We start from the raw sequence: 230,686 nt of genomic DNA on the forward strand, positions 1-230,686 counted from the left end.
CATATTTCCGGCAAGCCAGGGTGCATCCACTTTATCTGGACGAGCCAGCATCAGGTAGCTTTTGAGCAAGTCATAGGTTTTCCGGGTTGCTGACGTTCGCGCATCACTGGCAGGAGGAAGTTGTACAAAGGCATTGAGCTGACGGTGTAGTTCGCCGGCCAGTACATCACGCATCAGCGTCTGGTTGTTACGGGCGTACAGTGGCCAGAGCATCCGCAGCGTATCACTGTCCTGATTGAGGCCAAAGCGGGTGTACCACGGTGCTCCGTGCACTTCGCAGTTCTGCAAACGGGCAATGGCCTGCTGAAGCACGAGCTGATTACGCAGGCGTTCGGTCAAGGGGTGCCGGGTATCGGCGGCAACGCGCGCGGTTTCCTGCGCCTGATAAATTTGCGCACGGTTAACCCCCAGCGACAGCAGCGTTCCTGCCCCCCACAACAGAACTAACGCCAGCAGTATCAGACGCAGCACGCGCTGCCAGTGAAAACCCAGTTTCCGTGGATGTTCGTGCAAACAGTCTTCTTCCAGCGCCTGCCAGGCCGGGTGGCCCAGCCGCGCGTGCGGCAGCGTGGAGGTTGCTGGCAGTACAGGGCTGAACATCACGCCGCGCAAACGATAAGGCGCGGGCCCGGTCATCAAGCTGGTCAGCAACGGCGTTAACTGTTGTTTAAGAGCCCCGCGCAGCCGATCGGACAATTTCAGCAGCCAGTCGTGACGGGTATCGCGGAGCAGCACTGACATCCCCGCGCGACGCAGACGGCTGGAAAGCGTCGCCAGAGATGCGATCGCCGCGTCCGGTAGCGCCCCCGGCCCAAACAGCGTACCGGTCGCTGGAACGCCCTCCCCTTCCTGGCTCCAAGCTTCCTCACGAATAAACCACAGCCAAACCGGAGCCTGCCAGCCAAACAGTGAATCGCCCTTCTGACGGCTGCGAACCAGCGTATCCAGCTCTGCAGGATCGGGGAGCGCCGCGCAATCCATCACCTGTACAATGCCGTCAACCGGGCGCTGAGGACGGACCTGGTTCAGGACGTCGATAAATTCAGGATCAGGCGGGGCCTTAGCCAATCCGGCATGGATCAGCACAATCCCGTCGTTTTCCTGCCAGTGGTCACGCCTGAGCCCCGGAACCACTTTTTCGATATGATCATCACGGCCCTGAACCAACAGCAGACGAACCTTAGATTTCCAGCGGCGGCCATAACGGAGGTGGAGGTGATCGGTGAGTGGTTCCGCGTGAAAACTTCCTTCAGCCAGTTCTTTTTCATCAACAAACTTATTTGCCTGATTAGACACTGCCGCACTGGCGGAGTCACTTCTGTTTTCCCTCCACAGACTATGTGCGCCACTACGGCCTGCAAGGAAAAAGTGTTTTTCCAGCCCCCAGGCAATCAGAATGACAATAACGCTTGTTGCTGTGCATACTAAAAATACACGTTCAATGACATAAGGCCCTATCCCAAACTTTGACGCCATATAATCGCTGCCCGTGGTGAGCAAAAAAAGAATGATGGCATTCAGGAAGATTAAGGCTAAAAACGTTGTACCAAGAAGTGATTTCTCTTTGGCATTTTCTTTGAATTTTGTCATTCCCTGATTACTTCCTTCTGTCGTCCTTTTGCGGTAATAGTGGCAAGCCAGATATCGTCATTCCTGGGGTCAGAATGGGCGGCAATAAACTGCACACCACTTTCCTGTACAACTTCGCTGGCAAGCGCGATCGCTGCCCAAAACGACGCTTTTCCGGGAAACCCGAGTACATCATCTATATTTTTAATATCTTCAGTCAGGCTGAGCGTTGCTTTATTATCTTCGCAGGCCTGATTTAATCCGGGCAAAGAAGTTACCGCTTCGCCGGTCATCCATATACCCTTTATCCCCTTCGGCTGTATTTCCGCCCAGCGCAAGGAATGCATCATATTGTGGGTCAGAGTTTCATTACGGCTTTGTTGAGGACGGTGCAATCGGACAGCATTCGGAAATCGATGACTTTTACGGTTACAGAACACCAGCGCCGTTATTGCTTCAGCATCATTTTCTTTAGGCGTTGGACGTAATGAAACGGTAAGAACTACCAATACGGAGGGTTTTCGCCAGTAGCGATCCAGCCAGTAATCCACGCTAGCAGGTCCGCTAACCGATAGCCTGTGCAACGATCTTTTAGATTTCAATACCATCAGGTGCAGTAATGTGGCCTCTTCTTTCTCCGATAACCCCGCATCACATTCAAACATAACCCAACATTCAAGTGTTTCAGGGAGCTGTTCAAGTATGTTCTTAACCCGTATTGCCGCTTTGTTAAGCGCCTCTTCAAGGGCATCAGGGTTTCCGTCAAATTCGGTCAATCTGGAATGTCTTACGGCAATATTCCCTACGCGAGGTTTAACGGTATTCATCAATGGAATGCCCTGCTCTATTGCCGCCAGTAAACTTCCCACGCCACGACCAGCCTGAGTTTGCACATACGAATCCAGAATCCAGGCAAATCGTTTTCCACGGGAAATTTCATCATTTTCAATAACCCCGCATTCATAGTTCCAGCCAGCTTCGCCGTTTTGTTCAATTTTGTAACCTATACGCCGGAAGCTGAATAACAGACCCCAGAAACAAAATGGCAATCCCAGCGCGGTAAACCAGAATACGAACCCGCTTCGTTCTCCAGTCCATTGCCAAAGTACCAACGTTGTGCCAACGGCCAGAATGATAAATAGACAAATAACCCAACGCAGAGTCAGCGGTCTCGCGATCTTTTCAGCATCAGCGGGAACTTCATCCAGATAAACTGGCATATTCAGCCAACCTTTCCTGCAGAAAACGAACTAATAAGCGTGCAGCCACAGCCGCATTTATGACCATGAAATGCAACGGGGACACCATTATCAAGATAATTAGAATTGCCTTCGACGATAGTTGTAGGACCGTGTCCATTTTGCGGGCAGGAAACTTTATCGCCTTTACGCGCAACGCCAATACCACCGAATTTCATGGTAGAGGAACACGTTAATACGGAACCACCGTGGGTTGTTTTATCGCCTTTACGGATGATTGGTAGCATATTGATTCCTTCATCACTCACCATACCGAAATAATTAACTTCATATTCAGGAAAGGATTACGCCCCCCCTCCCCCGCAACCTTTGTCTTGCAAACCATGAGCTCACTTTATCTGCAATCATTTTTTGAATAGTGAGGCTTAATATATTGCGTTTTATTTAAGCCGCACAGTTATTCAACGATGCCATTAATTTTATTCTGCATAGCATTCATATCCATTCCATTCTGGGGTGTATTTTTACACAAAAATATCTTTCATTATATTATCTTCACTTTACCCCCCCAACAATATACACATATAATAGGCATAAACAGACTTCCCATCATGTATTTGAAATTTTCATATAGGCGATTCATTTTAAGCAATCATCCTCATCGCATGTACCAGGTGGTGGTGTGCTTGAGTATGTAAGCATCAGTTGAAATAAGGTCATTAAATTACGGAAAATAAGAGTACTCACCTCAACCTACCTCGCATGCACCTTCAAAACTTAATATAAACTGCTCTCGTTTGAAAATATAAGCATTGTTCGAGCACTTTTTATCTTCTACTGAAATTTTACCTTCTTTTTTCTTTGGAATATTATCCCCATTAATCCATATAAGATCACTATTAGGATAGAACTCTACAGAGAATGGATCTGGCGATGGAGTTCCATTCTCTATGGTTGAATAATAGTGTGAATTACCATTAAAAACAGGTAATTCTGCAATTACCACCCCTTTAGACTTATCAATAATCCATCCACAAATCCACCCCTCCCCCCCACAATCCAAAGGGAGTTCGCCATCTTTACTAATATAAAGGCGGTAATGCCCTGCAAAATTCACATTTTTACGAAGCTCAATCTTCATAATATTCTGCCACGCTTTAGAATTTTGTTGCTGATCCGTCGTAAAATATATTTTATCAATGAATGGGCCAGAACTTATAGCCACTTTATGATCTTTAAATACAGGAGGCGTGCCATCTTCTGCTTTTGCGAACACCGCCATTATTAAAACAGAAATAAATAAAAATCTATTTATTTTCATTTTTAGAGCCCTCAAGAACCTGAATCATTTCATCTGGTTTTATGTGTGCTTTATTTATACCATCGCCCGAATAATATGAAACACCTTCTACCTGGGCATATCTTCTTTTATGTATCTTTCTCCCTTTTGAATCTCTTTTGATTGAGCCATCAGGGTTTCGCTCATATTCTGTCTTTGAACGACTAATCTCTTTACCTTTCCGAACACCAGCAGAAGCAAATTCCTTGGCCCAGTCATATATCGCATCTTCAATACTACCATCACCTTCAAGATAATCGATTATTGCAGGCCGCTTCGATTTTATAAGGTATTGCTCAAAAATAAGATCTTGCACTTCCTCATCATAAAATTTATTGACATTAAGATTAAGTTCTTTCACGGCCACTTTCAAAGTATTTGGAATCACCTGGAATCTACCTGTGGCAAATAATCCATGAGGTGTTTCGTCAGCCTGCGAGTCCATAACCTCTTTGATAGTCATTGATGTAAGATTTGTTTTGTAATGTGGCATATATGTCACATGAACATTATAGGCTGTATAATCATTCTTAGATTCAACCTTACCGAGGAAGTCTCCAAATTTACTATGTGCCCATCCAGTTTTTTTGCTGATTAACATCCCTAAAAACTCCACTGGATGCATATGCCACAGAAATGGTCCCAGCTTCAGTTTACTGGCATCCTGCATCCACACCATCTTCTCAATATAAGCCTCACTGTAAGCTTTCCACTCTGGTGCATCTTTCGTTAGATTGTTCAGAAACGGGAGCCAGATAGGATCGCTCTTCTTGTGATACCACTCGCTGGGATGCTTCACAATCATCCTGTTTTTAACATCCCGGTAAGACGGGTTATGGATAGCGCTCAGGTATTCCTGAGGTGAATAAGAATTGATGCTACCATCAATCCGGTTCAGCAGACGCTGGTAGTTATGCGGAACGGCACGATGGCTTACGCGGATATCATTGCTGGATGCACTGAGCAGCCTGTCATAAATATCACGGACCAGACCTCTGGGGGGATTTTTTCCGTCCAGGTGGTCAAAGCCAGGGGCTTCATCCACAATCGTGGTAAAACCCAGTTTTTCGAGATCGTATTGCGACAGTGTTTCAACGGACTTATTTGTCTTCGGCACATAGCCGTTCGCATAGGGCAAAAACCAGTATTCCTGTTTCTGTGCGTCCTGTTCTGTCTTCACCTGACTCAGCGTCAGGATGGCTTCGCCCTGCGAGACTCTGCCGCTACTGACCATTTCCCCGGCCTTCAGGTCTTTTGAAAACAGCGACAATCCCGACGGACATCTCAGATAAATCGGTGTGTTTTCTCCAACCTTCTCAGGATTTTTCAGAAAGCCTGGCAAATTATCATCGGCACTCAGGCATTCAATATGCACCTGGTAGCGGGCATCATAGCCTCCGTCTTTGGGTACCTGAAAATACCCCAAGTGTCCGATACTGTCGCCAGCACTGATTGGGTAGGGTGTGGGGCACGTGACCTTGTCAAACTGCATCGGCTCCGTAAAAGGCGGCTGCAGATGCGTCCACCACGACGGACACGCTGCGACTACACCAGTTGAAACAAGGTTGTTCTTGTCCGTCAGGATCCAGTACTGCTGACCTTCTTCAAGACTCGTCTTTGTCCCTTTGGCCTTCGCTTTATCGGACAGGCCTTTAAACGTCACAAGACCATAGCGACGGCCATTGTGGCCAGTAGTTCGCAAGCTGCTATCTTCAGCGTCCCATTCAACCAGAGCACCTTTGGGGATCGTCGCCATCCGGAACGCATCACTGACACTTTTATTATCGGTACTCGCGCTCATTACCCATTCAGGGCGATATGCTGACAGGCTGTCATTCACGATCCACTGCGTCTCTTTCACACTTGCGCCATAGGCGGAGTAAGGTGCCAAATGCATATACAGCGTATAAAAATGCAGCCCGCTTTGCTGTTTCGCCCCGGGCTGAATATAGTGACGGACCAGAACAAAAGAGCCTGATATGTTCAGGGGACCTGTCTCCCACGGAACATCCAGATAATCGCGGCAGATACGGTACGCGACGACCTCCCCGTCGGCCATACAGCGAACAGCCTGTTCACCTTTATACGCCACCGGGAAATCGACGAATTCAGAGGCCGCTTTTCCACTCAGCGCACACCAGGGCGTTGTAACACTGGTGATATGAATACCACCGTGCCACATGCCGTTGCTTCCCAGCAGATACCACCCGGTCGCTTCCCCTTCCAGATGTGACATCACATCGTCTTGGTTGATAAAATCACTTCCGCGGCTATTAGATGGGATTGGCCAGACTATTTTAATTTTACCGGGTTTACACGTGTCAGTGTGCGTAATCTTTTCTTCTATCACACCATAACGGTACATAATAAAAGAAGGTTTTATGTTTCGATAACTCTGCCCTGGATAAAATCCGACTAATTGAACAAAATCTGATACCCAATTAGTACCATTAAATATTGCAATATGCCCATGCGGATGGCCCGTAATAGGTTGAATTACGACAACATCGCCTGCCTGTTGACCGGGTATTGAAGCTGTATCAACAGGGCCATTCCCTGTATAAGAATATACAGCCTTAAAACCAACACTCAAAAAAGAAGGTCCGTAGTCACACGCTGATGCAGAATTACCAATTCTTGGAGTAGGGATTTTAATATGTACGCCACCCGCTTCTACTGCTCTTCGCACGTAAGCCGCGCACCTCCCCTTACTTCTGGGCTCCGCATGGATGTTGACGAAACTGACAGACAGTTTTTTATCCCACATAATTTAATCCTATTAATACCTCGTCACTTTACTTATTTTCCAGCCATGTTCAACAGCAACTAATGTAATTTTCAACTTCATTACAGGGTCTGGGTATTTCCCCAAAGAAACCAAGTAACAAACATCCGTTTTATTCCCTTTAACAGGAACGACATTTATATATTTATTCCATGATGGATAAACATCTTGTGATTTTGTAAAGTAATTCACATCTGTCTCTACCCATACACCATCCCAATTGCAAATGTAATCCCCTTTGCTAGCTTTACATTCTCTTTTTTCTGAACACTTCCCTTTTACGCCACCTGAATTTACCGATTCAGCAGAATCATAGTTACAAAACGATGCATCGTTCACACTTTCAATTACATTATTAAGAACGTATTTATCAATTAACTCCGACTCATTACCATTATCGCTCAGATAGGCGTAATAAAAATCACCCAAAACTTTCTCAGGTGAATAAATTTCTGTAGAAAATGTAGTTTTCGACAGCAAAATGAAAAACATGAACAGAATGAAACATTTTATATGGCTTATTTTAATAATCATACTCACCTCGAATTATGAACAGAAGAACTTATTTTCACACTCATCATACTGGTATGAGTTATTATTTTTTCGATGATTTTCACTGAAGTCTTCACAGTCAGGCCTCGGAATTACAAGGAGAACGTCTTTTTTAGGGCCAAGAACTAACATAGGCTATATCAGCGACTAAGTGGCTTAATGATGATATTTGCTATTTCAGCTATTTCAGCCGTATTGAAATCCGGTGCGGAGAATAGTTCCTTATTTCTACTTTGCATCTCTGTTCGGTACGAAACTTTCATACCTATTTTCTTTAAAATTTTTTCATACTGCCGTATGAACTATAAGTTCATACGGAATGTTGTTGACAATATGCAAGCATATTTCCTGCCGCCCATGTTTTTTCTCTTTTGTCACAAAACCTTCAATATCTTTTGTGTTATCAGGCGTGCATTTTTTGTTCGGAAACCACCCATATTTTAGTATAACAATGGTACTTTCCCTGAAGCCAACTCCCCAAAAAAACATTAATCGCTCAGCGATTTGCTAATAATATTTTTCATTTTCGAAATTTCAGTCACCTTAAAGTTGGGAGCTTCTACAGGTAGGTTATTCCCGGATCCAGGCACTTCATAGCTCGCCGCCTTAGTAATAAAATCCCCGCTAGTTCCGTGCTCAATCCCGCTTTCGCTCAGCTTGAGATAAGAACCTCCGCCGTTTAGCGTCAGGGTTTTCGGGGTGCTGATGATAATTTCATCCTGACTGCTGGTCACCGTGAACTGCTGGTCGGCACTCATCTCAAGTGTGCTGTGCTGGGCACGCACTTCAACGTTGCCCAGATTGGCGATGACCTTCGCTCCGGCTTTATGGGCGAACAGCCCCAGAGATTGCTCTGCACTCATCGTGACATTCTTCATTGCCCCAATATCAACATGCTGTCCTGCGGTTACCATGGTGTTTTTCGTGCTGGTCAGCTGCAGGTGTTCCCCGGAGGTCAGGGCTATACCCTGCGGAGCAGAAGCCAGCACCACGGCGGACTGTAAATTTTTAAGGCGGTTCTGGATTAGGTTGCTCTGCGTCTGAATATCACAGCTCAGGGCTTTCGCCTGTTCAGCGGCGCCGTTCAGCGCCTGCATTTCGCTGTTGGCCTGGGTTATCTGGCTGACCGCCGGGTTCATCTCCAGCACCTGTCCCTGACCTTTGGCCTGAGCATCCGCTGTCAGGTAAACCCCACGGGCAGCACGCAAGGCACCGAATTCATCGGTACGCAGTTCAAATCCCGTACCGCGTTGTTCACGTTGGGCATCGACCAGGTGGCCGATATTGAGCTGGGTCTTGCCATACTCGGTCGCGAGTTTAATGTGCTCTTCCTGGCGCTTATCCTCCAGGCGGAGTTTGTTATTCGCCGGGGTTCGCCACACGTTACGCGTATGGTTATCACTGGTGACATGATCGGGATGTTCAGAATCATGCTGGGCATGGGCGATATACGGGCGGTCAGGATCGCCCGCATCGAACATCACCGAGACTTCGGTACCGTCGAGCAGTGGCGCATGGAAGCCGTAGTTGTCTCCGGCATACGGTTTCGCCATACGCAGCCACAGATAGGCATAACCCTGATCGCTGTCGCTGCGGTCAAAATCCAGCTTCGTGCGGTAGCGGCCCTGGCTGTCCAGCCAGGCATAGGTGTCGCCTTTCTCGGTGCTTTCTACACGAGCAGGCAACGTACCGGCAATCACCGGGCGATGATGCAACGGTGGGCGATAACACACGGCTTCGCTATAAGGGATCCCGGTGAAGGTCATCTTAAAGCTTTGCTTACGCGAGCCACTACTTTGCACACGGGTGATGACAATGCCGTCTTTCAGGTTGGCAGGAAGCGAACCTTGCGGTTCGAGCACTTCGCCAGGAGCCAACACCGGGCTGCTTGTTTTCCCAATAACCATCTGCTGTGCATTAAGAATACGTTCATGGCGTAAGCGGGCATAGTACGCGCCACTTTCAGGCGTTTCGGTATCCCCTTCGCTCAGGAAAGGCTCTGCGTAGTGATACACCTCACCCGTAGTGATACCCTCCGTGGTGCTGACAGATGCCGAACTGTCCTGCGGCGTCAGCGCCTCGCGGTAGTTGTAATCGCGGTTGGCTACGCTTTCTGACACCACCTGATGGCCGGTTTTAATGTCCCAAACACTGAGTTGCCCGTTATCGCTGGTGCGCGATGGCGGGATCAGCGGTAGCGTTACGCCAAATTGATACTGCTCCGGGCTGTCCTGGAAAATCACCACATCCTGTTCGAGGCGACCATCCATTTCAAAGCGCCAGAAGATGCCCACTTCAGCCAGTAAGCGCTGTACAAACTCAAGGTCAGTTTCGCGCCACTGAGTGATCAATTCACGTGCCGGATAACTCTGAGACAGACGGAACTCAAAATCAGCACCTTCAAGGCCATGTAAGCGCAGAATCTGTTCTACCACCTCCGGGATGGACTGATTGAGATAAATCTCGCTACGTTTCGTGTGTTGCAATAGTGCGATACGCGGCACGATTTTCAGGGCATAGTGCGTTTCATCGGCCGATGTGCTCAGGCGTTGGAAAGCATGAACCACCCCAAATACGGTCCGTACCGGAACGGCTGGCGTACCATCATACAGCGGCGTCTGAAACGTAAAGGATGCCGATTTCAACAGCATGGTGTCCGTCGCGATGTCATCTGCAAGACAGGTCACCGTCACGATGTAATACCAAGGCTCGCTGAGCTTTTCTTCGGCACGAAAATCCAGCACATCCAGAAAATGCGGGCACTCATGCACATCCACACGGTAGCGAGACAACTCCAGGGCTTCTCCGATTTTCTTCCGTGCCAGACTGATTATGTTCTCACTCATCACTCATCTCCTGTGGTGCGTTTTCTATCGTATCGGACACCATCAACATTCCCTCCTCCTCATTCCAGCCTAAGGTCTGCGACCGTGGCTTCTGCTTTACCGCCATATTGGCCAGCAGTTGCTGATTCAGCAGACTGCCGACATTACACCGGCCCCGGGAATTCAGACGACGTAACAGGATGGCGGGGTTTTCCATGAGATTCTCTCTTTATTTATCAGTGCCGGAGACGCTACCGCCCCTCGCTTTTCCTTCAGGAAGGAACCCAAGCGCATCAGGTCTGGCGGCAAATTGTGGTGTTCTTTGCTCAGCGCCCGCACAGGCAGACGTTCAGCAAAAAACGGGCAAAAATTACTGCCCGTCGGCCATTGCTCTGAATAGTTCGCGTTGAAGCAAGGCGGCAAGCGAGTGCAGCCCCGGGAGCTGACTGACGTAAGTGACCGGGGTGCATGAACGCAGCCAACGCCGCTACAGCGCGAACTATGACGAGCAATTACGCGGTAGCGCGTTCGTTCCAGCTGTCGGAATGAATAATGTTGCCGTCTTTGTAGGTCCAGGTGATTTTCTCGTAGCGCAGCTCTACGCGCTCAAGGTGGTTGTGCTTCTCCTTCGACGGGTCTTTCACGTCGTACATCTCAGGATTCACTTTCACCACTTTCACGTTTTCCAGTTTGGTGTTGAAGTACTCCACCTCCTGGCCCGCGTCGTTGATGCGGTACCATTTGAACTCCGCAGACTTGAGGGTCTGACCCGTCGTGACCGCTTTGTAGAGGTACGGGCTGGAGGCATCGATTTCTTTGGTGAACAGGAACGGGGTGTGAATGCGGGTGCCGGTCAGCTTGCCGGTGTTGTTATCGGTCGGGATGTACAGGTTGTGCTCCTGCGCCACCACTTCGATGCTGCCTTCGCGCTCCTGCACGTCAACAGAGCCTTTGATGTCCGCGCCGCCGTCGTCTTTGAGCCACAGATAGACTGGAATTGCCATTTGATTCTCTCCTTGTTATACACTTCATCCTTCAGGCCGCCCCTTGCGGGCCGCCTCTGTTCGCCCCGGACACCGCGTTATGCCGCTGCCCGGAGACTCACCCGGTTGCCGCCATGAGCCGGCCCGAATGATTTTGTGTATTTTGCTTTATAAAGCGTCATCATCCTCAGATGACGCCGGGGTGTTGTCCGGCCGCTGACAGGCATCCGCCTGCGGCACCAGACTGATTTCGACACGTCGGTTAAGCGCGCGCCCTTCCGGCGTGTCGTTGGTGGCAACAGGGCGGCCTGCGCCGTAGCCCTGTACCGCAAAACAGCTTTCCGGCACGTCGCCGGTGTCACGCATCCAGTCGCGCACCGCTTCGGCGCGTTTCAGGGAGAGCGTCTGGTTCAGCTGTGGGCTGCCGGTGTTGTCGGTGTGCCCGCTGACCACAATCAGCCAGCCCGGTTTGGCTTTGATGCCCACCAGCGAGTTGACCAGCAGCCTGGTTGAACCGGCTTTCAGCGCCGACTTGCCCGAATCGAACAACGACATGCTGTCGAGACGGATAATTTTTGGCACCGGTTCTGGCTGAGGTTTTGCCGGTGGCGGTGGTGGCATATATGTATCAATAGCCCGCTGCACACTGAGCCACAAGCGTTCACCCTGATATAACCCCAGCCCATAACGATGTGGCTCTCCCTGACGCTGCCAGCGCTCCAGCAGCAATGCATCCTGTTGTAAGGCATGCAGAGCCTGCGCTTTCGGCACATAGTGTGTCATCGGGATAGCCTGCCAGCGTTGCAGATCAGAGCCTACCCGCTCAATCAGCGACTGGTTATGCATCACCGACAAACCTGTGGCAGCAAGCGTGCACAGCAATAACACAATAACCACGCGACTCCCGGTTTTTCCTCCCTGCAAAGGCGTGGCAAAAGGTGCCAGCAGCGGCAGTACGGGATCGGCAAAGTGCCACAACGAGGGATAAGAGTTAGTATGCAACGGCGGTAGCAAGGCTGAATGGCGAAACAGCCACTGCGGCCACATGGCCTCAGCGCCATATTTGACTGCCCCACTGCGCAGTACCACCGCAAAAGATGCCACTGGCGGATACAGCCGGTCCGGTTTCGACAGCTCATCCATAGCTATCTGCTGCAGCAGACTCATTGCCTGAGCCAGATACGGCAGGCAGGTCACGTTCTCCGGCAGTCGGCTCCATCCATCCAGTCTCAGGGCGGGTTCATCAACCGGACAAACCAGCGATGATTTCCCCCTGACCACAATCCATGGCGTTTCGGGACCAGAGAATTCAGCGGCCAGCACCATCGGTGGTGTATAACCGAAAAGATTATTCAGCTGTTTTACCTGCTGGCGCAGCACTTTCAGGGATGCACGCAACAGCCCCTCATCTTCGTGCAGGTCTGGCAGGCAGCGATACATGACAACCAGTTGCCCGGCCATGCGTGGTTCACGAGCCAGCAACCTGCCAGCAAACTCACTCAGCTTTTCAGTCGTTCCCACCTGCAAATAACACCCCTGCGCCGTCGTACGACACGCACCTTCAGCAAAGAGGCTGTCACTGACATCGCCGCAGACCAGTAAAACGGGTCCGGTAAATCCCCAAGGTGGATAAACCTCGCACTCTTCCTGTAACTTTGTGGGGCGCTGACGCCGGTAACGGTGACGCGAAATCAACAACGCCGAGACACAGGCCACCGTCGTCAGGCCACCTTTCAGCAGTACGGCAACATTCAGAAATCCGCAAATCAGCCAGATACTTGCAGCCAGACAAATCAGCACCGGTAATGCTGCCCGTAACAGTGCGGAGCTTCGCATTAGTGCAGCTCCGGTAATTGCTGGCGAAGCAGGTCCTGTAACCACAGATGGCCGCCGCCCCAGACAACAGCGGTCAGCAACACCGCCAGGACTATCCAGAACCACACAGAACGAAGGAGGTTGTAACGACGTTTACCGGCCTTGTGGACCACCAGAGACACACCAGTCTCCAGCGGCGGGACGCGTTCATTCAGTGCTGCCAGGATATCATCACGCTGTTCCTGCCCCACACCAGACAGACTGAATTGCCCCTGAAAACCTAGCGCAAGCACCCGCTGATAGCAGGTCAGTACCGCCGGCACCGGCGACGGCTGACGTAACACCTCTGCAATGCGATCATACAAAGCACCGCCTGCACGCAATGAGCCGAAGTAACGCGCCTGTAACGGTGCAACACGCCAGGCTTTCATACCTTCATCCACGTCTGCTTTCTTAACGACTGCATCAGCCGGAAGCGGGACAGGATCCACGCCTGAAGATTCTGATGCTGGAGCGGGAATGACGGGTTTACGATTCATGACAGCTTCATCCAGGAGGGCACATTGCGCATAAGAAATATGCGTGATGCTTTCACTGTCATAACCAGCCCGCTCCAGCGCTTCTCTGACACTTTCCACTTGCGCACAGCAATTTTTATACAGTGCCTGACCATCGGCAGATCTGGCACCGTGCCGCAACTGTGCCACGGTAAGCCAGGTGTCTGCCATCAGACTGTCGATATCAATGTCTTTTCTCATGAGCGCAACACCGCAAACAGTTCAAGCTCCAGTTCGCCCAGCAGCGACGGTACATAGAACAGACACACACCCTGCTCCAACATATCGTGTGCCGCCCTGCTCTCCATATCCAGCACAAAGTACTGATTTTCCAGTCGTACCGGCAGCGCCGCAGGAACACGGCTCAACGGGATTAGTCCGATCCCTTCCATCGCCACGCCGGATATCTGCCCGATGTCGTCCGGAGTACCCGCCATGGCCATTTCGGCAAACTTCTCTGCCACCTGCCAGGTGGGGAGATTTGAACGGACAGAAAGATAGAAATCCGCCTCTTCGCGCAAACGAATATCGTGCAGCACGGCCTTCCAGGTCTGCTCGTCCTGGCGGGTCATGTTCACCGCAACGATACGTGACGGCAGGCTGGCTTCCAGTAGCTCGCTGATCAGCTCAAACAGCGGCGGGAAAGTGTTTTCCGGGGCCTGATGATCGTAGCCCGGAATTGCATCCAGATCGCGATCCAGCGAAAACGTCAGCATACTGCCTGCAAGTCGTGCCAGCTCTGCCCACACCTGTTCCGGGTGGCGGGAAGAGAAGCGTTCAAACTCGGAAAGCACCCGGGCATGGGTATTCAACGCATTCAGCAACCAGAATAGCGAAACATCCGCCACCGCAAAATCCGCCATCCGGTCGTTGCTCTCCCGGCGCATGGCCATCAGACGCTGACGTCGGGAACGTAGTTGACGATTCAGCAATACCAGACGTTCGCGCAGCAGGTTGCTTGCTGAAAACAGGGCCATCGGCGGGATAAAATCAGGGTCCTGTCGCCAGCCGCTCTGTCCATCACGCAGTAAACGCGCTACGGCGCAGGTCTGCCAGGCATCGTTGCTTTCGTGATCAAAACGAAAGGCGAGGTTGAAACGTGCTACAGCCATCGGCTCTTCTTCCTGGCCGAAAGCGTCCTGAACGGTCACCCACTCTTCGCGATAGCGCAGCGGGCGTTCAGCCGAAAGGTTCTCTGTCTGGACATTGACGATGCCGGGTTGCATCACCGGCAATGCAATCAGCACGGTCATACTGTCCACCCGTTCGGAAACCGGCAGTAGCACTTCCCGTGGCTCAGGTGGTAAATCGCTGTTTTGAGTGTCAATCAGCGTGCCATCCGGCAGCCACAGGCGCAGGGTCTGCATCTGCAACCGACCGGACGCAAGAAGTGCATCATTGAGCTCTACATGCTCAACACCCCATGAAAAGGGATTGGCCAGCCGGCACAATCCGGCCCGGGAGAAGGCCTCCCAATCGGACTGTTGCTGGAACTGCTGAGGAGCCAGCAAGGCCCCTTCGTTCCATAACGGACGGTAAATCTTCATCCCTGATGACTCCTTGCCTTAAGATTTCGCCTTCGGCATCTGGGAAACCAGTGACAGATTGACGTCCATGCCTTCCACCTGGAAATGCGGTACCGCATACAGCTTCACGCGGAAGAAGCCCGGGTTGTCCTCAATGTCTTCTACCGTCACCTTCGCATCGCGCAGTGGGTGAGACGCCTGCAGCTCGTCGCCCGGATCGGTCATTTCGGTGACCAGGCTGCGCACCCATGCGTTAAGCTCCAGCTCCAGCAGGCGACGGTCTTTGGTGGTCCCGATATTTTCGCGCTGGATAAGCTTCAGGTAGTGCGCAATCCGCGACAGCAGGAAAATGTACGGCAGACGCGCGTTAATCCGGCTGTTCGCCGTCGCATCCGCCGTGTCATACAGCGCCGGTTTCTGCGTCGAGTTCGCGCTGAAGAAACACGCATAATCACGGTTCTTGTAGTAGCTCAGCGGAATGAAGCCCAGATTGGCAAATTCAAATTCGCGGGTTTCCGGGATCATCACCTCGCTCGGGATTTTCACCTGGTTGCCGGTGCCCAGATCGTACAGGTGGATCGGCAGGTCCTGCACCGCGCCGCCCGCCTGCGGGCCGCGAATTTGCACGCACCAGCCGTTGTTAATAAAGCTGCGCACCATGTTGGAGGCAAACGCAAACGAGGCGTTGGTCCACAGGTATTTATCGTGGTCCGGGCCTTTCACCTCTTCCACATAGTTAAAGCTGCGCACCGGCACCGTGTCCGGGCCGTACGGCAGGCGACCCAGCACCCGCGGCATCACCAGGCCGATATAGCGGCTGTCATCCGTCTCGCGGAAAGATTTCCACTTGATGTACTCGGCACGGTCAAAGTAGTTACCGATATCTTTTATCGCCGCCACGTCTTCCATATTGTCTTTCAGGAAGAACTGCGGGCCCGCCGAGCCGATAAACGGCATATGCGCCGCCGCGGAGACTTTCGAGATATTGCGCAGCAGCGCCACGTCCTGCGCGGACGCATCAAACTCATAAGCCGAGACCAGCGCGCCAATCGGCTCGCCGCCCGGGGTGTCGTACTCTGCCACGTAGGTCTGCAGGTACAGCCCGCTCTGGATGATTTCCGGCGCGTCTTCAAAATCCTGACGCAGGTCGTCTTTCGACAGGTCAAGCAGTTCGATTTTGACGTTCTGGCGGAAATCGGTTTTATCCACCAGCGACTTCACGCCGCGCCACAGCGACTCAACCTGCTGAAAGCCTTCGTGATGCATCACCTCATCGAGCTGACGGCTGATCTGGTAGTCCAGCGCCGCGATATGGTGGTCAATCAGGGTTTTGTCGAGTTTTTCCACCTTTGAGCCCGCTTTACTCAGGCACTCCAGGAACACCTGCATGCCGGCGGTCAGACGCTCATCGGCGGTGGCATCGGACATCGCCTGCGCATCCTGCCAGACGTCCAGCGCGCTCAGCTCGGAGACCGGGCTCAGGTTGATTTTTTCAAACAGGGAGGCGTACACGCCGCCCGCTGCCGGGCGTTCCAGCACCACGCTTTCGGCGGCGGTGGCGTTTTCATTTTTTAAAGACATCAGCATTCCTCAATTAATCCGTTAAATAAACACCGTGATTACGGCTGTTTAGGCGCCAGGGCAGACAGCTCGCTGCGCAGTTCCGCGCTGAGCGCGGGTTCAAGCAGGATTTTTTCCAGCTCTTTGCGGAAGGCCTGGTTATCCAGCAGGTTCGCTTTGAGGTCGCGGAGGAGATTGCGCATGGCCAGCATGGCTTTAAGCTGGGGTATCTGGCGGGCCACCTGTTCCGGGGTGAAATCGTTGATATCGCGGAAGGCCAGGCTGATATTTTCTTCGCTGCCGTCAGCGGCCAGCGTATTTTTAACGGTGAGATTCACTTTTGGGGAATATTCGGAAAGAACACTGTTAAAGTTATTTTTATTAATATTAATTTTACTGCGCTCAGCTAACGGCGCGCTTTCCTGTCCGTTGCTGAAATCGCCGGTGACCAGTAGCTTCAGCGGCAGTTCTGTTTTCTTACTCGCCCCGCCGGTATGCAGGTCCAGTTTTAAATTAATACGTGCTTTTGGTATCTCTTTCTGGAAGCTGTCGCTCATAATTCCCTCTGTTTATCGCTGCAATAATAGTTTCTTACTACACGTCCCTGAGCGCGATAATAGAGCAAAATCATATTGCCAATCAAATTTAAAGATCTAAAACCTGCAATTGGAAAAATCTCAAGAACCTTCCACCACCTTTACTAAAACATAAAAAACTTTAAGAATTAAATTAAACGATACATATAACTAATAAAAAAATAAAATTGAAACTTTACCCCAATAAACATGAATAAACTTTATTTTTATATTTAAAACATAAAAACATTGTTCTATATCAATGATATATTCAAAAAATACCCGAAAAGAAATATGCCAATAAAGATAACCCGTCAAAATAAATTGATAGTGAGGATGAAAAAGATGAGTGAAGTTAATAGAAGGTATAAGTAAAAAATGATATTGATAAGACATGCATTATGCATGTCACAATGCTGTCAATATATCTGCCAATTGCAGTAAGGAGAAATAGGATATTAAAGATCTGCACTGCCGGGAGCCTGACCTAAGAAGGGGCGTTTTCCCGGCAGTGAGCATATTTTTATAAAGTAAATAGTTTTTGGAGCTGTCCCTAAGTTGGGTATCAAACTTAGGGAATGTCTTTTAAGAGTAGATAATGTTCAGCTCGAGGGATAACCCCGCCGAATGTCTTATCCCATACGGCGCGTGTTGACTGCGTCCGCTAGCTGGCGCAGTAACTTCTCGGTGTCATCCCAGCCAATGCAAGCATCAGTAATGCTTTTACCATAGACCAGCGGTGTACCGCTCTCCATGCTTTGGTTACCCTCGACCAAATGGCTTTCAATCATGACGCCGATAATCGCTTTTTCACCACCCGCGATCTGTGCGGACACATCGTCACCGACCAGCATCTGCTTTTGAAACTGCTTGCTGCTGTTAGCATGGCTGAAATCAATCATCACCTGCTGCGCCAGTCCAGCCTTTTCCAGACCATTTTTCACCGCAGTGACATGATGAGCGCTGTAGTTCGGTTCTCTGCCACCGCGTAAAATGATATGGCAGTCACTGTTACCTTTGGTTTCAACAATGGCCGAATGACCATATTTGGTCACGGAGAGAAAACAGTGTGGCGCGCTGGCAGCATTAATCGCGTCAATCGCCACCTTAATAGTGCCATCCGTTCCATTTTTGAATCCAACCGGGCAGGACAGCCCAGAAGAGAGTTCACGGTGCACCTGAGATTCAGTGGTACGCGCACCAATTGCCCCCCAGCTCATCAGGTCAGCCAGGTACTGTGGCGTAATCATATCCAGGAACTCGCCAGCCGCAGGCAAGCCGCTATCATTGATATCCAGCAATAGCTTACGCGCAATACGCAGTCCATCATTAATCTGAAAGCTTTCGTCCATATAAGGATCGTTAATGAGCCCTTTCCAGCCCACCGTGGTGCGTGGTTTTTCAAAATACACCCGCATCACCACTTCCAGTGAATCACTAAGCTCTTGCCGCAGTTTTATCAAACGCGCACCGTATTCTTTCGCCGCGTCGATATCATGAATCGAACACGGGCCGATCACCACCAGCAGGCGGTCATCCTTTTTTTTAAGAATATTGTGAATCGCCTTACGAGCACGAGAAACCGTTTGAGCTGCTTTTTCAGTGGCGGGGAATTTCTCAAGCAGCGCAACCGGAGGAAGAAGTTCCTTTATCTCTTTGATTCTTAGGTCATCATTCTGGTAGTTCATATCATTTCCATTCATTTCTTTGCTTAATGTGCATCGGGCGCAACCGGACCAATTTAGCCTTTCAGGGCCCTGCTGTAAATTGACTTTGATCCTTAGAAGTGCATCACAAATTTGCATTCCTGAGGTTGTTTACTACACTTTTAATCGTTAGCGCTTTAAAAATTGATATTTACACAATAATTATCCAGTTTATCTGGATTATCTATTTTTTTATTTCACCAATATCATCCTTTCTTATTGAAACTGCCGTATCAGGTTTGCTCGGCAACGAATCATAATTAACAGGAGCATAATGATGAATAAGTTTGCAATCGTATTTCTGACCGCCGCAATGACGTTAGGGAGTGGTGCTGTGATGGCCGCAAGCAATGATGGTAATGCTAACCAAGCTGCGGACGCGGGAGCAAAAGCAGGGGGAGCAAAAGAAAATATCGCGCCTTCCGGTGTCAATAATGACAAAATTAACAACACGGGCAGTGATACCAGCAATTCGACCATGGGCAGTAGCGATAGCAATATGTCTGCCGATCAGGTCCATAAGAACGCCGAATGTAAAGACGGCAAGTGCCCTGACGTTAATAAAAAAGTGGGTAACGATGCCGATACCCAAACAGACGGCACAACGCAGTAACCTTTCCCGACGGGAGAGCTTCGGCTCTCCTTTGCATTTTGTTGCATCCCTTTACCGGTCCGCTATGCTGAGCGTCTTGATTCTATTCGGGCATCATCATGGCCACTTTGTTGTTAATCGACGATCATCCTTTAGTACAGGTTGCGCTTGAAGCCGCCATTTTACGATCCCCCATTCCTCTTCAGCTTACCGCCGTGAGCAGCGAACAACAGGCTCGCGATTATTTGCGTGAAAACCGCGTCGATTTAATTATTCTGGATATTAGTTTGCCTGACAGCGACGGTCTGGAGCTGCTCCGGCGTATTAAGCACCGCGATGAGACACAGGACGTATTGATTTACTCCGCACAGGAAGAACGTATTTACCAGCGTATGGCTGAAACTGCGGGCGCAGCGGGTTTTATTGTGAAACGCCAGCCGATGGAGCAACTTCTGGCGGCAATTCTGGCTATTTTAGGAGGTAAGACGGCTTTTTCAGGCGCAGACGATCGGCAAGATAATGCACGCGTCATTCCCCTAACGGCAAAAGAATTGCAAATTCTGGCATTGCTGGCCCGTGGCCTGTCTAACTTACAAATCGCCAGCCAATTGCACATCAGCAATAAAACCGTCAGTACCCATAAAAAGAATATTTTTGATAAAACAGGCGCAACCTCCGTGTTGGACCTTGCCGCTATCTGGAAAGCGCAGCCGTGATCCTTCGCTATTTATTACCGCTATTGCTGCTCTTCAGCGTAACAGGTCAGGCATCCTATCGCGCAGTCAGTACACTTTCGTTACCGCAGCAGGTCGTTCCGTCTGCACAAATTAGGCCATGGCAAGGTAAAATGCTGCGGGTAGGCATTCTCCGTGACAATAGCGCACCGTGGAATATGGTCGTTGGTGACGATCTTTATGGTATTAATGCCGACTACCTCGCGGCAATCAGCCACAGTGCCGGGTTACAGTTCAGGATTGAAGGCTACTCCTCCTGGACAGCGATGTTGCACGCACTCCAACAAGATCAACTTGATCTTTTGTTTGGCGTGCCACAACGTTCACTTCCCTCAAATTTTTATGCAACTCCGTCATGGTATGACAGCCCGTTACGCATTTATCGTAATCGCAGCAATCAACGTTCAGTCATGTTTAACTCGACTGACGCCCGTATTGCGATTAGTCGTGCGACACGAGAACGCGTTAATCCCTTATTCGCGCAACACCACCAATGGCGGGTGCTCGATAGCGATCTGCAGGCTCTTTATACCCTACTGAATAAACAAAACGATTACGTTGTCGCAGATGAAACCAGCGCCAGCTTTTTGCTGGACCAGCTACAGCAGGGACAAATTTACCAAATTGAGTCACCTCTTGACCCAGGATTACTCCATTTACAGGCCATCACCCGAGATGTAAAGCTGACCCGCGCGCTCGAAAGTGTGATGCGTCAGCTGCCCATGGACATAGTGAATGATATCCAGGGGCGGTGGAGCCGTCCGCTGCCACGTTATCTGGATACCAATACCGCACGCCTCACCCCAATGGAAAGTGAGTGGATGGTGCAACATCCGGTCATCACCTACGCCGCCCTGGCCGATGATTATCCCTGGAGCTATCGCACAATTAAAGGCGAAGCCAGCGGTTATAGCGTCGAATTACTGAACGCTATTGGGCAAAATACCGGGTTGCGTTTTCAGCCATACTGGGTAGCAAATGCCCAACAGGCCAGTGCCCTTATTCAACAACAGCGGGCTCAACTTCAATTAATGAAGCCGCTGACTGGTGATGCTGAGATACAGGACAGCCACACAGTGCCCATTTGGCGCGCACTCTGGGGAGTTTACGTGGGTAATACCGCACGGCGTATCGTCGGTTGGCAGGATTTACAGGGTTTACGCATTGGCGTACGACGGGGGGATATTGCCCGCCAACTGGTGCCTGAATCCCTCAGCATAACGCCTTACGATGAGGGAAAATCACTGTACGATGCGCTGACAAACGGTCAGTTAGATGCGGTGGTGGATAATGTTCTCTCCGCACGCTGGCTCATTCAGACGCGCTATAACGGGAGCGTGCATCTTGCCTTTGCCGCAAGTGATACCGCGTGGCCGATTGCAATCGGCGTTTCACCTCAGCAACCGTTACTGCGGGCCATTATGGACAAAGGATTACAACAGATCCCTGCCGCTACGCAGCAGCGTATGCGGGATAACTGGAGCAACAACGTCCAACTGTCATCCGGTAGCGAGAACAACATGCGTCCGGTCTCGTTATTTATGCTGGTAACGGCATTATTTGCCATCGCTTTCCTGCTGATTTTACTCGTGCGTCGCTACCTGCAGCAGCGACGTGATGCACATCAACGGCGTCAGTTAGAACAGCAACGCGAAGAGGCAGATCGCGCTAACCGGATGAAAAGTCAGTTCCTGGCAACGGTTAGCCATGAACTAAGAACGCCAATGCAGGCGATCCTTGGACTGCTGGAAATGGAGGTCGCTCGGCAACCTCAGGTACATAATCTGACAGTGATTCATAGCAGTGCCTTATCACTTATGACACTGCTTAACGATCTACAGGACCATGCCAAGATTGAAAATAATACCTTTACCCTCGCACTGCAGGCCGTTGATCTTGAATATTGGTTGAATCAACTGAGCGATTTTTATCATCCACTGATGCGCCACGATGGGCCTGCTTTTCGGGTTCGTGCGCTTTCAGCGCTGCCTACTCGAGTGATGCTCGATATTGAACGGCTGCAGCAAATTGCCAATAATTTGATCGGCAACGCCATTAAATTTACGCACAGTGGTGAGATCCTGCTTACGCTGGACGCGCTTGATGAGCAGATTTGCCTGCAGGTTCAAGATAGCGGGACAGGTATTCCCGCTGATGAACAGCAGCGTTTATTTGAACCCTGGTATCAGACACCTTCCGGTAAAGCGCTGTCAATTCAGGGAAGTGGTTTAGGCTTATCGATCTGCCGTGAGATTGTAACACGCATGGGGGGGAGCATTACCCTGCATTCCCTGCCGGGAAGGGGCACAACGGTCCGCGTGCTATTGCCACTGGTTATGGCCGAAGAAAGGGATAATGAGACAACCCCACCACCGAACCTGCGTAATGCTCCATCCCTCGCAGGGCTTCGCGTGGCTATTGTTGACGATCATCCGACAAATCTTCTGGTCATGCAGCAGCAGCTGGCCCACTGCGGCGTAGCGGCTGAAACATACAGGTGTGGTCGTGCGTTGCTTCGCGCCAGCGCTGAGAAACCATTTGATGTATTGTTTATTGATTACAATATGCCCCATCCTGATGGGAGGACGGTGGCACGTATTTTGCGAAGGCGAGAGCGTCATCAGTTGCAGAAAACCACACTGGTTCTCTGTTCAGCGGATGCTCAGGCGTTAGCGCTCTCAACATCATTACAATTCGCCGATCGTGTATTACTAAAACCCGTTTCGCTGACAGCGATCGAAAGTGCATTGCAGAGTCATAACAATGATCCTTTTAGCGATCTCGACCAACAAATTAAGCGTCTGGCAAATCAGCAAGCGAGCTTTGTACCGCGCATTGTGTCAACGCTGATTAGCACCCTGCAAAGCGATCGCGATGCATTAGAACAGGCTCTTACTCAGCAGAATTGGTCAATGATTGAGAAAATCGCCCATCGCATGAAGGGGAGTTGGTTACTGTTAGGCTATTCGTCCGGCGAGAGGCTTTGTCAGCAGATGGTAGAAAATGCGAAAAAGCACGCGGATAGCACGCCTGACTGGAATTTATTGATATTATTAACTAATAGATTACTCACAAAACTGGAAAATTATGGCACATCAACATTCGCACGCTGAAGGAAACAGCAATAAAAATCGCCTGCTGGCCGCGTTTTCGATCACCGCTGTTTTTATGGTGGCGGAGGTGATTGGTGGGATTATTTCTGGCTCGCTGGCGCTTCTGGCCGATGCCGGACATATGCTTACCGATGCAGCGGCTCTGCTGGTTGCACTGCTTGCGGTTCAGTTTGCACAACGCAAGCCTAACGCACGCCACACCTTTGGATGGCTGCGTCTGACAACGCTTGCCGCGTTTGTCAATGCCATTGCGTTGTTGGTTATAACCGCATTAATTGTTTGGGAAGCAATAAGACGTTTTTACCAACCTCAACCGGTAGCAGGCGGTTTTATGCTGGTGATTGCCATTGGTGGGCTAATTGCCAATCTGCTGTCATTTTGGTTATTACATCGCGGTACTGAAGAGAAGAATCTCAACGTTCGCGCGGCTGCGCTACATGTGTTGGGCGATCTGCTTGGATCCGTCGGCGCGATTGTTGCAGCACTGATTATTTTGTTCACCGGCTGGACGCCAATCGATCCTATCTTATCTATTCTTGTATCCGCGCTGGTATTGCGTAGCGCGTGGTCATTAATGAAAGAAAGTTTTCATGAGCTGCTGGAAAGTGCCCCGGATTCGATAGATGTCGAAAAGCTAAAACGAGATTTGACGCTGAATATGGCCGAGGTGCGTAATGTACATCACGTACATCTGTGGCAGGTAGGCGAAAAGCCGGTAATGACATTGCATGTGCAGGTCATCCCGCCTCACGATCACGATGCGTTGCTACGGCGTATTCATGATTATCTACACCATCGCTATCATATTGAGCATGCCACGGTGCAGATGGAGTATCAACGCTGTGAAGGGAACGATTGCGGCCTCGGATTTGGTCACGCAGAAGCCGCACATCATCACCATCACTAATCTATGCGAGCGGACGTGAACCCTGTTCGCGTGCGCTCCTTATCCATAGCCAGCAGCCATTCAAAGCAATCAGCGTCAATAATACATATTCCAGCGCCATCGCATATACGCCCTGACGGGTGAATATCATTACGCTGATAATATTGATTACAACCCAAATCAACCAGTTCTCAACGTATTTACGCGTCATTAAAATCATTGCCACAATCGACAGTACCATCATACAAGAATCCCAGAATGGAAACGCATCAGGCTGTAGCGTCGGCATTGTTACTGCCATGCCCAAAGACTGCATGAGACTTACCGCAATGTCGGTCAGAAATGCAAATACCGGGTTGATAAACAGCGTCATCAGCGCAATGGCTATCGCACTGGCCGCGCCCCAGCCAATCGCTTTTGGCAAGGATAACCAACGAATTTTAAGCGCTGTCTGGTTGTCTGCGGTTTGGCGACTCCATGCATACCAGCCATAGATATTGGCAACAAAGAAAAATAGCTGTAATAGCAAGCTGGCGTAGAGTTGGATTTGAAAGAAAATCACAGCAAATAATGAGACATTAATCAGACCAAACAGGTAATTAATAATTTTTTCCTGGCTGGCTAACCAAATGCAGAGCAGCCCAGCCAGAGTGCCGACCGCTTCAATCCATGAAAGATCGTAGCCACCTGCACCAAGCGGAATATGAACCAGAATATTTTGCGTGCTAAAAAAATCCATATTGGCACCTTTCGAAAATTTATTCAGTTGTTGGAGTTACCTCGAAGCGACAGAGGCAACGATCGTCAACTTTGCTGGCAAAGGGCAACAGCGCTCGTCAGATCAAACATTGCCTTTGGTGCTAAGTTTGAGGTCTGCGGCAAAAGATAGCATACGATTAAGCGGTATCAATGCGCCTGTCCGCAATGTTTCATCTACCTGAATCTCATGCTCACTTCCCCCTCGCGCCAGACCCTCTGCAATTGCCTTCAGTCCGTTCATTGCCATCCATGGGCAGTGAGCACAGCTACGGCAGGTTGCCCCCTCTCCTGCGGTGGGTGCTTCCAGCAATTCTTTGTCCGGGCAAGCCTGCTGCATTTTATAGAAAATACCGCGATCGGTAGCGACGATCATTTGCGCATGTGGCAACGTTTTGGCCGCCTGAATCAGTTGACTGGTGGATCCTACCGCATCGGCCAAATCAACAATCGCTTGTGGTGACTCGGGATGTACCAGCACAGCGGCTTCAGGATAGAGCGCTTTCATACGCTGTAGCGCCTGCGTTTTAAATTCATCATGCACAATACACGCCCCCTGCCAGCAAATCACATCCGCACTGGTTTGTTGCGTCACGTAACGCCCTAAATGGCGGTCCGGGGCCCAGATAATCTTTTCGCCCAGACTGTCCAGATGGTCGATTAATTCAACCGCGATGCTGGACGTTACTACCCAATCTGCCCGTGCTTTTACCGCGGCGGAAGTATTCGCATACACCACAACCGTGCGGTCGGGATGCATATCGCAGAATTTATTGAACGCTTCAATCGGACAACCAAGATCCAGTGAACACTCGGCACGTAGTGTTGGCATTAATACCGTTTTTTCCGGACTAAGAATTTTTGCGGTTTCCCCCATAAAACGAACGCCAGCAACCAGTAGCGTAGAGGCGGAGTGCTGGCGACCAAACCGCGCCATTTCCAACGAGTCGGCTACACAACCGCCTGTTTCTTCCGCCAATGCCTGGATTTCCGGGTCAGTGTAATAATGGGCGACCATCACCGCATCTCGTGCTTTAAGCAGGCGTTTGATCTCCTCTCGATAAAATTGCTTCTCATCGGGAGAGAGACGTGCTGGTTTTGGCGGAAAAGGATAAACCGCGGTTTCCGGATCGAACATCAGGTTCATATCACCAATCTCGTTTTTCAGACTTAACCTGTAAAGCAAAATAATGGGTTACAATCCGGGCCAAGCGCCACTAATGTTTTATATGCTAAACAAGATAGCGAAAATGATCCGGTATGTCGCCGGATTTTTATCATACTGACAAAAGATGTGACGAGGGACACTCCCCGATAGACCGAAGGCTCTGCGCTTCAATATTCAGCAACAGCGCCTTAGCTGGCAGCCCACCAGCAAATCCCGTCAGTTTACCATTGGCCCCTATGACCCGATGGCAAGGGGCTATAATTGAGATTGGGTTTTTACTGTTCGCCGCGCCGACCGCTCGCACCGCTTTCGGTCGACCAATCTGTCGGGCAATTTGCGCGTAGCTACGGGTTTCTCCATACGGAATAGTGAGTAGCGCATGCCACACCAGGCGCTGGAAATCGGTCCCGACAAAATCCAGCGGGAGGCTAAAAGTACGACGTGAACCGGCAAAATACGCCTGCAACTGAAATTCCGCATCGCCCAGAAGGGGATGATCGTCGGCCACCTCAATGGATGCGGGTATACGAACGCGTCGCGGATCGTCGTTTTCCCACAGGATTGCGGCTATTCCCCGTTCGCTGGCCAACAACGTCAGTTTTCCTACTGGCGACGCCATACATTTGCGAAAATACATCTTCTCTCTCCTCAAGGCGTTAGAGTCGCCTTGCGGATTGATTATCCATTATTCTGTGGCATTAACTGGCTGTTTTCGGACATTGATTTAAAATTATACGATGTCCGAAAACAGCCAGCATCCCACTCTGACAAAGCATAAGGTTAACCCCTGTTTATTACCGGGACTGAAAAGATGATTGATAAAAATGCGGCGTGGCGTGCCCTGAAATCCCACGATCGGCGCTTCGACGGCGTATTTTTTGTTGGCGTCATTTCAACCGGTATTTACTGCCGTCCTGTTTGTCCAGCAAAAACACCGCTTCCAGAGAACTGTCTGTTTTTCACCCGACCAGAGGCCGCGGAAAAAGCATTATTTCGCCCCTGCCTTCGCTGCCGCCCTGAATTGGCTCCGGGTAATGCACCCATAGATAATGCACATCGCATCGCGGACTTGCTGTTACAGCGTATTGACGAAGGGCTGGAGGAGGAAAATAACAGCCTGGAGCAGGTTGCTGCCCGTTTTTCTATCAGTTCACGTCAATTAAGACGCATTATTAAAGAAGAACTCGGCGTTTCGCCATTTGAGCTCAGACAAACACGACGGCTATTACTGGCTAAGCAACTGTTAACGGAAACCACGCTTTCCGTAACGGATATCGCCTTTGCCAGCGGCTTTTCAAGTGTGCGTCGGTTTAATGATGTGTTTAGCCAGCAGTATCGGATGTCACCCAGCCGACTGCGCAAAGAGATACAGGTCGACAGGCCTCTGACACTGCAGGCTGAAACCTCCACGTTGCAACTGAGCTATCGTCCTCCTTATGACTGGGAGGCCATGCTGGAGTTTCTCAGCCTACGGGCCATCAAGGAAATTGAGTTAGTTGATGCCACCAGTTATTCCCGCACGCTGCGGCTGGGAGAAGCAACTGGTTGGATCAGGGTCACCCATGCACCGCAGAAGAATGCGCTGATGGTGGAATTTACCCATTCGCTAACGTCCGCGTTACCCGCAATGCTGCAACGTCTACGTCATGTATTTGATCTCAGCGCTCGTCCCGACTTAATCAGCGCTCATTTGCAGCAAGATCCCCTTCTCAGTGAAAGCCTGATAAAAAATCCCGGCTTACGTGTACCCGGTGCCGTCGACGGCTTCGAGATGACCATCCGTGCAATTCTTGGCCAACAAATTACCGTTAAAGCAGCAACAACACTCGCGGGTCGCTTTGCCGAAGCCTTTGGCGAGAAGATCGTCACGCCCTTTCCCGAACTCAGCCGGCTATCGCCTTTACCTTCACACGTTGCTGAAGCCAGTATTGACGAGATTGCACGTCTGGGCATTGTTAGCAGACGCGCAACCTGCATCCACGAAATTGCGCGGGCCTGTCACTCTGGAGAGCTGTGGCTGGCTTCAGGGACCGATCCCGAAAAAACCATCCGGCAATTGATTATGCTACCGGGAATAGGACAATGGACGGCACACTATATTGCGATGCGTGCCCTACGCTGGCCTGATGCCTTTCCGAGGGATGATATTGTGATACGTAATAATCTTGGCGGTATTAGCGCAAAACAGGCAGAAAAGGTATCTCTATCGTGGAGCCCATGGCGCAGCTATGCCGTTATGCATATTTGGAAAAACCTTTCGAAGCGCTCATCAACTGCCCTTCCCGAAACCATACAGGCGGTGCCTGTGCAGAAGGTGCAGAATTAAAGCTGTATACCGCTGCAGGAACGTTAAAACGAAAAAAGCACCCAGTGGGTGCTTTTCTCTGAATTTGGTGGGTCGTGCAGGATGACCTTCGCCTCATTCTGAGACTCGCCCTTCGGGTGATGCTAAAGCATCAGGCAAAATCGCTGCGCAATTTTGTCGACCTGCTGCAGGTTCGAACCCTGCACGGTTTACTTTTGTGTCTGAAACGAAAAAAGCACCCAGTGGGTGCTTTTCTCTGAATTTGGTGGGTCGTGCAGGATTCGAACCTGCGACCAATTGATTAAAAGTCAACTGCTCTACCAACTGAGCTAACGACCCGCTGTTGCGGTGTAATTCTGAAACCTGTCTTAATGCCTTGGTCCGTGTAGGGTAGCCCTTCACGATTTCACACTTTGCACCCGTTTATAGTGGTGGGTCGTGCAGGATTCGAACCTGCGACCAATTGATTAAAAGTCAACTGCTCTACCAACTGAGCTAACGACCCGCTGTTGCGGTGTGAAACTTGAAAATCTGATTTGATTCGCTCCGGGTCGTGCAAAATAGCCCTTCACGATTTACTATCTGTATTACTTTTGTAGTGGTGGGTCGTGCAGGATTCGAACCTGCGACCAATTGATTAAAAGTCAACTGCTCTACCAACTGAGCTAACGACCCACTTTTAGGCTGTCCGGATGCATTTAGATATGTCCCGGCAACGGCGGCATATATTACTGATTTGAGTTTTCAGCGCAACCACTATTTACGATTAAGTGGTTCAACTGCTTACCTTTCACGCGGCAAGACCAGAAATCAAACGATATCCGGTCAAACCACGTCGGTTATAGTCCTGCTGCGCGTTTCTGCGCCTGCTTTGCCGATTCGCTATTAGGATACTGTTTCACAACCTGCTGATAGACGGCTTTAGCCTTCGCATTATCGCCTTTATCCTGCATGATCACCCCAACCTTATACAGCGCTTCTGCACTTTTCGGCGATTTTGGGTATTTTTTCACGACGGTAGCAAAATAGTAAGCCGCATCATCTTTCTTACCTTTGTTATAATTCAACTGGCCAAGCCAATAATTGGCATTAGGTTGATAAGTTGAATCAGGATATTTTTTCACAAAGGCATCAAAGGCGGATATAGCTTGATCGTACTGTTTTTTCTCCAGTACCAGCGCAACTGCCGCGTTGTAATCCGTATTAGCATCGCCACTTTGTACCGGAGAACCCGATGCCGCCGAGCTATCGCTACCCGAGCTGGTTGCAGCGCCCGCAGTGCCAGCAGCCGTAGCTGAATCAGCAGTGGATCCACTCTGCCCACCACCATTGCTGCTGAGGCTGTCAATCTGCTGATAGATCTGCTTCTGACGCTCAATAACCTGGTTTAACTGGTATGTATTTTCCTGGATCTGACCACGTAGCGAATCAATATCGCTTTGGTTGTCATTGAACTGCTGCTGAAGTTGTTGAAGAAGTTGTCCCTGAGCATTGGATATACGCTCAAGGGTGGTGACACGGTCTTCGACCGAGCCGGAGCCAGCATTACTGATTGTTGCCTGGGCATTAGCGGCCCAAGGGGCCGCTACGCCAACCAGTAACGACAGACTCAACAGGTGAGTTCTGAAGCTACTAATCATACGATTCTCTTAGTATACCAGTACGGCACGACGGTTTTTGGCATATGCCGCTTCGTCGTGACCCAGTACAGCTGGCTTCTCTTTACCGTAAGAAACGATAGAGATCTGGTCAGCAGAAACGCCTTTACCTTGCAGGTACATTTTTACAGAGTTTGCACGACGCTCACCCAAAGAAATGTTGTATTCAGGCGTACCGCGCTCATCCGCATGGCCTTCAACGGTCACTTTGTAAGATGGGTTGCTACGCAGGAAAGCCGCGTGCTGATCCAGCATCTGAGCAAAGTCAGAACGAATGTCATACTTGTCCAGATCAAAGTAAACGATGTTGTTTTTCTGCAGTTCTTGCATCTGCAGACGAGCCTGTTCTTCAGAAGACATGTTACCGCTGTTCATGCCACTGTTAGAACCATCAGCGCCGCCCATACCATTACCATTGGTCTGGTCGTTGTTGTTATTTTTGTGTGAGCTACATGCAGCCACTGCAATAACTGGCAATGCCAGCAATAAACCCTTCAGCACTTTATTCAGTTGCATTTCTAAAATCCTATTATTGTTTGCCATACATATTTACACATGCATCACAGATACGGCGACCAGGCAGGAAATTTGACCTGTCCATCGGTTGCCGGAAGACGCGCTTTGAAACGCCCATCCGTCGAAACCAACTGCAACACGGAACCCATACCCTGAGTAGAACTATAGATTACCATTGTGCCGTTAGGTGCGAGACTTGGCGTCTCATCCAGGAACGTGTCCGTTAATTGTTGAACGGCTCCCGTTTCCAGATCTTGTCTGGCGATATGTTGCGCACCGCCATTAGTGCTCACCATCACCAAAGATTTACCGTCGGTGCTCACATCAGAGTCCTGATTCTGAGAACCTTCCCAGGTCAAACGCTGTGGAGCCCCGCCACTTGAACTCACTTTATAAATCTGAGGACGTCCAGCCTGGTCCGAGGTATAGGCAAGATTTTGGCTATCCGGGAACCAGGTCGGTTCTGTATTATTGCTACGACCATCAGTTACCTGGCGAATCTGACCGGAAGCCAGATCCATCACGTACAGATTCAGACTACCGGTTTTAGATAGCGCAAAAGCTAACTTACTGCCATCCGGAGAGAACGACGGTGCACCGTTATGACGTGGGAATGAAGCAACCTGTTTGATAGCCCCATTCGACAGAGTCTGAATAACCAACGCAGAGCGACCACTTTCAAAGGTCACATAGGCCAGTTTGCTCCCATCCGGGGACCAGGCAGGCGACATCAACGGTTGAGGTGAACGGTGTACAACAAACTGATTGTAGCCATCGTAATCGGAAACGCGCAGCTCGTACGGGAACTGGCCGCCATTGGTCTGCACGACATAAGCAATACGGGTACGGAAAGCACCTTTAATGCTGGTCAGCTTTTCAAAGGCTTCATCACTCGCCGTATGAGCAGCATAGCGCAGCCACTGTTTGGTCACTTTGAACTGGTTCTGTGCCAGTACTGTGCCCGGAGAACCCGCGGTGTCAACCAATTGATAAGAAACGGTATAACTACCATCGGCGCCCGGCTGAACCTGCCCGACGACGACAGCATCAATACCTAATGCGCTCCAGGCAGCAGGCTGCACTTCAGAAGCGGAGGTCGGCTGCTGCGGCAAACGAGTGCGATCCAGCGGATTAAATTTCCCGCTGTTGCGTAAGTCAGCGGCCACGATACCACCGACATCTTCAGGTGCGGCACCTGGGCCATCCCATTTAAACGGCACAACGCCAATGGGACGCGCGGTATTAACACCTTGCGTGATCTCAATACGTACTTCTGCCTGCGCCACGGCAGCAAACAAAAGTAAAAAGCTCAACGCTATACGAAATGCCTGCTTCATTTTTTCTCCCTTATCAGGATGGTAAATCCACGATAATTAGCAGTGTTCAAACAACCATTATTGCAGGCTATGCCCGCCACACTTCACGCTGCCGCGGTGTAACGATAATTACCTCAGGAGCAGGTAACGCCTGCACCTGAGAAATATCCGCTTCACCCCTGGCCTGCAACCAGATCTGTAGAATATAGAGTACGGCATACTGACCAGAGTTCAACATGCCGTACGTCGCCAGTTTTTTTTAAGGCTTAAATCCTAACGTAGCGTTCTTCACCGCTTCATACACATCCGGTGATGGCGGTTTCGGAATGCGTGCCTGCCGCGCGGCAGCTATCGCCGCCTGACACAGAGCCGGATCACCACCTCGTGACTGCACTGATATCAGCAAGCCATCAGGTGCCAGTTTAATGCTCAGATCACAGGTTTTTCCTTTGTAGAGATCGGAGTCATAGAATTTACTTTCAATGGCGCCTTTTACCTGACCGAGGTATCCATCTATCGCCGCGCCGGAGGCGCCCGATTTTTTCTGATTCCCCTGCCCTGAAGCACCGCCACCAGATTTACCTTGTTTCGGCGCGTTTTTACCGGCGCTAAGGCCGCCTAACAGATCGTCCACATCGCTGGAGCCTTGAGCAGCTTCTGCCTCAGCTTTCTTCTTCGCATCGGCTGCGGCTTTCGCTTTTGCCGCCGCATCGGCTTTCTTCTTCGCATCGGCTGCAGCTTTTGCTTTCGCTTCATCAGCCGCTTTCTGCTTCGCCTCTTCGGCGGCTTTTGCCTTCGCTGCTTCCGCCGCTTTGGCTTCTTGCGCAGCCTTCGCTTTCGCATCCGCCGCCGCTTTGGCCTCCTGAGCAGCCTGCGCTTTTGCATCTGCCGCTGCTTTGGCTTTCGCCTCTTCCGCCGCTTTTACTTTAGCGGCTTCGGCTGCAGCTTGCTTCGCTTGCTGATCGGCTTTTTTCTTCGCATCTGCTGCTGCTTGTTTCGCCTCTTCTGCCGCTTTTTTCTGGGCATCCGCAGCCGCTTTAGCTTGCGCATCTGCCTGGGCTTTAGCTTCTGCTTTCGCCTTTGCGGTAGCAGCCTCAGCCTGTTTCTGCGCCTGTTCTTTTGCCTGCTGCGCCGCTTCCTGCGCTTGCTTCTGCTGAGCCTGCTCTTTCGCCTGCTGCGCCGCTTCCTGCGCTTGTTTTTGCTGCTCAGCCTGCTGCTGCCGTGCCTCTTGCTGTGCCTGCAGTCGCTCTTTTTCAAGCTCTTTCAAGCGTTGCTGTTCCGCTGCCTGCTTTTGCTGCAACTCTTCAGCTTGCTGTTGAGCCTGCTTCTGACGCTGCTGTTCCGCACGCTTGCTGTCATTTTGCTGATTCTGCTGCCGATTATACTGCTCCACTACCGCACCAGAATCGACCATCACCGCATCTATATCACTACCGCCACCGCCGCCGCTGGTGTCGATTTTTTCGTCAAACGAGCTCCAAATCAGCAGTGCAATCAAAAAGATATGCAATACCACTGAAACTATAATAGCGCGTTTTAACTTATCGTTCTGCTCGGTTGCCTTCGACACTCTCGGTTCCCAAAAAACGGTTCGAATTAATTAAATCGGCTGCGTCATCAAACCGACAGACTTCACACCCGCCTGATGCAGCAGGTTGAGTGCCTTGATGATTTCGTCATAAGGCACATCTTTCGCGCCACCTATCAGAAACACCGTTTTCGGATTAGCTTCTATTCGGCGCTGTGCTTCGGCAACGACCTGCTCAGCAGGCAGTTGCGACATGCGATCGTGATCGACTACCAGGCTGTACTGTCCGACACCTGCCACTTCGACGATCACCGGAGGATTATCATCACTGGCAACCGTTTTTGAATCTGTCGCATCTGGCAGATCAACTTCCACACTTTGCGTGATGATAGGTGCTGTTGCCATGAATATCAGCAGCAACACCAGCAACACATCCAGGAGCGGAACAATGTTGATCTCAGATTTGAGATCGCGGCGAGCGCGACCACGCGTTCTGGCCATGCTTAACCTCCGGTTACTTACTGTTCTCGCTAGAGAATGCCTGGCGATGCAGGATAGCCGTGAACTCTTCCATGAAGTTGTCATAGTTTTGTTCAAGCTTATTCACGCGCTGATTCAGACGGTTATAAGCCATAACGGCCGGGATCGCTGCAAACAGACCGATCGCGGTAGCAATAAGGGCCTCGGCGATGCCGGGTGCAACCATCTGCAGAGTCGCCTGTTTTACCGCACCCAAGGCGATAAAAGCATGCATGATCCCCCAAACGGTGCCAAACAGACCAATATAGGGGCTGATAGAGCCTACCGTTCCTAAGAAGGGAATATGGTTTTCCAACGTTTCAAGTTCACGATTCATCGAAATACGCATTGCACGGCTTGCGCCTTCAATCACCGCTTCAGGCGCATGGCTATTCGCACGATGCAACCGCGCAAACTCTTTGAAGCCCGCATAAAAAATTTGCTCAGATCCGCCAAGTTCATCACGACGCGCCTGACTTTCCTGATAAAGGCGCGACAGCTCAATGCCGGACCAAAACTTGTCCTCAAACGCTTCGGCATCACGCCCTGCGGCGTTCAGAATACGGGTACGCTGGATAATGATTGCCCAAGAGGCAATAGAAAACCCAATCAAAATCAACATGATAAGTTTGACCAGAAGGCTTGCCTTCAGGAACAAATCAAGAATGTTCATGTCAGTCACTGCTTGAACTCCGCGACAATAGACTTGGGAAGCGCTATCGGCTTCATTAGGTGTGGGTTGATGCAGGCGATCAGGACTTCTGCTTCATTGAGAACGTTACCTTCTGCATTAACGATACGTTGTGCGAATGTCATAGTTGTCCTACGCATCGCGACCACCTCACACTGCACCTCCAGCAAATCATCAAGGCGTGCAGCACCCAGGTAGTCAATCGTCATACGACGCACGACAAACGCCACGTGTTGTTCCAGCAGCGTTTGTTGGGTGAAATGGTGTTTGCGCAGCATTTCTGTCCGTGCTCGTTCATAAAAAGCAACATAACTGGCATGGTACACCATACCGCCGGCATCCGTGTCTTCGTAATAAACACGTACCGGCCATTTGAACAGCGTTGTACTCACTCTACATCCCGGCAATGCTTTATATCAGTTAACCGCTGCTACTATACGCAAGCGCAAACGTCTTGGGAATGGATTGCCAGAGGGTAAAGAAAATAATTATCGGATGGAAACAATTAGCGGGGCTTTCGGGATAAATCTTAAGCAGATACTGACAAAAAAAGACAAAAAAGCAGATAAATATAATCCCGCCTGGCGGGACTATACCGGGCTTCAGCTGAAAAAGAAGCCTAATCCCACTAACAGAATAATCTGAGCAGGCAGCGGAGAGAAAAATGCCTGCCAGCGTAACCGCAGCGGACGAAAACCTACACCATGTATGACTCCGGTACACACCGCCCACATGATGACAATACCCTGCCAGATTGCGAGCGGCCCTGTTTTCGCCGCAAAACGCGAGGGGTCCCAGAATACGCAGCCTGCCAGCAACAGCGCCAGGCAAAAAGACAGGACCCGCAACGGGCCCTTGTCCATGGCGGCGTATAGCCGCTCAATTAACTTACGCATTAATGCCGCGCTTTCGCTTCGGCCGTCTCTTCAACGTGTTCAAGCGCCAGCGCAGTAATAATACCAAAAGCGCAGGCCAGCAAGGTGCCGAGTATCCAGGCAAAATACCACATTGTTCCGCTCCTTAATTAGTAGAGAGAGTGAGTGTTGCTTTCGATCTGCTCTTTAGTGATACGCCCAAACATCTTGTAGTAGCACCAGGTGCTATAGGCCAGAATCAGCGGCACGAAGATGATGGCAACAAACAGCATCACTTTTAACGTCAACAGACTTGAGGTTGCATCCCACATAGTCAGGCTTGAACCCGGTACCGTACTGGATGGCATGATGAATGGGAACATCGCTATACCCGCCGTCAGAATGACACATGCCATCGTGAGAGAAGAGAAGACGAATGCCCAGGCCCCTTTTTCCAGACGTGAACAGAGAAGCGTAAATAAAGGCAGAATAACGCCCAGCGCAGGAATGAGCCATAGGACCGGCGTATGGTTGAAGTTCACCAGCCATGCCCCGGCCTCACGCGCCACCGCTTTGGTAAGTGGATTAGAAGCCGCGGCATGATCCATCGCCGAGGTCACCACATAGCCATCAATGCCGTATACGACCCACACGCCAGCCAGCGCAAAACAGACCATCATCACCAGCGCCGCAATTTGCGCCGCAGCACGGGCACGCAGATGTAACTCACCCACGGTACGCATTTGCAAGTAAGTTGCGCCCTGAGCAATGATCATGCTCAGACTGACAATCCCTGCCAGTAAACCAAACGGATTCAGTAACTGGAAGAAATTACCGGTATAGAACAGGCGCAAATCCGTATCTGCGTGGAACGGCACCCCCTGAAGCAGGTTACCAAACGCCACGCCGATCACCAGCGGCGGCACTAAGCTGCCAATAAAAATGCCCCAGTCCCACATACCGCGCCAGCGCATGTCTTCTATTTTTGAGCGATAATCAAAACCAATCGGGCGAAAGAACAGCGAGGCCAGTACCAGAATCATCGCTACATAGAAGCCGGAAAAAGCAGCGGCATAAACCATTGGCCAGGCGGCAAACAGCGCGCCGCCTGCGGTAATTAACCATACCTGATTGCCGTCCCAATGCGGCGCAATACTGTTGATCATCACCCTGCGTTCAGTATCAGTCCGTCCGATAATACGGGACAGTATACCTACCCCCATATCGAAGCCGTCGGTGATGGCAAAACCAATCATCAGGATCCCAATCAGCAGCCACCAGATAAAGCGCAATACTTCGTAATCTAACATTTGTGGACTCCTGTGTTATCGAACCGGCTGCGCCGAAATCGTTGACTGCTCGAAGTGGTAACGTCCAGTTTTCAGGCTGCTCGGCCCCAGTCGGGCAAACTTAAACATCAGGTACATTTCTGCCACCAGAAACAGCGTGTACAGCCCACAAATCAGCCCCATGGAAAACAGCAGGTCGCCTACGGTGAGCGAGGAGTTCGCGACAGCCGTCGGCAACACTTCACCAATCGCCCAAGGCTGACGTCCGTACTCCGCAACAAACCAGCCGGCTTCCACGGCGATCCACGGTAGTGGGATGCCGAACAGCGCTGCCCTGAGCAACCAGCGATTGCGCCCGATACGATTGCGGATTACGCTCCAGAAAGAGAGACCAATGATCAGCAGCATTAATACGCCGCAGGCCACCATAATGCGGAAAGAGAAATAGAGCGGTGCAACCCGGGGAATTGAATCTTTCGTTGCCTGCTGAATTTGCGCTTCAGATGCGTCAGAAACATTTTGCGTATAGCGTTTCAGCAGAAGGCCATAACCCAAATCCTGACGCGTATTATTAAAGGCTTCACGTACGTTAGGATCGGTATTACCTGCGCGCAGCTCTTCCAACAATTCATAAGCTTTCATGCCATTGCGGATGCGTACTTCATGCTGCTGCATCAGCTCTTTCAGACCCGTAACCGGTTTATCGACGGAACGTGTGGCAATCAGGCCAAGCAGATAAGGAATTTGAACTGCATATTTATTTTCCTGCGTGTCCTGATTGGGAAGACCAAATAGCGTAAAGGCTGCAGGTGCTGGCTGTGTTTCCCATTCAGCTTCAATGGCCGCCAGCTTGGTTTTCTGCACATCCCCCATTTCGTAACCGGATTCGTCACCCAGTACAATCACTGACAGCACCGCCGCCATTCCGAAGCTAGCCGCAACCGCGAATGAGCGTTTAGCAAAAGCAACATCGCGACCGCGCAGCAGATAGTAAGCACTGATACCCAGGATAAACATCGCCCCGGTGGTATAACCCGCTGCGACGGTATGAACAAATTTTACCTGGGCAACCGGGTTGAGTACCAGCTCAGAGAAACTCACCATCTCCATACGCATGGTTTCAAAATTAAAATCAGAAGCAATTGGATTTTGCATCCAACCATTAGCAACCAGTATCCAGAGCGCCGAAAGGTTCGATCCCAGCGCAACCAGCCAAGTCACCGCCATATGCTGAACTTTGCCAAGACGGTCCCAGCCAAAAAAGAATAAGCCGACAAAGGTGGATTCCAGGAAGAATGCCATTAAGCCTTCGATGGCCAGCGGTGCACCAAAAATATCACCGACATAATGTGAAAAGTATGACCAGTTAGTTCCGAATTGGAACTCCATAGTCAAGCCGGTCGCCACGCCCAGGGCAAAGTTGATACCAAACAACTTGCCCCAGAACTTGGTCATATCTTTATAGATTTGTTTGCCAGACAGCACATACACGGTTTCCATGATCGCCAACAAAAACGCCATACCCAGCGTTAAGGGGACGAACAGGAAATGGTACATGGCAGTTAGGGCAAACTGTAAGCGCGACAGTTCGACGATATCAAACATCTTGACCCCTTGCTCCTCGCATGAATACTCGACACAGATTTCTCCCCGTCATACCTGAAGTTGTATCTATACCGGCAGTGTGCTTTACCGTCCGGATACAACGCCAATTACTTCGGGCATATATAATTGGCTGAGGCTTTCATACATCTGTGATTGCCAACAGAAATAACGACCAGTATTCATTCCAGCAATGCCACCGCGGCAGTCGCTCACGGAAATCGCTGGAGAATGGCTGATAGCAAATACATATAATAAAAATTATAAGACTGAACGGTGACAGGATACGCCGTCACGATATAACTATAAATAGTTATTTTGTAGTGATTACATCATTTTTGATGCTTGTCATTTTCATAAATTATAGTGATTGCGAAAAATTGATCCAGCACAATTTAATACAAAGGTCTTAATTCGCTCAATGCTAGGTGTTGATATGAAAACACTTTTATTGATAGATGTTAACTTTTCTCAGAGTGAGGACTCGACAGGTAAATAAAGTGTTGCACGAATGTGCGTTAATGGTGGCTAAAAATAGAGGGTGTTAATTTCACGCCATTTGATTTAACACAATAGCGTAAAGTTTATTTTTATGGTGATGGGCAGGTGATACTAATAATATTGACACGACTCTATTTTTAGCCTGATTTTCGTCTATTCTTCACAAGCTAATCACGCCCCTCTCTCAAATAATTAACAATCAACCTTTAATCATAGCCGGGGTTTTCTAACATGCAGATGAAAGTGTCCAAAAAGCCATGGACGTTTACGCGCAAGTGGATACATGGCTGAAAAATAAATCTTAGCCTGCACACGGTTCCGTCGGGATCGAGATAACCCCATCGAAAAGAACGAAAAAAGCCACCCGGAGGTGGCTTATCTGGCTCAATGGAAGAACCTGTCATCAGGCTCTTCAGGAGCAATTACTGTGGTAATACGGCTTTAACTGCCTCACCGATATCAGCAAGACTGCGCACGGTCTTAACGCCTGCGGCTTCCAACGCAGCAAACTTCTCATCTGCCGTGCCTTTACCGCCTGCAATGATGGCACCCGCATGCCCCATACGCTTACCTTTCGGCGCAGTGACACCGGCAATATAGCCCACAACAGGTTTGGTCACGTGATCTTTAATAAAGGCGGCGGCTTCTTCTTCCGCGCTACCGCCGATTTCACCGATCATCACGATCGCTTCCGTCTGTGGATCATTCTGGAACAGTTTCAGAATATCGATGAAGTTAGAACCTGGGATAGGATCGCCGCCGATACCGACACAGGTAGACTGGCCGTAACCGATATCGGTCGTCTGCTTAACGGCTTCATACGTCAAGGTACCGGAACGGGACACGATGCCGATACGGCCAGGCTTGTGAATATGACCAGGCATAATACCGATTTTACATTCACCCGGTGTGATGACGCCCGGGCAGTTTGGTCCGATCATACGAACGCCGGCTTCATCCAGCTTCACTTTTACCGTCAGCATATCCAGGGTTGGGATACCTTCAGTGATGGTGATGATCAGTTTAATACCCGCTTCAATCGCTTCCAGGATACCGTCTTTGCAGAACGGTGCCGGAACATAGATGACCGATGCAGTTGCGCCTGTCGCTTCAACCGCTTCGCGTACGGTGTTAAAAACCGGCAGGCCCAGATGCTCGGTGCCGCCTTTGCCTGGCGTCACGCCGCCAACCAGTTGAGTACCATAGGCCAACGCCTGTTCAGAGTGGAAGGTACCCTGTCCGCCGGTAAAACCCTGGCAAATTACTTTGGTGTTTTTGTCGATCAAAATGGACATTATTTACCCTCCGCTGCGGCAACAACGCGCTGCGCCGCGTCGCTCAGGCTGGTTGCTGCAATAATATTCAAGCCGCTGTCAGCCAGTTTACTGGCACCCAGTTCGGCGTTATTTCCTTCGAGACGTACCACGACCGGCACGTTAACACCCACTTCTTCTACTGCGCCGATAATGCCATCCGCGATCAGGTCGCAGCGTACAATTCCGCCGAAGATGTTGACGAATACCGCTTTTACCGCTTCGTCAGACAGGATGATTTTAAAGGCTTCAGTTACGCGCTCTTTAGTTGCGCCGCCGCCCACGTCAAGGAAGTTGGCAGGCTGACCACCGCTCAGTTTAACGATGTCCATGGTACCCATAGCCAGCCCGGCACCGTTCACCATACAACCGATGTTACCTTCCAGCGCAACGTAGTTCAGTTCCCACTGCGCTGCCTGCGCTTCGCGGGAATCTTCCTGACTTGGATCACGCATTTCACGCAACTCAGGTTGGCGGAATAACGCGTTACCGTCAGCGGTCAGTTTGCCATCAAGACAGACAAGATCGCCCTGTGTAGTAATAACCAGTGGGTTGATCTCAACCAGTGCCAGATCGCGCTCAAGGAACAGCGTCGCCAGTCCCATAAAGATCTTGGTGAACTGGTTGACTTGCTTACCCGTCAGGCCCAGTTTGAATGCCAGCTCACGTCCCTGGTAAGGCTGTGGGCCGGTTAATGGATCCAGCGCCATTTTATGAATCAGGTGCGGGGTTTCTTCCGCGACTTTTTCAATTTCCACGCCGCCTTCGGTCGAGGCCATAAACACCACGCGACGGGTGCCACGGTCAACCACTGCGCCAAGGTAGAGTTCTTTATCAATATCCGTTGCCGCTTCAACCAGAATCTGGTTAACCGGCTGGCCGTGTGCGTCCGTTTGATAGGTGACCAGGTTTTTACCCAACCAGTTTTCAGCGAAAGCGCGGATCTCTTCTTTACTGTTAACCACTTTCACACCGCCCGCTTTACCGCGGCCGCCGGCATGAACCTGACATTTAACCACCCACGGGCCTGCGCCGATTTTAGAGGCTGCTTCTTCCGCTTCACGTGGCGTGGTACAGGCGTATCCGGTTGGAGCCGGCATACCATACCGTGCAAACAGCTGTTTCGCCTGGTATTCGTGTAAGTTCATGATGTTCTATCCATTCAGATCTGAAAAGATTGGGTCGAATGCGGTTTACCTCACTTCTTACGGAAGGATGACAAACCGAATTAGCAACCGCACATAAGGTCGGGCACGGTAAAACCGTGCCCGACAAGGTTATACGTCCAGTAGCAGACGCGCCGGATCTTCCAGCAGCTCTTTGATCGCCACCAGATAGCCTACGGACTCGCGGCCATCGATCAGTCGGTGATCGTAAGAGAGTGCCAGATACATCATCGGCAGAATTTCAACCTGACCATTCACCGCCATTGGGCGATCTTTAATGGCATGCATGCCGAGGATCGCGCTTTGCGGTGGATTGATGATCGGCGTTGACATCAGAGAACCAAATACGCCGCCGTTGGTAATGGTAAAGTTACCACCAGTAAGTTCGTCCACGGTCAATTTACCGTCACGACCTTTCACCGCCAGCTCTTTGATTTTCTTCTCGATGTCGGCCATTCCCAGCGCATCCACGTCACGCAGTACCGGGGTGACCAAACCACGTGGAGTAGAAACCGCGATACTGACGTCGAAGTAGTTGTGGTAAACCACATCTTCACCGTCAATGGAGGCGTTCACTTCCGGGAAGCGTTTCAGTGCTTCAACTACGGCTTTGATGTAGAAAGACATAAAGCCCAGACGCACGCCGTGACGCTTCTCAAATACGTCACCATACTGCTTACGCAGATCCATGATCGGCTTCATGTTGACTTCGTTGAACGTCGTCAGCATTGCTGTGCTGTTTTTCGCTTCCAGCAGACGTTCGGCAACGCGTTTACGCAGACGTGTCATCGGCACACGTTTTTCGCTACGGCCCCCCAGAGAGGGTGCAGGCGCGGCGGCAGCTTTTGCTTCCGGCTGTTTAGCCGCCGGTTTGCTCGCCAAATGTTTTTCCACGTCTTCACGCGTAATGCGTCCACCAACACCGCTGCCTTTGATCGCATCGGCATTGAGGTCATGTTCAGCAATCAGACGACGGATCGCCGGGCTGAGTGCATCGTTGCTCTCATCTTCCAGAGAAGCCGTCTGACGCTGTGCTGGCGTAGACTCTTTGGATTCAGATTTTGCAGCAGTTTCTTTTCCACCGCTGTTCCCTTCTTTCAGACGTCCCAGTGGCTGGCGAGACGTTACCGTCGCCCCTTCCTCTTCAAGGATGGCTTCCAGCACGCCGTCTGCTGAAGCAGGAACTTCCAGCACAACTTTGTCAGTTTCGATTTCAACCAGTACTTCATCGCGAGTTACCGTATCGCCTGGCTTTTTGTGCCAGGTGGCCACGGTGGCATCGGCAACGGATTCAGGCAGGTCTGGAACGAGAATATCTACGCTACTCATTATCTATCCTTTATTTAATTAACGTTCAGCGCGTCATTAACCAGGTCTTGTTGCTGCTTCTGGTGTACGGACATGTAGCCAACGGCCGGTGAAGCGGATGCTGGACGACCGGCGTAACGTAATGAAGCCCCAAACGGCACGACTTCACGGAAATGGTGCTGACTGCAATACCAGGCACCCTGGTTCAATGGTTCTTCCTGACACCAGACAAAATCATGTACGTGAGAATACTGCTGCAGCGCATCCTGTACCGCTTTGTGCGGGAAAGGATAAAGCTGTTCAATACGTACAATAGCAACATCAGTTTGTTCATTCTTGCGACGCTGTTCCAACAGATCATAGTAGACCTTGCCGGAACAGAGCACGACGCGTTTAACGCCCTGCGGATCAAGATCGTCAATCTCGCCAATGGCCGGTTTAAAGCTACCGGTTGCCATCTCATCCAGCGAAGAAATAGCCAGTGGGTGACGCAGCAACGATTTTGGTGACATCACGATCAGCGGACGACGCATGCCACGCAACGCCTGACGACGCAGCATGTGGTAAACCTGTGCCGGAGTCGATGGAACGCAAACCTGCATATTCTGTTCAGCACAAAGTTGCAGATAACGTTCCAGGCGAGCAGAAGAGTGCTCCGGCCCCTGGCCTTCATAGCCGTGCGGTAGCAGCATCACCAGGCCACACATACGGCCCCATTTCTGCTCTCCTGAGCTAATAAACTGATCGATAACGACCTGAGCACCGTTTGCAAAATCACCAAATTGCGCTTCCCAGATGGTCAGGGTGCGCGGCTCCGCCGTCGCATAACCATATTCAAATGCCAGTACCGCTTCTTCAGAAAGCACGGAATCCCAAACCTTGAATACACCCTGCCCGTTATGAATATGTTGCAGCGGCGTATAAGTTGAACCGTTAGACTGATTATGGATCACCGCATGGCGATGGAAGAAGGTACCGCGTCCCATATCTTCACCGGACAAACGGCAAGGAATCCCCTCATCAACCAGCGTGGCATAGGCCAGGTTTTCCGCAGCGCCCCAGTCAAACGGCTTGTTACCTGCCGCCATTTCTGCACGATCGTTATAGATCTTAGCAACGCGCGACTGCATCTCGACGCTTTCCGGCACCTGGCTGATACGCTTTGCCAACTCCTGTAAACGTTTCGGATCCAGGGTTTCAGGCCAGCTTTCATCCCAGTCATGATTCAGATAAGGAGACCATGTAAAGGAGTGCAGACTCATTGGGCGCCATTCCGGAACCACGCATTCACCGGCATCCAATGCATCGCGATAAAGATTGACCATCTCAGTGGCGTCTTCAAGGCTGGCTATTTTTTCCGCTTCCAGTTTGTCCGCATACAGCTTACGCGGCGTAGGATGCTTTTTGATCTTCTGGTACATCACCGGCTGGGTCGCACTTGGCTCATCCGCTTCGTTATGGCCATGGCGGCGATAACAGACCAGATCGATAAAGACATCCCGTTTGAAGGTATTACGGAAATCAAGCGCCAGTCGGGTAACAAACGCCACAGCTTCCGGGTCATCCGCATTAACGTGAAAAATAGGCGCCAGCACCATTTTACCGATATCGGTACAGTACTGAGTAGAGCGCGCGTCTTTCGGGTTCGAGGTGGTAAAACCAATCTGGTTATTGATGACGATACGTACTGTACCGCCCACTTCATAACCGCGAGCCTGAGACATGTTCAGGGTTTCCTGAACCACACCCTGTCCGGTAACAGCAGCATCACCGTGGATAGTAATCGGCAGCACTTTATTGCTACTCGGCTCATCCAGGCGATCCAAACGGGCACGCACCGACCCCATGACTACCGGGCTAACAATTTCCAGATGAGATGGGTTAAAGGCCAGCGCCAGGTGCACCATGCCACCCTCGGTTTCTACATCCGACGAAAAGCCCATATGGTACTTCACGTCACCGGTGCCAAGATGCTCTTTGTGCTTGCCGGCAAACTCATCAAACAGATCCTGTGGCTTTTTACCCAGCACGTTAATCAGGACGTTCAGGCGGCCGCGGTGCGCCATTCCCAGCACGACTTCACGAGTACCACTCTTACCGGCATGACGAATCATTTCATTCAGCATCGGCACCAGTGCATCACCCCCTTCCAGCGAGAAGCGCTTGGCCCCCGGGAATTTGGCACCGAGATAACGCTCAAGCCCTTCTGCTGCCGTCAGTTGCTTAAGGAAACCTTTTTTCTCTTCAGAGCTGAAGTTTGCCTGTCCCGCTATCGATTCAATGCGCTGCTGGATCCAGCGTTTCTCTTCGGTGTTGGTAATGTGCATATACTCAGCGCCGATCGAACCGCAGTAGGTCTGTTTCAATGCGGCATACAGATCGGCAAGCTTCATGGTTTCTTTGCCAATAGCAAATGAGCCAACGTTAAAGCTTTCCTGGAAATCGGCTTCGCTCAGATCGTGAAAGGCTGGATCGAGATCCGGTACCGATTCCTGTTTCCAAAGCCCCAGAGGATCGAGATTAGCGTGCTGATGACCGCGAAAACGAAACGCGTTAATCAGCTGCAATACTTTTACCTGCTTGGAGTTAGTTTCCGGATCGGTAACGGATGAGGTGTAACGCGAGGCATCTTTCGCCAGACGGCGGAAATATTCACGTGTTGTCGAGTGGATTTGTTCAGGTCTAACCCCAGTGCCAGGAAGCTGCTGGAACATCGTACGCCATGCAGCATCTACAGAGTCAGGATCGGTTAGAAAATCCTCATAGAGTTGTTCTATGTAGGATTGGTTCGCGCCGGCCAGCCAGGAGGAGTCCAGCCAGGGCTTCATCGCGCTGTTCTGCATTGTGATCCCTTAAGCATTCTATGCTTTTTTTCACGGTTTCATTTTTGCCGGATTAACGGCTTGCCAGGGGCGGTGTCCTCTGATTATCCATGCGCACCGCACAACCAGGGGACACAGCCTGTCAAGTTCATCGATACGAGCACCGGGCCCGTAAGGGAACCTTTGTAAGTGATTTACGCCCTGCGTTGCGCGGGCAACCGCCAACCCGCGAAAACCGCTTACAAAGGCTTCCTGCTTAACCGCGCCGAAAAACTGATGGTTTCCGGCGCGGTTATCACTACGCGCTTCTTTGCAATAACATTGATTTGATATGCCCGATGGCGCGCGTCGGGTTAAGCCCCTTCGGACACACGCTCACACAGTTCATAATGCTATGACAGCGGAATACGCTGAAAGCATCATTCAAATCATCAAGACGCGCATCCGTTTCGGTATCACGGCTATCAATCAGGAAGCGATACGCCGCCAGTAAGCCAGCCGGACCAATGAATTTATCCGGGTTCCACCAGAATGACGGACAGGACGTCGAACAGCAGGCACAGAGAATACACTCATACAGACCATCCAGCTTTTCACGCTGTTCAGGCATCTGTAAATGCTCACGCGCGGGTGGATTCTCTCCGTTATTCAACAGGTAAGGCTTAATTTTCTCATACTGAGTATAAAACTGGCTCATGTCGACAACCAGATCGCGAATGACGGGCAGACCTGGCAATGGCCGAATAACGATTTTTTGCTTGCCGTTGCCTAAAGCAGAAATTGGCGTAATACAGGCCAAACCATTTTTGCCATTCATATTCAGGCCGTCGGAGCCGCAAACACCTTCACGGCAGGAACGGCGAAACGCCAGCGTCGGATCTTTCTCTTTCAGGCGCATTAATGCATCCAGCAACATCATGTCGCGCCCTTCTTCCGCTTCCAGCGAATACTCCTGCATGCGCGGAGCGGCATCAACATCTGGATTGTAACGATAAATAGAAAACTCAAGTCTCATCGTCTGATCTCCGCAATTAATAAGTACGCGCTTTTGGCGGGAACGCCTCGCGCAGTTTCGGTTGCATGTTGACCTCACGGCGCGTCATGCTTTCGTTTTGCGGGAGATACAGGCTGTGGCACAGCCAATTTGCATCGTCACGTTCCGGGAAGTCGAAACGGCTATGTGCTCCACGGCTTTCAGTACGGAAGTTCGCCGCCATCGCGGTGGCATAGGCGGTTTCCATCAGGTTATCCAACTCCAGGCATTCAACACGCTGGGTGTTGAAATCGCTGGAACGGTCATCCAGACGCGCATTTTTCAGGCGCTCACGCAGTACTTTCAGCTCTTCCAATCCTTTCGCCATCGCATCACCTTCACGGAATACCGAGAAGTTATGCTGCATACAGGACTGCAGCGCTTTGCGCAGTTCCGCGGGATCTTCGCCAGTCGTATTATTATTCCAACGATTCAGGCGCGCTAACGCAGCGTCGATATCTTCATCGCTGGCATCGCGCAGTTCACCCTGCTCCTGAATGGACTCTTGCAGATGCAGGCCGGCAGAACGGCCAAACACCACCAGGTCAAGCAGTGAGTTACCGCCAAGGCGGTTAGCGCCGTGCACAGAAACGCAGGCAATTTCACCCACCGCGAACAGGCCGGGAATCACGACATCTTCACCCTTTTCATTCACCGTCAGCGCCTGTCCGGTAACTTTAGTTGGAATCCCGCCCATCATGTAGTGACAAGTTGGAATAACCGGGATCGGTTCTTTTACTGGATCAACGTGGGCAAAGGTACGGGACAACTCAAGAATACCCGGCAGACGCGATTCCAGAACCTCTTTGCCGAGGTGGTCGAGTTTCAACTTGGCATGAGGTCCCCATGGGCCGTCACAGCCACGACCTTCACGAATTTCGATCATGATTGAACGTGCGACAACGTCACGGCCAGCAAGATCTTTCGCGTTCGGTGCGTAACGCTCCATAAAACGTTCGCCGTGTTTATTCAGCAGGTAGCCACCCTCACCACGGCACCCTTCTGTCACCAGCACGCCAGCGCCAGCAATACCGGTTGGGTGGAATTGCCACATCTCCATATCCTGCACCGGCACGCCAGCACGCAGTGCCATGCCAACGCCGTCACCGGTGTTGATATGCGCATTGGTAGTAGACTGATAGATACGGCCCGCGCCGCCAGTGGCCAGCACGGTCGCTTTGGCTTTGAAATAAACCACTTCGCCATCTTCGATATTCAGCGCCGTACAACCGACAATCGCGCCGTCGGCATTTTTCACTAAATCGAGGGCATACCACTCAGAGAAAATGGTGGTTTTATTTTTCAGGTTCTGCTGATACAGCGTGTGCAGCAAAGCATGGCCGGTACGGTCAGCAGCGGCTGCAGTACGCGCGGCCTGTTCACCGCCAAAATTTTTAGACTGACCGCCAAACGGACGCTGATAAACGCGGCCATCATCAAGACGCGAGAAAGGCAGTCCCATATGCTCCAGCTCCAGAATCGCTTCCGGACCGGTTTTACACATATATTCAATAGCGTCCTGATCACCGATATAGTCGGAGCCTTTAACCGTGTCATACATGTGCCATTCCCAGTTATCTTCATGGCTGTTACCCAGTGCAACGGTAATGCCGCCCTGAGCAGACACGGTATGAGAACGGGTAGGGAAGACTTTGGATAACAGGGCGCAACTCTGGCCCGACTGGGAAATTTGCAGCGCGGCACGCATGCCTGCACCGCCTGCGCCGATTACGACGGCGTCAAACTCTCTAACTGGCAAATTCATTACGCACCCCACACCACAACAGTTCCATAAATCGCATAGACCAACAGCGCAACGACAATCACCAGTTGCAGCATTAAACGTACGCCTACAGGCTTAACGTAGTCGGTCAGTACCTGCCACATCCCAATCCAGCCATGTACCAGAATGGACAACAGGGTCAGCAGCGTGAACACTTTTGTGAAAGGGGAAGCGAAAAATCCGCGCCAGTTGTCGTACGTCAACGTATCAGACATCACGATAAAACCGAGGATATAGAGCACATAGAGGGTAATAACCATGGCAGCGGCACGTAACAGCAGCCAGTCATGTACGCCGTTGCGCCCCAGTGCAGAAGCATTGCTTACCATACGAGGACTCCAGCCAGAATTGAAAGCACGACGGTAATACCAAAAGCAATCTGAGCAGAACGCGTACCGATTTGCAGCGTTTCACCAAGATAACCAAAATCCATTAACATATGGCGAATACCACCGGCGATATGATAAGCCAGCGCAGTCAAGATGCCCCATACAATGAATTTGACAATGAAGCTGCCCATCACGGCAGATGCCTGCAGGAAGCCTTCGGGTGAAGAGAGAGAGAGGCCCAGTAGCCAGAGCAGAATACCGACAGCCACGAAGGTGATCACGCCGGAGACGCGGTGGAGAATGGACGCTATTGCAGTAACGGGAAACCGGATCGTAGTGAGATCCAAGTTGACAGGTCTTTGTTTTTTCACGGTTTTGCCCACACAGCCTTTCTTATTTTGCTTCCTCCGGTCCTGAAGGTGTTATTCGAACACGGGCGTGGTCGAATGATTGGCACCGTCACCAAAACAGCAACATCCAGTGTTAATTGACGCGGTAAAACGCTGGGTGGCTCCTGGTGTCAGGGTATTCCGGAGACCTGGCCGAAGTATAGGGGGATCACATTCCCATTACAATTCCCCTACAATCTCTTTGGGAACATTTAGACGGAACAGTGATCCATCTCACGATTTTCACAATTAATACAAATTTAATTATCTGATTTGACAAAAGTTAAACATTCCTGTTACAAACGAACGATTAAAAATCCCGTGATGCATAAAAGTTATGGGGGTACACTTTCCCCTAAGCATAAGTTATGTAACATTGGCTCAGTAGGCTGGGCCAGGTATCAGGAACGTGTTACGAGCAAATAATGACTAGATCGGATCTTTAACAACCGCGAAACGCAGCATATATGCCTGCCGGATCCTCGCTTGTACGCGCCCATCGCTCTGTACCCTGCACGATAAAACATGCCACAGAGTTGATAGACGGCATCTCTTCGCAAGCAGCCCAAGGTATGATGGCAATTCAGGTGTCACTGATCCCTACACTTTAAGGCGCTAAGGAGACTATAAATGGCTGATAAAAAAGCAACGCTGACCCTGGAAGGCGAAGCTCCTATTGAACTGGATGTGTTACAAGGCACGCTGGGTGAGGACGAGATTGATATCCGAACCCTTGGTTCAAAAGGTTTATTCACATTTGATCCTGGTTTTACCTCTACTGCGTCTTGCGAATCTAAAATCACCTACATTGATGGTGATAAAGGCATTCTGCTTCATCGCGGTTTCCCCATAGACCAACTCGCGACCCACTCAAACTATCTTGAAGTGTGTTACATCCTGCTGAATGGCGAAGTTCCGACCCAGGAACAGTTCGAGGAGTTCCGTACCATCGTGACTCGCCATACCATGATTCACGAGCAGATTAACCGCCTGTTTATGGGTTTCCGCCGTGATTCACATCCGATGGCAGTCATGTGCGGTGTGACTGGCGCGCTGGCCGCATTTTACCACGATTCGCTGGATGTCAATATTGAACGCCATCGCGAAATCGCAGCATTCCGCCTGCTATCGAAAATGCCGACCGTGGCAGCGATGTGCTACAAATACTCCATTGGTCAGCCGTTCGTCTATCCGCGTAACGACCTCTCCTATGCCGGTAACTTCCTGAACATGATGTTCTCTACACCATGCGAAGAGTACGTGGTCAATCCAGTTCTGGAACGCGCAATGGATCGCATTTTGATCCTGCATGCTGACCATGAGCAGAATGCCTCAACCTCTACCGTGCGTACTGCAGGCTCTTCCGGAGCGAACCCCTTTGCCTGTATCGCGGCAGGGATCGCTTCACTGTGGGGCCCCGCTCACGGCGGAGCAAACGAAGCCTGCCTGCGTATGCTCGAAGAGATCAGCACGGTGGAACATATTCCTGAGTTCCTGCGCCGCGCTAAGGACAAAAACGACTCTTTCCGTCTGATGGGCTTTGGGCACCGTGTCTATAAGAACTATGACCCGCGTGCTACCGTGATGCGCGAAACCTGTCATGAAGTATTGAAAGAGCTGGGTATGAAAGATGACCTGCTGGAAGTGGCAATGGAACTTGAGCACATTGCTCTGAACGATCCGTACTTCATTGAGCGTAAACTCTATCCAAACGTTGACTTCTATTCAGGTATTATTCTGAAAGCAATGGGTATCCCGTCATCCATGTTTACCGTTATCTTTGCGATGGCGCGTACCGTTGGCTGGATTGCTCACTGGAAAGAGATGCATGATGACGGCATCAAAATTGCCCGTCCGCGTCAGCTGTACACCGGTTACGATCAACGCGATTTTCAGTCTCAGCTGAAAAAATAGTCGGACCTGTTAAGCCTCGGAAACGCCGCCATCGCGGCGTTTTTTATATCTGGCACCCAGGACACCAGTAAAAAGGCCGCGATGAAAGCAGGGTTTTCTCGATCGCCTCGCCGCAGCGCTCACAAGGTTGGCCACTGCGATGAAACACTTTAAAGCGAAATGCTGCCCCGTAATGCTTATTCTCATCCATCGTCCCACGCATTCGGTAAGAATGGCGCGGAATAGCCAGTAGTGCATGCGACAGATTCACCAGTTGTTTCTCATCCAGATCCTGCGCCCGATGGTGCGGGGCCAGCTCAGCCTGCCACAGAATCTCCACTCGAAGATAGTTGCCTAACCCTGCAAGAAAAGCCTGATCGAGTAACAACCCGCTAAACTGGCGGCGACGAAAGCGTGACGATAACAACCGTTCACTCACCTGCTGCTCCGTCAGTGTCATATCCAACACGTCGGGCCCTACGCGCTGCAAGAAAGGGTGGGCAGCCAACGTTTCAGCATTGAGTAACTCAATATCCGATGCGCTATACAGCAAAATTGTCTGGTCATGGGTGGCCAGCCTGACGCGTAATACGCGAGTGCTTTGCGGTTCGCTGCCACTGTCAATAATGCGCCAGACGCCGTACAGCTGATTGTGGCTGTAGAGCGTAAGACCGTTAGAAAAGTGCGTTAATAACGCTTTTCCCCGCGTCTCTATTGACGTGACTGTCTCGCCTTTCAGCGACTCTTCATAGGTTTTCAGGCGGGGAAATTCAAACCAGACATCGGTGAGTCTTTTCCCCACCACCGCCTGCGCCAGCCGATCGGCCGCGCGTCGAATCTCAGGTCCTTCTGGCATAATTCCTCTCAGAATTAATGGGTTGCGCCGCCCGTCTGGCGAATATCCTGCCTGGTTCGTAAGGCAATCGTTACCGCCATCTCCAGCGCCAGAATGACCGTCTGCGCTGACATGCTGGGCGCGCCTGGATGCTTTGCGGCTTGTTCAGGCAGCCAGGGAATATGGATAAAACCGCCGCGGATTTTATTCCCCTGTGCGGCCAGACGATGCAATAAACCATACATCACATGGTTACACACATAGGTGCCAGCCGTTTGTGAAACCGAGGCGGGAATACCCGCCTCACGAATCGCTTCCACCATCGCCTTGATGGGTAAGGTTGAGAAGTAAGCCGCCGGACCATCCGCAACAATCATCTCATCAATCGGCTGGTTGCCCTGATTATCAGGAATGCGAGCATCGTCAATATTAATACCAATGCGCTCAACGCTAATCTCTGCCCTTCCTCCCGCCTGTCCAACGGAAATCACCAGCTCCGGCTGATGCTCATCGATAGCGGCATAAAGTGATGTGAGTGATGTGCCAAATACACAGGGAAGTTGTTTCACAACCACTCTGGCACCGCAAAGCATACGTTCATTAAGCTGGCGAACCGCTTCCCAGGAAGGATTCACCAACTCGCCATCAAACGGCTCAAACGCGGTAATCAGGACCTTTTTCATTTTGCACCTCACAGAAACATCAGGAAGTAGAGAAGAAAAATATTGGTGATTAACAATAACACGCCGGTCGGTATCTGAGCCTTTATCACCGCATTACGATCGGGCAACTCCAGTAAAGCGGCGGGAACGATATTAAAGTTTGCTGCCATCGGCGTCATTAACGAACCACAATACCCGGAAAACATACCGATAGCCGCCATGACTGCCGGGTTACCACCGTGCTGTAATACCAGGATGGGAATACCAATCCCGGCAGTCACGATAGGAAAAGCGGCAAATGCATTCCCCATAATCATGGTAAGCAATGCCATACCAATCGCATAGCTGGCCACGGCGATAAGGCGGTTATCCACCGCCAGGTAGGTTTCTGTCAGTTGAGAAATCGCCGTCCCGACGCCTGCCGTGGTGAATAGCAAACCTAACGTGGCAAGGATCTGCGGCAAAATAAAGGCCCAGCCAATGGCATCCAGCAGGCGACGCGTTTCCTGCAACGATTGTGCCGGTCCTTCTCGTACCATTCTTAGCGCGATAAGCCAGCCAATAAGGCATCCAACGGTCATAGAAAATAGCGTAATCAACGTCGAGTGATTTCCGGGCCCAAACACACTCTCCTGCAAACCCGGTATATTATTGAACGCCAACACCCCAATAACAGTGACCACCGGTATCGCCAGGGCGGGTAAAAAGAGCCGGTTACCCAGTCGGCCCGCACTCTCTTTACGCTGTTCCACGGTGCGTTGATGGTAGCGACCTAACTTTACGCCTCCCAGCCCAGCGATCAGCGCCATGCCAACGACCACACTTCCCACACCAATATGCAGCAGGCGCTGTGCTTCTTCGGCCGAACCCGCGAACGGCGTTATCACTCGGTAAGACCAATCACCGATCAAAAATACCAGCCCATACAATGCCCAGAAGAGCCCTGTAGTGAAGCGGCGCGAGTTCGCTTTATCACGCCATGACATCACTGCCACAATTAATAACATCACGCCTGCCAGCCAGAAAAGATATTGCTGCTGAAACATTAGTGCTCCTCCCTGGCCTGCAGGGCCTGCGCATTAAGTGAGGCCAGTTCAGCCGCAAGGGTTTTGTCCATTTGGCGCAAACGTACGGAGTGAATAATAAATGCGCAGACTGCGGTAGGAATACCCCATAACGCAATGTGCAACGGTTCGGTCTGAATCCCACCTGATTCGAGCATAAAATTATGCATAAACAGAATGGCACCGAAGGCAACAAAGATATCTTCTCCAAAGAATAATCCAACGTTGTCCGTCGCAGCGGACATAGCACGCAGACGATGTCGGACGTGCGCGGGCAACTCACCGTAATGATTTTCCGTCGCGCCTTCCGCCATCGGCGCCAGCAGCGGACGCACCATCTGCGGATGCCCGCCCAGGCTGGTCAACCCTAAGGCCGCCGTGATTTCACGGACAAATAAATAGACGATCAGCAGTCGTCCTGCGGTGGCGCTTTTTATATGAGCAATCCAGTTCTGCGCCCGCTCTTTGAGGCCATGCCGCTCCAGCAGGCCAATCACCGCCAGCGGCAGCAGAAGAATCAGCGGCAGGTTGCGCGTGCTCAAAAATCCTGAACCCAGCTTTTCGAGGATAGACGCGATAGGCATATGGGCGGCCAGACCGGTGATGATACCTGCCACAATTACCACCAATACTGGATTTAACCTGAGTAAAAAACCGATGATAATGGCGGCAATGCCGATCAACGGCCAGAAGTTCACTGCTTCTTCCATAACGACTCTCCAGACAGGAACACGCTAGATTTATTGATCCGTCACGGTAATCCCATTTTTATCAAAGGCATTGCGCAAATGTTGGGCGAATATCAACGCGTGCGCACCATCGCCGTGCAGGCAAATACTCTCCGCATGCAGGGTTATCCACTCACCCTGCACACTGCGAACTTTCCCTTGTTGCACCATACTTAGCGTTTGTTCAATCGCCATCGTCTCATTTTCTATCAGAGCGCCAGGCCGATCGCGCGGCACCAGGCTGCCATCATTCTGATAACCGCGGTCAGCAAAAGCCTCCTGTCGGGTGGACAGGCCGTGATAGTGCCCCGCACGAATAAGCTCACTACCCGCTAATCCCAGCAGGATCAGCGCCGGGTCTACTGCCTTTATCGCCCGGGCAATCACATCAGCCAGCAGCGGCTCCCGCGCGGCCTGGTTATAAAGCATGCCGTGTGGCTTGACGTGTGCCAGCCGGCACCCTTCAGTAGCCGCTAATGCCTTTAGAGCACCAACCTGATAAACGACCTGTGCAAACACCGTTTCCGCAGGAAGCCGCATCGCCGTTCGGCCAAAGTTTTCCCGATCGGGGAAACTGGGATGCGCACCGATCGCTACGCCAAACTCTTTCGCCCAACGGATAGATTGCAGCATGGTCTGCGCATCGCCGGCATGAAAGCCACAGGCAATATTCGCCGAGGTCACCCACTGTAGCAGTTGGCGATCGCTTGTACTGCCCTCTCCCAGATCGGCATTGAGATCAATTTTCATATTCCAGCCCCATCATCATGTGGTCAATGACACGTTGTTGCCGCTGCTTCGCGGCCAGTGCCTCTTCCAACGTACAGAGCACAAAATGGATCGGATCGCCCAAGCGGATCTGTGCCAAATGGTGGAGGTCAGCTTCGATGACGCAGGCAATGCGCGGGTAGCCGCCGGTGGTCTGTGCATCGGCCATCAGGACAATTGGCAATCCGTTAGGTGGTACCTGAACCACACCCGGTAACAAGCCATGTGACAGCAGTTCCCTATCGGTATTGCGGATAACAGGTCCCCCCTGCAAGCGATAGCCCATGCGATTACTTTGTGGACTTAATTTCCATGCGGTGCGCCAAAATGTCTCTTGCGACTCACGGCTGAACTCATGATACTCCGGTCCCGGTAAAGCGCGCAGGCGGTTACCCCATAATAGCTGACGAACGCCTACCGCTTTAGTAAAGGAGCGTTCAGCGTGGCCCAGCGGAATAACATCACCGTCCTCAACGCGGCGACCATGCTGGCCACCAAAACCGGCTTTTAAATCGGTACTGACCGATCCCAGTAGCGGCGATAACGCAAAACTGCCACCTACAGCCAGATAACTACGCATGCCGCGAGTCGGCAGTGCCATCGTCAGGCGCTGCCCGGCTTTCACCGCTGTACGCCATCCGGTCCAGACGCTTTTTCCATCAATTTCCGCTTTACAGCATGCGCCCGTCAGCGCAACCCAGCCATCACGCCTGAACTCCGCACAAAACTGGCCCAGGGTAATTTCCAGCACGGCGCTATCCTGTGGGTTACCCACCAGCAAATTTGCCGTTTTCATAGCAGGGAGATCCAGTGCCCCGCTGCTGCCGATACCATACTGTCGCCAACCAGTACGACCCGCGTCCTGGAGAGAGGTGCTGATCCCCGCACGAATAATCTTTAGCATATCCCCTCCCTTTGCGGTACGAACCGCACGTTATCGCCGGGACGCAATAATGTGGGCGGCTGCTGTTGTGGCTGAAACAGCACAGCATCAGTACGACCAAGTAATTGCCATCCACCGGGCGTTGATAATGGATAGACACCCGTTTGGCTGCCGCCGATACCTACAGAACCCGCAGGAACAGTGACCCGGGGTTCAGCACGACGCGGGATATGCAAGCGCGGATCGAGCCCGCCAAGATAGGGAAAACCGGGTTGAAAACCGATGAAATAGACAACGTAATTGACAGAAGCATGTAGCTCAACAACTTGTTTTACACTCAATCCACTGTAGTGCGCAACGTCGGATAAATCGGGACCGGCTTCACCGCCGTAGATTACGGGGATCTCTATATGCCGCACCTCAGGATGAAGGGACTCGCTCTCTTCCCACCAGTTTTGCAGGCGCTCAATCGCATCCAACGCCGTCTGTTGCGGATGGCGTAACAGTACGGTTAGGTTGTTCATGCCCGGAATAGCTTCAATAACGTGCGGATGATCTGCTAACCGTGCGGTCAACCCCCAAATGCGCTGCTGGCTTGCCAGCGAAACAGGGGGGTCCAATTCCAGGACTACCGCACGCTCTCCCAACAGGTAACAACGTGCTCGTTGCATCGTCTCCCTCCCTCAGTAAATTCCGATCGATAAACAGGCCGGATAATCATGTAATTACCCGTTTATCACAGTAAAAGGAGAAATAGTTATGCGAAGCCGCCGCCCGATGTCAATCGATTTACGTTCCGGTGCGGCGGTAGAGAATCAGGCGGGGTTATCAATATCAATAAAAGTCACATCAAAGTGGTAGCTTTCAGCCAGCCACTCACCCAGCGCTTTAATCCCTGCCCGCTCAGTCGCATGATGGCCCGCAGCAAAAAAATGCAGGCCGTTTTCACGGGCACTGTGAATGGTTTTTTCAGACACTTCTCCGGTAATAAAGGCGTCGACACCAAACTCAGCCGCGTCGTCAATAAATCCCTGACCGCCGCCGGTACACCAGGCAATGCGGCGGATCAATGCTGGCGCATTATCACCGCAGTGCAGCGGCGGACGGCCCAGCGCGGCGGTAATCCGTTGTGCCAGTAAATCACCCGTTAACGGATCTTTTAATTCACCCCATGGCACCAACGGAACTATCTCACCACGGGTATTCATATCGAGTAGTCGAGCCAACTGCGCATTGTTACCTAACTGAGGGTGGGCATCGAGGGGGAGATGCCAACCATACAGATTGATATCATTCGCCAGTAGCGCCCTGAGTCGGTTACGCTTCATGCCCTTAATCACCGGTGATTCATTTTTCCAGAAGTAACCGTGATGCACCATCACTGCATCCGCCTGCAGCCGTACCGCCTCATCCAGTAGCGCCTGACAGGCGGTCACGCCGGTGATAATTTTCTTCACCTCGGTGCGCCCTTCTACCTGAAGACCATTAGGCGCGTAGTCGTTAAAACTCGCGGTATTCAACTGCTGGTTAACGATATGTTCAAGTTCAGTATTACGCATTGCTGTTACCTGTCTCTTTTCGTGCCGCGTCAAACGCGCCCAGTGTTCTGTTACGTGCCTGTTTATGATCGACGATTGGCAGTGGATAATCGAGCTTCTGCTGATTTTTCTTTGCCCAGTCGTGGGGTTGATGGATCTCGGCATCCGGCACATGGCGCAACTCTGGTAGCCAGTAACGAATAAATTCACCCTGCTTATCGAAGCGTTCCCCCTGCGTGGTGGGATTGAAAATCCGAAAATAAGGTGCCGCATCCATTCCGCTGGACGCCGCCCACTGCCAGCCACCGTTATTGGCCGCCAGATCGCCATCAATCAGCTGCGACATAAAATAACGCTCGCCTTCACGCCAGTCGATCAGCAAGTCTTTAACCAGAAAGCTGGCGGTAATCATTCTTAATCGATTATGCATCCATCCCAGCGTATTAAGCTGACGCATCGCGGCATCAACAATCGGATAACCGGTTTTCCCCTGCTGCCATGCCAGTAATTGCTGAGGGTCGCTGCGCCAGACAACATGATTCGTCCAACTGATAAAAGGGTGAGATTTACATAAATGTGGCCATGCAACCAGCACATGGCGATAAAATTCTCGCCAAATCAGCTCATTTAGCCAGACAAAACAGCGTTCATCTTCCAGCCCGTTCGGGTGCTCACGCAGCAAACGATGCAGACATTGACGGGGAGAAAGTATTCCTGTTGCCAGATAGGCTGATAGCAGGCTGGTCCCCTGCTTCGCCGGAAAATCGCGATCCTGATGATAAGCAGTAACCGGTTGCTGGCAAAAAGCACGTAACCGTGCAATCGCTGCCGCCTCCCCGGGAGGAAAAAGCGCATCATCATAAGGGGCCAGCGGATAACCAAAGGGGGTCAATTCCGGCTGTTGTATGCGCGGCGCATTTTGTCTCGCCCGCGGCGCGGGTACGCATTCCGGCAATCCTTGCTGTAAACGTTTAACAAATGCGCGACTAAAGGGCGTAAAGACTTTATACATCTCGCGGTTGCCGGTGAGGACGCTGCCGGGCGGCAGCAAAACACTATCGTCAAATCCCTGACAGACAATACCCTGTTCCGACAGACTTTTTTCTGCCGCAGCATCGCGTTGTCGCTCGTTAATTTCATATTGGTAATTATAAAATACCCTATCGACATGCTGCTGCTGGCAAAACTGCCGTAGCTGCTCAACCGAAGCCGCAAAATCATCACAGGTCAGGGTATAAAGCGGAATACCGCGCCCGGCCAGATCGGCCTGCAGCAGCCGCAAATTATCATAGATAAATTGCGCCTGCCGCGGTGCCATCTCATGCTGTCGCCACTGTTCAGGGGTCGCCATAAACAGCACCATAACCTGCGCCTGTTCATCGCGGCAGGCGGCATACAGCGCCATATTGTCACTGACGCGCAGATCACTACGCAACCAAACCAAATTTGTGGTCATCGTACTCCCGCCATATCAGTGACCATAACGTAGCCTGAGCGCTTCAGGATAAGGTTCGAAATAGCGCTGTCGCGACAGATAGTCATCCGGGAACTCTTTCATGTAATGTTTCAGCAACGTAATAGGCGCCAGCAGCGGTTGTAGCCCTTGCCGATAGCGATCGATCAGTCCAGCTAATTCCTGGCGCTGTGGCGAACTTAGATGCTTGCGGAAATAGCCCTGGACGTGCATCAGCACATTGGTATGATTACGGCGTGTAGCCGGATGTGAGAGTAATGCCATCAGGTGGTTACGATAGGCGAAGGCATACTCTTCCAAAGAGTCCCAACTCTCCATCGCTGCCACAAAACGCCCCAATTCACGGTATTCCGCCTGCGAATGTGCCAGCAAGAGCAATTTATAACGACTATGGAATTCGATCAGCGCAAAGCGGCTGAGACCCGTTTTCCACATCTGGTTAAATTCATGCAGGGCATAGACCCGCTGAACAAAATTTTCACGGATAGCATCGTCATTCAGGCGGCCGTTCTCTTCGATCGGTAGCCAGGGCATTGCCGCCATCAGCTCGCGGGTAAAGATTCCCACGCCCTCTTTGCGATTGTCATTCGTGCCAGGTTGATAAATACGCACGCGTTCCATACCGCAACTGGGCGATTTAGCACAGACGAGATAGCCACACAGGTGCGCCAGTTGACCCACCTTCGCTACTGAGAAATCTCGCATGTGCTGTGTGACATCCTCACCGCCAGGCTTACTGAAACAGAGCGCAATCTCATTCTCTGCACGCGCAACCAGGCGTAGCGCAGGGCGAGGCGTAGGTAAACCTATCGCCATTTCCGGACAAATCGCCTCAAAATGAACATAAGGTGCCAGTTCATCGGTAGCAAAAAGATCGCGTTTATGCCCGCCATCAAAACGGACGCGCTCGCCCAGTAAACATGCGCTGATACCTAACGGAATTCTCTCACTCATACTTGTACAACCAAATTAACATTGTATAACTTAGAGTGTAGCTCAAAATACGCGTTAAGGTATAAGAAGAATGGTGTTATCAATCACTAACAGATAAAAAAAAACCGCCATCGGCGGTCGCTTCAATCTGGAGTATAACGCAATCAGTAAAAATCGCTTCCCGCCGCTTCGGATTGCGCTAACCAAACGGGCATAGTGCTGGTTTTGATCCAGACGCGATGCAAATAGCTATAGAAACGTGCGCGATCCGGGCGGAACAGCATGATAGGCAATGCCAGCGTTCCGATCGCAAGAACGGCGCTACGACGCATGAAAATCTTGTGCAATGAGTAGTGTTGAAACATAACCGAAGCCCTCCCGTGATTTACCGCCATGATGATCCACGACTGAATCTGCATCAGATCACAGAAAAATGAATATTGTATGTAATCTGTACACGATGATACGCCGCAGCCTGTCATTTTACTACTCATCTGACCAGGTTTTTGCGCATTTAAAAACCAGTATTGATTGTAACCGTAATTTAATTACATTTTTGTTAAAAAAAACTTATCGCATTAACAACTCACCCATTTTTACGCTTTTTTTATATCCGCCCCGCCGTTTTATACACCCTCTTTCCACGCGCCTCTTTACCCTTTACGCATCTGAATCATTTTGCTGGAGGTGTAATGTGAGCATTGAAATCATTACCGGTATTGCGCTGGTGGCCTTGCTAACGGGCTACCTGTGCTATGCCTTAATTTTTGCGGAGGCATTCTGATGGCCGCTTCCGCATGCCTGCTGCTTTTGAGTTTTCTCTTTGTGCTGCTGGTACTGGCGCATCCACTGGGAAAGGGCCTCACGACGCTTATAGACGGTGAGCCGCGACCTTTACGCGCGGCATTTGAAAAACGTCTGTGGCCACTGTGCGGCTGTCATGGCGGCGAGATGGGCTGGCTTCGTTATTTTTGGGCTATCATGGTGATTAACCTGCTGGGCATCGCTGTACTGTTCATGATATTGATGCTGCAGGATCGTCTGCCGCTTAATCCGCAGCATTTCCCTGCCCTGAGCTGGCACCTGGCGCTGAATACCGCCATTAGCTTTGTCACCAATACCGACTGGCAGGCCTACAGCGGTGAAAATACGCTGAGCTATTTCAGTCAGATGGTGGGACTAACGGTACAAAACTTTCTGTCCGCCGCCAGCGGTATCGCGGTGGCGTTTGCCTTAATCCGCGCTTTCTCACGGCAAACCCGCCATACCCTGGGTAACGCCTGGCAGGATTTGATTCGAATCACACTCTATCTGCTGCTCCCGCTCTCGCTGCTGCTGGCACTCTACTTTGTGAGTCAGGGCGTTATGCAAAACCTCAGCGAATATTCCGTATTTCATACCCTGCGCGGCGACCTGCAAACCTTGCCAATGGGGCCGGTCGCCTCTCAGGAAGCGATTAAACTGCTCGGCACCAACGGCGGGGGGTTTTTTGGCGCGAATTCCGCACATCCGTTTGAAAACCCCACCGCATTGACCAACCTGGTTCAGATGCTGGCTATTCTGCTGATCCCCGCCGCGCTCTGTTTCACTTTCGGTGAAGCGGTGCGCGATCGCCGTCAGGGACATGCCCTGCTGGCGACCATGACGTTGATGTTTGTGCTGGCGGCCAGTGTGGTGATCTGGGCGGAATACCAGGGGAATCCGCATCTGAGTGCATCAGGTGCCTCCGGCAACTGGAATATGGAAGGCAAAGAAACCCGCTTTGGTCTCCTCGGCTCGGCACTTTATGCGGTCGTCACTACCGCGGCATCCTGCGGCGCGGTCAATGCCATGCATGACTCCTTTACCGCACTCGGCGGCATGGTGCCCCTGTGGCTAATGCAGATTGGCGAGGTGGTCTTTGGCGGCGTAGGGTCAGGCCTGTACGGCATGATTCTGTTTGTGCTGCTGGCGGTTTTTATTGCCGGGCTGATGATTGGCCGCTCACCGGAATATCTCGGTAAAAAGATCGATATTCGGGAGATTAAGCTAACGGCGCTGGCCATTCTGGTCACCCCCACGCTGGTCTTACTCGGCACCGCGCTGGCCATCGCCACCGATGCGGGCCGTGCGGGAATACTCAATCCCGGCACACACGGTTTCAGTGAAGTCCTCTATGCCCTCTCCTCTGCCGCTAATAACAACGGCAGCGCGTTTGCCGGTCTGAGCGTAAATACGCCTTTTTACAATCTTCTGCTCTCCTTCGCCATGTTTGCTGGCCGTTTCGGCATTATTTTGCCGGTACTGGCGATCGCGGGGTCGCTGGTGGAGAAAAAAGCACAGCCCGCCGGGGCAGGCACGCTCCCCAGCCACGGAGGAGTGTTTATCGGTCTGCTGGCCGGCACGGTGCTGCTGGTTGCTGCCCTGACATTCGTTCCGGTGCTGGCCATCGGCCCGGTCGCCGAACATCTTCAATTATTGACGCACTGAGAGCGGAGCAATCATGTCTCATAAGCAACAGGTATTATTTGATGCGTCCATCATCCGTCAGGCGCTGATGGACGCCATGAAAAAATGCGATCCTCGCGTTCAGTGGCGTAATCCGGTGATGTTCGTGGTGTTCCTGGGTTCCATCCTCACCACGCTGCTGGCATTCGCGATGCTGGCGGGGATAACCCCGGGCGACAGCGGATTCACGGTGGCGATTAGCGTCTGGCTGTGGTTCACCGTGCTGTTCGCCAATTTCGCGGAAGCCATCGCCGAAGGACGCAGCAAAGCCCAGGCAAATTCGCTGAAGGGGATGAAAAAAAGCCATTTCGCCAACAAACTGATGCAGGCGAATCAGCATCATTCAGCCGTTAGCGTACCGGCTGAATCTTTACGTAAAGGCGATATCGTGCTGGCTGCCGCCGGAGACATGATCCCCTGTGATGGCGAAGTCATTGAAGGGGGCGCTTCGGTCGATGAGAGCGCCATTACCGGTGAGTCAGCCCCAGTGATACGTGAATCAGGCGGTGACTTTGCCTCGGTGACCGGCGGAACGCGTGTTTTGTCTGACTGGCTGGTGATTCAGTGCAGCGTCAATCCCGGAGAAACCTTTCTCGATCGGATGATTGCGATGGTCGAAGGGGCCAAACGACGTAAAACACCGAGTGAAATCTCGCTGACCATCCTGCTGGTGGCCTTAACGCTGGTGTTTTTATTCGCCACTGCCACGCTTTACCCGTTTACATTGTTCGCTGGCCACGCCATTAGCATTACCGTACTGGTCGCGCTGCTGGTGTGCCTGATTCCGACCACCATTGGCGGCCTGCTTTCTGCTATTGGCGTTGCCGGCATGAGCCGGATGCTGGCGGCAAACGTGATTGCCACCAGCGGCCGCGCCGTTGAAGCCGCCGGCGATATCAATGTCTTGCTGCTGGATAAAACCGGAACCATCACCCTGGGTAACCGTCAGGCATCGGCGTTTCTGCCCGCACCCGGTATTAGCGAACGGCAGTTGGCCGATGCCGCGCAGTTAGCATCCCTGGCGGATGAAACCCCGGAGGGACGCAGTATCGTGGTGCTGGCAAAACAGCGTTTTAACCTGCGCGAGCGGGATCTGCACGCCCTTAACGCCAGCTTTGTGCCCTTTTCAGCCCAGACGCGCATGAGCGGTGTGACGCTGCAAGACCGCGCTATCCGCAAAGGTGCGGTCGACGCAATCAAACGCCATGTTGAAGCCAACGGCGGCACCTTTCAGCCGGAAGTCATGCACCAGGTGGAACAGGTGGCGCGCGGTGGGGGAACGCCGCTGGTGGTTGCGGAAGGTAACCAGGCGCTGGGCGTGGTGGCGTTAAAAGATATCGTCAAAGGCGGCATCAAAGAGCGCTTTGCTGAACTCCGGGCTATGGGAATTAAAACGGTGATGATCACCGGCGATAATCCGCTAACCGCTGCGGCAATTGCGGCCGAAGCCGGCGTTGATGATTTTCTGTCAGAAGCGACGCCGGAGGCAAAGCTGGCGCTGATTCGCCAGTATCAGGCGGAAGGACGTTTAGTGGCCATGACCGGCGACGGGACTAACGATGCCCCCGCGCTTGCACAGGCTGATGTTGCCGTTGCGATGAACTCCGGCACGCAGGCGGCAAAAGAGGCAGGAAATATGGTGGATCTGGACTCTAACCCCACCAAGCTGATTGAAGTGGTACATATCGGTAAACAGATGTTGATGACGCGCGGCTCGCTGACAACCTTCAGTATTGCCAATGATGTGGCGAAATACTTTGCCATTATCCCCGCCGCTTTTGCCGGGGTCTGGCCGCAGCTAAACGCACTGAATATTATGCAGTTGCACTCTCCGGCTTCGGCCATCCTGTCCGCGGTGATTTTCAATGCGCTGATTATTATTTTTCTGATTCCGCTGGCGTTAAAAGGCGTTAGCTACCGTCCACTCAGCGCAGCTGCGCTGCTACGGCGCAACCTGTGGATTTATGGTGCTGGCGGTATCCTGGTGCCGTTTATCGGTATCAAATTCATTGATCTATTACTTACGCTGTTCACGCGGGTTTAAGGAGATATCATGGCGGTTTTACGTCCGGCTCTGTTTACTTTTATCGTACTGACGCTGATAACCGGCGCGGTCTATCCCCTGCTGGTCACTGGCATCGCGCAAACGCTTTTTCCACAGCAGGCGAACGGTTCTCTCCTTGTGATAGACGGACAATTACGTGGCTCACAGCTGATCGGACAACCCTTTAGCGCCGCAGGTGATTTCCAGGGCCGTCCGTCGGCCACTGCCGATGCACCTTACAATACGCTGGCCTCCGGCGGCAGTAACCTCGCGGCGAGTAATCCTGCACTGGATAACGCCGTAGCGGCACGGATTGCCGCGCTGCGCGCCGCTAACTCGCAGGCCAGTCAAACGGTCCCCGTGGAGCTGGTGACCGCATCGGGCAGCGGGCTCGATCCGGATCTTTCGCCGACGGCCGCGCTCTGGCAGGCACCGCGTATTGCCGATGCGAGGGGTATTCCACTGGCGGAGGTCAAACAGCTTATTCGCGACCATACCCACCAGCCGCTGCTGAAATTTACTGGCGAACCCACGGTAAATGTCCTTATGCTCAACCTGGCGCTGGATAACCTATCGACAGAGGACAATAAATGAACGAGGCGTTACACCGCCCTTCCCCCGAAAAACTCCTGCAGCAGATCGCTTCCCGCCCGCGCGGGAAGTTAAAAATATTCTTTGGTGCCAGCGCGGGCGTCGGAAAGACCTTTGCCATGCTGCAGGAGGGACGCCGTCTGCGCGAGCAGGGGCTGGATGTGCTGATCGGCGTGGTGGAAACGCACGGACGACGTGAAACCGCAGCCTTAGTGGATGGCCTGAGCACACTGCCAATGAAGCACTTAAGCCAGCACGGGCGGTATTATCCTGAATTCGATCTGGATGCCGCCCTTGCCCGCGCGCCCGCTATCATCCTGATCGATGAACTGGCGCACAGCAATATCCACGGCGCACGCCACCCCAAACGCTGGCAGGACGTTGATGAACTGCTGAATGCCGGAATCGATGTGCTGACCACGCTCAATGTTCAGCACCTGGAAAGTCTGAATGATGTGGTGGGCGGCATCACCGGAATACGCGTCAGTGAAACACTGCCCGACCCGATATTCGATCTGGCGGATGAAATCGTGCTGGTCGATCTGCCTCCTGACGATTTGCGCCAGCGTCTGGCCGAGGGCAAAGTCTATATCGCTGAACAGGCCGAACGCGCAATCGAACACTTTTTTCGCAAAGGTAATCTGATCGCGCTACGCGAACTGGCGCTGCGGCGAACCGCCGATCGCGTTGACAATCAAATGCAGGCCTGGCGCGATAATCGGGGCGAGGAGAAGGTCTGGCACGCCCGTGACGGTATTTTGCTGTGCATCGACGAAGCGCCGGGTAATGAGAAGCTGATCCGTACCGCTGCGCGGCTGGCCGCAAAGCTGAATGCGGAATGGCATGCCGTGTATGTCGAAACGCCACGGCTGCATAAACTGCCGGGCGAACAGCGTCAGCGTATTCTGCAAGCACTCAAGCTGGCACAGGCGTTAGGCGCGGAAACGGCCACGCTCTCGGATACACAGGCGGAAGTCTCGATCCTGCGCTACGCCCGCCAGCATAACCTCGGGAAAATGGTGATTGGCCGCCGGGAATCACAGCGCTGGAAACGGGATGGCTTTGCCAACCGGCTGGGTAAACTGGGGCCGGATCTCGACCTGATCATTATTGCCCGCGATGCGTTTTTATCACCCCGCACGGCACGCTCCGCTGCCGGTAAAAACCGCACGGAGCACTGGCATAAGAAACTGGAAGGCGGCGCGCTGGCGGTTGCGATTTGCGCAGCCCTGACGATGGGGGCGGTCTGGCTGTTCCCTGCCGTTGCAGACGCGAACCTGGTCATGCTCTATCTGCTGGGTGTGGTCATTGTGGCGCTGCTGTATGGCCGCGGCCCTGCGGTTTTCGCCTCTTTTATTAACGTACTGAGCTTTGACCTGTTTTGCATTGCGCCGCACGGCACCCTGGCGGTGTCCGATCTTGAATACCTGCTCACCTTCGCCATTATGCTGGCGGTCGGCCTCACTATCGGTAATCTTACCGCGGGGGTACGTTATCAGGCCCGGGTGGCGCGCTATCGTGAAGCGCGTGTGCATCAACTCTATGAGCTGTCAAAGGCACTCAGCGCAACCCGCACCGAACAGGATGTTATTGATGTCAGCCAGCACTTTATTAACCACAGTTTCCGTGCCGCCAGCCTGCTGCTGCTTCCGGATGAACAGGGGCAGTTGCCGCCGACCAGTCAGGCCGATGCGGCCATCGCGCGCTGGAGTTTCGATAACGGGCAACCGGCCGGCGCCGGCACCGCGACGCTGCCCGGCGTGCCCTACCAGATCCTGCCGCTCAAAGCCCGTGAAAGTATCCTGGGCGTGCTGATTATCGCCCCAGCTAACCTGCATCAGCATATGATCCCGGAGCAGCAACGGCTAATTGATACCTTTCTGGTGCTGATTGGCACCGCGCTGGAGCGGCTGGTGCTGACCCGCGCAGAAGAGCAGGCCCGCCTTTCCGCAGAACGGGAACAGCTGCGCAATGCGCTGCTGGCGGCGCTTTCACACGATCTGCGCACCCCGCTAACGGTACTGTTTGGCATGGCAGAGATCCTCACGCTGGATTTAGCCGCCGATAACTCGCCGCGCGCACCGCAGGCCAACCAAATTCGCCAGCACATTATTAATACCTCGCGGCTGGTGAACAATTTACTGGATATGGCACGTATTCAATCCGGCGGATTTGTCCTGCGAAAAAGCTGGCTCACGCTGGAGGAGATCATCGGCAGCGCGCTCAATACGCTGGATGCGCTGCCCGGTCATCATCCTGTTAGCGTCGACCTGCCCGATCCGTTAATGCTGGTACAGGTTGATGGAGCCTTAATTGAACGTCTGCTGATCAATCTGCTGGAAAATGCGATTAAATATGGCGGCAGCGATGCACAAATCGGTATCAGCGTACGTTCCATTGACGATAAGCTGGATATTGAGGTCTGGGACAGCGGCCCTGGTATTTTACCCGGCCAGGAACAGCGTATTTTTGATAAATTTACCCGGGGAAATAAAGAGTCAGCTATTCCCGGCGTAGGCTTAGGGCTGGCGATTTGCCAGGCTATCGCCACGCTACACGGCGGAGGAATGCTGGCAAAAAACAGGCCTTCCGGCGGTGCCGGTTTCCATCTGTTTTTACCCCTGGAAACCGCGCCACCCATGGATATTGAAGAGACTGAGGAAACGTGACAACCGTTCTGATAGTGGAAGATGAGAAAGAGATACGCCGCTTTGTACGCATTGCGCTGGAAGCCGAATCACTGCGTGTCTACGACTGCGAGACGCTACAGCGCGGCCTGATTGAAGCCGCGACGCGTAAGCCCGATTTAGTGATCCTTGATCTGGGCTTACCTGACGGTGATGGCCTCAGTTTTATTAAGGAAGTCCGCCAGTGGAGCGCAATGCCGATTGTGGTGCTTTCCGCACGCAGCGATGAACAGGATAAGATCGATGCGCTGGATGCCGGTGCAGATGACTTTTTGTCCAAACCGTTTGGTATCGGCGAACTGCTGGCTCGGGTGCGGGTGGCACTTCGCCGTCACACCAGTGCTTCTCAGGTTGCCAGCAGCGTTACCTTCGCTGATGTAACAGTCGATATTGCCGCACGTCACATTATCCGTGCCGGAGAAGCGATTCATCTGACACCGATTGAGTTCAGGCTGCTGGTCGTGCTGCTGAACAATACCGGAAAAGTGCTGACGCAGCGCCAGCTACTGACGCAGGTTTGGGGACCGAATGCGGTAGAACACAGTCACTATTTACGTATTTATATGGGACATCTGCGCCAGAAGCTGGAGAGCGATCCCACCCGCCCCAAACATCTGTTAACGGAAACGGGGATTGGCTATCGCTTTATGCCGTGATCGCCCACAACCTATGATGGACGATAGTGAAGCAAGGAACACGACATTCAATCTACACGGGACCAAGTCACCAGCGTCGATCATTCGATTTCCTGATTTCAGCAGACGAATTCTGTTTATTTCAGCGTCCGGAGATTTCCGGGCTGATACCATCATATTGTTCCTGCGCCTGAAAATGTTGTGTATTTTTATCCCCGCAGACTGAAATGCTCTATTGATCCGAATGTCGCCGGAGGTTCCTCCGCGCTGTGCAAGGTTTTCTGGTTGGTAATTTCCTGAAGGATCCGGTCACAGGTAGACTGAAAATAAAGTTGGCACTATGAAGAATCATATTCGCTAATATTCCCAATACCTGGCTACAGCTATCTCCGGGGCTGACTGATGTTGATAACTGAATGTCTTCAGCCATCAATGCCATGTAGCTCGATATATGTACCGGCTCGCAACCGAAACCCCACCGACTCACATCAAGCGATACTGGGCCCGCCTTTATTCTTCCCGACTCGCAATCCATTTCACCGGGCCCACAATCACTGCAAATCAGTATCGCCATGAACAAACCGATCCCAGCTTTTTATTGCGCAGTTCAGCAGGTTTCGCCTCAAGCTGCTCCCCTGATCCTACCCACGTAGTATGGGCACAGACCTCAGGGAGCTGTGCGGAGCAAACATATCGATAACGACGTGCTGTTCTGAATGCTTACCTGCACTACGTTGCCGGGGATGTCGATTTGGCTGCGGGCTCAGCCTTAAGAAATATCTTACGTATATTAATGATGTGATGTGGTGTGAATATGCTTGTCACTTGCCGATAAACCTTAGCTTTAATTATTAACTTACCTTATATTTAATACGCCATTTTCTTGGGAATTTTCTTAAAGGCATTATATAACTCGATATCAGAAAAATAACAGTAAACCAAAATCAAATTCTCATTAAAGTCGTATAAAAAGGTTAAAACCCTTTAAGTTACTATTTTTATTTTCTTTTTAAGATTTAAATATCGAAAATAAAAAAACCACAGAAGCAAGAATCAAATTTATATATTTATGTGAAAGTATATTTTAATAAAAATAAATTGAGATTAGTCTTGTGCCGCCTGGAGTCAGGGTGCAGCCCAGAGTGGGTAATAATTAAGTATTTCTTACCCACCGCGGGATTTTAAAGTTTCACTGTTTCAAGGAAAGACCATGAAAAAATTTACTCTTATTGCTACTGCAACACTTGCTGCGGTAAGCATCTGCGGAACCGCATCTGCCGCTGACGGTACAATTAACTTTACGGGCAGCATCAGGGACACGGCCTGCACAGTTGACACCGCATCAGCAAACCAGACCGTTAACCTGGGCAACATTGCCACGACGTCGTTCGGTTCTGCAGGATCTTCCGCCTCATCCGCCCGTTTTACCATCAACCTGACAGATTGCCCGGCTGCCATCACCTCGGCCAGCATTCGCTTTGACGGCCCGCTGGCCAGCGGTAACAGCAATCTGCTTGCGCTGAGTTCAGGTCAGACCGCAACCAATGTTGGCGTAGGCATATACGAGCAGAACAGTACAACCCTGATCCCTGTCGGCAGCCCCTCGGACGCAGTGACACTTTCCGCTACAGGAATCAACGCCATCAACTTCCTCGCCAAGTACGTTTCGACAGCAGCAGTTGTTGGTGCGGGCAGTGCGAATGCAGTGGCAACCTTTACCGTTGCGTATAACTAATCCTCTGAGCCGCTATCCGCGGCTCCTTTTTCAGGGAAAAACCTATGCTGCGTTTACTGCTGACACTGTGTCTGCTGACGGCCTCGCTGGCAGGCCGGGCCGGGGTTGAAATAGGGGGAACAAGGCTCATTTATGACGCAAACGCCAAACAGGCGACGCTGAGCGTCAATAATCCCGATGACAGGTCCTATCTGATTCAGTCATGGGTCGATAAGGATCCCGCTGCCGGTGACGGTGATAACACCTTCGTCACCACGCCACCACTTTTCCGCCTGGAACCGCATTCACAGAACTCGGTCAGGGTGGTTTACACGGGCCGGCCGCTGCCCGCAGACCGTGAGTCCATGCTCTGGTTAAGCATCAAGTCGGTCCCCAGCATCTCAAAGGATGAAACCAACCGGCTGCTCATTAGCGTGAAAAGCGTACTCAAACTTTTCTACCGGCCCGCGGGCTTGAGTGGCGAGCCGGCAACGGCTTATGAAAAGCTCACTTTTGTACGGCGCGGTGGGCAGGTTTACGTATCAAACCCAACGCCTTATTACGTCTCATTCTATGACCTCAGCATCGGCGGATTGCCGGTTAAATCGCTGCCCACGCTCAAACCACTGTCCGGGCAATCCCTTGACGTTCCTGCCGGGACCGCCGGTGCGGTCTCATGGCGCGCGATTAATGACTTCGGTGGTATCACAGACGTCAGAAAAGCAAAAATCTGACTAAGGCTGAACCCACAATGCGGATACTCCCCTATACCCGTTGGCTGCTCCGGCGCAAGCCGACTGTTGCATGCCTTATTCTGACGTCACTGTTACTGCATCCGGCGCACGCAGAGGATTATTTTGACCCGGACGCCATCGAGAAGCGCGGCGGGCAGGCGGATAATATTGATCTGTCATCCCTTGAACGCCCGGGCGGACAGGTGCCGGGTCAGTACCGTACCGAGATATACCTGAACGGTAACTACGTGGCCGACAAAGTCCTGAACTTCAGAATGAGCGAAAAAAGCCTCGTACCCGACATCCGCAGGGAAGACCTGGTAACCTGGGGCGTTCGCTCCACTGCGACGCCGGCGTTTGCCTACGCCAGCAGCGGCAACCTCAGCAAACCGGTTAATGACTATCTGCCTGACAGCAGCTTTAACTACGATTTTGCTCAGCAACGCCTCGATATCAGCATTCCGCAGGTGTATGTGCGGCAGTCGGCGCAGGGAAGCGTTTCTCCCGACGAATGGGATGACGGGCTGCCCGCGGCGTTGCTGAACTATGCCTACTCCGGCGCCAGTACCCGCAGTGACTATGGTCGCGGGACTCAACAGAACAATTACCTGAACCTGCGCAGCGGTGTGAATCTGGGTGCCTGGCGCCTGCGTAACTACTCCTCCTGGTCAGACGCTGAGCAGACGCGGCACTGGAACAGCATCAACACTTACGTGCAGCGCGACGTGAAGACGCTGAGGGCGCAGTTTGTCGCGGGCGACAGCTATACGCCGTCTGACGTCTTTGACAGCTTCGCCTTCCGTGGCACGCAGCTGCTGTCTGACGATAATATGCTGCCGGAGAGCCTCAGGGGGTTTGCTCCGGTGGTGCGCGGCATTGCGCAGAGCAACGCCCGCGTGACCGTCCGCCAGAACGGCAACGTTATCTATCAGTCCTACGTGCCACCCGGCCCTTTTGCAATTACCGACCTGTATCCGACGTCCTCAAGCGGCGACCTGAGCGTGTCGGTTCGCGAAGCGGACGGCACCGTGCGCCAGTTCACTCAGGCTTTCTCTGCCGTACCCGTTATGCAGCGGGAAGGACGTTTTAAATACTCGTTCACGGCCGGTAAATACCGCGTTGCATCACAGGCTGATTACGCCCGGCGCGAACCGGCGTTTATGCAGGCAACGGGAATATACGGCCTGCTGTCTGCCACGACCCTGTACGGCGGTACCATCGTATCCGGCGACTATACGTCAGGCAGCCTCGGCGTCGGCAAGGGGCTGGGAAGCCTGGGCTCCATGTCCGTGGACGGCACCTGGGCACGGGCGCGGCTGGATGATTTAGACCGCCGTGGAGCGTCGTTTCGCTTTCAGTACGCCAAAGACTTCACGGACAGCGGAACCACCTTTACGCTGGCCGGATACCGTTATTCCACCTCCGGTTATCTGGATTTTAACGAGGCCAACGGTTATTACGACTCCCTGCCGCTCAATCCGCGCACTGACGACCTGACGGATTCCGATCAGGACCTCGCGCAGCAAGCCTACGCTCGCTGGCGCGCTCAGCATAACAAGCGCAGCCGGGCGCAGCTGAACGTCAACCAGTCGCTGGGCGGCTATGGCAGCCTCTACCTGTCTGCCTATCAGCAGCAATACTGGGGGATCAGCGGACGGGAAAATAGCCTCAACTTCGGGTACAGCGGCAGCGCCGGCGCCGTTAACTACACCCTTAACTACGCGTGGTCGGAGTCTCCCTATTACAGCCAGAAAGATAAAGTCGTATCGCTGGCCGTGCAGATCCCGTTTGATCGTTTTCTCCCGACCAGTTGGCTTAATCTGTCGGCCAGTAATGCCAGTCACGGCGCATCCGTGGCGTCCGCAGGGATTTCAGGTACCACACTTGCCGACAATAATCTGAGCTATAACGTCCAGCAGGGTTATGCCAACAGGGGTACGGGCGCGACGGGCAGCACAACGGCCGATTATAAGGCCTCCTTTGGCGAGTATCAGGCGGGTTATAACTATGCCCGTCAGACGCGGCAGCTTAACTACGGCGCCATGGGCGGAGTTGTTATCCATCCTTACGGCCTGACGCTGTCCCAGCCGCTGGGCGACACGCTCGCGCTGGTCAGAGCAGAGAGGGCGGCGAACATTAAGGTTGAAAATAACACGGGCGTTTATACAGACGGGCGCGGTTATGCTGTGGTGCCTTACATCACGCCCTATCGCCGCAGTGCCCTCAGGCTGAACACCGACACGCTTGGGGAAAACGTTGACATCACAACCGATACCCGGACGGTGGTACCCGGGCAGGGCGCACTGGTTCTGGCTGACTTTCCGACTAATTACGGTCAGAAAATCATGCTGACTCTGGACTCCCCGGTTCCGTTTGGCGCGTCAGCTACCGTCAACAACGGTAGCCAGACGTCTTCGGGTATCGTCGACGATCGGCGGCAGGTATACCTCAGCGGCGTACCGCAGCGCGGCACCGTGATGGTGACCTGGCAGGGTGGCCAATGTGAAGCCGCTTACGACACGCGCACGGATGAACCGAGTGTGCATCTCATCACCGCACAATGCCGGTAGAGGACTGAAAATGATGAAAAGAAATGTACTGATGATGATCGGCGGAGGGGTGCTTGCCCTGGCCACCACGGACGCGCAGGCTTACAATTGCCCAACAGTCACGACGGTGACCACACTGACCCCGCCTCCCCTGACGATTCAGAGAGACCTGCCCGTGGGATCGCTTATCGGCAGCGAGATAGTCTCCGGAACGGTACAAACCTTTCGCTGTTCCAACACCCCCGGCCCCTCCCTGACCTTCCAGGAGTTTGGCGTTAAGGCGTATGGCGCATACGTCACCACTATCAACAGGCGGCGGATCTACAGCACCAATGTTGCAGGCGTGGGATATGCAGTGGGTGGGACCTCCATTAATAACTGCGACAATACCGTGTACGTTGATGGTACAGCGACAGGCGACGGTAACCCCGATAGCCGGCTAATGTGTTTGGTGAACGGCTTATTTGATAATCAGCCCATCATGGCTCAGGCCAGAATACAGTTCTATAAAACGGCTCAGACAACGGGGAGTGGGCGGGTCAGTGCCCGGGAGGTCAGTGCGTTCATCCTGCGCAACGATAAAACTGACTGGATGCATCCCGAATCATCCATCACCATTGCCGCCTTCAACGTTACAACGCTGGCTTGTACGGTGAGAAACACAGCCATTTCCGTCCCGATGGGTACGGTGCAAAAGCAGGCCTTCGACGGCCCCGGCACGTGGCCCGGAGATGACAACACCCGCAGCTTTGTTATCCCGCTGGACTGTAATGCCGGCACCCGTGTCAACATGCAGATAGACGGCAGCGCGCAGAATGCTGCGCAAGGTGTGTTGAACCTGACCGGCGGCACTGCCAGCGCGTCAGGCGTGGGTATTCAGTTACTTTATAACAATGCGCCACTGCGACTTGCGACCCCGATTAATACAGGAAGCGCCGCTTCAGAGGGAGCATACAACGTTCCCCTTCAGGCAAGGTACTATCAGTTCGGCAACAGTATTACGCCGGGCACGGCAAACGCCAATGCGACATTCACGCTTACCTACCAGTAGTCACAGACTGAGCTGTCTGTAGGGAATAACAATATTTTGTACTGTTCTGACGATTTATAGTCCATGTCCGTGAAGGTCGGACAGGCAAGATATTGCCATAGCAACAAAAGAAAGAACGCCACCTGTAAAAGTGGCGTTCATAGTCATCAGGGGCGCTGTATAAACAGCGCCCTTTTTCCGCCGATGAAAATCAGACGTTTTTCAGTACTTCACTGACAATCTCAACCGCTTCTTTTTCAATTTTCTCGCGATGCTCAGCACCGAGGAAACTTTCGCAGTAGATTTTGTAAGCGTCTTCCGTACCGGACGGACGTGCGGCAAACCAGCCATTTTCCGTCATCACTTTCAGGCCGCCGATCGAGGCACCGTTACCGGGTGCAGCGGTAAGCCTTGCCGTAATCGCATCGCCCGCCAGCGTATCGGCGCTGACCATTTCCGGCGACAGCTTAGAGAGCGCGGCTTTTTGCGCCGAAGTCGCCGGGGCCTGCAGACGGTTATAGCTTGGCGCGCCAAAGCGCTCAGCCAGTTCATCATAGTGCTGTTGGGGATTCTTGCCGGTTACCGCCGTAATTTCAGCGGCCAGCAGACACATGATGATGCCGTCTTTATCGGTTGACCAGGGCGTGCCATCAAAGCGCAAGAAAGAGGCTCCCGCACTCTCTTCACCACCAAAGCCGAAGCTACCGTCAAACAGACCATCAACAAACCACTTGAAGCCGACCGGCACTTCTACCAGCGTACGCCCGATGTCGTTTACTACACGGTCAATCATCGCACTGGACACCAACGTTTTACCAACCGCAACCTCTTTGCCCCACTGTGGACGATGCTGGAACAGATAGTTAATCGCCACCGCCAGGTAGTGGTTCGGATTCATTAAGCCCGCCGGGGTGACAATACCATGGCGGTCATAATCGGGATCGTTGCCAAAGGCCAGATCAAACTTGTCGCGCAGCGCCAGCAGGCCCGCCATTGCACTTTCAGAGGAGCAATCCATACGGACGACACCATCTTTATCCAGATGCATAAAGCGGAAGGTTTGATCGACAGCATCGTTAACGAGGGTTAAATCAAGCTGGTAAAATTCGGCAATACGCTGCCAGTAGGCAATACCGGAGCCACCAAGTGGATCAACGCCAATTTTCAGGCCCGCTTTCTGAATCGCCGGAATATCCACGACCTGTGCCAAACCTTCAATATAAGGCTGGATCAGATCTTTTTCCTGAATGTGACCACTCGCCCAGGCGAGATCCAGCGATAAGCGCTTCACTTCTTTCAAGCCGTCTCCGATCAGCGCATTAGCACGATCTTCAACCACTTTAGTGACATTGGTATCCGCTGGCCCGCCATTGGGGGGATTGTACTTAATGCCGCCATCTTCCGGTGGATTATGTGAAGGCGTGATCACAATCCCGTCCGCTAACGTGCTACCGCTTTTGTTATGCTCCAGAATCGCGTTTGAAATGGCCGGCGTCGGTGTATAGCCATTGTCCTGCTGGACAATCACGTCCACGCCATTTGCCGCCAATACTTCCAGCACGGAAATCATTGCTGGTTCCGATAGCGCATGGGTGTCTTTACCGACAAAGCACGGGCCGGTAATACCGTTTTTCTTACGCTCTTCAGCAATGGCCTGCGCGATCGCCAGAATGTGCGGTTCATTAAAACTATGGCGTCCTGCGCTACCACGATGGCCGGACGTGCCGAATTTCACCGCATGCTCTGTATTGGCCACATCAGGCTGCAACACATAATACTGGGACGTTAATTGTGCAACATTAATCAAATCGCTCTGCCTGGCTGGCTGCCCGGCACGGGGGTGATTGGCCATTGGCGCTTCTCCCTGACGCTTCAGTTAGATGGTGCCGCAAACCTTCTCTGTCAGTTCCACCGGGAACTGCATCGATAGCATCAGGTGTTCCACCATGCTGCGTTTGCGACCTGTATTCGTATTCGTGATCACCCAATACGGCGTGCCGGGCACATGCTTCGGCTTAGTATGAGTGCCATTCTGTATCAGCGTTTGTTGATTACCCGCAAAATAGACGCGCGTGCGACCATGAAGTGACTCGGTCGCCTCTCCAAATGCTTTAGGATCAAGACAATATAACGTCGACAACACCAGCATAAACCGGTTAACCGCTCTCTTCTGCTCAGCATACTCATCAGAAAGCAGCAGTTCGCGAACGGCGCGCACGCGATCCTGTGGACGGGATTCCGTTTTTGCCGGAGGGGTTTCTTTCGCTACTGAGACGCCGGAGCCCGTGGTGGCTTCCGCTACGTGCTGGCCTGCGGAAAATTTCAGCATACGGCGTAAAATATCAGATGCACTTTCACCAATGTGCTGCGTGTGGCTGGCAATGTAGCGGTAGAGCTCTTCGTCGACTTCTATTGTTTTCATCTTTATCCGTACGGTTATTGCAGATTGCAGAGTGAGATCGCATCCGGTGCTAGCACGTGGCAAAAAACTGCACACTGGTTGCTCTGACTCTAACATAAGGATTATAAAGTTAAATCTTGCCGCCGTGTAGCGCCAGCGCCCTTTGCAGGCAAAAGTCAGAATAAGCCGCAAAAAGTTCATCGTACGCGCTGCGTTATCACATCGGCAGGAAACGTGAAATCCATGATAACCTAAGCTTTCGTTCCAACTGTAAGAACTTTGCCATGAATTTGAATGTCCGCTTGCAAACTGAACAAACCACCGCAAATGCCACGCCGATTTTATTGATACATGGCCTGTTTGGCAGCCTGGATAATTTGGGTGTGCTGGCACGCGATTTAAAACCGCACCGCCCGATTATCCAGGTTGATGTCCGTAATCACGGCCTTTCTCCGCGTAGCCAGCAAATGAATTATCAGGTTATGGCTCAGGATATGCTGGAGACGCTGGATGCCCACGGCATCGGCAAGGTTTCCGTCATCGGCCATTCGATGGGCGGAAAAATCGCGATGACGATGAGCGCACTGGCGGCCGATCGTATTGAGCAGTTGACATTAATCGATATCGCGCCAGTGGATTACAACACGCGTAGACACGACACCATTTTTGCGGGAGTTAACGCAGTGACGGATGCGGGAGTCGTCCGGCGTTCTGAGGCTGCGGAAGTCATGCGCGGATATATCCATGAAGAAGGTATTATTCAGTTTCTGTTAAAATCTTTCCACGAAGGAGAATGGCGTTTTAACGTGCCTGCACTGTGGGATAATTACGCGACGATATCCGGCTGGGAAGTCATCCCCGCCTGGCAAGGCCCTGCCCTGTTTATTCGCGGCGAGCAATCACCTTATCTTGATGATATCCACCGCAAGGCGCTCCTGAGTCAGTTCCCTCAAGCGCGCGCGCATGTGATCGCCGGGGCCGGGCACTGGGTACATGCCGAGAAACCTGATGCCGTTTTGCGCGCCATTCGCCGTTTTTTTGTACTTTAAAAGCAATTAGTTGCCCGTACCGTGAAATGATTGTCGCGGCGACTTTCGCTGGGGTATGATGGCGCGCTAAAATTTTGCCGCAGGCATTTTCTTTCGCGGTCGACTGACGTAAACGTCAGCAAACGGTCAGTAGCCAGACCAGCGTCGCAGGAAATGCGTCTGTGGTAACCGGCTCATTTAGTCTCAACTCCGCTTCAATATTACGATTCTATGGCAAAAGAGAATACGGACCGCACGACGCTCGATCTATTTGCAGACGAGCGCCGACCGGGACGACCTAAAACGAATCCGCTTACGCGTGATGAACAGTTACGTATCAACAAACGTAACCAGCTAAAGCGTGACAAAGTGCGCGGGCTACGCCGTGTCGAACTAAAAATGAATAGCGATGCCGTTGATGCATTAAATGAGATGGCTGAGCAGCGTAATATGAGTCGCAGTGAATTGATTGAAGAGATGATTCTCGCGCAGCTGAGTGGCCAAACAACGGGAGTCTGACCAGACAATCCAGCACATAAACCATCCGTCTGAGCGCACAAAGCGACAAAACCAACGGCATTTCAAGTTCCGCGCTTCAGCCCAGTCTGCTATCATTGCCGATAACTGTGTAGCAATAGCATTCATCATATCATTAAGTTTCAAGAGGTTATTAAACTCATGGCAATCGTAGGCATATTCTTTGGCAGCGATACTGGCAATACGGAAAACATTGCAAAGATGATTCAGAAGCAGCTCGGTAAAGAGGTTGCTGAAGTTCATGATATTGCCAAGAGTACCAAAGAAGATCTTGAAGCCTTTGATATCCTACTGCTGGGTATTCCGACCTGGTATTACGGTGAAGCACAGTGCGACTGGGACGACTTTTTCCCCACGCTGGAAGAGATCGACTTTAACGGCAAACTGGTTGGTCTGTTTGGCTGTGGCGATCAGGAAGATTATGCCGAGTATTTCTGCGACGCGATGGGCACTATCCGCGATATTATTGAACCCAATGGCGCCGTTATCGTCGGTCACTGGCCAACGGCGGGTTACCATTTTGAAGCGTCTAAAGGCCTGGCTGATGATACGCATTTCCTCGGATTGGCCATTGACGAAGATCGCCAACCGGAACTCACCAACGAGCGTGTTGACAGTTGGGTGAAGCAAATTTTTGATGAACTCCACCTGCAGGAAATCATCGAAGCGTAACCTTCCCGGCGCAATGTGGGCGCTATCTCACATTGAATAACTGGTTTTTCCTATAGAAATAATAGCTACATTTTTGTAACTTTCGGCGGCAAATCTGTAGAATGCCCCACATTGGTCGTAGTGCTTTTCTTGTAAACAGAGGATGTTTGCAGGATAGCAACACAGCCTGCCCAGCAGGATTACTGGCGCAGACAGCCTGGACCCGGGCGTGATGATGTCATTGCAAAAACGAGTGATAAGCCCTGTCAGGACAATGTTCGCCTTTCTCTTTGATCGCGGCGGTCGCCGCCTGGAGAGTAATCGCTGCTGCACCAGTAGATTCTGGTTCAACATGGCAGGCAAAATCGCCCTTATGGGTGGGGCTCCAGCATGAACTCCCCGGACGCAGCATATATCCACTGGCAGTTTCACGCTTTCCCCACGGTTTCCATTTAGACGCATCAGTTCTATAATGAGACGCAATCTATACTGCGTCGACTGATGTTCAGGGCTTTTCAGCCACATTGTGACTAGCAAAGTAACAGGACAATATCCGCATGACTGACAACAATACCGCATTAAAAAAGGCCGGCCTGAAAGTCACGCTTCCCAGACTCAAGATTCTGGAAGTGCTTCAGGAACCTGAGGGCCATCACGTCAGTGCGGAGGACTTATACAAACGCCTGATTGATATGGGCGAAGAAATTGGTCTGGCCACTGTATACCGCGTGCTCAACCAATTTGATGACGCAGGGATCGTTACCCGCCATAACTTCGAAGGCGGAAAATCCGTTTTTGAATTAACTCAACAACACCATCACGATCATCTGATTTGCCTGGATTGCGGTAAAGTGATTGAGTTTAGTGATGAGTCGATTGAAACGCGCCAGCGCGAAATCGCAACGCGGCACGGCATCAAGCTAACCAACCACAGCCTGTATTTATACGGACACTGTGCATTGGGCGATTGTCGCGAAGATGAAACGTTGCACGATAAAAAGCACAACATGACGTGATGCAAAAAACCGATGACTGTTCATCGGTTTTTTTATGCCTGCTGAGTGAATTACGGACATTTCAACGTCTTTTCTGCTCGCAGACGCAATGTCGGCCTGCAACCATCGCCAAATGGCGACGCTATTCTGCAACGCGTTTTAGTCATTGGCATTATTTACCCCAAAAAAAAGGAGCGAACCTTGTCGCTCCTTCATACGCCGGGCTACGCGGTTTAACCCTCGATTTTTGCCCAGGTATCACGCAGTCCAACGGTACGGTTGAACACCAGTGCATTCGCTGAAGAGTATCGGCTATCTATGCAGAAATACCCTTCACGCTCAAACTGGTAAGGTGCGCTTGCCTCTGCCTTCTGTAACCCGGATTCAACGAACCCCTGCTGAATAACCAGTGATTGCGGGTTAATCGTCGATAGAAAGTCATCAGCCGCTGCCGGATTCGGGACACTAAACAGGCGATCATACAGACGGAACTCAGCCGGTAACGCATGCACCGCGGAGACCCAGTGAATAACACCTTTGACCTTGCGTCCATCCGCAGGATCTTTACTCAGCGTATCCACATCACAGGTGCAGTACAGACATGTGATATTACCCTCTTCGTCCTTCGCGACGCGCTCAGCTTTAATCACATAGGCATTACGCAGGCGAACTTCTTTACCTAGCACCAGACGCTTATACTGCTTATTCGCCTCTTCACGAAAATCAGCACGATCGATATAGATCTCACGACTGAAAGGGACCACACGGGTGCCCATTTCCGGCTTGTTGGGGTGGTTTGGCATGGTCAGTAGTTCTTCATGACCCGCAGGCAAATTCTCCAGTACCAGTTTAACCGGATCCAGCACCGCCATCGCACGTGGCGCGTTCTCATTCAGGTCATCGCGGATACAGGATTCCAGCGAAGCCATTTCGACGATGTTATCCTGCTTAGTGATACCAATGCGACGGCAGAACTCACGAATCGAAGACGCGGTATAACCGCGGCGGCGCAGACCGGAAACGGTCAGCATGCGAGGATCGTCCCACCCTTCGACCACTTTCTCCGTAACCAGCAGGTTAAGCTTACGCTTCGACATGATGGCATATTCAAGATTGAGCCGGGAAAACTCGTACTGACGCGGATGTGCAGGAATAGTAATGTTGTCCAGCACCCAATCGTACAGACGGCGGTTATCCTGGAATTCCAGCGTACACAGTGAATGCGTAATGCCTTCCAACGCATCAGAGATACAGTGGGTAAAATCATACATCGGATAGATGCACCATTTATTCCCGGTCTGATGATGCTCAGCAAACTTAATGCGATACAACACGGGATCGCGCATCACAATAAAGTTAGAGGCCATATCAATTTTTGCGCGCAGACATGCGGCACCTTCCGCAAACTCGCCGTTACGCATTTTTTCAAACAGTGCCAGGTTCTCTTCCGGTGAACGATCGCGGTGAGGACTATTTTTACCCGGCGATGTTAGCGTTCCACGGTATTCACGGATTTGTTCGGGCGTCAATTCATCAACGTAGGCAAGTCCTTTGTTGATCAGTTCGAGCGCGTAATGATGCAGTTGGTCAAAGTAATCAGAGGAATAACGGATGTTGCCACTCCACTGGAAACCTAGCCACTGCACGTCATTTTTGATGGACTCAACAAACTCAATGTCTTCTTTGACCGGGTTTGTATCGTCAAAACGCAGGTTGCACTGGCCTTGATAATCTTGTGCGATACCAAAGTTCAGGCAGATCGATTTTGCGTGACCGATGTGCAGATAGCCGTTTGGCTCCGGCGGAAAACGGGTATGCACGCTGGCGTGCTTACCGTTCGCCAAATCTTCGTCAATAATCTGACGAATAAAGTTAGTTGGGCGGGCCTCTGCCTCACTCATCTCAATTCCCTCAACACTAAATGTCTGATGATTTGAACCACGAAGTAACGGAGTATGATCCACAAAGCGAGGAAGGGAAACAACCGTTTGTTACCGGAATCACATAAAAAAGGGCAGGAATAGTCTCCTGCCCCGATCGCATTCCGGCCGATATGTGCTTGTAAGCCCCCTGTAACCTCAATTATCCAGAACGTGCCCTGGATAATATTTGCTACATGGTTCGTACAAAATACCCACCTGATTAGCCTTTAATTTCGTACAATTTGGTCTCTCCTGCCACGACAGTGCCGCTAGCCAGTATGTTCAAGCCGCTGAAATCATCAATATTGCTGACAACAACCGGGCTGATCATCGACCGAGCGTTAGCGCTCAGAAATGCCAGATCCATGTCCAGCACTGGCTGACCTGCAGTCACGCTGGCACCTTCTTCAATCAGGCGAGTGAAGCCTTTGCCGCTTAACGCGACCGTATCCAGCCCCATATGCACCACAATTTCCACACCGTTATCCGTTTCCAGACAAAAAGCATGGTTAGTGTTGAATATTTTTACTACGGTGCCGGCAATCGGCGCGACGACGGTACTGCTGGTGGGGCTAATCGCCAGGCCATCACCTACAGCCTTACTGGCAAAAGCTTCATCAGGGACTGCTTCAATAGCAACAATTTCACCACTAACCGGAGCAACCAGCGTTGCGATAATGCCTTTCGACACATTAGTAACGGCCTGCGGTTGAGCATTGACGGAAGGTTCAGCGCTTGCCGTTTTTGCCGTTGCCGCCACAGGGCCTTTCGCCAGTACGGCTTTCATTGCGCTAGCAATAGTTTCAGCGCGTGTACCCACAATAATCTGTACGCTTTGTTTATTCAGGCGAATCACACCGGAAGCGCCCAACCGTTTAGTGATATTTTCATTCACTTCCGCAGAATCTTTTACGTTCAGGCGTAGACGCGTAATACAGGCATCGATACCGGTCAGATTTTCAGACCCTCCAACCGCACCAATATAACGGCGAGCCAGTGATTCAGTTTCAGATTCATTGTTGCTACGGCTATCGACGTTAACATCATAGCCATCACTCTCATCACCCGCGACAGCCAGCTCACGCCCCGGCGTCATTAGGTTAAATTTGCGGATAGTAAAGCGGAAGACCACGTAGTAAATAACGAAAAACACCAAGCCCTGAGGGATTAGGAAGTACCAGTGCGTTGCCAGAGGATTACGCGATGACAGGAACAGGTCGACCAAACCGGCACTGAACCCGAAGCCCGCGATCCAGTGCATGCTCGCTGCGATAAATACCGAAATACCGGTCAGGAATGCATGGATAACATAGAGTACCGGCGCCACGAACATGAAGGAGAACTCCAGTGGCTCAGTGATCCCGGTGAAAAACGCCGCAAATGCCGCCGCCATCATAATACCGGCAACCTTGGCTTTATTTTCCGGACGTGAACATTGGTAGATAGCCAATGCGGCCCCCGGTAAACCGAACATCATAATCGGGAAGAAGCCTGCCTGATAGCGACCGGTGATACCCACGATACCTTTACCTGTTTCGATGGATTGTGCGCCGCCAAGGAAGTTCGGAATATCATTGATACCGGCCACGTCAAACCAGAACACAGAGTTAAGCGCGTGATGCAAACCAACAGGGATCAGCAAGCGGTTGAAGAAGGCATAAACGCCGGCACCGACTGAGCCAAGTTTCTGGATGTGTTCACCAAAGCTGACTAATCCACCAAAAATAACCGGCCAGACATACATCAGAATGAAGGCGAGAACAATCATCAAGAAGGAAACAAGGATTGGGACCAGCCGGCGCCCGCTAAAGAAAGAGAGCGCTTTCGGTAACTCAACGTGACTAAAACGGTTATAGATTTCAGCGGAGATGATACCGACCAGGATACCGACAAATTGGTTGTTAATCTTACCAAATGCCGCAGAAACCTGATCCTGCGGTATCTTCTGGATCATGGACACCGCGGCTGGCGAGCAGAGAGTGGTCACGACCAGGAAACCAACAAATCCGGTCAGTGCGGCGGCACCGTCTTTATCTTTCGACATGCCGTAAGCCACACCGATGGCAAACAGCACCGACATGTTTTCAATGATTGCAGAACCCGATTTTATAAATAGCGCGGCAAGCGCATTGCTTGCGCCCCACGTATCAGGGTCCAGCCAGTACCCGACGCCCATAAGAATTGCTGCTGCAGGCAGTGTTGCCACTGGCACCATAAGTGCTCTACCTACTTTCTGTAAGTAACTTAAAATATTCACCTTTTCCCCCTCTGAGATCCGACAAAACCTCTGAAGCTGTTTCGTTTTATTATCACACTCTTCAGATATCTTGATGACAGTACACACCACGACGCGAAGTGTAAAAAGAAATTAATTCGCTTCGCAAATTAAAACCATCATTTATGTGACTAACCTCACCAACTACCGCTATTTTAGTAAGGTACTTCTGGCTATCGATAGAAACTTATTTTATGATCCGAATTATCGAGATGGATTATTTCCTCTGTGGTTATCGCTCAGTCACGCTACGATAAGTGCAATCAGCTGAAATGCCATCTGCAACCTGCTTCTCTTTTGCTTAACATGAGGTGAAACATGAGACTGATTCCACTATCCACTACGGCACACGTTGGAAAATGGGCTGCGCGTCATATCGTTAATCGCATCAATGCATTTAAACCTACCGCTGAACGTCCTTTTATTTTAGGTTTACCAACTGGCGGTACGCCGCTGGAAGCATATAAGCATTTAATTGATATGCATAAAGCGGGCCAGGTCAGCTTCAAAAATGTCGTAACATTCAATATGGATGAATACGTCGGCTTACCAAAGGAGCATCCGGAAAGCTATCACAGCTTTATGTACCGCAATTTCTTCGATCACGTTGATATCCGAGAAGAAAACATTAATCTTCTTAACGGCAATGCAGCCGATATTGATGCAGAATGCCGTCAGTACGAAGAAAAAATCCGCGCCTACGGTAAAATTCATCTGTTCATGGGTGGCGTGGGTAATGACGGACATATTGCCTTCAATGAACCGGCGTCCTCCCTGGCATCACGCACGCGTATCAAAACACTCACTCATGATACCCGCGTCGCTAACTCACGTTTCTTTAATGGTGACGTTGATCAGGTGCCTAAATATGCCCTAACCGTCGGCGTTGGTACCTTACTGGATGCAGAAGAAGTCATGATCCTGGTCACGGGAAATGTTAAAGCTCAGGCGCTCCAGGCGGCCGTTGAGGGCAACGTCAATCACATGTGGACCATCAGTTGCTTGCAACTGCATGCGAAATCTATTGTGGTCTGCGATGAGCCTTCCACAATGGAACTTAAAGTGAAAACCGTAAAATATTTCCGCGAAATGGAAGCGGAAAATATGAAAAATCTGTAACACAATAGCCAGATAATTCGCGTCACACGCGGGTGACCAACCTGTCATGCCTCGGCCGCCTACTTCAGTAGGCGACTGGGGTTTTATCCGTTAACACCCCCTTTAATCCTCCGCAGCAGATCGCTCGGATGGGTCGGATAACAGGCAAGCCATCATCCTGATGACGTGAGGTATGACGGGAATACCCTGACGCATTTGAGTTGCAAACGGCGGCAAATTCAGGAGATATCCTCACCTTACAAGCGTAAGTAGTCAGGGTAATGAAGTGCAGCCCATAAACCAGTAGCTTGATGTATAACGGGTAGAAGAATGAATGCTTCGGCGTCAGGATCATATCTAATGCCATTGCCACTTACGTGTACCGGAACACGCTTTGGTCCGGATGCAACGATCAGCAGCAAAGTGGCGGGAAATATCCTGTAAAATGTCGGAATTAGTCAGGAGAATATTATGTATGCATTAACCCACGGTCGCATCTATAGCGGCTATGAAATCCTTGATCATCATGCCATTGTCGTTTCGGACGGTCTGGTTGATCATGTTTGTCCATTAACCGAACTGCCTACAGGAATTGAGACGCGGAGTGTGAATGGTGCCATTATCGCTCCCGGTTTTATTGACCTTCAGTTGAACGGCTGTGGTGGCGTCCAGTTTAATGATGATATTGATGCTCTGAGCCTCGAAACGCTTTCAATTATGCAGAAAGCCAACGAGAAATCAGGTTGTACCAACTTTCTTCCTACACTGATCACCAGTACTGACGAGTTAATGATCCGTGCCGTTGAGGTGATGCGCGCTTATCTGGCGCAAAATGCGCATCAGGCACTGGGGTTACATCTTGAAGGGCCCTGGCTCAATGTTTTAAGAAAAGGAACTCACAATCCAGACTTAATTCGCAAACCAAACGATACTTTGGTTAATTTCCTCTGTGAAAATGCGGATGTGATTACTAAAATTACGCTGGCTCCTGAAATGACGGGAACAGACGTTATCCGCAAATTAAGCGAAGCGGGAATTATTATTTCCATCGGTCACTCCCATGCAACCTATGCAGAAGCCCGGGCTGGCGTGAATGCAGGCGCGAGCTTCGCAACTCACCTTTATAACGCGATGCCAACGCTGACCGGCCGCGAACCCGGCCTGATTGGTGCGCTCTTTGACTTTCCGGATGTATACTGCGGCATTATTGCAGATGGGTTGCACGTTCATTACGCTAATATTCGCAATGCAAAACGCATTAAGGGTGAAAAACTGGTGTTAGTGACCGACGCCACCGCGCCGGCGGGTGCGAACATTGAACAATTCGTTTTCGCAGGGAAAACAATATACTATCGCGATGGATTGTGTGTTGACGCGGAAGGAACGCTCAGCGGTTCAGCGCTGACAATGATTGACGCCGTGAAAAACTGTGTCGAACACGTGGGTATTTCACTGGACGAAACGCTCAGAATGGCAACACTCTACCCCGCTCGCGCAATTGGGGTAGAAGATAAGTTAGGCACAATCGAAGCCGGAAAAGTCGCGAACCTGACCATTTTTAACCGCGATTATAACATCATCCAGACTATCGTTAATGGTGACGAAGTCTTCAACGGGTAATCACTGAATGACCAATGGCGGCCAGGCACAAATAGGAAACGTCGATCTTGTAAAGCAATTGAACAGCGCAGCTGTTTATCGATTGATTGACCAGCAAGGACCCATCTCGCGTATTCAGATCGCCGAGTTGAGCCAGCTCGCCCCCGCCAGCGTCACCAAAATTACCCGGCAGTTGATTGAACGCGGATTGATCAAAGAAGTTGACCAACAAGCTTCTACCGGTGGTCGCCGCGCAATTTCCATCATTAGCGAAACCCGGGGATTTAACACAATAGGTGTGCGCCTCGGCCGCAATGATGCCACATTGACACTCTTTGATCTGAGCGGAAAATCCCTCGCGGAAGAGCACTACCCACTGCCTGAGCGTACGCAAGACACGCTAGAGAATGCGCTATTCAATGCCATTGAGCACTTCAATGAATTGCACCAGCGTAAACTACGCGAATTAATTGCAATCTCAGTTATTTTGCCGGGACTGGTCGATCCTAACAACGGTATTATCCGCTACATGCCGCATATCAACGTCCATAACTGGCCGCTGGTCGCTCAGTTGGAAAAACGTTTCAGGGTGACCAGTTTTGTCGGTCATGATATCCGCAGTCTGGCGCTGGCAGAGCACTATTTTGGCGCATCACGCGACTGTGCGGACTCTATTTTAGTGCGGCTGCATCGTGGAACCGGGGCAGGCATCATCACTAACGGTCATATTTTCCTCGGCAGTAATGGCAATGTTGGCGAAATCGGCCATATTCAGGTTGATCCCCTCGGCGAACGTTGTCACTGCGGCAATTTTGGTTGCCTGGAAACCATTGCAGCCAACAGCGCAATCGAAAACCGTGTACGCCATCTGCTAACGCAAGGCTATGCAAGCTCGCTGACGCTGGATGATTGTCAGATTCAGCTTATCTGCAAAGCAGCAAATCGCGGTGACCCGCTGGCAGTGGAGGTTATCGAATATGTCGGGCGCTACCTGGGAAAAGCGATTGCGATTGCGATTAACCTGTTTAACCCGCAAAAAGTGGTGATCGCCGGGGAGATTATGGAAGCCGAAAAAGTGCTGTTGCCCGCCATTGAGGCCTGCATCAACTCTCAGGTGCTACAAGCCTTTCGTAAAAATTTGCCAGTGGTGCGTTCGGAAATCGATCACCGTTCTGCTATTGGTGCCTTCGCCCTGGCTAAACGCGCGATGCTCAACGGCATCCTGCTACAGCGCCTGCTGGAAGTATAATATTGTTAGTGAGTGCCAGTAGTGGCCTCTTACGGATAAGCGTTATGACTCTTAAAAATGTGATTTGCGATATCGACGGCGTGCTGATGCACGACAACACGGCGGTTCCTGGGGCCAAAGAGTTTCTTACCCGCGTGCTGGAGAAACAGATGCCGCTGGTAGCACTCACCAACTATCCTTCTCAAACTGCACAAGACCTGGCAAACCGTTTTGCCTCTGCCGGAATAGAGGTACCGGACAGCATCTTTTATACCTCTGCAATGGCAACCGCTGATTTTCTGCGTAAGCAGGAAGGTAAAAAAGCTTATGTAGTGGGTGAAGGCGCGCTGATCCACGAACTGTATAAAGCCGGCTTCACCATTACCGACATTAATCCCGACTTCGTGATCGTAGGCGAAACGCGTTCCTTTAACTGGGAAATGATGCACAAAGCCGCGTTTTTTGTCGCCAATGGCGCCCGTTTTATTGCCACGAATCCCGATACCCATGGGCGTGGCTTTTATCCCGCCTGTGGGGCGCTCTGTGCCGGCATTGAGAAAATATCAGGGCGCAAGCCGTTTTATGTTGGAAAACCTAGCCCGTGGATTATCAGGGCAGCGCTCAATAAGATGCAAGGGCACTCCGAGAATACGGTGATTGTGGGTGACAACCTGCGAACCGATATCCTGGCAGGTTTCCAGGCTGGATTAGAAACGATTCTGGTGCTGTCTGGCGTTTCCACGCTGAGCGATATTGATGCCATGCCTTTCCGCCCCACATGGATTTATCCTTCCGTCGCCGATATCGACATTTTCTAATCCCTCGCCTGGCCCTTGTCAGGCTTTTTATTATCAATATACTGTATGTTTTTTAACCAAAAACCAAACCAGATTGAATATCCATCAATAAAAACCATTATTTTTTAATGAATCATCAAAAACCAACCACAAGCAACAGACTATTTTTCAGAGAATCGCTAAATTACTTGCATTGGAAACCCCTTCTGACGCATTTTCTTATATATCGAACAGCATCCTGTTTGTCTGAAATCATGATTCCCCCGCCATTGGAGTTAGCCTGCATCGCAGCAACCTCCAGCAAAACGGGTATACGATATCACCGCCGTAGTTAGTCTTAGGGAGCGTTACTATGTGTTCTATTTTTGGTGTGCTGGATCTTAAAACCGATCCTTCTGAATTGCGTAAAAAAGCACTGGAGCTGTCGCGTTTGATGCGACATCGCGGCCCAGACTGGTCCGGTGTTTATGCTGATGATAATGTGATTCTGGCACATGAGCGTCTTTCGATCGTTGACGTGAATAATGGCGCACAACCGCTTTATAATGCAGATCGCACCCATGTTTTGGCGGTGAACGGTGAAATTTATAATCATCAGGCGCTACGTGCAGAGCTGAGCGACCGCTATGATTTTCAGACCGGTTCAGATTGTGAAGTGATTCTCGCGCTCTATCAGGAAAAAGGCGTTGATTTTCTTGATGACCTACAGGGAATGTTTGCTTTCATCCTGTACGATAGCGTGAAAAATACTTACCTGATTGGCCGCGATCATATCGGTATTATCCCGCTATATATCGGTAACGACGAACACGGTAACCGCTTTGTCGCCTCAGAAATGAAATCGCTGGTGCCGGTCTGCCGTAGCATCAAAGAATTCCCCCCAGGAAGCTACCTCTCCAGTACCGATGGAGAAATTCGTCGCTACTACCAGCGTGATTGGTTTGACTATGCCGCTGTAGAACACAATGCCACAGAGGCTACCGAACTGAAAAACGCGCTGGAAGACGCAGTGAAAAGCCACCTGATGTCCGATGTTCCTTATGGCGTACTGCTGTCTGGCGGCCTTGACTCCTCGATTATTTCTGCCGTGACGAAAAAATATGCGGCAAAGCGCATTGAAGATCAGGATAAAAGCGAGGCCTGGTGGCCTCAGCTTCACTCATTTGCCGTGGGGCTTGAAGGCTCACCTGATCTGAAAGCGGCAAAATCCGTCGCCGAACATCTCGGCACCGTGCATCATGAAATTCATTTCACGGTTCAGGAAGGCCTGGATGCCATTCGCGATGTGATCTACCACATTGAAACCTATGACGTGACCACCATTCGCGCATCAACGCCAATGTACCTGATGTCACGAAAAATTAAAGCCATGGGCATTAAAATGGTGCTTTCTGGTGAAGGCGCTGATGAAGTCTTTGGCGGCTACCTCTATTTCCATAAGGCTCCCAACGCCAAAGAGTTTCATGAAGAGAACGTTCGTAAGTTACTGGCGCTGCATATGTTCGATTGCGCCCGTGCGAACAAAGCGATGTCGGCATGGGGCGTTGAAGCGCGCGTACCATTCCTCGACAAGAAGTTCCTGGACGTAGCCATGCGCATTAACCCACAAGACAAAATGTGTGGCAGTAACGGTAAGATGGAAAAACACATCCTGCGCGAATGCTTCTCCTCTTACCTGCCGGAAAGCGTAGCCTGGCGTCAGAAAGAGCAGTTTTCAGATGGTGTGGGTTATAGCTGGATCGACACGCTAAAAGAGGTCGCGTCAAAACAGATTAGCGACCAGCAATTGCAGACGGCGCATTTCCGTTTCCCATACAACACGCCAGCGTCGAAAGAAGCGTATTTGTATCGTGAAATTTTTGAAGAGCTGTTCCCGGCACAAGGCGCGGCCGAGTGTGTACCCGGCGGGCCATCCGTCGCCTGCTCTTCGGCAAAAGCGATCGAGTGGGATGAAGCCTTTAAAACGATGGACGATCCCTCTGGACGTGCCGTTGGCGTACATCAGTCCGCTTATGCATCCTGAATAATCGTTGTTTCCCTCTATTTAAACACGGGCCCAGGATGGCCCGTTTTTATTCTGTGTTTTTCTTTGATATTGTCGTTGACTGTCGGTTTTATAACCAGACTGGTCACAGGCCAAACAAACGAAACGTCTGAGGACAAAAACGGTAAAAAATTTGTTGACGCTTCCAGGTCAACTACGCATAATGCGCCCCGCAACGCCGATGAAGGTTACGCGAAAAAGATGGCTACGTAGCTCAGCTGGTTAGAGCACATCACTCATAATGATGGGGTCACAGGTTCGATTCCCGTCGTAGCCACCATATTTGCGGGAGTGGCGAAATTGGTAGACGCACCAGATTTAGGTTCTGGCGCCGCAAGGTGTGCGAGTTCAAGTCTCGCCTCCCGCACCATTTCCAGACTCGGTTAGCAATGGATGGGGTATCGCCAAGCGGTAAGGCACCGGTTTTTGATACCGGCATTCCCTGGTTCGAATCCAGGTACCCCAGCCAGTTTCTTCTGATTTAGCACGATTACAGGGTGCGGAATTGGGGTATCGCCAAGCGGTAAGGCACCGGTTTTTGATACCGGCATTCCCTGGTTCGAATCCAGGTACCCCAGCCATTAATCAGAAGTAACGGTATTATATATGCAGTATAATGGCTACGTAGCTCAGCTGGTTAGAGCACATCACTCATAATGATGGGGTCACAGGTTCGATTCCCGTCGTAGCCACCATATTTTTGGGGTGTCGCCAAGCGGTAAGGCTCTGGTTTCTGATACCAGCATTCCGGGGTTCGAATCCCTGCACCCCAGCCACATAAAGACAATTTGTGAAATAAACAGATTGCACCCAATTGGGGTGTCGCCAAGCGGTAAGGCTCTGGTTTCTGATACCAGCATTCCGGGGTTCGAATCCCTGCACCCCAGCCACACGACAGTAAAAAGCCCGCTTTTGCGGGCTTTTTTACGTCTGCGATAAATTCACCATCAAAACTACAATTATATCGGGGCTGACACTCAACCCCGTGAAAAAAACGCTATAACCCCAGCGCATAGCGTAACGCCTGACGTTTTAATACACCGGAATGCTCCGCGGCGATTAACCCCAGATTACGCAAAATGCGCAGTGGCGGAATACGGTTACTGAAGGCGAAATAAAACAGGTCCATACCGGTCTGCATCAATAAATTATCTTTCTGACGTTTACGCTGGTAGCGCAATAAAACCGACTCGGATGACCAGTCTTCCGCGTTGTTGCGCGCGTGAGTAAGAACATCGATTAATGCATCCACATCACGATACCCGAGGTTCACGCCCTGCCCTGCTAACGGATTAATCGTATGTGCGGCATCGCCCACCAGCGCGATCCCCTGCTGCACATAGTGCGTCGCATGGCGCCGCACCAAGGGAAAGGAAGCTGCCGCCACTGGCGTAAAATGTCCCAGCCGCGCCGGAAAACTGGCCTGAATCTCTTTCTGTAGTTGCGCCATGGGCAGTGCCTGTAACTGACGGATACGGGCCGGGCTGTCGTACCAAACCAGCGATGCCCAGTTGTCAAACAGCGGCAAGAATGCCCTGGGTCCCTGCGGCGTAAAATGTTGCCAGGTAGTATCCCCTGTATCATGCTCGGCGCGAATCGTGATCAACATACAGGATTGCGTATAGTTCCAGCCATTGATGCCAATTCCTGCCTGCTGCCGGACAAAAGAGTTGGCACCATCCGCACCCACGACCAGTCGCGCCTGTAACTGTTCCTCATTATTCAGTGTTAGCGTCCAGCCGCCATTATACTGCTCAATACGTTTTAGCGTCGCCGGACAGAACAGACTCACCTTTTGCTGCTGCAAGCGCTGCCACAGCGCCAGTTGCAGAACGCCATTCTCAACCATATATCCCAGCTCGGGCAGTCCCAACGAATCCGCATCAAACATCACGCGCGCCGTTTGCCACTCCCAGGTTTCCAGCTTGCGATAAGGTGCCGCACGCATCGCTTCAATTGCTGGCCACACCTCAAGCTGCTTCAACAGGTCAACCGATGCGCTACCTATCGCCGAGATACGCACATCCGGATCGCGAGCAGCATCAAATGCCTCGGGAGGTTGCTGCTCCAGCACGGCAACGGCGAACCCTTGCTGAGCTAAACCGCTGGCCAGCGCTGCACCAACCATTCCACCGCCTACGATGACGACATCAAAATGCTTATCATGCATATTATTATCCTTTTGCGGCGATAATCCTGAATGGCCGACAGTTCAAAACGCGTTAGCTAAAGTGTATCGGATTTTACTGCAACAAACAGAAGCCTCGCCATATTTCACTGACAGGTAAGCGAGTGAAGCTAACGCTGGGAGCGTTTCAGGTATGACGAGAATACCCTAAATACCTGGAACGATATCAAGGCAGCAAGCGAGCGCATCCCGATGAGCTTACTCCAGTAAGTGATTCGGGTAAGCGAATGACGCTAACGCTGGGAGCGTTTCAAGTATGACGAGAATACCCTAAATACCTGGAACGATATCAAGGCAGCAAGCGAGCGTATCCCGATGAGCTTACTCCAGTAAGTGATTCGGGTAAGCGAATGAAGCTAACGCTGAGAGCGTTTCAAGTATGACGAGAATACCCTAAATACCTGGAACGATATCAAGGCAGCAAGCGAGCGCATCCCGATGAGCTTACTCCAGTAAGTGATTCGGGTAAGCGAATGAAGCTAACGCTGAGAGCGTTTCAGGTATGACGAGAATACCCTAAATAATTGGAACGATATCAAGGCAGCAAGCGAGCGCATCCCGATGAGCTTACTCCAGTAAGTGATTCGGGTAAGCGAATGAAGCTAACGCTGAGAGCGTTTCAAGTATGACGGGTATGGTCACAACAGCAGCAAAGCATTACAATATGCCCCCTGCATTCCCTCCTGCACTGAGTAATGGCAAGTCGATGACTAAAAAACTGCATATCAAAACATGGGGCTGTCAGATGAATGAGTATGATTCATCGAAGATGGCTGACCTTCTGGAAAGTACTCACGGCTATACGCTGACGGACGTAGCGGAAGAAGCGGATATCCTGCTGCTTAATACCTGTTCCATTCGCGAAAAAGCGCAGGAGAAGGTGTTTCATCAGCTGGGACGCTGGAGAGCGCTGAAAGAGAGCAACCCTGAGCTGATCATCGGTGTGGGTGGCTGCGTCGCATCACAGGAAGGGGATCATATCCGTCAACGCGCTCACTACGTTGATATTGTATTTGGTCCGCAGACGCTGCATCGCCTGCCTGAAATGATCAATACCGTACGGGGTTCAAAAAGCCCTGTCGTGGATATCAGTTTCCCTGAAATTGAAAAATTTGACCGTTTGCCAGAACCTAAGGCTGATGGACCGACTGCGTTTGTTTCCATTATGGAAGGCTGCAATAAGTATTGTACCTTCTGCGTCGTGCCTTATACGCGCGGTGAGGAAGTGAGCCGCCCTTGTGACGATATCCTGTTTGAAATTGCACAGCTTGCCGCACAGGGCGTCCGTGAAGTCAATCTGCTGGGACAAAATGTCAATGCCTATCGGGGCATGACGTTTGATAATGAGCTATGTTCTTTCGCCGATCTGCTACGCCTGGTGGCGACGATTGACGGCATCGATCGTATTCGCTTTACCACCAGTCATCCTATCGAATTTACCGATGATATTATTGACGTTTATCGTGATACGCCTGAGCTGGTGAGCTTCCTTCATTTGCCTGTACAAAGTGGTGCCGATCGCATCCTCACGCTGATGAAGCGCGCGCATACCGCTCTGGAATACAAGGCCATCATTCGTAAGCTGATTGCAGCGCGTCCGAATATTCAGATTAGCTCCGACTTTATTATCGGCTTCCCGGGTGAAACACAGGCTGATTTTGAACAGACGATGAAACTTATCGCTGATGTAAACTTTGATATGAGCTTCAGCTTTATTTATTCAGCACGTCCGGGTACGCCTGCCGCCGACTTGCCGGATGACGTCTCTGAAGAAGAAAAGAAACAGCGTCTCTACATTCTTCAGGATCGCATCAATCAGCAGGCGATGGCATGGAGTCGCCGCATGATGGGTACGGTGCAGCGCATTTTGGTAGAGGGTACGTCGCGTAAAAATGTGATGGAGCTTTCCGGTCGTACCGAAAACAATCGCGTGGTTAATTTTGAAGGCACGCCAGAGATGATTGGCAAATTTGTCGACGTTGAAATTGTTGATGTTTATCCAAACTCGCTGCGCGGTACCCTGATCCGTACTGAAGATCAAATGGGTCTGCGCGTAGTCGAGTCCCCGGCATCCGTTATCGCGCGTACCCGCAAAGAAAACGAACTTGGCGTTGGTACCTTCCAGCCTTAATAAGTCCCCCGCACTTTCTGTCGTCATTTGCGGCAAGCATTCAATGCTTGCCGCATAATTTCATGCTGTTGCACTTGGTTTATGAAAGCGTCGCCCAAATATTTATTCTATTGCTTGCGCCACGCTGCTCTGACATAAATACTTTCCTTATCGTATCGAAACGGAATGAACGGTGAGCCTTCCTGGCTGAATAGTCGGTAACAGAACGTCTCTGACTTGGCTGGTTAGCGCCGTGATGTGAGTAAGCATCTTCTTCATCAGCGCACATGGCGCAGACAGCATGAAGTAGGATCGACATATATTATTAATATCCTCAACCTGGCCCTGAGCGACCTTAAGGATTAGTTTGAATATCGAAACTCGCGAAATACTATTAGAACCCGCCGATAACCGTCGGTTATTAAGCCTGTGCGGTCCGTTTGACGATAATGTGAAACAGTTGGAGCGTCGATTAGGTATTGAGATTAACCGTCGTGACAATATGTTTAAGCTGGTTGGCCGTGCTCTTTGTGTCAATGCTGCAGCGGACATTTTGCGCGATCTGTATGTTGATACCGCGCCCGTACGTGGCAACATTCCCGATATCGATCCGGAGCAAATCCATCTGGCGATAAAAGAGAGTCGAGTGCTGGAGCAAACCGCAGAAAACGTGCCTGACTACGGTAAAGCGATTCATATCAAGACCAAACGCGGTGTCATCAAGCCTCGCACACCTAATCAAGCACAATATATTGCCAATATTCTTGATCACGATATCACCTTCGGTGTGGGTCCTGCCGGTACGGGTAAAACCTATCTTGCGGTAGCTGCCGCAGTGGATGCGCTTGAACGCCAGGAGATTCGTCGCATTCTGTTAACCCGCCCCGCCGTTGAGGCTGGTGAAAAGCTGGGGTTTTTACCCGGCGATTTAAGCCAGAAGGTCGATCCTTACCTGCGCCCGCTTTATGACGCTTTGTTTGAGATGCTGGGTTTTGAACGCGTCGAAAAATTGATGGAGCGTAACGTTATTGAAGTGGCACCACTGGCTTATATGCGCGGTCGTACGCTGAACGATGCTTTTATCATCCTGGACGAAAGCCAGAACACAACGATCGAACAGATGAAGATGTTCCTGACGCGTATCGGGTTTAATTCTAAAGCCGTGATTACTGGCGACGTTACGCAAATTGACCTGCCACGTAATATGAAGTCAGGGCTACGTCACGCTATCGAAGTGCTTTCCGATGTTGACGAGATTAGCTTTAACTTTTTCCACAGTGAAGATGTCGTGCGCCATCCGGTTGTCGCCCGTATCGTTGTGGCTTATGAAGCTTGGGAAGCCGCCGATCAAAAGCGCCGTGACCAGCAGGCAGAAGAACGTAAGCAGGAAGCGCTCGCTGCTCAAGCCGCACAGGTACAGAAATGAGCAATGTTATCCTCGATCTACAAATCGCCACGCAATCTGCCGAAGGTTTACCGGCGGAATCTGATTTTCAGCATTGGCTGGAAGCCGTACTGCCACAGTTTCAGCCCGAAAGTGAAGTGACAATCCGGCTGGTTGACGAAGCGGAAAGTCATGACCTTAACTTGACTTACCGTGGCAAAGATAAGCCAACTAACGTGCTCTCTTTTCCGTTTGAAGCACCGCCCGGTATTGAGTTACCGCTGCTTGGCGATCTGATCATCTGTCGTCAGGTGGTGGAGCAAGAAGCCGCCGAGCAGGAGAAAGCCGAACTGGCTCACTGGGCACATATGGTGATTCATGGCAGCCTGCATTTACTCGGCTATGATCACATCGAAGATGATGAAGCCGAAGAGATGGAATCACTGGAAACTGAGATAATGCTTGCTCTTGGTTATCCCGATCCGTACATTTCGGAGAAAGAAGCGCCATAGTGGCAGCGGGGCTGCCTTCAGCAGCCTGCTTCTGTATTATACGATCGCTGACATTTTGTCTGCGAACCGATCCTCAGTTAGAGAGCCCAAAACTTAAACGCCATGAGCGACGACCATTCACAAAACAGCGACAGTCCCAGTAGTAAAAAGGGATTTTTTACCCTTATTCTCAATCAACTTTTTCACGGCGAACCCAAAAACCGTGATGATTTGCTGGAGCTGATCCGCGATTCTGAACAGAACGACCTGATCGACCCCGATACCCGTGACATGCTTGAAGGCGTGATGGATATCGCTGAGCAGCGCGTTCGCGACATCATGATCCCTCGTTCACAAATGATTACGCTCAAGCGTAATCAGACGCTTGAAGAGTGTCTGGCAGTGATTATTGAATCAGCCCATTCACGTTTCCCGGTGATTAGCGAAGATAAAGATCATGTAGAAGGGATTCTGATGGCTAAAGACCTGCTGCAATTTATGAGCAGTGAGTCTGAGCCCTTCAGCATGGAAAAAGTCTTGCGCACAGCTGTTGTGGTACCGGAGAGCAAGCGTGTTGATCGCATGCTTAAGGAGTTCCGTTCTCAGCGCTACCATATGGCAATCGTGATCGATGAATTTGGCGGCGTGTCTGGTCTGGTCACGATTGAGGACATTCTGGAACTGATTGTGGGTGAAATTGAAGATGAATATGACGATGAGGAAGATCGGGATATCCGTCAGTTAAGCCGTCATACTTATACCATCCGGGCACTAACACCTATTGAAGATTTTAATGAGGTGTTCGAAACCCACTTCAGTGATGAAGAGGTCGATACCATTGGCGGCCTGGTAATGCAGGCTTTCGGTCATCTTCCTGCCCGTGGCGAAAGTATTGAAATTGATGGTTATCAATTTAAAGTCGCGATGGCCGATAGTCGACGTATTATCCAGGTTCATGTCAAAATTCCGGAAAACTCGACTCAACCGCAACTGGAAGAATAATTCATTTATGGCAATCGCCTCACTTTACCAGCGCCAACGGGTTCGCCTGCTGCTGGCGCTGATTACAGGTGCCTGTGGCACGCTGGCATTCTCCCCCTATGACTTCTGGCCTGCTGCACTGGTTTCACTGTGCGGCTTGCAAGCTCTCACGCTACAACGCACAACCCCCCAGGCTACCGCCATCGGATTTGCCTGGGGCCTTGGGCTATTTGGCTCCGGCGTTAACTGGGTATATGTCAGTATTGCTACTTTTGGCGGTATGCCCGGCCCCGTCAACGTTTTTCTGGTTATTCTACTGGCCGCGTATCTGTCACTTTTTACCTTGCTATTTGCTGCCTTACAAAACCGACTGTTTCCGCGGGTATCATTCACGCGTCTTGTACTTGCGGCCCCGGTTCTGTGGCAAATCACTGAATTTTTACGTGGCTGGATAATGACGGGGTTTCCATGGCTGCAGTTTGGTTACAGCCAGATTAATGGTCCGCTAAAAGGCCTGGCTCCGATAATGGGGGTCGAGTCGATCACCTTCGTATTAATGATCGTTGCCGGTCTGATCATCTATGCCTTTGCGCGGCGGCGTCTGGCTGCAGGGATCGGTGCCGTAGCGTTATTACTTCTGTTCTGGCCACTTAGGCAGTTGAGCTGGTATCAGGCGCTACCTGAGAAGACCGTCGATGTTGCCATGGTTCAGGGAAATATCCCCCAGTCAATGAAATGGGATCGCAATGAGTTACTGCAGACGCTGCGCATTTATACACAGTTTTCGCAACCCTTTATCGGCAAAGCTCCAATCATCATCTGGCCGGAATCCGCGATCCCCGATTTGGAAGTGAATCAGCAGCCCTTTTTGAAATCACTGGATGACGATCTCCGGGCACGAGGCAGCAGCCTAATTACCGGAATTGTTGATTCACGGCTTGAACAGAACCGCTACCACGACTACAACTCAATTATCGTCCTGGGTGGCGAATCGCCCTATAATTACAACAGCAATAATCGTTACCAGAAAAATCACCTGGTTCCTTTTGGCGAGTTCGTACCGATGGAAACGCTATTGCGTCCGCTGGCCCCCTTTTTTGACCTGCCAATGTCATCCTTTAGCCGCGGCGCTTACGTCCAGCCACAGCTAGCAGTGGCTGGTTATAAGCTCACCGCCGCTATATGTTATGAGATCATACTGGGACAGCAAGTAAGAGACAATTTCCGCCCGGATACTCACTTTCTGCTGACCATTTCCAACGATGCCTGGTTCGGCCACTCAATCGGCCCCTGGCAGCATTTGCAGATGGCGCGTATGCGGGCACTGGAGTTAGGTCGCCCGCTGTTACGCAGCACTAATAACGGCGTAACTGCCGTCATCAATGCCGATGGTGATATACAAAAGATAGCGCCACAATTTACCCGTACCGTACTGGATGCTCAGGTCACACCAACCACTGGACTGACGCCATACGCGCGTTTTGGTAACAACACAATCTGGATTATCACGCTGCTGTTTGGCTTCTCCGCAGCCGCATTGAGTTTTCGTCAGCGTCGCTAGTTATTTCTGTTATCCCTTGCTATCGCTGGTCAGTACGCCCCGGCCAGCTTTAGCGACTATCTTGATACACCCCCTACAACTCTGGCATGAAATTTGCTCTATTTTTCTCATCAGCCGCCCAACGCCAGACGTTAACACCTTAAATAAACGCGCCGCACTACTGCAGCTCAGGCAGCGCCCCACGGTGAAGCAACGTCTGAAAAATTGCGCCCATTTGGTGCGGCACGTCTCGCAAAAAAGAAACTTTTTTGTTTCATGGCGTTAACATTCGGCTATTTTAAAGGGTATTCAAACCTCTTTACGTTTCGGAATTAAAGAGAAAAACAGTAGCAAAACGATACAACATCAGAAACCGGTGCCGTTATTTTCCGCGAGTACCTAAAAACGACGAAGGAGTTGGAACATGAAATTACGGAAACTGGGGCTTAGCCTTGTATTGGCTGGATTGGCCTCCGGTGTCGCTCATGCAGAAGATCCGAAACCGCAGGCAACAGATCAGGCCGCGGCCTCGCAGCAGCAGACTTCCACGCTGGATAAAATCAGCAAAAACGGGGTTATTGTTATTGGCCACCGTGAATCGTCTGTTCCTTTCTCTTACTACGATAATCAGCAAAAAGTTGTCGGCTATTCACAAGCTTATTCCAACGCCATCGTCGATGCGGTGAAGAAGAAACTGAATAAACCCGATCTTCAGGTAAAATTTCTGCCGATTACCTCACAGAACCGTATCCCGCTATTACAGAACGGAACTTACGATTTTGAATGTGGATCGACCACAAATAATATAGAACGCCAGAAACAGGCCGCATTTTCAGACACTATATTCGTGATCGGTACCCGCTTGCTGGTTAAAAAAGGCGGCCCCCTCAAAGATTTTGCTGACCTGAAAGGGAAAACCGTCGTCGTCACTTCCGGTACCACATCAGAAATTCTGTTAAATAAGCTGAATGACGATAAAAAGATGGAGATGCGTATCATCAGTGCGAAAGACCACGGTGACTCATTCCGTACGCTGGAAACCGGCCGTGCCGTTGCCTTTATGATGGATGATGCATTGCTGGCAGGCGAGCGTGCCAAAGCGAAAAAACCGGATAACTGGGAAATTCTCGGTACGCCACAATCTAATGAAGCCTACGGCTGTATGCTGCGTAAAAATGACGCTGACTTTAAGCAATTAATGGATGACACTATTGCTCAGGTACAGACCTCCGGTGAAGCGGCAAAATGGTATGACACATGGTTTAAACAACCTATTCCACCGAAAAATATGAACCTTAATTTCGAACTTTCGGACGATATGAAGGCGTTGTTCAAGTCACCGAACGACAAAGCACTGAACTAATAATGAAAAAAAGGGCAGTTGGCTGCCCTCTCGATTGCTGATAACAGGCATGGACAGACAAACGCTGGTGGTCGTTCCCCACCGAACGTTATGAGAAGCCTTTCATCAGTCTTCAGGGTAGCTTCGCTACCCTTTTTTACCGGAGTTATTTATGTCAATCGATTGGAACTGGGGCATTTTTTTTGAACAGGCCCCGTTCGGTAATACCACTTATCTTGGCTGGTTATGGTCAGGATTTCAGGTCACTATCCTGGTCTCGGTTTGCGCCTGGATTATTGCTTTTCTCGTCGGTTCGCTGTTTGGCATCTTACGTACCGTTCCTAACCGTCTTCTTGCCGGTATTGGTACCTGCTACGTTGAACTCTTCCGTAACATTCCACTCATTGTACAATTCTTCTTCTGGTATCTGGTTGCTCCGGAATTGGTTGGCGAAAATTTAGGAATGTGGTTCAAATCCGAATTGGATCCTAACATTCAATTCTTTATTTGTTCCGTCATCTGCCTTGGCTTGTTTACCGCAGCACGTATGTGTGAACAGGTACGCGCAGCCATTCAGTCACTACCTGCCGGGCAGAAAAACGCGGGATTGGCAATGGGGCTAACGCTGCCGCAGACCTATCGCTACGTGCTTCTTCCTAACGCCTATCGCGTGATCGTACCGCCGATGACGTCTGAAATGCTAAATCTGGTCAAAAACTCGGCGATTGCCTCTACTATTGGGCTGGTCGATATGGCCGCGCAGGCTGGAAAATTGCTGGATTATTCAGCACACGCCTATGAATCTTTTACGGCAATTACACTGGCTTACGTGGCTATTAACCTGGTCATTATGCTCATTATGAGTCTGGTTGAACGCAAAATACGCCTGCCGGGCAGTATGGGGAGTAAATAATGTACGAATTTGACTGGAGCTCCATTGCTCCCAGCCTGCCTTATTTACTTAACGGGCTGGTGATCACGGCAAAGATCACCGTAACAGCGGTGATCTTTGGCATCGTGTGGGGAACGATCCTCGCCGTTATGCGCCTTTCTACCTTTAAGCCAATCAGCTGGTTTGCCAAGCTGTACGTCAACCTTTTCCGCTCCGTTCCACTGGTCATGGTGCTGCTCTGGTTTTATCTGGTGGTTCCCAGCTTTCTGCAACAGGTTTTAGGGCTATCGCCAAAGACCGATATTCGTCTTATCTCAGCGATGGTCGCCTTCTCACTGTTTGAGGCTGCCTACTATTCGGAAATCATCCGTGCAGGTATTCAGAGCATCGCACGCGGCCAGGGAAGTGCGGCACTGGCATTGGGCATGACTCAATGGCAATCAATGCAGCTGATCATTTTGCCTCAGGCATTTCGTGCCATGGTACCGCTGCTGCTTACTCAGGGCATTGTCCTGTTCCAGGATACGTCTCTGGTGTATGTGTTAAGCCTGGCTGACTTCTTCCGTACCGCCTCAACCATTGGCGAACGGGACGGGACTCAGGTTGAGATGATTTTATTTGCAGGCCTGGTTTATTTTGTTATCAGCGTTTCGGCGTCAATGCTGGTCAGCTATTTAAAGAAAAGGACAGTTTAAATGATTACCCTGAAAAATGTTTCTAAGTGGTATGGTCACTTTCAGGTGCTGACCGACTGCTCAACGGAAGTTAAAAAAGGCGAGGTGGTCGTGGTTTGTGGGCCTTCGGGCTCAGGGAAGTCAACGCTGATCAAAACTGTCAATGGCCTGGAGCCTATTCAGCAAGGGACCATCGAAGTGAACGCAATTGAGGTCACCGACAAAAAAACTAACCTGGCGCAACTGCGTGCCAAAGTTGGCATGGTGTTCCAGCACTTTGAGCTGTTTCCACATTTGACGATTGTGGAAAATTTGACACTGGCACAGGTTAAAGTGCTAAAGCGCAATAAAGAAGAGGCACGTCAAAAAGGGTTAAAGCTGCTGGAACGCGTAGGATTATCCGCGCATGCCAACAAACACCCAGGTCAGCTTTCCGGAGGGCAGCAGCAGCGCGTGGCAATCGCTCGTGCGCTATGTATGGACCCTGTCGCGATGCTATTCGATGAACCGACATCGGCACTCGATCCTGAAATGATCAACGAAGTGCTCGATGTTATGGTTGAGCTGGCAAATGAGGGCATGACAATGATGGTCGTCACGCATGAAATGGGCTTTGCACGCAAAGTCGCTAACCGCGTGATTTTCATGGACGAAGGCAAGATTGTTGAAGACCGCGCTAAAGATGATTTCTTTAATAATCCGCAATCCGAACGCGCTAAGGATTTCCTCGCAAAAATTCTGCATTAAAAGTCATCGGGCGAGTCTACCTCGCCCGACAACAGAGATTAAGGTTCAAAAGGCTGCCTTTGAAACTGATCGTGCCCACACTCTGGGCACCGTGTCAGGGTTTCGGGGGTATAAATAGCCCGGGTGAAATGACATTTTTCGCACACTAAGTTTCCCAGCCCGACAACCTCACCGCTCTGGTAAACGCCATGATGATTCAGGTCCTGGAAAACCTCACGCCACTCTAACTGGCTCTTATCCGTAATATCAGCCAGCTCTTTCCATACGCTTTCCCGGATGACCCGCATAAAAATACTGTCGTTAAGATCGTCCTGATTTTCACTATAGCTGCGAGCAAATTCCTCCAGATCGCGACGCACTGCACGCGTAACTTCACTCACCTCAAGATGAGTCAGTTCCCCCGTAGCCTGCAGCCGCTGGCGCGCATTTTCGACTAACGTATCAATGTCACGTTCGCCGTTATTCAAACGCTCGGTCAACGACGCCACTAAATCCCGATAATACTGAGCAACCTTGTTCATGTTCTCTCCTTAATCTTCTTGAACGATAATCCCTTTAATTCTAGCGCTTATCAGAATATTGCGGGGATTACGGCACCATGACGATGAAAATCTGGAGGGCAGATTCCAGCTTAAAGAGAAATGCGCCTTGATGCGCCGCGAAGTGTTGTTGCAGCGAAGGCTTATCAGCTATGCTATGCGGATCTAAACGAACACTGTTGCAGCTGTACCCCACATCGTGTGAATTGCAGGACAATGACAAGCTCAAACCCCTGGCACTGACTCAGTGAAGTGACAGGCGTAAATCGGTGTAACCAACCTGCAGCTTAACGTATGACGGGTATAAAGCTTCGCGCTATTCAACAAGGACCACAGGCAGCCATGCAAGAGCAATACCGCCCGGAAGAGATAGAATCCCACGTCCAGCTTCACTGGCAAGAGAAGCAGACTTTTAAAGTGACTGAAGAAGAAGGCAAGGAAAAATACTATTGCCTGTCCATGCTCCCCTATCCTTCTGGTCGCCTACATATGGGCCACGTACGTAACTATACGATTGGCGACGTTATCGCTCGCTACCAGCGTATGCAGGGCAAAAATGTGCTGCAGCCAATTGGCTGGGATGCATTTGGTCTGCCTGCAGAAGGCGCTGCGGTAAAAAATAACACGGCCCCTGCACCGTGGACTTACGACAATATTGAGTACATGAAAAACCAGCTTAAACTGCTGGGTTTCGGCTATGACTGGAGCCGTGAACTGGCAACCTGCCAGCCAGAATACTATCGCTGGGAACAGTGGTTCTTTGCACGCCTGTACGAAAAAGGTCTGGTGTACAAAAAAACCTCAGCCGTCAACTGGTGTCCAAACGATCAAACCGTGCTGGCGAACGAGCAGGTTATCGATGGCTGCTGCTGGCGCTGTGACACCAAAGTCGAACGCAAAGAAATTCCACAATGGTTTATCAAAATCACGGATTATGCCGAAGAGTTGCTGAATGACCTCGACAAGCTGGAAGACTGGCCTGAGCAGGTTAAAACCATGCAGCGTAACTGGATTGGTCGTTCGGAAGGCGTAGAGATCACCTTTAACGTGGTGAACAGCACTGAAAAACTGACCGTTTATACCACCCGCCCGGATACCTTTATGGGCGCGACATATTTGGCGGTTGCTGCGGGACATCCACTGGCGGTGCAGGCTGCGGCAACACAACCCGCACTGGCTGATTTCATTGACGAATGCCGCAATACCAAAATGGCCGAAGCCGATATGGCGACCATGGAGAAGAAGGGCATGCCCACCGGCCTGTTTGCTTCCCATCCGCTGACCGGCGAACAGATCCCGGTATGGGTCGCTAACTTTGTGCTGATGGAGTATGGTACCGGAGCCGTAATGGCCGTACCTGCTCACGATCAGCGCGATTGGGAGTTCGCCACCAAATACCACCTGAATATTAAGCCAGTGGTACTCAATCTGGATGGCAGTGAGCCCGATATCAGCACTGCAGCTATGACCGAAAAAGGCGCCCTGTTCAATTCAGATGAATTCAGTGGTCTTGATCACGAAGCCGGATTTAACGCTATTGCTAACGCACTAACAGCAAAAGGCGTGGGCGAGCGCAAAGTCAATTATCGCTTGCGCGACTGGGGCGTATCACGTCAGCGCTATTGGGGTGCACCGATTCCTATGGTCACATTGGAAGATGGCACAGTGATGCCAACACCCGATGATCAACTGCCGGTAATCCTGCCTGAAGATGTGGTGATGGACGGGATTACCAGTCCGATTAAAGCCGATCCTGAGTGGGCAAAGACAACGGTGAACGGACAGCCTGCGCTGCGCGAAACCGATACCTTCGACACATTTATGGAGTCGTCCTGGTACTACGCACGCTATACCTGCCCGGATTACGATAAAGGCATGTTAGATCCGGCTGCAGCCAACTACTGGCTGCCCGTCGACCAGTATGTCGGCGGTATTGAACACGCAATTATGCACCTGATGTATTTCCGTTTCTTCCATAAACTGCTGCGTGATGCAGGATTGGTCAACTCTGATGAACCGGCTAAGCGTCTGTTGTGTCAAGGGATGGTGCTGGCAGATGCATTCTATTACGTTGGCGTGAACGGCGAACGCAACTGGGTCTCTCCGGTTGACGTCACGGTTGAACGTGATGAGAAAGGCCGCATAACTAAAGCCAGCGATGAAGCTGGTCACGAGCTGATTTATGCCGGCATGAGCAAAATGTCGAAATCGAAAAATAACGGCATTGACCCGCAGGTCATGGTGGAGCGCTATGGTGCAGATACCGTTCGCCTGTTTATGATGTTCGCTTCACCAGCTGAGATGACGCTGGAATGGCAGGAATCCGGCGTTGAAGGTGCGAACCGTTTCCTGAAACGCGTCTGGAAACTGGTATTTGATCATACAGAGAAAGGCGCGACCGACGCTCTGGACGTTGCCAGTCTGAATGACGATCAAAAATCGCTGCGTCGCGATCTGCATAAAACCATTACTAAAGTCTCAGATGACATTGGCCGCCGCCAGACCTTTAATACAGCGATTGCCGCCATTATGGAACTGATGAACAAACTGACCCGCGCACCACAAGAAACAGTGCAAGACCGGGCTTTAATGCAGGAAGCGCTGGTGGCAATCGCCAGCCTGCTCTACCCGTTCACTCCGCACATCAGCTTTATGCTGTGGCAAACTCTGGGTGGTGCAGGTGATGTTGATAATGCCAGTTGGCCGATTGCGGACGAAGACGCAATGGTAGAAGATTCTCTGCTGGTTGTCGTCCAGGTTAATGGCAAGGTCCGCGGTAAGATTACCGTCCCGGCTGATGCAACGCAGGAACATGTTCAGGCGCGTGCCTCGCAGGAGCATCTGGTGGCAAAATATCTCGACGGCGTTAGCATTCGTAAAGTGATTTACGTCCCGGGCAAACTGCTTAACCTGGTGGTAGGTTGAGTTCAGGAGGAACAGTGCGACATCCAATTTTATCTTTGTTACTCAGCTTTGCGGTGCTGGTCACCGCTGGTTGTGGTTTTCATCTTCGGGGCACGACGCAGGTTCCTCAGGAGATGAAAACACTGATCTTCGACAGTAGCGACCCCTATGGTCCGTTAGCGCGTACCGTTCGTGAACAGCTTCGTCTGAATAACGTCACTCTTGTTGATAACCCAGGCTTGCGTACCGATCTTCCATCCTTGCGTATTGTCGGCTCATCCGGTGGACGTGATACCGCGTCAGTGTTCCTGAATGGGCAAACAGCGGAATACTCGATGGTGATGACGGTTCATGCACAGGTACTGATCCCTAATAAAGGTATTTATCCGATCAGCGCAACGGTATATCGCTCATTCTTCGATAACCCACAGGCCGCACTGGCAAAAGACTCCGAGCAGGATATCATCATGCAGGAAATGCGTCAGAAAGCAGCGGAAGAGCTGGTACGTAAGCTGTTGACTGTACATGTTGCACAAGAAGAACAATCGACGATCAACAGCACTGAAGGAACGTCAACTTCAGATAGCCACATTCAGTCCGACGCTGCTTCATCAACGTCAGGAAATACACCCGTCCAATGATCAGGATCTATCCTGAGCAACTTAACGCGCAGCTCCATGAGGGGCTGCGCTCCTGTTATCTGTTAAGCGGCAATGAGCCATTGCTGTTACAGGAGAGTCAAGACGCTATACGTAAGGCTGCTCAGCAACAGGATTTCACTGAACACTACAGCGTTACGCTGGATGCCAGTACCGACTGGGATGCCGTCTTTGGTATTTGTCAGGAACTTAGTCTGTTTGCGACCCGGCAAACGCTGCTGTTAACGCTGCCGGAAAGTGGTCCCAACACGGCAATGGCAGAGCAACTGCTTAAACTGACGACCCTGCTTCATAGCGATATCCTGCTGATATTACGCAGCAACAAGTTAACCAGATCGCAGGAAAATAGCGCATGGTTTAAAGCGTTAAGCGTGCATGCCGTCGTGGTTCCCTGTCTGACTCCGGAACAAGCACAACTTCCTCGCTGGGTTAATGCGCGGGCAAAGAGTATGAAATTGTCACTGGATGATGCCGCCAGCCAACTACTATGTTACTGCTATGAAGGTAATTTACTGGCTCTGGCACAGGCACTCGAGCGCCTTTCATTGCTCTGGCCGGATGGAAAACTGACTTTGCCGCGCGTTGAGCAGGCGGTAAACGATGCCGCTCACTTTACGCCTTTCCACTGGGTTGACGCTCTTCTGGCCGGAAAAAGTAAGCGGGCATTGCATATCCTGCGCCAGATGCAGTCTGAAGAGAATGAGCCTGTGATACTCATTCGTACGTTACAGCGCGATTTAATGACGATAATGACACTGCAACGTCAGATGCAAACCACCCCGCTTCGTACCTTATTCGATCAGCAACGCGTATGGCAGAATCGTCGCCAACTGTTTACGGACGCATTACAACGTCTCAGCGATAAGCAACTGCTACAGGCCATTCGCTTGTTAACCCGCATTGAAATCACGCTAAAGCAGGATTATGGCCAGTCGCTGTGGTTAGAGCTTGAAACGTTATCGCTACTGTTATGCCACAAATCGTTTCCTGAGAGTTTTTGTGATGCATGAGATCGCCTCACTCCACGCCCTTCTGGGGGGAACTTTTGATCCCATTCATTATGGCCATCTCCGTCCAGTGGAAGCGCTTGCGCAGTTAACCGGATTGCAAAAAGTGACGCTGCTGCCAAATAACGTTCCGCCACATCGTCCGCAGCCCGAAGCTTCTTCGGCACAGCGGGTGAGAATGGTAGAACTGGCCATTGGCGACCGTCCGCTTTTCACACTGGATCGACGTGAAATGCAGCGAAAAACCCCCTCTTATACGGTGGAAACCCTGGAAGCACTGCGCGGAGAGTATGGAGAACAACAGCCACTGGCGTTTATCATTGGCCAGGACTCTCTGTTAACGTTACACACGTGGCATCGATGGCATGATTTACTGACGCTGTGTCATCTGCTGGTCTGCCGGCGACCCGGTTACCCCACAAAGATGGAGACGCCCGCATTGCAAAGCTGGCTGGATACCCATCTTACTGCACAGGCAACCGCCCTTCATCAGCAGCCATCAGGGCTTATTTTCCAGGCTGACACACCGTTGGTGCCGGTTTCCGCTACCGAAATTCGCCAACGTCGCCATCAGGGCCAATCCTGTGATGATCTACTCCCTCCTGCCGTCATTGACTATATTGAACGCGAAGGCCTGTATCTGAAGTCATTCACATGACCGGGTGAGATCTTGGCGTAACCAACAAACCTGCGGCCTGAAGTATGACGGGTATATATCGTGACTGGCAGGGCGTGCTATACTTCGCCGCTATTTTTGGGCCATGCCCATAAAAATTTTGTTACGTTTATAGCCGCTCATTTACGCGCGATTATGCGATAACCCTTCAGACTTAATTACCCAAGGGGGAACCTTTTGCAAGGTAAAGCACTCCAAGACTTCGTTATTGACAAGATTGATGATCTTAAAGGTCAGGAAATCGTTTCGCTAAACGTTCAGGGCAAATCCAGCATCACAGACTGTATGATTATCTGCACTGGAACATCCACCCGCCACGTGATGTCCATTGCCGATCATGTGGTCCAGGAGTCCCGTGCGGCGGGTATGATGCCACTTGGCGTCGAAGGCCAAACCACCGCAGACTGGATTGTCGTTGACTTGGGCGAAGTCATTGTTCACGTCATGCAGGAAGAGAGTCGCCGTTTGTACGAGCTGGAAAAACTCTGGAGTTGATGCGTGAAGTTGCAGCTTGTCGCCGTTGGCACCAAAATGCCGGATTGGGTACAAAGCGGTTTTATGGAATACCTGCGCCGATTTCCTAAAGATATGCCGCTGGAACTGATTGAGGTTCCAGCGGGTAAACGTGGCAAAAACGCTGATATTAAACGCATCCTTGAGAAAGAGGGTGAAGGTATGCTCGCCGCTGTTGGTAAGGGGAATCGTATTGTGACGCTGGATATTCCTGGCCACCCATGGGAAACCCCACAGTTAGCCCATCAGCTCGAGCGCTGGAAACAAGATGGTCGTGATGTCAGCTTGCTAATCGGTGGTCCGGAAGGTCTGTCGCCAGCTTGTAAAGCCGCAGCAGAACAAAGCTGGTCGCTCTCTGCCCTAACGCTCCCCCATCCGCTGGTGCGCGTGCTGGTTGCTGAGAGCCTGTATCGAGCCTGGAGCATCACCGCGAATCATCCTTATCATCGTGAATAATTGCCAGCGCAACCGGATATAAATAAGCAGCGGATGAAATTACAACGCAACTCTTTTCGTGACTATTCTGCAGAACAATCGCTATTTGTTCGGCGCGCACTGATCGCATTTTTAGGCATTTTAGCGCTATCCAGCCTGCTGGTCGTCAATTTGTATCACTTGCAAATTTTACGTTTTGATGATTACAGCACGCGCTCTAACCAAAACCGAATCAAACTGGTTCCCGTAGCACCCAGCAGGGGCATCATTTACGATCGTAACGGTACGCCGTTGGCTTTAAACCGTACTATCTACCAAATTGAGCTCGTGCCGGAGAAAGTTGATAATCTGAAGCAAACACTTGAGGACCTGCGTCCTGTGGTCAATCTGACCGACGAAGATCTGGACGCCTTTGAAAAAGAGCGTAAACGCTCGCGCCGTTTCACCTCCATCGCATTGAAAACCGGCCTCAACGATGAACAAGTCGCTCGCTTTGCGGTTAACCAATACCGCTTTGCTGGCGTTGAAGTAAAAGGCTACCAGCGCCGCTTTTACCCTTACGGTGCCGCGCTAACACATGTTATTGGTTACGTTTCTAAAATTAACGATCGTGACGTTGAACGCCTTGATAAAGAGGGTAAATGGCCAAATTATGCCGCCACGCATGATATTGGTAAGTTGGGTGTGGAGCGCTATTACGAGGACGTCCTTCACGGTAAAACCGGCTACGAAGAAGTCGAGGTTAACAACCGCGGACGTGTGATTCGCCAGCTTCATGAGCAATCCCCACAAGCCGGACGTGATATTTACCTTACTATCGATCTGAAACTACAGCAGTATATCGAAACTCTGTTGACGGGTAGCCGTGCGGCGGTGGTGGTGAGCGACCCACGCAATGGCGATATCCTGGCGCTGGTTTCGATGCCAAGTTATGATCCTAATCTTTTCGTTGATGGAATCTCCAGCAAGGATTACAGCACCTTGCTGAACGATGAAAATCGCCCTCTCATCAATCGCGCTACCCAGGGGACTTATCCTCCAGCTTCAACGGTTAAGCCTTACGTTGCCGTTTCAGCATTAAGTGCAGGCGTCATTAACCGTAATACCAGCCTGTTCGATCCAGGCTGGTGGCAGCTTCCCGGCTCCGAAAAACGCTATCGCGACTGGAAACGCTGGGGGCATGGTCGCCTGAATGTTACTAAATCGCTGGAGGAATCCGCCGACACCTTCTTCTATCAGGTTGCCTATGATATGGGCATTGATCGCCTGTCAGCATGGATGAGTAAATTTGGTTATGGTCATTTGACCGGCATTGATCTTTCTGAAGAGCGCGCAGGCAATATGCCAACGCGCGACTGGAAAATGAAACGCTTTAAAAAACCCTGGTATCAAGGCGATACCATCCCGGTTGGGATCGGGCAAGGGTACTGGACGGCTACACCAGTACAAATGAACAAAGCCATGATGACCCTGGTTAATGATGGCGTGATCAAGGTGCCGCATCTGTTGCAAGCGACCCGAGAAAATGGTGCGCTGGTACCGTTTCGCCAGCCCGCAGAGACACCGATCGGTGATATCCATTCCGGCTACTGGGAAATTGCGAAAGACGGTATGTACGGTGTAGCAAACCGACCAAATGGAACCGCACATAAGAGTTTTGCGGATGCTCCCTATAAAATAGCCGCCAAATCGGGTACTGCCCAAGTCTATGGTTTGAAAGAAAATGAAACTTATAATGCACACAAAATTGCAGAACGCCTACGCGACCATAAATTGATGACGGCTTTTGCACCGTACGATCATCCACGCGTAGCCGTAACTATGATTCTGGAAAATGGCGGCGCGGGGCCGGCGGTAGGGACAATTATGCGTCAGATCCTCGACCACATTATGCTGGGCGATAACAATACAGATTTACCTGATGCACCGCTCGTGCCATCGGGCTATGAGGGTGAATGATCATGTCAATGAATGATAGCCCGCAGAAAAAAACCATCTGGACAAAAATCCATATCGATCCGATCTTCCTTGTGATTATTGCCGGCTTGTTGATCTATAGCGCCTTCGTTATGTGGAGCGCCAGCGGGCAAGATCCCGGCATGATGGAGCGTAAAATCGGTCAAATTTTTATGGGATTTTTGGTCATGGTGGTACTGGCTCAGGTACCGCCGCGCGTCTATGAAGGCTGGGCCCCCTATCTTTATATCATTTGCGTAATATTACTGGTTGCCGTCGATGCCTTTGGTCAAATCAGTAAAGGTGCCCAGCGCTGGCTGGACCTCGGCGTTGTGCGTTTTCAACCTTCAGAAATCGCCAAAATTGCCGTACCACTGATGGTGGCGCGCTTTATCAATCGCGATGTTTGTCCTCCATCACTGAAGAACACCGGCATTGCACTGATATTGATTTTTATGCCCACACTGCTGGTTGCCGCGCAGCCCGATCTGGGGACCGCCATTCTCATTGCTGCATCCGGCCTGTTCGTACTGTTTCTTTCAGGCATGAGCTGGAAACTGATCGGCATTGCGGTATTGCTGGTCGCCGCGTTTATCCCGGTACTGTGGTTTTTCCTGATGCATGATTACCAGCGGGATCGCGTCATGATGTTGCTCGATCCAGAAAGCGATCCGCTCGGCGCGGGTTACCATATTATTCAGTCTAAAATCGCGATTGGCTCCGGAGGACTGCGTGGGAAAGGCTGGCTTCATGGCACCCAATCACAGCTGGAGTTCTTGCCTGAACGCCACACTGACTTTATTTTTGCGGTGTTAGCTGAGGAGCTTGGACTTGTTGGAGTATTAATTCTGCTCGCTCTCTATTTACTGCTTATTATGCGTGGGTTGGTTATCGCTGCACGTGCGCAAACCACCTTTGGCCGCGTGATGGCAGGTGGCCTGATGTTGATTCTGTTTGTCTATGTTTTCGTTAACATTGGTATGGTTAGTGGTATCTTACCTGTGGTTGGCGTACCCTTGCCGCTGGTCAGCTATGGCGGCTCCGCATTGATTGTACTTATGGCGGGATTCGGCATTGTTATGTCGATCCATACTCACCGAAAAATGTTATCAAAAAGCGTTTAAGAGGCTTCACATGCGTAAGGATTGGCTTTGGGTGGGAGCAGCATCACTGCTGCTCGCCGCCTGTACTACCACAACACAGCAGTCCCCTGTGCCGCAGCAACCTGCATATAACGGGTCTGTGGTAGAAATCGGCGGTGTGGAGCCGCATTATGAACCGATGAATCCTGGCACCAACCAGGATTATAAAGCGAACGGCAAGACTTACCGTATTATCAAAGATCCTTCGCAGTTTAGTGAAACCGGACTTGCTTCCTGGTATGGCGATGAAGCCAACGGAAACCAGACGGCCACCGGTGAAACATTTGATCCTGAGGCATTAACCGCGGCTCACCCTACGCTACCGCTGCCTGGTTATGCGCGCGTCACCAACCTCGCGAATGGCCGACAACTGGTCGTAAGGCTTAACGATCGCGGCCCCTATACCGCCGGACGCATCATTGATTTATCAAAAGCGGCAGGCGATCGCCTGAATATTTCTAATAATACCAAAGTGCGCGTCGACTACATTGCCGTTGCACCAGACGGCACGCTTTCCGGCCCGGGTACGATTGGAACTACCGTTGCGAAACAAAGCTATGCGTTACCCGCTCGTCCAAATCTTGGCGGCGGCATGGCTATGGGGACTCCAGCGCCCAGCGATCAGGCTTACGAACCTGCAACTGCAGTGAACACACGGCCAGTAGATAATCAAGCGCTGAGCAGCGATGACAGTATGGGGGCTCCGGTTCGCAGTAGCGGTTTCCTTGGTGCACCCACCCCATTACGCGCAGGCATACTCGAAGGGAGTGAAGCCCCTGCCCCCTCGATAAACAGTACCCCTGTCGCGTCTTCTGCGGCAGCGTCGACCACATCATCGACCACATCATCGACAACAACGTCAGCCTCGGGCTATGTCGTACAGGTCGGCGCTTTAAGCGACGGTACACGCGCACGCCAGTGGCAGGCATCGCTGAGTCAACGGTTTGGCGTGCCAGGTACTGTCTCAACCAATGGCGCGATTCATCGCGTTCAACTGGGCCCGTTTAGTCATCGCCAGCAGGCCGTTGCTTTGCAGCAGCGTCTTGCCAGCGAAGCACAGCAGCAATCATTTATTACCGTCGCACAAAGCGGAATGTAGAGCCTTCAGGCGCAGTGCATTAATCAGTGCACCATACAGTCCCTGATTAATGCCTGTTAATAACAGAAAGGGAAAGTCGGATGCCTGTAAAATATGCATTTGCTATAGTGAGTCACTTTTTTAAACCTAACCTCACGGATGTTGTTGTCCCAAACATGAACACTCAGACACCTACTCGTTTCATCAAACGCCTGACAGTGGGCTCACTGATCGCACTCAGCATTACCACCTTCGCACATGCCGACGATGTTAATCTGAAAACTATGATCCCTGGCGTTCCGGATATTGATGCCGAAGCCTATGTGCTGATCGATTACAACTCAGGCAAGGTGCTGGCAGAGAAGAATGCTGATGCACGTCGCGATCCGGCAAGCCTGACCAAAATGATGACCAGTTATGTCATTGGCCAGGCGGTTAAAGCTGGAAAAATCCACCAGGATGATATGGTCACGGTTGGACAAGACGCTTGGGCAACCGGTAACCCGGTATTTAAAGGCTCGTCTTTGATGTTCCTGAAGCCAGGCGATCGCGTGCCAGTTTCCCAGCTAACACGTGGCATCGTGCTACAGTCAGGTAATGATGCTTGCGTTGCTATGGCGGATTATGTCGCCGGTAGCCAGGACGCTTTTGTCGGACTGATGAATAACTACGTCAAAGCGCTGGGACTGCAAAATACCCATTTTCAAACCGTGCATGGCCTGGATGCGGATGGCCAATACAGCTCGGCTCGTGATATGGCGCTGATCGGTCAGTCGTTGATCCGCGACGTACCGGAGGAATATGCGGTCTACAGAGAAAAAGAGTTCACCTTTAATAATATCCGTCAGTTAAACCGTAACGGTTTACTGTGGGATACCAACCTGAATGTTGATGGCATTAAGACCGGCCATACTAATGCGGCAGGCTTTAACCTTGTTGCTTCAGCCACCGAAGGACAGATGCGCCTGATTTCCGCCGTTATGGGCGGTCATACTTTTAAAGGCCGTGAAACTGAAAGTAAGAAACTACTGACTTGGGGTTTCCGCTTTTTTGAGACAGTTGCACCACTGAAGGCAGGTAAAGAATTTGCCTCTGAACCGGTATGGTTTGGTGACAGCGATCGCGTGGCCCTCGGTGTAGAAAAAGATGCGTATTTGACTATTCCTCGCGGTCGGATGAAAGATCTCAAAGCCAGTTACGTTCTGACTAACACCGAATTGCATGCTCCTTTGCAGAAAAATCAAGTCGTCGGCAACATCAACTTTCAGTTAGACGGCAAGACGATTGAACAACGTCCGCTGGTAGTACTGAACGACGTTAAAGAAGGCAACTTCTTTGGTCGAATTGTTGATTATATTAAACTGATGTTCCACCACTGGTTCGGCTAAGTACGCGACACTGCCTCTGTAGTTAATTTGACCTCTCCTATCAAGCCGGTGCCCCCCGGGAGCTTACACAGTAAGTGACTGGGGGAGACGGCGCAGGTAACAAAGAGGCAGCCTGAAGGATGACGTAAGATACACTAAATCATTCTGGTTGCGTCGAGGCGACAAGCCGGTGCACCCCGGGAGCTTACACCCGTAAGTGACTGGGGGAGACGGCGCAGGTAACAAAGAGGCAGCCTGAAGGATGACGTGTATTACTTGATAAAGATGAATGCTACCCTCATATAATCATCATTAAGCTCACGCTCTACGGCGGGAGCCCTCGTTTCAGTGCATCGGAGTTATAATGAAAACCAAACTTAATGAACTGCTTGAGTTCCCCTGCTCATTTACCTATAAAGTCATGGGGTTGGCGCAGCCAGAGTTGGTTGACCACGTCGTTGAAGTTGTCCAGCGCCACGCGCCCGGAGACTATTCACCGGATGTTAAACCTAGCAGCAAAGGGAACTACCACTCTGTTTCCATCACGATTACAGCCACGCATATTGAACAGGTTGAAACGTTGTATGAAGAGTTGGGCCAAATTGAAATTGTTCGCATGGTGCTGTAATCCTGGCATCACCGACCGGGCGAGCCCTGCTTGCCCCCCTATTTTTTAACCGGATCGCGTATTTTGTATCAGGACACTATCATCATCCGCCAGTTAGGCTTGCGCGCATGGGAACCCGTCTCACTTGCGATGCATCAGTTTACCCATGAACGTGATACTTCAACTCCCGATGAATTATGGCTGGTTGAGCATCCCCCTCTGTTTACTCAGGGCCAGGCGGGTAAAGCGGAGCATCTTTTGATGACGGGTGATATTCCTGTTGTTCAGAGCGATCGCGGGGGACAGGTAACTTACCATGGCCCTGGTCAACAAGTGATGTATGTCATGATTGATTTAAAGCGTCGTAAACTGGGCGTTCGTCAGTTAGTAACGGCAATTGAACAGACCGTGATTAATACCCTTGCCTGGTTTAGCGTAACAGCCTACGCACGTCCGGATGCACCAGGAGTCTACGTAGACGGTAAGAAAATTTGTTCGCTAGGCCTGCGTATTCGTCAAGGCTGCTCTTTTCATGGACTGGCATTGAATATCGATATGGACCTCTCCCCTTTTTTACGTATCAACCCATGCGGTTACGCAGGGTTAGAGATGACACAACTGAGTGCATTGCAGCCTGACGTCACGGTTGGCGATGTTCAACCGGTACTGATTGATAGTTTTGTAAAGCTGCTGAATATTCAGAAAGTTGAGTATACCAACACGCCTTCCGGCTACATTAAAACTACCGGCTGATCTGTGCGCCGGCCCACGGCGAGTTTGCCGATGCGTGCGACTTTACAACTTTATCCATTTCCAGGTTTGTCACAGGCTGAATCTCTGTTGCGCTGATGTTATACTTCGCACCTGGTTATTCAAAAAAATTTGAAAAAACATAAAACTCAATGAGTTGTTATGTCTCTCCACACTGGAACCTGCAAGCTTATGAGTAAACCAATTCAGATGGAACGCGGCGTCAAATATCGCGACGCAGACAAAATGGCATTGATCCCGGTGAAAACCGTCGTGACTGAACGACAAGAGCTGTTAAGAAAGCCGGAGTGGATGAAAATCAAACTGCCCGCTGACTCCAGTCGTATTCAGGGCATAAAAGCCGCAATGCGTAAAAACGGTCTGCATTCTGTCTGTGAGGAGGCCTCTTGCCCTAACCTTGCTGAGTGTTTTAACCATGGCACCGCCACCTTTATGATCCTTGGCGCGATCTGCACACGTCGTTGTCCGTTTTGCGACGTTGCCCATGGTCGCCCCCTGACGCCTGATGCCAATGAACCGGGTAAACTGGCACAGACTATCGCCGATATGGCTTTGCGTTACGTGGTGATAACCTCTGTGGATCGCGACGATTTGCGTGATGGCGGCGCACAGCATTTTGCCGATTGTATTCGCGCCATCCGCGAAAAAAGCCCCACTATAAAAATTGAAACGCTGGTACCTGACTTCCGTGGCCGCATGGATCGCGCATTAGAGATTTTAACCGCCACACCACCTGATGTATTCAATCATAATCTGGAAAACGTTCCGCGTGTCTACCGCCAGGTACGTCCGGGAGCGAATTACGAATGGTCACTGAAATTACTGGAACGCTTTAAAGAGGCGCACCCTGATATCCCCACCAAGTCGGGGCTGATGGTTGGACTGGGCGAAACCAACGCAGAGATTATCGAGGTTATGCGCGATTTGCGCCGGCACGGCGTCACAATGCTCACGCTAGGCCAATATTTGCAGCCGAGCCGCCATCATCTGCCAGTTCAGCGTTATGTGAGTCCTGCCGAGTTTGATGAAATGAAAGAAGAAGCACTGGCGATGGGGTTCACCCATGCCGCATGCGGGCCTTTCGTTCGCTCGTCATATCATGCTGATATGCAAGCAAAAGGCCTTGAAGTGAAGTAATTTTTTATCCATTAAAAAAGCAGCGGTATTAGTAGCTGCTTTTTTTATGTCTTTGATAACGTTTACTATTACCTTCAAAGCCACTGCATAAAAAAAGAACCGTTCACCACAGCGTTTCCGGTTCTTCTATTCATACCAATCGCAACGTTTAGTTACACTCAATGCTACACAATTAATCTTTGTGAGTCACGCGCTCTGCTGCTGCGTCATCTGCAGCGGTTTTTTTCGCTGCAGCATCCTCTTCGCTCATGGCTTTTTTAAAGCCCTTAATCGCAGAGCCTAAATCACCGCCAAGGGAACGTAACTTATTGGTGCCGAATAGCAGTACGATCAACGCACCGATAATTAGCAGCTTGGCAATACTGATACCTTCCATAATACCTTCTCTATTATCCGGAATAAGAATTTTGTACCCTAAATAATTCGAATTGCAGCAAAACGTTGGTATCGCAATGATGCATCGGAAACTTACTCAAAACGGGCGTAAGCAATTGAAAGCAGCGTGCAGACCAACATGAAAAACAATTTGAAGTACAAACGGTATTTTTTATTAATACGCGCAGTTAAGCGGTCAGTACAACAGCAATCTGTAACAAAGTAAGACCGCATCACTCAGACATTAAGCTGCCATGTTAGCAGCGATTTTCATTACATGGATGGACAAAACGATCAGTAGACTTTCAATTCCGGACGTACAAAGCGACGATTCTCTAATACAGGCAGCATGCGGCGAGCATCAGCAATACGTTGTGGATCGAGGTCGGCAAACACCAACGCCGGACCTTCTGCCGCTCTCGCTATTGCTACGCCAAGCGGGTCAACCACCATGCTGTTACCTATGTTACGCGGGCCACACTCTCCCACCGCAACTAAATAACAGGTGTTCTCCAGCGCACGGGCGGTTACCAGCACCTCCCAATGCATCTCTTTTAATGGCCCTTTAACCCACGCTGCTGGCAAAACCAGCACCTCAGCGCCATCCAGTACTAGCCGACGAGCCAATTCCGGAAAGCGGATGTCATAGCACGTCATTAGTCCTACGCGTAACCCCGCCACTTCAACCAGAGGCGGGATCGCCTCACCTGCCGTAACATTTTTCGATTCCTGCACGGAAAAGGCGTCATAGAGATGCAATTTATCGTAGCGGGCCACAATCTCACCACGGCGAACGGCGACCAGCACGTTAAGCACGCGTTGGTCATCTGCCGGAACATGCATCGTCAATACGGTCGTCATATCATTCTCATTACTGACCGCCAAAATTTGGCTCAGAAAGGGTCCATCCAATGGCTGTGCAGTCTTCAAGGCTATATCAGGATCGGCAATATCGCGTGCCAGTATAGCTTCGGGTAACACCAGAAGGTCGGCCCCACCTGCATATGCCCGCTGCATCAGTGACCGACAGGTTGCTGCATTCTCCTGCCATTCACGACCCACCGCAAACTGCCCCATCGCGACTTTCATTGTCATTCCCCTTTATTTCAGTCTGAAACTTAGCTGCACGTCGCCGCTATGCTTTACTGCCTGCAAAATGAAACTCACCACCTTTTTGCTAAAACGATGCGGCAGCGGCAGATGAGCATCCACGCCATACTGCATTCTCTATGCCGGTGATGATTATGCTAGCGGATGCGGGTTAATGTTGCCTTAAGGATGATTTGCGACACTCGACGCTGTTTACACAGTGTGAGAGAAGAAGATGAAAAAGTCATTATCCACAAAGCTGCACGAACTTGCGGCATTTTCGATCAGCTTGCTGGCAGTGATCGCTTTTATTGCAATTTACCTCTATCGCTAAAATAGGCGAAAAAAAACCCGCCGAAAGGCGGGTTTTAAAAATTCTCTGATAACTAACTTAAATAGCAGCAACGTTAGCAGCAGATGGGCCTTTAGCACCGTCGGTGATTTCAAACTCTACACGCTGACCTTCAGCCAGGGTTTTGAAACCATTGCTCTGGATTGCAGAGAAGTGTACGAACACATCTTTGCTACCATCTTCAGGAGTAATGAAACCGAAACCTTTGGACTCATTAAACCACTTAACGCTACCTTTAATCTTAGACATCAATATTACCTTTACATGAAAAATGGACACTAAACTGTGTCGACATCTAGTACAGCAATTGCGAACGCTTTTGTCCAGTCTGGCGTGACGAAAAAGTGATAAATATCGATATTTTTTGTCAAAACACCATTTAACAAGGCGAAATGCAGCTAAATCTGCCAGCGGAACCAGGCAAAAAAGACATTACCATTGTTATAAGTTCCCGGAATATAAGTCATTTGAAATGACGCACGCCCATACCCAACCGATGCCAACGGCAACAAGACGGGAAGAGGAATGTAGTTCCAGTTATCACGCATAGTTATTCCTGCGGTAAAACCAGCACCAAAATGAATATTCTCATCACTAAATGGTCGCCAGGTTTTTTCCCAGCCGTATCCACCAATGGGCTCCCACTTGTTGAAGGAGTCCTTAAACGCCATCAGATAGATGCCATTCCAGTTACCCCTAGTGTCATAGCGAGAGATACCGCCGCCAGCACCCCATGGGCGCTCATTGTAGCTATCCGTTTTGTCTTTATCATACGTCCAGCGGTTATGCCAGGTGATTGCCGGTACATAAAGGTCGTAACTATCGGACGAAGTCCAGGTATCTTTAACATTCCCGGTAAAGGTCTGCCATAGCGCAGAAATTTCTCCTGAGGGCTGTGTTTCAGCAGTGCACCCCGAAGACGCATAAAAAAGAGATACGACAGGTATCAGGATTAATCGACAAAATTGAGATACTTTCACTTCATTTATAACCATTTTAAAAAAACAGGAAACAGTCGCCTGCCGGAGTTTCACCGCGGATATAGTGTATTGTGATGGCTGTGGTAGCGAGGTGCGTTCTGCATATACCACATCAAATAACTGATGCGGGGCTCTCCATGCAGATGCGGTTTGCCTGATTGAAGTGGCAACGTCCTTTTACCCATAAAACAGCGATCCTGGAAGGATTTTAAGCGCTCCCCTTATCTTCTTACAACTTCTTTATGCCGCCACGCCCTTAATATCCACTAGCACGCCGACACATCCCCTGGATTTCTTCTGAAAAAATGAGAAAAAACAACGATGATGAAGAAAAATAAGAATTCGTTAAAAAGGTAAAAAAAATCAACCCAATATGGCCTCAATTAAAACATGAATAGTTAATGTGCTTAATCTGCCTTTGTGTAGATAAGACTTATCTTAGCGATAAATATGAACGTTATCGTCAAAAACGGAGATAACCCCAACGGCAGCAGTCGTGTATTTTTACCCGACACAGAAAACGACGAAGCAATCCTTATTTACCTCTCACTATGTTGACAACGACTGTGCCGGTTAAACGGATGCTGCCGTCTAGACGACAGCCCCCCGCTTTAAAAAATAAGCTTAAATACGCCAGTTAAGGTAAGCAGCCCCACGATAAAAATAATCGCAATAATCCAAAGAATAATTTTCATTCCATTTTCCTCACTCATTGGTGATAAAAAACCACAGGCCATAGCGACTCAAGTATAGAAGAATAATTTCATATCATCAGCGCCATAGAAAATCCCGCATAGGTTTTTGACAGTCACCGATCGGACGATACTTCCGCACTGTCGTTAGCGTATGGCACTCACTGGAAGAACACTGCACCGGTTACATCATTTTTTGAGAACCCTGTCGCGCTGTGAAATTTTCTCCCTCTGCTCATTAGCCGAGCAGTCTGGTTCGGACTAAACTTATTAATCTGGTAGTTGCAACTGCGTTTGGGTGGTATGAGAACAAATAGTGATGGTTCACCTACACTCTCTAAAGGCTCGCTAAGGGTTAACAGCACACCGGCTGAGTCCGTCAGAACGCATTGTCCGCTATCACTGGATAAATACGGGTATTGACCCGGGGTCCTCGATTGTTATGGTTTTTTTATTAACAAGTAACAAGGAGATCTTATGAGTACGATAAATACCAGCATGGGCAGATATTGCCTGAAAGCAAAAAATAGTGGCGATCACATTAAAGGAACGATCGCGATTAATGATGAAGGCGGTTCTCCGCTTACTTCACAAGAATTTAGCGAACACTATCTTGATGACGTGGTGAATAACGTTATCTACCCGATAACCGGCGGTAATCGCGAAATTACCCGTAGTTTACGCGAACAGATGGTTAAGGCTGGATTCGGGCAGCCACACTAAGAATCTTCTCACGGGCCATGCTCATGGTCCGTGTTTCATTACTCCATTTCCTGCCATGTAATAATAGGATCATACCGATCGGGGCTGCGCTCAGGCAGTGACAGGCAGTGAAATGTGGAGGCAAGCAAGATACTTCCATCGAATATAGCCCGAACAGGAGGAAAACCGCGTGCATTCAGATCTCCGTATTCATCACGAACGCCTTGCGAAGTTTGTGCAGGCAATCTGGAGTCACGCGGGAAGTGCGCCGCGTGAAGCTGAACTCGTTGCCGAGCATTTGGTTCAGGCTAACCTTGCCGGGCATGATTCGCACGGCGTCGGTATGATCCCCAGATACATCGCCTCACTGGCCGAGGGGCAGCTTAAACTTAATACACATGTCAGCGTCATCCGGGACGCCGGTGCTGTTCTTACCCTTGACGGAGGCCGAGGTTTTGGCCAGGTGGTGGCCTGCGAAGCAATGGCACAAGGTCTGCAACGTGCAAAGCAGTTTGGCCTGGCTGCGGTGGGTTTACATAACGCACATCACATTGGACGCATCGGTCACTGGGCAGAACAGTGCGGCAAGGAAGGATTTATCTCTTTTCACTTTGTGAATGTCATGGGCGACCCCATGGTGGCTCCCTTTGGTGGTAGCGACCGACGCTTTGGAACTAATCCATTCTGTGCCATTTTTCCGCGTAAAGATGAAAAGCCCCTGCTACTGGACTTTGCCACCAGCGCAATTGCTTATGGTAAAACGCGGGTAGCTTACAACAAAGGTCTGACTGTTCCCCCGGGCGCACTGATTGATCATCAGGGGCACCCCACCATGCAGCCGCACGTTATGCATGAGCCCCCCTTCGGTTCACTGCTACCTTTTGGCGATCACAAAGGCTATGCGTTGGCAGCACTATGTGAAATCCTGGGCGGCGCGCTTTCTGGAGGGCGAACCACACATGATGAAACTCTCGAAACAGATAACAGTGCCATCATTAATGGTATGACGACGATTATTCTTAATCCTGAAGCTTTTGATGCACCTCATATGCAGGCTGAAGCGGAAGCGTTTATCTCATGGGTTAAAAAATCACCTCCATCAGGCAATATGCCTATTCAGCTCCCGGGAGAGTGGGAAGAAGCGAATCGCGTTGACCGCATAGCAAATGGTATTACGGTTGATCCCATGACATGGCGGCAAATTTGTCATGCGGCACGGCTGGCTGGCATGCCTGAAGAAGAATTGAATGCTTTTAACGCATTAGTCGGTTAAATACCGACGGATAAGCCCCACTTTTATATCAGTGGGATAACCTGCACCACGGATACAGCCTGACAGACCCTTTCCAACAGTCAGCACCAAATAAATCTGCGCGTCACTGCGGTAGCAATATCGCGTACGGCTATTTAGACTGGTACCCCAACGCTTATTACATTCGTCCGGAACCCTGTAATGATTGGTCAGATGATTGCGAACAGAAAGACTTTTTTCGGCAACGGTAGCCTCCATGAGCTACTCCCTTTATTGACATCCTCTCCCTGCCCCACCTTACTCTTTTGCGCCCGATCTTTTCTTAACGGCCCAGCCTATGCCGAGATAAAAGAAGCGCTTTCGCCACTACTGGCAGGCATAGAGATTGTCAGCCACGAAGCCTCTTCTTCAGAACTTGATGAATGGGTGACACGCTGGCGCGGTAAAGTGTCACGCGTAGTCGCGATCGGTGGGGGAAGCGTAATGGATGCGGCTAAAGCGGTTGCTGCACTGTGCGAACATCCGCTGAATACGCGTCGTTACCTGGAAAAGGTTGGCGATAGTCAGATCAGCGGTAAAACGCTGCCGCTGATCGCCATTCCGACCACTGCGGGGACCGGCAGCGAGGTCACACAAAACGCCGTGGTCACCGATAAGAGAGGCCATAACGTAAAAGCATCTCTACGTCACGCCGCTTTCGTACCCGAGATTGCTATCCTGGACCCACAGCTATTGAAAGGCGCATCTGATCATGTGCTGGCCTGCTGCGCAATCGATGCCTTCACCCACCTTTTCGAAGCCTATCTTTCAAAAAGCGCCACCGCATTGAGCCAACGGACAGCCTTGAGTGGAATGCAGGCATTTGTTCTTGCCTGGCCGGTGTTAAATCAACAAGGTGAAACAGGCGATGACGCTCGTGAACAGATGATGCTGGCATCATGGCTAGGTGGACAAAGTCTGAGTATGGCGGGTTTAGGCGTTATTCATGGTCTTGCAGGCGAACTGGGGGCGATCAAGGATTATCATCATGGCGAAGTCTGTGGCCGCCTGCTGTTCCCTTTTTTGACGCTTTTAAGTAGAAGCGATCACCCACAGCAGCAGCAGTTGATGCATAAACTGAACAAAGTGATCTTCGGACAGTCTGGAGACAACCCGGCGTTGCATCTGGCTGAATGGCTCAAACAGCATGCTATTACCCCATTCTGGCAACAGCCTCAGCTACTGGATGACGAAGAGATTCGTTGGATTCTGGCACGTTCTAACAGCAAAAACTCGCTGATTGATTACAGCCCGCAGCAACAGCATTTTATGCTTAAGCAGGCGTGGCCTGAGCGATAACACAACTCATCACACTTTATCTATGATTAAAAAACAATCAAACCTGGCTATTCTATACTCGTCGTCCCATACTTCATCCATCGCCAGTATAGGCGTTAAGTAGAATTAACCTCAATATTGCCTGCAGGAACGGCGGGCAATTTTTTCGCCCTGCATATCAGCAAAGTAATAACCCGATGACGCTTTCCATCGTCATTCAGTGGGATGGCATACGCTTCAGACACATTTTCACTGAAGCAGCACAGTGTTTTTCTCAATTTTCTCTTTCTGATTTAATGAATTTTTAATATGTCTCTTCGAAAAAATGATATCTTCGTGGCGTTTTTCACAAGACTTCATATCAGGTTAAAATAAACTCATTTAGATATTACCAATAAACAAGAATAATGAATGCGGTAAAACAAATGCTCACTATAATTTAACATGCATCTTAAGTTATTGATATTGCAGGCTGGAGAAAGCGTTGTTCCCATAAGGCAAGCAGCACGATCACGATCCTCGATAAGCTTACTCAGATAAGTAACCGATTTGACTGAGCACAGCCCTTATACGTTCAGCCTGAAGTAGTATAATGGATATCACGCTTACTTATGCACGGAGGCATAATCATGTTGGACAAAATTCTTGAACTGCTTTTTTCCATTGTGATAATGATGTGGATAGTCATAATCCTCGACATCGGCAATGTCACATTGAAAATCAGCAATCTTATATCTCTTCTCGCGGATTAATATTAAATATCCGACCTATCCTTCTATATGGATAGATTCGGCTTTCGCCGTTATTAGCACAAATTAATCACAACCAAGTTGTACACATCACACGTCACTGTGTACGTTATTTATCAAAATCTCTTCATGGAATGCGAAAGAAATGATGCACTTACGTAACTTCTGAAGGTATTGGAATTCTATCTTCAGAGTTTTTTTTACCTTCAATATTGACTCAAATGCAGAAAATTCAACCTTCTCTTGCCGGTCCGATCGCCTAAAAAACTTGTGACCCTACACGCTGCGATGAACGTAAAAATCCTATTTTTCTCAATCGGATACTCATAAAGAATTGAGATAATCAGCATAATATCGTTCCGCAACATCGGTATGAGACCGTAAACGCCCTTTTAGATAATTCCAGCCAACATCACGCAGCAGAGGATTTAATGGATCGCTGGCCGGACCGTGAGCATCTTTGGCAATCGCTTCTGATAACTGATACACCGGGACGATGGCTCCCAACTGCGCACCTAAGAAAAAAGCGATAGACAGCCGCTGGCGCCCTTCTGCAGGTGAAACAACACGATGTACAGTTGCCCGCAAATAACCATTCGTCGCCAATTCCAGTAATTCACCAATATTCACCACAAATGCACCCGGGAGCGGAACGGCTTCAACCCAATGGTCGGGCTCCACTTCAACCTGCAACCCTTTCTGGTCATCCTGTAATAAAAAGCTAAGGAATCCCGAATCTTTATGAGCCCCCACCCCTTGCTGACTCTCTGCCGCATGCTGGCCGGGATAGCGGATCAGCTTGATATGTTCATTCGGCTTTTCACCATATAAATCATCAAAGGCATCTTCCGGTAACTGAAGCGCCAAAGCAAAAGCACGTAACAAGCGCAGCGACATCTGGGTCATTTCCTGCTGCCACTGTAACAGTGCGGTTTTCAATTCCGGTAGCGATGCCGGCCACTGGTTAGGCCCCTGTAAACGCTGCCAGGCGGGGGAATCAGCATCAAGTTGCAGTGCAGGGCGCTCCGCGCCAATATCAAACTGCTCACGCAGGTCCGGCTGATTACGCGTCATTTCCGCTCCTGCTTTGTTATAACCGCGAAAATGGGGGGAATTGACCATGGCTACCGCTGCCTTTTCCACGTCGTCCAGCGCGAAGAATTGCCTTGCCAGCGTCTGCAGCCGCTGCTGTAACGTCAAATTAATGCCGTGATTGATGATGTAAAAGAAACCGATATCACGGGCAGCCTGTCCTAGCTGAGTCAGAAACGTATGACGCTGCTCTGTCGTTCCCTCCAATAATGCCAGATCAAGGACGGGTAAACTTTCGCTCGAAATTGTCGTCATAGGCTCCCCCACATCATCATTACACCATTATTTGCGCTGTCAGTAGGATATCCACGCAATCGCCAGCACTGTGCCCAGACATAACGGGCATGGCTGATGAAGAATAACTTGTCATCTTACTGAAAGTTAAACCAATACTGTTATGTTCTAAGTTATGGCATCCGTCTATAGATCGGGATAAAAACGCGCGATATCGGAGACTTAATAGCATCCATGTCAAGAGAAAGTGCTGAACCGCCCTCCTCGTCAGCGCCCCCAATACACGGTGCAGTCATCCAGTCCAGTTGACCGTTCGTCAATATATTACTGATGATGAAATTCGATGCCGATTTCCAATCTCTACGTCGCATTAACACAGTATTAGCCGGCGGTTCGTAAGGACTCTCTATCACTCAACCCATTGAAAAATAGAACATCAAGAAGAACCCAGCGGATAAACCCCATAATCCGCTCTGCCGCCGGCAGCGTAATATCATTGAAACGATTATTTATTCAACTGGTAATCGAGGGTGATATTAGCGTTAAGCAGTTTCGATACCGGGCAACCAGCTTTTGCCTGATTAATAATATCGTTAAACACTGCGTCTTCGATGCCTGGCAGGATGACATGGCTTGTCAGTGCAACTTTAGTGATAGAGAACCCCTCGCCGTCTTTATCCAGAGAGACATCCGCAGTGGTATCAATACTTTTTGCCACGTATCCCTCGTTGCCCAACATTAAAGAAAGTGCCATGGAAAAACAGGCCGCGTGTGCCGCGCCAATCAGCTCTTCAGGGTTGGTCCCCGCTTTATCTTCAAAGCGCGTGTTAAAACCATATGGTTGCCTGGTTAGTGCCCCGCTCTCGGTAGAGATCGTGCCGGTGCCGTCCTTAATACCACCTTCCCAGTGTGCGAGGCCTTTCTTATGAATAGTCATATCTATACTCCCGTTAGTGTGACGTCGACTATTGAGTATAGACGCTAAATAATTCGCCTTGCGGCTGCCAGAGATTGTCAGACTATGTGGATGAGTGATTAACCATACATAATGAAACTGGAAGGGGGATGCGGTATATGAGGCAAATAGCTGGTAGTCAACACACCTATGCACCGGAAAAACCAACTCGTATTACGTAACATATTCATCGTTTCGCCCTGAAGTCGTGATGGTTATTTTCCAGCGGGACATGGCAATATCACGCCCCCAGATTGGTCTGCGTTGTATAGATTTGTAGCATGAACAATATAGCGTAGACAGGATTTATCCGAAAAATGCTACCAACCAATCATTATCTAACAAAAATATAAATGAACGTTTCAGGCGTCAACGTGAAGGAGGAAAACCTCAGAAAAATAATGCAAAAAATGACGTAATTATAAATTAATTTTAATTAAAACAGGCTGTATGGGCATTGATTATCACAGCAAGTTGCATTCAGCGTTTTCGCACAAGCATCGCAAACGGTAAGAAAAAACTGTAAATCTTGAATGAATCCAAAATCTGGATGAGTTTCAAGGACCAGGCATCCATGCACCGCTGGCAATAAACCATACCAGCAGAGCCACGCCAGCTATACCAATAACGATGGGGAACACATATCCTATTTTCACCTATCTCAACTCTCTCTTTGACGCTAAAAAACGTCTTCCCGTCAACATGATACGGAGGAAGACTACCCGTTCCACGGCATCCAACTGTGCGTCAGCGCGAACATAATGAGCTCGAGCACAATGACTACCGTCAGTAAAATCCCCAGCTTGTGATTACAAATCCAGTTAAACATGTCTCCCACCTTAGCTAAGGCGTTGTCTGCTATTGGGGACAATAGACTACACCTTTAGCGTTAAGAAGGTTGTGAATACCTTATCATAATTGGCGGGACACGATTATGGTCGCGGTTAATTTGCTCAGGCTGGACGTGCCACCATTTGGTCGGCATGGCCACCCTTTGAGCATTATTGCTGGAGCAAATCCGGGGCAGGATCACACAACTGCACTAGCCATATGCGTATTGTGTTTAAATCGGTGCCATAACAGCTCTGTTTTATCAACCGTGTTGGCTGAGTTTTGCCCAAAGAATGGTTCTCGTTCCATCCTTCAGAAGTGCTTAAACGACCGTTCGCGTATAATGCATTCGCCACGGGGGGATATTCCCGGTATTGCGTACGTGCGGATTGTTATTGTCAGGAGGCAAAAGTGTTACTTGAACATATCGGAATCATCAATCTATGGACCTATCTCGCAGGGCTGATCGTCATCATCCTCCTCCCTGGGCCCAACTCGCTGTATGTGCTTAAAACAAGTGCGTCGAAAGGTATTAAAGCAGGTTACGTGGCCGCATCAGGCGTTTTTATTGGTGACGCGATACTTATTTTCCTTTCATGGTTGGGGGTAGCTTCGCTCATTAAGGCTTCGCCTTTGCTGTTCACTGCCGTTCGCTTTCTCGGCGCTTTTTATCTGCTTTATCTCGGCATCAAAATTATCTATGTTAATTTTTTCTCCGGAAAAAACCCTGCTACAGCCTCGCTTAATGAACAGGAAAATGTGCTGACAAAAGCCCTGACGCTCAGCCTGACTAATCCCAAAGCAATAGTATTTTATATCTCTTTTTTTGTGCAGTTTATTGATTTCAGCTATTCACACACCGGGCTATCTTATTTAGTGCTTGCCTCAATACTTGAAGTATTTAGCTTCCTTTATCTGAGCACGCTTATTTTTGGTGGTGCCGCTATGGCCAGATTCTTCAAAGCACGTCAGAGTCTTGCTAAAGCAGGCAATGGCTTGGTTGGGCTATTCTTTATGGGGTTTGCCGTAAGGCTAGCTGCGATCTCATCTTAAACATCCTCTGCCGCCCCCATGGAAGGGTCACTACGCAACACATTCCCTGTCGATGTTACGCCTGATCTTTTTAGATGAGACTGGTCAGGTTTTCCACGGGTTCCCAGGCCATCGTCCCATCCGGAAGCCTCTCACTGTTGCCATGATCGCTATACTTCTTGCGCCAGCAGAGCCATGGCTGATGTAATGCAGCTCCAGAACCTGGCTGCGTAATAAAGCCTGCCTGCCGCCAGACTTTTCAGGATGTTTTTTCCAGTATTTATCGCTGCTGCGATGAACCCCGAATACCTGGCAGAGTATGGCTCAGCGAAACAACAGACCGAGAAAGACACTGAAGTTCAAAACACCAAAAGAGATAATTGAAAGGGGTGTTGCGTTGACAGATCGAATCTACAGTAGCCTTCTTTAGTGTGTCGTTTACCGTTTCAACACGTTGTAGCTTTTTCTTCAGCTCGCGTATTTCAATTTGTTCCGGGGCTGGGGGGAGGCTTTTGGCGTTTTACCCTGACGTTCGTCACGCAACGGCTTCACCCATCGCGTCATGGTAGAAAGCCCCACATCCATAGCACTTGGCTGTATCTGCCACGGTGTGGTTCTGGTCAAGGACCCGTTGAGCGGATTCGCGTTTGAACGCTGCGCTGAAATTTCTTCTTTTGGGACGCCTGTGTTGTTCTGAGGTGGGCATATCACCTCTGTTCAGGTGGCCAAATTCAGTAAACTACTACACTTACCTACTATCGATTCTATGACGGGATTGTTATCATAGCGGATTACCCTCTTGTTCCGGTGCGCCCCGGATGTTGACCTGTTTGAAAGGATTACGCCATGCAACCTCTCAGTGGCCCTGGTGCGCCGCTTTCCGGCGATCGTGCAACGGTCTCGTCTTTGCCCGGACAGAAACGTCCAGTTAACGTGGACGATCGGCCACTGACTCCTGCACAACGCACCACTCTTGAACGCCTTATCGTGCGTATAATGTCACTGAGCTCGCTCAAGTCCGTGGAACTTTGGGCAGGATTACGCCATGAGGTAGGTGTCAAAAGTGATGGAGGGTTATTGTCACGTCATTTCCCGGCGGCAGAACATTTTCTTAATACCCGACTTGCTCAGGTGCAAAATAGTCATGCTACGCGCCAGCTTTTTCAGCAGTTAACAGATTTACTGCCGCTGGGGAACAATCGTCAGGCAGTGAGCGATTTTATCCGCCAGCAGTTTGGCCATACGGTACTCAGTTCACTGTCGCAAGATCAGCTGCATCAGGTCTTAACCATGCTACAAAATGGTCAGTTAACTATCCCTCAGCCGCAGCAAACACGCGTTACCGATCGTACGCTACTTCCTGCTGAGCATCACACCCTGAATCAGCAGATTGCCAAACTGGCGGCAGCGACGGACGAACAACCAGCAAATCTGTGGGCATCGCTGCTAAAACTGGTTAGTTTAAAAAGTGGCGATCCCATTCCATTGCGGCATTTCCCGTTGTTAACTCAATATCTACAGGCTCGACAGACGCTGAGCCAGCAAAGCGCTCCGACGTTACGCACGCTGGAAGCCTCGCTGAAGCAACCTCTCGATCGCACTGAACAACTTATGCTGGAGGAGTACAGCCAGCAGCGTTTTCAGGCAACACCGCAGACATTTTTGACCGCAGCACAGTCGCAGGACCTACTGAATCTGCTGTTTACTCGTCGCGCAGAAGAAAAACAGCCCGAGCAACCTCTCCCTGCAAGCGAAATTAAACCGCAGCCTATTGTCCACCCATTAGTTGGCTCACTGCCTTCAGTACTACAGCCGTTTGCTAACCGTCCCGCCTTCACCGCTTTTGCTGTGCTGGTAGTGACAGGCTTGCTGGCTTGGTGGCTTTCTCTGTAGCCTGAATGTGTCACCCGGGCGATGCATGAACCGCCCGGATAGCGCTACTTTAATGCCCCGGAAAGAAATTGCTGTAAGCGCACGCTTTTTGGCGAAGTGAAGACCTCTGCGGGCGGACCTTCCTCTTCAATCTTCCCCTGATGCAGAAAGATAACGTGGTTCGAGACATGTCGAGCAAACTCCATCTCATGGGTAACCACCACCATGGTTTTCCCCTCCTCCGCTAGCTTTTGCATAATACGCAGGACTTCCCCGACCAATTCAGGGTCAAGCGCTGAAGTCGGCTCATCAAACAGCAACACTTCCGGTTCCATTGCCAGCGCCCGCGCAATCGACACGCGTTGCTGCTGCCCGCCGGACAAATGTGCGGGATATTTTGCGCGCGCGCGCGCATCAATCCCGACCTTATCGAGATAACGCACGGCACGCTCACGCGCATCCTGCTTACTCAAGCCCAGAACCTGAATCGGCGCTTCCATCACGTTTTCCAACACCGTCATGTGGCTCCAAAGATTAAAATGCTGAAATACCATGGTCAGGCGCGTACGTAGCATACGCAATTGCTCTTTATTAGAAACCTTAAGCTGACCATCGGTATCACGCACCAGGCTGATCATCTCATTATTCACCGAAATGGTGCCTTCACTCGGCTTTTCGAGGAAGTTAATGCAGCGCAAAAAGGTGCTTTTTCCGGAGCCTGATGAACCAATAATACTGATGACATCGCCAGCATTTGCCTGCAACGAAACGCCCTTCAGCACCTCATGCTCGCCATAACGTTTATGGAGCTCAGTTACGCTTAATTTATTTTCGGCCATAGTCACTTACTCAATGGGACGATGAAGGTTTAACGTGCGCCAGCCAACGCTTTTCCGCAAGCCGGAACAGGCTAATCAACGCATAAGAGATAATCAGATACAGCACCGCTGCCAGACCGAAAGCGATAAAGGGCTGATAGGTCGCCGAATTAATATCACGCGCAACTTTTAACAAATCCGGCACGGTCGCGGTAAAAGCCAACGCGGTGGAGTGCAGCATCAAAATCACTTCATTACTGTAAGCAGGTAGCGCACTACGCAGCGCCGAAGGCAAAATTATGCAGCGGTAAAGCTTAATCGTTGAGAATCCATATGCACGCGCGGCTTCAATTTCACCATGCGGTACTGCGCGGATCGCACCGGCAAAGATCTCGGTGGTATAAGCACAAGTATTCAATGTTAACGCCAGCAGTGTACAGTTAAGGCCACTGCGGAAAAACGCATTGAGTAGTTCGGTGCCCTTAACAATTTCCAGCGTGTACATACCGGAATAGAACACCAGCAGTTGCACATAAAGCGGCGTCCCACGAAATACGTAAGTGAATAACCACACGGGGAAACGTACGGCACGATTTGGCGAAACGCGTGCAATCGCCAGCAGTACGGCCAGAAAACCGCCCAGCACGACCGAAATCACCAATAGCCAAAGCGTGATGGCGACGCCAGTGAAGCGATAACCATCCGTCCAGAGCAGTGGCTGCCAATAGTCATGAATGATATCGATCATAAATCTGCCCTTCTTACTCCAACGGAGTAACGACGCTCAAGCCACCACAGCACGCCGTTGGAAAACGTGGTAAAAATCAAATAAATGATCCCCGCAACGATAGCAAACCAGAAAGGTTGCCAGGTACTTTTACCTGCTAACTGCGTCGCTTTTACCACATCTTCCAGTCCCAGCAGCGACACCAGTGCCGTCGCTTTCAAAATCACCTGCCAGTTATTGCCAATGCCGGGCAAGGCAAAACGCATCATTCCCGGAAAAAGAATACGACGAAAAATCTGCGAGCCGGTAAAACCAAAGGCCGTAGCGGCTTCAATTTGCCCTTTAGGTACGGATAGATATGCGCCGCGGAAGGTTTCAGTAAAATAAGCGCCATAGATAAAGCCCAGCGTAATAATCCCCGCCGTCATCGGATCGATATCGAACTGCGCGATCCCGATCAAATCGGTTAATTGATTCAGAGCGATCTGCAAACCATAAAAGATCAGTAGCATCAAAACTAAGTCAGGCACACCGCGAATCAATGTCGTGTAAGCTTCGAATATAAGGACAATCCCGCGGTTACTGGAGAGCTTGGCTCCCGCGCCAATCAGCCCCAGTATCACCGCAATCAGCAGTGAACTGAGCGCCAGCTCAAGCGTGACCGCCGCGCCTTTAAGAATAACTTCCGAATAGCCATACAGCATGAATAGAGTCCTGTCGTGTGGTGTTGAACAGGCTATTGCCCGACGAAATGGGCAATAGCGAGCGAGCTGACAGGGTTACTTAGCCACCGTATACATCAAAGTCGAAATATTTCTTGGCCAGCTTATCGTAAGTACCGTCTTTACGCATTTCATCAAAAGCTTTGTCAATCGCCGCTTTTAATTCGGTATTCTCTTTCGCCATACCCATACCGGTGCCAACACCGAAAATAGCATTATCTTTTACTGCCGGGCCGGCAAAGGCATAGTCTTTACCGATTGGCTGCTTCAAAAACCCTTCGCTGGCAGCAACTTCATCCTGGAAGGCGGCATCAATACGGCCCGCCGTCAGATCCTGATAAACCAGATCCTGATTTGCATAGGGGGTGATGGTCACGCCTTTTGGACGCCAGTATTGATTGGCATAGGTTTCCTGCGTAGTTCCCTGCAGCAGACCAATATTCTTGCCTTTTAATGATTCAATTGTTGGCTGGATGGGTGAACCTTTGGTCGCAATCAAACGGGCATTTGCTGCGTAAAGTTTCTCGGAGAAGGCAATCTCCTGCTGGCGTTTTTCAGTAATGGAGAGTGAAGAGATAATGGCATCAATCTTTTTCGCTTTCAGCGACGGGATCAGCGCATCAAAATCGCTTTCTACAAAAGTACATTTGGTCTCAATGCGTTTGCAAATTTCGTTGGCCAAATCAATATCAAACCCCACCAGTTGCCCCTGCGCGTTCTTTGATTCGAACGGTGCATAGGTTGGATCGGTTCCGATACGCAGATTTTTCGGCACGGCAGCGAACACGCTACTTGCGCTGGAGAAAGCCAGCACCAGAGAAAGAGCCAGGACCTGCTTTTTCATAGATTACCCTCAAGTAAAGTGCTTTTTGTTATCACTATAATATGGTGTGTTGCGCAGTTTATTTAGCAGGTTTCATGCCAGTTTTGTGGCAATCAACTGCACATGACTCGCGCACTAAACCCGGCACCCAAAATGGGCGCAAGCGCTTAGTTTATGAGGAAAAATATAACAGGGTTGTTATGCATAAGCGGCAACTATGTTGCATTTTGGTGCGCGCGATGCACGAAAAGTGATCCATGACAAACTGTTGCACCATAATAGGTCAGTTCGCTACGCGCTATGCCCCATTCCAGCGCGTAAAGAGATCATGTGGAAGCGTGAAATCAAACTGATCAATAACGCGGTTAACCGTCTGGTCGATAATCTGCTGCACGTTTTCAGGGCGATGATAAAAAGCGGGTACTGGCGGCATGATAATGGCTCCCATCTCGGCGGCGGTGGTCATCATCCGTAAATGTCCCAAGTGCAGCGGCGTTTCACGCACGCACAACACCAGACGACGCCGTTCCTTCAGCACGACATCCGCCGCACGCGTCAATAAGCCATCAGTGTAGCTGTGTACTATGCCGGATAGCGTTTTCATCGAACAAGGCAGAATAGCCATCCCGTCAGTTTTGAACGAGCCGGAAGAAATACTGGCTGCGATATCGCGGACATCATGCACCACATCCGCAAAACTCTGGATTTCCCGCACGGTAAGGTCGCTCTCCAATGCCAGCGTCTGGCGCGCTGCCTGACTCATCACTAAATGGGTTTCTACGTCATCCACCTGCTGCAAAACCTGCAGCATACGCACGCCGTAGATCACGCCACTGGCACCTGAAATGCCAATAATAAGTCTTTTCATGGTAGAGCCTTATAAAAAATGGGCCGGAATAATCCGACCCATTATGACATATCCACAGAAAATTGGCGTGGCATCAACCTTCGTTATGCATCTCCAGGTTTTCCACTTCATTCTGACGAGCCAGCGCTTTTGCATCATCATTACGCAGTGACTGAAGATATTCGAGGTAACTCTGGTCTACATCTTTAGTGACGTAAATACCGTTGAACACCGAACATTCAAACTGAACAATATCCGGGTTCTCTTCACGCACGGCTTCAATCAAGTCGTCCAGATCCTGGAAAATCAACGCATCAGCACCGATAATCTGGCAGATCTCATCCACTTCACGCCCATGTGCAATCAGTTCCGTCGCACTTGGCATATCAATGCCATAGACGTTAGGAAAACGAATTTCCGGCGCGGCTGAAGCAAGATAGACTTTCTTCGCACCCGCTTCACGTGCCATCTCGATAATTTGCTCAGAAGTCGTGCCACGAACGATAGAATCGTCGACCAGCAGTACGTTTTTATCACGGAACTCAGCACGATTAGCGTTAAGCTTACGACGCACGGCGCTACGGCGCTGGTGCTGACCCGGCATGATAAAGGTCCGACCGACATAGCGGTTTTTCACAAAGCCTTGCCGATAAGGTTTGTTCAGAATACCGGCGATCTCCAGCGCAATATCACAGGACGTTTCCGGAATTGGAATCACGACGTCAATATCCAGGTCTTCCCATTCACGCGCGATTTTTGCGCCCAGTTTGGTTCCCATCCGGACCCGTGCGCTATAGACAGAGATTTTATCGATAAAGGAGTCGGGACGAGCAAAATAGACGTATTCAAACAGGCAAGGATTACTTTTCGGGTTTTCCGCACACTGGCGCGTAGAAAGCTGACCTTTTTCGGTAATATATACCGCTTCGCCCGGCGCTACATCGCGCAGAAATTCAAAGCCCAGCGTATCCAGCGCGACGCTTTCGGACGCCACCATATATTCAATACGGCCGTCATTCATGGCGCGTTTACCAATAACCAACGGGCGAATACCGTTTGGATCACGGAAGGCAACCATACCATGACCAATAATCATTGAGACGCAAGCGTAAGCGCCACGGACTTTCTGGTGCAGTGCCGCGACCGCTGAAAAAATATTTTCGGCTTCCAGTGGATAGTGCGGGAAACGGTCTAACTCCTGCGCAAAGATATTGAGCAAAATCTCAGAATCCGAGGTGGTATTAACATGACGACGCCCGCTTTCAAACAGCTGCTTACGCAACTCGTGCGCATTCGTCAGGTTGCCGTTATGGGCCAGTGTAATACCGTAAGGCGAGTTGACGTAGAAGGGCTGTGCTTCAGAAGCACTGGAACTTCCCGCAGTAGGATAGCGGACATGGCCAATACCCATGTTGCCCTGCAGCCGTTGCATATGACGCGCTTCAAATACATCGCTGACCAACCCGTTCGCCTTACGCAAACGGAAGCAATTTAATGCATCGATGGTCACAATACCTGCAGCATCCTGCCCACGATGTTGAAGCACCGTTAACGCGTCATAAATCGACTGGTTTACCGGCATGAAACCGGTGATACCGACAATACCGCACATGTAGTCATATCCTCATAAGCCGCACCCCCGGCGCGATTACCGGGGTAAAAAACTCGACGAGCTTTGCAGGTAGTCAAAAAACCACCTGATGATGTAACTGAACTGGGGAACCAGTTGCGACTGCTGCCAGTCAGGACTTTTCGAAAATCCGGTGAAGGTATCGAGGAAGAATAAAATGGCGGAAACAATTAGCACGCCACGCAATGCCCCGAAACAGACACCCAACACCCTGTCGGTTCCTGACAGGCCGGTTTTTTCCACCAGTGAACCAATGACATAATTTACTATCGCCCCGACAATCAGCGTGGCAATAAAAAGTATCCCGATGGCAATTCCATTTCGTACCAGCTCATCTTCAAAACCTGTGAACCAGACCGCAAGAAAGGAGTAATAATGACTGGCGACAAAGAATGCGCATCCCCAGGTTACGAGAGATAATGCTTCCCGAACAAACCCACGGATAAGGCTAACCAGAGCCGAAAAACCAACAATCGCAATAATGACGTAATCTATCCAGACCATGAACTCTTCCAGCGACAGTGCCCTTAAGATCACATCCCTCTGCTGCACCCAACGCAGTTGCAACAGAGGGATGTGACCTAAGTTCGGGGCGAATTCTAACAGAAAAAGAAAACGTTTGCGTATCGTTTTCCTTTCCCAGACAAAATAAAAAAACCCAAAAAACAGCCTGACAATCCATCATCAAGAGGGGGCAATTGACCGCAGCGCCAGACATTCAAACCACCGCAGCGCTCGGCAAAAAACCGGATACAGCTTAACCAATGTCGATGATGACGTTGCCATAATGTTCAGCAAAACTTAATTAACCGACGCGTTGCAGAACATTACGGCGGTGACATAGCCCCCATCCCATTGCGCAAGTACGGGAACGAATAGTGACGTCCCCGACCAAAACGCTCAATTATCGCGAACTGTAGGGTTTCACCACTCCGCCCAGACCAGAAATACCTTTAAGCTCACCCACCGCAGCCTGCATTTTCGCTTTGGACGCATCCGGCCCAACGTAAATACGGGTAATCTGCCCTTGTACAGGCGTCGATGGTACGGTGAAGGTGCGATAGCCTGATAAACGCAGTTGAGCAACAATTTCGTTCACTTTGCTGGCATTTTTTAGCGCACCCAACTGAACAACATACGCTTGCCCTTCCGGTGCCTGCTGCTGTTGCTTCGGTGGATCTATTGGCTTCGGCTGCTCTACTGGTTTCGGTTGCTCAACCGGCTTCGGCTGTTCAACTGGCTTCGGTTTAGGTTGCTCTACGGGCTTCGGCTTCGGTTGCTCTACGGGTTTCGGTTTCGGCGGCTCTACTGGCTTTGGTTTCGGCTGCGGTTGCTCAACCGGTTTCGGCTTCTCCGCAGGTTTCGTTTGCTGCACTGGCTTCATTGGCGGCGGCGAAACCACCGTTGGCGCACTGCTGGATTGAGGCGTAGTAGAACCGTTATCCGCGGGCTGTGAAGTCCGATCGTTATTGCCGCCCACCGCAGCACCTGCACCTTCTGGAGGTTGTGCAGGTAAAGATTGCGTAACCGGTGGCACCATATCCGCATCTTGTTGGTCGTCAGGCTTCGGGACCAATGGGATCGCCGCAAACTCTTCTTTGTAGTGTTTTTTTTGGCCGTCAAGCAAACCCGGCAGCACAATCACGCCAATGGCAACTAAAATGACGGTTCCGACTAAGCGGTTTTGAAACTTACTGGCCACTTCCGTTCTCCATTTGCATCGCTTCCATGACATGAGCCACGGTATGGAAAGAGCCGCATACCAGCACAATGTCGTCTTGCTTCGCCTGCTGCAAAGCGGCCTGCCAGGCAGCAACGACGCTGACAAAAGGCTGTGCCCCCGGCAGGTGTTCAATGAGTTGCGCCGCACTGGCACCGCGCGGACCCTCTAATGGCGCGCAGTACCAAATATCAACCTGAGAGGCCAGACTCGCCAATGTTCCGGCAATATCTTTATCATGTAACATCCCAACCACCGCGTGCACCCGCCCTTTCTTAGGCAGTTCAGCGATACGGCCGGCCAGATAGTCAGCCGCATGTGGGTTATGCGCGACATCAAGGATAACGCGTGGCTGGTACGCAACCGTCTGAAAACGTCCGGGAAGAATCGCTTTATCCAGCGACGCCCTAATAATACTGTCGCTTACCGTGAGTGAGGACGCGCGAAGCGCTGCGAGCGCAGTCGCTGCATTGGGCAAGGGAACCTGTGGTAAAGGTAGTCCACGCAATTCTCCCGCGGCGTCACGAAAATACCACGTCTCACCATCTATGCCGTAACGCCAATCACGATCGCGCTGCCGCAGGCTGGCGCCAAGATTATCAGCCACTTCACGAATGCTGTGCGGCATATCAGGCTCACCAACCACGGCTGGTTTCCCGTAACGAAAGACGCCTGCTTTTTCACGGCCAATACTTTCCCGATCGGGCCCCAGCCAGTCAGTATGATCCAGCGCAATACTGGTGATCACTGCCACATCCGCATCCACAATATTAGTCGCGTCCAAACGACCGCCCAACCCCACCTCCAGAATTACCACATCCAACGCCGCTTGCTTAAATAGCATGAGCGCCGATAGCGTACCGTATTCGAAATAGGTTAATGAGGTTGCACCACGTCCTGCTTCTATTGCCGCAAAGCTTGCGGTATGAGCGGATTCATCCAGTTCCTTACCCTGAATGCGTACGCGTTCGGTATAGCGTAATAAGTGGGGAGAACTGTAGACGCCGACGCGATATCCTGCGGCCATCAGCAGCGTTTCCAATGTTCGGCAGGTGGTGCCTTTGCCATTAGTACCAGCAACGGTGAATACGGTAGGAGCAGGCGTTAGCAGACCGAGTTGCGTGGCGACACGCAGAATGCGATCCAGCCCGAGTTCGATAGCCTGGGAATGTAAACGCTCAAGATAGTCAAGCCACGTGACCAAAGGCGACGTGGCTTGAGGAAGGTGAAGATTATCCATGGATCCCGTTCAGCACGTTACGGTTCATTGGTGAAAAGAGCAGCGCCAGGGTAGTCATTGCTGCTCTTTTCCATCATCTGTCAGGCCTCGCGACGCTGCGACGCTTCTTCCGCAGCCGCTTCTGCTTCCTGTAATGGTACAGGCGCTGGCTGATTGGTCAGCTTAGCAAGAATGCTGGCCAACTTCAGACGCATATCAGGACGACGTACAATCATATCAATCGCCCCTTTCTCAATCAGAAACTCGCTCCGCTGGAAGCCCGGTGGCAACTTTTCACGCACCGTTTGCTCAATAACGCGTGGGCCAGCAAATCCGATCAATGCTTTAGGTTCAGCGATGTTGAGATCGCCTAACATCGCAAAGCTGGCGGAAACACCACCCATCGTCGGATCGGTCAGCACAGAGATATACGGTAAGCCGCGTTCCTGCATTTTCGCCAGCGCTGCGCTGGTTTTCGCCATCTGCATCAGCGACATCAACGCTTCCTGCATACGTGCGCCGCCGCTGGCGGAGAAACAGATCATTGGGCAGTTGTCTTCGAGCGCCTGCTCAACCGCACGTACGAAACGCGCACCGACCACGGACCCCATTGAGCCACCCATGAAGGAAAACTCGAACGCACAGGCAACTACCGGCATACCGTGCAACGTGCCTTTCATAACAATAAGCGCGTCTTTCTCGTTAGTCTCTTTCTGTGCGGCCGCCAGACGATCTTTATATTTTTTAGAATCCCTGAACTTAAGCAGATCTTTGGGTTCCAGTTCGCTGCCCAGCTCTGTCAGCGTACCTTCATCAAGTAAGCTGTGCAGACGTTCACGCGCATGCATACGCATGTGGTGATCGCATTTCGGGCAAACTTCCAGATTGCGTTCAAGCTCGGCGCGGTAAAGAACCTGGCCACAGCTGTCACACTTTGTCCAAACCCCTTCAGGAATGCTTGCCTTACGCGAAGGGGTGATGGTGCTTTTGTTGAGAATTCGTTCAATCCAGCTCATTGATGACCTTTCTGTTTGAACCTGGTGAAACCAGTTTTTCTTGTCGCTGCTGAAAGCATTTTCAGCAGCCCATAAATGTCGCTCATTAAACCATAACCTTCCGACGCTGTGGATAAAAATCTGGTCGAATCGGTTGGATTTAGCGCTTTTCTTAAGGCTGTTTGTGCTGGCGAGCTGCCCGACGATGGCGCCAGACTTCGATTATGCCCGGCAGAATCGAAACAGCGATAATCGCCACAATTAACAACTTTAAATTCTCCTGTACGACGGGCAAATCACCAAACAGATAGCCCGCATAGGAGAACAGTATGACCCACAACAACGCGCCCGTGACGTTAAAAAGCGCAAAGTAGCGATAGGACATATGCCCCATCCCGGCGACGAAAGGCGCAAAAGTGCGAACGATCGGCACAAAGCGCGCCAGAATAATCGTTTTTCCGCCGTGACGCTCGTAAAACGCGTGCGTTTTATCGAGATAGCTGCGCCGGAATATTTTCGAGTCAGGGTTACTGAAGAGCTTTTTACCGAACAAACGACCGATCGTATAGTTAACCGCATCACCTGCAATTGCCGCAATCACCAGCAGGGCAACCATGGCATGGATGTTAAGATCGTTTCCTGGCAGCGCAGCCAGCGCGCCAGCGACGAACAGCAGAGAATCGCCGGGTAAAAAAGGCGTCACCACCAATCCTGTTTCACAAAACAGAATCAAAAACAGGATGGCGTAAACCCAGATGCCATATTGCGCAACCAGCTCAGCAAGATGCACGTCAATGTGTAGAATAAAATCGACAACAAAATGGACGAGATCCATAACTCTCCCTCAAATCCTTCGGCTCAATGTTAATCCTCGAGGAACAGCGGTCCCATCGGTGGACGTGGTAAGGCAAAATGCTCGGGATAATCGACAGAAACTAAATACAATCCTTCAGCACGTGCTGTTGCCGCCGCCAGAGTACGATCCTTTGCCGCCAGTAATTCCGCCATCCAGCCTTCGGGTTGATTGCCACAACCAATTTCCATCAGACTACCAACGATATTACGTACCATATGATGAACAAAGGCATTTGCCTTAATGTCCACCACAATATAAGCGCCGTGACGACTCACCCTCAGATGCATCACGTTGCGCCAGGGCGTGCGCGACTGGCACTGTACGGCGCGAAACGACGTGAAATCATTTTCGCCCAGTAAGCATTGGCCGGCGCGCTGCATTTTTTCCGCATCCAACGGGTGATAAAAATGCGTCACTCCATCATGTAAAATCGCCGGACGCAGCCGTTGATTATAAATGACATAACGATAACGACGAGCCGTAGCGCTAAACCGTGCATGGAACGCGTCGGGCACCGCTTTTACCCAGCGCACCGCAATATCGTGCGGTAGATTAGCGTTGACGCCCAGCGTCCAGGCAGCGTCTTTGCGTGCCGAAGTGGTCTCAAAATGGACCACTTGCCCGGTACCATGTACGCCAGCATCAGTACGCCCGGCGCAAAATACGCTCACGGGATGATTCGCCACTTTGGACAGCGCCTGTTCCAGCCGAGCCTGCACGCTGCGCACCTCCTGCTGCCGCTGCCATCCGTAATAACGGCTGCCATCATATTCCACACCCAGCGCCAGCTTTACCGTGCCTGCTTCCGGCAGAACCGAGTCGGACATTAGTACATATACTCCTGAACCAGCTTTTCTGCGGCTTTGATCGCCATTAGCGCCCCACCAAAACGGATATTATCGGCCACCGACCAAAATTGCAGCATCTCAGGCACGCCGTAATCGTTACGCAGACAGCCGATACTCAGTTGAATATTTCCGGATGCATCTCCGACCTGTGTCGGATAGTCATTTTCTTCAGACAGCGAAATGTCTTCTGCCCGTTCCAACTCATCGCGCGCCTCTTCCGCAGAGAGCGGGCGTAAACCTTCGACGTAAACAATCTGTGCATTGCCATAAAAAACCGGTGATTGTACGCAGCTTACCGAGACAGGCAAGCCTTCATCCTGCATCACTTTGCGTACCTGCTCGATAAGACGGCGCTCCTGCTCCACGCTACCGGTACTATCGGCTAACAGCGGTAGCACGTTAAAGGCTAGCTGACGACCAAAGTAGTGATCTTCCGCAGGCAAGCCATTCAGCAAACGAGCACTTTCTCCGGCCAGAGAATCCACCGCGGCTTTTCCGTGTGCCGACGCTGACAGCAGATTGGTGACCTGCAGACGGCTCAATCCCGCCTGCTCGACCAACGGTTTAATGGCGCACAGCAGTTGGCTGGTCAGGCTATCGGCCACGCTAATGATATTACGGTTGCGATAATCGGCCAGCACGTGCGGGTTGACGTCGGCCACTACCAACGGTACATCCGGCTCCAGCGCAAAAAGATCGCTGCTGTCGATCACCAGACAACCCGCGCTGGCAGCGTCTTCCGCATAGCGTGCGGAGGCTTCACGCCCGGCAACAAAAAAGGCCAGTTGCGCCTGCGACCAGTCAAAATCACTGGCATCATTTACCAGGTAGGTTTTGCCCTCAAAGCGCATGTTTTCACCCGCGCTACGTTCACTGGCCAGCAAATATAACTCACCAACCGGGAACTGGCGTTCCGCCAGTAATTCCAGTAAAGCGTTCCCTACTGCGCCTGTTGCGCCTAAAAGCGCAATATTCCAGCCGTCAGACATGTTGGTTTACTCCAGACAATGACACAAAAACAGAAGGCGGTGATAACACCGCCCGTTGATTCAGACTTTTCCCTACGCACGTAATTTCATGTTGTATTCACGCGTTAGCGCGCAGGATGATAAACAGCGTTAAACCCAAGTTTTTTCAGCAGTTCTGCAGCAGCGGCATCATCACACTGCACATGCAGCGACGACCATTCGCGTCGCTCCTGATAATTTTTACGCAAGCGGTCAAACTCACCCGCTATTGCCGCAACATGACGCAGAGGCGCATCGTCGCGGCGCACATCATACACCAGATGAACTAAACGTTTTAGCGTTGCCTGATCCAGAGCGCCATGTAGCGTAATTCGACCAAATTCGGGGGCTGGCAACAGCGTTTCCAGCGAAACTTGCTGTGCCTGGCCAATAAACTGTGTCCAGGCTTCAAATACCTGCGTCGTGCCCCGCGCCTTGCCTTCCAGCGTATAGCCGGCAATATGCGCGGTGCCAATATCCACGTAATCCAGCAGTTCCAGCGATAATTCTGGCTCCGGCTCCCATACGTCCAGCACCACGCTCAAATCACCACGCTGTTTTAATACCTGTAATAACGCAACATTGTCTACGACAGCACCGCGACAGGCGTTAATGAGAATGGTATCCGGCCGCAGCGCGTTCAACAGCGTTTCATCAGCAAGGTGTAAGGTTTTAAATGGGCCATCCTTAAATAAAGGAGTATGAAAGGTCAGCACATCTGCTTCAGCCACCAACGTATCCAGCGAGTAAAATTCGCCCTCATCACCGCGCTCAGCGCGCGGTGGATCGCAAAGTAAAGTGCGAATGCCTAGGGCTTCCAGCCGAGCCTGCAGCCGCCCGCCGACATTACCCACGCCAACAATGCCGACGGTACGATCCTGCAATTGAAAACCATCTCGTTCAGCCAGTAATAATAGCGCTGAAAAAACATACTCCACGACAGCAATCGCATTACATCCTGGAGCCGCAGAGAAACCAATCCCCTGTTGATGAAGATAATCTTCATCAACATGGTCCGTCCCCGCCGTCGCCGTGCCAACAAATTTAACGGGTTTTCCCTTTAACAACGCGGCATCGACTTTTGTGACTGAACGCACCATCAATCCATCAGCATCCTGTAGCTCTGCTTCCGGGATCGGGCGGCCAGGTACCGCAACGACATCACCCGTTCGGCTGAATAGCTCACGGGCATAAGGCATATTTTCATCAACGAGAATTTTCACGGACTGTTTCCTGCTTTGGCACGCTTAAGCGTGGTATTTTGCCATAGAACAAGGGGTAATTCATGCCCGAGTCTTTATCAACGAGGCCGGGTACGGTAGCGATCTGGCGTTGTACCAGCTTGCTGCTGAAACATCACAATTAAAGACGAAGCAGAACTGTATCCCAAATCAAGCGCCACATTCTGCACCGTCATTCCCTGCTCCAATCGGGAAATAGCATGCAAGAAGCGCAAGCGCTGACGCCATTCGCTGAAAGACATGCCTAATTGGGCCTGACAACGACGCGAAAGGGTGCGCTCCGTGGTGTAAACGCGTTGCGCCCACTGCGCCAGCGTGGTGTTATCGGCCGGATTATGTTCCAGCGCCTGTAGAATTGGCGCCAGATATTTATCCTGTGACATCGGCAAATAACTTTCCTGCACCTCAGCGTTACGCAACTGGTCGAGTAGCACATCGCACAGCCTTCTATCCTCATCCGTATCCGGCACCAACAACTGACGTGAGGCACAATCATCGATGATGGCATTAACGATTGGTCCAACGTTTAGCAGGCAGGCTTTCTCCGGCAGACCGCCGCATAACACAGCAGCGATATTAAAGGTGCGAAAGTTCGCCTGACGGTTATTGTAGCTGGCATGCTCTTTACCCGGCGGGACCCACACGGGAAAATCGGCGGGCGTTAGCAATCTTTCTCCTTCGACATGAATCTGCAACACATTACATTTTACAAAGATCAATTGTCCCCACGCATGGCTATGTGGCAGATATTCTGTTTTTGCGTTGGCCTGTTCATAGCGGAAGAAAAAGCGAGCATCTTTCGCATGCTGTGGTGCGTAGTAGGTAAGCTTCAGCGACATTCTGTCCGATCCGTAGGCAATATTGTCTGATTATCACTATCTCATGGAAAACAGACAAGCGTACACTGCGCTGACGCTTTTATAATAAGAGAACCACCATGAATTTTCTGTTTCCACTCTTTGCGGTGTTAATTTGGTCGGTCAATGCCATTGTCAGCAAAGTCTCGGCTGAGGCGATCGATCCTGCCGCGATTTCTTTCTACCGCTGGCTGCTGGCATTGCTGGTATTGACACCGTTTGCGCTTCCTGGCGTCTGGCGGTTGCGGCGACAGATATTACAACTGTGGTGGAAGCTGCTCATACTCGGCCTGCTTGGTATGGTGCTATATCAAAGCCTGGCCTACTACGCAGCGCATAGCGTTACGGCACTCTTTATTGGAATACTCAACGCCCTGATTCCGCTGCTCACCGTATTGATCAGTCTTTTTTTGCTGCGCCTTGCACCTACGTTGGGTATTGTTATCGGCGGCTTGCTCTCCTTTGGCGGTCTGGTGTGGCTGGTCAGCCAGGGTAATCCGCAACAGCTGCTGTCACACGGGCTGGGTAAAGGAGAACTGATGATGTTTGCCGCATCTACGTCATATGCGCTGTACGGTGTATTAACCAGACGTTGGGCGATCCCGCTACCAAACTGGCAAAGCCTGTATGTGCAAATTTTATTTGGCGTGCTGCTGTTAACGCCGAATTTCCTGATGGCAACTGACGTATCGCTTAATCTGCACAATATCCCACTGGTGCTTTTTGCCGGTATCCCGGCATCCATAATCGCACCTTTTCTCTGGATTCAGGGCGTACAGCGTTTGGGCGCCAGCACCACCTCTATTTTTATGAATCTGGCCCCCATTTTTACCGCCATCATTGCCGTACTGTTCCTGCATGAATCCCTGCGTAGCTATCACTATATAGGCGGCAGCATAACCCTGTTTGGCGTGATTCTGGCGCAACGACTGCGCACGCCGCTGCTGCGCGGCAAAAAAGCTGTGGAACCGGAAAGTGCGGGAGTGACAAAAAAGGGATAATGGCATGGGGGAATACGTCGCTTTCATCTTCGATGGAAGGAAGAGAACTATTTAGGGTTATATCAAATTCCCCCGACACACGTAATATCGACTCGGCGCTGAGTGCGGTTCTGGCACCCGCTTCCTGGAATTGGTCATATATTCTTCGAAACGTTGCCACATGCGGTAAAATCGTTGACTCAACCTTATCTGACCGTATAATTCGAGCGCATCAACAATGCGCCCTTAGCTCAGTTGGATAGAGCACCGGCCTTCTAAGCCGTAGGTCACAGGTTCGAATCCTGTAGGGCGTACCATTTCGAAGTAAACAGACGTCAACTGACGTCTTTTTTTATGCCTGAAATTCAGTGATTTGGTTGATTTTAGCGCGTCGAAACTCTCTCAGCATCTACCCGCATCAAGTAATATCTGTTGGTATATGTGAGGGTACATTCCCGTTCAATGAAATCTTGTACCAACAAGCACCTCAAATGGCGTCTGTGACGTCCGGTCATAATGCGCCTGTTTTTTTGACTATGAGGCGATATATCACACCTATTAAGGTGGCTAAATTTAGTGTGCCACGAAAAGGGCGTGGAGACGTTAGCGATCGTCCAGATCGCTAACCACCGGACTGAATCCACCTCAAATCATGGCTGTCTGGCGAGGTTATTTAGCCAGGAGTTCTTTTCGAACGATTTCTGCGCCAGCACTTAAAGCATCCAGCTTGCCTCTTGCGACTCCGCGAGGCAAAGGAATCATGCCACAGTTAGTGCAAGGATAGAGCTTGTCGGCGTCAACAAACTGAAGTGCTTTGCGAAGAGTTGCAGCAACTTCCTCCGGTGTCTCAATGGTATTCGAGGCCACGTCAATGGCACCAACCATCACCTTTTTACCTCGAATAAGTTCCATTAGCTCCATGGGAACATGAGAGTTTTGGCATTCCAGTGAGATTATATCAATATTAGATTTCTGCAGTTTTGGAAAAATCTCTTCATACTGCCGCCACTCTGATCCCAGCGTCTTTTTCCAATCTGTATTAGCCTTAATGCCATAACCGTAGCAAATATGCACAGCAGTTTCACATTTCAGCCCTTCAATTGCCCTTTCTAACGTGGCAATTCCCCAATCGTTCACCTCATCAAAGAAAACATTAAATGCAGGCTCATCAAATTGGATAATATCGACGCCAACAGCTTCTAATTCTTTGGCTTCTTCATTAAGAATTTTAGCAAATTCCCAGGCTAATTTTTCACGGCTTTTATAGTGATTATCATAAAGCGTATCTATCATAGTCATGGGACCTGGCAGGGCCCATTTAATGGGGTGATCAGTTTGCTGACGTAAAAACTTAGCATCTTCAACAAAAACAGATTTTTGACGACTGACAGGACCAACGACCGTCGGTACACTCGCATCATACCGATTACGAATTTTAACGATCTCACGTTTCTCAAAATCAACGCCGTTCAGGTGCTCAATAAATGTAGTAACAAAATGTTGACGGGTTTGCTCACCATCACTGACAATATCAATACCGGCCTGCTGTTGGTCTTCCAGGCACAAGCGTAGAGCATCTTGTTTGCCGTCTATTAATTCCTGGTCCTGTAATTTCCAGGGCGACCAGAGTGTCTCAGGCTGTGCCAACCAAGAGGGTTTAGGTAAGCTGCCAGCAGTCGACGTCGGTAATAATTTTTTCATAATAGATGCCCCTGTGTTTGGTTAATCAAAGAACGCAATTAGCAGACCATTGTTCAAGAATAGTTTGGTACGGTTTAATAAAATTCTCTTCAGTAAACTTTCCTTGCTCAATAGCCAACTGGCTACGCTCTTCCCGATCATAAACAATTCGAGTTAAAGAGTAATCCTGCTGATTCAAGCTGGGTTGATAGCATTTTCCTGCTGCAGAATTAGCATTATAAATCTCAGGTCGGTAAATCTTCTGGAAAGTTTCCATCGTGCTGATGGTGCTAATAAGCTCAAGATTAGTGTAATCACTAAGTAAGTCACCACTAAAATAAAAAGCCAAAGGCGCAACACTATTTGCAGGCATAAAATAACGGGACTTCAATCCCATTTTGCTAAAATACTCATCGGTCAATGAAGATTCATCTTGCTGATATTCAATACCCAGGACAGGATGTTCATTACCCGTTCGATAATAGGTATTTTTACTCGATACGCTTAAACATATAACAGGCATTTTATTGAATTTATTTTTGTACGCGTCTGAATGAACAAAATATTTAAATATATTACCGTGTAGACAGCCGAAGTCATCAGGCGTACTAAATCCAGGTTTGTTTTTATTGTGAGCTGACAGTAATACGCTAAAGTCATAATCTCGCACATAAGAGGAGAAGTTGTTCCCTACAATACCGTCAATGCGCTGATTGGTTTTTTTATCAATAATATTTGTTTTCAATATTTCAATCACTGGGAAGGTGCCATGATTGTCTTCAATATCAACCTTTAACTCAGCAGAAATGATTTCAAGCTCGACAGAATAGCGATCGCTTTTGGGATTATCCCAATGCGCCAGAGCATTAAAGCGATTGTCAATCATCACTAAGGCGTTGCGCAAATTCTCCTGGCGTTTCTCACCTCTGGCTAAATTAGCAAAATTGGTAGTAATACGCGTATTTTCAGAGGGGTTATAGTTTTCGTCGAAACAAAGGCTCTTAATCGCAAATGTAAATTTATTATTCATCGTAATCTGGTATCCTGACTTCCGGTATAAATTCTGATTTTATTGCTTGCTATTCACGATTTCCCGACTTTCTTTACTCGTTTGCTCATTTAGCAGGCTTTATATTGTCTATTGTTAATCACAATGCACATTTTATGCCTGAGTCATTGATTGAGTAAAAGTGATTTAATTTCATTAAACATGAGACATATTCATGATCATGCGTACCGACAGGGGCGGTGTTGGTACAGACGCCGCCTTCCAGGAGGTTTCATCCCGGAAGTCCATAGGGTTCTGAGGTCCGAACTGTCGTAATATGCTAAAAATCAGGTGTAAATAGCAGCGTGCCCAGATACTTCTTCTGCGATATGGCTATCGGATAGAGTCAGCTAGCTGAATGAGCCAGCCCATTTCCCAGAGAAAGAATCGGCCCACCAGCATAAGCCATGAAATTAATAGCAAGTGCCGTCAGCGTGATAAGCGCCCGTGCCGCTATGTGGATAAGTGCCTTTAGGGCATGCCATAGCGGAAGTTGAAAAGCGAAAACGGCGATAAGCATGATTAAAGCTGCGATCTTTTTCATTTATATTTATATCCCTGTCTTATGTTACGTGATGTTGGAATCCTTGCTAAGCCAGAGTATCAGAATATTCCTATCACACAATCCTGAAGCATGAACAGTGCGTAAACTCATTGCGAGTAATTAATATCATCTTCCAGATCGGTATTCGGCAAAATCGGATACTGATAGCACCCGGTAACATTAGTTTGCTTTACACGCCCATCCTCTCCCTCACCTTAATCATTCTGTTGCCACGAATCAGAGACTGACAGCCACGCACGCTTCTGCCAGAATAGGCGCATTCCCCGAATAAACGTAAAACAGATGGATTATCTCTCTGATGGCAGCAAAAATTATTGATGGTAAAACGATTGCGCAGCAGGTACGCCTTGAAGTTGCGGATAAAGTTCAACAGCGTCTGGCTGCCGGAAAACGTGCGCCGGGCCTGGCGGTGGTTTTAGTCGGCGAAAACCCGGCTTCGCAAATTTACGTTGGCAGCAAACGTAAAGCCTGCGAAGAAGTCGGTTTTATTTCACGCTCTTACGATTTACCCGCCACCACTTCTGAAGCAGAGCTGCTGGATCTGATCGACACACTGAATAACGATGCCGAGATCGATGGCATCCTGGTACAGCTGCCTCTGCCAGCTGGCATTGATAACGTTAAGGTGCTGGAGAATATCTCTCCGGATAAAGATGTCGATGGCTTCCATCCATACAATGTGGGCCGCTTATGTCAACGCGCACCTAAGTTACGTCCCTGCACGCCGCGCGGCATCGTCACGCTGCTTGAACGTTACAATATCGATACCTATGGCCTGAACGCCGTGGTCGTCGGCGCGTCTAACATTGTGGGACGTCCTATGAGTATGGAGCTTCTGCTGGCGGGTTGCACAACGACCGTCACTCATCGCTTTACCAAAGATTTACGTCATCATGTGGAACATGCCGATCTGCTGGTCGTTGCGGTGGGTAAGCCGGGCTTTATTCCGGGTGACTGGATCAAGCCGGGCGCGATCGTTATTGATGTCGGCATTAACCGACTTGAGAGTGGAAAAGTGGTGGGCGATGTCGAGTTTGATACCGCGTCCGAACGCGCGGCCTGGATTACTCCCGTGCCGGGCGGCGTAGGACCCATGACAGTCGCAACGCTGATTCAAAACACCTTACAGGCATGCGAAGCGCATCATGATGGAGCAGTAAACTAATGGCGACTTTTTCTCTTGGCAAACACCCTCACGTTGACCTGTGCGATCTGTTAAAGCTGGAAGGATGGGTTGAGAGCGGCGCGATGGCAAAATCGCTGATCGCCGATGGCCTGGTAACCGTTGATGGTGCAGTAGAAACCCGTAAACGCTGCAAAATCGTTGCCGGGCAAACCGTTGAGTTCAACGGTAACCGCATTACAGTTCAGGCCTGATTTTTCCCGATAATTTCAGGGGCTTACGCCCCTGATGTGTTACTTACGGCGCCAGCGAGTCCCTTCCGGCCCGTCTTCCAATACAATACCCAGTGCATTCAGCTTATCGCGCGCGATATCGGCCTGTGCCCAGTCTTTCGTCTGACGAGCATCAAAGCGCATTTTGATTAGCGCTTCAATTTCCGCGACTTCGGCGTCATTGCTCTGTGCCCCGCCCTGCAAAAACAGTTCAGGATCTTGCTCCAGCAGTCCCAGAACACCGGCCAACTGACGCAATTTTGCCGCCAAACCATTAGCCGCCGCGATATCTTCGACCTTTAAACGGTTCACTTCGCGCGCCAGATCGAACAATGCAGAATAGGCTTCCGGCGTGTTGAAATCGTCATCCATCGCTTCACGGAAGCGGGTTTCAAACGCTTCACCGCCCTGCGGTTCCGCATCAGCATCGGTATTACGTAGCGCAATATACAAACGCTCAAGCGCAGCACGCGCCTGCTTGAGGTTATCTTCACCATAATTCAGTTGGCTGCGATAATGGCCAGACATCAGAAAATAACGCACGGTTTCGGCATCAAAATAGTTCAGCACATCGCGCACGGTAAAAAAGTTATTCAGCGATTTTGACATCTTCTCGCGATCGACCATCACCATGCCGGAGTGCATCCAGTAGTTCACATAAGGGCCATCATGCGCGCAGGTTGACTGAGCTATTTCATTCTCGTGATGGGGAAACATCAGGTCGGAACCGCCGCCGTGGATATCAAAGTGAGTGCCCAGCTGTTTACAGTTCATGGCAGAACACTCAATATGCCAGCCTGGACGTCCGGCGCCCCAGGGCGAAGGCCAGCTTGGCTCGCCCTCTTTCGACATTTTCCACAGCACAAAATCCATTGGATTGCGCTTAACATCAGCGGTCACTTCAACGCGTGCGCCCGCTTGCAACTGCTCCAGATCCTGGCGCGACAGCTTGCCATACTCTGCATCGCTTTCGACGGCAAACATCACATCACCATTGCTGGCAACATAGGCATGCTCACGCTCAATTAGTTTTCCAACGATCTCAATGATTTCGCTGATATGGCGCGTCGCTCGCGGCTCTAAGTCCGGCGGCAGAATGTTCAGTGCGGCAAAATCGGCCTGCATCTCAGCGATCATGCGGTTGGTTAAATCCTCAACCGTTTCACCGTTTTCATGAGCACGCTTGATGATCTTATCGTCGATATCGGTAATGTTGCGGACATACTTCAGCGCGTAGCCGCAATAACGCAGGTAGCGCGCAACCACGTCAAACGCCACAAACGTACGACCATGGCCAATGTGGCAGAGGTCATAAACGGTAATTCCGCACACGTACATGCCTATTTCACCGGCATGAATAGGTTTAAATTCCTCTTTTTGACGACTCAGGGTGTTGTAAATCTTTAGCATTGAAACATTCCGTATTGACGTGTGCGGGTTATGCCCTTCATTCTGCGTAGCTGCAGCGCTATCTGCTACCTTCGCTTACCTGGCTTCCTGCCGGATTGATTCCGGAAAAAATGGACCACCTGTCTCGCCATCATAAGTCGGAAGCGGTTGAGGATAGCGAAGTTGATCTGAAGGGATATTTTGATCGTATTGTTAACGTTAGCGCGATGCAATGCAAGATATTGGGTTTCATCTGCATATTCGTTGGCTTGCTGACGCGTCATCACAATTTGTGATATAAGGACGGTCTCTTAAAGCTGGCACGGCAACATTTAGCGTTCGCTGTGAGACCAGATGTTTAATACTCCCACCTTTACAGGACGAGATTATGGTTACTTTCCAGACTAATCACGGCGACATCGTTATCAAAACTTTCGATGATAAAGCTCCAGTTACGGTTAAAAACTTCCTGGATTACTGTCGCGAAGGTTTCTACGACAACACCATTTTTCACCGCGTGATCAACGGTTTTATGATTCAGGGTGGCGGTTTTGAACCCGGCATGAAGCAGAAAGCGACAAAAGAAGAGATCCGCAACGAAGCGAATAATGGCCTGAAAAACACCAAAGGCACGCTGGCAATGGCGCGGACGTCTGCTCCACATTCTGCAACGGCACAGTTCTTTATTAACGTTGCAGATAACGACTTCCTGAACTTTAGCGGTGAAAACCTGCAAGGCTGGGGCTACTGCGTGTTTGCTGAAGTAGTTGAAGGTATGGATGTGGTTGAGAAAATCAAGGGCGTCTCTACCGGCCGTAGCGGTATGCATCAGGATGTGCCTAAAGAAGACGTTGTGATCCAGAAAGTGACCATTAGCGAGTAATGTCACGTACGCTATTTATCGCAGATCTTCATCTGTGCCATGAAGAGCCGGCAATCACTGCCGGTTTTCTGCGTTTTTTACAGCGCGAAGCCGTTCACGCGGATGCGCTGTATATTCTTGGCGATCTGTTTGAAGCCTGGATTGGTGATGACGATCCAAACCCACTTCATGCAGAAGTCGCCCGCGCCCTGCTGGTATTGAAGCAACAGGGCGTTCCCTGCTACTTCATCCACGGGAATCGGGACTTTCTGCTCGGTCAGCAATTTGCACATGCCAGTGGTATGCGCTTATTGCCGGAAGAGAAAATACTGACGCTCTATGGCAAACGTATTCTTATCCTGCACGGCGATACACTCTGCACCGATGACCAAAGCTACCAACGCTTTCGCCGGAAAGTTCATCAGCGCTGGCTGCAAAAACTCTTTCTGGCACTGCCGCTGTTTGTGCGCCAACGTATTGCCGCACGCATGCGCGACGGCAGCAAGCAGGCCAACAGCACTAAATCACTCGCCATCATGGATGTGAATCCCGAAGCGGTCATCAATGCTTTCAAACAGCACCAGGTTAACGGGATGATTCACGGCCACACCCATCGCCCGGCGGTACATACCCTGGAAATTGACGGACAAACCGTTCAACGCGTGGTACTTGGCGCATGGCATCAGCAAGGTTCAATGATCCAGGTCGATAACGCAGGCGTTACACTGATTTCATTCCCGTTTTAAAACCCGAAAAAAGCTAAATTTTGCTTACCCGCGTCGCGACGCAACCGTTTCCCTTGCTGCGCGCTCATGGTATTCTCTGTGCCCTTCTCAACTGGCGCCAACCATGGCGCGCCAGTGAAGTTTGTACAATCACAGGAGTCAGACTCACATGTCATCCAACGCCGCCCCGGCCCGTATTGCTATCGTAATGGGTTCCAAAAGCGACTGGGCCACCATGGAATTTGCTGCGGAAATCCTTACCGCGCTTAATGTGCCTTTTCATACCGAAGTGGTTTCAGCGCACCGCACGCCAGATAAGCTGTTCAGCTTTGCTGAGGACGCGGCGGACAAAGGCTTTCAGGTGATTATTGCAGGAGCCGGTGGTGCTGCTCATCTTCCGGGTATGCTGGCGGCAAAAACGTTGGTTCCAGTGCTGGGCGTTCCGGTACAAAGTGCCGCACTAAGCGGTGTGGACAGTCTTTACTCCATTGTACAAATGCCACGCGGCATTCCGGTTGGTACACTGGCGATTGGTAAAGCGGGCGCAGCAAACGCAGCACTGCTGGCTGCACAAATTCTGGCCATTTATGATCGCGAGCTGGCTACCCGCCTGGCAACCTGGCGCCAGGCGCAAACCGATGACGTGCTGAATAATCCCGATCCGCGGGGGGCTGTATGAAGCCAGTCTGTATCTTAGGTAATGGCCAGCTTGGACGTATGTTGCGTCAGGCCGGTGCACCGCTTGGCATCGCCGTCTATCCGGTAGGACCAGACGAGGTACCGGAAACGCTCCCCATACAACAAAGTGTGATCACCGCCGAAATTGAGCGATGGCCCGAAACGGCGCTGACGCGTGAACTTGCCCGCCACCCCGCGTTTGTAAATCGCGATATTTTCCCTTTGCTGGCTGACAGGCTGACGCAAAAACAGTTACTGGACAGACTAAAACTCGCTACTGCGCCCTGGCAATTGCTGGAATCAGCCGAACAGTGGCCACAGGTTTTCGCCTCGCTGAGTGAGCTGGCGATCGTTAAGCGCCGTACCGGCGGCTATGATGGTCGTGGCCAATGGCGTTTACACGCTAATCAGACCGATACATTGTCCGCCGATAATTACGGCGAATGCATTGTGGAGCAAGGCATTCATTTTTCCGGAGAGGTATCACTGGTTGGCGCACGCAATCAACAGGGGGAAACGGTATTTTACCCGCTGACCCACAATCTCCATCAGGACGGCATTCTGCGCACCAGCGTCGCATTCCCCGATCCCGATAGCGCACTGCAACACCAGGCAGAGCAGATGCTCTCCGCCATTCTAAATGAGCTTAACTATGTGGGCGTCATGGCGATGGAGTGTTTTGTGGTGCCGGAAGGTTTACTGATTAATGAACTGGCACCGCGCGTGCACAACAGTGGCCACTGGACGCAAAACGGCGCATCAATCAGCCAGTTCGAGCTGCATCTACGCGCTATCCTAAATTTACCGATGCCAAAACCGGTCGTCAGCGCACCCGCAGTGATGATAAATGTGATCGGTACCGACCTCAATTTACAGTGGCTGGAACAACCGCTGGTGCATCTACACTGGTACGAAAAAGAAGTTCGCCCGGGGCGCAAAGTCGGTCACCTCAACCTGAGCGATACTTGCCAGACACGTCTCTGCGAAGCGCTAAGTGCACTCGTTCCCTTACTGCCACCGGAATATCATAGTGGTATTGAATGGGCGACAGAAAAGTTGCGCTAACTTCATACGGGCCGGTATCTGACGGCCCGTTTTCCTGTACGTCGTCATCAATCCCTGCCACCCCAACGCAGTGGTGAAATCAGGATGCGCCAAAGCTCCTGAATAATGCCTTTCCGCGTAATAACCTTACCCCAAGCCACCCACCACAGACGGAAAGCAACAGCGCACCAGTCAAAGGCAGCAGAATCCACAGCATAAAATCAGGCTGCCATGGGAAATCGAACACTTTCCGCTGTAATCCCCACAATGCAGCCTCCGCACCGATAGCGGCAGCGATACCGGAAACCGCACCGAGAGCAGCAAATTCACACCACAGGGTTCCACGTAACAGCTTCTTACTGGCGCCAAGCGTACGATACACCACTAACTCCTGCTGGCGTTGACGCATACCGACCTGAATTTGTGCCAGTAGCAGCAACATCCCACAGGCGGTTACCAGCACCACCATAATTTCCAGGGCCTGACTCACTTGCGCCAGTACCTGCCCCACCTGTTTCAGGATACTGCCAATATCCAGCAGGCTGATCGTCGGGAATTCACGGTTAAGCTGTGCCAGCAGCAACGGATTATCATCCATACGAAAACTGGTCAGCCAGCTCTGCGGTTGACCATCAAGCGCGCCCGGCGGGAAGATAAAGAAGAAATTGGGACGCAAACTTTCCCAGTCGACTTTACGCAGGCTACTAATTTTCGCAGTAAACTCTTGCGTATCCCCCGTGAAAGTTAAGCTATCACCCAGCTTCACGCCCAGCCGCGACGCCAGCTCCATCTCCATGGAGACTTCATCCTTTTTCGGTGGCCAACTTCCTGCCACCAATGGATTGTGCTCGGGACGCTGCTGCTGCCAGGTCAGATTCAATTCACGATTCAGCGCGTCATCACGTCTGGGGTCCGCAGGCTGATGATTGATGCTGGTCAATCTTACCCGCGCAACCGGATAAAATGTCTCTGGTTTCACATTATGCTGCTGCAAGAAACGGGTAACCTGCGGCACCTGCTGCTGCGTTACATTCAGCAGGAAATAGTTAGGGCTTTCCGGCGGCAGCTGTTGCTGCCACCGTTCAAGCAAGTCGCCACGCATCACCAACAGTAGCGCGAGTAACATAAAAGAGAAAGAGAACGCTGCAAGTTGGCTGAGTGTGGTCCAGGGCTGGCGTAACAGACGATTGACCGCCAGACGAAATGCAAGATTGCGCACAGAAAGCCGCCGTAACACTAACAGCGCTCCCCAGCCAATGGCTCCCAACAGTATTGCCAGCAACACCATGCCCGCGACTAACGCCCAGAGTAGTTGACTCCCCCCTACCAGTAACGCCAGCAAGCCAATAACCACCAACGCCATCACCGGCAAGTAGACCTTGAGCGGCCAGACGTTAGCAATCACATCACGGCGCAGTACGCGCAGTGGCTGCGTAGCCAGCAACAGTCGGTAAGGCCGCAGCCCAACGATCAGTGAGATGACAAACAGCGACCCAATAGCCCATAACCAGGGCCAGAAGCTGGACGGAGGCAACGCCCCCGGCAGTACCGGACTGAGCATTTTCAGCAGTATGGCCTCAAATCCCAGCCCTGCTATGCTGCCGCAGACGGCCGCCAGCAGCAGCACCGACAGCCACTGGCCGATAATCAGCTTACGTAGAGCCGCACGGTTAGCACCCAGAGTTTTTAATACCGCCACCAGATCATACCGGCTGCGGCAATAATGGCTCATCGCGACCGCAACCGCTGCAATCGCCAGCATCAACGTCAGCAGCGCGGATAGCAGTAAAAACTGTTGGGCACGCTGCATGGATTTACCTAGCGCATCCTCTGAGTTTTCAATGCTTATCCATTTTTGATCGGGCTTCAGCAACGGTTCGATATAGCTATCGTAGCGGCTCAGTTGCTCCGGCGTCCCGGAAAATTTATAACGCCAGGTCAGGCGACTGCCGGGTTGTACTGCTCCGGTTTTTTCCACATCGGCCAGGTTCATTAATAACCGGGGAGCCGTTTGAAACGGATTGAATCCGCTGTCCGGCTCCTGAACCACTTCCCCGGCAATGCGTAGCGTAGTATCCCCAACGTCCAGCATATCGCCGATTTTCAAATTCAGCAGCGCCAGTAAACGCGGTGCGGCAAGAACCGTACCGGCGGTGGGCTTCAATCCTGTCGGTTCGGTACTGAGTTCGCCATACATCGGATACACGTCATCGACGGCCTTTACCGATGCCAACTGCGGTGTATCCCGGGCAAACGTCATGGTCATAAACGTCAGTTGGCGCCCAACCCGCATTCCTTCCTGCTGTGCCTGTTCCAGCCAGGCGGGCGGCACTTCACGCGCGCTGCGTAACGTGCGATCGCCCGCCATAAAGTCACGGCCCTGCTGGGTCAACCCTTTTTCCATGCGATCGCTCAGCGAACCAAGCGCCAATACGCAGGCTACCGCCAACGTCAGCGCCAGCCAGACAATGAGCAATGAAGGCGAACGCCATTCACGCCAGAACCAGCGCCAAATCATGCCTCCTCCCACAATTTTCCGTCACGAAGACGCAACCGACGATCGCAGCGGGCCGCCAATTGCTCATCATGGGTGACCAGGATCAGCGTGGTAGAGAAATCTCGATTGAGAGAAAACAGCAGATCGGCAATGCGATCACCGGTTTTACGGTCAAGATTGCCGGTGGGCTCATCGGCAAATAGCAGCCCAGGACGGCCATTAAACGCGCGTGCCAGCGCAACACGTTGTTGCTCACCGCCGGAAAGCTGTGCCGGAAGATGCGTCAAGCGCTCACCTAATCCAAGCTGATTAAGCAACGTACGCGACATTTCACGGCTTTCTTTATCGCTGTTGCCCCTTAGCAGTGAGGGGAGCTGCACATTTTCCAGCGCATTGAGCGTAGGTACCAGCATAAAGGACTGAAAAACAAAGCCAACGTGTGTAGCTCGTAACTCAGCGCGCTGTTCTTCATCCATCCGGTGCAGCGGCTGACCAAACATAAACACTTCGCCGTCACTGCCATCATCCAATCCGGCAAGAATCCCTAATAACGTTGACTTCCCCGAGCCGGACTCACCGATCAACGCGATAGTTTCAGCCGGTTTGACAACCAGCTCAACTCCGGTGAGGATATTCAACTGGTGATCACCCTGACCGACGGACTTACTAAGATAATGAACTTCAAGAATGTTTTCCGCTGGCATTACCCTTTCCTGTTATTATTGCTACTTATTTCACGCGTGGCATCAGCCGATACCTTACTGGTGCTCGGCGACAGCTTAAGCGCCGGCTACCGTATGTCGGCTGGCGCGGTCTGGCCTGCGCTACTGAATAAAAAATGGCAAAACACACCCAATGTCGTGAATGCCAGCATTAGTGGTGATACTACTGCACAAGCGCTGGCAAGACTGCCGGGCCTGTTAAAACAGCATCAGCCTCGCTGGGTGCTGATTGAGCTGGGCGGCAACGATGGTTTACGTGGGTTCCCGCCGAAAAACATTGAGCAGGACCTGCGTAAAATCATTGCCGATGTGAAGGCCGCTGACGCCGAACCCTTCCTGATGCAAATTCGCTTGCCAGCAAACTATGGTCGCCGCTATACGCAATCCTTCAGTGGGATCTATCCCCAGTTGGCGCAAGAGTTGAGTATCCCTCTGGTGCCCTTTTTTATGGAGCAGGTCTATCTGAAGCCCGAGTGGATGCAACAGGATGGCATTCATCCCACACCGGATGCTCAGCCTTTTATCACCGATTTTATGGCTAACGCACTGGCACCGCTGGTTAGCCAGTAGCCTGCACGTATTCAGTTAAACATGAGTCGCGGAAAATCAGCACGATCAACAGGTAAAGTTATGAAAATAATCACAACGATAGCCGCTAAACAGAATCAGCGCCTGCGCGGTAAAGCATGATGCAAAAAAATATCGTGATCACCGGCTGTTCCAGCGGGATCGGGCTGACGGCGGCAAACGATTTACTGCTGCGCGGTTATCGTATTTTTGCCGTCTGCCGCAAGGCAGAAGACGTACAACGCATGGATACACTGGGATTTACCGGCATTAAAATGGACCTTGATAGCGCGACGAGTGTAAGCGCTGCCGCTCAACAGATCCTTAAATTGGCTGATAATCAACTTTATGCACTGTTTAATAATGGCGGCTATGGCGTATATGGCGAGATAGCCAGCCTGTCACGCGCGCAGTTGGAGCAACAATTTGCAACGAATCTATTTGGCACTCACCAGCTCACCGCGCTGCTGCTGCCGGCTTTGAAGGCCAATGGCGGCGGCAGAATCATTAATACCAGTTCCGTACTGGGATTGGTTTCCACTCCGGGGCGCGGCGCTTATGCTGCCAGCAAATACGCGCTGGAGGCATGGTCTGATGCCTTACGTATCGAATTATATGATAGCGGCGTACGTGTCAGCCTGATTGAACCCGGGCCGATTACAACGCGCTTCACCGATAACGTCAATCAATCCCGGGAGGATAAGCCAGTAGTGAATCCGTCTATCGTCGCCCGGTTTTCCCTGCCACCGGAAGCAATATTACCTAAATTGCGCCATGCTCTGGAGAGCGCTCATCCCCGGTTACGCTATCCGGTGACGCTGGTTGCGCATACCATGGCGATACTGCGCCGCGTACTGCCGGGCTGGATGATGGATCGCATTTTGCGCGGACAATCACGCCACAACGACGATTTTGCTTGAAGGCAGCCTATAAACCCCAATATCGTTATCAGGCCATCAGATAAAGAGACGAATTTATGTCACCACAAGCTTCAATTATTGATATTAATGAAACCAACCTGCATCAGACGCTTGAACAGTCGATGACTGTTCCGGTGCTGTTCTATTTTTGGTCAGAGCGCAGCCAGCACTGCCAGCAGCTCACGCCGCTGCTCGAGCGTCTGGCGCAGGACTATGCCGGACAGTTTATTCTGGCTAAGCTTGACTGTGATGCAGAACAGGCCGTCGCGGCACAGTTTGGTCTGCGTTCCATTCCCACTGTTTATCTGTTTCAGAACGGTCAACCCGTTGATGGCTTTCAGGGCCCTCAGCCGGAAGAAGCGGTACGCGCCCTGCTGGAAAAAGTATTGCCACGCGAAGAAGAGTTAAAGGCGCAGGCTGCGATAGCATTCATGCAAGAAGGCAAAATGATCGATGCGTTGCCGCTGCTGAAAGATGCATGGCAGTTAAGCAATCAGTCCAGCGAGATCGGTTTTCTGCTTGCTGAAGTGCTGATTGCCCTTACCCGCAGCGATGAAGCCGAAGCCGTGCTCAATGTCGTTCCGCTACAGGATCAAGACACCCGCTATCATGGGCTGCTGGCGCAAATTGATTTACTGAAACAGGCAGCCAATACGCCTGAAATTCAGCAATTGCAGCAGCAACTGGAAAATGATCCAGCGAACAGTGAACTGGCCGCTAAACTCGCATTACAATTACATCAGGTTGGTCGCAATGAAGAAGCGTTGGAATTACTGATGAGCCACCTGAAGAAAGATTTAAATGCCGCTGATGGCCAGGTAAGAAAAATGCTGCAGGAAATTTTAGCAGCATTAGGGACTGGCGATGCGCTCGCTGCCAAATATCGCCGCCAGCTCTATTCATTGCTCTACTGATTTTACTCATTTAACGGGCCGAAGCGACTCGGCCCGCCATCTAACAATCCGGAGGTTTACATATGCTTGCCGCTATTCCTGTACTGATCGTACTGGCATTAATTATCGTTTGGTCCGGTATTAAAATTGTGCCTCAGGGCTATCAGTGGACCGTTGAACGTTTCGGACGTTATACCCGCCCCCTTCAGCCTGGCCTCAGCCTGGTGGTGCCATTTATGGATCGTATTGGCCGTAAGATCAATATGATGGAGCAGGTACTGGATATCCCTTCACAGGAAATCATCTCCAAAGATAACGCCAGCGTCACTATTGATGCCGTCTGTTTTATCCAGGTAGTAGATCCGGCTCGCGCAGCATATGAAGTCAGTAATCTGGAGCTGGCAATTATCAACCTGACGATGACAAATATGCGCACCGTATTGGGTTCGATGGAGCTTGATGAAATGTTGTCACAGCGTGACAGCATTAATACGCGCCTGTTGCATATCGTTGATGAAGCCACCAATCCGTGGGGAGTCAAAGTGACGCGTATTGAGATCCGCGATGTGCGCCCACCGGCAGAATTGATTGCTTCTATGAACGCCCAGATGAAAGCCGAACGTACCAAACGTGCCGATATCCTTGAAGCAGAAGGTGTACGTCAGGCAGCAATCCTACGTGCTGAAGGGGATAAGCAATCACAGATTTTGAAAGCGGAAGGCGAGCGCCAGTCTGCATTTTTACAGGCGGAAGCACGGGAACGTAGTGCCGAGGCGGAGGCGCGTGCAACGCAGATGGTATCGGAGGCCATTGCTGCTGGCGATCTTCAGGCTATTAACTATTTTGTGGCACAAAAATATACAGACGCACTGCAAAAAATTGGTTCAGCGAATAACAGCAAAGTGGTGCTGATGCCGCTAGAGGCCAGTAGTCTGCTGGGATCCATTGCCGGAATCGGCGAACTCTTGAAAGAGACACGGCAGGAGCGGAGTAACCCCTGATGTTGGCGGAATTTGTTACGCATCCTCATTGGTTTTGGCTCACGCTTGGCGGTTTATTGCTGGCGGCTGAAATGCTGGGGAGTAGCGGCTATCTGCTGTGGAGTGGAATCGCGGCGATACTGGTTGGCCTGCTGGTGTGGCTGTTTCCCCTATCCTGGGAGTGGCAGGGGGGGCTTTTTGCCATTGCCACGATGATCGCCGCCTGGTTTTGGTATCACTGGATGAAGCGACGCGATCGCAAGGTAGCCCCTAATATGCTGAACCAGCGCGGTAACCGTATGATTGGCCAGCACTTAATTTTGCATCAGCCATTGGTTAATGGTTTGGGACACGTGCAGGTCGGTGACAGTAGCTGGCGCGTGCAGGCCGATAGTGATTTACCCGCGGGCAGTACAGTCATCGTTGTCGCTATTGAGGGAATTACTCTGCGTGTCGTGCCGGAAGCAAGTTAGGCAGGGCCAGTATGCTGGCAACATCCGGCAAGAGTGTTGATGATTGGACAATCGGCGCTGTCATCCCCCGGACAGTCTGCTGCAAGCGCCAGTAGCCGCTCTCTCATCTGGCTCAGTTCTTTAATATGTGCCTCAATTTCAGCCACTTTCTCCAGCGTACGCGCTTTAACATCTGCGCTATGGCGTGCAGGATTATTGAACAGAACCACCATCTCACGACATTCATCCAGATTAAACCCCACCTGCCGGGCCTGACGCAGAAGCGTCAGCTCTTCAAGATGTTTCGCGGTATAACTGCGATACCCGTTTTCGCCCCGAAGCGGCGGTGTTACCAGGCCTTTCTCTTCATAAAATCGAATGGTTTTATGGGTTAATCCGGTTTTTTTTGCCACGTCACTGATGTTCATCCCGGCCCCCTTTTCCTCGCTTTTCGCGAGGTCGTGGAACGTTATCAACACGGGGGAAGATAATTTATGTCCTTCCCCCGCAGCGATTATTTTGCGTCCTGACTCTCAGCAATACGACGCAGATATTCATTGTTCTTAAACGCTATCATAATAAGCTCAAAGCCGACACGGACAGCGACACAGCCAACAATCAGCCCCAATATATTAAAGAGTGAGAAATTAACGGCCATGCTAAACAGACTGGTAGCAATAACCATAATCAGGCTCAGCCAGTAAAACAACACCAAAATTTTAGGTGTGATCAAATTATCGAAAAAAAAGATATTTTTCATAACATTCCATTGATTGAATAGATTTTATTGTGGAAATGCTTTCCGTTATAACGAAAAGATTTATCGCCTGAATAATACCACTTACCTGCCCTAATCTAACCAAACTTTCGATGGAAAAGCGCATAAATACATGGATTATGGGAGTCAAGATAAGAGGGCGCCGCGGCGACAGGCGCCGATTACCAGGCCATTAAATTACTTGCCCGTGCGGGAAAATTCGTCTTTTGCTTTCTGCAACTGTTGCAGGAACGCAGGGTTGGTGTGCAATGTTGCAACCACCGCAGAACCGACGATACGCGCCGCATCAACATCGCTCTGCCAGTGATAACCGCAAATTACGCGGCTCTGCCCTAGCGCATATCCACGTTTGAGGATCTGATCCTGTCGCTGTGGGTTGATCTCCGCCAGCACCAGCGCCGTTGCCCAGCCAATCGAGGTGTGACCGGAAGGATAAGACCCATTTTTCGCCAGCTTATCTTGTTCTTTGGTGTTACAGGTTGCCGCACCATAGAATGCAAACGGACGAATACGCATATACTTCTCTTTCGCAGAACGTGTTGCCAGATCACCCGCATCCTCAATCATATTGGTCAGCAGCTTATGCAACTCGGGCGCATCCTGCGGGGTGATGGGCGAGCCAAAGGCGGCGGAAAAGGCATTCGCCACCCCACCACCACTCAAATTGGCATCTTCTGCCGCCTGACGACCGCGTTCACTTGAACGCAACAGCCGCCCTTTTTCATACATAGCCTGATCGTTAAGAAACGCCACACTGCCCACTTCTGGCGGTGGCGGCAATAGCGCCAGGCTATCAATCGCCTGATTATTATTTAAATAATAGAGATCCGGTTTAGTTGTTGCATCATTACCGCCCGGAACAAGTGCCAATGTGCTGACAGAAAAAAGGCTGGTAAAACAGAAGGCAATCACACTCTTTTTCATTAAAATTTCCTTATTCAATGGCTGCGGCTATCATTTTTAATCCGCTAGCGGGCTAACTATACTCCTGATTTTTTAGGAAAAAACAAATCGGCCTCTAAAAAAACCACCCCCTATCACAAAACCTCAGCGTTTCCCAGAAACCTCACCGCAGGGCTCAATGCGCCCCCCCCCATGCCAATTCATTCTGAAGGCGGGGGATTTCCCCCCACTCTACGACTCTATGACCGAACATCTCCCCCCTATACTGCCCCTCTCATCCGGCCAGGCTGGTGATACACCTGCGATCCTTGCCGATCCGGGATCTTGAGATAAAGAAGAGAAACTGACGCGATACCGGGGGGATTTATTCAATAGATAAATTTGCCCAATGGGGCCATCTCCGCCTGAAAGCCTCAATTCGCACGTTCTATGCCTGCTAACAAAGGGACACTGTCATGGGAAAATTAAAAACGGGTTTTTGTGTACTCACTATTTTACTGGGAACCGCGCTTCAGGCTGGCGCAGCAACCTCCGGGGCAAATTGTCACGTTCCTGAGCTAAGTGCATGTCCTGAGCCGCTGGATCAGCATCTGCCGGATGTGAAAGAGATGCTCACCTGGAACCAGAACAATCGGGTTATCGGCTTTCGCAATGACTACCGCTCTTATGCTGGCGACGTTTTTAAGGCCGGTACACCTGTACCTTTGCAGCATGCGGCACGGGACTTATCCGGCGCGGTTTATCAGTATCACGGCCATGATTACCATCTGAATGACTATATAAAACGCAATAATGTTACCGGCATGCTGGTCATCAAAGACGGCAAGGTTGCCTGGGATTATTACGGCGGCGGCAATAACAAGCAGACGCTCTGGACGTCTCGTTCTGTTGGGAAGTCAGTGGTTTCTACGCTAGTCGGCGTAGCGTTAAAAGAGGGTAAAATCGCCTCGCTTGATGACAAAATTGTCAAATATAATCCTGACGTACATGGCACCGTCTGGGAAAACGTAACCATTCGCCAGCTACTCCAGCATACCTCCGGTGTTCAGTGGGATGAGAATTATAAAGATCCCAAATCCGATTTCGCGCAGCTTACCACCTGCGAAGCGGGCAATGATGTTTATAATTGTGTGAAAAAGCTCATCATTAATCCACAACGCAAAACCTACGCCGCTCCGGGCGAAGTCTGGTCCTACTCTTCAGGCGGAGCCTGGATGCTGGGCGATACCCTGGAAAAAGCCACGGGTATGCCACTTGCTCGTTATCTGCAGGAAAAAATTTGGCAGCCGTTTGGCATGACACACGACGGCGTATGGCACAGCTATGAGAAAGGTAAGCATGATGTTGGTGCTCATGGCTTTAATGCCACACTGGAAGACTGGGGGAAATTTGGCCTGTTTATTCTGCACAATGGCCGCTTGCCTGATGGTACAAAACAGTTGCCAGATAACTGGGTTCAGGATGCCAGAGCCTGGAACCAGGCGAAAAACTCGGTTTCTCCCGCCCATCCGGAAGGTTCATACGGCTATCAGTGGTGGAATAACAGTACACCAGCAAATGCCGGGGATGTTGCACCCAAAACCGGCCTGAGCGAAAAAGACACGTTGTGGGCGCTGGGTATTTTCGGACAGATGATTGTGGTGAATCAGAAAGAAAACCTTGTGATTGTCCAGTGGTCCACCTGGCCGCAGGCTGAACCCGCTTTCAACGCTCAGCCTTTAGAAGCCTCACTGATGTTTAATGCGATTGCGACTACGCTTCAAAGTCACTAATCACGGCATCATGTTCATAAGCCTCTGCGGAGGCTTTATTTTTATTCGACACGTCCTGAATATACGATGTTTCGCTGCGGCGTATTGCTGTCGCGGGATATCAACGCCACCCGACGATATAAAATCTTGCTTGACCTTCCCCTTGATGGAAGGTTTAACCTCCTATACACGTTATTATTTAAGAGCATTCTGCTTTCTATCCGGTACTGAGGAGTATCTGTCATGTCACAAACAATATTGTTGACGCTTGAAGGTCTCACGTGTGGCCATTGCGTAAAACGTGTGAAAGAAGCGCTTGAGCAACGTGATGACGTTGAGCAGGCGGAAGTCTCTCTGGATGAAGCTCGCATCACCGGCCCGGCATCGTCGGCAGCATTAATTACCACAGTTGAACAGGCGGGCTATCACGCCAGCATCAAACAAGGTGTTACCTCCCCAAAGCCTAATCCGCTGACAGAAACAGAAATCCAGCCGGAAGCGCTGACAGCGGAATCCCTTCAGCTTCCGGCAGATTCAGCAACTGAAAGCTATCAGCTGCTGATTGACGGTATGAGCTGCGCAAGCTGCGTAAGCCGAGTCGAGAATGCGTTGAAACAGGTCGATGGCGTACAGCAGGCCCGTGTCAATCTCGCCGAACGCAGTGCATTGGTCATGGGTACGTCTTCATTAGCAACCGCCCTGGTGCAGGCAGTTGAAAAAGCCGGCTACGACGCCGAAATAATTGAAGATGAAACCGTACGTCGCGAAAAACAGCAGTATACGGCACGACGAGCGATGCAGCGTTTCAGCTGGCAATCTGCACTGGCCCTCACGCTGGGACTCCCCCTGATGATATGGGGCATGTTCGGCGACAATATGATGTTAACCAACAGCAATCGTCACGGCTGGCTGGGGATTGGGGTTGTCACGCTGCTGGTGATGATTATTGCTGGTGGACACTTCTACCGTAGCGCATGGCGCAGTCTGCGAAATGGTGCCGCCACCATGGATACTCTGGTGGCTTTAGGCACGGCTGCGGCATGGTTTTACTCCATCACAGTGAATATCTGGCCTACCGCCTTCCCGGCGGAAGCACGCCACCTCTACTATGAAGCCAGTGCCATGATCATCGGATTGATCAATCTCGGACATGCGCTGGAGCAGCGTGCACGTCAGCGCTCATCGCAAGCGCTGGAGCGCTTGCTGGATCTGACTCCTCCGACCGCGCGCGTGGTGACGGAACAAGGCGAAAAAAACCTCCCCGTCAGCGATATTCAACTTGGTATGACTCTGCGCCTCACGACCGGCGATAGAGTCCCCGTTGATGGCGACATTACCCACGGAGAAGCCTGGCTGGATGAAGCCATGCTAACCGGCGAACCGCTACCTCAACAAAAATCCGCTGGCGACAGACTCCATGCAGGAACGCTGTTACAAGACGGTAGCGTGTTATTTACCGCCAGCGCTATCGGAAAAAACACCACGCTTTCACGTATTATTCAAATGGTGCGTCAGGCGCAAAGCAGTAAACCAGCCATAGGACAACTAGCCGATCGTATTTCTGCCGTTTTTGTGCCTACGGTTATCGCTATTGCACTGCTAAGTGCGGCTATCTGGTACGTTATCGGCCCTCAACCACAACTGGTTTATACTCTGGTAATTGCGACTACGGTGCTGATTATCGCCTGCCCCTGCGCTTTAGGGCTAGCCACACCGATGTCGATCATTTCCGGTGTAGGGCGTGCCGCAGAGTTTGGTGTATTGGTACGCGATGCCGATGCGTTACAGCGGGCCAGTACGCTGGATACGTTGGTATTTGACAAAACAGGTACGCTGACCGAAGGCCGTCCACGCGTGACGGCGGTGATCGCCTTCAACCAGGCCGAAGTCGACCAGGCAATATTGTGGGCGGCGGCGCTTGAACAATACTCCAACCATCCACTGGCACAGGCAATTGTCGAGCACGCAGCTCCCCGCAACCTCCCGGCCGCAGAACGATTCCGTACGCTAGGTGGATTAGGCGTTTCCGCCCTCGTTGGCGGCACGGAGATAATACTGGGCAATCCTGCACTAATGCAGCAACACCAAATCGACACCCGCGCTGCAGAACACAGTATACGACAGCAGGCAGAAGCGGGCGCGACTCCGGTCTTGCTTGCCGCCGGTGGCCAGCTGATAGCGTTAATCGCCATCCGCGATCCGATTCGTCCCGAAAGCCGTGCAGCGCTAAAAAAACTGCGTAAGTCAGGCTACCGACTTATTATGTTGACCGGTGATAACCCGATCACCGCCAATGCTATCGCCCGGGAAGCAGGATTGGATGACGTGATTGCAGGCGTACTGCCGGCAGGCAAAGCTCAGGCAATTATGCAGCTACAGCAGCAGGGCCACCAGGTTGCGATGATTGGGGATGGTATAAATGATGCACCCGCGCTGGCACAGGCTGATGTCGGTATGGCAATGGGCACGGGTAGCGACGTTGCTATTGAAACCGCAGCGATTACGCTAATGCGCCACGATCTCAGTAGCATCAGTGATGCGCTGGCTATCGCGAAAGCGACATTACGAAATATGAAACAGAACCTGCTGGGTGCCTTTATCTATAACTCGCTGGGGATCCCCATCGCGGCCGGTGTGCTTTATCCACTAACGGGAACTCTGCTCAATCCGGTGGTTGCAGGTGCGGCTATGGCCCTTTCCTCCATTACTGTTGTAAGTAACGCCAATCGCCTGCTGCGCTATCATCCGCCAGGATGATTGATACATAGCGGCTAAACACAGCATGAACGATAAGCATTCCTCTGTTCAGCCGCGACGTAAACCGCTAGCATGGATCGTTTGATATGATAAGGCGGGAAAAATGGATGCATTGCTGCGTAAAGTGACCGCGTGGTTCAGAGGGTTCTCTGCGGTGAATTATGCCTATCCCGCACTGGATATTACGCTACCCGGTGAACGCAAACTTCATCTTGTTGGCAGCATTCATATGGGCACACGCGATATGATGCCGCTGCCCGCCACACTGCAGCAGCGCATTATCAGTGCAGATGCGTTGATCGTTGAAGCGGACATTACCGCCAGTGGCATCTCTCCCTTTACGCAAAGCGAACCTCAATTGCCCCTGAGCGATCGTTTATCCGCGGACAATCGGCAAACGCTTCAGCGCCTGTGTGATGAGCTGACAATCAGCAGTGAACTGATTGATACCCTGCCCGGCTGGCAAATTGCCCTAATGTTACAGGCACAACAGGCACAGCAGTTAGGTCTGCGTCCCGATTACGGTATCGATTATCAACTGCTGCAAATGGCAAAACAGCGGAACTTAAACGTTATTGAGCTGGAAGGTCCAGCCCAGCAGCTTGAATTACTGAAAACATTGCCGGCCAACGGCATAACGCTGCTGGAAGATACCTTGTTGCACTGGCATACCAATGCACGGCTGTTGCAAACGATGATAAGTTGGTGGCTGGAAAAACCGCCGGGACAGACTCAAATGGCACTTCCAACAACCTTTAGTCGTGACCTGAACGATATTATGATGAACCAGCGTAATCAGCTCTGGTGCAAAGCGCTACACGGCCTGGCCGCCGGACGCTATGTCGTTGCGGTCGGTGCATTACATCTCTATGGCGAGGGGAATTTGCCCGATTTACTGAACCGCAGATAAAAAAAAGGCCAATATTTAAATTGGCCCGTCAAAGAGGAATTTTTTTATGATTTTGGTTATCCACCGCAAGATACTTGCGTGTGGGATGGCGATTGTCGCTCAAAGCCTGGATTTTCGCCACTATTTTTCATCGTTACGTTGATTATGTCCTGATCAGACACAAGGAATACGCGCAAATGACCCCCGCGGTAAAACTTCTGGAAAAACAAAAAATCGCGTTTACGCTACACGCCTATGAACATGACAGCAATGAAACCCACTTCGGTGAGGAAGTCGTGCGTAAACTGAATCTTAATGCTGAACAGGTTTATAAAACGTTGCTGGTGGCAATCAACGGCGATGACAAGAATCTTGCGGTAGCAGTTACTCCGGTGGCGAGTCAGCTCGATCTAAAAAAAGTCGCCCGGGCGCTCGGCGCCAGACGGGCAGATATGGCCAATCCGTTACTGGCGCAGCGTGTTACCGGTTACCTGGTCGGTGGTATTAGTCCACTTGGTCAGAAAAAACGCCTGCCAACGGTTATCGACAATCTGGCGAAGCAGTTTGCCACCATTTACGTTTCTGGTGGCAAGCGTGGGCTTGATATCGAACTGGCCGTTAGCGATCTCGCCTCATTGCTGGATGCCAAACTGGCCGATATCGCGCGCCGCGATTAATCCTGACGCTGCGCGCAAAGCTGGTCAAGCATCCATCTTCCCGCAGGTCCAGGCGGGGTTCTTCTTGACCAGACAGCATCAACATCAATACGTTGTGGCCAACCCTCGACCGGTAATTCGTACAATACCTGATGACCAAATTGCTCCACCAGCCAGCGCGGTAAGATACTCCAGCCAAACCCCTGTTCTGCCATCTCAAGCAACAGTAAATAAGATGGCGCAAACCATATTCCGCCAGGCGACGGGCGGCTTTCGTTTTGCGCCAGGGTACTGAGTCGAAGTTGCCTGACGCCGTTCAGCTGGGTTTGCGTTACCTCCGACGTCTGCACCAACGGGTGATCGCGGTGGATAAATATGGCCATTTGCGCCTGTACCTGCAGACGCGAAGTCGTAATATCCTGTGGCAGATGAGGTTGTACCCGTACCACACCAATATGTACTCGCCCCGTTTGAAGCAGATCAATAACATCCGCATCCTCCGCAAGCATACATTCAAACTCAATATCAGGATAACGTACCGAAAAGCGTTTAAGCAGGGACTCCTGGTGATCGGCCTGCCAGAAATCCGAAATAGCCATGCTCAAGCGCGGCTCAACACCCGATACAAGCCTTACCGCCAGTTCGTCTAACCGGGAACTGGCGGCCAGTATCTCCTGCACCTGCGCCAGCGCACGCCTGCCCGCCTCGGTCAGAACGGGCAGGCGTGCGTCACGATTAAATAGCGCAAAACCAAGATCGTCTTCAAGGTTGGCCACGGCGGTGCTGATAGTCGACTGACTTTTTTGCAACGTGCGCGCCGCCGCGGAAAAAGAGCCACTTTCCACTGTCTGAACAAAAGCATGGAGGGATTCCGGTGAGTAACGCATCATTATCTATCGCTTTTATAGATGGGTTCTAATTTTATACTAGCAACAAAAACGATGAGAATACGAAACTGTCTCCGATATTTTTCATTGCACTACGGCAGCCTACCCGCGCCAGAAGTATTCACGGAGAGAAATGCATTAAGGAGCTATTATGCAAGCCAAATCGTTGAAAGAGCGTTTTTTACATGCCGCCGGTTTTGAAGTTCTGGGAATTTTACTTGTTGCCCCACTGGCCGCCTGGATTATGCATAAACCGCTATTTCAGATGGGAGCCTTGGCGATCATGCTTTCTACTGTCGCCATGCTCTGGAACATCGTTTATAACGCCGGCTTTGACTGGGTGTGCCCCCCAGGCAAAATAAAACGTGGACTGGCACTGCGCATTGTCCATGCACTTGGTTTCGAAGGCGGTTTTATCGGGATCGGTTTACCCATTGCCGCCTGGATGCTGGGGATTACCTTAGTCCAGGCATTTTTAGTTGAGGTCGCGTTCTTCCTGTTTTTCCTGCCTTACACCGTTGCGTATAACTGGTGCTGGGATATCCTTCGCCAAAAATGGATGGCAAATCGCACTTGCGGCGCATAAGTCAGGGCCGGTTTAACCGGCCCTGTACCCTTGCGGTTCAGGCCAGGGAGAGCCTGATGATTTTCAATTCGGGCCGATGACAACGGACTCCTGGCGGACGTCCGTTGGTGCGACAATGTCCCCCTGAGGTGCAAACTTTGTCGCATCCAGCGGTGAGTGCTGCTGGATATATTGCTTTAATACCTCGGCGTCCACAAATCCAGTGTCAACGTAGCTGGCCAACTGGTTTACCGGCGGATAGCCATCCCCACCCGTGGCATTAAAATTCAACGTTGCCATTCGATAAGTTTTTTCAGGCTCAAGTGGTTTTCCATTAATTTTCACCTCACTTACACCCTGACCGTCTGCCACCAGACTTACATTGGCAAATTGTGCATAAGCCCCCGAATCAACCTGTTTGTTAGCAACAACCGCCAGGTATTTTTCGACGTCACGTCCCTTCATATCGACATAAATCACTGTATTGCCAAAAGGTTGCACCTTAAGCACATCCTTATAGGTAATATCGCCTTCTGCGATGGAATCGCGCACCCCACCGCCGCTCATCACGGCAAAATCGGCCTGTGTACGCTCAATTTGCGCAGCAAGAATCAGCCGTGCCATGTTGGTTTGTACAAAGCGGACCTTGCTACGATCGCCCTCCAGTCGTTGATTGACGCTGCCAATTTTCACGCTCAGTTGTGCTTCACCTTTGTTCTGAAAGGGCATTAACAGCTTTAGCATCGCCGGATTAGCCGCGATTTCCGATGTATAATTGATCAAGCTTTCTGTACCGTCGCTGTTGCGTACTTTATGCTTCAGGTTAATCGGGATCAGTTGGTAGTGCTCAAGCTTCAGCTCGCCATTGCGGAAAGTGAAGTCTGCCCGACCAACATACTTACCCCACTCATGCGCCTGAACAATCCAGGTGCCGTTTTGCCGATCGGGTACGCAGGGCGAACCCGGAACGTAATCCACCTGTTTAACATTCTCTTTCGCCATACAGACCGGATCCTGAGAATGCCCACCGACAATCATGTCCAGATAGCCTTTCGGTAGCTCGCGCGCCATCTCTACATCACCGGGTGCGTTTGAACCATGCTTGCCATCGTCATAATGCCCCATGTGCGTCGCTGCGATGATCACATCAGGTTTTTCTTGAGCGCGTAGAGCCTCAACCACCGCTTTCGCTTCAGTCGCTGGCTTTCGGAATTCAATATCGGTGAAATATTCAGGATTACCGATTTTCGCAGTATCATCCGTTGTCAGGCCGATAACCGCAATTTTTAAGCCCATTCGATTGAAGAGTGCATAAGGCTGGAAAAGACGCTTTCCGCTACTTTTTTGATAAATATTTGCCGAAAGGAGCGGGAATTTCGCCCATTTCTGCTGCTGACGTAAAACGGAAATCGGGTTATCAAATTCGTGATTGCCAAGTGCCATTGCATCATAACCAATCAGATTCATACCACGGAAATCGGGCTCGGCATCTTGCAAATCAGATTCTGGCACACCGGTATTGATATCACCGCCGGACAGAATAAGTACTTGTCCTCCGTGCGCTTGCACATCCAGGCGTACGCTATCCACCAACGTTTTCTGCGCGGCAAGACCATACTCCCCACGTTCGTTACTCCAGAAACGCCCATGATGATCGTTGGTATGCAGTACGGTGAACTTGTAAAGACGATCTTTTTCCCATGCCTGAGCCCCCATGGGTATTCCTGTTAACGTCAATAACAACCCACCCAGCAGAGCTTTTTGTGTAAAGCGCAAAATCGATCTCCTTATTAGCAGTAACCAAATGTCACCCCCGGCGTAGCATTCGTCACGGGATTGACGACTGTTGCGTTATTTTCTGTACTTGTCTGTGAATTATGCCCCAGGTCAGATGATTAGGATAATTGCATTGCCCGGTTAAATCATTGAGACTGAATCAGACATGATTAAAATAACACCCTCACCACGACAGGTTCTTTCATGGCAAGCGATCAGACAATTCCTTCAGCAAAAGTAGCACCGCCGCGCACCGCCTTCCGGATACTCGGCGCCATCAGCCTCGCACATTTATTAAATGATATGATTCAATCGCTTATCCTGGCGATTTATCCGCTATTGCGTGCAGAGTTTTCACTCAGCTTTGTACAAATAGGCCTGATCACACTGACTTTTCAAATCACTGCCTCTCTACTACAACCGGTGATTGGGTCTTATACCGATAAGCACCCTCAGCCCTGGTCCTTGCCCATTGGGATGGGATTTACGCTAACTGGCTTGGTGCTACTCGCCCTGGCGAACAATTTCCCTCTTATTTTACTGGCTGCAGCACTGGTTGGTACCGGCTCCTCCGTTTTTCATCCGGAATCATCGCGCGTTGCCCGGATGGCATCGGGTGGGCGCCATGGGCTGGCACAATCACTGTTCCAGGTTGGCGGTAATCTCGGTAGTTCACTGGGGCCGCTCCTGGCGGCGTTAATTATTGCTCCGTATGGAAAAGGTAATGTTGCCTGGTTTACGCTGGCTGCGCTGCTTGCCATTGTTGTTCTGTTACAGATCAGCCGCTGGTATCAGAACCAGCATCGCGTAGCAAAAAGTAGCGTCCCCCTTCCCCTGACAAGCCCACTGCCCCGCCGCCGGGTCGTGCTGGCGATCGCCATTCTGCTGATGCTGATTTTTTCCAAATACTTTTATCTCGCCAGTCTCAGCAGCTATTACACTTTCTATCTGATTCATAAATTTGGCCTGTCGGTACAAAATGCCCAGTTTCATCTGTTTGCATTTTTGTTTGCCGTCGCTGCGGGGACCATCATCGGCGGCCCACTTGGCGATAAAATTGGCCGTAAGTATGTGATTTGGGGCTCGATACTTGGTGTGGCGCCTTTTACCCTTTTGCTGCCACACGCTTCGCTGGCCTGGACCGGCGTACTAAGCGTTATCATTGGTCTGATTCTGGCCTCCGCTTTTTCCGCCATTCTTGTTTATGCGCAAGAGCTGTTACCTGGCCGCATTGGCATGGTTTCCGGATTATTTTTTGGCTTTGCCTTTGGCATGGGAGGATTGGGCGCCGCAGTGTTGGGATGGGTAGCCGATCGCACCAGTATTGATTTGGTTTATCAAATCTGCGCTTATCTGCCACTTCTGGGCATATTAACTGCTTTCTTACCGGATAACCGGTCAAAATAGAGTGGTTCTGCGGTGAATAGTTGTTAGTTTCCCCGTATGCTATACGGATATATTCAAGCCAGAAACACGATGAGTGGGTAAAATCCTGCTCATCAGCCATTTTTAGTGCCTTTTCATCTTTTTTTAGAGTTAACTCAATTATTGACAAGCGTTGAACTGAAATATGCCATAAACTTAAAAATTACAACCAGACACATTTGCATACACAAGGAGAAGGCATGCACCACACAACACCGCTTATCACGACCATCGTCGGAGGCCTCGTGCTCGCCTTCCTCCTTGGTATGCTGGCTAATCGCCTGCGCATCTCCCCTTTAGTCGGCTATCTGCTGGCTGGTGTACTCGCCGGACCTTTTACGCCCGGGTTTGTTGCAGATACTAATCTGGCGCCGGAGCTTGCTGAGCTCGGAGTCATTCTGCTGATGTTTGGTGTTGGCTTACATTTTTCTCTGAAAGATCTGATGTCGGTAAAGTCCATTGCCATTCCCGGCGCTATCGCTCAAATCGCCGTTGCGACATTGTTGGGTATGGCACTCTCCTGGGGCATGGGCTGGTCAATGATGACCGGCTTTGTATTTGGCCTCTGCCTTTCAACCGCCAGTACCGTGGTGCTACTGCGTGCGTTGGAAGAGCGGCAGCTGATTGATAGCCAGCGTGGGCAAATCGCGATCGGCTGGCTGATTGTTGAAGATTTAGTGATGGTGCTGACGCTGGTGCTGCTGCCCGCGATTGCAGGTATGTTTGAACAAGGGAATGCCAGCTTCTCATTAATCGCGTGGGATTTGCTGCTGACCATCGGTAAAGTCGTTGCCTTTATGGTGCTGATGATGGTGGTAGGCCGCCGCGTCGTTCCCTGGATTTTAGCCAAAAGCGCAGCGACGGGTTCACGTGAGTTATTTACACTGGCCGTACTGGCCCTGGCGCTGGGGATCGCACTGGGCGCCGTTGAGTTCTTCGATGTCTCTTTTGCGCTCGGCGCCTTCTTCGCCGGCATGGTGCTAAACGAATCAGAGCTAAGTCATCGAGCCGCTCATGATACCTTGCCACTCCGCGACGCTTTCGCCGTGCTGTTCTTTGTTTCCGTTGGTATGCTGTTTGATCCTAAAATTCTGGTACAGGAACCGCTGGCGGTGCTGGGCGCGTTAGCGATTATCGTGCTGGGCAAATCGATCGCCGCTTACCTGCTGGTTACCCTGTTCGGCCATTCACGACGCACCGCCCTGACTATTTCGGCCAGCCTGGCGCAGATCGGTGAGTTCGCCTTCATTCTGGCAGGACTCGGTATCTCACTGGGGGTGCTGTCAGAAGAGGGGCGCAATCTGGTGCTTGCTTCCGCCATCCTTTCAATCATGCTCAATCCAATTCTATTTACCGTGCTTGAGCGCTATCTGGAAAAAACGGAAACTATCGAAGAACAGACAATGGAAGAGGCGATCGAGGAAGAAAAACAGATCCCGGTCGATATCTGCAATCATGCAGTCCTGGTAGGATATGGCCGCGTTGGTAGCCTGCTGGGGGCACAGTTGATCGAGGCTGGCGTACCCATCGTGGTGGTGGAAAATTCGCGACCACGCGTCGAGGCCCTGCGTGAACAGGGGATTAAAGCGGTTCTGGGTAACGCCGCCCGTGCGGATACGATGGATTTGGCACGTCTGGACTGTGCCCGCTGGCTGCTGCTGACCATCCCCAACGGATATGAAGCGGGTGAGATCGTCACCGCAGCGCGGGAAAAGCGCCCAAATATCGAAATTATTGCGCGAGCGCATTACGATGATGAAGTCGATTACATTATGGAGCGTGGTGCCAACCGTGTTGTGATGGGCGAACGTGAAATCGCTACCAGCATGCTAAACATGTTGAAGCTGGAGCTGGAGAACGAGTTACAACAACCAGCCCAGTGCCCTATTTGACCCTCGTAGCGGATGACAAAGGTAAGCGTAATTACCCTGTCATCTGATTCATTGTGCTGAAGGCATAACATATGCCAGCCCGTTTCATCCCGGAACGCGCTGGCTATATTTTCTTAGCGTTCCCAGTAAGCCTCTTCAAGGCTGTCTTCTCGCTCAGGCAGACCACGCGTTAAGCGAGGTGAATGCTGATTTAATACCTGGTAACTCACACGATTTGCATACTTACATACCTGCGCCAGTGAAGAGTAGGTCAGGTAGCTGCGCCCGTGTTTACTGGAGTTAGGAACATTCACGCGATGGTAATTATTCGCCGTGATATCGTGTAGCAGCGCCGCCAGAGCAACGTCCCCCGCCCCATTGGTGTTCATAATTTTCTCCGGCCCGCCCATATACGGCGCAATATGAGAGAAAATGCGCAGCGCTTGCAGGCAGTCCTGATGGCGCATGGCACGACTAAACTCGAACTGATTAAACTCAGGAATGGCACCCGGTAACAGAGGATGGTTGGTTGTTCGTTTGCCCGCTTCCTCAGTGAAGCCCGCCATGTAGAGGCCATTAGGGCCGGCGGTGCACAGTACCAGGTCAACCCAGTCCAATGCTTTATTCGCAGCCTGTAACGGATCGCTATACCCCGTGAGCTCTAACGCTTCATCTTCATTCATCGCAACAATTGAAACGTGATCGCGCAGGAAATCGCGCCAGAACTCGGGATTATCGGCAATAACATATTTCGTACCCAACGTCAGCACTACCGGTACATCATGCTTTTTCGCATATTCGATAGCCTTCATGGTCGCTTGCGGCATGGGCTCACCGGGCTTACAACGCACCAGATAAGAGGTTAGAACCAACGCTGAGGCGCCAGCAATAACCTCTTCGGGAATACTTTCTGCATGAAGCTGATTCATCATCCCCGGGCTAATTGCAAAGGTGCGCTCGCCATTATCACCGATTAGCGTGAAACAGCGACCAATTGCGCCGTCGACGCCCTGCAGGTAGTTCAAATCGGTGCGGCTTGAGGTGTTACAAAGATAGCGATAGGCATAACCACCAATCTGTACGTTATTGCACATGACCCCCAGTAACACCGAGCGATCGTCCGCCAGTACGGAGTAATTGTGCATGGTGTTACCAATCGTGCCACCCGCAAATTGGTGGCTGATCAAACCTTCACGCATTAACTCATCGTAAAGCGCTTCAGCAACATCATCTTCGATAACCAGCGAATGCCCGACGCTCAATCCGTAGCGCGTCACAAAATCTTCATCAACTCTGGCCTCAATATCCACCAGCGTCTGATCGATGCCGACCACCCAACTGGTGCCGGTTTCATTTTCGGGTTGGGTCTGTTGGAGCAGAGGATCGCGTGCGCTAACGGGGAAGTAATGTTTGGATTTGCGTTTGCCAGGGAATTTCATGATCGATGACTTCAGATGGGTTGTGACCGTGAATAATACCATATTCACGGTCAATGCGATTAGCGATAGCGATTCACCAGCTCGACCATCATCTCGATATGTTCCACGTCCGCATTCAGGGCAGGAATATACTCAAATTTGCTACCGCCCGCATGCATAAAAAACTCGCGGTTCTGTTCACTAATCTCCTCGAGCGTCTCCAGGCAATCTGCGGAAAATCCCGGACTCATAATGTGAATATGCTTCACGCCTGTGCCCGGTAAACTGCGCATCGTTTCATCAGTATATGGCGTCAACCAGGGCTCGCGTCCAAAACGCGACTGAAACGTTAGCATTACTTCATTTTCGCTCAAACCAAGCGCTTCTGTGAGCGCTTTTGTCGTATCCCGACAGCGCTGGGGATAATCGTCCCCTTCATCGGCAAAACGTTGTGGGATACCGTGGTAAGACATCACCAGCAAATCGGGTTTGCCGTGTTGGGCAAAAGAACGCTCAACGGAGGCCTTTAACGCCGCAATATACGCCGGGTGCTCTGCATAATCACGAATGAAATTTACATCAGGCAACGAGCGATAACCGGAAAAAACCTCGGTCAAACCATTCCATACTGCCGCCACGGTTGAACAGGAAAACTGCGGATACAGCGGCAATACAATTAACCGTGTCACGCCCTGCTCCAGCAGGCTATCTACGGCACTTTTCAGACTGGGATTGCCATAGCTCATTCCCAGGGCAACAGGGATATCCAGCCTCGCCGCAAGCGCCTGATGCTGACGTTTACTGTAAACAAGCAGCGGCGATCCCTCTTCCATCCATACCGAAGCATAGAGCTTAGCAACGCGCGGCGAACGAATCGGCAGGATCGCACCATTGAGGATTGGCCACCACAGCCAGCGCGGTGTATCAACCACCCGTGGATCGCTAAGAAACTGCTTTAAGTAACGTTTTACCGCCGACGATGTCGGCGCGTCGGGCGTACCTAAATTGACCAGCAAAACGCCGGGTTTATCTTGCCTCATTGTTATTCCTTTTACTGGTCGTTACGTGGCTGACATTATTATCGCCGTAGTGTTTCTGCTTAGCCGCTGGTGAGTATATTTCGCTGCCTGTTACGCAGCGTGAAACCTGCCAGATTATTGGCTTCCATGTGTGATAATTCAGGTTTGTAGTGTAGCGGAAATGATAAGAGCAGAAACCGATTGCTGCAAAAGGACCAGCAAATGCTGGTCCCTTCGATCATCAGCCGAGGATTTTTTGCAGCTCGCTGCTGACGTCGGCAACGTTACGTGTGCCATCGATTTTGTGATATGCGGTGTTACCGGCTTCCGCTTCTTTGCTGTAGTAAGCAATAAGCGGCGCGGTCAGCTGGTGGTATTCAACCAGGCGTTTACGCACGGTCTCTTCCTGATCGTCTTTACGCGTAGTAAGTTCTTCACCGGTCACATCGTCTTTACCTTCCACTTTCGGTGGATTAAACGTGACGTGGTACACGCGGCCAGAAGGCGCATGAACCCGACGCCCGACGATACGCTCTACGATTAGCTCATCAGGAACAGCGAATTCCAGCACATGATCGACTTTGATGCCGGCGTCTTTCATTGCATCAGCCTGAGGAATGGTGCGAGGAAAGCCATCAAGCAGAAAACCCTTACGGCAATCATCTTGTGCAATACGTTCTTTTACCAGCGCAATAACCAGTTCATCGGTAACCAGCTTGCCTGCATCCATAATTTCTTTGGCTTGTTTACCCAGTTCCGAGCCCGCTTTAACTGCTGCACGTAACATATCGCCCGTAGAGATTTGCGGAATCCCGTATTTCTCCATAATGAACTGAGCCTGAGTACCTTTGCCTGCGCCCGGTGCGCCGAGCAGAATAATACGCATTGCGTAAATCCCCTTGCGAATTGCATTGATCTAACTGAGAAGTTCAAGAACATACCATTATGGCCGTCCAGCCACAAGAAATGCGCTCAGTTCTGCAAGATGGATTCGCCAGAATCAGAAAAGTTGTCACCCTCATCGCCCTCGGGTAGGCCATACCTGAATGGTATGATAATGAAATATTTTTACATCAATTTATCTTTTTCTTAATCCTACATTCTTCATATTACTCGCCAATAATAGTTTTAATATTCAGTGTGGTTGATTAAGCCTGTCCCGCATAAGCTATTTATCACACCGCAACAACGCTCTATTACCCCGAGACATTTTCACTCTACGAGCGGCAAAAACACATCAATAAGATGGGCCCTCTCCTGCCGGTGTAAGGGTCACGCAGCCGGTCATTCACTGCTCTGCGGACTGGCGCAACCCAAAAGCTGTGGCCGCGTTTATTTAACCAACGCAAATCCTCTCGACGTTGCTCGCGTTGATACCAATTTCCTTTCTCATCCTGACGATATGAAAGCGGCACTTGAAAATTATCTCCGCAATTCTGCCGGCACGTTCAAACACCAAACCTGTACTGCCAAAATGGAGCGTGATGAGATGTCCGTCGTCGACAATACGCTCAGTGTTTAGGGTATCGAAAATTTGCGCATCGCCGACGGTTCCATTATGCCGCGCGTGACCACCGCAAATACGATGGATCCCTCCGTCATCATTGGCGAACGCGCTTCACAAATTTTGAGGGCGAAACACGCATTTTAGGTGTGCATCCCCTAAAGCAAAACGGGTGGCAATAAGCCACCCGTTTTTTTACTGGGAAGGTTATCCCAGCAATAATTGGTTCATACGACGGATAAACTGGTTTGGATCTTCGAGCGTGCCGCGTTCAGCGAACAGCGCCTGCTCCAGTAACAGCTCGATCCACTCGGCAAAGCGCGTATCGTCCTGAGTATCCGCCGCACGCTTCACTAACGCGTGGTCGGGATTGATCTCGAACAGATATTTCACCTCCGGCACATCCTGTCCTGCCGCAGCAAACAGTTTCGCCATTTGCGTACTCATTTCATTCGCTTCAGTGGTCACGATGGCCGGCGTGTCGGTTAAGCGATGCGTCAGGCGAACCTCTTTGACTCGCTCACCCAGCAGGGTTTTCACACGATCAACAAAAGGCTCCAGCGCTTTTTCCGCTTCTTTCTGCTCTTCGCTCTCTTCATCAGCCAGTTTGCTGAGCGACTCATCGGCTTTGCTGACGGACTGGAATGGTTTACCGTCAAATTCAGTGAGGTAGCTCATCATCCATTCATCAATACGGTCAGAAAGCAGCAGTACCTCGATGCCTTTCTTGCGGAACAGTTCCAGGTGCGGACTGCTTTTCGCGGCGGCATAGCTGTCGGCGGTGATGTAATAGATCTTCTCCTGCCCTTCAACCATGCGGCTAACGTAATCTTCCAGCGAAACCGTCTGTGCAGATCCTTCGCTGCTGGTGGACGCAAAACGCAACAACTTAGCAATGGTTTCAACGTTGCCGCTGTCTTCAGCTGGCCCCTCTTTCAACACCAGACCGAACTGCTGCCAGAACTGCTGGTAGTTCGCTTCATCATCCTTCGCGACTTTCTCCAGCATTTGCAGTACGCGCTTCGTCAACGCGCTACGCAGATTTTGCGTAATACGGCTGTCCTGCAGGATTTCACGCGAGACGTTGAGCGGCAGATCGTTAGAATCAATCAAACCACGCACAAAGCGCATATAATTCGGCATAAACTGCTCGGCGTCATCCATGATGAACACGCGCTGAACATAGAGTTTCAGGCCATGCTTGTGGTCACGGTTCCACATATCCCACGGTGCCTGCGTCGGGATATACAGCAAGCTGGTGTATTCCTGCTTACCTTCTACACGATTGTGGCTCCACGACAGCGGATCGGTAAAATCATGGGCAATATGCTTATAGAACTCTTTATACTCGTCGTCGCTAATATCAGACTTATTACGCGTCCACAGCGCCTGCGCCTTATTAATTTTTTCCCAGCTGGTGGTGTCGTCCTCTTCATTATGGGACTCAATCTCTACCGGCAGCGCAATATGGTCAGAGTATTTGCTGATAATGCCGCGCACGCGCCAGGCATCCAGAAACTCATCTTCACCTTCCCGCAGATGCAAGGTGATTTCAGTCCCTCGGTCAGCTTTGCTGATATCAGCAATGGTATATTCACCTTCACCTGCTGACTCCCAGAACACCCCTTCATCGGCCGTTGCGCCTGCCGCACGGGTACGCACTGAGACTTTATCGGCCACGATAAATGCGGAATAGAAACCTACGCCAAACTGACCGATCAGTTGGCTATCTTTTGCCTGATCTGAGCCCAGCGATTCAAGAAATGATTTAGTACCCGATTTAGCGATGGTCCCTAAGTTTTCAATGACCTCTTCACGGCGCATACCGATGCCGTTATCGCTTAACGTCAGAGTACGTTGTTCCTTATCCACGGAGACACGCACGCGTAACTCGCCATCACCTTCATATAATTCAGGTGAAGAGAGTGCACGGAAACGCAGTTTATCAGCCGCATCAGAAGCATTGGAGATCAATTCACGCAGGAAGATCTCTTTGTTTGAATAGAGGGAATGGATCATCAGGTGCAGAAGTTGTTTCACTTCAGACTGGAAGCCACGCGTCTCTTGTCCTTTCATGGTCATTGATACCTCAACTAAAGCAGGTTTATCGAACGTTGAGGAGGAGATGGGGATAGAATTGTCGTTTTCAAGCTGGCACGGCGAACCGTGCCATCAAATGGTCAGAATTTAATCTTTTGCCGACCGGCAAGCGAGTGAGATAACGTAGTGCCATCGACCATTTCCAGTTCACCGCCCATCGGAACACCATGAGCGATACGACTGGCATCCACGCCGTATTGTCCACACAGCTCGGCAATATAATTGGCGGTCGCCTCACCTTCTACCGTAGGGTTGGTTGCCAGGATCACTTCCTGAATAGTTTCAGTTTCCAGCCGCTGTTCAAGGCGATCAAGACCAATGTCCTGCGGGCCGATACCATCAAGTGGCGAAAGATGGCCCATTAGCACAAAGTAGCGACCAGCAAACTGCCCGGTCTGTTCAATCGCATGAATATCAGCTGGACTTTCCACTACGCAAATCTGCCCATTTTGCTGACGCCGCGGATTGGCGCAGATGGTACACATTTCCTGCTCAGTGAAGGTACGGCAATGCGTACAGTGCCCAATCTCTGACATCGCGCGTGTTAGTGCCTGCGCCAGGCGCATTCCACCACTGCGATCGCGTTGTAATAACTGAAATGCCATGCGTTGCGCTGATTTAGGCCCAACGCCAGGTAAACAACGCAGCGACTCCATCAACGCTTCCAGAAGCGGGCTGGTTTGCATCAGAATGGCATCTTGAAGCCCGGTGGTAATTGCATACCACTGGAAACTGCTGCCATTTTTTCTTTCTGTGCTTCGCCGATACGGCGTGCAGCATCGTTAAAGGCTGCAGCGACCAGATCTTCAAGCATATCTTTATCATCTTCCAACAGACTGGGATCAACCTCAACGCGACGGCAGTTATGCGCGCCATTGATGGTAACTTTAACCAGACCAGCGCCAGATTCACCGGTCACTTCCATGGCGGCAATCTCTTCCTGCACCTGTGCCATTTTGTCCTGCATTTGCTGGGCCTGTTTCATCAGGTTGCCAATACCGCCTTTACCAAACATAGTTTTCTCTCTCTGCTCTGGCCGCGTAACCGTAAGTATGGCTATGCGGCGATTCAAACGGGGCGAATACTCTCTTCATCCAGATCGGCATCAAAGAACTGACACAGCGTCTGAATGTGAGTATCCGCAATAATCGACTGACGCGCCTGCGCCAGCTTCTCTTCATAAATCGCCTGCCGCCATTCCAGCGGCGTTAGAACTGATGGATTATCATCTTCAATGATAGTCAATTCAACCGTCTCACCCGCAGCCGCACTTAAGGCCTCTGCCAGCACTTTTTGTGCCGATTCTGAGTTAAGATGCCGCTGTCCCGGGCGCAGATGCAGGCAAATCTGCTGTCCGTTCTGCTCTTTCCAGGCGTTTAACGCCAGTTGCTGAACCAGTTTCGGAATTGAGATCCGTGCGATTTCTGCCGCCCAGGCATCTCGCTGTAACGACTCTTCCGTTAGCCTGGCCGCCAGTTCCGGTGTCTTTTCATGCTCTAATGCCGAGCGCAACGCTTTAGGTGTCGCAACGGGTGCAGTCTTCACTTCTGCAACCTTCTGCGCTTTCCAGCGATACGCCTCTTTTTTTACCGCAGCAACAGGTTCATCTGCTGCAGCCGATGGTTTCTGTCTCCGCTCGGTAACTGAAGCCAATCGCTCCAGCGCCGAGCTTGCCGGCCGCGCACCAGGCGCCGCCGGCTCACTCTTTTTTGCTTTGGTTGCTCCCTGCTGGCGCATGAGTTGCGTTCTCGCCTGCAGAAGCTGACTGGTGCTGTCGGGTAAAGGCGCCGATGATGAATTTTCCGCGATCGTATGCGTCACAACGGCGGATGGCGGCGGTGTAGCCGCGTCTTGCCGCTCAGGTACCGCTTTCGCCGTCATGACCGGCCTTGCAACCGGCTCAGCAATGCTTTGGCGTGGGTGAAACGCCAACGCCCGCAACAACGTCATCTCCACCCCCATTCGTCGATCCGGTGCCAGCGGCAGCTCTTTACGGCCGACCAATAAGGTTTGATAGTAAAGCTGAACATCGGCGGGTGGGAGCACTCGCGCCAACTCCCGCAGGCGTTGTTCAATCGCCGCCTGATCGTCATCAATGGCAGAAGGTAGCAATTGGATCATAGCGATACGATGCAGCAAACGCAGCATTTCAACCAACAGCGCTTCCCACTCCACACCCCGTGAAGCGGCCTGATTAAGCAAAGACATCGTGCGTTGACCATCGGCATCCACCAGCGCTTCAATCAGTGCTAGCGGCTGTTCGTCATCCAGCGTGCCCAGCATCGCATTGACGGTATCCGTAGCAATTTGCCCCTGTCCCAGCGCAATAGCCTGGTCAGTCAGGCTCAACGCATCACGCATACTACCATCGGCGGCACGCGCCAAAAGTTGCAAAGCGCGGGGTTCGGCGTTGATATCCTCCGCCGAGAGTACGCGTTCCAACTGACCACGAATTTGCTCTACATCCATCGCTTTGAGATGGAACTGCAGACAGCGGGAAAGAATGGTGACCGGGAGCTTTTGTGGATCGGTGGTTGCCAGCAGGAATTTGACATGCGCTGGAGGCTCTTCCAACGTTTTTAAGAGCGCGTTGAAGCTGTGACGTGACAGCATATGCACTTCATCGATCAAATACACTTTGAAGCGCCCGCGTGCCGGCGCGTACTGTACATTATCCAGTAGATCACGCGTGTCTTCGACTTTAGTACGCGAGGCCGCGTCGATCTCAATCAGATCGACAAAGCGTCCCTGTTCAATTTCCCGGCAGTTATCGCACTGCCCACAAGGGGTGGCCGTAATGCCGGTTTCACAATTCAGTCCTTTCGCCAGCAAGCGCGCAATAGTGGTTTTTCCCACACCTCGGGTGCCGGAAAAAAGATAAGCGTGATGGATGCGGCCCAGCGACAGGCCATTGGCCAGCGCCTTCAGGACATGTTCCTGGCCGACAACATCAGCAAACGCTTGTGGACGCCACTTGCGGGCAAGTACCTGATAGCTCATTGATTCGCGGGATTTGTGAGTGAACCGGAGGGTAATGCTAACACAGCCCCACCTTTACGGCGAGGCTGAAGGTTCGGCACCGTTAGTGCCCTGGAAATGCCACCAGGCTGTAGCTCTCAACGCCCATCGCTTTCAAACGGGTTTCACCGGTAAGATCGTACAGATTAATCACGAATGCCGCATGTTTAACTTCACCACCAGCCCGGCGGATCAGCTTGACCGTAGCTTCAATGGTGCCACCTGTCGCCAACAGATCATCCACCACCAGGACAACATCCCCCGGTTGAATCGCATCACAATGCAGTTCAAGGCTATCGCTACCATACTCCAGTTCGTATGATTCGCTGAAGGTTTTACGCGGCAGCTTGCCGGGTTTACGCACCGGGACGAAACCGACACCGAGCCCCAGCGCCACAGGTGCACCGAACAGAAAACCTCGCGCTTCTGTTCCCACAACTTTGGTTATACCAGCGTGACGATAACGTTCAACCAGCAGTTCAATCGTGGTTGCGAACGCTTTCGGGTCTTCCAGCAGGCTGGTAACGTCACGAAAAAGGATGCCCGGCTTTGGGTAATCCGGAATGCTTTTGATACTCTCTTTCAGAAATTCAAGCTGCTGCGCAGTGGCGGTCATAGTGTTATGCCTGGTAAATACGGATCTGACTCACGCAACCTCTTCCCGCTCTGACAGTAGTTAACCGCCGACGGAATCGCCATAAAACAGAGAAGCTACGTACGAAAACGACCAAATCTAAGCAAAGCGTCTGGCAATTGCAACTGCGAAAAGTGAAATCACAAATTTTGTTGCTCTTTCTCAACAACAGGTAGCCGCAGCATAAAAATCAGCAGTACACAAAGCATGCACCCAAGGAGTATACGCAGCCAAAGCAGTTTGACCCACCACAGGGAAAACGCAAATGTGATAAGGATCAGAATGATGGCTCTTCCCTTCGCTTTCGGCGGTAGCGCGCGGTGCTGCTGCCAGTGGCGCAGGTAGGGGCCAAACCAGGAACGGTTGAGTAGCCAGGCATGAAAACGAGGAGAGGAGCGGGCGAAACACCATGCCGCGAGCAGAATAAACGGGGTCGTGGGTAATAAAGGCAATACAATACCCAACGTGCCAAGCACGATGGCTAACCAACCAATGATCAGTAGTAATATTCGTTGCATAATAAAGCCCGTCTCTGGCATGCCAGGAGCACTTTACCACAGCAGTAAACAGCGGAGAGAGAAAATGAAAAGCGCCCTGCTCCTTCAGCAACTTGAAGCCAGACTGGAACAGCTTGCCGCTACGCTGTCGCCCCGAGCGGAACAGCAGACATCACGTGCGCGCTTTGATCGACAGTTATTTCGCTGCCACGGTACGCGCCTGGGTGATTATCTCCAGGAGGCCCGTCAAACGCTGTCGCAGTTAAAACAAAGCGCGCTGGAAAAAAATCCCGACCGGCTCACCTGGCTGGCCGAGCATATGGTATTGCAGATGGGGGCTCTGCAACGGGAAATTGCTACCCAGCCCCTGCGACAGCGCGAGCCACAGGCTAGCCGTGCTATTGATACGCTTGATCAAAAACTGGCTGAGCATCAGGGCTTTGAGCAACGTCTGATAATGATGCTTAGTGACCATGAAAAACAGCTTGGTCAACAAGAAACGTTACGGCAACAACAGCAGATCCAACGGGAACTGACCGCGCTCGAAGCACGCTTACTTCGCTGTCGGGAAGCAATCACGCTTATTGAGCAGGCAATCCAGCAGCGCGATGGATAACATTAGGTAGGAAATCTGCGGTAAAGTATTAATACGGCGTCGCGAAACACTATACATGTCAAACGCGCAACCAGCCGCAGGACGGATATACTTACGGTCACGAGCGACGTTCACTTGGGGCCATGTCATGGGACTTTTCTCCTGGATTATTATTGGCGTTTTTACCGGTTTACTGGGGCGTAGATTTTCCCTGACCCAACCCGGTAGCTTGCTTGTCACGTTGGTTTTATCTGTGGTTGGCGCATTGGTTGGCGGGTTTATTAGCGTGTACTTTAACTGGGGTACGCTAGCGACCTTGAATCTACGTGCTTTATTGCTGGCGATCTCCGGTTCATTACTGATGCTGTTAGTGGCAAAGTTCCGGATTTAACGACAGGAGAAGAGGATGCCTTTAGAAAAAGCGGCAGATGAAATCAAACTTGCTGTTGATCTGATTATGCTTCTTGAGGAGCATAAAATTGCACCAGAGACGGTACTGGCCGCTCTGGAAATCGTAAAGCGCGACTTTGAACGTAAATTACCTGCGCAATCTTAAGCATTGGGCGATGGCTGGCATAACGTCGGACTGTTGCCCAGCGTGTCCAGCAGCGTATCCACCAGAGCTGGCGCTTCGGCCACCAGATCGAAATTTTCCGGCATAAACAGCCAGTTTTCGATAATACCGCTCATATAACCCCGAATGATAAATGCCGCTCGACGCGTGTTCAGTTCAGGTGGAAGCTGCCGTAAATCAATGCACTGGCGCAACATTAGCTCTATCTTCTCATAGCAAGTTAGATAAAGCTTTTGTTGTATCATTTGCAGTGTTGTCATTTCACCGACAAACTCGCATTTATGGAAGATGATTTCCAACAGCGATCTTCTGCGCTGATCGCGTGCCGTTGCTTCGACGACATAGATCAGCATTGACCGCATAATAGAAAGTGGATCACCCGGGTATTTTATTTGATACTCATGCTCTAAGTCCTCTAAACCGGACTCAGACTGCACCCAAATCTCATTTAATAAGTCAGTTTTGTTTTTGAAATGCCAATAAATCGCACCACGCGTTACCCCTGCTGCCGATGCGATATCGGCGAGCGAGGTTGCTGAGACGCCATGCTCAGAAAACTGGGCGATAGCCGCATCAATAATGTGGTTTCGCGTTTCAAGGGCTTGTTGTTTGGTTTTTCGTGCCATAAATGCTTTTTTTACAAGAGAGTAGACTTACATACATTTCCGAATGTATGTAACATAGCATGACCATAATTTAAACGCAGCAATGGGCTTAACGGTTTGTGATCCATTGAATAATCGATATCGGATACTCGAGGTTTATTTATGAAAAAAAACAGAGGGTTCACGCCTCTGGCGGTCGCACTGATGCTATCAGGCAGCTTCGTGCTAACAGGATGTGATGATAAAAGTGCTCAACAAGCCGGCCAACAACAAGCGCCAGAAGTGGGCATTATTACGTTGAAAAGCGAACCGTTGAAAATTACAACTGAGCTGCCGGGAAGAACGTCGTCATTCCGCATCGCGGAAGTTCGTCCGCAGGTTTCAGGCATTATCCTGAAACGTAATTTTGTTGAAGGAAGTGATATCAAGGCTGGTGAATCGCTCTATCAAATCGATCCCGCAACTTATCAAGCAGCCTACGATAGTGCCAAAGGCGATTTAGCTCAGGCTCAGGCGAACGCGCAAATCGCGGCACAAACTGTCAAACGCTTCAAACCACTGCTGGGCACCAAATATATCAGCCAGCAAGATTATGACCAGGCTATCGCTACACAAAGCCAGACTGCAGCAGCAGTACAGGCGGCTCAGGCAAACGTCGAAAGCGCCCGTATAAATCTCGCCTACACTAAAGTCACTTCACCAATTAGTGGCCGTATTGGCAAATCATCGGTAACGGAAGGCGCCTTGGTACAAAGCGGACAGGCGACAGCGTTGGCGACCGTGCAGCAACTTGATCCAATTTATGTTGATGTCACTCAGTCCAGTGACGATTTTCTGCGTCTGCGTCAGGAGCTTGAGTCCGGCAAACTGCAGCAGGTAGATGGTAAAGCTAAAGTACAGCTTTCATTTTCGAATGGTAACGAGTATCAGCAGCAGGGCACATTAGAATTTTCTGATGTCACCGTGGACGAAACAACCGGTTCTATCACGCTGCGTGCGGTGTTCCCGAATCCGGATAATCGTTTACTGCCGGGTATGTTTGTGCGTGCCCGACTGGAAGAAGGTACCAATCCTAACGCATTGATGGTTCCACAGCAGGGTGTGACGCGTACGCCAACCGGACAGGCCACGGCGATGGTCGTGGGTGCTGACAACAAGGTCGAACTACGTAACCTCACCACCGGACAAGCAATTGGCGATAAATGGGTGGTAACTGACGGCCTTAAGGATGGAGACCGCGTGATTATCACCGGTATTCAACGCGCGAAACCTGGTGCACAGGTGACGCCACAGGAAGTATCAGAAAACGCTGAAGGCAGTGCGAAATCGCAGTCTCAGGCGCCATCTGACCAAAAACAGTCTTAACAGGAGCCACTGATACATGGCTAAGTTCTTTATCGATCGCCCCATTTTTGCGTGGGTTATCGCCATCATTATCATGTTGGCTGGTGTGCTATCGATTCTTAAATTACCGATTGAGCAATATCCTAATGTTGCGCCGCCGGCAATTGAGATTCAGGCAGCCTATCCTGGTGCAGATGCGAAAACGCTACAAGATTCGGTAACCCAGGTTATCGAACAAAATATGAATGGTATCGACGGGTTTATGTACATGAGTTCCAGCAGTGACTCTTCCGGTACATTAACGCTTACCTTGTCTTTCCAGTCGGGTACAGATGCCGATATTGCGCAGGTGCAGGTACAGAATAAACTGCAACTGGCCATGCCACTGTTGCCACAAGAGGTACAACAGCAAGGTATCAAAGTACAAAAATCTTCCAGTAGCTTCCTGATGGTGGCGGGTTTTGTGAATGAAGATGGCACCATGACGCAAAACGATATTGCGGATTATGTCGCCTCTAACATCAAAGATCCTATCAGCCGCGTTACTGGCGTGGGTGATACCCAATTGTTCGGTGCCCAGTACGCAATGCGTATCTGGATGGATCCACATAAGCTGAATAACTATCATCTGACGCCGGTTGATGTCGTTACCGCAATTAATAGCCAGAACGCGCAGGTCGCCGCCGGGCAATTAGGAGGAACGCCCCCCGCGAAAGGACAGCAGCTTAATGCATCAATCATTGCGCAAACGCGTCTGACTTCCACCGATGAATTCGGCAAAATTCTGCTGAAAGTGAATCCGGATGGTTCACAGGTGCGCCTGCGTGACATTGCCCGTATTGAGCTCGGTGGTGAAAACTACGAGATTATCGCCCGTTTTAACGGTCAACCCGCGTCAGGACTTGGGATCAAATTGGCCACTGGCGCTAACGCGCTGGATACCGCCGCCGCAGTTAAGGATGCCCTCGCTAAACTGCAACCCACGTTCCCTGCCGGACTAAAAACGGTTTATCCGTATGATACAACGCCCTTCGTACAAATCTCGATCAACGAAGTTGTCAAAACGCTGTTAGAAGCGATCGTATTGGTATTCCTGGTGATGTATCTGTTCCTGCAAAACTTCCGTGCCACGCTGATCCCTACCATTGCGGTTCCGGTGGTGTTGCTCGGTACGTTTGCCATCATCAATATCTTCGGCTATTCGATTAACACGTTAACCATGTTCGGGATGGTGTTGGCGATAGGTCTGTTGGTCGATGATGCTATCGTTGTGGTTGAAAACGTCGAACGTGTCATGGCGGAAGAAGGTTTACCGCCTAAAGAAGCAACACGAAAATCGATGGGGCAGATTCAGGGCGCGCTGGTAGGTATTGCCCTCGTGCTGTCAGCGGTATTTATTCCTATGGCCTTCTTCGGCGGCTCAACTGGGGTTATCTATCGCCAGTTCTCCATCACCATCGTTTCCGCAATGGTGCTGTCAGTCATTGTGGCATTGATTCTGACGCCAGCACTCTGCGCCACAATGCTAAAACCGGTGAAAAAAGGCGACCATGGTAAAACTACTGGTTTCTTCGGCTGGTTTAACCGACTGTTTGAGAAAAGCACCAACCACTACACCGATAGTGTTGGTCATATCATACGCAGCACCGGGCGCTATCTGCTTCTCTATCTGTTGATTGTGATCGGTATGGCTTATCTGTTCCTGAAGCTACCGACATCATTTTTACCGGAAGAAGATCAGGGCTTACTGCTGGCTCAGGCTCAATTGCCTGCGGGTGCAACGCAAGAGCGAACCCAGAAAGTGCTGGATCAAGTTTCTGATTACTTCCTGACGAAAGAGAAAGCGAATGTAAACTCCGTATTTACCGTTAATGGCTTTGGTTTCGCCGGCCGTGGTCAAAATACGGGTATTGCGTTCGTCAGCCTCAAGCCTTGGGATGAGCGCAGCAGCAGCGATAATAAAGTGCCGGCCATTGCCGGGCGCGCAATGAAGGCGCTGGGGACCATCAAAGATGCGATGGTGATCCCCTTCAACCTGCCAGCGATTATTGAGCTGGGTAACGCCACGGGCTTTGACTTCGAACTGATCGACCAGGCTAACCTTGGGCATGATAAATTGACTCAAGCACGTAATCAGCTGTTAGGCCTGGTCGCACAGCATTCGGATACACTGGTTGGCGTGCGTCCAAACGGACTGGAAGATACACCTCAATACAAACTGACCATCGATCAGGAAAAAGCAGAAGCATTGGGCGTTTCCATTGCCGACATCAACACCACGTTGGGCGCGGCATGGGGTGGTTCCTACGTGAATGACTTTATCGATCGTGGACGTGTGAAGAAAGTGTACGTGATGGGTGAAGCTAGTGCGCGTATGCTGCCCGACGATGTCAATAAATGGTACGTACGTGCCAGTAATGGCGAGATGGTGCCCTTCTCCTCCTTTGCTTCAGCACACTGGCAATATGGCTCTCCTCGTCTGGAGCGCTATAACGGTCTGCCTTCGATGGAAATGCTGGGGCAACCAGCGCCAGGTAAGAGCTCGGGCGAGGCGATGGACCTGATGGAGGAACTGGCGGCACAGTTGCCAGAAGGTATCGGTTATGACTGGACGGGCATGTCTTATCAGGAACGTCTGTCAGGAAACCAGGCTCCTGCACTTTATGCCATCTCACTTATCGTGGTGTTCTTATGTCTGGCCGCGTTATATGAGAGCTGGTCGATTCCTTTTGCAGTAATGTTGGTCGTTCCACTGGGGGTTATCGGTGCACTGCTGTTTACTACCTTGCGTGGTCTCAGCAACGATGTTTACTTTGTGGTAGGTCTGCTGACAACCATTGGCCTGTCGGCGAAGAATGCGATATTGATTGTTGAATTCGCCAAAGACCTGATGGAAAAAGAGGGCAAGGGATTGGTTGAAGCGACGCTGGAAGCTGTACGTATGCGTCTACGCCCAATACTGATGACCTCCCTGGCCTTTATCCTCGGGGTTTTACCGCTGGCGATCAGTACCGGCGCGGGCTCCGGGGCGCAAAATGCGGTCGGTACTGGCGTCATGGGCGGTATGGTGACCGCAACCATTCTGGCAATCTTCTTCGTGCCGGTGTTCTTTGTGGTGGTACGCCGCCGCTTCAGCAAGCATAAGGAAGAGCTTGAACCGTCGCATACGGTTGAGCACAACACCCACTGACATCAGTGATAACGATCGGAGGCCGCTTATGCGGCCTCTTTTTTTTGGCTGATGTGAGGGTTGCAATCCGCTATTTAGCAGCGCATACTTAATGTTATAACATAACAATTGAGGTATTTATGAAAGCGGATATCCATCCTCATTACCGCCCGGTGATCTTTCACGACACCAGCGCCAACCACTATTTTAAAGTGGGATCCACAATTAAAACCGACCGTACCATTGAGTATGAAGGGCTGATTTATCCTTGTGTACTGCTTGATGTCTCTTCCGCCTCGCACGCTTACTACACCGGGAAACAAAAAGAGTTTGCCAAAGAAGGCAGCGCAGCGCGCTTTAATCAACGTTTTGGCCGCTTTCTCGGTAAATCATAAGGATGAATTGCTATGCAGGTATTGAGTTCTTTACGTTCAGCCAAAACACGGCATAAAGATTGTAAAATAGTACGCCGTAACGGGCGAGTTTATGTCATCTGTAAAAGTAACCCACGCTTTAAAGCGGTACAGGGCGGGAAGAAAAAACGCTAGTATCATGTTATTTCTCTCGGGGCCGAATAAAAATTCGGCCCTTTTTTTACTTCATACTGGCCGAGATTGTCTCAACGTTGTGCTTAAACGCGGCCGTATAAGTCGCTGCCGGGCCATCCTCTGTCGATAATGCTTCCGGATAGAGTTCGCCTCCGGGTTGTGCACCCGTTGCCAATGCAATTTGTTTCACCAGGCGGGGATCGGTTTGATTTTCAATAAAGTAACGACTGATATGCTCTTCCTTTAGTTGTTTTATCAGCCCGGCGACATCACTGGCGCTGGCCTCCGATTCCGTAGAGAAACCAACCGGAGCAAGAAAGGTTAATCCATAACGTTGGCCAAAATAGCCGAAGGCATCATGACTGGTCAGCACCTTACGCTTCTGTTGAGCAATCGCATTAAAGGTCTGCATTGCCCAGCTATCCAACTGATTCAGTTGGCGGATATAAGCCATGCCGTGCTGGCGAAAATAATCCGCATCGTCGGGATCGGTTGCAATAAGGGCATCCATCACATTTGTCGCATAGGTCACGCCATTATGTACGCTATTCCATGCATGGGGATCGGTGATGGTTTGTCCATCCTCTTCCATTTTACGCGTTTCAATCCCGTCAGAAGCAATGACAACTTTGCCTTTATATCCTGAGGCTGTGACAAGACGATCCATCCACCCTTCCAGACCCAACCCACTTACGAAAACCACATCGGCTCGGGATAACGCCAGGCTATCCTGCGGCGTTGGCTCAAAGCTATGGGGATCGCCATTCGCTTCTACCAGACTTTTTACTTTGACATGCTCGCCACCAACCTGTTTCACGATATCCGCCAACACGGTAAAACTGGCGACGGTTTCAACTGTTTTGGCTAACGCGAGAGGACTGGCGATCGACGCGACGAGAGCCAACGTAACCGACAACTTTTTCATATTTTCTCCTTACCTGCAGATAAAAATATACGGCGCCTTAATAAGCCACCGCAGGGCCCCACTAAAATTGAAATAAAAAATAAAATAGCCGCGCTAAGCACCACCGCAGGTCCTGCCGGCAGCGCGAGATAGAAAGAAGCAAAAAGTCCACAGCAGCTGGCGACGACCGCCAGTGTTACTGCAGCGGCCAACATGCCAGGTAAGCGGATACTCCAGAAACGTGCGCTGGTTGCCGGTAACATCATCAGCCCAACGGACATGAGTGTGCCAAGTACCTGAAACCCGGCAACAAGGTTGACCACTACCAACATCAAAAAAATCGCATGCACCAGGGGAGAACTCCAGCGACTCTGCGTCAACAGAAACGAGGGATCAAAAGCGTCAATAACGAGTGGTCGATAGATCGCGGCCAGCATCACTACAGTCAATATGCTAATGCTACCGACAAGCAATATGGCGCTGTTATCCACCGCCAGTAACGATCCAAACAGCACATGAAGTAGATCGATACTGGAGCCGCGTAGTGAAACCAGCGTCACACCTAGCGCCAGTGAACCGAGATAAAAACCAGCAAAGCTGGCATCTTCACGCAACGGTGTAAATCGGCTCACGGCTCCGGAAAGTAATGCAACGGATAAACCCGCAATAAAGCCCCCTACGCCCATGGCTACAAGCGATAACCCCGAAATCAAATAACCAATAGCTGCCCCTGGAAGAACCGCATGTGACAGCGCATCACCGACCAGACTCATCCTACGCAATAATAAAAAGACGCCGAGCGGAGTCGCGCTGATCGATAGCGCGATGCAGGCCATCAGGGCACGCCGCATGAAGCCAAACTCGATGAAGGGATGTAAGGCATCCAGTATCATGGGGCCACCCGCTTCATGTGTACCCGTTGCAGCGTTTCAGACGCAAAGGAGTTAGACCAATACGCTTGATTTCCTTGTAAATATAACCTATCCGGAAACCAGTTATCGGCCAGTGCGCTGTCATGCAGAACAACAATCAATGTACAACCTTGCCGGTGCCGTTCAGACAGCAGTTGCAACAATAACGCGGTAGTCTGGCTATCAACCCCGGTAAAGGGTTCATCAAGGAGGAGTAAAGAGGCTCGCTGCATAAGCAGACGAGCAAAAAGCACACGCTGCAACTGACCACCGGATAACGTACCCGGCTGTGCACCAGCAAAATCAACCATGTTTACTTTCTGCAAATTTTGCATAATTTCGGCGCGTAACTGGTGACCTATACCACCAAACCAGCGGCAGCGCTGCCAGCATCCCATTGCGACCAGATCAAATACCGTTGCCGGAAATTGCCGTTCTATTTCCGTTTGCTGCGGTAACCAGGCCACCTCCGCGCGCGGAACAGATATGCGAACAGAGCCTGCTACGGGCGGTAACAATCCGGCAAAGGTTTTCAGTAACGTCGATTTACCTGAGCCATTAGCTCCCATCAATGCAGTCATTGACCCACGCGTGAAATGGCCGTTAACCGCAGGAGTAACCGCGGCATGCCTGTAACCCGCCAGCAAATTTTCCATTACGATCATAACGAAATAGCCCACCAGACCCCGATAGCAAGCAGCAGTATGAGTACAGCGCTCAACGCTATTCTCTGTCCGGCCGAGAGTGTAAAAAGCGTATGTCCGGATGTTAAAAAAGGAAGCATAATCACCATCAGATTATAATATGTTATAACATAACAATTGTTATACGCTTTCCTGTACGCCATTGCGAGGATTAATGTTGCTAACTTTGGTAAAATGCCCGGAAGCTTGGTTTGTTATCTCGTCTAAACATGATTCGTAATGCGGCTACAACGTGATAGTGCTACCGCTATCATACTGCGCGCATAATGAACGATGTGATCCATAGCGCGAATAGCGTCAGCCGAACGGTAAACTTGCGCTTAATCAGGTTGGTATATAAGAAAAATTGTTCTGCAAGCTATAGACTATCGCAGCAACTCAAAAAGCAGACTAGAATAAAATCAGGTAAATCATTAAGCTGGTTAAACGCACTTTTATAGCACTTGCTTTAGCATTAAGTAGCAACAAAATGTCTATAAGCAATGTTAAACTTTTGAGGATAAAATGCGCATTTCAATTGAATGTGACTATTTGACTGTTGAAATAAATCAGCCACAATTACAAGAAATAATCCAACAGAATATTCCCAAAATAGAGGATGCATTAACCGGAGATTTGAGCTGGTATTCTCAAAATGCACGATTAGTTCCTGACTCGATAAAAATACTTTTAATAGAACCTTTAGGAAAATTGCGTTATAAAATGCATTACAACTTTCGTTGGAACATATTCAATGCTTGTTTAGATATTGACGCCACGGATACGGCCACAGAAAGTGTGGAATTCGAGGTGGTTCCCGGTGCCCTGGTCTTTGACTTCACGGACAATGCGCACCCCGATACCGCGGATGAATTGTAATTTTTGGTAATTGCCTCACGCATTATTAATTAAATTACGTTATATTCATAAAGTCCGTTAAATAAATTATTTATTTATATACCCGAAATAAATCGAGTTGAACCAAAGCGTCAAAGAGGCAAATCCCGATGAACTTACAGAGTGATTCGGATATGTGAGTGAAGCCAACGCATATGTAGCCTGGAGTACGGCAACGATACGCTCTACATATTTGCGTTACAAGGCAGGAGCACGTTCAGGCATCTCCGCTAACTGACTCAAGTTGGTTGTCAGAGCGACCGAGCAAAGCCAACAAACCTGCAGCTTGAAATATGACGAGTATAATCGCTTCCAGGTTGCATTATCTTTCTGCTTAGCCCATTAACTACTGGCTTGTATCGCTCGCTATGGAGGGGAAACAGATGGACGAATATTCACCGAAAAGGCATGATATTGCCCAATTGAAATTCCTGTGTGAAAATCTGTATGACGAAAGCATGACGACCCTCGGGGATAGTCATCACGGATGGGTGAACGATCCGACTTCTGCAATCAACCTGCAACTGAACGAACTGATTGAACATATCGCCTCATTCACCATGAATTACAAAATCAAACACGTTGAAGATAGTGACCTGATTGGCCAAATCGATGAGTACCTTGACGATACTTTTATGTTGTTTAGCAATTACGGTATTAATGCTCAAGATCTCAATCGTTGGCAAAAATCAGCAAAACGTCTTTTTAACATTTTTGCTGAAGAGTGTGCTCTTCTACCGTTGCAACCGAGCCATTCGTTTTAGCAACCCTTTATTTTTATTACGGTTTAACAATGACTGACAAGACTCTTACTAAAACTGATTATCTAATGCGCTTAAGACGTTGTCGCTCGATTGACACGCTTGAACGAGTGATTGAAAAAAATAAATATGAATTATCTGATGATGAATTAGAAGTATTCAATTCCGCAGCGGACCACCGTCTGGCTGAGCTAACAATGAATAAACTCTATGACAAAGTCCCCGTTTCCGTATGGAAATATGTTCGCTAGAACAATCTATAGACAAAATCACTGGAATAACATAAAGGCAGAACGATAAACCGGCTTACCGTTTTGAATAGCGCTCGCGCTGGCCCACAAACTTACCATTCCGATCAACCGTTCAGGAAAGTGATGCGGATGATAGGATAGTACCCTGTAGCACCGATGCATCTTCAGGCAGGATGGAATCTGCATCAACTCATTGAAACTGCATCACGCCAGCCAGTGAATATTTCTGACGCCTAAGTCAGGATGTTCCTATGCCCGGCAATCGCCGGTTCACTATGAAACATGCCTCTTCATTCATCACGCCATGACCATTGCAACGCCTTCTCAGAGGTACCGATATCCAGATGCATGACTGATACAGGCATATTCACTACAGCCCAATGCCGTTGACGGGAAATAACGCGCAGAAATAAAGATAATATAAATTGGCGTATTGCAAAGGAGAACTAGCTGAATTGGTGGGGCCCCTGCCAGCCACATCCCGGCACACGCGTCACCTGCTGCGGCTGCTTCCTTCCGGACCTGACCGAGTTCACAAGTTAGCGTTGCGGGAGAACCAACAGGGCCCCCATTGAACGGCTCCGACTTACAGAGCGCAGGCATTATCAATGATGCCCTGGTCAATTGCAAGCAAACCCCTGATGACCGTTGTTTTCTTGAACAGGGATCGTAATGAATTGGAATGACTATGCGGCATGTCATGCCTGTTGCTTGCCCGTCATTCTGAATAAATTACATAACGGCGAGCCGAATCGGTTCCGATCGCAGCAAGTACGGGCTTACACTTCGGTGGTGATAACTGATAAATCGGTCAGGATAAATAGCATGTACCAAAATGACTCTTTCCAGCAGCGCGTTTATCATATCGTAGCTGCAATCCCCTATGGCTGCGTAACCACATACGGCGATGTCGCACGCCTTGCTGGCGCACCACGTGCAGCTCGACAGGTTGGTGGCGTTTTAAAACGCTTACCCGCAGGCAGCCACTTACCCTGGCATCGGGTGATCAATCGAATGGGGGAGATTTCACTTTCCGGCGATGGCTTGAGTCGCCAGCGTAGCGCATTAGAAAAAGAAGGGATTGAGGTCAGCAGCCAAGGGAAGATTTCCCTGCAGCGTTACCGCTGGCAGCTATAATATGCCCTTTCAGCGGACCACATATTCGCGTTGAAAAGAGGGACGGGGTTTCGCCCCATCCCACGCGGTTATCATAATCAGTGCCTGAACCAACGTTAATTACATATTTTCAGGAGCAGGTACCGACGATGATGGTGTTATCTGCGTCGGTGACGTCGATGGAACCGCGGTCGCCGCGCCGTTCTGGGTTGGCATCGCAACGGAAGGGACCGGTACCAGCGTCAGATCGATTTTTGTTCCCCCGCCGTTAATAACGGGCTGGACGGTATCGGTAATAAACGCCATTTTACCATCAATGGTAATAGCCGCACTCAGCAATATGCGTGCATTTGGCTGGATATCCGCCGGGTTAAATGGCAGAACAAATCGGAATGGCGACTGTTTACCCTCAGTCCGCGCAACACGCTGCGAAAGAACCTTTGAAGGTGCATCGGCCAGTGAAGCATCGGAAAGGGTCACGGTCAGGACCGCATCAGGCGGTAGCGCAATACGCTGAAGAATATAGACAGATCCGCTCACATTTGGCTGAGCAATAACCGCTTGCTGCCCTGCCCCATTCGCACCCAACGCTGGCGTCTGAATATCATGCCCCTGATCCGCACAACCTGAAATTGCGAGCGCCAGGGCTGCACCGCTCATTACTTGCCAAAGTTTCATTGATTTATTCTCCTTATGATCAATGTTATTACCGGTCAAAATGCCACCGGAGAGAGCACTTAGAAACAGCTGCATTCGATTAATTCTGGCACAAATTCGATATTTTTTCCTGATAGTGACATTTACTGTTCGTATTTTCGTAAAAAATCGCCGCCGCCCGTTTTTTCCTGCATTAATTGTGTGCAGGAAAATCAGGTGCGTCGATTTGCAATTCGCTGGCAAGAAATTGCAAAATGGCATCTACTTTAGGCAGTAATTGCCTGCCTACTGGCCATATCAGGTTAAGCGGCAAGCCAACGGTTGTTAGCATTGGCAAAATCTGCACCAATTCGCCACATCTGATTTCATCGCGTACCAGCCAGGTCGCTAGCTGTGCAATACCGCAGCCCGCCTTGACCGCGGCAACTTGGGCTTCAGCATGACCAGCGATAATTCGCCCTTCCATTGTCCTCCGTTCGACGATTCCTGCATCATGTGCAATCAGCCACGGGCTTGAAGAACCATCGGCTTTACCGTAGAGCACTGCGTCATGTTGCAGCAGTTCCGCCGGAGAAGCAGGGATACCGTGATGTGCCAGGTAGTCCGGCGAAGCGCAGAAAATCAGGCGTTCATGGCCTAAGTGGCGATGCCCGATAGCGGCAGGCCAGTGGTCCGGTCCCCCGATACGCACCGCAAGATCAATACCTTCGTCCAATAAGTCAGCAAAGCGATCGGTGAACGAGACGTGCGGACGAAGATGCGGGTACTGCGGCATCAATTGCAACACCAACGGCCATACTCGTAGGCGACCAAAGGTTGCGGGTAGGTCCAGTCTCAGACGGCCCACGGGTTCGCTACGCTGTACAGCAAGTACCGCCTCCGCTTCTTCCAGATCGGTGAGAACGCGGACGCAGGTACGATAAAATGCAGCCCCCGCATCCGTCAGAGCGAGTCGGCGAGTGGTTCGCTCAAACAAACGCGTGCCAAGCCGTTCTTCCAGCCGCGCTACGCTCTTACTAACAGCAGAACTGGTCAGGTGCAGAAGTTCCGCCGCTGCGGTAAAACTGCCTGCGTCTGCGGTTGCCACAAATGTTTCGATCCCCTTGAGCCGTTCAGTGGAAACCATGCCCCCCCTAATTAGAGAAATTAAATCATCAATATTGATAAAATATATCCGGGATAAGAAATTAAATCCTCAATAAGATAGAGGAAATGAACTTATGCCCGAGATTGTCCATGTCTTATTTTTCTGTATCTGATGGTGTATCCCGTACGTCTGGTCGTCTTGCCATCGTCATTCTCGCCATGGCGGCTTTCGTCATCGTTACCACTGAATATCTGATCGTCGGGCTATTGCCCGCACTGGCGCGCGATCTTAAGATTTCTATTTCTGCCGCCGGGCAACTCGTGACCCTATTTGCTTTCACGGTAATGCTATTTGGCCCGTTTTTAACTGCGCTGTTGTCTCACATTGAGCGTAAGAGGCTGTTCATAGCCATCCTGCTGATTTTTACTGCGTCCAATGTCCTTGCGGCACTCGCATCAAACATCTGGGTGCTGGCGATAGCGCGTTTCATTCCGGCGTTGGTTCTGCCGGTATTCTGGGGGACAGCCAGCGAAACAGCCGGAGAATTAGTCGGACCACAACGCGCTGGTCAGGCGGTATCACAGGTTTATCTCGGGATTTCTGCCGCCCTGCTATTTGGTATTCCACTGGGAACGCTGGCTGCGGATGCCATCGGCTGGCGCGGAACTTTCTGGATACTCGCCGGGTTGTCTCTGGCAATGGCTGTAGCGCTGCTGGTCTTTATGCCAACCATCGCACGACCTCAGCGGTTACGCCTGACCGAGCAGACGCGCATCCTTAAAGATCCACGTTTTGTCGTCAATGTTCTGCTGTCCGTGGTGGTATTTACTGCGATGTTCACCGCCTACACTTATCTGGCTGACATATTGGAGCGCATCGCTCATGTAGCGTCGTCACGGGTCGGATGGTGGCTTATGGGATTTGGGGCCATTGGCTTGGTTGGCAACGGGTTAGGTGGACGCTTCGTCGATCGCAGCCCACTTGGTGCTACCGCCGCGTTTTCACTTGTGTTAAGCGTCGGCATGGCGGCCAGCGTCCCCCTGTCAGGTTCGCCGGTATTACTGGCCATCGCACTGGCGCTGTGGGGTATCGCCTATACCGCGTTGTTTCCTGTCTGCCAGGTTCGCGTCATGAGATCCGCCTCACAGGCGCAAGCACTCGCAGGTACCCTGAATGTGTCGGCGGCTAATGCGGGTACAGGGCTGGGTGCCATTATCGGTGGATGGGCGATCCCGCACTGGGGGCTGGGGGCCATCGGTCACGTTGCCGCCAGCATTGCGGTTGTGGCAATTCTGCTCGTGATTTGGATAGCACATATGCGTCATTCCCCCTCAGGGACTATGATTAATTGAGAAAAGCATCGCAACCTTTGTTGTTAGAGTTGACGTTAACTGGTCGGATCTCGCAAACTAATTGCTGAATCAACTCTGAGGATATTGCTATGAGCCAGGCGTTACAAAACCTGTTGAACTTACTCAATCTGGAAAAAATAGAAGAAGGCCTGTACCGTGGGCAGAGTGAAGATCTCGGGTTCCGCCAGGTTTTCGGTGGTCAAGTGGTCGGGCAAGCGTTATACGCCGCTAAGCAAACGGTCGCGCAAGAGCGGATTATTCACTCCTTCCATAGCTATTTTTTACGTCCCGGGGACAGCCAGAAAGCCATTATCTATGACGTTGAAACACTGCGTGATGGCAACAGCTTTAGCGCGCGTCGTGTCAGCGCGGTGCAGAACGGCCAACCTATTTTTTACATGACAGCCTCATTTCAGGCACCAGAAAAGGGCTTTGAACATCAAAAAACAATGCCTGATGTGCCGGGCCCTGAAGCGCTTCCATCCGAAATGGATATTGCTAAACAATTGGCATCCTATATTCCGGAACAAGCTCGTGAAAAATTTCTTGCGGAAAAACCATTAGAAATCCGTCCAGTTAAATTCCATAACCCACTAAAAGGTCAAATCGCTGAACCCACACGCCAGGTATGGATCCGTGCTAACGGTAAAATGCCCGCGGATCAAAGTATCCAGCAATTTATCCTGGGGTACGCGTCTGATTTTAATCTGCTGCCGGTGGCATTACAGCCGCACGGGAAAGGCTTTCTCGAACCGGGTATACAGGTAGCGACCATCGATCACTCAATGTGGTTTCACCGCCCCTTCGATTTAAATCAATGGCTGTTGTATAGCGTAGAAAGCACATCGGCCTCAAGCGCTCGCGGCTTTGTCCGGGGGGAAATGTATAATCAGGATGGCATACTGGTGGCATCTACCGTTCAGGAAGGCGTTATGCGACAACGCGGCTAGTTATCATCCTGGATAAAAAAGGGGATATCTGATGATATCCCCTTTTTGATTCGTTTTTTATTTTTAGCGCACTGCTCTTCTCAGAGTTCAACCATAACGTTGCATCATACCTGGCGACGCACTGCGGCTGCACGCAGGAAGAGGAATCTATTACTGGTTATAAGCATTTTCGCCGTGGCTATTAACGTCCAGACCTTCGCGCTCCTGATCTTCCGGCACACGCAGTCCAACAAGCATGTCGGCAAGCTTGAAGCCGATAAAGGCAACAATACCGGTCCAGACAATAGTAACGCCCACGCTAAACAGCTGAACCCAAACCTGATGCCCCATAGTCACACCTTCGGCATAACCCACCCCACCTAATGAAGAAGAGGTAAATACGCCGGTGAGGATGCAGCCAACGATACCGCAAACACCATGAACGCCGAAAACATCGCATGGGTCGTCCACACGCAGCCATTTTTTCAGAATCGTTACGCCCCACAGACCAACCAGGCCACCTACAATACCAATAATCAGCGCGCCACCCACACCGACAGTACCGCACGCTGGCGTAATGGCGACCAGACCAGCAATCACACCAGAGCTGGCACCCAACAGTGAAGGCTTGCCACGGAAGATCCACTCACCAAAAGTCCAGGCCAGTACCGCACCCGCCGTTGCCATCACGGTATTCAGAAATGCCAGAGCCGCTATTTCGTTAGCTGCACTGGCCGAACCTGCATTGAAGCCAAACCAACCTACATACAGAATTGCCGTACCGGTAAACACCATTGGCAGGTTGTGTGGTTTGAACGCTTCTTTACCAAAGCCAGCGCGTTTACCTACCAGATAAGCACCAACCAAGCCCGCTACCGCGGCGTTAATATGCACCACTGTGCCGCCAGCAAAGTCCAGAGCACCATCCTGGGCCAGGAAACCGCCCGCCCAAACCATATGTGCGATAGGCAAATAGGCCAGCGTTAGCCAGACGATCACAAAAATCAGCACCGCTGAGAAGCGAATACGTTCTGCAATCGAACCAACAATCAACCCAACGGTGATACAGGCGAAGGAGCACTGAAATGCCACATGAATATACTGATAGAAGGTTCCCGTTAATGCAGTCAGTTCGATACCTTTTAGCATCGCCATGCTAAAGCCACCGAAGAAGGCATTACCTTCACTGAAGGCAAGTGAGTAACCATAAATCATCCACAGTACGCAGACCAGCGAGAAAGTCACGGCGACCTGAGTCAGCATTGACAACACGTTTTTACCGCGGATCAAGCCGCCATAAAAAAGAGCAATGCCAGGGATACTCATGAAAAGCACCAGTGCGGTGCAAATCATCATAAAAGCGTTATCTGCTTTATCAGCAACCGCCGGGGCAGCCATCGCGAGCGAGGGTAGCAGCGCCAGGCCTGCCAGCCCCAACTTAGTCAGTACTTTGTTCATTTTATTCCATCCCATCACAATTCTAAGCCCGAATTACAGTGCTGCTTCATCGGTTTCGCCAGTACGAATACGAATAACGCGTTGCAGTTCCGCAACGAAAATCTTACCGTCGCCAATTTTGCCGGTGTAGGCAGCTTTACTGATCACGTCAACCACTTCATCCAGTTGGTCATCAGCAATCGCAATATCAATTTTTACTTTTGGCAGGAAATTCACGCTGTACTCTGCACCACGGTAAAGCTCTGCGTGACCTTTTTGGCGACCAAAACCCTTCACCTCAGTGACGGTCAGGCCCTGAATGCCGATTGAAGAAAGTGCTTCACGCACGTCTTCCAGTTTGAACGGTTTGATTACCACGGTAACCAGCTTCATACGATCCCCTCTGGCGATTAAAATTATTAGTCACAGCCGATACGTTTTGTATAAAGCAAAGCTTGTGCCATAAGTATCTGATGAGGGAAATTATGCTGGAGCATGAAGGCGTGGAAGAAAATAACTGAAGCCGACTTAATACGTTTCAACGATGTATTTTTAAGCGTTTACGCATATCTCAGTCGATACGGCATCAATCTCCGAGATCGGTAATAGCGGCCACAGGGAAATAGTCACAGATGACTGTTCATTAATACTGAATTTTTAATGTGTTGACTGACTCATTTATGATGAAAAATTGATTATAGAAAAGGGGGATGATGATAGATGCCGTGGAACCTGCCGCACCATGAAGGTGCGACATGCGTTAACAAAGTGCATCACGATGGTTCAGCCAGGATACGCTGCGCAAAAAAGGTGCATTCGCCTTCAGGCCTCTACTGCTAAGCCTGATGCCAGCTCTTCGCCCACCTGCTGCAGCTGATACATCTGCCAGTATCGTCCCTGTTCAGCTAACAATTCACGGTGGGTTCCCCTTTCCACTGCCTGGCCACGATGCAGCACTAAAATTGTATCCGCCTCAGTAATAGTAGAAAGTCGGTGTGCGATAACCACCAACGTGGTGTGCTTACGCACGGCGATCAGCGCTTTTTGAATCGATTGCTCCGTGCCGGAATCAATATTGGCAGTCGCCTCATCGAGGATCAAAATCTGGGGAGATGCTACCAGCACGCGTGCCATTGCCAGCAATTGCTTTTGCCCTACAGAAAGCTTATTGCCCTGTTCACCTAACCGGGTATAAATACCCTTTTCCAATTTTCGCGCCAGTTCAGCAAGCTGTACGGTTTCCAACGCTTGCCATACTTGCGCTTCCGAGATATCCCGCCCCAGCGTTACGTTAGCAAAAAAGGTATCCGCAAGGATGACCGGGTCCTGCTGCACCATCGCCACCCCCTGACGTAAAGTCTGATGACTTAAGCTATGCAGCGGACGCCCATCCAATCGGATATTCCCTTGTTTGAGCGGATAATACCCCATCAGCAAATTCGCCAGCGTACTTTTACCACTCCCCGTATGTCCAACGAGTGCAATAAAATTGCGTGAAGGCACGTTAAGCGTGATGTCACTAATCACATAGCGATTGTCGCGATAGGCGAAACTCAGATTATCGATATCAATACGTCCGCTTTGTAACGGGCGATCGTCGTCGCCGTACAACTGGCGAGGGGCATCCATCAATTCAAATATACGCTCACCCGCAACCACCGCCTGCTGCAATATTGATTGTTGGGTAGTCAATTCGATCAGCGGTTCATTGAGACGACCAAGATAGTTGATAAACGCATACAGTACGCCAACTTCAATACTGCCTATAGAAGAGAAGCCAAAAAGCAGCATCAGACCGCAAAGAATCAATGCAGAAAAAAGACTCAGTAGAGGTCTGAGTAAAAAACCATCCAACCGCAGCGTCTGCATCCGCGCCAGATAATGGGAGCGGCTGGCCTCTCCCATTCGCTCGCCAAAGCGTGCCTGCTGGCGAAACTGCTGGATAACGCCCATACCGTTGATCACTTCGTTGAAACCGTTATTGATATCGGCAAGATAGCTACGTACGCGGCGAACAATGGGTGTACTAAAACGCTGATAAATCAGCATCACCAGCAGTACAGCAGGAAAGATCGTAATGGCGATAAACGCCATGCGCCAATCTAAACTAAACATCGCCACCAGCATTGCGCCTATGAGCGCAGCACTACGCAGTACGGTTGCGACTACGGTAACGTACAAATCGCGGACGACCTCGGTATCATTGGTTACGCGAGAAATAATCTGACCTACTGGCTGAGTATCAAAAGCGCTCAATGGCTGACGCAAAGCCGCATCCATCACATCACTACGTAAATTTTGGACTACACCAACCGCCGCCTGGTTAAATAACAATGCCTGAAAATAATGCAGTGTCGCGGCCAATATTTGTAGCAGGATATAACTCACGACCAGACCGACCACTATCCCGGGCGGCATATGATGTTTTGCTACCATATTATCGATAAAATAGCTTACGAGTATTGGGCCAAGCACTTCAGCCACCGCAGCAACCCAGAGCAGGACAACGGCAATACCTAAAGATTTTCGCCATGGCTTACCATAGGCCAACAGGCGTTTAACCGTTGGCCACAGCTTGATCAGTTTAGCCACGTGGCGCTCCCGTTTCGCTTTCTTCTTCATCCAGCGCCGCCTCAAGCTGCTGATAGCGATACATATCACTGTACCAGCCATGCTCATCAGCCAACCGATCGTGCGCACCGCGCTGAGCAATAACCCCATTTTGCATGACCAGAATTTCATTGGCCTCGGTCAATGCAGACAACCGGTGTGCGCTGATAATCACCGTACGCCCTTCTCCCCAGCTCTTGAGGTTGTGTAAAATTTGGTATTCTGTCCGGCCATCAACCGCCGACAACGCATCGTCAAGAATCAAAATTTCCGCATCCAGCAATAACGCTCTGGCGATGGAAATTCGCTGTTTTTGTCCACCGGAGAGCATCACTCCACGCTCACCAACTTCAGTCTCATAGCCCTGGGGCAGACGCAGGATATCATCGTGAACGCTGGCCAAACGCGCAGCCTGCACAATCTCATCCTCAGTCGCGTTGGGCCGGCCTAGCGCAATATTATTTGCCACCGTATCGGAAAAAAGGAACGGCGTCTGATTGACTACCGCCAGTCGTCCCCGCCAGTTATCAATACGCACCTGCGTCAACGGTATCCCGTGGTAGCAGATCTCCCCTTGCGTCATATCGAAGTGGCGCTGCAGCAGACTCAGCAATGTACTTTTACCCGAGCCGGTTGGTCCGCACAGACCTAACATCTGCCCGGGCTTGAGTACAAAATTGACATGATGTAGCGAAGGTTGTTGGTTACCCGGATAGCAAAATTCGCGGATCGCTACCTGCAGTTGACCGCGGCCCAGGGGTAAGTTTTTTTCACCATCCGCTACCGCGGGGGCCTCAGATAGCAGCGAACGGATTCGACTCCACGCAGCGCTGCCGCGCTCAACAATATTAAACATCCACGCCAACGCCAGCATTGGCCAAATCATCAGGCCAAGGTACATGACAAAACTGGTCAGTTGCCCCAGCGTCATTTCCCCCTGCCACACCAGCCAACTGCCGCCACCGATAGCCAGCAGGTTTGACATGCCAATCGCAATATAAATAGTGGGATCAAAACGCGCATCAACACGGGCTACACGCATATTTTTTTGCCCGGTATCACGAGCGATAGCAGAGAATTGAGCAGACTGATGATTTTCCAGGCCAAAGGCCTTAATCATACGAATGCTGGTCAGGCTTTCCTGCGTTTGATCGTTCAGAGCAGAAAATGCCGCCTGCGCCAACTTGAAACGCTGATGCAGTTGATCCCCATAGCGTTTAATGATAATTGCCATGACCGGCATTGGCAGCAACGCCAACAACGTGAGCTGCCAGCTAATTTGTGTACTCATCACGACTAAAACAACCAGCCCCATCACCAGTGAATCCACCAGCGTCAGAACCCCCTCCCCAGCAGCGAAAACCACACGATCGACATCGTTAGTGGCGCGGGCGATTAAGTCTCCTGTGCGATGACGAAGATAAAATTCGGGGTGCTGGCGACTCAGTTGACGATAAAAATCCTCACGTAATTCCACGGCAAGCTGATAGGAAGCACCGAATAGCAGCACCCGCCAGACATAGCGCAACAGATAAACGACGATGGCCGTAACCACCATCACACCAATCCACATCAGAATGCGTGTCGCGGGCATATGCTGTTGCATAACGCCATCCACAATAACGCCCACCACTTTTGGCGGCAGTAGCTGCAGAATAGCAATCACAACCAGCAGAGAAACCGCCCCCAGATAACGGCGCCACTCCCGAATAAAAAACCAACGTAACTGGCTAAACAATCGCACGTAAATCTTCCTGCTGTAGTGAAGGCAACATACTATACCCCAAATAATTAGCGTTACATCAAGGCAGAAAGCTCAGAAATATCCGGGAGCTTACACCGTTCGGTTGCCGGATTGTCCGGGCACAGTCAATACACCCGAAGTGTATACAGTATGCCGAATATCAGTTTTACAAAGTTAGCGGCAGGCCCGTCGTATGCTTTATCTCTTCCATAGCAAAACTCGATGTCACATCAATTAATCCAGGCACGCTATTGACCAGTCGTTTATAAAAAGCATCATAACGCTTCATATCCGCAACCTGGATGCGCAACAGATAATCGTATTCCCCCGCCATGCGATAAAAAGCCATGACTTCCGGCATTGCCTGCACCACATCGACAAACTGCTGAAACCAAATACTGCTATGCTGCTGCGTTTTTATCAGCATAAAGGCGGTTAGCGCCAATCCAAGCTTCTCCGCATCCAGCAGAGCTACCCGTCCACGGATAACACCGTCATCTTCCATTTTCTTGAGCCGCTTCCAGCAAGGCGTTGTCGTGAGATTCACGGCTTCTGCCAGCGCCTGCAATGAAAGAGTGCAATCTTGCTGCAGCAGGCTAAGGATCTGCAAATCTTTCTTATCTAGCGTTGAATTTAGCAAAATTTTCTCTTAATCGATGAAAATGAAGCACAATTATAGCAAAAGTTTCTTCCTGATTTTCGTTAATCTAAAAGGATAAATCCTCTTCAGGGACGAAATATTATGGGAACAAATCAGCCTGGTCGGATCGTTGCAATCGCCCTATTTTGTGTCGTCGCATTAACATGGGGAACAACCTGGCTGGCAATGAAAATTGCCGTCGAAAGCGTGCCTCCTTTGTTCGCGACCGGTATACGCTTTATGTGCGCTTCACCGCTACTGCTTTTGCTCGCCTGGTATAAAAAAGCCCCGCTTCTTTTCCCTAAGGGAAATCGCTTCTTTCAACTGATGGTTGCCGTATTCTATTTCGCGATCCCATTTACGCTGATGATCTATGGTGAAAGCTATACCCCCGCCAGCCTTGCTGCCATCATTTTCGCTATGATGCCAGTTGCCGTATTAGGCGCTTCACTATTATTGCTTAATGAAAAAACATCCGCACAGCAGATGCTCGGACTATGTTTCAGCCTGGCTGCGCTGTGCGGTATTCTCTGGCTAGAAACACAGCATAGCGGTAAAAGTACCTTCAGAGGCATTAGCGCCCTCGTAAGTGCAGTAATTATCCATGCCCTGATGTACGTGCAGTGTAAAAAGCGCGGGAACCGTGTTTCCGTACTGACTTATAATGCTTTACCCTGCCTTGCTGCAGGTGTCGCATTAACATTAGGAGGGTGGTGGATTGAATCTCCCCAGCCAGCAGCATTTACCCAGAGCGCGATACTGGCCATTTTATGGCTCGGAGTGGTAGCCGGTGTTGGCGGGATTTTATGCTACTTCGCCTTACAGCAAGTCGCACGTCCTTTTCAGGCATCATTGGTTTTTCTGGTTTTCCCGGTTATAGCCATTGCGCTGGATAACGTGGTCAAGGGAACCAGTATCAGCCCTGCATCACTGTTACTTATATTCCCGTTGCTGGTTGGTATTCTACTAACGCTAAAGCCTCAGCGCGCCGCACGAAAGCAATCCTCTATATCCGAAACCTCGATGACAATGCAGGAGTGAAAGCATCTTTGCTTTCCGCATACTGAGACACATCCGGTACGATATAGGGATGTTTATAAAGAGCATAAAAAAGCCGGACGATCCTGCCCGGCTGCTGTAACGGACCTCAGAATTCGGGGGAATAGGCGAGGTGTGGTGTTGTCAGCCAGTGATTCAAATAGTGAGACACTCCCTGCGTCTCGCAATGTCCAATAACGGGTAAATGTGGCAACGCTGTTTTCAGTTGTTCCATTGCGTTTGCCATAATAAAACCGCGTCCGACCTTTTCTAACATTTCGCGATCGTTCATTGCATCGCCAAAGGCCATACAATCCGCCATGCTCAGCCCCAAATAAGCGCTAAGAAAGGTTAACGCCGTACCTTTGTTGCAATTAATGGGCAGCACTTCAAGGCAATCCCATGCGGAGAAACAGATATGAGCACGGCCTGTCAACGCTTCATTAAGCTGTATCTGCAGGCGGCAAAGCTCATCATGTTCAGCAATAAAGCACACCTTAGTCACCTGATGAGCTGGGATCGTTTTCACATCAATCAACTGGTAGGCAAAACCGCTCATCTGATGCGCATGTAATATTTCCGGCATCGCTTTTGTGGTAAACCAGCCATCATCATTAAATATGTGCAGGGTGGCGCAGGTATCCCATTGCGTGTGAACAACCTGCTCCGCAACTGAGGGGGCAAGATCACAGGCAAACAGCGTTTCACCATGAACATCATGGATTCGCGTACCGTTACCGGTGATAAGATAAGCATCCAGCGCCATATTCGCCGCTAAAATTTGCATTTCCAATAGATGTCGGCCGGTTGCAAATGCCAGTACAACTTCCTTTTCCCTTAACGCACGCAACGCTGCTAAGGTTTCTTCACCAACGCGGTGATTTGGCAGTAACAGCGTACCATCCATATCAAAAGCAGCTAAACGCGACATTTTCTCTCCATTGGCTTACCCGACTTAGGTAGGTCAGATTATCGCCTGGCATTTGCGGAACTAATAGTGAATACTTTTATAAAACACTTCCGGGTTTACGTATGCGTCAACTTAATCGCATCAATCAGTTTGCACGACTGTGGCAATACAGTCGCGGTATGCCTCAGGAGACTAGCGTAGCTGAGTTAGCCACATGCTGTTTTTGTAGCGAGCGCCATATGCGCACTTTGCTGCGGCAATGGCAGGATGACGGATGGCTGGACTGGCAAGCACAATCAGGTCGGAGTAAACGTGGAACATTAACGTTTTTACAGGCACCCGATCGGCTACGCAGCGAGCTACTGCAACAGCAGCTAGATCGTGGTCACTCACAGCATGCCGTTCAACTGGCCCAGTTGGATCCGGAACAACTAAGCCAGTTGCTACAGCCATTTATGGGAGGCCAGTGGTTAAATGACACGCCGACGCTGCGTATTCCTTACTATCGCCCACTTGAAACGCTACGCCCATTGACCATGCATGGGCGTGCTGAGCAGCACCTTGCCCGCCATATTTTTTCAGGATTAACCCGCTTTGAAGGCAACCGTGTAGTTGCTGACCTCGCCCATCACTGGGTGAGCAATGAGAGTGAAACGGAATGGTTTTTCTTTTTACGCCCACAGCTTCGTTGGCATCACGGTGAACCGGTAAGCGTGCATCAACTACAAACGCGCCTGCAGGCTATGTTGACCAGCCAGCCAGGGCGTGAGCTCTTCGCCAGTGTGAAAAACGTCTCGCTGGCGCATGCCCTCTGTTTGCGGTTTGAATTATACTTTCCCGATTGCTGGCTGGCACATCGGCTAGCCACCGTTTTAGCATTACTCCCGCATCCCGCGGATGATGATGTGGGTACCGGTCCTTACCGTCTCGTTCATTTCTCGCCAACGCTAATTCGTATAGAAAGCCATAACGGTTATCACCTGGCACACCCCTTGATGCAGGCAATTGAATATTGGATAACCCCACAGCTATTCGACAGGACGTTGGGAACACGCTGCCGCCACCCCGTACAAATTGCCGTCGGCGCATATAATGAACTTTCCCTGCTGCGCCCGGTGAGTAAAAGTATCAGTCTGGGGTTTTGCTATCTGGCTGTTCAACAGCGCAAACGTTTGAGCCGGGAGCAAGCGAAAAAGCTAATGCGCCTGATTCATCAATCGGGCATCATCGCACACTTGACCGTCGATATAGGTTTAATCACACCCAGCAACGAGATGCTTCCCGGCTGGACGTTGCCTGACTGGCACAGCGACGCTGATGTTGCTCTGCCAGCAAATTTGAGCCTTCATTACCATTTGCCCAGTGAGTTACATGCGATGGCACGGAAGCTCCAGGAGCTGCTGGCCGATCACGGCTGTCAGCTCGAAATTGCCTTCTATGATGCAAAAAGTTGGGAAAACTATGATGCCCTGGACGACGCCGATCTTATCATGGGAGACAGGCTGATCGGTGAAGCCCCCGAATTCACACTGGAGAGCTGGTTACATCTCGATCCGCTGTGGCCCACTATTTTGCCAGAAATGCACTACGCGGATTTGCTGCAAACTTTACGAGAAATCCAGATACGAAAAGAAGAAGCCGCGCGCGTGGATGGCCTGAAGCAAACATTTCAGCGGTTGATGGAGGATGCGATTATTATGCCGTTATTCAACTATCACTATCAGGTCAGCGCACCACCGGGTGTGGAAGGCATTCAACTCAATGCCTGGGGCTGGTTCGATTTCACCCGCGCCTGGCTTCCACCACCGGTGCACATTGAGTGATAACCGCACAGGCAGTAACATACTTTCTTTTAATAATTCGGACAGTAAACACGCCAAAGAACCAGACCGGGGCTTGGCTGTAGTCTATGGCCATCAGGGCAGATAGCGTCAATACAAATTGAACACAAATAAGAAGGCAAAGCATGAAACGTGCAGTGGTAGTTTTTAGTGGCGGACAGGATTCAACAACCTGTCTGGTTCAGGCCCTCAGGCAATATGATGAAGTGCATTGCGTCACCTTCGATTATGGGCAACGGCATCGGGAAGAGATTGAAATTGCACAGCAGCTTTCTCAGCAGTTGGGTGTACGCGCACATAAAGTCCTGGATGTGACGTTGCTGAATGAACTGGCAGTAAGTAGCCTCACTCGCGATAACATTCCCGTTCCCACTTATAACCCCGATGCCAGCGGACTCCCGAGTACGTTTGTGCCCGGCCGTAATATTCTGTTTCTCACGCTGGCATCCATTTATGCATATCAGGTTGAAGCCGAGGCGGTCATTACTGGAGTCTGCGAAACGGATTTTTCCGGCTATCCTGACTGCCGGGATGAGTTTATTAAAGCGCTGAATCATGCTATTGAGCTTGGTATGGCACGTAATATACGCTTTGAAACGCCACTTATGTGGCTGGACAAGGCCGAAACCTGGGCGTTGGCTGACTACTGGCAGCAGCTACCACTGGTGCGCCAACAGACGTTGACCTGCTATAACGGCATTCAAGGCGATGGCTGTGGTAAATGTGCCGCCTGCCATCTACGCGCTAACGGCCTTGCTATCTACCAACACGATCCTCTTACAGTAATGGACCGCATGAAGCTCAAAACCGGCCTGCAGTAAATTACTGATGGGCGGATTTAGCCGCCCGTCGTTGGCGTTCAACCTGATGTTTGCATTGCCTCTATACGCGCTTTTAACTCCCCTTCCAGCGGTAATACTTTTTGCGAACTCAGGTCAATACAAACAAAGGTTAAGGTGGCATCAGCGACAGGGGAAGCATTCTCTCCCAGCGTGACATGCTGACTGATGACACCACTTTTACCATTAAGCTGAATGAGCCGGCTATCAATATGCAGCACATCGCCCAGCACGGCTGGATGGCGATAGTTAATATTGATGTTCGCTATCACGAATGCCATGTTGTTTTCCACCAACCAGTGGAAAGACTCCAGTTTTTCCAGCCACGCCCACCGCGCCTCCTCAAGGAATTCAAGGTAGCGAGCATTATTAACATGTTGATAAACATCCAAATGATAGCCACGCACTTTAATAATTGTTTGCATAACACCCTGCCTCACGCAAAGAAAGGTCACACCAACTGGTATGACCTCCAAAAGATTAGCAGCCTTCCCTCCTTCTGCCGCTGTATAAATCCTCACTTGCGAGAGCGATCACAATTTCAATCGGCCAAGATTGCGCTCTACCAATGCGCTGCCAATACCCGGCACCTCCGTTAACTGGTCTATACGGGTAAAGGGGCCGTAACTGTTGCGATAGCTCACAATTGACTCAGCCTTTTTAAGCCCAACGCCATTCATTGCCACAGCCAACTCTTCTGCGCTGGCACTGTTAATACTGATCTGTGCGTCCTGAGTGGCCCGTGCGGGAAGGCTTACTGTTGCCGTATTTTTTTCCATTGCTGCATCTTTTGCCACAACCTCGCTTCCAGCCACCTGTGCAAAAGTTAGTGGGGAAAACGTAATGCAACCCAATGCCAGACTGAGGCAAAGAAGGTGACCCGTATTTTTTTTCATGCTGCAGTTCCTCCGTGTGTTTGTCAGCACGGGTAACTTTCAGGTAAAAACGGCAGCATGACAAATGGCAAAAAACAGAAATGGAAAAGGCCGCGAAAGCGGCCTTTTGGTTTGCAAATTATTGCATTTTATTTGTGAGGGTTATTGGGCTTGTGCAGCTGCGCCATATTTAATCTTCGCGTCTTTACGCAGATTGTTCAGGAGTGCCTCGAAAGCAATTTGCGCATTATTCTGGGTCATCCCCTGAATCATCGCTTGCTTCTGTGCTTCTGGCATACTGCCTGCATTGACCTGATCAAGTGCCAGAAGTACCACGTTGCCCTGCATATCCTCACTTATGCCGTACGAAGGTTTACCCTTCTCAGGTTGAGCCAGTGCAAACGCCGCCTGAGTCACCGCGTCCTGACCATTGCGAGGCAGCGTTTTTGGCTCACCAAAACGCAGCCCGGCAGCCTTCAATGCATCATCTTTACCAGTTTTCAGCTCGACAAGAATTTTATCCGCATCAGCCTTAGCCTGTTTCACCGCTTTATTACGTTTAACAGTATCTGCAATCTGCGCTTGAACGTCGCTCAGTGGTTTGATTGCTTCCGGTTTATGCTCACTAATACGGAGAATAAACGCCCGGTCGCCATCCACGGTAATGATGTCTGAATTACTACCCGGTGCGCCATTCCCGCCAACCAAACCGCCATTAAAGATCGCGTCCTGTACCGGTTTAAAATTCAGCTCAGCGGGGACATTATCCTGACTGAACCAGTTGGTTTCTACCGCATGGACACCGGCAGCCTGCTCAGCACCAGCCAGTGACTCGTTGTCATTACTGGCCGCATCGCTCACTTTTTGCTGCAGTTTGTAATAAGCATCAATTGCTTTTTCCTGCTTCACGCGGGCCGCAATAGCATCATGGACTTCAGTCAGTGGTTTAAGTTGCTCAGGTTGTACATCATCAAGACGCGCGACCAGAAAGCCCACAGATGATTTGATGACGCCAGAAAGCTGGCCTTTAGTTTTCAACCCGGCATCTTTCAACTCATCAGGTGTAGTGGCAGGCTCTAACCATCCCATATCCCCCCCCTTACGCGCTGAGATTGGATCGGCAGATTTCTCTTTTGCCAACGCGGCAAAATCTCCCCCCTCTTTCAGCTGAGTCAGTACGGCCTGTGCATCCGCCTCTGATTTGGCCTGAATGACACTGTAGCGGCTACGCTGTGGCTGCGTGTAATCCGCTTTATGTTGGTCATACCAACTCTGAATGTCAGTCTCGCTGGCCGTTTCCTGCATGCTGGCGGCATCCAGTTTGATATAGCTGACGCGGAACTGCTCCGGTGCCATAAAGCTGCTTTTATTCTGCTCGTAGTTGTTTTTAATCTCTTCTTCACTCGCCTGCTGTTTCGCTGCAAGTGCATTCACGTCCAGTACAGCCTGGCGTACAACGCGCTGTTGAGAAACCAGAGCTGCCAGCGAATCGGTTTCACCAGTAAGCATAAAATCAGTATTAGCAACCGCGGTCACCAACTGCTGTGTTGTCAGTTGATTGCGCAGCGCTTCCGCATACTGATCCGCACTGAATCCCATATTACCAATCAGGGCCAGGTATTTAGCGTTATCGAACTTGCCGTTTGTCTGGAATGCAGGTTGTTCAAAAATAGCCTGTTTAATCTGAGCGTCGCTGATGCCCAGCTTTAATGTTTTGGCATACTCATCTAGCAGAAGCTCATCAACTAATTGTGACAATGCCTGCTGACGAATTTGCTGGATATAACCTTCGTTGCTCGCTAGCTGGGAAAAACGCTCGCCCAGCATTTGCTGCTGACGGCTGCGCTCATTGGCAAACGCACGCTCTAACTGTGCCCGCCCGATCTCCTGCCCGTTCACTTTAGCCGCGTAATCTCCGCCGCCACCGATCAGATAATTGCCAACGCCAGTCAGCACAAATGACAGGATAATCAATCCCAAAATAATTTTGAGCACGACATGGTTCGACGCCGCGCGTAAATTGTCCATCATGGTATGACAACACTCCGCTGTAGTGTGAATGTATACCCTGCCACGGTACTACTATGCCAGGCAGTGGGTATCAACCTTGCGCTTTCGCTCACCATCCTCGTAAACGTCCACGCCGCTGCGTTTCAGGCCCGCAGTTTCAGGCCATGCTGTGACAACAGCATGCGGCCTTTGTCACAGAAAATATAAAAAAGGCACATCAATAATGTGATGTGCCTCGTATGTTACATGAGAACGCTTTGTGCGTCCTCAATCCACCAAAGAAAACCTTCAGTGAACACCGGCCAATGTTAGTTAACGGCGTCTTTCAGCGCTTTACCGGCACGGAAGCCAGGCACTTTGCCCGCTGGAATGGTAATTTCTTTACCGGTTTGTGGGTTACGTCCGGTACGCTCTGAACGCTCACGCACAGAGAATGTGCCGAAACCAACCAGTGCCACTTCTTCGCCTGCTTTCAGAGAATCAGAAACCGAGCCCATAAAAGCATCTAATACACGTCCAGCTGCAGCTTTAGAAATATCAGCATTTGCAGCAATTTTGTCGATCAACTGTGACTTATTCACTCTATTCATCCCCTCTTTATTATTCACATCGTACCTGAGCATCCCGCCCCGTACGAACGCGCAGCCAGTTATATCAAGCATGCGAAGCCGAAACAACGTTTAATCATTAAGGTTGTGGCTCCAGCAGCCCTCTAAGTTAGCGGTACAAAAAAAAGCTGGCAAGTCTCAATTGACTTACCAGCTCCGCTTTTTAACTGTTTTTGTTGTGCATCACTATTTCGCCGTAGCGATCTGCATGCCGTACGGTGCATCCTGCAGCGCAAGCGTCAAGACTTCCTCAATGCGCTTCACCGGATGAATATCCAGATCGGCGATAATGTTATCGGGAATCTCTTCCAGATCGCGTTTGTTTTCATCCGGGATCAACACCGTTTTAATACCGCCACGATGTGCCGCCAACAGTTTCTCTTTCAGGCCACCAATCGGCAACACCTGACCACGCAGCGTGATTTCTCCTGTCATCGCCACATCTGCACGCACCGGATTACCCGTCAGGCAGGAAACCAGTGCGGTACACATCGCAATACCAGCGCTCGGGCCATCTTTAGGCGTCGCCCCTTCAGGCACATGAACGTGGATATCACGCTTTTCATAGAAATCGGCATTAATGCCCAACTTCTCTGCGCGAGCACGCACTACCGTCAAGGCTGCCTGAATAGATTCCTGCATCACTTCCCCCAGAGAACCGGTATAGGTTAATTTACCTTTACCAGGAACGCAGGCGGTTTCAATGGTCAGCAAATCGCCACCCACTTCTGTCCAGGCAAGTCCGGTTACCTGGCCTACACGATTTTCGCTATCAGCACGACCATAGTCAAAACGCTGTACGCCAAGGAATTCGTGGAGGTTTTCACCATTAATCTCAATGTGCTTCTTCGACTTATCCATAAGCAGTGTTTTCACTGCCTTGCGGCACAGTTTCGACAGTTCACGCTCAAGGCTACGTACACCAGCTTCCCGCGTGTAGTAACGAATGATGCCAACGATGGCACTGTCATCAACAGCAATCTCATTTTTCTTCAGCGCATTACGCTCAATTTGTTTCGGCAGCAGATGCTGTTTCGCAATGTTCAGCTTCTCATCTTCGGTATAGCCCGACAGACGGATTACTTCCATACGATCCAGCAGCGGTGCTGGAATATTCATCGAGTTAGAGGTCGCGACAAACATCACGTCGGAAAGATCGTAATCGACTTCCAGATAATGATCGTTAAACGCAATATTCTGTTCCGGATCCAGAACCTCAAGCAATGCTGATGCCGGATCGCCCCGCATATCGGAAGACATCTTATCGATCTCATCTAACAGGAAAAGTGGGTTCTTCACGCCAACTTTCGCCATTTTCTGAATCAATTTACCCGGCATGGATCCAATGTAGGTACGGCGATGACCACGGATCTCCGCTTCATCACGCACGCCACCTAAGGCCATTCGTACATATTTACGTCCGGTGGCCTTAGCTATCGATTGTCCCAGCGAGGTTTTACCCACCCCTGGTGGCCCAACCAAACACAGGATTGGCCCCTTGATTTTACTCACACGGCTTTGTACCGCTAAATACTCCAGGATACGATCTTTAACGCGTTCCAGACCAAAGTGATCGGTATCCAGCGTTTCCTGAGCTTTAAGAAGATCTTTTTTGACTTTACTGCGTGCATTCCATGGCACCTGAACCATCCAGTCGATGTAACCACGCACTACTGTCGCTTCTGCCGACATCGGAGACATCATTTTCAGTTTTTGCAGTTCAGCTTCCGTTTTCTCACGCGCTTCTTTCGGCATCTTGGCCGCATCAATTTTACGTTTTAAAGCTTCATTTTCATCTGGCGCATCATCCATTTCGCCTAATTCTTTCTGAATCGCTTTCATTTGCTCATTCAGATAGTATTCGCGTTGGCTTTTTTCCATCTGCTTTTTGACGCGGTTGCGAATGCGTTTTTCCACCTGCAACAGATCAATTTCAGATTCCATCATCGCCATTAAATATTCCAGACGTTCATTAACGTCGGACATTTCCAGCACGGATTGTTTATCCGCCAGTTTTAATGGCATATGCGCCGCAACAGTATCCGCCAAACGTGCAGCGTCATCGATGCTATTCAATGATGTCAGCACTTCAGGTGGGATTTTTTTGTTGAGCTTGATATAGCCTTCAAACTGACCGATTGCCGTACGTACCAGCACTTCCTGCTCACGCTCTTCGATCTCTGGTGAGTTCAGATATTCGGCTTGTGCAGTAAAATGGTCGCCATTATCCGCCAGCGTAGTAATGCGCGCGCGCTGTAAACCTTCAACCAGCACTTTTACCGTACCGTCAGGCAGTTTCAGCATTTGTAAAATGGAGGCAACGGTCCCTACCGAGAAGAGATCGTTGATGCCTGGTTCATCCGTTGAAGCCTCTTTCTGTGCAACCAGCATGATCTTTTTATCGTGATCCATAGCGGCTTCGAGGCACCGAATCGATTTTTCCCGACCAACAAACAACGGAATTACCATGTGCGGATAAACCACTACGTCACGCAACGGCAACACAGGGATTTCAATGCGTTCAGAACGCTCAGGATTCATAGAGCTCTCTCTTAGTTTAATTTCCGCCAGGGTGATGGGAACCGCATTGTCTTGTGAAATGCGCAGTAAACCCACAGGTATTTGAGTATATGGGGATGAATGTCAGACATTCAATGTTAAGCGCGAGAGAAAAACAAAAGGGGGAAAAAAATCCCCCTTTTTAGGTAACGTGCTGGATTAACTTGGTTATTTATTCACCAGAAGCCTGTTGCGCTTCGTGCTTACCATAAATTAACATTGGGTCGGTTTGTTCATCGATCACCGATTCATCAATCACAACTTTCTCTACGTCATCCATTGAAGGCAGATCGTACATGGTGTTCAGCAGCGCACCTTCAACAATAGAACGCAGCCCACGCGCTCCCGTTTTACGCGACATCGCTTTTTTAGCAATGGCGGTCAACGCTTCGTCACGGAACTCAAGCTCTACGCCTTCGAGATTAAATAGCGCCTGATACTGCTTCGTCAGGGCATTTTTCGGTTCGCGCAGGATCTGGATCAGAGCTTCTTCACTCAATTCATTCAACGTGGCAACGACGGGTAAACGGCCAATAAATTCAGGGATCAGACCAAACTTGATCAAATCTTCTGGCTCAACTTGCTCAAGCAACTGACCTTCACTGGCTTTCTCTGATTTACCTTTAACCGTTGCGCCAAAACCAATACCCGAACCGGTTTCAACGCGTTGGGAAATCACTTTATCCAACCCGGCAAAAGCACCGCCACAGATAAACAGTATTTTGGAGGTATCAACCTGCAGGAACTCCTGCTGAGGGTGTTTACGTCCGCCTTGTGGTGGTACAGCAGCAACCGTGCCTTCGATCAGTTTTAGCAGCGCCTGCTGTACACCTTCGCCAGAGACATCCCGCGTGATGGATGGGTTATCCGATTTACGCGAAATTTTATCGATTTCATCAATATAAACGATACCGCGCTGTGCTTTCTGTACATCGTAATCGCACTTCTGCAGCAGTTTCTGAATGATGTTCTCAACATCTTCCCCAACATAGCCCGCTTCCGTCAGCGTAGTGGCATCTGCCATGGTGAAGGGTACGTCTAACAAACGCGCCAGGGTTTCTGCCAGCAGCGTTTTACCACTACCGGTTGGGCCGATCAGCAGAATGTTACTCTTGCCTAATTCGATACCATTGCTGGTATCGCCATTACGCAGGCGTTTGTAGTGGTTGTAGACCGCAACGGCCAGTACCTTTTTCGCCTTTTCCTGGCCGATAACATAATCGTCGAGGTGATGGCGGATTTCATGCGGTGTGGGCAGCGCGCTGCGCTCACGATGCGGGGCCACTTCTTTAATCTCTTCGCGAATGATGTCATTACACAAATCAACACATTCATCGCAGATATACACTGACGGCCCGGCAATCAGTTTACGCACTTCATGCTGGCTTTTGCCGCAAAAAGAGCAGTACAGCAGCTTTCCTGAACCGTCTTTGCGCTTATCTGTCATCAGTTAACCTCTTCTCTTGTCTTCATCCGCAAGTTTTTTGCGGCGAGGGTTGCGCGCCCTGCGCTTCCCTCGTTCGTTGCAACTCAATGCCACCTTCTCCTGTTAACTATAGCCTGGAGACGGCAGACGGATGAGCCTTAATCGCGATGCGTCAGTATGGAATCGACTAAACCATACTCTACAGCTTCACTCGCAGAGAGGAAACGATCGCGCTCAGTATCTCTTTCAATTTCTTCCAGCGTCTTACCCGTATGCTCAGCCATAAGCTCGTTCATACGCTGTTTTACTTTCAGAATTTCGCGCGCATGGATTTCAATATCGGTTGCCTGGCCTTGATAACCGCCCAGTGGCTGGTGGATCATCACACGGGAATTAGGCAGGCAGTAGCGTTTACCTTTTGCTCCGGCCGTCAGCAAGAACGCCCCCATAGAACAGGCCTGTCCCATACAAATAGTGCTTACATCGGGTTTGATAAACTTCATGGTGTCATAAATAGACATCCCTGCGGTAATCACGCCACCTGGAGAATTAATATAAAGGTGGATATCTTTTTCCGGGTTCTCTGCTTCCAGAAACAGCATCTGCGCCACAATCAGATTCGCCATATGATCCTCAACCTGACCGGTGAGAAAAATAATGCGCTCTTTGAGCAGGCGCGAAAAGATGTCGTAAGAACGCTCTCCGCGGGAAGTTTGTTCGACCACCATCGGCACTAAAGCCATATGAGGTGCAATTTGTTCACGTTCGCCACTGTATGACATTACCGTCTCCTGGATAAATTTCATTTGGCAACTTCTGTACCGATTCTACTTGAGTGATCGCGGGAACTCTATGCCCGAACGCTCACTCACCGACGCTATACGAACGGTTGGTCAATCAGCATTACAAATACGGGTGGTATCGCTACCCATAAACCCTCGGGATACAGAAAGATAACAGCTCTGCAATCCACAACTCTGCAAAATATGCCGTAGCGGCATCCTGAAAGATGACAGATGTTAATTGTATCTGGGGATGCTGCCCCAATGATTCAAGCATAACAACGTTTTTATCAATCGCTAACCGGGAAAAACAGCTTAGATGATAATTTGCCGTTTAATTAGCCAAATATGCGCTAAATAATTCAATTTTCTTCGCCGTGAGCGGCCTGTTCTCCCTAACAAAGAACAATAAATATGACCACAGGGTTAATGAATCAATTATAGACCGATTACCACTAAGCTGTTGCTCTCACAGGGCAAAGCCGATAGATGAGGTGAATAAAGGTACTTGCCTGACACGGCAATAAGCTGAAGAATGAAGTTAATGGGAAGAAAAGGCTGTGCAGCCAGTCAGAAACAAAAAAGCCCACCACCTTGTGGTGATGGGCCTGGTTTACGCTATAAAAGACGATTCAGAATATCAGGCAGGCTGAGTCTGATTCATCAATTCCTGGAAGCCAGTGGTTTTTTCAGTCACTTTCGCTTTTTCAAGCACGGCTTCAACAGCCTGCTCTTCCAGAGCAACGTTACGCATATTGTTCATCAGCTCGTTATTCTTGCTGTAGAACTCGATCACTTCCTGCGGATCTTCATAGGCAGACGCCATCTCTTCGATCAACGCTTTCACGCGATCTTCATCGGCTTTCAGCTCATGAGTACGAATCACTTCGCCCAACAGCAGTCCAACTACTACGCGGCGTTTTGCCTGCTCTTCGAACAACTCACGAGGCAGTTCAAAAGCTTGCTTCTCATTACCGCCAAAACGTTGTGCTGCCTGACGACGCAGTACATCGATTTCGCTGTCAATCAGAGCGGCAGGAACGTCGATCTCGTTCGCGCTGACCAGACCATCGATCGCCTGAGTTTTAACGCGGTTGCGTACTGCGCCTTTCAGTTCGCGATCCATATTTTTACGCACTTCTGCGCGCAGTCCTTCAACGGAACCATCTTCAACGCCAAAACGTTTGATAAACTCTTCGGTGAATTCTGGCAGCTCACGCTCTTCAACTTTTTTCAGAACGATATCGAACTTCGCTGCTTTGCCTTTCAGGTTTTCAGCGTGGTAATCATCCGGGAAGTTAACGTCGATGGTAAATTCTTCACCGGCCTTATGACCTACGATCCCCTCTTCGAAACCAGGAATCATACGGCCTTGCCCCATCGCCAACACGAAATCAGAAGCTTTGCCACCTTCAAATTCTTCGCCGTCAACAGAACCGGTAAAATCGATAGTGGCACGATCTTCTGCGGTCGCTGCGCCATCGGTATCTTTCCAGGTCGCTTGCTGCTTACGCAGGGTATCCAGCATGGTATCAACGTCAGCGTCGGTCACTTCAACGACTGGCTTCTCAACTTCAATAGCTTCGAGGCCTTTTAACTCAACTTCTGGATAAACTTCAAACTCGACGGCAAAAGTAAAATCTTCACCGGTTTTGTATTCGCCCGGCACGTAACTTGGTGCACCAGCCGGGTTGATTTTTTCTTTAATGATGGCGTCAACAAAGTTGCGCTGCATCAGATCGCCCAGCACGTCCTGACGGATTGAAGCACCATAGCGCTGTGCAACAACGTTCATCGGCACTTTGCCTTTACGGAAGCCATCGATACGTACTTTTTTAGCCGTCTCGACCAGCTCTTTTTTAACTGCGCTCTCGATGCTGTCAGCAGCGACAGTAATCGTAACGCGACGGCCCAGGCCCTGAGTGGTTTCTACTGAAACTTGCATCTTGTTACCTCAAAAAAAATCACGTGCTCGGTCAACTTGAAACGGTACACCGCAATAAGTGTGCACAGCCTGATTAACAACCGGGACGGTTTCTGAACCAGAACCACATTCCCTGTTACCAGAAGCGTCCCGAAGACATTCCGGAAAAATAGACGCAGCATTATAGCGGCATCGCCTGAGCGAGTCGAGAACGCAAAATCACCCAATCTTTGACGTTTTTTCAATTTTCGATTGAAATCGCAAATTCGGTTCTACTTAGGGGGAGGTCACCCAGGCTCGGGCTAAGCGTTTAACGGCAACGGCCGCTCAACGTCAATTGTCACGAGTGGTTACGCCTGGGGCGGTTCCGTTCATCAGCGCCGAGCGGCTGAATGGTTCCATGGCGTGCGCATGGACGCGACGAGAGAGCGTACTGAACAGGCGCGAACGCCCTCCGTCAACTGTAAAAACAAAACGGCCCGCAGGCCGTTTTGGAAAGCATATTTAACGGTGAACTCAGGCTAATGTTCCCGCCCCACGGCAATTGGGAGAGGCAAGCACTGTATCCTGCAACCCGCCCCACTCTTTCGCCGTATATGTGTGCAGCGCCAGTGCATGCACACTACCCGCTAACTCTTCAGCTAACGCGCCGTAAATCGCGCGATGCCGAGCCAGGAAGCGTTGATTCGTAAAACTGTCACTGACGATAATCACTTTAAAGTGACTTTCAGAACCGGCAGGGACATTATGACGGTAGCTTTCATCATGTACCTCCAGATGAACCGGTTCGAACGCCGTTCGTAACTTTTCTTCTATTTGTTCGCGAATCATAACTACACTCCTTTACTGCAGCGAGCTGCGCCCCATCTATTTAAATAATAGCCGGTTTTTCTCTTTAGCCGCATTTTAACAATGAATATTTTTCAAGCGCTTTGTTTTCTGTCTCATCTCGGCATCATCTGGTGGCAGGCCGATGTTCGCATCACCATTTCCCCTTCAGACAGTCTGAAAAAAAACCACGTGATTAATTTACGCGCTTCCGGGGCTTTTTTCATTTATAGGCAATGTTATGATGACCGACGTTTTGTCAGCACTACACCTTACGCTAACGAGAAAATAAGCATGTTTAAAAAATTATTATTTCCGCTGCTGGCCGCTTTTATTCTGGCTGGCTGTGCAAACAACAGCAACACATTAAATGTTTCTCCTAAAATTCAGCTCCCGCCACAGGATCCCAGTCTGATGGGCGTGACCGTCAGTATTAACGGTGCCGACCAACGCAGTGACCAGGCACTGGCCAAAGTCACCCGTGATAACCAGTTGGTCACTCTGACGCCTTCACGCGATCTGCGCTTCTTATTACAGGAAGTACTGGAAAAGCAAATGGGCGCGCGTGGCTATATGATCGGCCCTAACGGAGCTGTCGATCTGCAAATCGTGGTAAACAACCTTTATTCTGATGTGACACAAGGTAACGTACGTTACAGTATCACCACGAAAGCAGATATCTCGATTATTGCTACAGCAAAAAACGGGAATAAACAGGTTAAAAACTACCGCCAAACCTATAGCGTCGAAGGTGCCTTCACCGCAACTAATGACAAAATCACCAACGCGGTTAACGCAACCCTTAGCGACGTAATTGCTGATATGGCGCAAGATACCAGCATCCACGACTTCGTTAAACAAAACTCACGTTAATGGCAATCCGGTGCCCGACGGTGGCCAGTGGCACCGGAAAATCTGCTCACATAAACAGTAGAACTATACCCTGACTGAGTTAAGTGACGGTAAGATGGCAAGACAATGAACGCAGAACACCTGACACCTATTCAGGTAAGTGTCCCTCGAAAGTCAGTGTCGCGAGCTTGAGCTATCACAGGCATCGGTCCTGAGGCGTTGATATCGTAATCACTTTCAGTGACTGTTTCTGCTATGACGAGTATCATGCCGCAAAATCACCTCCCTAATGGAATAGTCGCTTAAGGTTTGTATGTCCAACCACTACCTACGCATTTTTACTCAACGTAATGCAGCTCTTCTTCTTCTGTTAGGTTTTGCCTCCGGATTACCCCTTGCTCTGACGTCAGGGACACTCCAGGCCTGGATGACTGTCGAAAATGTCGATCTAAAAACCATTGGCTTCTTCTCATTGGTAGGCCAGGCTTACGTTTTTAAGTTTCTCTGGTCACCGCTGATGGACCGTTATACGCCCCCCTTTTTAGGCCGGCGTCGCGGTTGGTTGCTTATTTCCCAGCTATTACTCATCGTCGGCATCATCGCAATGGGTTTCCTGCAACCCTCACGCGATCTGACGCTGATGGCAGCGCTAGCCGTACTGATCGCTTTTTGCTCAGCCTCTCAGGATATTGTTTTTGATGCGTGGAAAACCGATGTGTTACCCGCAGAAGAACGAGGCAGTGGCGCAGCGATCACGGTACTGGGCTACCGCCTGGCGATGCTGGTTTCTGGCGGACTGGCGCTCTGGCTCGCCGATCGTTATTTAGGTTGGCAAGCTACCTATTGGTTGATGGCAATCATGATGGTCCCTGGGGTCATTGCAACCTTATGTGCCAAGGAACCCACGGCTGCCATTCCGAAACCCCGTACGCTTGATGAAGCAGTCATGGCACCGCTTCGCGATTTTTTTAATCGTAATAACGCCTGGCTGATCCTGTCTTTAATTGTGCTGTATAAACTAGGAGATGCCTTTGCTGCCAGTCTGACCACTACATTTTTGATCCGTGGGGTCGGTTTTGATGCAGGCGATGTGGGGTTAGTTAATAAAACACTCGGTCTACTGGCAACAATTATTGGCGCATTGTATGGCGGGGTACTGATGCAGCGGCTGAGTTTGTTCCGCGCGCTCATGTTATTCGGCCTGTTACAGGCTATCTCTAACCTTGGCTACTGGATACTGGCCGTCACCGATAAACATATGTTCAGTATGGCGAGCGCTGTGTTTGTTGAAAATCTGTGCGGCGGTATGGGCACTGCAGCGTTTGTCGCATTGTTGATGACTTTGTGCAATAAATCCTTTTCAGCAACCCAATTTGCACTACTGTCAGCCCTTTCGGCGATAGGGCGCGTTTATGTAGGACCGGTGGCAGGATGGTTTGTTGAGCTATGGGGATGGCCGGCGTTTTATGCATTTTCCGTTATTGCAGCGCTGCCGGGGCTTCTGCTACTGGCAGGCTGTAAACGTACCCTCGAATACACACAAAATACCGACAGCTTTAAGCCTCGTACAGCTTATCGTACTGGATATCGCTGGGCACTCCGCACGCTAGGCTTTGGCTGCGCTGTTTTAGCGCTGTGGCTGATCGCGCTGGCAGTGAATGCGGTAGGTTGGGTTATGCCGGGTAGTTTACTCAGATTGTTGTTTGAAGCTGGTATCGGTTTTACGCTCTTGGGTATCATTACAGGTTCTGTACTGGACTATCTTGCACTCAACGGTCGTTCCTCAACTGTAAACCTCAACGAATAACAGAGAATTTGTTACTATAGATAAGGAAAAATGAGCTATTTCCAGCTACCATCATGGACGATGGCACAACTTATGAGAGATGTGAATATTTATCAGCTACGATATTTAGAAAAAATAGAGTGATGAGATAACAGCGTTTTGGTAATTATTAAAAACCGGTGCGTAATTATTTTTGTATAATTAATATATCCAAAATGATGCAAACTTGTTAAATATTTGATTGCCATTTTCGCTGTTTATAACACGTATGTTTTTTCCTCAGAAATTTCCGTCTAATTTTGTTATATTAGTGCCAACTCATTGTGCCTGTTAATATTTTGTCATTTTCAGCAACATATGTGACAACCTTAGCAAAAGGTGTCAACACAGACCTGACACAATCTTAAGCTGGTTTACAGTGTTGAAACCTTCCCGTAAAATGCCGCCACACTTAAACGACAATAGAGCCCTTGTCATTGAGGTCGTTAAATGAGACTCAGGAAATACAATAAAAGTTTGGGGATTTTGTCATTAATAGCAGGCACGTTATTGTTAAGTGGCTGTGATAGTGCGTTGTTAAATCCCAAGGGACAGATTGCACTGGAGCAACGTTCGTTGATACTGACCGCTTTCGGTCTGATGATGATCGTCGTTATTCCGGCAGTCTTAATGGCTATTGTTTTCGCCTGGAAATATCGGGAAGGAAACACCAATGCCAAATACAGCCCAAACTGGTCACACTCGAATAAAGTGGAAGCCGTTGTCTGGACTGTCCCTGTCTTAATCATCGTTTTCCTTGGCATCCTGACGTGGAAATCAACCCACGCACTTGAACCAAGTAAACCGCTCGCGTCCGACGTAAAACCCATCGAAATTGATGTTGTGGCACTTGACTGGAAATGGCTGTTTATTTACCCGGAACAGGGTATCGCGTCCGTTAACCAGATTGCGTTCCCGGCGAATACGCCAGTGAACTTCAAGATTACCTCAAACTCAGTGATGAACTCCTTCTTCATTCCAACCCTCGGTAGCCAGATTTACGCTATGGCGGGTATGCAGACCAAACTGCACTTGATCGCGAATGAACCAGGGACTTTTGATGGTATGTCATCCAACTTCAGTGGCAAAGGTTTTTCCGGCATGAAGTTCAAAGCTATCGCAACGGCCAACGATGCTGAATTCCAGCAGTGGGTCGAGAAAGCTAAACAATCGCCGAATACACTGACGACGATGGATGATTTCGAAAAAATCGCCGCGCCTAGCGAGAATCACCCCGTTGAATTCTTCTCTACCGCCAATCCTGGACTGTTTAAACAGGTTATTGGCAAATTCATGACGGGCCACGAGAAAATGGACATGTCTGGTCATGAAGGTATGGACATGAGTGAAGCCTCTCACGCTGGATCCGAGGAATAAAACGATGTTAGGAAAATTAACACTGGACGCAGTGCCGTATCACGAGCCGATTATCGTGGTCACGGTTGCCGCCATCATTCTTGGTGGTCTGGCGCTGGTTGCGGCAATCACATACTTCGGTAAGTGGAAGTATTTATGGACCGAGTGGCTAACGTCTATCGACCATAAACGCCTCGGCATCATGTATATTATTATGGCGTTCGTCATGTTACTACGCGGCTTTGCCGATGCCGTAATGATGCGCAGCCAGCAGGTGCTCGCCTCGGCTGGCGAAGCCGGGTTTCTTCCACCTCATCACTACGACCAGATCTTCACCGCGCATGGTGTGATAATGATCTTTTTCGTGGCGATGCCGTTCGTTGTCGGTTTGATG

Annotated in this window: 212 protein-coding genes, 11 tRNA genes, 1 other RNA gene, 3 pseudogenes and 1 other annotated feature (2 of these 228 only partly in view); of the genes and pseudogenes, 102 read left to right on the top strand and 125 right to left on the bottom strand. The window is 50.6% G+C overall.

The features are described 5' to 3' along the window. The 15 genes from J1C60_RS12235 to aroG all read right to left on the bottom strand — a co-directional run. Window positions 1-1,590, bottom strand: partial view of an ImcF-related family protein gene (locus J1C60_RS12235; protein WP_128177964.1) — the beginning only. The gene continues 1,827 nt to the left of window position 1, outside the view; the window shows 1,590 of its 3,417 coding nt (coding positions 1-1,590); the start codon lies at window positions 1,588-1,590; its stop codon lies off the left edge, out of view. Then, complete coding sequence (locus J1C60_RS12240) at window positions 1,587-2,789, bottom strand: PrgI family protein (RefSeq protein ID WP_128177966.1); 1,203 nt, start codon at window positions 2,787-2,789, stop codon at window positions 1,587-1,589. The genes J1C60_RS12235 and J1C60_RS12240 overlap by 4 nt, the downstream gene beginning before the upstream one ends. A gap of 2 nt (window positions 2,790-2,791) precedes the next feature. Beyond that, window positions 2,792-3,055 carry a PAAR domain-containing protein gene (locus J1C60_RS12245; protein ID WP_128177968.1) on the bottom strand — a complete coding sequence of 88 codons (264 nt, stop codon included), beginning with the start codon at window positions 3,053-3,055 and terminating at the stop codon, window positions 2,792-2,794. A gap of 461 nt (window positions 3,056-3,516) precedes the next feature. Further along, window positions 3,517-4,089 (bottom strand): hypothetical protein, encoded by a 573-nt coding sequence (locus J1C60_RS12250; protein ID WP_128177970.1) that lies wholly within the window; start codon window positions 4,087-4,089, stop codon window positions 3,517-3,519. Next, window positions 4,076-6,874, bottom strand: a complete 2,799-nt coding sequence (locus J1C60_RS12255) for a hypothetical protein (protein WP_206612512.1) — start codon at window positions 6,872-6,874, stop codon at window positions 4,076-4,078. Before J1C60_RS12255 ends, J1C60_RS12250 begins: the two co-directional genes overlap by 14 nt. A 12-nt stretch (window positions 6,875-6,886) precedes the next feature. Continuing rightward, window positions 6,887-7,426, bottom strand: a complete 540-nt coding sequence (locus tag J1C60_RS12260; RefSeq protein WP_128177972.1) for a DUF3828 domain-containing protein — start codon at window positions 7,424-7,426, stop codon at window positions 6,887-6,889. A 506-nt stretch (window positions 7,427-7,932) separates the two neighbouring features. Further along, window positions 7,933-10,290 carry a type VI secretion system Vgr family protein gene (locus J1C60_RS12265; RefSeq protein ID WP_128177974.1) on the bottom strand — a complete coding sequence of 786 codons (2,358 nt, stop codon included), beginning with the start codon at window positions 10,288-10,290 and terminating at the stop codon, window positions 7,933-7,935. Continuing rightward, window positions 10,283-10,486, bottom strand: a complete 204-nt coding sequence (locus tag J1C60_RS12270) for a hypothetical protein (protein ID WP_128177976.1) — start codon at window positions 10,484-10,486, stop codon at window positions 10,283-10,285. The genes J1C60_RS12265 and J1C60_RS12270 overlap by 8 nt, the downstream gene beginning before the upstream one ends. Window positions 10,487-10,781: 295 nt before the next feature. Next, window positions 10,782-11,273, bottom strand: coding sequence for an Hcp family type VI secretion system effector (locus J1C60_RS12275; protein WP_128177243.1), 492 nt, complete (start codon window positions 11,271-11,273; stop codon window positions 10,782-10,784). Between the two features lie 147 nt (window positions 11,274-11,420). Beyond that, a complete protein-coding gene (locus J1C60_RS12280) occupies window positions 11,421-13,088 on the bottom strand; it encodes an OmpA family protein (protein ID WP_242080463.1) in 1,668 nt (555 codons plus the stop codon). Beyond that, the gene (gene tssL, locus J1C60_RS12285) at window positions 13,088-13,825 is read right to left on the bottom strand and encodes a type VI secretion system protein TssL, short form (RefSeq protein ID WP_128178447.1); all 738 of its coding nucleotides are present in this window, start codon (window positions 13,823-13,825) and stop codon (window positions 13,088-13,090) included. Before tssL ends, J1C60_RS12280 begins: the two co-directional genes overlap by 1 nt. Beyond that, on the bottom strand, window positions 13,822-15,171 hold the full coding sequence (gene tssK / locus J1C60_RS12290) for a type VI secretion system baseplate subunit TssK (RefSeq protein ID WP_128178448.1): 1,350 nt from the start codon (window positions 15,169-15,171) through the stop codon (window positions 13,822-13,824). The genes tssL and tssK overlap by 4 nt, the downstream gene beginning before the upstream one ends. A gap of 18 nt (window positions 15,172-15,189) precedes the next feature. Continuing rightward, complete coding sequence (tssC, locus tag J1C60_RS12295) at window positions 15,190-16,737, bottom strand: type VI secretion system contractile sheath large subunit (protein WP_128178449.1); 1,548 nt, start codon at window positions 16,735-16,737, stop codon at window positions 15,190-15,192. Between the two features lie 32 nt (window positions 16,738-16,769). Beyond that, window positions 16,770-17,267 (bottom strand): type VI secretion system contractile sheath small subunit, encoded by a 498-nt coding sequence (gene tssB / locus J1C60_RS12300; protein WP_128178450.1) that lies wholly within the window; start codon window positions 17,265-17,267, stop codon window positions 16,770-16,772. A gap of 650 nt (window positions 17,268-17,917) precedes the next feature. Beyond that, a complete protein-coding gene (gene aroG / locus J1C60_RS12305; protein ID WP_128178934.1) occupies window positions 17,918-18,973 on the bottom strand; it encodes a 3-deoxy-7-phosphoheptulonate synthase AroG in 1,056 nt (351 codons plus the stop codon). Window positions 18,974-19,265: 292 nt separating this feature from the next. On the opposite strand from aroG, the gene J1C60_RS12310 reads away from it, so the two are divergent. From J1C60_RS12310 to zitB, 4 genes are all read left to right on the top strand, one after another. Beyond that, window positions 19,266-19,604, top strand: a complete 339-nt coding sequence (locus J1C60_RS12310) for a protein YbgS (protein WP_128178933.1) — start codon at window positions 19,266-19,268, stop codon at window positions 19,602-19,604. A gap of 98 nt (window positions 19,605-19,702) precedes the next feature. Next, window positions 19,703-20,299 (top strand): response regulator transcription factor, encoded by a 597-nt coding sequence (locus tag J1C60_RS12315; protein WP_128178932.1) that lies wholly within the window; start codon window positions 19,703-19,705, stop codon window positions 20,297-20,299. After that, window positions 20,296-23,430: a hybrid sensor histidine kinase/response regulator gene (locus J1C60_RS12320; RefSeq protein ID WP_235859180.1), complete on the top strand. Its 3,135-nt coding sequence runs from the start codon at window positions 20,296-20,298 to the stop codon at window positions 23,428-23,430. The genes J1C60_RS12315 and J1C60_RS12320 overlap by 4 nt, the downstream gene beginning before the upstream one ends. Continuing rightward, complete coding sequence (gene zitB / locus J1C60_RS12325; protein WP_128178930.1) at window positions 23,405-24,337, top strand: CDF family zinc transporter ZitB; 933 nt, start codon at window positions 23,405-23,407, stop codon at window positions 24,335-24,337. Before J1C60_RS12320 ends, zitB begins: the two co-directional genes overlap by 26 nt. Before the next feature lies 1 nt (window position 24,338). Here the strand turns inward: zitB and pnuC are convergent, their stop codons facing one another. From pnuC to J1C60_RS12340, 3 genes are all read right to left on the bottom strand, one after another. Then, window positions 24,339-25,055 carry a nicotinamide riboside transporter PnuC gene (pnuC, locus tag J1C60_RS12330; protein WP_128178929.1) on the bottom strand — a complete coding sequence of 239 codons (717 nt, stop codon included), beginning with the start codon at window positions 25,053-25,055 and terminating at the stop codon, window positions 24,339-24,341. Between the two features lie 102 nt (window positions 25,056-25,157). Further along, complete coding sequence (nadA, locus tag J1C60_RS12335) at window positions 25,158-26,219, bottom strand: quinolinate synthase NadA (protein ID WP_128178928.1); 1,062 nt, start codon at window positions 26,217-26,219, stop codon at window positions 25,158-25,160. A gap of 130 nt (window positions 26,220-26,349) precedes the next feature. Then, window positions 26,350-26,877 carry a methylated-DNA--[protein]-cysteine S-methyltransferase gene (locus tag J1C60_RS12340; RefSeq protein ID WP_128178927.1) on the bottom strand — a complete coding sequence of 176 codons (528 nt, stop codon included), beginning with the start codon at window positions 26,875-26,877 and terminating at the stop codon, window positions 26,350-26,352. Between the two features lie 174 nt (window positions 26,878-27,051). On the opposite strand from J1C60_RS12340, the gene J1C60_RS12345 reads away from it, so the two are divergent. Beyond that, complete coding sequence (locus J1C60_RS12345; protein ID WP_128178926.1) at window positions 27,052-28,566, top strand: AlkA N-terminal domain-containing protein; 1,515 nt, start codon at window positions 27,052-27,054, stop codon at window positions 28,564-28,566. Between the two features lie 242 nt (window positions 28,567-28,808). On the opposite strand, the gene J1C60_RS12350 is transcribed toward J1C60_RS12345, so the two are convergent. The 23 genes from J1C60_RS12350 to sdhC all read right to left on the bottom strand — a co-directional run bounded on the left by J1C60_RS12350 (window position 28,809) and on the right by sdhC (window position 49,156). Continuing rightward, window positions 28,809-28,884: transfer RNA gene (locus tag J1C60_RS12350), tRNA-Lys, on the bottom strand. Between the two features lie 90 nt (window positions 28,885-28,974). Then, a tRNA-Lys gene (locus tag J1C60_RS12355) sits at window positions 28,975-29,050 on the bottom strand. 94 nt (window positions 29,051-29,144) lie between these two features. Then, window positions 29,145-29,220, bottom strand: a tRNA-Lys gene (locus tag J1C60_RS12360). Window positions 29,221-29,384: 164 nt separating this feature from the next. Then, entirely contained in the window at window positions 29,385-30,185 is an 801-nt protein-coding gene (gene cpoB, locus J1C60_RS12365) for a cell division protein CpoB (protein WP_128178924.1), read from the bottom strand. Between the two features lie 9 nt (window positions 30,186-30,194). Further along, complete coding sequence (pal, locus tag J1C60_RS12370) at window positions 30,195-30,719, bottom strand: peptidoglycan-associated lipoprotein Pal (protein WP_128178923.1); 525 nt, start codon at window positions 30,717-30,719, stop codon at window positions 30,195-30,197. Between the two features lie 44 nt (window positions 30,720-30,763). Beyond that, window positions 30,764-32,056 carry a Tol-Pal system beta propeller repeat protein TolB gene (tolB, locus tag J1C60_RS12375; RefSeq protein WP_128178922.1) on the bottom strand — a complete coding sequence of 431 codons (1,293 nt, stop codon included), beginning with the start codon at window positions 32,054-32,056 and terminating at the stop codon, window positions 30,764-30,766. Between the two features lie 67 nt (window positions 32,057-32,123). Next, window positions 32,124-32,273, bottom strand: coding sequence for a hypothetical protein (locus J1C60_RS12380; protein WP_154325200.1), 150 nt, complete (start codon window positions 32,271-32,273; stop codon window positions 32,124-32,126). A gap of 21 nt (window positions 32,274-32,294) precedes the next feature. After that, window positions 32,295-33,605 (bottom strand): cell envelope integrity protein TolA, encoded by a 1,311-nt coding sequence (tolA, locus tag J1C60_RS12385; RefSeq protein ID WP_128178921.1) that lies wholly within the window; start codon window positions 33,603-33,605, stop codon window positions 32,295-32,297. 30 nt (window positions 33,606-33,635) lie between these two features. Continuing rightward, a complete protein-coding gene (gene tolR / locus J1C60_RS12390) occupies window positions 33,636-34,064 on the bottom strand; it encodes a colicin uptake protein TolR (RefSeq protein WP_128178920.1) in 429 nt (142 codons plus the stop codon). A gap of 13 nt (window positions 34,065-34,077) precedes the next feature. After that, entirely contained in the window at window positions 34,078-34,764 is a 687-nt protein-coding gene (tolQ, locus tag J1C60_RS12395) for a Tol-Pal system protein TolQ (protein ID WP_128178919.1), read from the bottom strand. After that, window positions 34,761-35,165, bottom strand: coding sequence for a tol-pal system-associated acyl-CoA thioesterase (gene ybgC / locus J1C60_RS12400; protein ID WP_128178918.1), 405 nt, complete (start codon window positions 35,163-35,165; stop codon window positions 34,761-34,763). The genes tolQ and ybgC overlap by 4 nt, the downstream gene beginning before the upstream one ends. Window positions 35,166-35,375: 210 nt before the next feature. Further along, on the bottom strand, window positions 35,376-35,669 hold the full coding sequence (gene ybgE, locus J1C60_RS12405) for a cyd operon protein YbgE (RefSeq protein ID WP_128178917.1): 294 nt from the start codon (window positions 35,667-35,669) through the stop codon (window positions 35,376-35,378). Next, entirely contained in the window at window positions 35,669-35,782 is a 114-nt protein-coding gene (gene cydX / locus J1C60_RS12410) for a cytochrome bd-I oxidase subunit CydX (RefSeq protein WP_128178916.1), read from the bottom strand. Before cydX ends, ybgE begins: the two co-directional genes overlap by 1 nt. 15 nt (window positions 35,783-35,797) lie before the next feature. Further along, complete coding sequence (cydB, locus tag J1C60_RS12415; RefSeq protein ID WP_128178915.1) at window positions 35,798-36,937, bottom strand: cytochrome d ubiquinol oxidase subunit II; 1,140 nt, start codon at window positions 36,935-36,937, stop codon at window positions 35,798-35,800. 15 nt (window positions 36,938-36,952) lie between these two features. Beyond that, window positions 36,953-38,521 (bottom strand): cytochrome ubiquinol oxidase subunit I, encoded by a 1,569-nt coding sequence (cydA, locus tag J1C60_RS12420; protein WP_128178914.1) that lies wholly within the window; start codon window positions 38,519-38,521, stop codon window positions 36,953-36,955. Between the two features lie 920 nt (window positions 38,522-39,441). Next, window positions 39,442-40,314, bottom strand: a complete 873-nt coding sequence (sucD, locus tag J1C60_RS12425; protein WP_128178913.1) for a succinate--CoA ligase subunit alpha — start codon at window positions 40,312-40,314, stop codon at window positions 39,442-39,444. Next, window positions 40,314-41,480, bottom strand: coding sequence for an ADP-forming succinate--CoA ligase subunit beta (gene sucC / locus J1C60_RS12430; protein WP_128178912.1), 1,167 nt, complete (start codon window positions 41,478-41,480; stop codon window positions 40,314-40,316). The genes sucD and sucC overlap by 1 nt, the downstream gene beginning before the upstream one ends. A gap of 129 nt (window positions 41,481-41,609) precedes the next feature. Next, the gene (gene odhB, locus J1C60_RS12435) at window positions 41,610-42,827 is read right to left on the bottom strand and encodes a 2-oxoglutarate dehydrogenase complex dihydrolipoyllysine-residue succinyltransferase (RefSeq protein WP_128178911.1); all 1,218 of its coding nucleotides are present in this window, start codon (window positions 42,825-42,827) and stop codon (window positions 41,610-41,612) included. Window positions 42,828-42,841: 14 nt separating this feature from the next. Then, window positions 42,842-45,649 (bottom strand): 2-oxoglutarate dehydrogenase E1 component, encoded by a 2,808-nt coding sequence (gene sucA / locus J1C60_RS12440; protein WP_128178910.1) that lies wholly within the window; start codon window positions 45,647-45,649, stop codon window positions 42,842-42,844. A gap of 277 nt (window positions 45,650-45,926) precedes the next feature. After that, window positions 45,927-46,643, bottom strand: coding sequence for a succinate dehydrogenase iron-sulfur subunit (locus tag J1C60_RS12445; protein WP_128178909.1), 717 nt, complete (start codon window positions 46,641-46,643; stop codon window positions 45,927-45,929). A gap of 16 nt (window positions 46,644-46,659) precedes the next feature. Then, on the bottom strand, window positions 46,660-48,426 hold the full coding sequence (sdhA, locus tag J1C60_RS12450) for a succinate dehydrogenase flavoprotein subunit (RefSeq protein WP_128178908.1): 1,767 nt from the start codon (window positions 48,424-48,426) through the stop codon (window positions 46,660-46,662). Continuing rightward, the gene (gene sdhD / locus J1C60_RS12455) at window positions 48,426-48,773 is read right to left on the bottom strand and encodes a succinate dehydrogenase membrane anchor subunit (RefSeq protein WP_128178907.1); all 348 of its coding nucleotides are present in this window, start codon (window positions 48,771-48,773) and stop codon (window positions 48,426-48,428) included. The genes sdhA and sdhD overlap by 1 nt, the downstream gene beginning before the upstream one ends. After that, window positions 48,767-49,156, bottom strand: a complete 390-nt coding sequence (gene sdhC, locus J1C60_RS12460; protein ID WP_128178906.1) for a succinate dehydrogenase cytochrome b556 subunit — start codon at window positions 49,154-49,156, stop codon at window positions 48,767-48,769. Before sdhC ends, sdhD begins: the two co-directional genes overlap by 7 nt. A gap of 636 nt (window positions 49,157-49,792) precedes the next feature. Here sdhC and J1C60_RS12465 point away from each other — a divergent pair. Continuing rightward, a complete protein-coding gene (locus J1C60_RS12465; RefSeq protein ID WP_128178905.1) occupies window positions 49,793-51,076 on the top strand; it encodes a citrate synthase in 1,284 nt (427 codons plus the stop codon). Between the two features lie 43 nt (window positions 51,077-51,119). Here the strand turns inward: J1C60_RS12465 and nei are convergent, their stop codons facing one another. From nei to J1C60_RS12520, 11 genes are all read right to left on the bottom strand, one after another. Then, the gene (nei, locus tag J1C60_RS12470; RefSeq protein WP_128178904.1) at window positions 51,120-51,911 is read right to left on the bottom strand and encodes an endonuclease VIII; all 792 of its coding nucleotides are present in this window, start codon (window positions 51,909-51,911) and stop codon (window positions 51,120-51,122) included. A gap of 14 nt (window positions 51,912-51,925) precedes the next feature. Continuing rightward, window positions 51,926-52,573 (bottom strand): pyroglutamyl-peptidase I, encoded by a 648-nt coding sequence (gene pcp, locus J1C60_RS12475; RefSeq protein ID WP_128178903.1) that lies wholly within the window; start codon window positions 52,571-52,573, stop codon window positions 51,926-51,928. An 8-nt stretch (window positions 52,574-52,581) separates the two neighbouring features. Continuing rightward, window positions 52,582-53,598, bottom strand: a complete 1,017-nt coding sequence (locus J1C60_RS12480) for a DUF979 domain-containing protein (RefSeq protein ID WP_128178902.1) — start codon at window positions 53,596-53,598, stop codon at window positions 52,582-52,584. Next, entirely contained in the window at window positions 53,598-54,326 is a 729-nt protein-coding gene (locus J1C60_RS12485; RefSeq protein ID WP_128178901.1) for a DUF969 domain-containing protein, read from the bottom strand. The genes J1C60_RS12480 and J1C60_RS12485 overlap by 1 nt, the downstream gene beginning before the upstream one ends. 30 nt (window positions 54,327-54,356) lie before the next feature. After that, on the bottom strand, window positions 54,357-55,094 hold the full coding sequence (gene pxpA / locus J1C60_RS12490; protein WP_128178900.1) for a 5-oxoprolinase subunit PxpA: 738 nt from the start codon (window positions 55,092-55,094) through the stop codon (window positions 54,357-54,359). After that, window positions 55,084-56,016 carry a 5-oxoprolinase subunit PxpC gene (gene pxpC / locus J1C60_RS12495; RefSeq protein WP_128178899.1) on the bottom strand — a complete coding sequence of 311 codons (933 nt, stop codon included), beginning with the start codon at window positions 56,014-56,016 and terminating at the stop codon, window positions 55,084-55,086. The genes pxpA and pxpC overlap by 11 nt, the downstream gene beginning before the upstream one ends. Beyond that, entirely contained in the window at window positions 56,010-56,666 is a 657-nt protein-coding gene (pxpB, locus tag J1C60_RS12500; protein WP_128178898.1) for a 5-oxoprolinase subunit PxpB, read from the bottom strand. Before pxpB ends, pxpC begins: the two co-directional genes overlap by 7 nt. Before the next feature lie 144 nt (window positions 56,667-56,810). Then, window positions 56,811-57,554, bottom strand: a complete 744-nt coding sequence (locus J1C60_RS12505) for a type 2 GTP cyclohydrolase I (RefSeq protein WP_128178897.1) — start codon at window positions 57,552-57,554, stop codon at window positions 56,811-56,813. Then, the gene (phrB, locus tag J1C60_RS12510; RefSeq protein WP_128178896.1) at window positions 57,547-58,989 is read right to left on the bottom strand and encodes a deoxyribodipyrimidine photo-lyase; all 1,443 of its coding nucleotides are present in this window, start codon (window positions 58,987-58,989) and stop codon (window positions 57,547-57,549) included. The genes J1C60_RS12505 and phrB overlap by 8 nt, the downstream gene beginning before the upstream one ends. Window positions 58,990-59,004: 15 nt before the next feature. After that, the gene (locus J1C60_RS12515; RefSeq protein WP_128178895.1) at window positions 59,005-59,961 is read right to left on the bottom strand and encodes a YbgA family protein; all 957 of its coding nucleotides are present in this window, start codon (window positions 59,959-59,961) and stop codon (window positions 59,005-59,007) included. Window positions 59,962-60,104: 143 nt separating this feature from the next. Beyond that, complete coding sequence (locus tag J1C60_RS12520; RefSeq protein WP_128178894.1) at window positions 60,105-60,305, bottom strand: YbfA family protein; 201 nt, start codon at window positions 60,303-60,305, stop codon at window positions 60,105-60,107. Window positions 60,306-60,634: 329 nt separating this feature from the next. Here J1C60_RS12520 and kdpF point away from each other — a divergent pair, with 329 nt between their 5' ends. From kdpF to J1C60_RS12570, 10 genes are all read left to right on the top strand, one after another. After that, window positions 60,635-60,724: a K(+)-transporting ATPase subunit F gene (gene kdpF, locus J1C60_RS12525; protein ID WP_164877302.1), complete on the top strand. Its 90-nt coding sequence runs from the start codon at window positions 60,635-60,637 to the stop codon at window positions 60,722-60,724. Further along, entirely contained in the window at window positions 60,724-62,409 is a 1,686-nt protein-coding gene (kdpA, locus tag J1C60_RS12530; RefSeq protein WP_128178892.1) for a potassium-transporting ATPase subunit KdpA, read from the top strand. Before kdpF ends, kdpA begins: the two co-directional genes overlap by 1 nt. A 13-nt stretch (window positions 62,410-62,422) precedes the next feature. After that, a complete protein-coding gene (kdpB, locus tag J1C60_RS12535; protein ID WP_128178891.1) occupies window positions 62,423-64,471 on the top strand; it encodes a potassium-transporting ATPase subunit KdpB in 2,049 nt (682 codons plus the stop codon). A gap of 9 nt (window positions 64,472-64,480) precedes the next feature. Further along, window positions 64,481-65,065 (top strand): potassium-transporting ATPase subunit KdpC, encoded by a 585-nt coding sequence (gene kdpC / locus J1C60_RS12540; protein WP_128178890.1) that lies wholly within the window; start codon window positions 64,481-64,483, stop codon window positions 65,063-65,065. Beyond that, entirely contained in the window at window positions 65,062-67,731 is a 2,670-nt protein-coding gene (kdpD, locus tag J1C60_RS12545; RefSeq protein WP_128178889.1) for a two-component system sensor histidine kinase KdpD, read from the top strand. Before kdpC ends, kdpD begins: the two co-directional genes overlap by 4 nt. After that, window positions 67,728-68,405 (top strand): two-component system response regulator KdpE, encoded by a 678-nt coding sequence (gene kdpE / locus J1C60_RS12550; RefSeq protein ID WP_128178888.1) that lies wholly within the window; start codon window positions 67,728-67,730, stop codon window positions 68,403-68,405. The genes kdpD and kdpE overlap by 4 nt, the downstream gene beginning before the upstream one ends. 1,189 nt (window positions 68,406-69,594) lie before the next feature. Continuing rightward, on the top strand, window positions 69,595-70,119 hold the full coding sequence (locus J1C60_RS12555) for a fimbrial protein (protein WP_128178886.1): 525 nt from the start codon (window positions 69,595-69,597) through the stop codon (window positions 70,117-70,119). Between the two features lie 44 nt (window positions 70,120-70,163). Then, window positions 70,164-70,832, top strand: a complete 669-nt coding sequence (locus J1C60_RS12560) for a fimbrial biogenesis chaperone (RefSeq protein WP_128178885.1) — start codon at window positions 70,164-70,166, stop codon at window positions 70,830-70,832. Window positions 70,833-70,849: 17 nt separating this feature from the next. Next, on the top strand, window positions 70,850-73,402 hold the full coding sequence (locus J1C60_RS12565) for a fimbria/pilus outer membrane usher protein (protein ID WP_128178884.1): 2,553 nt from the start codon (window positions 70,850-70,852) through the stop codon (window positions 73,400-73,402). A 13-nt stretch (window positions 73,403-73,415) separates the two neighbouring features. After that, a complete protein-coding gene (locus J1C60_RS12570; RefSeq protein WP_164877301.1) occupies window positions 73,416-74,432 on the top strand; it encodes a fimbrial protein in 1,017 nt (338 codons plus the stop codon). A 190-nt stretch (window positions 74,433-74,622) separates the two neighbouring features. Here the strand turns inward: J1C60_RS12570 and pgm are convergent, their stop codons facing one another. Both pgm and seqA read right to left on the bottom strand, forming a co-directional pair. Next, window positions 74,623-76,263 (bottom strand): phosphoglucomutase (alpha-D-glucose-1,6-bisphosphate-dependent), encoded by a 1,641-nt coding sequence (gene pgm / locus J1C60_RS12575; protein WP_128178883.1) that lies wholly within the window; start codon window positions 76,261-76,263, stop codon window positions 74,623-74,625. A gap of 24 nt (window positions 76,264-76,287) precedes the next feature. Then, window positions 76,288-76,833: a replication initiation negative regulator SeqA gene (gene seqA / locus J1C60_RS12580; RefSeq protein ID WP_128178882.1), complete on the bottom strand. Its 546-nt coding sequence runs from the start codon at window positions 76,831-76,833 to the stop codon at window positions 76,288-76,290. Window positions 76,834-77,096: 263 nt separating this feature from the next. On the opposite strand from seqA, the gene ybfF reads away from it, so the two are divergent. The 4 genes from ybfF to fur all read left to right on the top strand — a co-directional run bounded on the left by ybfF (window position 77,097) and on the right by fur (window position 80,044). Next, window positions 77,097-77,861: an esterase gene (ybfF, locus tag J1C60_RS12585; RefSeq protein WP_128178881.1), complete on the top strand. Its 765-nt coding sequence runs from the start codon at window positions 77,097-77,099 to the stop codon at window positions 77,859-77,861. 210 nt (window positions 77,862-78,071) lie between these two features. Then, entirely contained in the window at window positions 78,072-78,359 is a 288-nt protein-coding gene (gene ybfE / locus J1C60_RS12590) for a LexA regulated protein (RefSeq protein ID WP_128178880.1), read from the top strand. Between the two features lie 159 nt (window positions 78,360-78,518). Further along, complete coding sequence (fldA, locus tag J1C60_RS12595; RefSeq protein WP_128178879.1) at window positions 78,519-79,049, top strand: flavodoxin FldA; 531 nt, start codon at window positions 78,519-78,521, stop codon at window positions 79,047-79,049. Window positions 79,050-79,585: 536 nt separating this feature from the next. Further along, window positions 79,586-80,044: a ferric iron uptake transcriptional regulator gene (fur, locus tag J1C60_RS12600; RefSeq protein WP_128178878.1), complete on the top strand. Its 459-nt coding sequence runs from the start codon at window positions 79,586-79,588 to the stop codon at window positions 80,042-80,044. Window positions 80,045-80,256: 212 nt separating this feature from the next. Here fur and glnS read toward each other — a convergent pair whose 3' ends face one another. Together glnS and nagE are read right to left on the bottom strand one after the other, a co-directional pair. Next, window positions 80,257-81,924 (bottom strand): glutamine--tRNA ligase, encoded by a 1,668-nt coding sequence (gene glnS, locus J1C60_RS12605; protein ID WP_128178877.1) that lies wholly within the window; start codon window positions 81,922-81,924, stop codon window positions 80,257-80,259. A gap of 241 nt (window positions 81,925-82,165) precedes the next feature. Next, window positions 82,166-84,196, bottom strand: a complete 2,031-nt coding sequence (gene nagE / locus J1C60_RS12610; RefSeq protein ID WP_182611456.1) for an N-acetylglucosamine-specific PTS transporter subunit IIBC — start codon at window positions 84,194-84,196, stop codon at window positions 82,166-82,168. Between the two features lie 342 nt (window positions 84,197-84,538). Between nagE and nagB the strand changes: the two genes are divergently transcribed. The 12 genes from nagB to J1C60_RS12670 all read left to right on the top strand — a co-directional run bounded on the left by nagB (window position 84,539) and on the right by J1C60_RS12670 (window position 91,876). Continuing rightward, complete coding sequence (nagB, locus tag J1C60_RS12615) at window positions 84,539-85,339, top strand: glucosamine-6-phosphate deaminase (RefSeq protein ID WP_128178875.1); 801 nt, start codon at window positions 84,539-84,541, stop codon at window positions 85,337-85,339. Window positions 85,340-85,789: 450 nt separating this feature from the next. Beyond that, window positions 85,790-86,938, top strand: coding sequence for an N-acetylglucosamine-6-phosphate deacetylase (gene nagA / locus J1C60_RS12620; RefSeq protein WP_128178874.1), 1,149 nt, complete (start codon window positions 85,790-85,792; stop codon window positions 86,936-86,938). A 7-nt stretch (window positions 86,939-86,945) separates the two neighbouring features. Next, entirely contained in the window at window positions 86,946-88,166 is a 1,221-nt protein-coding gene (nagC, locus tag J1C60_RS12625) for a DNA-binding transcriptional regulator NagC (protein WP_128178873.1), read from the top strand. Window positions 88,167-88,210: 44 nt separating this feature from the next. Further along, window positions 88,211-88,963: an HAD-IIA family hydrolase gene (locus J1C60_RS12630; protein WP_128178872.1), complete on the top strand. Its 753-nt coding sequence runs from the start codon at window positions 88,211-88,213 to the stop codon at window positions 88,961-88,963. A 331-nt stretch (window positions 88,964-89,294) separates the two neighbouring features. Continuing rightward, a complete protein-coding gene (gene asnB / locus J1C60_RS12635) occupies window positions 89,295-90,965 on the top strand; it encodes an asparagine synthase B (protein WP_128178871.1) in 1,671 nt (556 codons plus the stop codon). A gap of 224 nt (window positions 90,966-91,189) precedes the next feature. Further along, window positions 91,190-91,266: transfer RNA gene (locus J1C60_RS12640), tRNA-Met, on the top strand. Between the two features lie 5 nt (window positions 91,267-91,271). After that, window positions 91,272-91,356: transfer RNA gene (locus tag J1C60_RS12645), tRNA-Leu, on the top strand. Between the two features lie 24 nt (window positions 91,357-91,380). Continuing rightward, window positions 91,381-91,455: transfer RNA gene (locus J1C60_RS12650), tRNA-Gln, on the top strand. 37 nt (window positions 91,456-91,492) lie between these two features. Next, window positions 91,493-91,567 (top strand) — tRNA-Gln (locus J1C60_RS12655). A gap of 37 nt (window positions 91,568-91,604) precedes the next feature. After that, window positions 91,605-91,681, top strand: a tRNA-Met gene (locus tag J1C60_RS12660). A gap of 6 nt (window positions 91,682-91,687) precedes the next feature. Then, window positions 91,688-91,762: transfer RNA gene (locus J1C60_RS12665), tRNA-Gln, on the top strand. Between the two features lie 39 nt (window positions 91,763-91,801). Next, a tRNA-Gln gene (locus J1C60_RS12670) sits at window positions 91,802-91,876 on the top strand. Between the two features lie 107 nt (window positions 91,877-91,983). On the opposite strand, the gene ubiF is transcribed toward J1C60_RS12670, so the two are convergent. Continuing rightward, window positions 91,984-93,156, bottom strand: a complete 1,173-nt coding sequence (ubiF, locus tag J1C60_RS12675; RefSeq protein ID WP_128176524.1) for a 3-demethoxyubiquinol 3-hydroxylase — start codon at window positions 93,154-93,156, stop codon at window positions 91,984-91,986. Between the two features lie 724 nt (window positions 93,157-93,880). Between ubiF and miaB the strand changes: the two genes are divergently transcribed. From miaB to J1C60_RS12720, 9 genes are all read left to right on the top strand, one after another. Then, entirely contained in the window at window positions 93,881-95,305 is a 1,425-nt protein-coding gene (gene miaB / locus J1C60_RS12680; RefSeq protein WP_128179429.1) for a tRNA (N6-isopentenyl adenosine(37)-C2)-methylthiotransferase MiaB, read from the top strand. 346 nt (window positions 95,306-95,651) lie between these two features. After that, the gene (locus J1C60_RS12685) at window positions 95,652-96,710 is read left to right on the top strand and encodes a PhoH family protein (RefSeq protein WP_128179428.1); all 1,059 of its coding nucleotides are present in this window, start codon (window positions 95,652-95,654) and stop codon (window positions 96,708-96,710) included. Beyond that, entirely contained in the window at window positions 96,707-97,180 is a 474-nt protein-coding gene (gene ybeY / locus J1C60_RS12690; protein ID WP_128179427.1) for an rRNA maturation RNase YbeY, read from the top strand. Before J1C60_RS12685 ends, ybeY begins: the two co-directional genes overlap by 4 nt. A gap of 102 nt (window positions 97,181-97,282) precedes the next feature. Further along, entirely contained in the window at window positions 97,283-98,161 is an 879-nt protein-coding gene (corC, locus tag J1C60_RS12695) for a CNNM family magnesium/cobalt transport protein CorC (protein ID WP_128179426.1), read from the top strand. A gap of 7 nt (window positions 98,162-98,168) precedes the next feature. Next, window positions 98,169-99,701 carry an apolipoprotein N-acyltransferase gene (lnt, locus tag J1C60_RS12700; RefSeq protein WP_128179425.1) on the top strand — a complete coding sequence of 511 codons (1,533 nt, stop codon included), beginning with the start codon at window positions 98,169-98,171 and terminating at the stop codon, window positions 99,699-99,701. Window positions 99,702-100,104: 403 nt separating this feature from the next. Further along, on the top strand, window positions 100,105-101,043 hold the full coding sequence (locus J1C60_RS12705) for an amino acid ABC transporter substrate-binding protein (protein WP_128179424.1): 939 nt from the start codon (window positions 100,105-100,107) through the stop codon (window positions 101,041-101,043). Between the two features lie 151 nt (window positions 101,044-101,194). Further along, window positions 101,195-101,935 carry an amino acid ABC transporter permease gene (locus tag J1C60_RS12710; RefSeq protein ID WP_128179423.1) on the top strand — a complete coding sequence of 247 codons (741 nt, stop codon included), beginning with the start codon at window positions 101,195-101,197 and terminating at the stop codon, window positions 101,933-101,935. Continuing rightward, complete coding sequence (gene gltK, locus J1C60_RS12715) at window positions 101,935-102,609, top strand: glutamate/aspartate ABC transporter permease GltK (RefSeq protein WP_128179422.1); 675 nt, start codon at window positions 101,935-101,937, stop codon at window positions 102,607-102,609. The genes J1C60_RS12710 and gltK overlap by 1 nt, the downstream gene beginning before the upstream one ends. After that, window positions 102,610-103,335 carry an amino acid ABC transporter ATP-binding protein gene (locus J1C60_RS12720; protein ID WP_128179421.1) on the top strand — a complete coding sequence of 242 codons (726 nt, stop codon included), beginning with the start codon at window positions 102,610-102,612 and terminating at the stop codon, window positions 103,333-103,335. It begins immediately after the preceding gene. 38 nt (window positions 103,336-103,373) lie between these two features. On the opposite strand, the gene J1C60_RS12725 is transcribed toward J1C60_RS12720, so the two are convergent. Further along, on the bottom strand, window positions 103,374-103,856 hold the full coding sequence (locus J1C60_RS12725) for a zinc ribbon-containing protein (protein WP_128179420.1): 483 nt from the start codon (window positions 103,854-103,856) through the stop codon (window positions 103,374-103,376). Between the two features lie 360 nt (window positions 103,857-104,216). On the opposite strand from J1C60_RS12725, the gene leuS reads away from it, so the two are divergent. From leuS to lipA, 13 genes are all read left to right on the top strand, one after another. Continuing rightward, a complete protein-coding gene (gene leuS, locus J1C60_RS12730; protein ID WP_128179419.1) occupies window positions 104,217-106,799 on the top strand; it encodes a leucine--tRNA ligase in 2,583 nt (860 codons plus the stop codon). 14 nt (window positions 106,800-106,813) lie between these two features. Continuing rightward, on the top strand, window positions 106,814-107,419 hold the full coding sequence (gene lptE, locus J1C60_RS12735; RefSeq protein ID WP_128179418.1) for an LPS assembly lipoprotein LptE: 606 nt from the start codon (window positions 106,814-106,816) through the stop codon (window positions 107,417-107,419). After that, a complete protein-coding gene (gene holA / locus J1C60_RS12740; protein WP_128179417.1) occupies window positions 107,416-108,447 on the top strand; it encodes a DNA polymerase III subunit delta in 1,032 nt (343 codons plus the stop codon). The genes lptE and holA overlap by 4 nt, the downstream gene beginning before the upstream one ends. Window position 108,448: 1 nt before the next feature. Further along, complete coding sequence (gene nadD, locus J1C60_RS12745; protein WP_128179446.1) at window positions 108,449-109,102, top strand: nicotinate-nucleotide adenylyltransferase; 654 nt, start codon at window positions 108,449-108,451, stop codon at window positions 109,100-109,102. A 195-nt stretch (window positions 109,103-109,297) separates the two neighbouring features. Further along, window positions 109,298-109,615, top strand: a complete 318-nt coding sequence (rsfS, locus tag J1C60_RS12750) for a ribosome silencing factor (protein ID WP_128179416.1) — start codon at window positions 109,298-109,300, stop codon at window positions 109,613-109,615. Between the two features lie 3 nt (window positions 109,616-109,618). Beyond that, window positions 109,619-110,089, top strand: coding sequence for a 23S rRNA (pseudouridine(1915)-N(3))-methyltransferase RlmH (gene rlmH, locus J1C60_RS12755; protein ID WP_128179415.1), 471 nt, complete (start codon window positions 109,619-109,621; stop codon window positions 110,087-110,089). A 33-nt stretch (window positions 110,090-110,122) separates the two neighbouring features. Continuing rightward, the gene (gene mrdA, locus J1C60_RS12760; RefSeq protein ID WP_128179414.1) at window positions 110,123-112,027 is read left to right on the top strand and encodes a peptidoglycan DD-transpeptidase MrdA; all 1,905 of its coding nucleotides are present in this window, start codon (window positions 110,123-110,125) and stop codon (window positions 112,025-112,027) included. Window positions 112,028-112,035: 8 nt separating this feature from the next. Beyond that, window positions 112,036-113,148, top strand: a complete 1,113-nt coding sequence (gene mrdB / locus J1C60_RS12765; protein ID WP_128179445.1) for a peptidoglycan glycosyltransferase MrdB — start codon at window positions 112,036-112,038, stop codon at window positions 113,146-113,148. 10 nt (window positions 113,149-113,158) lie between these two features. Further along, window positions 113,159-114,265, top strand: a complete 1,107-nt coding sequence (gene rlpA, locus J1C60_RS12770; protein WP_128179413.1) for an endolytic peptidoglycan transglycosylase RlpA — start codon at window positions 113,159-113,161, stop codon at window positions 114,263-114,265. A gap of 155 nt (window positions 114,266-114,420) precedes the next feature. Beyond that, window positions 114,421-115,632 carry a D-alanyl-D-alanine carboxypeptidase DacA gene (dacA, locus tag J1C60_RS12775; RefSeq protein ID WP_128179412.1) on the top strand — a complete coding sequence of 404 codons (1,212 nt, stop codon included), beginning with the start codon at window positions 114,421-114,423 and terminating at the stop codon, window positions 115,630-115,632. Between the two features lie 343 nt (window positions 115,633-115,975). Beyond that, on the top strand, window positions 115,976-116,239 hold the full coding sequence (gene ybeD, locus J1C60_RS12780; RefSeq protein ID WP_128179411.1) for a DUF493 family protein YbeD: 264 nt from the start codon (window positions 115,976-115,978) through the stop codon (window positions 116,237-116,239). Window positions 116,240-116,302: 63 nt separating this feature from the next. Beyond that, window positions 116,303-116,971 carry a lipoyl(octanoyl) transferase LipB gene (gene lipB / locus J1C60_RS12785; RefSeq protein WP_128179410.1) on the top strand — a complete coding sequence of 223 codons (669 nt, stop codon included), beginning with the start codon at window positions 116,303-116,305 and terminating at the stop codon, window positions 116,969-116,971. A 189-nt stretch (window positions 116,972-117,160) separates the two neighbouring features. Continuing rightward, window positions 117,161-118,126 (top strand): lipoyl synthase, encoded by a 966-nt coding sequence (lipA, locus tag J1C60_RS12790; RefSeq protein ID WP_128179409.1) that lies wholly within the window; start codon window positions 117,161-117,163, stop codon window positions 118,124-118,126. Window positions 118,127-118,298: 172 nt separating this feature from the next. On the opposite strand, the gene tatE is transcribed toward lipA, so the two are convergent. The 5 genes from tatE to J1C60_RS18775 all read right to left on the bottom strand — a co-directional run bounded on the left by tatE (window position 118,299) and on the right by J1C60_RS18775 (window position 121,659). Then, a complete protein-coding gene (tatE, locus tag J1C60_RS12795; protein ID WP_128179408.1) occupies window positions 118,299-118,502 on the bottom strand; it encodes a twin-arginine translocase subunit TatE in 204 nt (67 codons plus the stop codon). A 293-nt stretch (window positions 118,503-118,795) separates the two neighbouring features. Beyond that, on the bottom strand, window positions 118,796-119,590 hold the full coding sequence (locus J1C60_RS12800) for a deaminated glutathione amidase (RefSeq protein WP_128179407.1): 795 nt from the start codon (window positions 119,588-119,590) through the stop codon (window positions 118,796-118,798). A gap of 391 nt (window positions 119,591-119,981) precedes the next feature. Next, window positions 119,982-120,191 carry a transcription antiterminator/RNA stability regulator CspE gene (cspE, locus tag J1C60_RS12805; RefSeq protein ID WP_017799283.1) on the bottom strand — a complete coding sequence of 70 codons (210 nt, stop codon included), beginning with the start codon at window positions 120,189-120,191 and terminating at the stop codon, window positions 119,982-119,984. Window positions 120,192-120,340: 149 nt separating this feature from the next. Then, the gene (pagP, locus tag J1C60_RS12810; protein ID WP_128179406.1) at window positions 120,341-120,937 is read right to left on the bottom strand and encodes a lipid IV(A) palmitoyltransferase PagP; all 597 of its coding nucleotides are present in this window, start codon (window positions 120,935-120,937) and stop codon (window positions 120,341-120,343) included. A 596-nt stretch (window positions 120,938-121,533) separates the two neighbouring features. After that, window positions 121,534-121,659: a small membrane protein YohP gene (locus J1C60_RS18775; RefSeq protein WP_479688384.1), complete on the bottom strand. Its 126-nt coding sequence runs from the start codon at window positions 121,657-121,659 to the stop codon at window positions 121,534-121,536. A gap of 432 nt (window positions 121,660-122,091) precedes the next feature. Between J1C60_RS18775 and J1C60_RS12815 the strand changes: the two genes are divergently transcribed. From J1C60_RS12815 to J1C60_RS12825, 3 genes are all read left to right on the top strand, one after another. Continuing rightward, window positions 122,092-122,337: a hypothetical protein gene (locus J1C60_RS12815; RefSeq protein WP_128179405.1), complete on the top strand. Its 246-nt coding sequence runs from the start codon at window positions 122,092-122,094 to the stop codon at window positions 122,335-122,337. A 169-nt stretch (window positions 122,338-122,506) separates the two neighbouring features. After that, window positions 122,507-123,589 carry a malate/lactate/ureidoglycolate dehydrogenase gene (locus J1C60_RS12820; protein ID WP_128179404.1) on the top strand — a complete coding sequence of 361 codons (1,083 nt, stop codon included), beginning with the start codon at window positions 122,507-122,509 and terminating at the stop codon, window positions 123,587-123,589. Window positions 123,590-123,769: 180 nt separating this feature from the next. Continuing rightward, window positions 123,770-124,906, top strand: coding sequence for an iron-containing alcohol dehydrogenase (locus J1C60_RS12825; protein WP_128179403.1), 1,137 nt, complete (start codon window positions 123,770-123,772; stop codon window positions 124,904-124,906). 1,052 nt (window positions 124,907-125,958) lie between these two features. Here J1C60_RS12825 and J1C60_RS12830 read toward each other — a convergent pair. From J1C60_RS12830 to J1C60_RS18625, 3 genes are all read right to left on the bottom strand, one after another. Further along, window positions 125,959-126,981, bottom strand: a complete 1,023-nt coding sequence (locus tag J1C60_RS12830) for an isopenicillin N synthase family dioxygenase (RefSeq protein ID WP_128179402.1) — start codon at window positions 126,979-126,981, stop codon at window positions 125,959-125,961. Window positions 126,982-127,465: 484 nt separating this feature from the next. After that, on the bottom strand, window positions 127,466-127,897 hold the full coding sequence (locus J1C60_RS12835; RefSeq protein WP_128179401.1) for an OsmC family protein: 432 nt from the start codon (window positions 127,895-127,897) through the stop codon (window positions 127,466-127,468). Window positions 127,898-128,472: 575 nt separating this feature from the next. Continuing rightward, on the bottom strand, window positions 128,473-128,571 hold the full coding sequence (locus tag J1C60_RS18625; protein ID WP_154325225.1) for a YoaK family small membrane protein: 99 nt from the start codon (window positions 128,569-128,571) through the stop codon (window positions 128,473-128,475). A 586-nt stretch (window positions 128,572-129,157) separates the two neighbouring features. Between J1C60_RS18625 and leuE the strand changes: the two genes are divergently transcribed. After that, on the top strand, window positions 129,158-129,799 hold the full coding sequence (gene leuE, locus J1C60_RS12845; RefSeq protein WP_128179400.1) for a leucine efflux protein LeuE: 642 nt from the start codon (window positions 129,158-129,160) through the stop codon (window positions 129,797-129,799). A gap of 108 nt (window positions 129,800-129,907) precedes the next feature. Here the strand turns inward: leuE and J1C60_RS18715 are convergent. Then, window positions 129,908-130,102 (bottom strand): annotated as a pseudogene (locus J1C60_RS18715) (IS3 family transposase); the annotation flags it as partial. Here J1C60_RS18715 and J1C60_RS12850 point away from each other — a divergent pair. After that, window positions 130,101-130,208, top strand: a pseudogene (locus J1C60_RS12850) (hypothetical protein); the annotation flags it as partial. The pseudogenes J1C60_RS18715 and J1C60_RS12850 overlap by 2 nt on opposite strands. Here J1C60_RS12850 and J1C60_RS18720 read toward each other — a convergent pair. Continuing rightward, window positions 130,197-130,484, bottom strand: a pseudogene (locus J1C60_RS18720) (transposase); the annotation flags it as partial. The pseudogenes J1C60_RS12850 and J1C60_RS18720 overlap by 12 nt on opposite strands. A gap of 140 nt (window positions 130,485-130,624) precedes the next feature. Between J1C60_RS18720 and flk the strand changes: the two are divergent. Beyond that, window positions 130,625-131,671, top strand: coding sequence for a flagella biosynthesis regulator Flk (flk, locus tag J1C60_RS12855; RefSeq protein ID WP_128179398.1), 1,047 nt, complete (start codon window positions 130,625-130,627; stop codon window positions 131,669-131,671). A gap of 44 nt (window positions 131,672-131,715) precedes the next feature. Here the strand turns inward: flk and hisP are convergent, their stop codons facing one another. From hisP to J1C60_RS12930, 15 genes are all read right to left on the bottom strand, one after another. After that, window positions 131,716-132,489, bottom strand: a complete 774-nt coding sequence (gene hisP / locus J1C60_RS12860) for a histidine ABC transporter ATP-binding protein HisP (protein ID WP_128179397.1) — start codon at window positions 132,487-132,489, stop codon at window positions 131,716-131,718. Between the two features lie 10 nt (window positions 132,490-132,499). Beyond that, window positions 132,500-133,216, bottom strand: coding sequence for an ABC transporter permease (locus tag J1C60_RS12865; RefSeq protein ID WP_128179396.1), 717 nt, complete (start codon window positions 133,214-133,216; stop codon window positions 132,500-132,502). Beyond that, complete coding sequence (locus tag J1C60_RS12870) at window positions 133,213-133,899, bottom strand: histidine ABC transporter permease HisQ (RefSeq protein ID WP_128179395.1); 687 nt, start codon at window positions 133,897-133,899, stop codon at window positions 133,213-133,215. Before J1C60_RS12870 ends, J1C60_RS12865 begins: the two co-directional genes overlap by 4 nt. 79 nt (window positions 133,900-133,978) lie before the next feature. Then, window positions 133,979-134,761: a histidine ABC transporter substrate-binding protein HisJ gene (gene hisJ, locus J1C60_RS12875; protein WP_128179394.1), complete on the bottom strand. Its 783-nt coding sequence runs from the start codon at window positions 134,759-134,761 to the stop codon at window positions 133,979-133,981. Window positions 134,762-135,038: 277 nt separating this feature from the next. Then, a complete protein-coding gene (locus J1C60_RS12880; protein WP_128179393.1) occupies window positions 135,039-135,608 on the bottom strand; it encodes a UbiX family flavin prenyltransferase in 570 nt (189 codons plus the stop codon). 73 nt (window positions 135,609-135,681) lie between these two features. After that, window positions 135,682-137,199 (bottom strand): amidophosphoribosyltransferase, encoded by a 1,518-nt coding sequence (purF, locus tag J1C60_RS12885; RefSeq protein WP_128179392.1) that lies wholly within the window; start codon window positions 137,197-137,199, stop codon window positions 135,682-135,684. A gap of 36 nt (window positions 137,200-137,235) precedes the next feature. Then, window positions 137,236-137,721, bottom strand: coding sequence for a colicin V production protein (gene cvpA, locus J1C60_RS12890; RefSeq protein WP_128179443.1), 486 nt, complete (start codon window positions 137,719-137,721; stop codon window positions 137,236-137,238). A 400-nt stretch (window positions 137,722-138,121) separates the two neighbouring features. Further along, entirely contained in the window at window positions 138,122-138,919 is a 798-nt protein-coding gene (gene dedD / locus J1C60_RS12895) for a cell division protein DedD (RefSeq protein WP_128179391.1), read from the bottom strand. Beyond that, the gene (gene folC, locus J1C60_RS12900; protein ID WP_128179390.1) at window positions 138,909-140,177 is read right to left on the bottom strand and encodes a bifunctional tetrahydrofolate synthase/dihydrofolate synthase; all 1,269 of its coding nucleotides are present in this window, start codon (window positions 140,175-140,177) and stop codon (window positions 138,909-138,911) included. The genes dedD and folC overlap by 11 nt, the downstream gene beginning before the upstream one ends. Before the next feature lie 80 nt (window positions 140,178-140,257). Continuing rightward, window positions 140,258-141,172, bottom strand: a complete 915-nt coding sequence (gene accD, locus J1C60_RS12905; protein WP_128179389.1) for an acetyl-CoA carboxylase, carboxyltransferase subunit beta — start codon at window positions 141,170-141,172, stop codon at window positions 140,258-140,260. A gap of 151 nt (window positions 141,173-141,323) precedes the next feature. Beyond that, on the bottom strand, window positions 141,324-141,986 hold the full coding sequence (locus J1C60_RS12910; RefSeq protein ID WP_128179388.1) for a DedA family protein: 663 nt from the start codon (window positions 141,984-141,986) through the stop codon (window positions 141,324-141,326). A 29-nt stretch (window positions 141,987-142,015) separates the two neighbouring features. Further along, window positions 142,016-142,834 (bottom strand): tRNA pseudouridine(38-40) synthase TruA, encoded by an 819-nt coding sequence (truA, locus tag J1C60_RS12915; RefSeq protein WP_128179387.1) that lies wholly within the window; start codon window positions 142,832-142,834, stop codon window positions 142,016-142,018. Then, the gene (locus J1C60_RS12920) at window positions 142,834-143,844 is read right to left on the bottom strand and encodes an aspartate-semialdehyde dehydrogenase (RefSeq protein ID WP_128179386.1); all 1,011 of its coding nucleotides are present in this window, start codon (window positions 143,842-143,844) and stop codon (window positions 142,834-142,836) included. Before J1C60_RS12920 ends, truA begins: the two co-directional genes overlap by 1 nt. A gap of 104 nt (window positions 143,845-143,948) precedes the next feature. Then, window positions 143,949-145,085: a 4-phosphoerythronate dehydrogenase PdxB gene (pdxB, locus tag J1C60_RS12925; protein WP_128179385.1), complete on the bottom strand. Its 1,137-nt coding sequence runs from the start codon at window positions 145,083-145,085 to the stop codon at window positions 143,949-143,951. A gap of 77 nt (window positions 145,086-145,162) precedes the next feature. Beyond that, window positions 145,163-145,942 (bottom strand): AraC family transcriptional regulator, encoded by a 780-nt coding sequence (locus J1C60_RS12930; RefSeq protein ID WP_128179384.1) that lies wholly within the window; start codon window positions 145,940-145,942, stop codon window positions 145,163-145,165. A 98-nt stretch (window positions 145,943-146,040) separates the two neighbouring features. Between J1C60_RS12930 and J1C60_RS12935 the strand changes: the two genes are divergently transcribed. Further along, window positions 146,041-146,961: a DMT family transporter gene (locus tag J1C60_RS12935; RefSeq protein ID WP_128179383.1), complete on the top strand. Its 921-nt coding sequence runs from the start codon at window positions 146,041-146,043 to the stop codon at window positions 146,959-146,961. Between the two features lie 219 nt (window positions 146,962-147,180). Then, a tRNA-Arg gene (locus J1C60_RS12940) sits at window positions 147,181-147,257 on the top strand. A gap of 352 nt (window positions 147,258-147,609) precedes the next feature. Here the strand turns inward: J1C60_RS12940 and J1C60_RS12945 are convergent. The 3 genes from J1C60_RS12945 to J1C60_RS12955 all read right to left on the bottom strand — a co-directional run bounded on the left by J1C60_RS12945 (window position 147,610) and on the right by J1C60_RS12955 (window position 150,212). After that, window positions 147,610-148,641, bottom strand: coding sequence for a methionine synthase (locus tag J1C60_RS12945; protein WP_128179382.1), 1,032 nt, complete (start codon window positions 148,639-148,641; stop codon window positions 147,610-147,612). Window positions 148,642-148,666: 25 nt separating this feature from the next. Further along, window positions 148,667-149,650 carry a DUF1852 domain-containing protein gene (locus J1C60_RS12950; protein WP_128179381.1) on the bottom strand — a complete coding sequence of 328 codons (984 nt, stop codon included), beginning with the start codon at window positions 149,648-149,650 and terminating at the stop codon, window positions 148,667-148,669. A gap of 364 nt (window positions 149,651-150,014) precedes the next feature. Next, window positions 150,015-150,212: a hypothetical protein gene (locus J1C60_RS12955; protein ID WP_164877316.1), complete on the bottom strand. Its 198-nt coding sequence runs from the start codon at window positions 150,210-150,212 to the stop codon at window positions 150,015-150,017. Between the two features lie 319 nt (window positions 150,213-150,531). Between J1C60_RS12955 and folD the strand changes: the two genes are divergently transcribed. Then, window positions 150,532-151,398 carry a bifunctional methylenetetrahydrofolate dehydrogenase/methenyltetrahydrofolate cyclohydrolase FolD gene (gene folD, locus J1C60_RS12960; protein ID WP_128179380.1) on the top strand — a complete coding sequence of 289 codons (867 nt, stop codon included), beginning with the start codon at window positions 150,532-150,534 and terminating at the stop codon, window positions 151,396-151,398. Continuing rightward, window positions 151,398-151,610 carry a ribosome-associated protein YbcJ gene (gene ybcJ / locus J1C60_RS12965; RefSeq protein ID WP_128179379.1) on the top strand — a complete coding sequence of 71 codons (213 nt, stop codon included), beginning with the start codon at window positions 151,398-151,400 and terminating at the stop codon, window positions 151,608-151,610. Before folD ends, ybcJ begins: the two co-directional genes overlap by 1 nt. A gap of 39 nt (window positions 151,611-151,649) precedes the next feature. Here ybcJ and cysS read toward each other — a convergent pair whose 3' ends face one another. After that, window positions 151,650-153,038, bottom strand: a complete 1,389-nt coding sequence (gene cysS / locus J1C60_RS12970; RefSeq protein WP_128179378.1) for a cysteine--tRNA ligase — start codon at window positions 153,036-153,038, stop codon at window positions 151,650-151,652. A 110-nt stretch (window positions 153,039-153,148) separates the two neighbouring features. Here cysS and J1C60_RS12975 point away from each other — a divergent pair, with 110 nt between their 5' ends. From J1C60_RS12975 to purK, 5 genes are all read left to right on the top strand, one after another. Then, entirely contained in the window at window positions 153,149-153,313 is a 165-nt protein-coding gene (locus J1C60_RS12975) for a hypothetical protein (RefSeq protein ID WP_154325231.1), read from the top strand. Between the two features lie 92 nt (window positions 153,314-153,405). Next, window positions 153,406-153,900, top strand: coding sequence for a peptidylprolyl isomerase B (gene ppiB / locus J1C60_RS12980; protein ID WP_128179377.1), 495 nt, complete (start codon window positions 153,406-153,408; stop codon window positions 153,898-153,900). After that, window positions 153,900-154,625, top strand: coding sequence for a UDP-2,3-diacylglucosamine diphosphatase (gene lpxH, locus J1C60_RS12985; RefSeq protein WP_128179376.1), 726 nt, complete (start codon window positions 153,900-153,902; stop codon window positions 154,623-154,625). Before ppiB ends, lpxH begins: the two co-directional genes overlap by 1 nt. A 148-nt stretch (window positions 154,626-154,773) precedes the next feature. Then, window positions 154,774-155,283, top strand: coding sequence for a 5-(carboxyamino)imidazole ribonucleotide mutase (gene purE, locus J1C60_RS12990; RefSeq protein ID WP_128179375.1), 510 nt, complete (start codon window positions 154,774-154,776; stop codon window positions 155,281-155,283). Continuing rightward, window positions 155,280-156,347 (top strand): 5-(carboxyamino)imidazole ribonucleotide synthase, encoded by a 1,068-nt coding sequence (gene purK, locus J1C60_RS12995; RefSeq protein ID WP_128179374.1) that lies wholly within the window; start codon window positions 155,280-155,282, stop codon window positions 156,345-156,347. Before purE ends, purK begins: the two co-directional genes overlap by 4 nt. A gap of 79 nt (window positions 156,348-156,426) precedes the next feature. Here purK and ybbP read toward each other — a convergent pair whose 3' ends face one another. Further along, the gene (ybbP, locus tag J1C60_RS13000) at window positions 156,427-158,844 is read right to left on the bottom strand and encodes a putative ABC transporter permease subunit YbbP (RefSeq protein WP_128179373.1); all 2,418 of its coding nucleotides are present in this window, start codon (window positions 158,842-158,844) and stop codon (window positions 156,427-156,429) included. Further along, window positions 158,841-159,527 (bottom strand): putative ABC transporter ATP-binding protein YbbA, encoded by a 687-nt coding sequence (gene ybbA, locus J1C60_RS13005; protein ID WP_128179372.1) that lies wholly within the window; start codon window positions 159,525-159,527, stop codon window positions 158,841-158,843. Before ybbA ends, ybbP begins: the two co-directional genes overlap by 4 nt. Here ybbA and tesA point away from each other — a divergent pair. The 5 genes from tesA (at window position 159,498) to J1C60_RS13030 (ending at window position 163,378) form a co-directional block, all read left to right on the top strand. Then, window positions 159,498-160,115 (top strand): multifunctional acyl-CoA thioesterase I/protease I/lysophospholipase L1, encoded by a 618-nt coding sequence (gene tesA, locus J1C60_RS13010; RefSeq protein WP_128179371.1) that lies wholly within the window; start codon window positions 159,498-159,500, stop codon window positions 160,113-160,115. The two genes, ybbA and tesA, sit on opposite strands and share 30 nt — an antisense overlap. A gap of 119 nt (window positions 160,116-160,234) precedes the next feature. Next, on the top strand, window positions 160,235-161,032 hold the full coding sequence (locus tag J1C60_RS13015; protein ID WP_128179442.1) for an SDR family oxidoreductase: 798 nt from the start codon (window positions 160,235-160,237) through the stop codon (window positions 161,030-161,032). A gap of 56 nt (window positions 161,033-161,088) precedes the next feature. Then, on the top strand, window positions 161,089-161,946 hold the full coding sequence (locus J1C60_RS13020; protein ID WP_128179370.1) for a co-chaperone YbbN: 858 nt from the start codon (window positions 161,089-161,091) through the stop codon (window positions 161,944-161,946). A gap of 62 nt (window positions 161,947-162,008) precedes the next feature. Continuing rightward, the gene (locus J1C60_RS13025) at window positions 162,009-162,926 is read left to right on the top strand and encodes an SPFH domain-containing protein (RefSeq protein WP_128179369.1); all 918 of its coding nucleotides are present in this window, start codon (window positions 162,009-162,011) and stop codon (window positions 162,924-162,926) included. Beyond that, entirely contained in the window at window positions 162,926-163,378 is a 453-nt protein-coding gene (locus J1C60_RS13030; protein ID WP_128179368.1) for an NfeD family protein, read from the top strand. Before J1C60_RS13025 ends, J1C60_RS13030 begins: the two co-directional genes overlap by 1 nt. On the opposite strand, the gene cueR is transcribed toward J1C60_RS13030, so the two are convergent. From cueR to phoC, 3 genes are all read right to left on the bottom strand, one after another. Continuing rightward, a complete protein-coding gene (gene cueR, locus J1C60_RS13035) occupies window positions 163,375-163,785 on the bottom strand; it encodes a Cu(I)-responsive transcriptional regulator (protein ID WP_128179367.1) in 411 nt (136 codons plus the stop codon). The genes J1C60_RS13030 and cueR overlap by 4 nt on opposite strands. A gap of 86 nt (window positions 163,786-163,871) precedes the next feature. Continuing rightward, complete coding sequence (locus tag J1C60_RS13040) at window positions 163,872-164,117, bottom strand: DUF4282 domain-containing protein (RefSeq protein ID WP_128179366.1); 246 nt, start codon at window positions 164,115-164,117, stop codon at window positions 163,872-163,874. Window positions 164,118-164,312: 195 nt separating this feature from the next. Then, window positions 164,313-165,059 carry an acid phosphatase PhoC gene (gene phoC, locus J1C60_RS13045; RefSeq protein ID WP_128179365.1) on the bottom strand — a complete coding sequence of 249 codons (747 nt, stop codon included), beginning with the start codon at window positions 165,057-165,059 and terminating at the stop codon, window positions 164,313-164,315. Window positions 165,060-165,493: 434 nt separating this feature from the next. Between phoC and J1C60_RS13050 the strand changes: the two genes are divergently transcribed. The 4 genes from J1C60_RS13050 to ybaK all read left to right on the top strand — a co-directional run bounded on the left by J1C60_RS13050 (window position 165,494) and on the right by ybaK (window position 171,112). After that, window positions 165,494-166,810 carry a serine hydrolase domain-containing protein gene (locus J1C60_RS13050; RefSeq protein ID WP_128179364.1) on the top strand — a complete coding sequence of 439 codons (1,317 nt, stop codon included), beginning with the start codon at window positions 165,494-165,496 and terminating at the stop codon, window positions 166,808-166,810. Between the two features lie 222 nt (window positions 166,811-167,032). Further along, the gene (copA, locus tag J1C60_RS13055; RefSeq protein WP_128179363.1) at window positions 167,033-169,546 is read left to right on the top strand and encodes a copper-exporting P-type ATPase CopA; all 2,514 of its coding nucleotides are present in this window, start codon (window positions 167,033-167,035) and stop codon (window positions 169,544-169,546) included. Window positions 169,547-169,649: 103 nt separating this feature from the next. Further along, window positions 169,650-170,456: a TraB/GumN family protein gene (locus J1C60_RS13060; RefSeq protein ID WP_128179362.1), complete on the top strand. Its 807-nt coding sequence runs from the start codon at window positions 169,650-169,652 to the stop codon at window positions 170,454-170,456. Window positions 170,457-170,632: 176 nt separating this feature from the next. After that, complete coding sequence (gene ybaK, locus J1C60_RS13065; protein WP_128179361.1) at window positions 170,633-171,112, top strand: Cys-tRNA(Pro)/Cys-tRNA(Cys) deacylase YbaK; 480 nt, start codon at window positions 170,633-170,635, stop codon at window positions 171,110-171,112. Here the strand turns inward: ybaK and J1C60_RS13070 are convergent. Then, window positions 171,109-171,978, bottom strand: coding sequence for a LysR family transcriptional regulator (locus J1C60_RS13070; protein ID WP_128179441.1), 870 nt, complete (start codon window positions 171,976-171,978; stop codon window positions 171,109-171,111). The two genes, ybaK and J1C60_RS13070, sit on opposite strands and share 4 nt — an antisense overlap. 151 nt (window positions 171,979-172,129) lie before the next feature. Here J1C60_RS13070 and J1C60_RS13075 point away from each other — a divergent pair, with 151 nt between their 5' ends. Continuing rightward, window positions 172,130-172,564 (top strand): multidrug/biocide efflux PACE transporter, encoded by a 435-nt coding sequence (locus J1C60_RS13075; protein ID WP_128179360.1) that lies wholly within the window; start codon window positions 172,130-172,132, stop codon window positions 172,562-172,564. Window positions 172,565-172,627: 63 nt separating this feature from the next. Here J1C60_RS13075 and ushA read toward each other — a convergent pair whose 3' ends face one another. Beyond that, on the bottom strand, window positions 172,628-174,319 hold the full coding sequence (gene ushA, locus J1C60_RS13080) for a bifunctional UDP-sugar hydrolase/5'-nucleotidase UshA (RefSeq protein ID WP_128179359.1): 1,692 nt from the start codon (window positions 174,317-174,319) through the stop codon (window positions 172,628-172,630). A 204-nt stretch (window positions 174,320-174,523) separates the two neighbouring features. Here ushA and J1C60_RS13085 point away from each other — a divergent pair, with 204 nt between their 5' ends. Beyond that, window positions 174,524-175,726 (top strand): MFS transporter, encoded by a 1,203-nt coding sequence (locus J1C60_RS13085; protein ID WP_128179358.1) that lies wholly within the window; start codon window positions 174,524-174,526, stop codon window positions 175,724-175,726. Between the two features lie 218 nt (window positions 175,727-175,944). Continuing rightward, window positions 175,945-177,636 (top strand): YbaL family putative K(+) efflux transporter, encoded by a 1,692-nt coding sequence (gene ybaL / locus J1C60_RS13090; RefSeq protein WP_128179357.1) that lies wholly within the window; start codon window positions 175,945-175,947, stop codon window positions 177,634-177,636. A 113-nt stretch (window positions 177,637-177,749) separates the two neighbouring features. Here the strand turns inward: ybaL and J1C60_RS13095 are convergent, their stop codons facing one another. The 3 genes from J1C60_RS13095 to adk all read right to left on the bottom strand — a co-directional run bounded on the left by J1C60_RS13095 (window position 177,750) and on the right by adk (window position 180,938). Further along, window positions 177,750-179,054 (bottom strand): inosine/guanosine kinase, encoded by a 1,305-nt coding sequence (locus J1C60_RS13095; RefSeq protein ID WP_128179356.1) that lies wholly within the window; start codon window positions 179,052-179,054, stop codon window positions 177,750-177,752. A gap of 59 nt (window positions 179,055-179,113) precedes the next feature. Continuing rightward, complete coding sequence (gene hemH, locus J1C60_RS13100; protein WP_128179355.1) at window positions 179,114-180,073, bottom strand: ferrochelatase; 960 nt, start codon at window positions 180,071-180,073, stop codon at window positions 179,114-179,116. A 220-nt stretch (window positions 180,074-180,293) separates the two neighbouring features. Next, window positions 180,294-180,938 (bottom strand): adenylate kinase, encoded by a 645-nt coding sequence (adk, locus tag J1C60_RS13105; protein WP_128179354.1) that lies wholly within the window; start codon window positions 180,936-180,938, stop codon window positions 180,294-180,296. 648 nt (window positions 180,939-181,586) lie between these two features. On the opposite strand from adk, the gene J1C60_RS18725 reads away from it, so the two are divergent. Then, window positions 181,587-181,703 carry a hypothetical protein gene (locus tag J1C60_RS18725; protein WP_206612527.1) on the top strand — a complete coding sequence of 39 codons (117 nt, stop codon included), beginning with the start codon at window positions 181,587-181,589 and terminating at the stop codon, window positions 181,701-181,703. Between the two features lie 60 nt (window positions 181,704-181,763). Here J1C60_RS18725 and htpG read toward each other — a convergent pair whose 3' ends face one another. The 6 genes from htpG to J1C60_RS13135 form a co-directional block, all read right to left on the bottom strand. Further along, the gene (htpG, locus tag J1C60_RS13110) at window positions 181,764-183,638 is read right to left on the bottom strand and encodes a molecular chaperone HtpG (protein WP_128179353.1); all 1,875 of its coding nucleotides are present in this window, start codon (window positions 183,636-183,638) and stop codon (window positions 181,764-181,766) included. A gap of 98 nt (window positions 183,639-183,736) precedes the next feature. Then, the gene (gene recR, locus J1C60_RS13115; RefSeq protein ID WP_128179352.1) at window positions 183,737-184,342 is read right to left on the bottom strand and encodes a recombination mediator RecR; all 606 of its coding nucleotides are present in this window, start codon (window positions 184,340-184,342) and stop codon (window positions 183,737-183,739) included. Further along, the gene (locus J1C60_RS13120) at window positions 184,342-184,671 is read right to left on the bottom strand and encodes a YbaB/EbfC family nucleoid-associated protein (protein ID WP_128179351.1); all 330 of its coding nucleotides are present in this window, start codon (window positions 184,669-184,671) and stop codon (window positions 184,342-184,344) included. Before J1C60_RS13120 ends, recR begins: the two co-directional genes overlap by 1 nt. A gap of 53 nt (window positions 184,672-184,724) precedes the next feature. Beyond that, window positions 184,725-186,656 (bottom strand): DNA polymerase III subunit gamma/tau, encoded by a 1,932-nt coding sequence (gene dnaX / locus J1C60_RS13125; RefSeq protein WP_128179350.1) that lies wholly within the window; start codon window positions 186,654-186,656, stop codon window positions 184,725-184,727. Continuing rightward, window positions 185,325-185,386: a sequence feature (DnaX frameshifting element), on the bottom strand. Its footprint overlaps the gene before it by 62 nt. Before the next feature lie 82 nt (window positions 186,657-186,738). Beyond that, window positions 186,739-187,290, bottom strand: coding sequence for an adenine phosphoribosyltransferase (gene apt, locus J1C60_RS13130; protein ID WP_128179349.1), 552 nt, complete (start codon window positions 187,288-187,290; stop codon window positions 186,739-186,741). Between the two features lie 158 nt (window positions 187,291-187,448). Further along, a complete protein-coding gene (locus tag J1C60_RS13135; protein ID WP_128179348.1) occupies window positions 187,449-187,826 on the bottom strand; it encodes a DUF454 family protein in 378 nt (125 codons plus the stop codon). A 64-nt stretch (window positions 187,827-187,890) separates the two neighbouring features. Between J1C60_RS13135 and priC the strand changes: the two genes are divergently transcribed. The 3 genes from priC (at window position 187,891) to rsmS (ending at window position 188,956) form a co-directional block, all read left to right on the top strand. Next, window positions 187,891-188,421, top strand: coding sequence for a primosomal replication protein PriC (gene priC / locus J1C60_RS13140; protein ID WP_128179347.1), 531 nt, complete (start codon window positions 187,891-187,893; stop codon window positions 188,419-188,421). 127 nt (window positions 188,422-188,548) lie between these two features. Beyond that, a complete protein-coding gene (locus J1C60_RS13145) occupies window positions 188,549-188,791 on the top strand; it encodes a GlsB/YeaQ/YmgE family stress response membrane protein (RefSeq protein WP_128179346.1) in 243 nt (80 codons plus the stop codon). Between the two features lie 15 nt (window positions 188,792-188,806). After that, window positions 188,807-188,956 carry a pleiotropic regulatory protein RsmS gene (gene rsmS, locus J1C60_RS13150; protein WP_128179345.1) on the top strand — a complete coding sequence of 50 codons (150 nt, stop codon included), beginning with the start codon at window positions 188,807-188,809 and terminating at the stop codon, window positions 188,954-188,956. On the opposite strand, the gene acrR is transcribed toward rsmS, so the two are convergent. Next, window positions 188,953-189,600, bottom strand: a complete 648-nt coding sequence (gene acrR, locus J1C60_RS13155) for a multidrug efflux transporter transcriptional repressor AcrR (protein WP_128179344.1) — start codon at window positions 189,598-189,600, stop codon at window positions 188,953-188,955. The genes rsmS and acrR overlap by 4 nt on opposite strands. Window positions 189,601-189,741: 141 nt before the next feature. Between acrR and J1C60_RS13160 the strand changes: the two genes are divergently transcribed. From J1C60_RS13160 to ykgO, 4 genes are all read left to right on the top strand, one after another. Further along, entirely contained in the window at window positions 189,742-190,944 is a 1,203-nt protein-coding gene (locus J1C60_RS13160; protein WP_128179343.1) for an efflux RND transporter periplasmic adaptor subunit, read from the top strand. Between the two features lie 16 nt (window positions 190,945-190,960). Then, entirely contained in the window at window positions 190,961-194,113 is a 3,153-nt protein-coding gene (locus J1C60_RS13165) for an efflux RND transporter permease subunit (protein WP_128179342.1), read from the top strand. Window positions 194,114-194,232: 119 nt separating this feature from the next. Next, a complete protein-coding gene (locus J1C60_RS13170; RefSeq protein ID WP_128179341.1) occupies window positions 194,233-194,487 on the top strand; it encodes a type B 50S ribosomal protein L31 in 255 nt (84 codons plus the stop codon). Between the two features lie 12 nt (window positions 194,488-194,499). Continuing rightward, the gene (gene ykgO / locus J1C60_RS13175; RefSeq protein ID WP_128179340.1) at window positions 194,500-194,640 is read left to right on the top strand and encodes a type B 50S ribosomal protein L36; all 141 of its coding nucleotides are present in this window, start codon (window positions 194,500-194,502) and stop codon (window positions 194,638-194,640) included. Between the two features lie 46 nt (window positions 194,641-194,686). Here the strand turns inward: ykgO and J1C60_RS13180 are convergent, their stop codons facing one another. Genes J1C60_RS13180 through J1C60_RS13190 form a run of 3 tightly spaced genes read right to left on the bottom strand, consistent with a single transcriptional unit; the run spans window position 194,687 to window position 197,120 of the window. Continuing rightward, window positions 194,687-195,565 (bottom strand): metal ABC transporter substrate-binding protein, encoded by an 879-nt coding sequence (locus J1C60_RS13180; RefSeq protein WP_128179339.1) that lies wholly within the window; start codon window positions 195,563-195,565, stop codon window positions 194,687-194,689. After that, window positions 195,562-196,437: a metal ABC transporter permease gene (locus tag J1C60_RS13185; protein WP_375139768.1), complete on the bottom strand. Its 876-nt coding sequence runs from the start codon at window positions 196,435-196,437 to the stop codon at window positions 195,562-195,564. Before J1C60_RS13185 ends, J1C60_RS13180 begins: the two co-directional genes overlap by 4 nt. Continuing rightward, a complete protein-coding gene (locus J1C60_RS13190) occupies window positions 196,434-197,120 on the bottom strand; it encodes a metal ABC transporter ATP-binding protein (RefSeq protein ID WP_128179338.1) in 687 nt (228 codons plus the stop codon). The genes J1C60_RS13185 and J1C60_RS13190 overlap by 4 nt, the downstream gene beginning before the upstream one ends. A gap of 543 nt (window positions 197,121-197,663) precedes the next feature. Between J1C60_RS13190 and J1C60_RS13195 the strand changes: the two genes are divergently transcribed. The 3 genes from J1C60_RS13195 to J1C60_RS13205 all read left to right on the top strand — a co-directional run bounded on the left by J1C60_RS13195 (window position 197,664) and on the right by J1C60_RS13205 (window position 199,047). Next, window positions 197,664-198,017 (top strand): hypothetical protein, encoded by a 354-nt coding sequence (locus J1C60_RS13195; protein WP_128179337.1) that lies wholly within the window; start codon window positions 197,664-197,666, stop codon window positions 198,015-198,017. A 401-nt stretch (window positions 198,018-198,418) separates the two neighbouring features. Further along, window positions 198,419-198,799: an Hha toxicity modulator TomB gene (gene tomB, locus J1C60_RS13200; RefSeq protein ID WP_128179336.1), complete on the top strand. Its 381-nt coding sequence runs from the start codon at window positions 198,419-198,421 to the stop codon at window positions 198,797-198,799. Window positions 198,800-198,828: 29 nt separating this feature from the next. Further along, window positions 198,829-199,047 carry an HHA domain-containing protein gene (locus tag J1C60_RS13205; protein WP_128179335.1) on the top strand — a complete coding sequence of 73 codons (219 nt, stop codon included), beginning with the start codon at window positions 198,829-198,831 and terminating at the stop codon, window positions 199,045-199,047. A 465-nt stretch (window positions 199,048-199,512) separates the two neighbouring features. Here J1C60_RS13205 and ffs read toward each other — a convergent pair. Next, window positions 199,513-199,609: signal recognition particle sRNA small type (gene ffs, locus J1C60_RS13210), an RNA gene on the bottom strand. A 263-nt stretch (window positions 199,610-199,872) separates the two neighbouring features. Here ffs and J1C60_RS13215 point away from each other — a divergent pair. Further along, complete coding sequence (locus tag J1C60_RS13215) at window positions 199,873-200,184, top strand: MGMT family protein (protein WP_128179334.1); 312 nt, start codon at window positions 199,873-199,875, stop codon at window positions 200,182-200,184. Window positions 200,185-200,283: 99 nt separating this feature from the next. On the opposite strand, the gene J1C60_RS13220 is transcribed toward J1C60_RS13215, so the two are convergent. Together J1C60_RS13220 and J1C60_RS13225 are read right to left on the bottom strand one after the other, a co-directional pair. Then, on the bottom strand, window positions 200,284-200,841 hold the full coding sequence (locus tag J1C60_RS13220; protein WP_128179333.1) for a YbaY family lipoprotein: 558 nt from the start codon (window positions 200,839-200,841) through the stop codon (window positions 200,284-200,286). A 172-nt stretch (window positions 200,842-201,013) separates the two neighbouring features. After that, entirely contained in the window at window positions 201,014-201,946 is a 933-nt protein-coding gene (locus J1C60_RS13225) for a LysR family transcriptional regulator (RefSeq protein WP_128179332.1), read from the bottom strand. A gap of 110 nt (window positions 201,947-202,056) precedes the next feature. Here J1C60_RS13225 and J1C60_RS13230 point away from each other — a divergent pair, with 110 nt between their 5' ends. Both J1C60_RS13230 and tesB read left to right on the top strand, forming a co-directional pair. Further along, window positions 202,057-203,259, top strand: a complete 1,203-nt coding sequence (locus J1C60_RS13230; protein WP_128179331.1) for an MFS transporter — start codon at window positions 202,057-202,059, stop codon at window positions 203,257-203,259. Window positions 203,260-203,348: 89 nt separating this feature from the next. Next, window positions 203,349-204,209: an acyl-CoA thioesterase II gene (gene tesB, locus J1C60_RS13235; protein WP_128179330.1), complete on the top strand. Its 861-nt coding sequence runs from the start codon at window positions 203,349-203,351 to the stop codon at window positions 204,207-204,209. 150 nt (window positions 204,210-204,359) lie between these two features. On the opposite strand, the gene amtB is transcribed toward tesB, so the two are convergent. The 5 genes from amtB to J1C60_RS13260 form a co-directional block, all read right to left on the bottom strand. Continuing rightward, window positions 204,360-205,646, bottom strand: coding sequence for an ammonium transporter AmtB (amtB, locus tag J1C60_RS13240; RefSeq protein WP_128179329.1), 1,287 nt, complete (start codon window positions 205,644-205,646; stop codon window positions 204,360-204,362). Between the two features lie 33 nt (window positions 205,647-205,679). Continuing rightward, on the bottom strand, window positions 205,680-206,018 hold the full coding sequence (gene glnK / locus J1C60_RS13245) for a P-II family nitrogen regulator (protein WP_007886947.1): 339 nt from the start codon (window positions 206,016-206,018) through the stop codon (window positions 205,680-205,682). Window positions 206,019-206,447: 429 nt separating this feature from the next. Next, window positions 206,448-208,217: a SmdB family multidrug efflux ABC transporter permease/ATP-binding protein gene (locus J1C60_RS13250; protein ID WP_128179328.1), complete on the bottom strand. Its 1,770-nt coding sequence runs from the start codon at window positions 208,215-208,217 to the stop codon at window positions 206,448-206,450. Continuing rightward, complete coding sequence (locus J1C60_RS13255; RefSeq protein ID WP_128179327.1) at window positions 208,210-209,979, bottom strand: SmdA family multidrug ABC transporter permease/ATP-binding protein; 1,770 nt, start codon at window positions 209,977-209,979, stop codon at window positions 208,210-208,212. The genes J1C60_RS13250 and J1C60_RS13255 overlap by 8 nt, the downstream gene beginning before the upstream one ends. Before the next feature lie 166 nt (window positions 209,980-210,145). Continuing rightward, window positions 210,146-210,619, bottom strand: a complete 474-nt coding sequence (locus J1C60_RS13260; protein ID WP_128179326.1) for an Lrp/AsnC family transcriptional regulator — start codon at window positions 210,617-210,619, stop codon at window positions 210,146-210,148. Between the two features lie 102 nt (window positions 210,620-210,721). Here J1C60_RS13260 and J1C60_RS13265 point away from each other — a divergent pair, with 102 nt between their 5' ends. After that, window positions 210,722-211,660 carry a DMT family transporter gene (locus tag J1C60_RS13265; RefSeq protein WP_128179325.1) on the top strand — a complete coding sequence of 313 codons (939 nt, stop codon included), beginning with the start codon at window positions 210,722-210,724 and terminating at the stop codon, window positions 211,658-211,660. A gap of 106 nt (window positions 211,661-211,766) precedes the next feature. Here the strand turns inward: J1C60_RS13265 and cof are convergent, their stop codons facing one another. Further along, window positions 211,767-212,588, bottom strand: a complete 822-nt coding sequence (cof, locus tag J1C60_RS13270; protein WP_128179324.1) for an HMP-PP phosphatase — start codon at window positions 212,586-212,588, stop codon at window positions 211,767-211,769. A gap of 101 nt (window positions 212,589-212,689) precedes the next feature. On the opposite strand from cof, the gene J1C60_RS13275 reads away from it, so the two are divergent. Next, entirely contained in the window at window positions 212,690-214,390 is a 1,701-nt protein-coding gene (locus J1C60_RS13275; RefSeq protein WP_128179323.1) for an SgrR family transcriptional regulator, read from the top strand. 143 nt (window positions 214,391-214,533) lie between these two features. Continuing rightward, window positions 214,534-215,229: a 7-cyano-7-deazaguanine synthase QueC gene (gene queC, locus J1C60_RS13280; RefSeq protein WP_128179322.1), complete on the top strand. Its 696-nt coding sequence runs from the start codon at window positions 214,534-214,536 to the stop codon at window positions 215,227-215,229. A gap of 38 nt (window positions 215,230-215,267) precedes the next feature. Here the strand turns inward: queC and J1C60_RS13285 are convergent, their stop codons facing one another. From J1C60_RS13285 to bolA, 9 genes are all read right to left on the bottom strand, one after another. Beyond that, entirely contained in the window at window positions 215,268-215,672 is a 405-nt protein-coding gene (locus J1C60_RS13285; RefSeq protein WP_128179321.1) for an acyl-CoA thioesterase, read from the bottom strand. Window positions 215,673-215,780: 108 nt separating this feature from the next. Further along, a complete protein-coding gene (locus tag J1C60_RS13290; protein ID WP_128179320.1) occupies window positions 215,781-216,143 on the bottom strand; it encodes a ComEA family DNA-binding protein in 363 nt (120 codons plus the stop codon). Between the two features lie 141 nt (window positions 216,144-216,284). Further along, entirely contained in the window at window positions 216,285-218,153 is a 1,869-nt protein-coding gene (gene ppiD, locus J1C60_RS13295; RefSeq protein ID WP_128179319.1) for a peptidylprolyl isomerase, read from the bottom strand. A 287-nt stretch (window positions 218,154-218,440) separates the two neighbouring features. Further along, window positions 218,441-218,713, bottom strand: a complete 273-nt coding sequence (hupB, locus tag J1C60_RS13300; protein WP_128179318.1) for a nucleoid-associated protein HU-beta — start codon at window positions 218,711-218,713, stop codon at window positions 218,441-218,443. Window positions 218,714-218,926: 213 nt separating this feature from the next. Continuing rightward, a complete protein-coding gene (gene lon, locus J1C60_RS13305) occupies window positions 218,927-221,281 on the bottom strand; it encodes an endopeptidase La (protein ID WP_128179317.1) in 2,355 nt (784 codons plus the stop codon). 190 nt (window positions 221,282-221,471) lie between these two features. Further along, window positions 221,472-222,746, bottom strand: a complete 1,275-nt coding sequence (clpX, locus tag J1C60_RS13310) for an ATP-dependent protease ATP-binding subunit ClpX (RefSeq protein WP_128179316.1) — start codon at window positions 222,744-222,746, stop codon at window positions 221,472-221,474. A gap of 137 nt (window positions 222,747-222,883) precedes the next feature. Continuing rightward, window positions 222,884-223,507, bottom strand: a complete 624-nt coding sequence (gene clpP, locus J1C60_RS13315) for an ATP-dependent Clp endopeptidase proteolytic subunit ClpP (RefSeq protein WP_128179439.1) — start codon at window positions 223,505-223,507, stop codon at window positions 222,884-222,886. Window positions 223,508-224,147: 640 nt separating this feature from the next. Continuing rightward, window positions 224,148-225,452, bottom strand: a complete 1,305-nt coding sequence (gene tig, locus J1C60_RS13320) for a trigger factor (protein ID WP_128179315.1) — start codon at window positions 225,450-225,452, stop codon at window positions 224,148-224,150. Window positions 225,453-225,947: 495 nt separating this feature from the next. Further along, a complete protein-coding gene (bolA, locus tag J1C60_RS13325; RefSeq protein ID WP_128179314.1) occupies window positions 225,948-226,262 on the bottom strand; it encodes a transcriptional regulator BolA in 315 nt (104 codons plus the stop codon). 291 nt (window positions 226,263-226,553) lie between these two features. Between bolA and J1C60_RS13330 the strand changes: the two genes are divergently transcribed. The 4 genes from J1C60_RS13330 to cyoB form a co-directional block, all read left to right on the top strand. Next, a complete protein-coding gene (locus J1C60_RS13330; RefSeq protein ID WP_128179313.1) occupies window positions 226,554-227,132 on the top strand; it encodes a lipoprotein in 579 nt (192 codons plus the stop codon). 292 nt (window positions 227,133-227,424) lie between these two features. Continuing rightward, window positions 227,425-228,918, top strand: coding sequence for a muropeptide MFS transporter AmpG (gene ampG / locus J1C60_RS13335; RefSeq protein WP_128179312.1), 1,494 nt, complete (start codon window positions 227,425-227,427; stop codon window positions 228,916-228,918). 468 nt (window positions 228,919-229,386) lie between these two features. Further along, complete coding sequence (cyoA, locus tag J1C60_RS13340; RefSeq protein WP_128179311.1) at window positions 229,387-230,313, top strand: cytochrome o ubiquinol oxidase subunit II; 927 nt, start codon at window positions 229,387-229,389, stop codon at window positions 230,311-230,313. Between the two features lie 4 nt (window positions 230,314-230,317). Next, on the top strand, window positions 230,318-230,686 hold the 5' end (the start) of the coding sequence (gene cyoB / locus J1C60_RS13345) for a cytochrome o ubiquinol oxidase subunit I (RefSeq protein ID WP_128179310.1). It continues 1,614 nt past the right edge of the window; only the first 369 of its 1,983 coding nucleotides appear in the window; its start codon is at window positions 230,318-230,320; its stop codon lies off the right edge, out of view.

This window comes from [Pantoea] beijingensis (assembly GCF_022647505.1).
Taxonomy (GTDB): Bacteria; Pseudomonadota; Gammaproteobacteria; order Enterobacterales; family Enterobacteriaceae; genus Erwinia; species Erwinia beijingensis.

Excerpts from the sequence above, each read along its gene's own strand:
- J1C60_RS12240 (WP_128177966.1), bottom strand. The coding sequence starts at position 2,789 with ATGCCAGTTTATCTGGATGAAGTTCCCGCTGATGCTGAAAAGATCGCG.
- J1C60_RS12245 (WP_128177968.1), bottom strand. The coding sequence starts at position 3,055 with ATGCTACCAATCATCCGTAAAGGCGATAAAACAACCCACGGTGGTTCC.
- J1C60_RS12250 (WP_128177970.1), bottom strand. The coding sequence starts at position 4,089 with ATGAAAATAAATAGATTTTTATTTATTTCTGTTTTAATAATGGCGGTG.
- J1C60_RS12255 (WP_206612512.1), bottom strand. The coding sequence starts at position 6,874 with ATGTGGGATAAAAAACTGTCTGTCAGTTTCGTCAACATCCATGCGGAG.
- J1C60_RS12260 (WP_128177972.1), bottom strand. The coding sequence starts at position 7,426 with ATGATTATTAAAATAAGCCATATAAAATGTTTCATTCTGTTCATGTTT.
- J1C60_RS12265 (WP_128177974.1), bottom strand. The coding sequence starts at position 10,290 with ATGAGTGAGAACATAATCAGTCTGGCACGGAAGAAAATCGGAGAAGCC.
- J1C60_RS12270 (WP_128177976.1), bottom strand. The coding sequence starts at position 10,486 with ATGGAAAACCCCGCCATCCTGTTACGTCGTCTGAATTCCCGGGGCCGG.
- J1C60_RS12275 (WP_128177243.1), bottom strand. The coding sequence starts at position 11,273 with ATGGCAATTCCAGTCTATCTGTGGCTCAAAGACGACGGCGGCGCGGAC.
- J1C60_RS12280 (WP_242080463.1), bottom strand. The coding sequence starts at position 13,088 with ATGCGAAGCTCCGCACTGTTACGGGCAGCATTACCGGTGCTGATTTGT.
- tssL (WP_128178447.1), bottom strand. The coding sequence starts at position 13,825 with ATGAGAAAAGACATTGATATCGACAGTCTGATGGCAGACACCTGGCTT.
- tssK (WP_128178448.1), bottom strand. The coding sequence starts at position 15,171 with ATGAAGATTTACCGTCCGTTATGGAACGAAGGGGCCTTGCTGGCTCCT.
- tssC (WP_128178449.1), bottom strand. The coding sequence starts at position 16,737 with ATGCTGATGTCTTTAAAAAATGAAAACGCCACCGCCGCCGAAAGCGTG.
- tssB (WP_128178450.1), bottom strand. The coding sequence starts at position 17,267 with ATGAGCGACAGCTTCCAGAAAGAGATACCAAAAGCACGTATTAATTTA.
- aroG (WP_128178934.1), bottom strand. The coding sequence starts at position 18,973 with ATGAACTACCAGAATGATGACCTAAGAATCAAAGAGATAAAGGAACTT.
- J1C60_RS12310 (WP_128178933.1), top strand. The coding sequence starts at position 19,266 with ATGATGAATAAGTTTGCAATCGTATTTCTGACCGCCGCAATGACGTTA.
- J1C60_RS12315 (WP_128178932.1), top strand. The coding sequence starts at position 19,703 with ATGGCCACTTTGTTGTTAATCGACGATCATCCTTTAGTACAGGTTGCG.
- zitB (WP_128178930.1), top strand. The coding sequence starts at position 23,405 with ATGGCACATCAACATTCGCACGCTGAAGGAAACAGCAATAAAAATCGC.
- pnuC (WP_128178929.1), bottom strand. The coding sequence starts at position 25,055 with ATGGATTTTTTTAGCACGCAAAATATTCTGGTTCATATTCCGCTTGGT.
- nadA (WP_128178928.1), bottom strand. The coding sequence starts at position 26,219 with ATGAACCTGATGTTCGATCCGGAAACCGCGGTTTATCCTTTTCCGCCA.
- J1C60_RS12340 (WP_128178927.1), bottom strand. The coding sequence starts at position 26,877 with ATGTATTTTCGCAAATGTATGGCGTCGCCAGTAGGAAAACTGACGTTG.
- J1C60_RS12345 (WP_128178926.1), top strand. The coding sequence starts at position 27,052 with ATGATTGATAAAAATGCGGCGTGGCGTGCCCTGAAATCCCACGATCGG.
- cpoB (WP_128178924.1), bottom strand. The coding sequence starts at position 30,185 with ATGATTAGTAGCTTCAGAACTCACCTGTTGAGTCTGTCGTTACTGGTT.
- pal (WP_128178923.1), bottom strand. The coding sequence starts at position 30,719 with ATGCAACTGAATAAAGTGCTGAAGGGTTTATTGCTGGCATTGCCAGTT.
- tolB (WP_128178922.1), bottom strand. The coding sequence starts at position 32,056 with ATGAAGCAGGCATTTCGTATAGCGTTGAGCTTTTTACTTTTGTTTGCT.
- J1C60_RS12380 (WP_154325200.1), bottom strand. The coding sequence starts at position 32,273 with ATGTTGAACTCTGGTCAGTATGCCGTACTCTATATTCTACAGATCTGG.
- tolR (WP_128178920.1), bottom strand. The coding sequence starts at position 34,064 with ATGGCCAGAACGCGTGGTCGCGCTCGCCGCGATCTCAAATCTGAGATC.
- ybgE (WP_128178917.1), bottom strand. The coding sequence starts at position 35,669 with ATGCGTAAGTTAATTGAGCGGCTATACGCCGCCATGGACAAGGGCCCG.
- cydX (WP_128178916.1), bottom strand. The coding sequence starts at position 35,782 with ATGTGGTATTTTGCCTGGATACTCGGCACCTTGCTGGCCTGCGCTTTT.
- cydB (WP_128178915.1), bottom strand. The coding sequence starts at position 36,937 with ATGTTAGATTACGAAGTATTGCGCTTTATCTGGTGGCTGCTGATTGGG.
- cydA (WP_128178914.1), bottom strand. The coding sequence starts at position 38,521 with ATGTTTGATATCGTCGAACTGTCGCGCTTACAGTTTGCCCTAACTGCC.
- sucD (WP_128178913.1), bottom strand. The coding sequence starts at position 40,314 with ATGTCCATTTTGATCGACAAAAACACCAAAGTAATTTGCCAGGGTTTT.
- sucC (WP_128178912.1), bottom strand. The coding sequence starts at position 41,480 with ATGAACTTACACGAATACCAGGCGAAACAGCTGTTTGCACGGTATGGT.
- odhB (WP_128178911.1), bottom strand. The coding sequence starts at position 42,827 with ATGAGTAGCGTAGATATTCTCGTTCCAGACCTGCCTGAATCCGTTGCC.
- sucA (WP_128178910.1), bottom strand. The coding sequence starts at position 45,649 with ATGCAGAACAGCGCGATGAAGCCCTGGCTGGACTCCTCCTGGCTGGCC.
- J1C60_RS12445 (WP_128178909.1), bottom strand. The coding sequence starts at position 46,643 with ATGAGACTTGAGTTTTCTATTTATCGTTACAATCCAGATGTTGATGCC.
- sdhA (WP_128178908.1), bottom strand. The coding sequence starts at position 48,426 with ATGAATTTGCCAGTTAGAGAGTTTGACGCCGTCGTAATCGGCGCAGGC.
- sdhD (WP_128178907.1), bottom strand. The coding sequence starts at position 48,773 with ATGGTAAGCAATGCTTCTGCACTGGGGCGCAACGGCGTACATGACTGG.
- J1C60_RS12465 (WP_128178905.1), top strand. The coding sequence starts at position 49,793 with ATGGCTGATAAAAAAGCAACGCTGACCCTGGAAGGCGAAGCTCCTATT.
- nei (WP_128178904.1), bottom strand. The coding sequence starts at position 51,911 with ATGCCAGAAGGACCTGAGATTCGACGCGCGGCCGATCGGCTGGCGCAG.
- pcp (WP_128178903.1), bottom strand. The coding sequence starts at position 52,573 with ATGAAAAAGGTCCTGATTACCGCGTTTGAGCCGTTTGATGGCGAGTTG.
- J1C60_RS12480 (WP_128178902.1), bottom strand. The coding sequence starts at position 53,598 with ATGTTTCAGCAGCAATATCTTTTCTGGCTGGCAGGCGTGATGTTATTA.
- J1C60_RS12485 (WP_128178901.1), bottom strand. The coding sequence starts at position 54,326 with ATGGAAGAAGCAGTGAACTTCTGGCCGTTGATCGGCATTGCCGCCATT.
- pxpA (WP_128178900.1), bottom strand. The coding sequence starts at position 55,094 with ATGAAAATTGATCTCAATGCCGATCTGGGAGAGGGCAGTACAAGCGAT.
- pxpC (WP_128178899.1), bottom strand. The coding sequence starts at position 56,016 with ATGCTAAAGATTATTCGTGCGGGGATCAGCACCTCTCTCCAGGACGCG.
- pxpB (WP_128178898.1), bottom strand. The coding sequence starts at position 56,666 with ATGCAACGAGCACGTTGTTACCTGTTGGGAGAGCGTGCGGTAGTCCTG.
- J1C60_RS12505 (WP_128178897.1), bottom strand. The coding sequence starts at position 57,554 with ATGCGTAATACTGAACTTGAACATATCGTTAACCAGCAGTTGAATACC.
- phrB (WP_128178896.1), bottom strand. The coding sequence starts at position 58,989 with ATGACCACAAATTTGGTTTGGTTGCGTAGTGATCTGCGCGTCAGTGAC.
- J1C60_RS12515 (WP_128178895.1), bottom strand. The coding sequence starts at position 59,961 with ATGAGTGAGAGAATTCCGTTAGGTATCAGCGCATGTTTACTGGGCGAG.
- J1C60_RS12520 (WP_128178894.1), bottom strand. The coding sequence starts at position 60,305 with ATGTTTCAACACTACTCATTGCACAAGATTTTCATGCGTCGTAGCGCC.
- kdpA (WP_128178892.1), top strand. The coding sequence starts at position 60,724 with ATGGCCGCTTCCGCATGCCTGCTGCTTTTGAGTTTTCTCTTTGTGCTG.
- kdpB (WP_128178891.1), top strand. The coding sequence starts at position 62,423 with ATGTCTCATAAGCAACAGGTATTATTTGATGCGTCCATCATCCGTCAG.
- kdpC (WP_128178890.1), top strand. The coding sequence starts at position 64,481 with ATGGCGGTTTTACGTCCGGCTCTGTTTACTTTTATCGTACTGACGCTG.
- kdpD (WP_128178889.1), top strand. The coding sequence starts at position 65,062 with ATGAACGAGGCGTTACACCGCCCTTCCCCCGAAAAACTCCTGCAGCAG.
- J1C60_RS12555 (WP_128178886.1), top strand. The coding sequence starts at position 69,595 with ATGAAAAAATTTACTCTTATTGCTACTGCAACACTTGCTGCGGTAAGC.
- J1C60_RS12560 (WP_128178885.1), top strand. The coding sequence starts at position 70,164 with ATGCTGCGTTTACTGCTGACACTGTGTCTGCTGACGGCCTCGCTGGCA.
- J1C60_RS12565 (WP_128178884.1), top strand. The coding sequence starts at position 70,850 with ATGCGGATACTCCCCTATACCCGTTGGCTGCTCCGGCGCAAGCCGACT.
- J1C60_RS12570 (WP_164877301.1), top strand. The coding sequence starts at position 73,416 with ATGAAAAGAAATGTACTGATGATGATCGGCGGAGGGGTGCTTGCCCTG.
- pgm (WP_128178883.1), bottom strand. The coding sequence starts at position 76,263 with ATGGCCAATCACCCCCGTGCCGGGCAGCCAGCCAGGCAGAGCGATTTG.
- seqA (WP_128178882.1), bottom strand. The coding sequence starts at position 76,833 with ATGAAAACAATAGAAGTCGACGAAGAGCTCTACCGCTACATTGCCAGC.
- ybfF (WP_128178881.1), top strand. The coding sequence starts at position 77,097 with ATGAATTTGAATGTCCGCTTGCAAACTGAACAAACCACCGCAAATGCC.
- ybfE (WP_128178880.1), top strand. The coding sequence starts at position 78,072 with ATGGCAAAAGAGAATACGGACCGCACGACGCTCGATCTATTTGCAGAC.
- fldA (WP_128178879.1), top strand. The coding sequence starts at position 78,519 with ATGGCAATCGTAGGCATATTCTTTGGCAGCGATACTGGCAATACGGAA.
- fur (WP_128178878.1), top strand. The coding sequence starts at position 79,586 with ATGACTGACAACAATACCGCATTAAAAAAGGCCGGCCTGAAAGTCACG.
- glnS (WP_128178877.1), bottom strand. The coding sequence starts at position 81,924 with ATGAGTGAGGCAGAGGCCCGCCCAACTAACTTTATTCGTCAGATTATT.
- nagB (WP_128178875.1), top strand. The coding sequence starts at position 84,539 with ATGAGACTGATTCCACTATCCACTACGGCACACGTTGGAAAATGGGCT.
- nagA (WP_128178874.1), top strand. The coding sequence starts at position 85,790 with ATGTATGCATTAACCCACGGTCGCATCTATAGCGGCTATGAAATCCTT.
- nagC (WP_128178873.1), top strand. The coding sequence starts at position 86,946 with ATGACCAATGGCGGCCAGGCACAAATAGGAAACGTCGATCTTGTAAAG.
- J1C60_RS12630 (WP_128178872.1), top strand. The coding sequence starts at position 88,211 with ATGACTCTTAAAAATGTGATTTGCGATATCGACGGCGTGCTGATGCAC.
- asnB (WP_128178871.1), top strand. The coding sequence starts at position 89,295 with ATGTGTTCTATTTTTGGTGTGCTGGATCTTAAAACCGATCCTTCTGAA.
- ubiF (WP_128176524.1), bottom strand. The coding sequence starts at position 93,156 with ATGCATGATAAGCATTTTGATGTCGTCATCGTAGGCGGTGGAATGGTT.
- miaB (WP_128179429.1), top strand. The coding sequence starts at position 93,881 with ATGACTAAAAAACTGCATATCAAAACATGGGGCTGTCAGATGAATGAG.
- ybeY (WP_128179427.1), top strand. The coding sequence starts at position 96,707 with ATGAGCAATGTTATCCTCGATCTACAAATCGCCACGCAATCTGCCGAA.
- corC (WP_128179426.1), top strand. The coding sequence starts at position 97,283 with ATGAGCGACGACCATTCACAAAACAGCGACAGTCCCAGTAGTAAAAAG.
- lnt (WP_128179425.1), top strand. The coding sequence starts at position 98,169 with ATGGCAATCGCCTCACTTTACCAGCGCCAACGGGTTCGCCTGCTGCTG.
- J1C60_RS12705 (WP_128179424.1), top strand. The coding sequence starts at position 100,105 with ATGAAATTACGGAAACTGGGGCTTAGCCTTGTATTGGCTGGATTGGCC.
- J1C60_RS12710 (WP_128179423.1), top strand. The coding sequence starts at position 101,195 with ATGTCAATCGATTGGAACTGGGGCATTTTTTTTGAACAGGCCCCGTTC.
- gltK (WP_128179422.1), top strand. The coding sequence starts at position 101,935 with ATGTACGAATTTGACTGGAGCTCCATTGCTCCCAGCCTGCCTTATTTA.
- J1C60_RS12720 (WP_128179421.1), top strand. The coding sequence starts at position 102,610 with ATGATTACCCTGAAAAATGTTTCTAAGTGGTATGGTCACTTTCAGGTG.
- J1C60_RS12725 (WP_128179420.1), bottom strand. The coding sequence starts at position 103,856 with ATGAACAAGGTTGCTCAGTATTATCGGGATTTAGTGGCGTCGTTGACC.
- leuS (WP_128179419.1), top strand. The coding sequence starts at position 104,217 with ATGCAAGAGCAATACCGCCCGGAAGAGATAGAATCCCACGTCCAGCTT.
- holA (WP_128179417.1), top strand. The coding sequence starts at position 107,416 with ATGATCAGGATCTATCCTGAGCAACTTAACGCGCAGCTCCATGAGGGG.
- mrdA (WP_128179414.1), top strand. The coding sequence starts at position 110,123 with ATGAAATTACAACGCAACTCTTTTCGTGACTATTCTGCAGAACAATCG.
- mrdB (WP_128179445.1), top strand. The coding sequence starts at position 112,036 with ATGAATGATAGCCCGCAGAAAAAAACCATCTGGACAAAAATCCATATC.
- rlpA (WP_128179413.1), top strand. The coding sequence starts at position 113,159 with ATGCGTAAGGATTGGCTTTGGGTGGGAGCAGCATCACTGCTGCTCGCC.
- dacA (WP_128179412.1), top strand. The coding sequence starts at position 114,421 with ATGAACACTCAGACACCTACTCGTTTCATCAAACGCCTGACAGTGGGC.
- ybeD (WP_128179411.1), top strand. The coding sequence starts at position 115,976 with ATGAAAACCAAACTTAATGAACTGCTTGAGTTCCCCTGCTCATTTACC.
- lipA (WP_128179409.1), top strand. The coding sequence starts at position 117,161 with ATGAGTAAACCAATTCAGATGGAACGCGGCGTCAAATATCGCGACGCA.
- tatE (WP_128179408.1), bottom strand. The coding sequence starts at position 118,502 with ATGGAAGGTATCAGTATTGCCAAGCTGCTAATTATCGGTGCGTTGATC.
- J1C60_RS12800 (WP_128179407.1), bottom strand. The coding sequence starts at position 119,590 with ATGAAAGTCGCGATGGGGCAGTTTGCGGTGGGTCGTGAATGGCAGGAG.
- cspE (WP_017799283.1), bottom strand. The coding sequence starts at position 120,191 with ATGTCTAAGATTAAAGGTAGCGTTAAGTGGTTTAATGAGTCCAAAGGT.
- pagP (WP_128179406.1), bottom strand. The coding sequence starts at position 120,937 with ATGGTTATAAATGAAGTGAAAGTATCTCAATTTTGTCGATTAATCCTG.
- J1C60_RS18775 (WP_479688384.1), bottom strand. The coding sequence starts at position 121,659 with ATGGCCTGTGGTTTTTTATCACCAATGAGTGAGGAAAATGGAATGAAA.
- J1C60_RS12815 (WP_128179405.1), top strand. The coding sequence starts at position 122,092 with ATGAGTACGATAAATACCAGCATGGGCAGATATTGCCTGAAAGCAAAA.
- J1C60_RS12825 (WP_128179403.1), top strand. The coding sequence starts at position 123,770 with ATGATTGGTCAGATGATTGCGAACAGAAAGACTTTTTTCGGCAACGGT.
- J1C60_RS12830 (WP_128179402.1), bottom strand. The coding sequence starts at position 126,981 with ATGACGACAATTTCGAGCGAAAGTTTACCCGTCCTTGATCTGGCATTA.
- J1C60_RS12835 (WP_128179401.1), bottom strand. The coding sequence starts at position 127,897 with ATGACTATTCATAAGAAAGGCCTCGCACACTGGGAAGGTGGTATTAAG.
- flk (WP_128179398.1), top strand. The coding sequence starts at position 130,625 with ATGCAACCTCTCAGTGGCCCTGGTGCGCCGCTTTCCGGCGATCGTGCA.
- hisP (WP_128179397.1), bottom strand. The coding sequence starts at position 132,489 with ATGGCCGAAAATAAATTAAGCGTAACTGAGCTCCATAAACGTTATGGC.
- J1C60_RS12865 (WP_128179396.1), bottom strand. The coding sequence starts at position 133,216 with ATGATCGATATCATTCATGACTATTGGCAGCCACTGCTCTGGACGGAT.
- J1C60_RS12870 (WP_128179395.1), bottom strand. The coding sequence starts at position 133,899 with ATGCTGTATGGCTATTCGGAAGTTATTCTTAAAGGCGCGGCGGTCACG.
- hisJ (WP_128179394.1), bottom strand. The coding sequence starts at position 134,761 with ATGAAAAAGCAGGTCCTGGCTCTTTCTCTGGTGCTGGCTTTCTCCAGC.
- J1C60_RS12880 (WP_128179393.1), bottom strand. The coding sequence starts at position 135,608 with ATGAAAAGACTTATTATTGGCATTTCAGGTGCCAGTGGCGTGATCTAC.
- purF (WP_128179392.1), bottom strand. The coding sequence starts at position 137,199 with ATGTGCGGTATTGTCGGTATCACCGGTTTCATGCCGGTAAACCAGTCG.
- cvpA (WP_128179443.1), bottom strand. The coding sequence starts at position 137,721 with ATGGTCTGGATAGATTACGTCATTATTGCGATTGTTGGTTTTTCGGCT.
- folC (WP_128179390.1), bottom strand. The coding sequence starts at position 140,177 with ATGGATAATCTTCACCTTCCTCAAGCCACGTCGCCTTTGGTCACGTGG.
- accD (WP_128179389.1), bottom strand. The coding sequence starts at position 141,172 with ATGAGCTGGATTGAACGAATTCTCAACAAAAGCACCATCACCCCTTCG.
- J1C60_RS12910 (WP_128179388.1), bottom strand. The coding sequence starts at position 141,986 with ATGGATCTCGTCCATTTTGTTGTCGATTTTATTCTACACATTGACGTG.
- truA (WP_128179387.1), bottom strand. The coding sequence starts at position 142,834 with ATGTCCGACTCGGTTCTGCCGGAAGCAGGCACGGTAAAGCTGGCGCTG.
- J1C60_RS12920 (WP_128179386.1), bottom strand. The coding sequence starts at position 143,844 with ATGTCTGACGGCTGGAATATTGCGCTTTTAGGCGCAACAGGCGCAGTA.
- J1C60_RS12930 (WP_128179384.1), bottom strand. The coding sequence starts at position 145,942 with ATGTCGCTGAAGCTTACCTACTACGCACCACAGCATGCGAAAGATGCT.
- J1C60_RS12935 (WP_128179383.1), top strand. The coding sequence starts at position 146,041 with ATGAATTTTCTGTTTCCACTCTTTGCGGTGTTAATTTGGTCGGTCAAT.
- J1C60_RS12945 (WP_128179382.1), bottom strand. The coding sequence starts at position 148,641 with ATGAAAAAATTATTACCGACGTCGACTGCTGGCAGCTTACCTAAACCC.
- J1C60_RS12950 (WP_128179381.1), bottom strand. The coding sequence starts at position 149,650 with ATGAATAATAAATTTACATTTGCGATTAAGAGCCTTTGTTTCGACGAA.
- J1C60_RS12955 (WP_164877316.1), bottom strand. The coding sequence starts at position 150,212 with ATGAAAAAGATCGCAGCTTTAATCATGCTTATCGCCGTTTTCGCTTTT.
- folD (WP_128179380.1), top strand. The coding sequence starts at position 150,532 with ATGGCAGCAAAAATTATTGATGGTAAAACGATTGCGCAGCAGGTACGC.
- ybcJ (WP_128179379.1), top strand. The coding sequence starts at position 151,398 with ATGGCGACTTTTTCTCTTGGCAAACACCCTCACGTTGACCTGTGCGAT.
- cysS (WP_128179378.1), bottom strand. The coding sequence starts at position 153,038 with ATGCTAAAGATTTACAACACCCTGAGTCGTCAAAAAGAGGAATTTAAA.
- J1C60_RS12975 (WP_154325231.1), top strand. The coding sequence starts at position 153,149 with ATGGACCACCTGTCTCGCCATCATAAGTCGGAAGCGGTTGAGGATAGC.
- ppiB (WP_128179377.1), top strand. The coding sequence starts at position 153,406 with ATGGTTACTTTCCAGACTAATCACGGCGACATCGTTATCAAAACTTTC.
- lpxH (WP_128179376.1), top strand. The coding sequence starts at position 153,900 with ATGTCACGTACGCTATTTATCGCAGATCTTCATCTGTGCCATGAAGAG.
- purE (WP_128179375.1), top strand. The coding sequence starts at position 154,774 with ATGTCATCCAACGCCGCCCCGGCCCGTATTGCTATCGTAATGGGTTCC.
- purK (WP_128179374.1), top strand. The coding sequence starts at position 155,280 with ATGAAGCCAGTCTGTATCTTAGGTAATGGCCAGCTTGGACGTATGTTG.
- ybbP (WP_128179373.1), bottom strand. The coding sequence starts at position 158,844 with ATGATTTGGCGCTGGTTCTGGCGTGAATGGCGTTCGCCTTCATTGCTC.
- tesA (WP_128179371.1), top strand. The coding sequence starts at position 159,498 with ATGAACTTCAAGAATGTTTTCCGCTGGCATTACCCTTTCCTGTTATTA.
- ybbA (WP_128179372.1), bottom strand. The coding sequence starts at position 159,527 with ATGCCAGCGGAAAACATTCTTGAAGTTCATTATCTTAGTAAGTCCGTC.
- J1C60_RS13015 (WP_128179442.1), top strand. The coding sequence starts at position 160,235 with ATGCAAAAAAATATCGTGATCACCGGCTGTTCCAGCGGGATCGGGCTG.
- J1C60_RS13020 (WP_128179370.1), top strand. The coding sequence starts at position 161,089 with ATGTCACCACAAGCTTCAATTATTGATATTAATGAAACCAACCTGCAT.
- J1C60_RS13025 (WP_128179369.1), top strand. The coding sequence starts at position 162,009 with ATGCTTGCCGCTATTCCTGTACTGATCGTACTGGCATTAATTATCGTT.
- J1C60_RS13030 (WP_128179368.1), top strand. The coding sequence starts at position 162,926 with ATGTTGGCGGAATTTGTTACGCATCCTCATTGGTTTTGGCTCACGCTT.
- cueR (WP_128179367.1), bottom strand. The coding sequence starts at position 163,785 with ATGAACATCAGTGACGTGGCAAAAAAAACCGGATTAACCCATAAAACC.
- J1C60_RS13040 (WP_128179366.1), bottom strand. The coding sequence starts at position 164,117 with ATGAAAAATATCTTTTTTTTCGATAATTTGATCACACCTAAAATTTTG.
- phoC (WP_128179365.1), bottom strand. The coding sequence starts at position 165,059 with ATGAAAAAGAGTGTGATTGCCTTCTGTTTTACCAGCCTTTTTTCTGTC.
- J1C60_RS13050 (WP_128179364.1), top strand. The coding sequence starts at position 165,494 with ATGGGAAAATTAAAAACGGGTTTTTGTGTACTCACTATTTTACTGGGA.
- copA (WP_128179363.1), top strand. The coding sequence starts at position 167,033 with ATGTCACAAACAATATTGTTGACGCTTGAAGGTCTCACGTGTGGCCAT.
- J1C60_RS13060 (WP_128179362.1), top strand. The coding sequence starts at position 169,650 with ATGGATGCATTGCTGCGTAAAGTGACCGCGTGGTTCAGAGGGTTCTCT.
- ybaK (WP_128179361.1), top strand. The coding sequence starts at position 170,633 with ATGACCCCCGCGGTAAAACTTCTGGAAAAACAAAAAATCGCGTTTACG.
- J1C60_RS13070 (WP_128179441.1), bottom strand. The coding sequence starts at position 171,978 with ATGCGTTACTCACCGGAATCCCTCCATGCTTTTGTTCAGACAGTGGAA.
- J1C60_RS13075 (WP_128179360.1), top strand. The coding sequence starts at position 172,130 with ATGCAAGCCAAATCGTTGAAAGAGCGTTTTTTACATGCCGCCGGTTTT.
- J1C60_RS13085 (WP_128179358.1), top strand. The coding sequence starts at position 174,524 with ATGGCAAGCGATCAGACAATTCCTTCAGCAAAAGTAGCACCGCCGCGC.
- ybaL (WP_128179357.1), top strand. The coding sequence starts at position 175,945 with ATGCACCACACAACACCGCTTATCACGACCATCGTCGGAGGCCTCGTG.
- J1C60_RS13095 (WP_128179356.1), bottom strand. The coding sequence starts at position 179,054 with ATGAAATTCCCTGGCAAACGCAAATCCAAACATTACTTCCCCGTTAGC.
- hemH (WP_128179355.1), bottom strand. The coding sequence starts at position 180,073 with ATGAGGCAAGATAAACCCGGCGTTTTGCTGGTCAATTTAGGTACGCCC.
- adk (WP_128179354.1), bottom strand. The coding sequence starts at position 180,938 with ATGCGTATTATTCTGCTCGGCGCACCGGGCGCAGGCAAAGGTACTCAG.
- htpG (WP_128179353.1), bottom strand. The coding sequence starts at position 183,638 with ATGACCATGAAAGGACAAGAGACGCGTGGCTTCCAGTCTGAAGTGAAA.
- recR (WP_128179352.1), bottom strand. The coding sequence starts at position 184,342 with ATGCAAACCAGCCCGCTTCTGGAAGCGTTGATGGAGTCGCTGCGTTGT.
- J1C60_RS13120 (WP_128179351.1), bottom strand. The coding sequence starts at position 184,671 with ATGTTTGGTAAAGGCGGTATTGGCAACCTGATGAAACAGGCCCAGCAA.
- dnaX (WP_128179350.1), bottom strand. The coding sequence starts at position 186,656 with ATGAGCTATCAGGTACTTGCCCGCAAGTGGCGTCCACAAGCGTTTGCT.
- apt (WP_128179349.1), bottom strand. The coding sequence starts at position 187,290 with ATGACCGCCACTGCGCAGCAGCTTGAATTTCTGAAAGAGAGTATCAAA.
- J1C60_RS13135 (WP_128179348.1), bottom strand. The coding sequence starts at position 187,826 with ATGCAACGAATATTACTACTGATCATTGGTTGGTTAGCCATCGTGCTT.
- priC (WP_128179347.1), top strand. The coding sequence starts at position 187,891 with ATGAAAAGCGCCCTGCTCCTTCAGCAACTTGAAGCCAGACTGGAACAG.
- J1C60_RS13145 (WP_128179346.1), top strand. The coding sequence starts at position 188,549 with ATGGGACTTTTCTCCTGGATTATTATTGGCGTTTTTACCGGTTTACTG.
- rsmS (WP_128179345.1), top strand. The coding sequence starts at position 188,807 with ATGCCTTTAGAAAAAGCGGCAGATGAAATCAAACTTGCTGTTGATCTG.
- acrR (WP_128179344.1), bottom strand. The coding sequence starts at position 189,600 with ATGGCACGAAAAACCAAACAACAAGCCCTTGAAACGCGAAACCACATT.
- J1C60_RS13160 (WP_128179343.1), top strand. The coding sequence starts at position 189,742 with ATGAAAAAAAACAGAGGGTTCACGCCTCTGGCGGTCGCACTGATGCTA.
- J1C60_RS13165 (WP_128179342.1), top strand. The coding sequence starts at position 190,961 with ATGGCTAAGTTCTTTATCGATCGCCCCATTTTTGCGTGGGTTATCGCC.
- J1C60_RS13170 (WP_128179341.1), top strand. The coding sequence starts at position 194,233 with ATGAAAGCGGATATCCATCCTCATTACCGCCCGGTGATCTTTCACGAC.
- ykgO (WP_128179340.1), top strand. The coding sequence starts at position 194,500 with ATGCAGGTATTGAGTTCTTTACGTTCAGCCAAAACACGGCATAAAGAT.
- J1C60_RS13180 (WP_128179339.1), bottom strand. The coding sequence starts at position 195,565 with ATGAAAAAGTTGTCGGTTACGTTGGCTCTCGTCGCGTCGATCGCCAGT.
- J1C60_RS13185 (WP_375139768.1), bottom strand. The coding sequence starts at position 196,437 with ATGATACTGGATGCCTTACATCCCTTCATCGAGTTTGGCTTCATGCGG.
- J1C60_RS13190 (WP_128179338.1), bottom strand. The coding sequence starts at position 197,120 with ATGATCGTAATGGAAAATTTGCTGGCGGGTTACAGGCATGCCGCGGTT.
- J1C60_RS13195 (WP_128179337.1), top strand. The coding sequence starts at position 197,664 with ATGCGCATTTCAATTGAATGTGACTATTTGACTGTTGAAATAAATCAG.
- tomB (WP_128179336.1), top strand. The coding sequence starts at position 198,419 with ATGGACGAATATTCACCGAAAAGGCATGATATTGCCCAATTGAAATTC.
- J1C60_RS13205 (WP_128179335.1), top strand. The coding sequence starts at position 198,829 with ATGACTGACAAGACTCTTACTAAAACTGATTATCTAATGCGCTTAAGA.
- J1C60_RS13215 (WP_128179334.1), top strand. The coding sequence starts at position 199,873 with ATGTACCAAAATGACTCTTTCCAGCAGCGCGTTTATCATATCGTAGCT.
- J1C60_RS13220 (WP_128179333.1), bottom strand. The coding sequence starts at position 200,841 with ATGAAACTTTGGCAAGTAATGAGCGGTGCAGCCCTGGCGCTCGCAATT.
- J1C60_RS13225 (WP_128179332.1), bottom strand. The coding sequence starts at position 201,946 with ATGGTTTCCACTGAACGGCTCAAGGGGATCGAAACATTTGTGGCAACC.
- J1C60_RS13230 (WP_128179331.1), top strand. The coding sequence starts at position 202,057 with ATGTCTTATTTTTCTGTATCTGATGGTGTATCCCGTACGTCTGGTCGT.
- tesB (WP_128179330.1), top strand. The coding sequence starts at position 203,349 with ATGAGCCAGGCGTTACAAAACCTGTTGAACTTACTCAATCTGGAAAAA.
- amtB (WP_128179329.1), bottom strand. The coding sequence starts at position 205,646 with ATGAACAAAGTACTGACTAAGTTGGGGCTGGCAGGCCTGGCGCTGCTA.
- glnK (WP_007886947.1), bottom strand. The coding sequence starts at position 206,018 with ATGAAGCTGGTTACCGTGGTAATCAAACCGTTCAAACTGGAAGACGTG.
- J1C60_RS13265 (WP_128179325.1), top strand. The coding sequence starts at position 210,722 with ATGGGAACAAATCAGCCTGGTCGGATCGTTGCAATCGCCCTATTTTGT.
- cof (WP_128179324.1), bottom strand. The coding sequence starts at position 212,588 with ATGTCGCGTTTAGCTGCTTTTGATATGGATGGTACGCTGTTACTGCCA.
- J1C60_RS13275 (WP_128179323.1), top strand. The coding sequence starts at position 212,690 with ATGCGTCAACTTAATCGCATCAATCAGTTTGCACGACTGTGGCAATAC.
- queC (WP_128179322.1), top strand. The coding sequence starts at position 214,534 with ATGAAACGTGCAGTGGTAGTTTTTAGTGGCGGACAGGATTCAACAACC.
- J1C60_RS13285 (WP_128179321.1), bottom strand. The coding sequence starts at position 215,672 with ATGCAAACAATTATTAAAGTGCGTGGCTATCATTTGGATGTTTATCAA.
- J1C60_RS13290 (WP_128179320.1), bottom strand. The coding sequence starts at position 216,143 with ATGAAAAAAAATACGGGTCACCTTCTTTGCCTCAGTCTGGCATTGGGT.
- ppiD (WP_128179319.1), bottom strand. The coding sequence starts at position 218,153 with ATGATGGACAATTTACGCGCGGCGTCGAACCATGTCGTGCTCAAAATT.
- lon (WP_128179317.1), bottom strand. The coding sequence starts at position 221,281 with ATGAATCCTGAGCGTTCTGAACGCATTGAAATCCCTGTGTTGCCGTTG.
- clpX (WP_128179316.1), bottom strand. The coding sequence starts at position 222,746 with ATGACAGATAAGCGCAAAGACGGTTCAGGAAAGCTGCTGTACTGCTCT.
- clpP (WP_128179439.1), bottom strand. The coding sequence starts at position 223,507 with ATGTCATACAGTGGCGAACGTGAACAAATTGCACCTCATATGGCTTTA.
- tig (WP_128179315.1), bottom strand. The coding sequence starts at position 225,452 with ATGCAAGTTTCAGTAGAAACCACTCAGGGCCTGGGCCGTCGCGTTACG.
- bolA (WP_128179314.1), bottom strand. The coding sequence starts at position 226,262 with ATGATTCGCGAACAAATAGAAGAAAAGTTACGAACGGCGTTCGAACCG.
- J1C60_RS13330 (WP_128179313.1), top strand. The coding sequence starts at position 226,554 with ATGTTTAAAAAATTATTATTTCCGCTGCTGGCCGCTTTTATTCTGGCT.
- ampG (WP_128179312.1), top strand. The coding sequence starts at position 227,425 with ATGTCCAACCACTACCTACGCATTTTTACTCAACGTAATGCAGCTCTT.
- cyoA (WP_128179311.1), top strand. The coding sequence starts at position 229,387 with ATGAGACTCAGGAAATACAATAAAAGTTTGGGGATTTTGTCATTAATA.